The sequence below is a fragment of the Sphingomonas rhamnosi genome, from assembly GCF_036663615.1.
GTDB lineage: Bacteria > Pseudomonadota > Alphaproteobacteria > Sphingomonadales > Sphingomonadaceae > Sphingomonas.
The window spans coordinates 1-230,686 of the sequence record NZ_JAXOJJ010000003.1 but is presented as its reverse complement, the minus strand read 5'-3'; the positions used below and the strand labels follow the sequence as shown (position 1 = coordinate 230,686).

General features: G+C 66.7%; 201 protein-coding genes, 3 tRNA genes, 3 pseudogenes and 1 riboswitch (1 of these 208 cut by a window edge). Of the genes and pseudogenes, 96 read left to right on the top strand and 111 right to left on the bottom strand.

Features of this window, described 5'->3' with window-relative positions; genetic code table 11:
* The 3 genes in view from ileS to U1701_RS08555 are tightly spaced (each overlapping or abutting the next) and all read left to right on the top strand, a layout consistent with a single transcriptional unit that may run on beyond the window.
* Positions 1-2,067 carry the 3' portion of an isoleucine--tRNA ligase gene (gene ileS, locus U1701_RS08565; RefSeq protein WP_332782134.1) on the top strand. The gene continues 894 nt to the left of window position 1, outside the view, so only the last 2,067 of its 2,961 coding nucleotides appear in the window; its start codon lies off the left edge, out of view; it ends in the stop codon at positions 2,065-2,067.
* A complete protein-coding gene (gene lspA, locus U1701_RS08560) occupies positions 2,060-2,563 on the top strand; it encodes a signal peptidase II (protein WP_332782133.1) in 504 nt (167 codons plus the stop codon). The genes ileS and lspA overlap by 8 nt, the downstream gene beginning before the upstream one ends.
* On the top strand, positions 2,556-2,969 hold the full coding sequence (locus U1701_RS08555) for a DUF3035 domain-containing protein (RefSeq protein ID WP_332782132.1): 414 nt from the start codon (positions 2,556-2,558) through the stop codon (positions 2,967-2,969). The genes lspA and U1701_RS08555 overlap by 8 nt, the downstream gene beginning before the upstream one ends.
* 83 nt (positions 2,970-3,052) lie before the next feature.
* Here the strand turns inward: U1701_RS08555 and U1701_RS08550 are convergent, their stop codons facing one another.
* The 4 genes from U1701_RS08550 to U1701_RS08535 all read right to left on the bottom strand — a co-directional run bounded on the left by U1701_RS08550 (position 3,053) and on the right by U1701_RS08535 (position 7,707).
* Positions 3,053-3,901: a TorF family putative porin gene (locus U1701_RS08550; RefSeq protein ID WP_332782131.1), complete on the bottom strand. Its 849-nt coding sequence runs from the start codon at positions 3,899-3,901 to the stop codon at positions 3,053-3,055.
* Positions 3,902-4,097: 196 nt separating this feature from the next.
* Positions 4,098-5,345, bottom strand: coding sequence for a cystathionine beta-lyase (gene metC, locus U1701_RS08545; protein ID WP_332782130.1), 1,248 nt, complete (start codon positions 5,343-5,345; stop codon positions 4,098-4,100).
* Positions 5,303-6,139, bottom strand: a complete 837-nt coding sequence (locus tag U1701_RS08540; RefSeq protein ID WP_332782129.1) for a sulfurtransferase — start codon at positions 6,137-6,139, stop codon at positions 5,303-5,305. The genes metC and U1701_RS08540 overlap by 43 nt, the downstream gene beginning before the upstream one ends.
* A gap of 23 nt (positions 6,140-6,162) precedes the next feature.
* The gene (locus U1701_RS08535) at positions 6,163-7,707 is read right to left on the bottom strand and encodes a cryptochrome/photolyase family protein (protein ID WP_332782128.1); all 1,545 of its coding nucleotides are present in this window, start codon (positions 7,705-7,707) and stop codon (positions 6,163-6,165) included.
* Between the two features lie 83 nt (positions 7,708-7,790).
* Here U1701_RS08535 and queF point away from each other — a divergent pair, with 83 nt between their 5' ends.
* The 3 genes from queF (at position 7,791) to U1701_RS08520 (ending at position 11,973) form a co-directional block, all read left to right on the top strand.
* A complete protein-coding gene (queF, locus tag U1701_RS08530; RefSeq protein ID WP_332782127.1) occupies positions 7,791-8,237 on the top strand; it encodes a preQ(1) synthase in 447 nt (148 codons plus the stop codon).
* Positions 8,238-8,370: 133 nt separating this feature from the next.
* A complete protein-coding gene (locus U1701_RS08525) occupies positions 8,371-10,641 on the top strand; it encodes a glycosyltransferase family 4 protein (RefSeq protein ID WP_332782126.1) in 2,271 nt (756 codons plus the stop codon).
* 45 nt (positions 10,642-10,686) lie between these two features.
* The gene (locus tag U1701_RS08520) at positions 10,687-11,973 is read left to right on the top strand and encodes a glycoside hydrolase family 130 protein (protein WP_332782125.1); all 1,287 of its coding nucleotides are present in this window, start codon (positions 10,687-10,689) and stop codon (positions 11,971-11,973) included.
* 84 nt (positions 11,974-12,057) lie between these two features.
* Here U1701_RS08520 and U1701_RS08515 read toward each other — a convergent pair whose 3' ends face one another.
* Complete coding sequence (locus U1701_RS08515) at positions 12,058-14,019, bottom strand: OPT family oligopeptide transporter (protein ID WP_332782124.1); 1,962 nt, start codon at positions 14,017-14,019, stop codon at positions 12,058-12,060.
* Positions 14,020-14,320: 301 nt separating this feature from the next.
* Here U1701_RS08515 and U1701_RS08510 point away from each other — a divergent pair, with 301 nt between their 5' ends.
* Entirely contained in the window at positions 14,321-16,474 is a 2,154-nt protein-coding gene (locus U1701_RS08510; protein ID WP_332782123.1) for a TonB-dependent siderophore receptor, read from the top strand.
* A gap of 88 nt (positions 16,475-16,562) precedes the next feature.
* On the opposite strand, the gene U1701_RS08505 is transcribed toward U1701_RS08510, so the two are convergent.
* The gene (locus U1701_RS08505) at positions 16,563-17,816 is read right to left on the bottom strand and encodes an N-acetylmuramoyl-L-alanine amidase (RefSeq protein WP_332782122.1); all 1,254 of its coding nucleotides are present in this window, start codon (positions 17,814-17,816) and stop codon (positions 16,563-16,565) included.
* Between the two features lie 477 nt (positions 17,817-18,293).
* Here U1701_RS08505 and U1701_RS08500 point away from each other — a divergent pair, with 477 nt between their 5' ends.
* The 3 genes from U1701_RS08500 (at position 18,294) to U1701_RS08490 (ending at position 23,174) form a co-directional block, all read left to right on the top strand.
* Positions 18,294-21,047: an Rne/Rng family ribonuclease gene (locus tag U1701_RS08500; protein ID WP_332782334.1), complete on the top strand. Its 2,754-nt coding sequence runs from the start codon at positions 18,294-18,296 to the stop codon at positions 21,045-21,047.
* A gap of 116 nt (positions 21,048-21,163) precedes the next feature.
* The gene (locus U1701_RS08495) at positions 21,164-22,801 is read left to right on the top strand and encodes a Na+/H+ antiporter (RefSeq protein ID WP_332782333.1); all 1,638 of its coding nucleotides are present in this window, start codon (positions 21,164-21,166) and stop codon (positions 22,799-22,801) included.
* 100 nt (positions 22,802-22,901) lie between these two features.
* Positions 22,902-23,174, top strand: a complete 273-nt coding sequence (locus U1701_RS08490) for a CsbD family protein (protein WP_332782121.1) — start codon at positions 22,902-22,904, stop codon at positions 23,172-23,174.
* Positions 23,175-23,207: 33 nt separating this feature from the next.
* Here U1701_RS08490 and U1701_RS08485 read toward each other — a convergent pair whose 3' ends face one another.
* The 3 genes from U1701_RS08485 to pdxH are packed head-to-tail and all read right to left on the bottom strand — an operon-like array spanning position 23,208 to position 25,518.
* The gene (locus U1701_RS08485; protein WP_332782120.1) at positions 23,208-23,999 is read right to left on the bottom strand and encodes a PhzF family phenazine biosynthesis protein; all 792 of its coding nucleotides are present in this window, start codon (positions 23,997-23,999) and stop codon (positions 23,208-23,210) included.
* Complete coding sequence (locus tag U1701_RS08480) at positions 23,996-24,943, bottom strand: cation diffusion facilitator family transporter (protein ID WP_332782119.1); 948 nt, start codon at positions 24,941-24,943, stop codon at positions 23,996-23,998. Before U1701_RS08480 ends, U1701_RS08485 begins: the two co-directional genes overlap by 4 nt.
* A complete protein-coding gene (gene pdxH, locus U1701_RS08475) occupies positions 24,940-25,518 on the bottom strand; it encodes a pyridoxamine 5'-phosphate oxidase (RefSeq protein WP_332782118.1) in 579 nt (192 codons plus the stop codon). Before pdxH ends, U1701_RS08480 begins: the two co-directional genes overlap by 4 nt.
* Positions 25,519-25,728: 210 nt before the next feature.
* Between pdxH and ku the strand changes: the two genes are divergently transcribed.
* The 11 genes from ku (at position 25,729) to U1701_RS08420 (ending at position 37,919) form a co-directional block, all read left to right on the top strand.
* Entirely contained in the window at positions 25,729-26,598 is an 870-nt protein-coding gene (ku, locus tag U1701_RS08470) for a non-homologous end joining protein Ku (RefSeq protein WP_332782117.1), read from the top strand.
* A 120-nt stretch (positions 26,599-26,718) separates the two neighbouring features.
* Positions 26,719-29,289, top strand: a complete 2,571-nt coding sequence (ligD, locus tag U1701_RS08465) for a DNA ligase D (RefSeq protein WP_332782116.1) — start codon at positions 26,719-26,721, stop codon at positions 29,287-29,289.
* Positions 29,290-29,408: 119 nt separating this feature from the next.
* Positions 29,409-31,880: a circularly permuted type 2 ATP-grasp protein gene (locus U1701_RS08460; RefSeq protein ID WP_332782115.1), complete on the top strand. Its 2,472-nt coding sequence runs from the start codon at positions 29,409-29,411 to the stop codon at positions 31,878-31,880.
* Between the two features lie 8 nt (positions 31,881-31,888).
* A complete protein-coding gene (locus U1701_RS08455) occupies positions 31,889-32,773 on the top strand; it encodes a transglutaminase family protein (RefSeq protein WP_332782332.1) in 885 nt (294 codons plus the stop codon).
* Between the two features lie 62 nt (positions 32,774-32,835).
* Positions 32,836-33,765, top strand: coding sequence for a DnaJ C-terminal domain-containing protein (locus U1701_RS08450; protein ID WP_332782114.1), 930 nt, complete (start codon positions 32,836-32,838; stop codon positions 33,763-33,765).
* Between the two features lie 7 nt (positions 33,766-33,772).
* Positions 33,773-34,741, top strand: coding sequence for a YihY/virulence factor BrkB family protein (locus U1701_RS08445; protein WP_332782113.1), 969 nt, complete (start codon positions 33,773-33,775; stop codon positions 34,739-34,741).
* An 8-nt stretch (positions 34,742-34,749) separates the two neighbouring features.
* Complete coding sequence (gene fabI / locus U1701_RS08440; protein WP_332782112.1) at positions 34,750-35,565, top strand: enoyl-ACP reductase FabI; 816 nt, start codon at positions 34,750-34,752, stop codon at positions 35,563-35,565.
* Between the two features lie 39 nt (positions 35,566-35,604).
* Complete coding sequence (locus tag U1701_RS08435; RefSeq protein WP_332782111.1) at positions 35,605-36,021, top strand: endonuclease domain-containing protein; 417 nt, start codon at positions 35,605-35,607, stop codon at positions 36,019-36,021.
* Positions 36,018-37,085, top strand: coding sequence for a chorismate synthase (gene aroC, locus U1701_RS08430; protein ID WP_332782110.1), 1,068 nt, complete (start codon positions 36,018-36,020; stop codon positions 37,083-37,085). Before U1701_RS08435 ends, aroC begins: the two co-directional genes overlap by 4 nt.
* A gap of 59 nt (positions 37,086-37,144) precedes the next feature.
* On the top strand, positions 37,145-37,618 hold the full coding sequence (locus tag U1701_RS08425) for a hypothetical protein (RefSeq protein WP_332782109.1): 474 nt from the start codon (positions 37,145-37,147) through the stop codon (positions 37,616-37,618).
* Between the two features lie 76 nt (positions 37,619-37,694).
* Positions 37,695-37,919 (top strand): hypothetical protein, encoded by a 225-nt coding sequence (locus U1701_RS08420; protein WP_332782108.1) that lies wholly within the window; start codon positions 37,695-37,697, stop codon positions 37,917-37,919.
* On the opposite strand, the gene U1701_RS08415 is transcribed toward U1701_RS08420, so the two are convergent.
* From U1701_RS08415 to U1701_RS08400, 4 genes are all read right to left on the bottom strand, one after another.
* On the bottom strand, positions 37,920-39,209 hold the full coding sequence (locus tag U1701_RS08415) for an adenylosuccinate synthase (protein WP_332782107.1): 1,290 nt from the start codon (positions 39,207-39,209) through the stop codon (positions 37,920-37,922).
* A gap of 28 nt (positions 39,210-39,237) precedes the next feature.
* Entirely contained in the window at positions 39,238-40,338 is a 1,101-nt protein-coding gene (locus U1701_RS08410; protein WP_332782106.1) for an ATP phosphoribosyltransferase regulatory subunit, read from the bottom strand.
* Between the two features lie 167 nt (positions 40,339-40,505).
* Positions 40,506-42,083, bottom strand: coding sequence for a phosphoglycerate dehydrogenase (gene serA, locus U1701_RS08405; protein ID WP_332782105.1), 1,578 nt, complete (start codon positions 42,081-42,083; stop codon positions 40,506-40,508).
* A gap of 48 nt (positions 42,084-42,131) precedes the next feature.
* Positions 42,132-43,286 carry a phosphoserine transaminase gene (locus U1701_RS08400; protein ID WP_332782104.1) on the bottom strand — a complete coding sequence of 385 codons (1,155 nt, stop codon included), beginning with the start codon at positions 43,284-43,286 and terminating at the stop codon, positions 42,132-42,134.
* Between the two features lie 260 nt (positions 43,287-43,546).
* On the opposite strand from U1701_RS08400, the gene U1701_RS08395 reads away from it, so the two are divergent.
* A complete protein-coding gene (locus U1701_RS08395) occupies positions 43,547-44,185 on the top strand; it encodes an extensin family protein (RefSeq protein WP_332782103.1) in 639 nt (212 codons plus the stop codon).
* Positions 44,186-44,218: 33 nt separating this feature from the next.
* Positions 44,219-45,103 (top strand): LOG family protein, encoded by an 885-nt coding sequence (locus tag U1701_RS08390; protein ID WP_332782102.1) that lies wholly within the window; start codon positions 44,219-44,221, stop codon positions 45,101-45,103.
* A 215-nt stretch (positions 45,104-45,318) separates the two neighbouring features.
* On the opposite strand, the gene U1701_RS08385 is transcribed toward U1701_RS08390, so the two are convergent.
* Positions 45,319-46,011, bottom strand: a complete 693-nt coding sequence (locus U1701_RS08385; RefSeq protein WP_332782101.1) for a c-type cytochrome — start codon at positions 46,009-46,011, stop codon at positions 45,319-45,321.
* A gap of 104 nt (positions 46,012-46,115) precedes the next feature.
* On the opposite strand from U1701_RS08385, the gene U1701_RS08380 reads away from it, so the two are divergent.
* Positions 46,116-47,006 (top strand): prephenate dehydratase, encoded by an 891-nt coding sequence (locus U1701_RS08380; protein WP_332782100.1) that lies wholly within the window; start codon positions 46,116-46,118, stop codon positions 47,004-47,006.
* A 3-nt stretch (positions 47,007-47,009) separates the two neighbouring features.
* Here U1701_RS08380 and nudC read toward each other — a convergent pair whose 3' ends face one another.
* Genes nudC through U1701_RS08365 form a run of 3 tightly spaced genes read right to left on the bottom strand, consistent with a single transcriptional unit; the run spans position 47,010 to position 50,280 of the window.
* Positions 47,010-47,897 carry an NAD(+) diphosphatase gene (nudC, locus tag U1701_RS08375; protein WP_332782099.1) on the bottom strand — a complete coding sequence of 296 codons (888 nt, stop codon included), beginning with the start codon at positions 47,895-47,897 and terminating at the stop codon, positions 47,010-47,012.
* Positions 47,894-49,225, bottom strand: a complete 1,332-nt coding sequence (locus U1701_RS08370; protein WP_332782098.1) for a serine hydrolase domain-containing protein — start codon at positions 49,223-49,225, stop codon at positions 47,894-47,896. The genes nudC and U1701_RS08370 overlap by 4 nt, the downstream gene beginning before the upstream one ends.
* Positions 49,222-50,280, bottom strand: coding sequence for an A/G-specific adenine glycosylase (locus U1701_RS08365; protein WP_332782097.1), 1,059 nt, complete (start codon positions 50,278-50,280; stop codon positions 49,222-49,224). The genes U1701_RS08370 and U1701_RS08365 overlap by 4 nt, the downstream gene beginning before the upstream one ends.
* A 26-nt stretch (positions 50,281-50,306) precedes the next feature.
* Here U1701_RS08365 and U1701_RS08360 point away from each other — a divergent pair, with 26 nt between their 5' ends.
* The 7 genes from U1701_RS08360 (at position 50,307) to U1701_RS08330 (ending at position 59,033) form a co-directional block, all read left to right on the top strand.
* Complete coding sequence (locus tag U1701_RS08360; RefSeq protein ID WP_332782096.1) at positions 50,307-50,840, top strand: DUF721 domain-containing protein; 534 nt, start codon at positions 50,307-50,309, stop codon at positions 50,838-50,840.
* Positions 50,841-51,506 (top strand): DsbA family protein, encoded by a 666-nt coding sequence (locus U1701_RS08355; protein WP_332782095.1) that lies wholly within the window; start codon positions 50,841-50,843, stop codon positions 51,504-51,506.
* A gap of 19 nt (positions 51,507-51,525) precedes the next feature.
* The gene (locus tag U1701_RS08350; RefSeq protein ID WP_332782094.1) at positions 51,526-52,260 is read left to right on the top strand and encodes a thioredoxin domain-containing protein; all 735 of its coding nucleotides are present in this window, start codon (positions 51,526-51,528) and stop codon (positions 52,258-52,260) included.
* 102 nt (positions 52,261-52,362) lie between these two features.
* On the top strand, positions 52,363-55,749 hold the full coding sequence (locus U1701_RS08345; protein WP_332782093.1) for a chromosome segregation SMC family protein: 3,387 nt from the start codon (positions 52,363-52,365) through the stop codon (positions 55,747-55,749).
* Positions 55,750-55,780: 31 nt separating this feature from the next.
* Positions 55,781-55,966 carry a hypothetical protein gene (locus tag U1701_RS08340; RefSeq protein ID WP_332782092.1) on the top strand — a complete coding sequence of 62 codons (186 nt, stop codon included), beginning with the start codon at positions 55,781-55,783 and terminating at the stop codon, positions 55,964-55,966.
* 288 nt (positions 55,967-56,254) lie between these two features.
* Positions 56,255-57,505 (top strand): putative DNA modification/repair radical SAM protein, encoded by a 1,251-nt coding sequence (locus U1701_RS08335; RefSeq protein WP_332782091.1) that lies wholly within the window; start codon positions 56,255-56,257, stop codon positions 57,503-57,505.
* Between the two features lie 145 nt (positions 57,506-57,650).
* Positions 57,651-59,033 carry a UdgX family uracil-DNA binding protein gene (locus tag U1701_RS08330; RefSeq protein WP_332782090.1) on the top strand — a complete coding sequence of 461 codons (1,383 nt, stop codon included), beginning with the start codon at positions 57,651-57,653 and terminating at the stop codon, positions 59,031-59,033.
* A gap of 138 nt (positions 59,034-59,171) precedes the next feature.
* Here the strand turns inward: U1701_RS08330 and U1701_RS08325 are convergent, their stop codons facing one another.
* Positions 59,172-59,984 (bottom strand): aldo/keto reductase, encoded by an 813-nt coding sequence (locus U1701_RS08325; RefSeq protein WP_332782089.1) that lies wholly within the window; start codon positions 59,982-59,984, stop codon positions 59,172-59,174.
* A gap of 72 nt (positions 59,985-60,056) precedes the next feature.
* Between U1701_RS08325 and U1701_RS08320 the strand changes: the two genes are divergently transcribed.
* A complete protein-coding gene (locus U1701_RS08320) occupies positions 60,057-60,686 on the top strand; it encodes a DedA family protein (RefSeq protein WP_332782088.1) in 630 nt (209 codons plus the stop codon).
* 142 nt (positions 60,687-60,828) lie between these two features.
* Here the strand turns inward: U1701_RS08320 and U1701_RS08315 are convergent, their stop codons facing one another.
* The 3 genes from U1701_RS08315 to U1701_RS08305 form a co-directional block, all read right to left on the bottom strand.
* Positions 60,829-62,139, bottom strand: a complete 1,311-nt coding sequence (locus U1701_RS08315) for a class I SAM-dependent methyltransferase (RefSeq protein ID WP_332782087.1) — start codon at positions 62,137-62,139, stop codon at positions 60,829-60,831.
* A gap of 55 nt (positions 62,140-62,194) precedes the next feature.
* Positions 62,195-62,695 (bottom strand): crossover junction endodeoxyribonuclease RuvC, encoded by a 501-nt coding sequence (gene ruvC, locus U1701_RS08310; RefSeq protein WP_332782086.1) that lies wholly within the window; start codon positions 62,693-62,695, stop codon positions 62,195-62,197.
* A gap of 124 nt (positions 62,696-62,819) precedes the next feature.
* Positions 62,820-63,563 carry a YebC/PmpR family DNA-binding transcriptional regulator gene (locus tag U1701_RS08305; RefSeq protein ID WP_332782085.1) on the bottom strand — a complete coding sequence of 248 codons (744 nt, stop codon included), beginning with the start codon at positions 63,561-63,563 and terminating at the stop codon, positions 62,820-62,822.
* Between the two features lie 125 nt (positions 63,564-63,688).
* Here U1701_RS08305 and U1701_RS08300 point away from each other — a divergent pair, with 125 nt between their 5' ends.
* On the top strand, positions 63,689-65,152 hold the full coding sequence (locus U1701_RS08300) for a helicase HerA domain-containing protein (protein WP_443026016.1): 1,464 nt from the start codon (positions 63,689-63,691) through the stop codon (positions 65,150-65,152).
* Positions 65,153-65,156: 4 nt separating this feature from the next.
* Here the strand turns inward: U1701_RS08300 and U1701_RS08295 are convergent, their stop codons facing one another.
* The 4 genes from U1701_RS08295 to U1701_RS08280 form a co-directional block, all read right to left on the bottom strand.
* The gene (locus tag U1701_RS08295) at positions 65,157-65,582 is read right to left on the bottom strand and encodes a nuclear transport factor 2 family protein (RefSeq protein WP_332782083.1); all 426 of its coding nucleotides are present in this window, start codon (positions 65,580-65,582) and stop codon (positions 65,157-65,159) included.
* An 85-nt stretch (positions 65,583-65,667) separates the two neighbouring features.
* Positions 65,668-65,940, bottom strand: coding sequence for a DUF1294 domain-containing protein (locus U1701_RS08290; RefSeq protein ID WP_332782082.1), 273 nt, complete (start codon positions 65,938-65,940; stop codon positions 65,668-65,670).
* A 40-nt stretch (positions 65,941-65,980) separates the two neighbouring features.
* Positions 65,981-66,223 carry a DUF2312 domain-containing protein gene (locus U1701_RS08285; RefSeq protein WP_197942503.1) on the bottom strand — a complete coding sequence of 81 codons (243 nt, stop codon included), beginning with the start codon at positions 66,221-66,223 and terminating at the stop codon, positions 65,981-65,983.
* Between the two features lie 120 nt (positions 66,224-66,343).
* Positions 66,344-66,658, bottom strand: a complete 315-nt coding sequence (locus U1701_RS08280; RefSeq protein ID WP_332782081.1) for a DUF1244 domain-containing protein — start codon at positions 66,656-66,658, stop codon at positions 66,344-66,346.
* Between the two features lie 72 nt (positions 66,659-66,730).
* Between U1701_RS08280 and pyk the strand changes: the two genes are divergently transcribed.
* The 3 genes from pyk (at position 66,731) to U1701_RS08265 (ending at position 70,559) form a co-directional block, all read left to right on the top strand.
* Positions 66,731-68,185, top strand: a complete 1,455-nt coding sequence (gene pyk / locus U1701_RS08275) for a pyruvate kinase (protein ID WP_332782080.1) — start codon at positions 66,731-66,733, stop codon at positions 68,183-68,185.
* A 140-nt stretch (positions 68,186-68,325) separates the two neighbouring features.
* A complete protein-coding gene (locus U1701_RS08270; RefSeq protein WP_332782079.1) occupies positions 68,326-70,380 on the top strand; it encodes a carbon starvation CstA family protein in 2,055 nt (684 codons plus the stop codon).
* Entirely contained in the window at positions 70,377-70,559 is a 183-nt protein-coding gene (locus U1701_RS08265; RefSeq protein ID WP_332782078.1) for a YbdD/YjiX family protein, read from the top strand. Before U1701_RS08270 ends, U1701_RS08265 begins: the two co-directional genes overlap by 4 nt.
* Before the next feature lie 66 nt (positions 70,560-70,625).
* Here the strand turns inward: U1701_RS08265 and U1701_RS08260 are convergent, their stop codons facing one another.
* Both U1701_RS08260 and U1701_RS08255 read right to left on the bottom strand, forming a co-directional pair.
* On the bottom strand, positions 70,626-71,609 hold the full coding sequence (locus U1701_RS08260) for a bile acid:sodium symporter family protein (RefSeq protein WP_332782077.1): 984 nt from the start codon (positions 71,607-71,609) through the stop codon (positions 70,626-70,628).
* Between the two features lie 96 nt (positions 71,610-71,705).
* Positions 71,706-72,716, bottom strand: a complete 1,011-nt coding sequence (locus tag U1701_RS08255; protein ID WP_332782076.1) for an adenosine deaminase — start codon at positions 72,714-72,716, stop codon at positions 71,706-71,708.
* A gap of 146 nt (positions 72,717-72,862) precedes the next feature.
* Between U1701_RS08255 and U1701_RS08250 the strand changes: the two genes are divergently transcribed.
* Complete coding sequence (locus U1701_RS08250; protein ID WP_332782075.1) at positions 72,863-73,801, top strand: DUF808 domain-containing protein; 939 nt, start codon at positions 72,863-72,865, stop codon at positions 73,799-73,801.
* A gap of 124 nt (positions 73,802-73,925) precedes the next feature.
* On the opposite strand, the gene U1701_RS08245 is transcribed toward U1701_RS08250, so the two are convergent.
* Positions 73,926-75,968 carry a S9 family peptidase gene (locus U1701_RS08245; RefSeq protein ID WP_332782074.1) on the bottom strand — a complete coding sequence of 681 codons (2,043 nt, stop codon included), beginning with the start codon at positions 75,966-75,968 and terminating at the stop codon, positions 73,926-73,928.
* A gap of 157 nt (positions 75,969-76,125) precedes the next feature.
* Between U1701_RS08245 and U1701_RS08240 the strand changes: the two genes are divergently transcribed.
* The 8 genes from U1701_RS08240 to U1701_RS08205 all read left to right on the top strand — a co-directional run bounded on the left by U1701_RS08240 (position 76,126) and on the right by U1701_RS08205 (position 84,496).
* On the top strand, positions 76,126-76,608 hold the full coding sequence (locus U1701_RS08240) for a DNA-deoxyinosine glycosylase (RefSeq protein WP_332782073.1): 483 nt from the start codon (positions 76,126-76,128) through the stop codon (positions 76,606-76,608).
* Positions 76,609-76,654: 46 nt separating this feature from the next.
* Complete coding sequence (locus tag U1701_RS08235; protein ID WP_332782072.1) at positions 76,655-77,215, top strand: DedA family protein; 561 nt, start codon at positions 76,655-76,657, stop codon at positions 77,213-77,215.
* Between the two features lie 79 nt (positions 77,216-77,294).
* Positions 77,295-77,807 (top strand): hypothetical protein, encoded by a 513-nt coding sequence (locus U1701_RS08230; RefSeq protein ID WP_332782071.1) that lies wholly within the window; start codon positions 77,295-77,297, stop codon positions 77,805-77,807.
* An 85-nt stretch (positions 77,808-77,892) separates the two neighbouring features.
* Positions 77,893-80,535: a putative bifunctional diguanylate cyclase/phosphodiesterase gene (locus U1701_RS08225; protein WP_443026015.1), complete on the top strand. Its 2,643-nt coding sequence runs from the start codon at positions 77,893-77,895 to the stop codon at positions 80,533-80,535.
* 52 nt (positions 80,536-80,587) lie between these two features.
* Positions 80,588-81,943 carry a M48 family metalloprotease gene (locus U1701_RS08220; protein WP_332782070.1) on the top strand — a complete coding sequence of 452 codons (1,356 nt, stop codon included), beginning with the start codon at positions 80,588-80,590 and terminating at the stop codon, positions 81,941-81,943.
* Positions 81,940-82,659: a DsbA family protein gene (locus U1701_RS08215; RefSeq protein ID WP_332782069.1), complete on the top strand. Its 720-nt coding sequence runs from the start codon at positions 81,940-81,942 to the stop codon at positions 82,657-82,659. The genes U1701_RS08220 and U1701_RS08215 overlap by 4 nt, the downstream gene beginning before the upstream one ends.
* A gap of 149 nt (positions 82,660-82,808) precedes the next feature.
* The gene (locus U1701_RS08210) at positions 82,809-83,738 is read left to right on the top strand and encodes an ABC transporter ATP-binding protein (protein WP_332782068.1); all 930 of its coding nucleotides are present in this window, start codon (positions 82,809-82,811) and stop codon (positions 83,736-83,738) included.
* Positions 83,735-84,496, top strand: a complete 762-nt coding sequence (locus U1701_RS08205; protein WP_332782067.1) for an ABC transporter permease — start codon at positions 83,735-83,737, stop codon at positions 84,494-84,496. The genes U1701_RS08210 and U1701_RS08205 overlap by 4 nt, the downstream gene beginning before the upstream one ends.
* Here the strand turns inward: U1701_RS08205 and U1701_RS08200 are convergent.
* The 4 genes from U1701_RS08200 to U1701_RS08185 form a co-directional block, all read right to left on the bottom strand.
* Positions 84,408-85,016, bottom strand: coding sequence for a CPBP family intramembrane glutamic endopeptidase (locus tag U1701_RS08200; protein ID WP_332782066.1), 609 nt, complete (start codon positions 85,014-85,016; stop codon positions 84,408-84,410). The two genes, U1701_RS08205 and U1701_RS08200, sit on opposite strands and share 89 nt — an antisense overlap.
* Positions 85,017-85,325: 309 nt before the next feature.
* Positions 85,326-86,300, bottom strand: coding sequence for a class II fructose-bisphosphatase (glpX, locus tag U1701_RS08195; RefSeq protein WP_332782065.1), 975 nt, complete (start codon positions 86,298-86,300; stop codon positions 85,326-85,328).
* Positions 86,301-86,333: 33 nt separating this feature from the next.
* Entirely contained in the window at positions 86,334-87,155 is an 822-nt protein-coding gene (gene dapD / locus U1701_RS08190; RefSeq protein WP_332782064.1) for a 2,3,4,5-tetrahydropyridine-2,6-dicarboxylate N-succinyltransferase, read from the bottom strand.
* A complete protein-coding gene (locus U1701_RS08185) occupies positions 87,152-87,820 on the bottom strand; it encodes a pyrimidine 5'-nucleotidase (protein ID WP_332782063.1) in 669 nt (222 codons plus the stop codon). Before U1701_RS08185 ends, dapD begins: the two co-directional genes overlap by 4 nt.
* A gap of 130 nt (positions 87,821-87,950) precedes the next feature.
* Between U1701_RS08185 and U1701_RS08180 the strand changes: the two genes are divergently transcribed.
* Positions 87,951-88,949, top strand: coding sequence for an LLM class flavin-dependent oxidoreductase (locus tag U1701_RS08180; RefSeq protein ID WP_332782062.1), 999 nt, complete (start codon positions 87,951-87,953; stop codon positions 88,947-88,949).
* Between the two features lie 121 nt (positions 88,950-89,070).
* Here the strand turns inward: U1701_RS08180 and U1701_RS08175 are convergent, their stop codons facing one another.
* The 3 genes from U1701_RS08175 to U1701_RS08165 form a co-directional block, all read right to left on the bottom strand.
* The gene (locus tag U1701_RS08175; protein ID WP_332782330.1) at positions 89,071-90,378 is read right to left on the bottom strand and encodes a sensor histidine kinase; all 1,308 of its coding nucleotides are present in this window, start codon (positions 90,376-90,378) and stop codon (positions 89,071-89,073) included.
* Between the two features lie 233 nt (positions 90,379-90,611).
* Positions 90,612-91,277, bottom strand: a complete 666-nt coding sequence (locus U1701_RS08170) for a response regulator transcription factor (protein ID WP_031393490.1) — start codon at positions 91,275-91,277, stop codon at positions 90,612-90,614.
* A gap of 21 nt (positions 91,278-91,298) precedes the next feature.
* Entirely contained in the window at positions 91,299-91,607 is a 309-nt protein-coding gene (locus U1701_RS08165; protein WP_443026014.1) for a hypothetical protein, read from the bottom strand.
* Between the two features lie 108 nt (positions 91,608-91,715).
* Here U1701_RS08165 and U1701_RS08160 point away from each other — a divergent pair, with 108 nt between their 5' ends.
* On the top strand, positions 91,716-93,491 hold the full coding sequence (locus U1701_RS08160) for an ABC-F family ATP-binding cassette domain-containing protein (protein WP_332782061.1): 1,776 nt from the start codon (positions 91,716-91,718) through the stop codon (positions 93,489-93,491).
* 93 nt (positions 93,492-93,584) lie between these two features.
* Here U1701_RS08160 and U1701_RS08155 read toward each other — a convergent pair whose 3' ends face one another.
* The 5 genes from U1701_RS08155 to U1701_RS08135 are packed head-to-tail and all read right to left on the bottom strand — an operon-like array spanning position 93,585 to position 101,211.
* A complete protein-coding gene (locus U1701_RS08155) occupies positions 93,585-94,388 on the bottom strand; it encodes a DUF815 domain-containing protein (protein ID WP_332782060.1) in 804 nt (267 codons plus the stop codon).
* 54 nt (positions 94,389-94,442) lie between these two features.
* Complete coding sequence (locus tag U1701_RS08150) at positions 94,443-96,440, bottom strand: tetratricopeptide repeat protein (protein WP_332782059.1); 1,998 nt, start codon at positions 96,438-96,440, stop codon at positions 94,443-94,445.
* Positions 96,433-97,785, bottom strand: a complete 1,353-nt coding sequence (prsR, locus tag U1701_RS08145; protein WP_332782058.1) for a PEP-CTERM-box response regulator transcription factor — start codon at positions 97,783-97,785, stop codon at positions 96,433-96,435. The genes U1701_RS08150 and prsR overlap by 8 nt, the downstream gene beginning before the upstream one ends.
* A complete protein-coding gene (gene prsK / locus U1701_RS08140; protein ID WP_332782057.1) occupies positions 97,782-99,818 on the bottom strand; it encodes an XrtA/PEP-CTERM system histidine kinase PrsK in 2,037 nt (678 codons plus the stop codon). The genes prsR and prsK overlap by 4 nt, the downstream gene beginning before the upstream one ends.
* A gap of 4 nt (positions 99,819-99,822) precedes the next feature.
* Positions 99,823-101,211, bottom strand: a complete 1,389-nt coding sequence (locus U1701_RS08135) for a TIGR03013 family XrtA/PEP-CTERM system glycosyltransferase (protein WP_332782056.1) — start codon at positions 101,209-101,211, stop codon at positions 99,823-99,825.
* Positions 101,212-101,426: 215 nt separating this feature from the next.
* On the opposite strand from U1701_RS08135, the gene U1701_RS08130 reads away from it, so the two are divergent.
* The gene (locus U1701_RS08130) at positions 101,427-102,443 is read left to right on the top strand and encodes a mannose-1-phosphate guanylyltransferase (RefSeq protein ID WP_443026013.1); all 1,017 of its coding nucleotides are present in this window, start codon (positions 101,427-101,429) and stop codon (positions 102,441-102,443) included.
* 33 nt (positions 102,444-102,476) lie between these two features.
* Here U1701_RS08130 and U1701_RS08125 read toward each other — a convergent pair whose 3' ends face one another.
* The 3 genes from U1701_RS08125 to groES form a co-directional block, all read right to left on the bottom strand.
* Entirely contained in the window at positions 102,477-102,734 is a 258-nt protein-coding gene (locus U1701_RS08125; RefSeq protein ID WP_332782054.1) for a Uma2 family endonuclease, read from the bottom strand.
* Positions 102,735-102,979: 245 nt separating this feature from the next.
* A complete protein-coding gene (gene groL / locus U1701_RS08120) occupies positions 102,980-104,623 on the bottom strand; it encodes a chaperonin GroEL (protein WP_332782053.1) in 1,644 nt (547 codons plus the stop codon).
* A 102-nt stretch (positions 104,624-104,725) separates the two neighbouring features.
* Positions 104,726-105,013 carry a co-chaperone GroES gene (gene groES / locus U1701_RS08115; protein WP_332782052.1) on the bottom strand — a complete coding sequence of 96 codons (288 nt, stop codon included), beginning with the start codon at positions 105,011-105,013 and terminating at the stop codon, positions 104,726-104,728.
* A 261-nt stretch (positions 105,014-105,274) separates the two neighbouring features.
* On the opposite strand from groES, the gene sppA reads away from it, so the two are divergent.
* Both sppA and U1701_RS08105 read left to right on the top strand, forming a co-directional pair.
* On the top strand, positions 105,275-107,221 hold the full coding sequence (sppA, locus tag U1701_RS08110; protein WP_332782051.1) for a signal peptide peptidase SppA: 1,947 nt from the start codon (positions 105,275-105,277) through the stop codon (positions 107,219-107,221).
* Entirely contained in the window at positions 107,218-107,781 is a 564-nt protein-coding gene (locus tag U1701_RS08105; RefSeq protein ID WP_332782050.1) for a GNAT family N-acetyltransferase, read from the top strand. The genes sppA and U1701_RS08105 overlap by 4 nt, the downstream gene beginning before the upstream one ends.
* Before the next feature lie 100 nt (positions 107,782-107,881).
* Here U1701_RS08105 and U1701_RS08100 read toward each other — a convergent pair whose 3' ends face one another.
* Positions 107,882-109,168, bottom strand: coding sequence for a homoserine dehydrogenase (locus U1701_RS08100; RefSeq protein ID WP_332782049.1), 1,287 nt, complete (start codon positions 109,166-109,168; stop codon positions 107,882-107,884).
* A gap of 91 nt (positions 109,169-109,259) precedes the next feature.
* Here U1701_RS08100 and U1701_RS08095 point away from each other — a divergent pair, with 91 nt between their 5' ends.
* Complete coding sequence (locus U1701_RS08095; protein WP_332782048.1) at positions 109,260-112,019, top strand: [protein-PII] uridylyltransferase; 2,760 nt, start codon at positions 109,260-109,262, stop codon at positions 112,017-112,019.
* Between the two features lie 47 nt (positions 112,020-112,066).
* On the opposite strand, the gene U1701_RS08090 is transcribed toward U1701_RS08095, so the two are convergent.
* The 5 genes from U1701_RS08090 to U1701_RS08070 form a co-directional block, all read right to left on the bottom strand.
* Entirely contained in the window at positions 112,067-114,883 is a 2,817-nt protein-coding gene (locus U1701_RS08090) for a TonB-dependent receptor (protein WP_332782047.1), read from the bottom strand.
* 320 nt (positions 114,884-115,203) lie between these two features.
* Positions 115,204-115,734 carry a translation initiation factor IF-3 gene (infC, locus tag U1701_RS08085; protein ID WP_147083189.1) on the bottom strand — a complete coding sequence of 177 codons (531 nt, stop codon included), beginning with the start codon at positions 115,732-115,734 and terminating at the stop codon, positions 115,204-115,206.
* Between the two features lie 58 nt (positions 115,735-115,792).
* Positions 115,793-116,383: a Uma2 family endonuclease gene (locus U1701_RS08080; RefSeq protein WP_332782046.1), complete on the bottom strand. Its 591-nt coding sequence runs from the start codon at positions 116,381-116,383 to the stop codon at positions 115,793-115,795.
* Positions 116,384-116,395: 12 nt separating this feature from the next.
* Positions 116,396-118,399 carry a threonine--tRNA ligase gene (gene thrS / locus U1701_RS08075; RefSeq protein WP_332782045.1) on the bottom strand — a complete coding sequence of 668 codons (2,004 nt, stop codon included), beginning with the start codon at positions 118,397-118,399 and terminating at the stop codon, positions 116,396-116,398.
* A 185-nt stretch (positions 118,400-118,584) separates the two neighbouring features.
* Positions 118,585-119,400, bottom strand: a complete 816-nt coding sequence (locus U1701_RS08070) for an LD-carboxypeptidase (RefSeq protein WP_332782328.1) — start codon at positions 119,398-119,400, stop codon at positions 118,585-118,587.
* Between the two features lie 59 nt (positions 119,401-119,459).
* Between U1701_RS08070 and U1701_RS08065 the strand changes: the two genes are divergently transcribed.
* The 4 genes from U1701_RS08065 (at position 119,460) to U1701_RS08050 (ending at position 121,852) form a co-directional block, all read left to right on the top strand.
* Positions 119,460-120,860 carry a UDP-N-acetylmuramate--L-alanine ligase gene (locus U1701_RS08065; protein ID WP_332782044.1) on the top strand — a complete coding sequence of 467 codons (1,401 nt, stop codon included), beginning with the start codon at positions 119,460-119,462 and terminating at the stop codon, positions 120,858-120,860.
* Between the two features lie 23 nt (positions 120,861-120,883).
* Positions 120,884-121,138 carry a DUF6356 family protein gene (locus U1701_RS08060; protein ID WP_332782043.1) on the top strand — a complete coding sequence of 85 codons (255 nt, stop codon included), beginning with the start codon at positions 120,884-120,886 and terminating at the stop codon, positions 121,136-121,138.
* A gap of 115 nt (positions 121,139-121,253) precedes the next feature.
* Entirely contained in the window at positions 121,254-121,661 is a 408-nt protein-coding gene (locus tag U1701_RS08055) for a hypothetical protein (RefSeq protein WP_332782042.1), read from the top strand.
* A complete protein-coding gene (locus U1701_RS08050; protein ID WP_332782041.1) occupies positions 121,658-121,852 on the top strand; it encodes a helix-turn-helix transcriptional regulator in 195 nt (64 codons plus the stop codon). Before U1701_RS08055 ends, U1701_RS08050 begins: the two co-directional genes overlap by 4 nt.
* Before the next feature lie 88 nt (positions 121,853-121,940).
* On the opposite strand, the gene U1701_RS08045 is transcribed toward U1701_RS08050, so the two are convergent.
* Both U1701_RS08045 and U1701_RS08040 read right to left on the bottom strand, forming a co-directional pair.
* The gene (locus U1701_RS08045) at positions 121,941-122,756 is read right to left on the bottom strand and encodes an arylamine N-acetyltransferase family protein (RefSeq protein ID WP_332782040.1); all 816 of its coding nucleotides are present in this window, start codon (positions 122,754-122,756) and stop codon (positions 121,941-121,943) included.
* A gap of 198 nt (positions 122,757-122,954) precedes the next feature.
* Entirely contained in the window at positions 122,955-124,673 is a 1,719-nt protein-coding gene (locus U1701_RS08040) for an acyl-CoA dehydrogenase family protein (protein WP_332782039.1), read from the bottom strand.
* A gap of 82 nt (positions 124,674-124,755) precedes the next feature.
* Between U1701_RS08040 and U1701_RS08035 the strand changes: the two genes are divergently transcribed.
* A complete protein-coding gene (locus U1701_RS08035) occupies positions 124,756-125,727 on the top strand; it encodes an L-threonylcarbamoyladenylate synthase (RefSeq protein ID WP_332782038.1) in 972 nt (323 codons plus the stop codon).
* Between the two features lie 92 nt (positions 125,728-125,819).
* On the opposite strand, the gene msrA is transcribed toward U1701_RS08035, so the two are convergent.
* Complete coding sequence (gene msrA / locus U1701_RS08030) at positions 125,820-126,362, bottom strand: peptide-methionine (S)-S-oxide reductase MsrA (protein WP_332782037.1); 543 nt, start codon at positions 126,360-126,362, stop codon at positions 125,820-125,822.
* A 59-nt stretch (positions 126,363-126,421) separates the two neighbouring features.
* Here msrA and galE point away from each other — a divergent pair, with 59 nt between their 5' ends.
* Positions 126,422-127,420 (top strand): UDP-glucose 4-epimerase GalE, encoded by a 999-nt coding sequence (galE, locus tag U1701_RS08025; protein ID WP_332782036.1) that lies wholly within the window; start codon positions 126,422-126,424, stop codon positions 127,418-127,420.
* Entirely contained in the window at positions 127,417-128,250 is an 834-nt protein-coding gene (locus U1701_RS08020; RefSeq protein ID WP_332782035.1) for an HpcH/HpaI aldolase/citrate lyase family protein, read from the top strand. The genes galE and U1701_RS08020 overlap by 4 nt, the downstream gene beginning before the upstream one ends.
* On the opposite strand, the gene U1701_RS08015 is transcribed toward U1701_RS08020, so the two are convergent.
* Together U1701_RS08015 and U1701_RS08010 are read right to left on the bottom strand one after the other, a co-directional pair.
* The gene (locus U1701_RS08015; RefSeq protein ID WP_332782034.1) at positions 128,230-128,883 is read right to left on the bottom strand and encodes a phosphatase PAP2 family protein; all 654 of its coding nucleotides are present in this window, start codon (positions 128,881-128,883) and stop codon (positions 128,230-128,232) included. The genes U1701_RS08020 and U1701_RS08015 overlap by 21 nt on opposite strands.
* Positions 128,880-129,914, bottom strand: coding sequence for a lactonase family protein (locus U1701_RS08010; RefSeq protein ID WP_332782033.1), 1,035 nt, complete (start codon positions 129,912-129,914; stop codon positions 128,880-128,882). The genes U1701_RS08015 and U1701_RS08010 overlap by 4 nt, the downstream gene beginning before the upstream one ends.
* Positions 129,915-130,222: 308 nt before the next feature.
* On the opposite strand from U1701_RS08010, the gene U1701_RS08005 reads away from it, so the two are divergent.
* Complete coding sequence (locus U1701_RS08005) at positions 130,223-130,381, top strand: hypothetical protein (RefSeq protein WP_332782032.1); 159 nt, start codon at positions 130,223-130,225, stop codon at positions 130,379-130,381.
* 50 nt (positions 130,382-130,431) lie between these two features.
* Here U1701_RS08005 and U1701_RS08000 read toward each other — a convergent pair.
* Positions 130,432-130,507, bottom strand: a tRNA-Lys gene (locus U1701_RS08000).
* Between the two features lie 15 nt (positions 130,508-130,522).
* Positions 130,523-131,011 (bottom strand): 2-amino-4-hydroxy-6-hydroxymethyldihydropteridine diphosphokinase, encoded by a 489-nt coding sequence (gene folK / locus U1701_RS07995; RefSeq protein ID WP_332782031.1) that lies wholly within the window; start codon positions 131,009-131,011, stop codon positions 130,523-130,525.
* A gap of 22 nt (positions 131,012-131,033) precedes the next feature.
* On the opposite strand from folK, the gene U1701_RS07990 reads away from it, so the two are divergent.
* Complete coding sequence (locus tag U1701_RS07990) at positions 131,034-131,732, top strand: uracil-DNA glycosylase (protein WP_332782030.1); 699 nt, start codon at positions 131,034-131,036, stop codon at positions 131,730-131,732.
* A 127-nt stretch (positions 131,733-131,859) separates the two neighbouring features.
* Here U1701_RS07990 and aguB read toward each other — a convergent pair whose 3' ends face one another.
* The 3 genes from aguB to U1701_RS07975 all read right to left on the bottom strand — a co-directional run bounded on the left by aguB (position 131,860) and on the right by U1701_RS07975 (position 135,510).
* Positions 131,860-132,708 carry an N-carbamoylputrescine amidase gene (aguB, locus tag U1701_RS07985; RefSeq protein WP_332782029.1) on the bottom strand — a complete coding sequence of 283 codons (849 nt, stop codon included), beginning with the start codon at positions 132,706-132,708 and terminating at the stop codon, positions 131,860-131,862.
* A gap of 204 nt (positions 132,709-132,912) precedes the next feature.
* Positions 132,913-133,878, bottom strand: a complete 966-nt coding sequence (locus tag U1701_RS07980; RefSeq protein WP_332782028.1) for an agmatine deiminase family protein — start codon at positions 133,876-133,878, stop codon at positions 132,913-132,915.
* Positions 133,879-135,510 carry a M28 family peptidase gene (locus tag U1701_RS07975; protein WP_332782027.1) on the bottom strand — a complete coding sequence of 544 codons (1,632 nt, stop codon included), beginning with the start codon at positions 135,508-135,510 and terminating at the stop codon, positions 133,879-133,881. It abuts the gene before it with no gap.
* Between the two features lie 145 nt (positions 135,511-135,655).
* On the opposite strand from U1701_RS07975, the gene U1701_RS07970 reads away from it, so the two are divergent.
* Entirely contained in the window at positions 135,656-137,644 is a 1,989-nt protein-coding gene (locus U1701_RS07970; RefSeq protein ID WP_332782026.1) for an alpha/beta hydrolase family protein, read from the top strand.
* 130 nt (positions 137,645-137,774) lie between these two features.
* On the opposite strand, the gene rpsD is transcribed toward U1701_RS07970, so the two are convergent.
* A complete protein-coding gene (gene rpsD / locus U1701_RS07965) occupies positions 137,775-138,389 on the bottom strand; it encodes a 30S ribosomal protein S4 (protein ID WP_332782025.1) in 615 nt (204 codons plus the stop codon).
* 203 nt (positions 138,390-138,592) lie between these two features.
* Here rpsD and U1701_RS07960 point away from each other — a divergent pair, with 203 nt between their 5' ends.
* Entirely contained in the window at positions 138,593-138,889 is a 297-nt protein-coding gene (locus U1701_RS07960; protein ID WP_332782024.1) for a chorismate mutase, read from the top strand.
* Positions 138,890-138,891: 2 nt separating this feature from the next.
* Here U1701_RS07960 and U1701_RS07955 read toward each other — a convergent pair whose 3' ends face one another.
* From U1701_RS07955 to rpiB, 5 genes are all read right to left on the bottom strand, one after another.
* Entirely contained in the window at positions 138,892-140,007 is a 1,116-nt protein-coding gene (locus U1701_RS07955; RefSeq protein WP_332782023.1) for a TrmH family RNA methyltransferase, read from the bottom strand.
* Between the two features lie 154 nt (positions 140,008-140,161).
* Complete coding sequence (gene nrdR / locus U1701_RS07950; RefSeq protein WP_332782022.1) at positions 140,162-140,623, bottom strand: transcriptional regulator NrdR; 462 nt, start codon at positions 140,621-140,623, stop codon at positions 140,162-140,164.
* On the bottom strand, positions 140,624-140,803 hold the full coding sequence (locus tag U1701_RS07945; RefSeq protein ID WP_332782021.1) for a hypothetical protein: 180 nt from the start codon (positions 140,801-140,803) through the stop codon (positions 140,624-140,626).
* A gap of 5 nt (positions 140,804-140,808) precedes the next feature.
* Positions 140,809-142,119 (bottom strand): serine hydroxymethyltransferase, encoded by a 1,311-nt coding sequence (gene glyA / locus U1701_RS07940; RefSeq protein WP_332782020.1) that lies wholly within the window; start codon positions 142,117-142,119, stop codon positions 140,809-140,811.
* Positions 142,116-142,550: a ribose 5-phosphate isomerase B gene (rpiB, locus tag U1701_RS07935; RefSeq protein WP_332782019.1), complete on the bottom strand. Its 435-nt coding sequence runs from the start codon at positions 142,548-142,550 to the stop codon at positions 142,116-142,118. Before rpiB ends, glyA begins: the two co-directional genes overlap by 4 nt.
* Before the next feature lie 135 nt (positions 142,551-142,685).
* Here rpiB and U1701_RS07930 point away from each other — a divergent pair, with 135 nt between their 5' ends.
* The 3 genes from U1701_RS07930 to U1701_RS07920 are packed head-to-tail and all read left to right on the top strand — an operon-like array spanning position 142,686 to position 144,406.
* The gene (locus U1701_RS07930) at positions 142,686-143,123 is read left to right on the top strand and encodes a hypothetical protein (RefSeq protein ID WP_332782018.1); all 438 of its coding nucleotides are present in this window, start codon (positions 142,686-142,688) and stop codon (positions 143,121-143,123) included.
* Between the two features lie 22 nt (positions 143,124-143,145).
* Complete coding sequence (locus U1701_RS07925) at positions 143,146-143,715, top strand: sigma-70 family RNA polymerase sigma factor (protein ID WP_332782017.1); 570 nt, start codon at positions 143,146-143,148, stop codon at positions 143,713-143,715.
* Entirely contained in the window at positions 143,708-144,406 is a 699-nt protein-coding gene (locus U1701_RS07920) for an anti-sigma factor (protein WP_332782016.1), read from the top strand. The genes U1701_RS07925 and U1701_RS07920 overlap by 8 nt, the downstream gene beginning before the upstream one ends.
* A gap of 122 nt (positions 144,407-144,528) precedes the next feature.
* Here U1701_RS07920 and U1701_RS07915 read toward each other — a convergent pair whose 3' ends face one another.
* The 8 genes from U1701_RS07915 to U1701_RS07880 form a co-directional block, all read right to left on the bottom strand.
* On the bottom strand, positions 144,529-145,551 hold the full coding sequence (locus U1701_RS07915) for a sensor histidine kinase (protein WP_332782015.1): 1,023 nt from the start codon (positions 145,549-145,551) through the stop codon (positions 144,529-144,531).
* A gap of 7 nt (positions 145,552-145,558) precedes the next feature.
* On the bottom strand, positions 145,559-146,002 hold the full coding sequence (locus tag U1701_RS07910) for a response regulator (RefSeq protein WP_332782014.1): 444 nt from the start codon (positions 146,000-146,002) through the stop codon (positions 145,559-145,561).
* The gene (locus U1701_RS07905; protein ID WP_332782013.1) at positions 145,999-147,504 is read right to left on the bottom strand and encodes a sensor histidine kinase; all 1,506 of its coding nucleotides are present in this window, start codon (positions 147,502-147,504) and stop codon (positions 145,999-146,001) included. Before U1701_RS07905 ends, U1701_RS07910 begins: the two co-directional genes overlap by 4 nt.
* A 79-nt stretch (positions 147,505-147,583) precedes the next feature.
* The gene (locus tag U1701_RS07900; protein WP_332782012.1) at positions 147,584-148,348 is read right to left on the bottom strand and encodes a 3'-5' exonuclease; all 765 of its coding nucleotides are present in this window, start codon (positions 148,346-148,348) and stop codon (positions 147,584-147,586) included.
* A 196-nt stretch (positions 148,349-148,544) separates the two neighbouring features.
* Entirely contained in the window at positions 148,545-148,997 is a 453-nt protein-coding gene (locus tag U1701_RS07895; protein ID WP_332782011.1) for a PH domain-containing protein, read from the bottom strand.
* Positions 148,998-149,044: 47 nt separating this feature from the next.
* On the bottom strand, positions 149,045-150,415 hold the full coding sequence (gene pgmG / locus U1701_RS07890) for a phosphoglucomutase/phosphomannomutase PgmG (protein WP_332782010.1): 1,371 nt from the start codon (positions 150,413-150,415) through the stop codon (positions 149,045-149,047).
* Positions 150,416-150,587: 172 nt separating this feature from the next.
* Positions 150,588-150,839, bottom strand: coding sequence for a J domain-containing protein (locus U1701_RS07885; protein ID WP_332782009.1), 252 nt, complete (start codon positions 150,837-150,839; stop codon positions 150,588-150,590).
* A 10-nt stretch (positions 150,840-150,849) separates the two neighbouring features.
* Positions 150,850-151,671 (bottom strand): division plane positioning ATPase MipZ, encoded by an 822-nt coding sequence (locus U1701_RS07880; RefSeq protein ID WP_332782008.1) that lies wholly within the window; start codon positions 151,669-151,671, stop codon positions 150,850-150,852.
* Between the two features lie 96 nt (positions 151,672-151,767).
* Between U1701_RS07880 and panC the strand changes: the two genes are divergently transcribed.
* Positions 151,768-152,622, top strand: coding sequence for a pantoate--beta-alanine ligase (gene panC, locus U1701_RS07875; protein WP_332782007.1), 855 nt, complete (start codon positions 151,768-151,770; stop codon positions 152,620-152,622).
* A 63-nt stretch (positions 152,623-152,685) separates the two neighbouring features.
* Entirely contained in the window at positions 152,686-152,982 is a 297-nt protein-coding gene (locus tag U1701_RS07870; RefSeq protein WP_332782006.1) for an SEL1-like repeat protein, read from the top strand.
* A 129-nt stretch (positions 152,983-153,111) separates the two neighbouring features.
* Here U1701_RS07870 and topA read toward each other — a convergent pair whose 3' ends face one another.
* From topA to plsY, 3 genes are all read right to left on the bottom strand, one after another.
* Positions 153,112-155,703, bottom strand: a complete 2,592-nt coding sequence (topA, locus tag U1701_RS07865) for a type I DNA topoisomerase (protein WP_332782005.1) — start codon at positions 155,701-155,703, stop codon at positions 153,112-153,114.
* A gap of 179 nt (positions 155,704-155,882) precedes the next feature.
* Complete coding sequence (gene dprA, locus U1701_RS07860; RefSeq protein ID WP_332782004.1) at positions 155,883-156,959, bottom strand: DNA-processing protein DprA; 1,077 nt, start codon at positions 156,957-156,959, stop codon at positions 155,883-155,885.
* A complete protein-coding gene (gene plsY / locus U1701_RS07855; RefSeq protein WP_332782003.1) occupies positions 156,952-157,557 on the bottom strand; it encodes a glycerol-3-phosphate 1-O-acyltransferase PlsY in 606 nt (201 codons plus the stop codon). The genes dprA and plsY overlap by 8 nt, the downstream gene beginning before the upstream one ends.
* A 179-nt stretch (positions 157,558-157,736) precedes the next feature.
* Between plsY and murI the strand changes: the two genes are divergently transcribed.
* A complete protein-coding gene (gene murI, locus U1701_RS07850; RefSeq protein WP_332782002.1) occupies positions 157,737-158,528 on the top strand; it encodes a glutamate racemase in 792 nt (263 codons plus the stop codon).
* Positions 158,529-158,673: 145 nt separating this feature from the next.
* Positions 158,674-159,936 (top strand): 5-aminolevulinate synthase, encoded by a 1,263-nt coding sequence (gene hemA, locus U1701_RS07845; protein ID WP_332782001.1) that lies wholly within the window; start codon positions 158,674-158,676, stop codon positions 159,934-159,936.
* A 45-nt stretch (positions 159,937-159,981) separates the two neighbouring features.
* On the opposite strand, the gene U1701_RS07840 is transcribed toward hemA, so the two are convergent.
* Positions 159,982-160,557, bottom strand: coding sequence for a TetR/AcrR family transcriptional regulator (locus tag U1701_RS07840; protein ID WP_332782327.1), 576 nt, complete (start codon positions 160,555-160,557; stop codon positions 159,982-159,984).
* A gap of 130 nt (positions 160,558-160,687) precedes the next feature.
* On the opposite strand from U1701_RS07840, the gene U1701_RS07835 reads away from it, so the two are divergent.
* From U1701_RS07835 to U1701_RS07825, 3 genes are read left to right on the top strand one after another with little or no spacing between them, the layout of a single operon-like run.
* Positions 160,688-161,857, top strand: coding sequence for an efflux RND transporter periplasmic adaptor subunit (locus tag U1701_RS07835; protein ID WP_443026012.1), 1,170 nt, complete (start codon positions 160,688-160,690; stop codon positions 161,855-161,857).
* Between the two features lie 6 nt (positions 161,858-161,863).
* Entirely contained in the window at positions 161,864-165,052 is a 3,189-nt protein-coding gene (locus U1701_RS07830) for an efflux RND transporter permease subunit (RefSeq protein ID WP_332781999.1), read from the top strand.
* A 2-nt stretch (positions 165,053-165,054) separates the two neighbouring features.
* Positions 165,055-166,500, top strand: coding sequence for an efflux transporter outer membrane subunit (locus tag U1701_RS07825; protein WP_332781998.1), 1,446 nt, complete (start codon positions 165,055-165,057; stop codon positions 166,498-166,500).
* Between the two features lie 118 nt (positions 166,501-166,618).
* Here U1701_RS07825 and U1701_RS07820 read toward each other — a convergent pair whose 3' ends face one another.
* Positions 166,619-167,194 carry an NADPH-dependent FMN reductase gene (locus tag U1701_RS07820; protein WP_332781997.1) on the bottom strand — a complete coding sequence of 192 codons (576 nt, stop codon included), beginning with the start codon at positions 167,192-167,194 and terminating at the stop codon, positions 166,619-166,621.
* Positions 167,195-167,432: 238 nt separating this feature from the next.
* On the opposite strand from U1701_RS07820, the gene U1701_RS07815 reads away from it, so the two are divergent.
* The 3 genes from U1701_RS07815 to U1701_RS07805 all read left to right on the top strand — a co-directional run bounded on the left by U1701_RS07815 (position 167,433) and on the right by U1701_RS07805 (position 171,689).
* The gene (locus tag U1701_RS07815) at positions 167,433-169,487 is read left to right on the top strand and encodes a transglycosylase domain-containing protein (protein ID WP_332781996.1); all 2,055 of its coding nucleotides are present in this window, start codon (positions 167,433-167,435) and stop codon (positions 169,485-169,487) included.
* A 274-nt stretch (positions 169,488-169,761) separates the two neighbouring features.
* Positions 169,762-170,763, top strand: a complete 1,002-nt coding sequence (locus U1701_RS07810; RefSeq protein ID WP_332781995.1) for a threonine aldolase family protein — start codon at positions 169,762-169,764, stop codon at positions 170,761-170,763.
* Complete coding sequence (locus U1701_RS07805; RefSeq protein ID WP_332781994.1) at positions 170,760-171,689, top strand: DMT family transporter; 930 nt, start codon at positions 170,760-170,762, stop codon at positions 171,687-171,689. The genes U1701_RS07810 and U1701_RS07805 overlap by 4 nt, the downstream gene beginning before the upstream one ends.
* On the opposite strand, the gene U1701_RS07800 is transcribed toward U1701_RS07805, so the two are convergent.
* Both U1701_RS07800 and U1701_RS07795 read right to left on the bottom strand, forming a co-directional pair.
* Positions 171,599-172,435 carry a Rossmann-fold NAD(P)-binding domain-containing protein gene (locus U1701_RS07800; protein WP_332781993.1) on the bottom strand — a complete coding sequence of 279 codons (837 nt, stop codon included), beginning with the start codon at positions 172,433-172,435 and terminating at the stop codon, positions 171,599-171,601. The two genes, U1701_RS07805 and U1701_RS07800, sit on opposite strands and share 91 nt — an antisense overlap.
* Positions 172,432-174,030, bottom strand: coding sequence for a M28 family metallopeptidase (locus tag U1701_RS07795; protein ID WP_332781992.1), 1,599 nt, complete (start codon positions 174,028-174,030; stop codon positions 172,432-172,434). The genes U1701_RS07800 and U1701_RS07795 overlap by 4 nt, the downstream gene beginning before the upstream one ends.
* A 126-nt stretch (positions 174,031-174,156) precedes the next feature.
* On the opposite strand from U1701_RS07795, the gene pepN reads away from it, so the two are divergent.
* Positions 174,157-176,745, top strand: coding sequence for an aminopeptidase N (gene pepN / locus U1701_RS07790; RefSeq protein ID WP_332781991.1), 2,589 nt, complete (start codon positions 174,157-174,159; stop codon positions 176,743-176,745).
* Positions 176,746-176,841: 96 nt separating this feature from the next.
* On the opposite strand, the gene U1701_RS07785 is transcribed toward pepN, so the two are convergent.
* The 7 genes from U1701_RS07785 to U1701_RS07755 form a co-directional block, all read right to left on the bottom strand.
* The gene (locus tag U1701_RS07785; protein ID WP_332781990.1) at positions 176,842-177,189 is read right to left on the bottom strand and encodes a tRNA-binding protein; all 348 of its coding nucleotides are present in this window, start codon (positions 177,187-177,189) and stop codon (positions 176,842-176,844) included.
* A complete protein-coding gene (locus tag U1701_RS07780) occupies positions 177,176-177,850 on the bottom strand; it encodes a glutathione S-transferase family protein (RefSeq protein WP_332781989.1) in 675 nt (224 codons plus the stop codon). Before U1701_RS07780 ends, U1701_RS07785 begins: the two co-directional genes overlap by 14 nt.
* 306 nt (positions 177,851-178,156) lie before the next feature.
* Entirely contained in the window at positions 178,157-182,674 is a 4,518-nt protein-coding gene (gene gltB, locus U1701_RS07775) for a glutamate synthase large subunit (RefSeq protein ID WP_332782326.1), read from the bottom strand.
* Positions 182,675-182,727: 53 nt separating this feature from the next.
* Positions 182,728-183,309, bottom strand: a complete 582-nt coding sequence (locus U1701_RS07770) for a DUF2059 domain-containing protein (protein WP_332781988.1) — start codon at positions 183,307-183,309, stop codon at positions 182,728-182,730.
* On the bottom strand, positions 183,306-184,748 hold the full coding sequence (locus U1701_RS07765; protein WP_332781987.1) for an NAD(P)-dependent oxidoreductase: 1,443 nt from the start codon (positions 184,746-184,748) through the stop codon (positions 183,306-183,308). The genes U1701_RS07770 and U1701_RS07765 overlap by 4 nt, the downstream gene beginning before the upstream one ends.
* A gap of 152 nt (positions 184,749-184,900) precedes the next feature.
* The gene (locus U1701_RS07760) at positions 184,901-185,710 is read right to left on the bottom strand and encodes an undecaprenyl-diphosphate phosphatase (RefSeq protein WP_332781986.1); all 810 of its coding nucleotides are present in this window, start codon (positions 185,708-185,710) and stop codon (positions 184,901-184,903) included.
* Positions 185,710-186,654 carry a complex I NDUFA9 subunit family protein gene (locus U1701_RS07755; RefSeq protein ID WP_332781985.1) on the bottom strand — a complete coding sequence of 315 codons (945 nt, stop codon included), beginning with the start codon at positions 186,652-186,654 and terminating at the stop codon, positions 185,710-185,712. Before U1701_RS07755 ends, U1701_RS07760 begins: the two co-directional genes overlap by 1 nt.
* Before the next feature lie 107 nt (positions 186,655-186,761).
* Here U1701_RS07755 and U1701_RS07750 point away from each other — a divergent pair.
* Positions 186,762-186,848: transfer RNA gene (locus tag U1701_RS07750), tRNA-Leu, on the top strand.
* An 883-nt stretch (positions 186,849-187,731) separates the two neighbouring features.
* Here U1701_RS07750 and U1701_RS07745 read toward each other — a convergent pair.
* From U1701_RS07745 to U1701_RS07735, 4 genes and pseudogenes are all read right to left on the bottom strand, one after another.
* Positions 187,732-187,875: a hypothetical protein gene (locus tag U1701_RS07745; RefSeq protein WP_332781984.1), complete on the bottom strand. Its 144-nt coding sequence runs from the start codon at positions 187,873-187,875 to the stop codon at positions 187,732-187,734.
* 330 nt (positions 187,876-188,205) lie between these two features.
* Positions 188,206-188,877 (bottom strand): mechanosensitive ion channel family protein, encoded by a 672-nt coding sequence (locus tag U1701_RS07740; RefSeq protein WP_332781983.1) that lies wholly within the window; start codon positions 188,875-188,877, stop codon positions 188,206-188,208.
* Between the two features lie 12 nt (positions 188,878-188,889).
* Positions 188,890-188,994, bottom strand: a pseudogene (locus U1701_RS18700) (mechanosensitive ion channel family protein); the annotation flags it as partial.
* A 402-nt stretch (positions 188,995-189,396) separates the two neighbouring features.
* The gene (locus U1701_RS07735) at positions 189,397-190,296 is read right to left on the bottom strand and encodes a hypothetical protein (RefSeq protein WP_332781982.1); all 900 of its coding nucleotides are present in this window, start codon (positions 190,294-190,296) and stop codon (positions 189,397-189,399) included.
* Positions 190,297-190,391: 95 nt separating this feature from the next.
* On the opposite strand from U1701_RS07735, the gene U1701_RS07730 reads away from it, so the two are divergent.
* Complete coding sequence (locus U1701_RS07730) at positions 190,392-191,693, top strand: SLC13 family permease (RefSeq protein WP_332781981.1); 1,302 nt, start codon at positions 190,392-190,394, stop codon at positions 191,691-191,693.
* A 36-nt stretch (positions 191,694-191,729) separates the two neighbouring features.
* On the opposite strand, the gene U1701_RS07725 is transcribed toward U1701_RS07730, so the two are convergent.
* Positions 191,730-192,428: a hypothetical protein gene (locus U1701_RS07725; RefSeq protein WP_332781980.1), complete on the bottom strand. Its 699-nt coding sequence runs from the start codon at positions 192,426-192,428 to the stop codon at positions 191,730-191,732.
* Between U1701_RS07725 and U1701_RS07720 the strand changes: the two genes are divergently transcribed.
* Positions 192,418-192,600, top strand: coding sequence for a hypothetical protein (locus U1701_RS07720; protein ID WP_332781979.1), 183 nt, complete (start codon positions 192,418-192,420; stop codon positions 192,598-192,600). The two genes, U1701_RS07725 and U1701_RS07720, sit on opposite strands and share 11 nt — an antisense overlap.
* A 25-nt stretch (positions 192,601-192,625) precedes the next feature.
* Positions 192,626-193,732, top strand: a complete 1,107-nt coding sequence (locus U1701_RS07715) for a serine hydrolase (RefSeq protein ID WP_332781978.1) — start codon at positions 192,626-192,628, stop codon at positions 193,730-193,732.
* A 29-nt stretch (positions 193,733-193,761) separates the two neighbouring features.
* Here the strand turns inward: U1701_RS07715 and U1701_RS07710 are convergent, their stop codons facing one another.
* The 4 genes from U1701_RS07710 to U1701_RS07695 form a co-directional block, all read right to left on the bottom strand.
* Positions 193,762-195,543, bottom strand: coding sequence for a chloride channel protein (locus U1701_RS07710; protein ID WP_443026011.1), 1,782 nt, complete (start codon positions 195,541-195,543; stop codon positions 193,762-193,764).
* Positions 195,543-196,373, bottom strand: a complete 831-nt coding sequence (gene lgt, locus U1701_RS07705; RefSeq protein WP_332781976.1) for a prolipoprotein diacylglyceryl transferase — start codon at positions 196,371-196,373, stop codon at positions 195,543-195,545. Before lgt ends, U1701_RS07710 begins: the two co-directional genes overlap by 1 nt.
* Before the next feature lie 256 nt (positions 196,374-196,629).
* Complete coding sequence (locus tag U1701_RS07700) at positions 196,630-197,013, bottom strand: DUF190 domain-containing protein (RefSeq protein ID WP_332781975.1); 384 nt, start codon at positions 197,011-197,013, stop codon at positions 196,630-196,632.
* 25 nt (positions 197,014-197,038) lie between these two features.
* The gene (locus U1701_RS07695) at positions 197,039-198,394 is read right to left on the bottom strand and encodes a voltage-gated chloride channel family protein (RefSeq protein ID WP_332781974.1); all 1,356 of its coding nucleotides are present in this window, start codon (positions 198,392-198,394) and stop codon (positions 197,039-197,041) included.
* A 23-nt stretch (positions 198,395-198,417) separates the two neighbouring features.
* A riboswitch (Fluoride riboswitch) is annotated at positions 198,418-198,494 on the bottom strand.
* 64 nt (positions 198,495-198,558) lie between these two features.
* Here U1701_RS07695 and U1701_RS07690 point away from each other — a divergent pair.
* Positions 198,559-198,861: an SDR family oxidoreductase gene (locus tag U1701_RS07690; protein WP_332781973.1), complete on the top strand. Its 303-nt coding sequence runs from the start codon at positions 198,559-198,561 to the stop codon at positions 198,859-198,861.
* 266 nt (positions 198,862-199,127) lie between these two features.
* On the opposite strand, the gene U1701_RS07685 is transcribed toward U1701_RS07690, so the two are convergent.
* From U1701_RS07685 to U1701_RS07670, 4 genes are read right to left on the bottom strand one after another with little or no spacing between them, the layout of a single operon-like run.
* Positions 199,128-199,529: a peptidoglycan-binding domain-containing protein gene (locus U1701_RS07685; RefSeq protein ID WP_332781972.1), complete on the bottom strand. Its 402-nt coding sequence runs from the start codon at positions 199,527-199,529 to the stop codon at positions 199,128-199,130.
* A 19-nt stretch (positions 199,530-199,548) separates the two neighbouring features.
* Positions 199,549-200,601: a hypothetical protein gene (locus U1701_RS07680; protein WP_332781971.1), complete on the bottom strand. Its 1,053-nt coding sequence runs from the start codon at positions 200,599-200,601 to the stop codon at positions 199,549-199,551.
* Positions 200,598-201,242, bottom strand: coding sequence for a hypothetical protein (locus U1701_RS07675; RefSeq protein WP_332781970.1), 645 nt, complete (start codon positions 201,240-201,242; stop codon positions 200,598-200,600). The genes U1701_RS07680 and U1701_RS07675 overlap by 4 nt, the downstream gene beginning before the upstream one ends.
* Positions 201,221-201,793 carry a hypothetical protein gene (locus U1701_RS07670; protein WP_332781969.1) on the bottom strand — a complete coding sequence of 191 codons (573 nt, stop codon included), beginning with the start codon at positions 201,791-201,793 and terminating at the stop codon, positions 201,221-201,223. Before U1701_RS07670 ends, U1701_RS07675 begins: the two co-directional genes overlap by 22 nt.
* 106 nt (positions 201,794-201,899) lie before the next feature.
* Between U1701_RS07670 and U1701_RS07665 the strand changes: the two genes are divergently transcribed.
* A complete protein-coding gene (locus U1701_RS07665) occupies positions 201,900-202,250 on the top strand; it encodes a hypothetical protein (RefSeq protein ID WP_332781968.1) in 351 nt (116 codons plus the stop codon).
* Between the two features lie 414 nt (positions 202,251-202,664).
* Here U1701_RS07665 and U1701_RS07660 read toward each other — a convergent pair.
* Positions 202,665-203,028, bottom strand: a pseudogene (locus U1701_RS07660) (hypothetical protein).
* 681 nt (positions 203,029-203,709) lie between these two features.
* On the opposite strand from U1701_RS07660, the gene U1701_RS07655 reads away from it, so the two are divergent.
* Entirely contained in the window at positions 203,710-205,242 is a 1,533-nt protein-coding gene (locus tag U1701_RS07655) for a FlxA-like family protein (protein WP_332781967.1), read from the top strand.
* 8 nt (positions 205,243-205,250) lie between these two features.
* Here U1701_RS07655 and U1701_RS07650 read toward each other — a convergent pair whose 3' ends face one another.
* The gene (locus U1701_RS07650) at positions 205,251-207,464 is read right to left on the bottom strand and encodes a S8/S53 family peptidase (RefSeq protein ID WP_332781966.1); all 2,214 of its coding nucleotides are present in this window, start codon (positions 207,462-207,464) and stop codon (positions 205,251-205,253) included.
* Positions 207,457-208,494 (bottom strand): trypsin-like serine protease, encoded by a 1,038-nt coding sequence (locus tag U1701_RS07645; RefSeq protein ID WP_332781965.1) that lies wholly within the window; start codon positions 208,492-208,494, stop codon positions 207,457-207,459. The genes U1701_RS07650 and U1701_RS07645 overlap by 8 nt, the downstream gene beginning before the upstream one ends.
* 1,140 nt (positions 208,495-209,634) lie before the next feature.
* On the opposite strand from U1701_RS07645, the gene U1701_RS07640 reads away from it, so the two are divergent.
* Positions 209,635-210,705: an NAD(P)H-binding protein gene (locus U1701_RS07640; protein ID WP_332782325.1), complete on the top strand. Its 1,071-nt coding sequence runs from the start codon at positions 209,635-209,637 to the stop codon at positions 210,703-210,705.
* Positions 210,706-210,814: 109 nt separating this feature from the next.
* Positions 210,815-211,759: an alpha/beta fold hydrolase gene (locus tag U1701_RS07635; protein WP_332781964.1), complete on the top strand. Its 945-nt coding sequence runs from the start codon at positions 210,815-210,817 to the stop codon at positions 211,757-211,759.
* Positions 211,760-211,856: 97 nt separating this feature from the next.
* Here U1701_RS07635 and U1701_RS07630 read toward each other — a convergent pair whose 3' ends face one another.
* Positions 211,857-212,210, bottom strand: a complete 354-nt coding sequence (locus tag U1701_RS07630; RefSeq protein ID WP_332781963.1) for a flotillin domain-containing protein — start codon at positions 212,208-212,210, stop codon at positions 211,857-211,859.
* Between the two features lie 348 nt (positions 212,211-212,558).
* Between U1701_RS07630 and U1701_RS07625 the strand changes: the two genes are divergently transcribed.
* Together U1701_RS07625 and U1701_RS07620 are read left to right on the top strand one after the other, a co-directional pair.
* Positions 212,559-213,035, top strand: a complete 477-nt coding sequence (locus U1701_RS07625) for a BLUF domain-containing protein (RefSeq protein ID WP_332781962.1) — start codon at positions 212,559-212,561, stop codon at positions 213,033-213,035.
* A 182-nt stretch (positions 213,036-213,217) separates the two neighbouring features.
* A pseudogene (locus tag U1701_RS07620) lies at positions 213,218-213,401 on the top strand (SDR family oxidoreductase); the annotation flags it as partial.
* Positions 213,402-213,828: 427 nt separating this feature from the next.
* Here the strand turns inward: U1701_RS07620 and U1701_RS07615 are convergent.
* The 5 genes from U1701_RS07615 to U1701_RS07595 are packed head-to-tail and all read right to left on the bottom strand — an operon-like array spanning position 213,829 to position 219,832.
* Positions 213,829-214,986 (bottom strand): Gfo/Idh/MocA family protein, encoded by a 1,158-nt coding sequence (locus U1701_RS07615; protein ID WP_332781961.1) that lies wholly within the window; start codon positions 214,984-214,986, stop codon positions 213,829-213,831.
* Positions 214,987-215,001: 15 nt separating this feature from the next.
* Positions 215,002-216,273, bottom strand: a complete 1,272-nt coding sequence (locus U1701_RS07610) for a Gfo/Idh/MocA family protein (RefSeq protein WP_332781960.1) — start codon at positions 216,271-216,273, stop codon at positions 215,002-215,004.
* A complete protein-coding gene (locus U1701_RS07605; protein WP_332781959.1) occupies positions 216,270-217,124 on the bottom strand; it encodes an FAD:protein FMN transferase in 855 nt (284 codons plus the stop codon). The genes U1701_RS07610 and U1701_RS07605 overlap by 4 nt, the downstream gene beginning before the upstream one ends.
* 1 nt (position 217,125) lies before the next feature.
* Positions 217,126-218,448 carry a Gfo/Idh/MocA family protein gene (locus U1701_RS07600; RefSeq protein ID WP_332781958.1) on the bottom strand — a complete coding sequence of 441 codons (1,323 nt, stop codon included), beginning with the start codon at positions 218,446-218,448 and terminating at the stop codon, positions 217,126-217,128.
* Positions 218,449-218,461: 13 nt separating this feature from the next.
* Positions 218,462-219,832, bottom strand: coding sequence for a 3-keto-disaccharide hydrolase (locus tag U1701_RS07595; RefSeq protein WP_332781957.1), 1,371 nt, complete (start codon positions 219,830-219,832; stop codon positions 218,462-218,464).
* Between the two features lie 321 nt (positions 219,833-220,153).
* Here U1701_RS07595 and U1701_RS07590 point away from each other — a divergent pair, with 321 nt between their 5' ends.
* The 8 genes from U1701_RS07590 (at position 220,154) to U1701_RS07555 (ending at position 229,487) form a co-directional block, all read left to right on the top strand.
* Positions 220,154-220,900 (top strand): FadR/GntR family transcriptional regulator, encoded by a 747-nt coding sequence (locus U1701_RS07590; RefSeq protein ID WP_332781956.1) that lies wholly within the window; start codon positions 220,154-220,156, stop codon positions 220,898-220,900.
* A gap of 422 nt (positions 220,901-221,322) precedes the next feature.
* Entirely contained in the window at positions 221,323-224,163 is a 2,841-nt protein-coding gene (locus U1701_RS07585; protein WP_332781955.1) for a TonB-dependent receptor, read from the top strand.
* 309 nt (positions 224,164-224,472) lie between these two features.
* Positions 224,473-225,639: a mannonate dehydratase gene (gene uxuA / locus U1701_RS07580; RefSeq protein ID WP_332781954.1), complete on the top strand. Its 1,167-nt coding sequence runs from the start codon at positions 224,473-224,475 to the stop codon at positions 225,637-225,639.
* The gene (gene uxaC, locus U1701_RS07575; protein WP_332781953.1) at positions 225,636-227,048 is read left to right on the top strand and encodes a glucuronate isomerase; all 1,413 of its coding nucleotides are present in this window, start codon (positions 225,636-225,638) and stop codon (positions 227,046-227,048) included. Before uxuA ends, uxaC begins: the two co-directional genes overlap by 4 nt.
* A complete protein-coding gene (locus U1701_RS07570; protein WP_332781952.1) occupies positions 227,045-227,395 on the top strand; it encodes a mannitol dehydrogenase family protein in 351 nt (116 codons plus the stop codon). Before uxaC ends, U1701_RS07570 begins: the two co-directional genes overlap by 4 nt.
* A complete protein-coding gene (locus tag U1701_RS07565; RefSeq protein WP_332781951.1) occupies positions 227,385-227,609 on the top strand; it encodes a hypothetical protein in 225 nt (74 codons plus the stop codon). The genes U1701_RS07570 and U1701_RS07565 overlap by 11 nt, the downstream gene beginning before the upstream one ends.
* Before the next feature lie 67 nt (positions 227,610-227,676).
* A complete protein-coding gene (locus U1701_RS07560) occupies positions 227,677-228,969 on the top strand; it encodes an MFS transporter (protein WP_332781950.1) in 1,293 nt (430 codons plus the stop codon).
* Positions 228,970-229,043: 74 nt separating this feature from the next.
* Positions 229,044-229,487: a VOC family protein gene (locus U1701_RS07555; RefSeq protein WP_332781949.1), complete on the top strand. Its 444-nt coding sequence runs from the start codon at positions 229,044-229,046 to the stop codon at positions 229,485-229,487.
* 148 nt (positions 229,488-229,635) lie between these two features.
* On the opposite strand, the gene U1701_RS18695 is transcribed toward U1701_RS07555, so the two are convergent.
* Positions 229,636-230,160 (bottom strand): phage integrase central domain-containing protein, encoded by a 525-nt coding sequence (locus U1701_RS18695; RefSeq protein WP_443026009.1) that lies wholly within the window; start codon positions 230,158-230,160, stop codon positions 229,636-229,638.
* Here U1701_RS18695 and U1701_RS07545 point away from each other — a divergent pair.
* Positions 230,047-230,331, top strand: coding sequence for a hypothetical protein (locus tag U1701_RS07545; RefSeq protein WP_332781947.1), 285 nt, complete (start codon positions 230,047-230,049; stop codon positions 230,329-230,331). The two genes, U1701_RS18695 and U1701_RS07545, sit on opposite strands and share 114 nt — an antisense overlap.
* 239 nt (positions 230,332-230,570) lie before the next feature.
* Here the strand turns inward: U1701_RS07545 and U1701_RS07540 are convergent.
* A tRNA-Met gene (locus U1701_RS07540) sits at positions 230,571-230,647 on the bottom strand.
* Positions 230,648-230,686: the final 39 nt, after the last annotated feature.

Genomic DNA, 230,686 nt, shown 5'->3' with positions numbered 1-230,686 from the left:
CTGCAAGAGATCGGTCAGCTACAGGTTCTCGGCGCTGCCCTCGAAGGCGCCACCGTGCGCCACCCGATGCACGCGCTCGGCGGCTTCTTCGCAAGGCCCCGCCCGTTCCTGCCCGGCAGCTTCGTCACGACCGATGCGGGCACCGGGCTCGTCCACATGGCGCCGGACCACGGCGAGGACGATTTCGAGCTCTGCAAGCAGTACGGCATCGACCCCGTCTTCGCGGTCGACGGCGCGGGGATGTACCGCGCGGACTGGGCGTGGCTCGGCGGCCAGGGCAGCGTCATCAACAAGAAGTTCGTGGGTGCCGAAGGTCCCATTTGCCGTGACCTTTCAGACGTTGGCGCGCTGCTCGCCGCGAGCGACGACTTCAAGCACAGCTATCCGCATTCGTGGCGGTCCAAGGCCAAGGTCATCTTCCGCGCCACCCCGCAATGGTTCATCCCGATGGACCGGTCGCAAGACCAATCCGTCACCCCAGCGCAGGCTGGGGCCTCTGGCGATGGCGCGGGTCAGGAGCCTCACGAGACCTTAGCCTTCGCTGGGGTGACGGATGGTGGTTCGAACGGCGCCACGCTGCGCGAAATCGCGCTCGACGCGATCGCGGCCACCACATGGATCCCCGCTCGCGCGGAAAACCGGATCACGTCGATGGTGCAGGGCCGCCCCGACTGGGTGATCTCGCGCCAGCGCGCCTGGGGTGTGCCGATCGCGCTGTTCGTCAACCGCGCGACCGGCCAGTATCTCAACGACCCCGCGGTCAACGCGCGGATCGTCGACGCCTTCCGCGAGAGCGGCGCGGATGCGTGGTATGCCGATGGGCACCAGGCGCTGCTCGGCACCGACTACGATCTCGCCGATTACGAGGTCGTGAAGGACATCCTCGACGTCTGGTTCGATTCGGGCTGCACGCACGTCTTCACCGTCGAGGCGCGCTACGGCGAGGGCACGCGCGCGAACCTATATCTCGAAGGCTCCGATCAGCATCGCGGCTGGTTCCAGTCGTCGCTGCTCGAATCCTGCGGCACGCGCGGCCGCGCGCCGTACGATGCGGTGCTGACGCACGGCTTCGCGCTCGACGGCCAAGGGCGGAAGATGTCGAAATCGCTCGGCAACGTCGTCGATCCGCTGAAGATCATCGGCGAGAGCGGCGCGGACATTCTCCGGATGTGGGTCGCCTCGACCGACTATTTCGACGACGTCAAGATCGGCAAGGAGGTGCTCGCCACCGCCTCCGACGCGTACCGCAAACTGCGCAACACCTTCCGCTACATGCTCGGCGCGCTCGACGGGTTCGACGAGTCGGAGCGCGTCGCGGTCGCCGACATGCCCGAGCTCGAACGCTACGTGCTCCACCGCCTCGGCATGATCGACACCGAATTGCGGCAGGCGGCGGAAGCCTATGAGTTCAACCGCTACACGCGCCTGCTGACCGACTTCGCGAACGAGGATTTGTCGGCATTCTTCTTCGATATCCGCAAGGATTCGCTCTATTGCGACGCCCCCGGCGACATCAAGCGCCGCTCGTACCGCACCGTGCTCGACGTGCTGTTCCACGCGCTGGTCCGCTATGCCGCGCCGGTGCTGTGCTTCACTGCCGAAGAGGTCTGGCAGGCGCGCTTCCCGACCGACGAGGGATCGGTGCATTATCTCGAATGGCCGGTCTTGCCGACCGTTGGTAGCGACTTGCTTGGCCACAAATGGACCGACCTCCGGGGCATTCGCGAAGCGGTGAACGCGAGCATCGAACCAAAGCGACGGGAGAAGACTATTCGCTCTAGCCTCGAAGCGGAGGTTCACGTTCAGACATCAGACGCGGCGCTCATAGCCAATCTCGAATCAATTGATTTGGCCGAGCTCTTCATATCAAGTCGTGCCACGGTTGAACCGTACGGGCGGGCCGCTTGGGATGAAGCAACTTATACGCAGGACACTAACAACAGAACGGCAGTGATCACGGTCCACAAGACTACGTTCCTTAAATGCGGCCGCTGCTGGCGCCACCTGCCCGAGGTGACCGCAGACGGTGATCTCTGCGACCGCTGCGAAAGCGTCGTCGATGCGTAACGTCCCCCGCGCCGGGATCGCGACGGCCGCTTTGTTGTTCGTCGCTGATCAGCTCAGTAAGTTCGTCGTCACCCAAACCCTCGGGATCGATTCGCTCGGCGACGCAACGACGATCACGTCGTTCTTCGACCTGCGCTTCGTGCCGAACATCGGCATCTCGCTGGGGCTGCTCCCCGCCGACGGACACCTCACGCGCTGGGCGCTGATCGCGCTGACCGGCGCGATCTCGGTCGGCGTCGCGATCTGGATGACGCGCGAAAAGAACCGCGCGGACCAGATCGCGCTTGGCTTCGTGCTGGGCGGCGCGCTTGGCAATATCGTCGATCGCGCGCGGCTTGGGTACGTCGTCGACTTCTGCGACCTGCATATCGGCGCGTGGCGACCGTTTTTGGTCTTCAATGTCGCCGACGCAGCGATTACGGTTGGTGTGCTCGTCCTGCTTGTCCGGGCGTTTCTCGTGCGCGAGAAGCCCCCTGTGGAGAATTCTCATGCGTAACGTCCTGCCCCTGGCCGCTGGCCTGACCTGCGTCGCGCTGCTGTCCGGCTGTGGCGCGGGCCGCAGCCTCGATCGTGCGGGGCCCGACGAGTTCGCCGTCGCGCGCCAGGCGCCGCTGGTGATCCCGCCCGACTTCAGCCTGGTGCCGCCGCAGCCCGGCGCCGCGCGCCCGCAGGATACCGCGGCCAACGCGCAGACGCTCGACGCGCTGTTCGGTGGTGCCGCGCCGCGCAGCGCGAGCGAGCGCTCGACCGTCGATGCCGCGGGCGCCGATTCGGACGATCCCGGCATCCGTTCCAGCGTGGGCGATCCCGGCACGACGGTCGTCGACAAGGGATCGACGACCCGCGACATCGTCGCCGCACCCGAGGGTGACGGCCAGGACGCACGCGCCACCGCGAACTGAGTCTTCGTCAGCCAAGAAAAAGGGCGGTCCTTGCGAACCGCCCTTATCGTGCCGCCCCCCGCTTTTCACGGAGGGCCGCAAGATCAGAACGCCGCGGTCAGCGCGAACACGACCTTGCCGTTGGCGATCGACCCGACGCCGTCCTGGCCGCGGCTGAAGCTCGGCTGCAGATAGGCCGATTCGCCACGACCGATGTCGGTGTCGACATAGGCGATACCCAAGGTCAGCGGCGTACTCGGGATGGTGTAGTCTGCACCGACCAGCCAATCCCAATATTCCCCGGTCGGCGCGACGCTGGTCGCGAACGGCCCGAGCCCCTTGTTGCCGTTCGAATAGCCCAGATGCCCCTTCAGCGTCAGCCCGGTGTTGGGCACGCCGCTGCTGATGTCGCCCCACAGATACAGGTTGCTGTCCTTGGCGCCGGGGCGGTCATAGACGCCGTTCGCGGCCGAGGTGCCGTTCGAATACCACGGCCCCAGTGCCTCCTGCTTGGGCGCATAGGCGACGCCGGCGGTCAGGTTGACCGGGCCGGCGGTGCCCGACAGCTTGGCGTAGGGCTCGATGAAATCGGTGTTGTCGAAGCCGCCCGGGTACATGTACCAGGTCGCGCCGACGTCGAGCGTACCGCCGCCGACGGGGAGCTTGTACCCCGCGATCAGGTCGAGCTCCATGTTGGCGCCGCCAAAGGTGCCCCAGCCGGCGAGGTTCGACCCCCAGGTGCCGATGTACAGGCCGCTTTCGTGCGTGATCGTGATGCCGCCCTGCACGGCGAGATTCTCGTCCGACTGCGACACGCCGCGGAACCGGTAGTCGCTGACGAGTCCGACCGAGCCCGTGACGGTCACGGCCTTGGGCGGCGCGGAGTCCTGCGCAAACGCTGGGGTGGCGGCAGCAAGCGCGATGCCGCCGAGCAATAGAGTGGAGAAGCGCATCGTTTCCCTTTCGAAACCGGAAGTCGATGTCCGCCCTGCATCCGCGGACGCCGCGTCTTTTAGGCGTGAGCCCGAGCGCGGTCTTTCCGACGGTGTTCATGGAATGCCAGCGACTATTGCGGCGCACAAGATTTTTCTTGCGCGGTACGCGGGATTGACGCTGCCTATGTTGCGCGGGCGCAACAGTCGGGTGGCGTTATCTTTGCGACCGATACGCGGCGAGCCCGCGGTCGAGATCGGCGATCAGATCGTCGGGGTCCTCCAGCCCGATCTGCAACCGTACCATCGGTCCGGCCGCGGCGCGGCGCGTGACGCTGCGATGGCGTTGCGGATCGACCGGCAGTGCCAGGCTCTCATAGCCGCCCCAGCTATAGCCGATCCCGAACAGCTCAAGCGTATCGATCAGCGCCGCACGAGCCGCGTCGTCGCCACCGTCGAGCACGAACGAGAACAGTCCGCTCGATCCCTTGAAGTCGCGGACGAACAGCTCGTGGCCGGGGCAGTCTGGCAGCGCGGGGTGGAGCACCTGCGCGACCTCGGGTCGGCTCTTGAGCCAGTGCGCGATCGTCAGCGCACTCGCCTGGTGGTGCTTCAACCGCACGCCCATCGTCCGCAGGCCGCGGCTGCCGAGCCAGCAATCGTCGGGGCTCGCGACCTGCCCGAGTTGGAAGCTCGTATCGCGCAGCGCCTTGAAATGGCCGGGGCCCGCGGTGACCGATCCGAGCATCGCGTCCGAATGGCCGACGACATATTTGGTGCAGGCGAGGATCGTCAGATCGACCCCGCGTTCGATCGCCGGGAAGAACAGCGGCGTCGCCCAGGTGTTGTCGAGCAGCGTCGTCACCCCCCGCGCCTTCGCCGCCGCGACGATCGCCGGCACGTCCTGCACCTCGAAGCTCAGCGAACCTGGACTTTCCATGAGAATCGCGCGCGTCGTGCTGTGGATCAGGTCGGCGATTCCCGCCCCCACCAGCGGATCGTAGAATCGCGTGGCGATCCCGAACCGCTTGAGCAGCCCCATCGCCATGCCGCGCGTCGGGTCATAGGCGCTGTCGGGCAGCAGCAGCTCGTCACCCGGCGACAACACCGACAGCAACGCAGCGGCGATCGCCGCCACGCCCGATCCGTAGAGGAAGGTCCCCTCCGCGCCGGGCTCCAGACTGGTCAGCGCATCGGCCAGGCTCCACTGCGTCGGCGTGCCCTTGCGGCCATAGAACAGCCGGTGATGCGTATCGCGCCCCGCCGCGTCGCGCAGATGCTGGACCGAATCATACAGGATGGTCGACGCGCGCCACACCGGCGGATTGACGATCCCGCCACCCTCCGCGCTGTGCGTCCATTCCGGCCGCCGCCCCGCCGAGACCAGCCGCGTCGCGTCCTTGATCGGCCGGTCGCCGCTGCTCACGCGCCGGTCACCTTCGGAGTCGCTGGGTCGGCGCCCCATTCGGACCAGCTGCCGTCGTACAGCGCGGCATCGTTGCCGAGCAGGTGCGCGCCGAACGCGAGCACGGCGGCGGTGATCCCCGAGCCGCAGGTCGTGACGATCGGCCTGGCGAGGTCGACACCGGCATCCTCGAACGCCGCCCGCAGTGCGTCGCCGCGCTTCCACGTGCCTATGGCGTTCAGCAGCGCGCCATAGGGCAGGCTCTTCGCGCCCGGCATGTGCCCCGGCGCCACCCCGGCGCGCGGATCGCTCTCTTCACCGGTGAAGCGCGCGGTCGACCGGGCATCGACGACCTGCTCGGCGCCGCTGTCCAGATTGGCCTTCATCTGCGCAAGATCGCGCACCGAGGTGCCGGCAGGGCGCACCGCCAGCGAGGCGGGCGCGGGGGCCGTCTCACCCGCTTCGGTCGGGCGCCCCTCGGCGCGCCACTTGGCGATCCCGCCGTCGAGGATCGCGACGTCGCGCAGGCCGAACAGCCGCAGCAGAAACCACGCGCGCGCGGAGGTCCGCCAGGGCGAGCTGTCGTACAGCACAACGCGGTCCCCGTCGCCGATCCCCAGTGCCTGCATATGCGCGGCGAAGGACGCCGCGCTCGGCACCGTGTTGGGCAGGTCGGCCTCGACATCGCGGAGCGTGGCGAGGGCCAAGAACACCGCGCCGGGGATATGCGCCGCGGCGAACTCGGCGGCGGGATCGCGACCGGTCGCCGCGTCGACATAGGTCGCGTCGACGATCCGCAGGTCGCCTGCGCCCAGTTCGCTCGCCAGCCATTCGGTGCTCACCAACGCGTCCATGCCGATCTCCCGTGTGTCGGCGATCAGTACCCGGCAGGCCCGCTGGCGTCGAGGGAGGCGAGGTAGCCCGCCGCCTGTTCCCGCGTCGCGACGCGATCCTCTTCGGTCTGCTTCGCCCAGTTGCGGTAGGGCATGCTCAGCCGCGGGTTACGCCCGAGCTTGTCCTCGTGCCGCGCCAGGAAATCCCAGTAGAGCGCGTTGAACGGGCAGGCATCCGGGCCGATCCGCTGCTTCACGTCGTAGCGGCACCGGCCGCAATAATCCGACATCCGGTTGATGTAGGCGCCCGACGATATGTACGGCTTCGACCCCAGCAGCCCGCCATCGCCGAACTGGCTCATACCGAGCGTATTGGGCAGCTCGACCCATTCATAGGCGTCGACATAGACTTCGAGGTACCAGAGATGGACCTTGGCGGGGTCCGCGCCGATCAGCAGCGCGAAGTTGCCCGTCACCATCAGCCGCTGGATATGGTGCGCATGCGCGGTCTCCAGCGTCTGGTTGATCGCCTGCGACAGGCAATGCATGTCGGTCTCGCCAGTCCAGTACCAGCCCGGCAATTCCCGCGTGTGGCCCAGGAAGTTGCGCTCGACGTAGTCCGGCCCCTCGCGCCAGTAGATGCCGCGCATGTATTCGCGCCAGCCGATGATCTGCCGGATATAGCCCTCCACCGCGTTGAGCGGCGCGCGACCGGCGCGATACTCGGTCTCGGCGCGGCGGCACAAATCGAGCGGATCGAGCAGCCCCGAATTGATGTAGGGCGACAGGATCGAGTGCCACAGATAGCGCTCGCCGCTAAGCATCGCGTCCTCGTAATCGCCGAACTGCGGCAGCGCCTGCTTGAAAAAGTATGTCGCCTGCCGCTCGGCGTCCTCGGCGGTCACCGCATAGTCGAAATCAGCGAGGCTGCCGGGATGATCGGCGAAGCGGTCTGCCACCAGCGCCAGCACGTCCTGCGTGATCGCGTCCGGCTTGAACGCGATCGGGCGCGGCATGAGCAGATCCGCCTTGGCCGGCTTGCGATTCTCCTTGTCGAAATTCCACTTTCCGCCTTCGGGCTTGCCGTCGGTCAGCAACAGCCCGGTCTTCACGCGCATCTCGCGGTAGAACCATTCCATCGTCAGCGACTTGCGCGCCTCCGCCCAGGTCGCGAACTCGGCATGGCTGGCGAGGAACCGGTCGTCGGTGCGAATCTCGACGGGAATGCCGAACAGCGTCTCCCAGCTTTCGAGCATCGCCATCACGCGCCACTCGCCGCCTTCGGTGACGAGGATCCGTTCCGGGTCGTGTCGGCCAATCGCGCGCGCGACTTCGCCGGTGAAGCTGTCGCTCGCCTCGGGATCGTCGAGCCTCACATAGTCGACGGTCCACCCAGCGGCGCGCAACGCCTCCGCATGGTGGCGCATCGCGGAGAGGATATAGGCGATCTTGCGCTTGTGGTGGCGGACATAGGTCGTCTCGTCGGCGACCTCCATCATCAGCACGACGGTGGTCGCGGGGTCGGCGTCGCGGAGCGGGGCGATGTCGATGGTGAGTTGATCGCCGAGGACGACGGCAAGGGTGGTCATGCCGGAACACGCCCGACATCGCCACGCCGATCGCGGATACCGCACTCTTTGCGGCGAGCCCCGCGCGCGCTACATGCGCTCACATGACACCTACCCATCTTGGCCAAACCAGCACCCTCCCCGCCTCTCCTGAAGCGGCCGTCCTCGATTATGTTCCAAACCCGCGGCATGGCCAGACCTATCTAGTGCGGTTCGCGGTGCCCGAATTCACCTCGCTCTGCCCGGTCACCGGCCAGCCCGATTTCGCGCATCTGGTCATCGACTATGTCCCCGGCGAGACGATCGTCGAATCCAAGTCGCTAAAGCTCTTCCTCGGCTCGTTCCGCAACCATGCAGCCTTCCACGAGGACTGCACCGTCGGCATCGGCATGCGGCTGTTCGACGAGATGAAGCCTGCCTGGCTGCGCATCGGCGGCTATTGGTATCCGCGCGGCGGCATTCCGATCGACGTGTTCTGGCAGTCCGCGGCGCCGCCTGCGGACCTGTGGTTGCCCGATCAGGGCGTCAGTCCGTACCGCGGTCGCGGTTGACGCAGCGCGTTGCTTCGACGCGAGATTCTCGTGCTGCGGTGCAACGAAACTGAAACTTTGTGCTAGGGTGATCGTTCGAGACATACGCGGTTCAGGTTACCCGACAGTCGCGTACTCATTCGAAGGATAGTTGATGGTGAAGCCGGCGGACGGGACCAATATCGCGCGATTGGCGCTGATCGGCAATTTTCTGCCACGGCTCTGCGGCATCGCCACGTTCACGACCGACGTCTACACGGCGCTGCGCGCCAGCTTTCCCGAGATCGTCGTCGATGTGTATGCGATGGACGACCACCCCGGCCGCTACACCTATCCGGCCGAAGTCACCGGCACGATCCCCGAGGCCGAGCTGTCTGCCTATATCGAGACCGCACGCGCGATCGAGACGAGCGGCGCGCAGGCGATCTGGGTCCAGCATGAATATGGCATTTTCGGCGGCCCCGCCGGCGAACATATCCTGGCGCTGCTCGACCGTACCACGCTGCCGGTCATCGTCACGCTGCACACCGTGCTCGAAAAGCCCAACGCCGATCAGCGCCGCGTGCTCGAAGGGTTGTTGCACCGCGCGTCGCGCGTGATCGTGATGGCCGAGCGCGGGCGCGACATCCTGCAGCGCGTCTATGGCGCGAGCCCACGCCAGATCGTCATGATCCCGCACGGCGTCCCCGATCGCGACCTGCTCGATACCGCGGTGAACAAGGCAAAGTTCGGCTGGGAAGGCCGCAAGGTCGTGCTGACCTTCGGCCTACTCGCCCCCAACAAGGGGATCGAGACCGTCATCGAGGCGCTGCCTGCGGTCATCGCGCATCACCCCGACATGCTCTACGTCGTGCTCGGCGCGACCCACCCCAACCTCGTCGCGCACGAGGGCGAGAAGTATCGCGACAAGCTGAAGGCATTGGCCGCCGAACGCGGCGTCGCCGACAATATCGCGTTCATCGACGCGTTTCTTGAGCATGGCGAACTGATCAACTATCTCCAGGCCGCCGACGTCTATCTCACGCCCTATACCAACCCGGCGCAGATCACCTCAGGCACGCTCAGCTATGCGATCGGCGTCGGTCGCCCCGTCATCTCGACTCCCTATGTGCACGCGACCGAAATCTTGGCCGACGGCCATGGCGTGCTGGTGCCGTTCGGTGACGTCGCCGCCTTCGCGCGTGAGATCGATGCGTTGCTGTCCAACGACCGCGACCGCACCCGCCTGTCCGAGCGTGCCTATGCACGTGGTCGGACAATGATCTGGCCGCGTCTCGCCGAAGCCACGGTGACCGAGATTCGGGCGATCGTCGCGGCGCGCCCGTTTCGCCTGGCCAAGCCGCAACCGCCGCTCAAGCCGCTCGATCCCGATTTCGCAGCGGTCGAGCGGATGAGCGACTCGACGGGTATGCTTCAACATTCGATCTATTCGATTCCCGACCGACGTCACGGCTATTGCATCGACGACAATGCGCGCGCGCTGATCCTGATGAGCGCGATGCCCGATCTCGATGACGTCACGCGCGACAAATGGGCGACGATCTACGCGTCCTTCGTCCAATATGCGTGGAACCCGGAAGCACGCCGTTTCCGCAACTTCATGCGCTTCGACCGCAGCTGGTGCGAGGATATCGGTTCGGAGGATTCGAACGGCCGGACGATCTGGGCGCTTGGCATCACCGTGCGCGACGCGCCGATGGCCAAGCATCGCGACTGGGCGACCGCGATGTTCGATTCGACCGCCAGCCTGGCGCTCGACCTCGGCAGCCTGCGTGCACAGGCGTTCGCGATGCTCGGCGCCGCGGCGATGCTGGAGGCGAAACCAGGCCACCGGTTGTCGCTAGAGATTTTGAACAAATTTCCAGACATCCATCTGGCGCTGCTCGACAAGGCCCGACGCCCCGAATGGCAGTGGTTCGAGATCGTACTAGCATACGACAACGCGCGGTTGCCGCAGGCATTGATCCGTGCGGGTCGGACGCTTGGCCGTCAGGACCTCATTGACTGCGGGCTGGCAACGCTCGACTGGATCGTCGGCAAACAGACGTCGCCCGAGGGTCGTTTCCGCGCGGTCGGCAGTGAGAGCTTCGGTCGGCCCTATGCCGAGCCTCTGCAGTTCGACCAGCAACCGCTGGAGGCACAGGCGACCGTCGATGCCTGTGCAGCGGCGTTCGAGGCGACCGGTGACCGGCGCTGGGCACAGGAAGCCGAGCGTGCCTATGGCTGGTTCCTCGGTGCCAACGACCTCGACCTGCCGCTGGCGAGCGTCGCCGACGGTGGCTGTTTCGACGGATTGATGCCGACGGGGCTCAATCGCAACCAGGGCGCGGAGTCGATTCTGGCCCTGCAACTTGCCAATTGCACGATTTCTGGGGTTTCAAAGGCAGCGCAAAGCATGGCAGGAGCCACGCGCGTCGTCGCATAGCTTATACGTGCGGCTTCGTGCATGGGCCGATCCGGGGGCGAAGCGATGTTTCTGTTCAACCACCAGTTGAGGCTGCACGCCGATCCGTCGCGTGTCGTTGTCCGTCCGTTCCATATCGCATGGGGCGGTAACGGCGGCCCGCCGAGCCGCACCGAGCGGCTGGTCGGCGAGGTGCTCGAGATGACGAGCGCCGAGGCGCGGACCCAGCTCGAAGTCGTGCTCAAGGATTTCGAAGCGCGGCACTGGCAGACGCGGCGGGTTTTCATGACTCGCTACGACCAGATCGAGGACATGCTGGGGCTCGACGGCAGCGAGATCGGCGACGAGAAGCGCCAGCTTATCGGTGCCTATTTCTGTCACGAATATTCCTATGCCGCTGCCGCATTGATGAACCCCAGCGCGGTGCCGCATTTCGACCAGTCGGGGATGCCGCCGGGCAGCTTGCGCGTGCTGATGTCGATGCGCGCTGTAGGCGAAGGGCATATCTCGTCGGTCGCGTTCCGTGAGGGGATCATCACCGATCAGGACCAGATGAAGCTCGCGCCCGAGCCGCCGTTCGCGACCGCGACCGACGCGGTCAACAGCGGCGAAGACGAGATGCCGGTCGGCCCGGTCACCGTCTATCGCCACCGCGACAGCACGCTTAGCGGCACCGTGATCTTCCCGATCACCCAGGCGCAGTCGAAGGGGCTGGAGGATCTGCGGATCGTCCAATTTACTCATGAGGACGGCTCGCTCGAATGGATCGGCACCTACACTGCATACAACGGGTCAGTGATCCAGTCCGAGCTGATGCGCACGCGCGACTTCCGTGCGTTCGATCTGGTGCCGATGACCGGCCGCGCCGCGCGCAATAAGGGCATGGCGCTGTTCCCGCGCAAGGTGAACGGCCAGTATATGATGATCGGCCGGCAGGACGGCGAGAACCTGTTCCTGCTGAAATCCGATACGCTGACCGACTGGGACGACGGCGAGAAAATCCTTGAGCCGACCTATCCCTGGGAGCTCGTCCAGATCGGCAATTGTGGTCCGCCGATCGAGCTCGACGAGGGCTGGCTGCTGCTGACGCACGGCGTCGGCGCGATGCGCAAATATTCGATCGGCGCGGTGCTGCTCGACAAGGACGATCCGTCGAAGGTGCTGGGGCGCACGACACAACCTATTTTGGCTGCGAAGGACCAGGACCGCGAGGGGTATGTGCCCAACGTCGTCTATAGCTGCGGCGCGCTGCGGCATGGCGACACGATCTTCATGCCGTACGGCATCGCCGACAGCTCGGTCGGTTTCGCGTTCGTGAAGATCAAGGAATTGCTCGGCGCAATGGCGAAGTAGCTCCGTCACCCCGGACTTGATCCGGGGTCCCGCTTTCCTGGCGAAGAAGAAGCGGGGCCCCGGGTCAAGCCCGGGGTGACAGGTCTACCGCCCAGCCGCCATCGTCCGCCGGTAGAGCAGCCAGGTCAGCACCGCGAACAGCAGCGTGCCGCCGATCAGCGCCACCGGCGCGAACCCCTCGCCGACCAGCGCCAACGGCGTTTCCTGGTTGGTCAGGTAGACGATCCCGGCAAAGCCGACGCCCCACAGGCTCTCACCCACGATCATGCCCGTCGCGGTAAGAACACCCATCCGGCGCGCGCGTTCGGGATCGGCGGTGCGGTCCGCCCAGCGGTCATAGGCATAGCCGACGACCGATCCGATCGCGACCGGCAGGGTCACGGCCATCGGTAGGTACACCCCGAGCCCGACGCCTAGCGGCGGCAGGCGGAGCTTGCCCGCACGGCCCAGCGCTTCATCGACGAGGATTACCGCCGCCCCGGTCAGCGCGCCATAGCCGATCATCGCCCAGTTGAGATTGCCGCCCAGCACGCCCTTAGCGAGCGCGGAGATCAACGCCGCCTGCGGGGCCGCCAGCGCGTTGGGCCCCGCACCCGGCGCGCCGGCGAAACCCAGCGTGCTGCCGAGCAGGTTGAGGACCGGCGGGACGACGATCGAGCCAAAAACCACGCCGATCAGCAACGCGACCTGCTGTTTCCACGGCGTCGCGCCGACCAGCTGCCCGGTCTTGAGATCCTGGAGGTTGTCGTTGGAAATCGTCGCGATCCCGAACACGACGCCGGTGACGATCAGGCCGTAGGCGACCAGCGCCTGCGTCGTACCTGGATCGACCGCACGGCCGAACCACGCCACCAGCATCACCGACGCGGCAAGGATAGCGAGAATGCCGATCCCCGAAACCGGCGAATTGGAGGCCCCGATAAGCCCGGCCATGTAACCGCAGACCGCCGCGATCACGAGCCCGATGACGAGGATGAAGATTAGGCTGGCCGCGATCAGACCGACTGCCGACGCCTCGAGCGGACCGCCCGCAAGCACCGTCCACAAAAGGATCCCGATCGGCACCAGCATCGCCAGCGAGCCCAAACCGACGATCCCGATCGGGATGTCGCGCTCCTCGAGCGCCAGCACCGCGCCGCCACGCTTCGCCGCCGATGCCGCCAACGCCGACCGCACGCCGCCCACGACGGGCCCGGCGATTTTGAGCAGAGTCCAGATCGCCGCGACGCCGATCACGCCCGCGCCGAAGAAGCGCACGTCGGAGCGGAACACGGTGTTCGCAATCACTTCCGCGGTCCCCGTGACGCTGCCCGCGGAGGTCAGGATCGGCAGCAGGATCCACCAACCGATCACCACGCCCGCGAACATCGCCATTCCGACCGAAATCCCAACCAGATGCCCCGCGCCGAGCAGCGCGAACGACAGCCCGCCCGAGATGCCGGTGGCGCCCGCGCCGAAACGGAACCAGGTCGCCGCCTCAGCCGCGGCGAGCTTGGTCTGGGTCAGGATCGCGAAGCCGGCCGAGACCAGCGCGTTGACGACGATGATGCGCAAGCCCACCGCGCTTTCAGCACCGCCCTCTCGACTGCCCGCGCCGACCTTGAGCACTTCTGCGGCGGCGCGGCCTTCGGGGTACGGCAGCACGGTATCGACCACGAGCGCGCGCCGTAAAGGCACCGAGAACAGCACGCCGAGCACGCCGCCGAACATCGTGATCGCCGCGGTGGTGAAGAACGGAAAGCCCTGCCACCAGCCGATCATCACCAGCCCCGGCAGCACGAAGATGATCGCCGCCAGCGTCCCCGCCGCGCTTGCGATCGTCTGGACGATGTTGTTTTCGAGGATCGTCGAATCCTTGAAGCCGCGCAGGATCGCCATCGAGATCACCGCAGCGGGGATCGACGTCGCGAAAGTCAGCCCGATCTTGAGCCCAAGATAGACGTTCGCCGCAGTGAACAGCAACGTGATGATCCCGCCGAGCACGATCCCGCGAAACGTCAGTTCGCGCATGCGGGGCGCGGGCGTGCTGCGGGCGGCGTCGGTCATTCTGGTCCCCTTGTCTGACGCGACGCTAGCAGCGCGTTCGGCGGAAGTCTCGCCTCGGCAGACCTAGCCCGTCGTTCGCCCGCACGCCGACCTTTTCGGATTCTCATTAGCCATCACATCAACTCGTCACCTCGCCCCAATTCCGCCACCCCAGCGGCCGCCGGGGTTATGTACCGCGCCAACCTCGGGCAACCCCAGCGTCGGCTGGTATGACGGGTGCCTCGCTCGCGTAGCGGAACGGTATTCCGCTATTGCAAATCATTCGCGATACCAGTAGCGGCGCTCCCCGAAAGGGGCCCTCATGCCAAACCGTAAATTCCTGCTCGCACTGTCCGTCGGAACCGCAATTGCGGCCGTCCCTGCCCAAGCGCAGACCAGCGCGAAATCCGAAGATTCCTCGGTCATCGTGGTCGAGGGCACCGTCCCAGCCCAAGAGGCCTCGTCCGCCACCAAGAGCGCGACCCCGATCGCCGAAACGCCGCAGTCGATCAGCGTCATCAGCGCCGCCGACATTGCCGGCCTGGGGCTGCAGAATCTCAACCAGGCGCTGCGCTTCGTCGCCGGCGTCACCCCGGAACAGCGCGGCGCCTCCGCCGAAGTCTATGACCAGTTCAAGCTGCGCGGCTTCGACGCCCCGGTCTATCTCGACGGTCTGAAGATGTTCGGCAGCGCCGTCGGCTATGCGGTGCCGCAGGTCGACGTGTCGCGGCTCGACCGTATCGAGATCGTCAAGGGCCCCGCCTCGGTGCTCTACGGTCAGTCGAGCCCGGGCGGCCTCGTCGCCGAAGCAAGCAAGCTGCCTATCGACCGCGACTTCTACGGCGCGGTCGCGGGCAGCTACGGCACCTATGATCTGTACCGCGTCGACGCCGATGTCGGCGGCAAGATCGGCTCCGATGCGCTGTGGCGCGTCTATGCCAGCGCCAACGGCGCGGATTCGCAGCAGACCTATGGCACGCGCCGCCGCCAGACCGTCTCCGCCGCGGTCACGCTCGGCGCCGGGTCCTCGACCAGCTTCACGCTGCTCGGCAACTATTCGCACGACCCGCGCAACGGCAATTACGGGGTCTATCCCACGCTCGGCACGCTGATCGACAACCCGGCGGGGACGATCTCGACCAAATTCTACGGCGGCGAGCCGAACGATTTCTTCAGCCGCGACCAGGCCTCTCTCACCTATATCGCCAACCATGATTTCGGCGGCGGCTGGTCGTTCCGGTCGTCGGGCCGCTATCAGTACGTCAAGAGCAAGCTTGGCATCGTCTATACCGGTGGCTACCCGACCGATCTCACCGCGTCCGCGTCGACGCTGTACGCGCGCTATTCCTATGCGACCAACGAGCAGGTCAACGCCTGGACCTTTGACAACCAGCTGAAGGGCGTCGTCGAGACCGGCCCGATCAAGCATAACCTGCTGTTCGGCGTCGACCGGCAGGTCGCGCACTCGGCCGAACTCTACACCTTCGGCGGCGCCACGCCGATCGACGTGTTCAATCCGGTCTATGGCACGATGGCGACCCCCGCCAACCCGTCTCAGGTGCTCAACTATTCGGGCGTCGGTTTCGGGACTCCCACCTACCAGAACGTCCAGCAGCGCCAGCAGGGCCTTTATGCGCAGGACCAGATCTCAGTCGGCGGACTGCGCGTCACGCTCAGCGGCCGGCAGGACTGGGCCCGCCAGGCCCAGGGCGCGGCCGTGCAGCACGACAGGAAGTTCACCTACCGCGTCGGCGGCCTCTATCTGACCTCTTTCGGTCTGGCGCCCTATGCCAGCTATTCGACCTCGTTCGAGCCGCAGGCGTCGCTGCTCGTCGATGGCAGCTTCGCCAAGCCCTCACTCGGCAAGCAGTTCGAGGCGGGCGCGAAATATCAGGTGCCCGGGACCGATTTCCTCGTCACCGGCGCGTGGTTCAATATTGAGCAGACCGGCGTGGTGGTCTTCGACCCCATCAGCTTCGCCGGCACGCAGGTGGGCAAGGTACGCTCGCGCGGCGTCGAGATCGAGGCGAGCGGGTCGCTTCCCTACGGCTTCAATGCCAAGTTCGCGCTCAGCCGCCAGAAGGTGAAGGTGCTCGAGGACGTCACCGCCGCCAATGTCGGACAGCCGCTGGTGGGTGCCGGCCGCGGCAACATCTCGGCGAACCTCGAATGGGCACCCAAGTCGGGTCCCGCCGAGGGGTTCGCGATCGGCGGCGCGGTGCGCTATCTCGATCATGTCTATGGCGGCATCTATCTCGACGGCGTCGCGCGCAGCACGCCCACCTACACGCTGTTCGATGCGCTCGCCCGCTACGATCTGGGCAAGCTCAGCCCGCGCTTCACCAACGTGAAGCTGGGCGTCAACGCGACCAACCTGTTCGACAAGAAGTACCTGACTTCCTGCTACACCAATTACGGCTGGTGCTGGTACGGCAACCGCCGGACGGTCCAAGCCACGATCGGCTATAGCTGGTAGCTTCCGCTCCCCCGCGAAAGCGGGGGTCCAGAAGTCGCAGGCGCCATCGCTCGTGACTTCTGGACTCCTGCGTTTGGGAGAACAGAAGTCAGCGCGCCGCCATCCGCCGCGCGAAATGCACCTCGACCGCACGCGTGACGCTCGCCGCGATCCGCTGTCGCCCATCGCCGCTGGCAAGGAACGCGGCATCCTGCGGGTTCGAGATATAGCCGGTCTCGAACAGGATCGAGGGCATGTCGGGCGCCTTCAGCACCATCAGCGACGCCATCCGGTGGAAATTGGCCTTGAGTGGCATGAACGGCTTGGCCTCTCGTCCCAGCAGCCGCGCGAACGTGGCCGAGGCGTTCATCGTCTCGCGCTGCGTCAAGTCGATCAGGATCGACGAGACATCCGCGCCGGCATCGCCGAGGTTGACGCCCGATATCACGTCCGCCTTGTTCTCGCGTGCCGCCAGCCGCGCGGCCTCCTTGTCCGACGCGACTTCCGACAGCGTGTAGGCGGTCGCGCCCGAGGCGTCCGCCGTGCCTGTGCTGTCGCAGTGGACCGAGATGAACAGGTCGCCCTTCAGACGTCGCGCGATGCCATAGCGTTCGCGCAGGATGAGATAGCGATCATCCTCGCGCGTCAGCGCCACGCGCACCCGGCCGCTCGCGAGCAGCGCGTCGCGGATCGCTTTTGCGACCTTCAACGTCACGTCCTTCTCGCGCAGCCCGTCGGGGCCGATCGCACCGGGATCGACTCCGCCATGCCCGGCGTCGATCACCACCAGCGGCCGCGAATCATCGCCCTGCACGCGCGGAAGCCTGGCGGCGCGCGCGGGCGGTGGCACCGGGATCGACACCTTGTACCGCGGTCGTGGACTGGCGCCGATATTGAACGGGAAGAAATCGAGCGGCCCGGCGATGCTCGCCTGGGTGAACGCGGTCTCGTCGACGGTGCGCAGCAACAGCGTCAGTTCGCGCCCGGCGGAATCGAACCCGCCGTCCTCAACGATCGCGGGGCCCGCCAGATCGAACACGAGTCGAGTCGCGGATCGGCCGTGCGCCTGCTGAGTCATCCGAGTCACCAGCCCGTGCGCCGCGAACGGCGCGCCCGATGTCATGCCCGGCGTTACGCCCGAGACGTCGACCGCGATGCTGCCGTCGTCCGCCAGCACCTGGCTCTTCGCGTCGCGGACCGGTTGGTCGAAGCGGATGATGATCCGCGCACCACGCACCGCGACGCTCTGCACGGTCGCCGCCCAGGCGGGCAGCGCCGTGACCCAGCCGGCCAACAGGGCAAGAAGCGCGAACACGCGGCGTACTTGCCGCGCACTCGCCTCGCCGGTCCAGCGAAAAGCCATTGGAAATCCCTCTGATAACGCCTTCGCTCGAGGGACAGGTAAGCCTTGCTCCCCAACACGGGCTTTCGGCATGCGGTTAATGCGGCGTTCGGCATGAATTTGCCGGCAATGCGCGGCCTTTCGCGGCAAGGGGCTGCCAGTTGCGAACCCCGAACCGCAGTGCTACGCCTGCGGTGCACCCGTGCGTGATCCGACATCGGTCATCGCCGGGCACACGCCCGCCCGGTCCCGGGCGCGGCAATTCAGGTTGACGCTTCATGACGCATTTCCCCTGCCCCGCTGACCGACCGGCCTTCGCCGGTGGGAGCGCGGTCGCCTGGGAGCCGCAGGGCCAAGTCCCGCGGCGTGCGTCGCAAGCAGAGGCACATTCGCATAGCTACTCGCCCAGGGCATTTGGCCCGGGCGCCCCACCATCAAGCGCGCGACGGCAGCCCATCGGCCCGGCGCGCGCGCGGAGACTTCATAATGACAACACGCATGCTGATCGACGCGCGCCACCGGGAAGAAACCCGCGTAGCCGTCGTCAAGGGTAACCGGATCGAGGAGTTCGACTTCGAGTCTGCCGAACGCAAGCAGCTCAAGGGTAATATCTATCTCGCCAAGGTCACGCGGGTCGAGCCGTCGCTGCAGGCGGCGTTCATCGATTACGGCGGCAATCGCCACGGCTTCCTCGCGTTCAGCGAGATCCACCCCGATTACTACCAGATTCCCAAGGAAGACCGCGACGCGCTGTTGCGCGAAGAGGCCGAACACGCCGCCGAGGAAGCCGCGTTGCGCGCCGAGCACGACCTCGATGACGACGAGTTCGAGGACGAAGAAGCGGGCGAGGACGAGACGTTCGAGGACGACACCGACGTCGCAGACGAGGCCGAGGGCGAGACCCCGCGCCGGAAACGCAAGTCGAACGGCGACGACGCGGCGGTCGAGGACCTGCGCGAGCGCCGCATGAACCTGCGCCGCCGATACAAGATCCAGGACGTGATCCATCGCCGCCAGGTGCTGCTGGTCCAGGTCGTCAAGGAAGAGCGCGGCAACAAGGGCGCGGCGCTGACGACGTATCTGTCGCTGGCAGGGCGTTACTGCGTGCTGATGCCCAACACGAGCCACGGCGGCGGCATCTCGCGGAAGATCAGCAACGCGGGCGACCGCAAGCGCCTGAAGTCGATCATGGCCGACATGCAGCTACCGCCCTCGATGGGCTGCATCGTCCGCACCGCCGGGCTGCAGCGTACAAAGGTCGAGATCAAGCGCGACTTCGATTACCTCGCCCGCCTCTGGGACGGCATCCGCGAAACGACGCTGAAGGCGTCGGCGCCGGCGCTGGTCTATGGCGACAGCGACCTGATCAAGCGGGCGATCCGCGACATCTACAACAAGGAGATCGACGAGGTCATCGTCGAGGGCGAGGACGGTTATCGCCAGGCCAAGGAGTTCATGCGCCTGCTGATGCCGACGCATGCGCGCCGCATCAAACATTATGCCGACGCGGTGCCGCTGTTCCAGCGTGCGGGGGTCGAAGAACAGCTGTCCGCGATGTACCACCCCGTCGTGCAGTTGAAGTCGGGCGGCTATCTGGTCATCAACCCGACCGAGGCGCTGGTTTCGATCGACATCAACTCCGGCCGTTCGACGCGTGAGCATTCGATCGAGCAGACCGCGACCGCGACCAACCTCGAGGCCGCACAGGAAATCGGCCGTCAGCTCCGCCTGCGCGACATGGCCGGGCTCGTCGTCATCGACTTCATCGACATGGATAACAATTCCAACGTCCGGAAGGTCGAGAAGGCGATGAAGGAGGCGCTGAAGAACGATCGCGCCCGCATCCAGATCGGCCGCATCTCGTCGTTCGGCCTGATGGAGATGAGCCGCCAGCGCCTGCGCACCGGCGTGCTCGAAGCCTCCACCCGTCAGTGCCCGCATTGCGAAGGCACCGGGCTGGTCCGCACCGCATCGTCGTCGGGCATCTCTGCGCTGCGCATGATCGAGGACGAGGCCGCGCGCGGTCGCGGATCGGTGCTGACGCTGCGCGCGAGCCAGGAAGCGGCGGTGTACGTGCTCAACCGCAAGCGCGCCGACATCGCCGAGATCGAGGACCGCTACGGCGTGATCGTCGAGATCATCCCCGGCCAGGACGAGGAAGGCGCGCACATGACGGTCGAGGCCAGCGGCCCGCCGCCCGCGCATCCGCCGAAGTTCGTCCAGATCATCGAGGACGACGAGGACGATCTGCCCGAGGAGATCGAGGACGAGATCGACGAGGAGGAAGTCGACGAGACCGAGGTCGAGGAGCAGCCGCGTCGCCGCGACCAGCCGCGCGAGCGCGAAGCCGCGGCCGAGGGCGAAGGCGGGCGCAAGCGTCGCCGCCGTCGCGGCCGTCGCGGTCGTGCGCGTCCGGGTGAAGAGGGCAGCGAAGGCGTCGAGGGGAGCGAAGCACTCGCCGGCGACGAGACCGAAGACACCGGCGATTACGCCGAGGTCGAGGAGATCGTCAGCGACGACACCGTCGAGGAGGTCGAGTCCGATCGCACCGAAGCCCTGCTCGACGGCGAAACTGCCGGCGATGCTGCGGCCGAAATCGGCGGCGAAGGTCGGCGCCGGCGTGGTCGTCGCGGTCGTCGTGGCGGTCGCCGCACCGAGGCGACGCAGGAGCAGACGCTCGATACGGTCGATACGGTCGATACGGTCTCTGCGGACGATCTGGTGATTGCCGACGAGCCGGAGGCCGAGCCCGTTTTCGAGGTCGAAGCCGCCCCGGCACCGGTCGAAGCGGCGCCGAAAACGCGACGTCGCCCGCGCGCGCGTTCGCCCAAGGCAGCGGTGGAGATCGCCGATGCGGTCGCCGACGCGACGATGGACGAACTGACGCCGGTCGAGCCGATCGCCGAGAGCATCCCCGAGCCGATCGCCGAGACCGTTCCCGAAGCTGCGGCCCCCAAGGCGCGCAAGCCGCGCCGTAAGGCCGCGACGCCGGTCGTCGAGGAAGCGCCGGTCGTTGCCGAGGAGGCGCCCGCCAAGCCCAAGCGCCGTCCGCGCAAGAAGGCGGCCGATGTGATGGTCGAAGCCGGCGATGCGACTCCGGTCGACGAGTCGCTGTCCGCGCCGATCGAGGCCGCACCGGTCAAAGCCGAGGTCCAGCCCAAGGCCGAGCCGACGGCAGCCGATCCGTCGTCGAGCGACGATCCCGACGGTGCACCGCGCCGCGGCTGGTGGCAGCGCACCTTCGGCGCATGACCCCGGGGCAGGCGCGGGTGATCCCGCGCCTGCCTCTCTTCCGTCCATAGCGGATCGCCGGTAGGGGCTGTCCGCGCCCACCCGGTGGCCCCCTCTCCAGAACCGGGAGCAGCCCCCTGGAAACCGTTTCGATCATCCTGATCCTGTTGCTGGCGGTCGTCGTCAGCGGCGCGGTCGCGCGTATGCTGCCCATCGCCGTGCCGGCGCCGCTGGTCCAGATCGCGCTCGGCGCGGTCATCGGCCTGGGCGTGCACCTGAAGGTCGAACTAGACCCCGAACTGTTCCTGTTGCTGTTCCTGCCGCCCTTGTTGTTCCTCGATGGCTGGCGGATTCCCAAGGACGAGTTGCTGAAGGACCTGTCGACGGTCGCCGAGCTCGCGCTGGGGCTGGTGCTGCTGACCGTCGTCGGTGTCGGCTTCTTCATTCACTGGATGATTCCGGCAATGCCGCTGGCGGTGGCGTTCGCGCTCGCCGCGGTGGTGTCGCCAACCGATCCGATCGCGGTGTCGGCGATCGCGTCGCGCGTCTCGATCCCCAAGCGGATGATGCACATCCTGGAGGGCGAATCGCTGCTCAACGACGCCTCGGGGCTGGTCTGCCTGCGGTTCGCGATCGCCGCGGCGCTGACCGGCACCTTCTCGCCGTCGGCGGCCGCACTCGACTTTCTCTGGGTCGCAGCCGGCGGCATTGCGGTCGGCGTCGCGGTCACGCTGGCGGTCACGCGCGCGAAGGCCTGGGTCTCCAATCGCTTCGGCGAAGAGACCGGGTCGCAGATCCTGATCAGCCTGCTGATCCCGTTCGGCTCCTATCTGCTCGCCGAGCACCTTCACTGTTCCGGCATCCTCGCCGCAGTGGCGGCCGGCGTGACGATGAGCTTCGCGGAAATCTCGCGCCAGGCGCTCGCAACGACGCGGATGCGCCGCAATTCGGTGTGGGATACGATCCAGTTCGCCGCCAACGGCATCATCTTCGTGCTGCTCGGCGAACAGCTGCCCGACATCCTGGCGAACGCGGTCGAGACGGTGCAGCTTACCGGCCACCGCGCGCCGTGGTGGCTCGGTGTCTATGTCGTCGCGATCACGCTGGCGCTCGCGCTGCTGCGGTTCCTGTGGGTATGGGCATCGTTCAAGCTGACGCTGTTCCGCCGCCGCAACGATGGCACGCCCTCGCCCAAGGTCGCAAAGCGCCTGCTCGCGGCGATGTCGTTCGCGGGCGTGCGCGGCGCGATCACGCTGGCGGGTGTGCTGACTCTGCCGCTGACGATGAACGACGGCACGCCCTTCCCTGCGCGTGATCTCGCGATCTTCCTCGCCGCCGGCGTGATCATCGTCTCGCTGCTGGCGGCGAGCATCGGGCTGCCGCTGCTGCTGCGCGGGCTGACCATGCCGCCCGAGCCGTCGAAGCAGGTCGAGGAGGATCGCGCGCGCGTCGCCGCCGCCAAGGCCGCGATCTGCGCGGTCGAACGCGTCCAGCATGCGCTCGCCGACGGGCGCCGCGACGCGGATGTCTATGCGAGCGCGGGGACGCGGATCATGGACACCTATCGCGAGCGGATCGAACGCCGCACCAAGCGCGGCGAGGCGGCCGCACAGGCGCGCCGCCACGGCCGCATCGAACGCGACCTACGGCTTGCCGCACTTCAGGCCGAGCGCGACGAAATCTTCCGGATCGCGCGCGACCGCGGGATCGGCAGCGAGACCGCCAAGAAGCTGATCCGCGAGATCGACCTCGCCGAGGCTCGCTACAGGGTTTGAGTCGGCGATCGGCGCCAAAATCGCGCGCCGTCGTCACCCCACTGGCACCAACTGCGCGTTCGGCCGTTACGCTTCCGATGCAATTCGGAAGGGAACGATCATGAACACCACCACACTCAAGGGCGACGGCCAGGCCATCGGCGGCCAGATCAAGGAAACCGTCGGCGATGCGACCGGCAATTCCTCGCTGCAGGGCGAAGGCGTCGTCGACCAACTGACCGGCAACGCCACCAAGGCGGTCGGCGCAGCGCGCGAAGCGGTCGGCCCGCTGACCGAGAAGGCAACGACCTTCGCCAAGAGCCGCCCCTATGCGACTGCCGCGCTGCTGGGCGTCGTCGGTCTCGCGGTGCTGAACACGCTCCGCGGCAAGTAAAGCCAGGTCTGCGGCGCGGACGTGCGCGGCGGATCAGGGGAGCAGGAACGTTCCCTCGATCACGCTGACGCACGTCCCGCCAAGGATGACCCGGTCGCCTTCGAGCCGGCAGGTCAGGCGCCCACCGCGGTCGCTGGCCTGATAGGCGGTAAAACGGTCGCCGAGTGTCCGGGCCCAATAGGGCACCATCACCGCATGCGCCGATCCGGTCACCGGATCCTCGGGAATGGCATAATAGGGCGTGAACACACGGCTGACGATGTCGGCGGTTTGGCCCCGCGCGGCGACGATCGCGACGATCGGCATCTTGCCGAGCGCTGCCATGTCAGGCGCGAGGTCGCGCACCACACCCTCGTTCTCGACGACGATCAGCGCATAGCCCGTGTCGTACCACAAGGTCTCGATCGGCGCGTCGATGCCGAGGGCTGCGACGATCTCGGGCAGCGGCTTGGCACTTGGCATCCACGCCGGTAGCGCCAGGCGATACCCGGAATCGGCGCGGGCCACCTCCAATATACCGGCCTGCCGGGTTGAGAACCGCACGCGGTCGCGCGCGGTATCCGACGACAGCACGAAATGCCCGCTCGCCAGCGTCGCGTGACCGCACAGCGCGACTTCCGCCGCGGGCGTGAACCAGCGCAGGTCGAAATCGACGCCGTCCGCCTCCGACGGCACGATGAACGCGGTCTCGCTGATGTTGTTTTCCGCGGCGATCGCCAGCAACACATCGTCGTCGAGCCATGCCGACAACGGCATCACCGCCGCCGGATTGCCGGTGAACGGCGCATCGGCGAATGCATCGATCTGCGCGAACGGTATTCTCACAGGCGCTTCCCGAACCAGTGGGGGGTGACGTCGGCTTCGACGAGCGGATTGTCGGTGTCGACATGGCCTTCGGGATCGAGGTGGATCAGCACCTCGACCTTGGGGAACATCGCGCGCAGGTTGCGCTCGACGCCCTCGACGATGTCATGCGCCTGGGCGACGCTCAGGTCGCGCGCGACCTCCATGTGGAACTGCGCGAAATCATGGCTGCCCGAGCGCCGCGTGCGGAAATCATGGATTCCCTTGAGTCCCGGCTGGCGCGCGGCGACGTCGAGGAACTGCTGGCGCAGATCCTCGGGCCATTCCTTGTCCATCAACTGGTCGATCGCGTTCGACGATGCCGAGAATGCGCCCCAGGCCAGCCACAGCGCGATGATGATCCCGAAGATCGGATCCGCACCGCTCCAGCCGAGATACTGGTCGAGTACCAGCGCCACGATCACCGATCCGTTGAGCAGTACGTCGGACTGGTAGTGGACGTTGTCCGCCAGGATCGCGACCGATCCGGTCTGGCGGATGATCCGGCGCTGATAGGCGAGCAGGAACAGCGTCGCGACGATCGCGATCACCGACACGCCGATGCCGAACTCGGCGCCGGCGGTCGGGGCCGGGTTACCCAGCGCGACGATCGCCCGCCATGCGATCGCGCCCGCCGACGCGGTGATCAGCATGACCTGGAACAGCGCCGCCAGCGCCTCCGCCTTGCCGTGACCGAAGCGGTGATCGTGATCGGCCGGCGTCGCCGCGAGCCGGACGCCGTACAGCGTGACGATGCTGGCGAGCAGGTCGAGCGCGGTGTCGGCGAGCGACCCCAGCATCGCGACCGATCCGGTCGACCAGGCCGCGAAGCCTTTGAGCAGCAACAGGAAACACGCCATCGCGACGCTGGCGAGCGCCGCGCGCGTCGCCAGCGGGATGATCCGGCGCCGTTCGTCGTTGGTCATGGGAACAGCAATCCTTCGGTCCAGCCGCCACCGTCGCGCGTGAATACCCGGCGTTCGTGCAGCCGGTGCGCGCGGTCCTGCCAGAATTCGATGGTCGTCGGCACGATCCGGTACCCGCCCCAATGCGGCGGCCGCGGCACGTCCTGCCCGTCGAACCGCGTGGTCATCTCGGCGAAGCGCGCCTCGAAGGTCGCGCGATCGTCGAGCGGACGCGACTGGTCGGACGCCCAAGCGCCAAGCTGCGAATCGCGCCCGCGCGAGGCGAAATAGGCGTCGGATTCGGCATCGGTCGCGAGTTCGACCGCCCCTTCGATGCGGACCTGCCGGCGCAGCGACTTCCAGTGGAACAGCAGCGCGGCGTGGGGGTTGGCGGCAAGGTCGCCGGCCTTGCGGCTCTCGCGATTGGTATAGATGACGAAACCGTCCGGGCCGTGCCCCTTGAGCAGCACCATGCGGACCGACGGCTGACCGTGCGCATCGGCCGTGGCGAGCGCCACCGCATTGGGATCATTGACTTCGCTGGTCTGGGCCTCGGCGTACCAGGACTCGAACAGCGCGAAGGGATCGTCGGACATGCCGGCTCCATAGCGAAACTCCGCGGCAAGCGAAACCGTGCTCCCCTCCCTGAAAGGAAGGGGTTGGGGGTGGGTCGCTCTCCGGACCGGTGCCCCGCCAGACAACTGGCCAACCCACCCCGGCCCCTCCCTTCCCGGGAGGGGTGAAGAAGACGCGGAACGACTCTCCTCGCCAACGATTGAATCGCCATCGCAACGAGGAACATCGCTTTGGCCGCACGCGCATATTGGCAGGGACAGATCCGCCTCGCCCTCGTCTCGATTCCCGTCGAAATCTATTCGGCGACCAAGAGTGGCGCGCAGGTCAGCTTCAAGCAGATCCACGAGCCCTCCGGCCAGCCGATCCATTACGACAAGGTCGTCACCGGCGTCGGCCCGGTCGACGCCGACGAGATCATGAAGGGCTATGAAATCTCGAAGGGCGAGTACGTCCTGCTCGAACAGGACGAGATCGACGCGGTGAAGCTCGAATCGAAGAAGACGCTGGAGCTGACGCAGTTCGTTGACGCCAGCGAGATCGACGTACTCTATTACGAGAAGCCCTATTTCGTCGTCCCCGCTGACGACCTGGCCGAAGAGGCGTTCATCGTGCTGCGCGAGGCGCTGCGGCGGACCAAGAAGGTCGGGCTCGGGCAGCTCGCGATGCGCGGTCGCGAATATGTCGTGAGCCTGAAACCGTGCGGGCGCGGCATGGTGCTGGAGACGCTGCGCTACGCCGATGAGGTGCACAAGGCGCAGGGCTATTTCCGCGAAATCCCCGACGACAAGCCCGACGACGAGCTGCTCGACCTGGCCGAGGCGCTGATCGACAAGCGCACCGCGGCGTTTCACCCGGACGAATTTCACGACCGCTATGTCGATGCGCTGAAGGACCTGATCGAGCGCAAGCGCAAGGCGAACGGGAAGAAGATCATCGAGGACAAGGGTGGCGAGGAACGTTCCGGGTCGAATGTGGTCGACCTGATGGCAGCGTTGAAGAAGTCGATGGCGGCGAAGGAGCCGGCCAAGGCGGCGGAAGAAAAGGCGCCGGCGAAGAAGGCGGCGGCGAAGAAGCCGGCCGCGGCGAAGAAGCGTGCTTGAGACAAAGCTTCTCCCCTCCCGCCTGCGGGAGGTGTCGGGGGTGGGCTCGCGCCATCGGCGTAGGCCGTGGTCGATAGCGCGAGCCCACCCCCAGCCCCTCCCGCAGGCGGGAGGGGAGAGATGACCGTTGATCCCCTCGAACTCTACAACGCTAAGCGCGACTTCGCGAAGACCGCCGAACCCGCGGGCACGCTCGCGCCGGGCAACGGCAACAGCTTCATGGTCCAGAAGCACGACGCGACGCGGCTGCACTGGGATTTCCGTCTCGAAATCGACGGCGTCCTGAAGAGCTGGGCAGTGACGCGGGGCCCGAGCATCGACCCGAACGAGAAACGCCTCGCGGTGCGCACCGAGGACCACCCGCTGTCCTACGCCACGTTCGAGGGCACGATCCCCAAGGGCGAATATGGCGGCGGCACGGTGATGCTGTGGGACCGCGGCACCTGGTCGCCGATCAAGGGCAAGTCGGCCAAGGACCTCGACAAAGGGCACCTCCATTTCGTCCTCGAAGGCGAGCGGATGAAGGGCGAATGGCTGCTGATCCGCCTGAAGCCGCGCGCGAAGGAAAAGCGCGAGAACTGGCTGCTCCGGAAAATCGGCGATGCGGAAGCCGGCGGGACGGATACGCTGGTCGAGGAAGCATTGACGAGCGTCGCGACCGGCCGGACGATGGTCGAGATCGAGGAGGGAAAGAAACCCAAATCCTCCCCGGCACGGCGTGCGAGGGTGGATCGCTCCCAGCGATCCAAGATTGTGCCGGGGGCACAATCGACCTCGCACGGGGGACCAGCGAAGCTGGTGGAGGGGGCTGGCCGCAAGCGCACCGCCCGTGGCAAGCCCCCCTCCACCACCGCGCAAGCGCGCGGCGGTCCCCCTCCCCGTGCCGGGGAGGATTTCAGAGACTTACAGCTCTGCACCCTCGTCGATGCGGTCCCCACCGGCACCGCGTGGCTGCACGAGGTGAAGTATGACGGCTACCGCGCGCTCGTCTCGGTCGCGGGCGGCAAGGCGAAGGTCTTCACCCGCTCCGGGCTCGACTGGACCGACAAATTCCCCGGCGTCGCCGCCGCGGCCGCTGCGCTTCCCGTCACATCCGCGCTGATCGACGGCGAGATCGTCGCGTTCAAGGATGGCCGGCCCGATTTCTCGACGCTCAAGGACGCGATCTCAGCCAATGGCGAGATGACGCTGTTCGCGTTCGACCTGCTCGAACTGAATGGCGAGGACCTCACCAGCCTGTCCAACCTCGACCGCAAGGCGCGGCTGCAACCGCTGATCGGTAAGGACACGCACCTTCAGTACTCCGACCATGTCATCGGTGCAGGCGAGCAACTGTTCGAGACAATGTGCCGCGAGGGTCTCGAAGGCATCGTCTCGAAACGCGCAGACGCGCCCTATTTGGGCAAGCGCACCAAGGCGTGGCTCAAGGTGAAGTGCATCCGCCGCCAGGAATTCGTCATCGTCGGCTGGCTGCCGTCGGACAAAAAACGCGGGTTCAAGTCGCTGCTGCTCGGGGTCAACGGCCCCGACGGCTATGTCTATGCGGGCAAGGTCGGCACTGGGTTCGACCAGGCGCTGATGGACGAGCTGCGCGAGAAGCTTGACGCACTCGACGCCAAGACGCCGACCGTCCAGGCGCCGAAGGCGGCGGTTCGCGGCGCGCGCTGGGTGACGCCGAAGCTCGTCGCCGAGATCGCGTTCGCCGAAGTCACCCCAGACGGCGTGCTGCGCCATTCGAGCTTCATCGGCCTGCGCGAAGACAAGGCGGCGAAGGACGTCGTCGCGGAGACCCCTGCCCCGCTGCCCGACGCCGCGGCTTCGATCCCCGAGATCACGGTCAAGGTCAGCAGCCGCGACCGCGTGATCTTCCCCGAATCGAACGTCACCAAGGGCGAACTCGCCGATTACTACGCCGCGGTGTCAGGGATCATGCTGCCCTGGGCAGGCAACCGCCCGATTAGCCTCGTCCGCTGCCCGCAGGGCCGGGCGCGTGCCTGCTTCTTCCAGAAGCACGACGCCGGCAGCTTCGGCGACACCGTCCATCAGGTGCCGATTCGCGAGAAGGACGGCTCGACCGAGAACTACCTCTATGTCGACAGCGCCGATGGATTGATCGCGTGCGTGCAGATGGGGACGATCGAATTCCACGGCTGGGGATCGAAGATCGACGCGCTCGAAAAACCCGACCGGCTGGTGTTCGATCTCGACCCCGACGAGGGGCTGGATTTCGAGGACACCAAAAAGGCGGCCGAGCATTTGAAGAACCAGCTCGCCGAACTTGGGCTGGTCAGCTTCCCGTTATTGTCCGGGGGCAAGGGCGTCCACGTCGTCGTGCCGCTGACCCCGCACGCGGAATGGCCCGCGGTCAAGGATTTCGCCGACCGCTTCGCCCGCGCGCTGGCGTCGGCCGAGCCCGACCGGTTCGTCGCGGTGATGACCAAGGCGAAGCGCGTGGGCAAGATCTTCATCGACTACCTGCGCAACCAGCGCGGCGCGACCGCGATCATGCCCTATTCAGCGCGTGCGCGGGCGAATGCGCCGGTGTCGGCACCGGTATCGTGGACCGAACTGCGCGATATCGACACCGCGGCGAAGTTCACCGTGCGCGACGCTGAGGAACTGATCGCCCGAGTCGGGTCGGCGGCGCTCGATGGGTGGGGGGTAGCGGATCAGGTGTTGCCGGATCTGTAAGCCACGGACGCAACGCCCGTAACCGTGGACTCCGCCTGCGCGGAAGAACGGAAACACCTTGCGCCCCGCCCCCGAAACGTCGACCAAGCCCGACGCGCTTTTGGAAACACACCGTAACGATGGCGACGCATACCGCCCCCCTGTTCGACGCAGCGCTCCACGCCCGCCGGTGGATCACCGACTATTGCGCGCGGTCGAGGCCCGACGACGTGCTGTGCGAGGTCGACGATCCCGCCTGGGGCGCGATGTTCGAGGAGCTGGCGGCGGTCGCTTCGGACAATCTGGGGTATGCGCGCGACCGGGTGCAGCGTCACGCCGCCGATATCGGCACGGGCTTCCGCATCGCCGACGAACCCGATGAGCGCCCCTGGCCGGTATCGCCGGTCCCGCTGCTGATCCAGTCGCAGGAATGGGCGGGTATCGAACGCGGCGTGATCCAGCGTGCCGGCCTGCTCGAAGCGATCGTCGCCGATCTGTACGCCGACGCGACGCTCGTCACCGAAGGCCATATTCCCGCCGCCGTCGTCACCGGCAGTCCGTTCTTCCTGCGCCAGATGGTCGGGCTGGCGCCGCCCGGCGGGCACCATCTGCAGTTCATAGCGGTCGATCTGGGTCGCGGCCCGACCGGCGAATGGCGCGTCCTCGCCGATCATCTGCGCGCGCCGGCGGGCGCCGGCTATGCGCTCGAGAACCGCCTGGCGCTCGGCCGGACGCTTGGCGGCCTACAGGCCAAATTGAACGTCCAGCGTCACGCGCCGTTCTTCGCGGCGTTCCGCGCCGGACTCGCAGCGATGTGCAAGCGCACCGACCCACGCATCGGGCTGCTGACCCCGGGTCGGTTCAACGCGAGCTATCCCGAACAGGCGCATCTCGCCCGCTATCTGGGGCTGCTGCTGGTCGAGGGCGCCGATCTCGCCGCGCTGGAGGACAAGGTCTATGTCCGGACGATCGCCGGATTGAAGCGGATCGACGCGCTGTGGCGCCGGGTCGATCCGCGGCTGCTGGATCCGCTGGCGTTCGACACGCATTCGCAGATCGGCGTGCCCGGACTGATCGACGCCTATGCGGCGGGCAATGTTGTGCTGTCCAATGCACCGGGCGCGGGCCTGTTGGAGGCCCCCGCCTTTGCCGGATTCATGGCCGGGCTGTCGCGCAAGCTGCTGGGCGAGGACCTGCTTCTGCCCAACATCGCGACCTGGTGGTGCGGACAGCCACGCGCATGTGAGGCGGTGGTCGCGCAGTTCGATCGGATGCTGATCGGTCCCGCCTTCCGCGCCACCCCGCTGGGGATGACCGGCGGTCCGGTCGCCGGCGCCAACATCACCGCCGACGCGCGCGCAGCGCTCATGGCCGATCTCGCGCGACGGCCGCAGGATTATGTCGGTCAGGAGATGGTTCGCCTGTCGACGATGCCGGTGGTGGTCGGCGACACGCTCGTCCCACGTCCGTTCACGCTGCGCGTCTTCGCGGCGCGCGGTGCCGATGGCGGCTGGACCGTGCTGCCGGGCGGGTTCGCGCGGATCGGCGAGCATCCCGATCCGCAGGCGAGCGTGATGGGCGAAGGCGTGTGGTCGGCGGATGTCTGCGTCCATGGCCCCGAACCCGTCGCGCACGATTCATTGCTGACCGCGTCGGATTCGCTGCACGTCCGCCGCAACCCCGGCACGCTGCCGAGCCGCGTCGCCGACAATTTCTACTGGCTCGGACGCTATCTCGAGCGCGGCGAAGCGTTGCTCGGCGCGATCCGCGTGATGCTCGGCAACTCGATCGACGTCGATGGCGGCGCCGTCTTGTCGTCGGCGACGGTCGGGCGGTTGGTCGGGCTGATCGTCGGCGCGGGCGCAGGGCCGCACCCACCGTCGCTGCGCCGCGCCGACCTGACCGCGCTCGCGCGGACGGCGATGGAGGACGATGGCTGGCAGTCGATCGCTGCGATCAACCGCAACGCGCGCGAACTCGGCGAAGGATCGCGCGACCGGCTGTCGGCCGACATGGTCCGGCTGCTCGAAGCGCCTTTCCCCACGCATCGCGGGATGCTCGACCGGGCGGGCTCGCTGCAACGCCGCTATGCCGCGATCGCCGGGTTGTCGGCTGAACATATGGGCCGCACCGCAGCGTGGCGGTTCCACGATCTGGGTCGCAGGATCGAGCGCGCCATGGCGATGGCGCGCGCGATCCGACTGTTCGGCATGCCCGGCGCGTCGCCTGACGACCTGTCGGTGGTGCTCGATCTGGCGGACAGCCAGATAAGCTATCGCCAACGCTACCCGACCGGGGTCGCGCGCGTGCCGGTGATGGACCTTGTCGCGCTCGACCCCGGCAACCCCCGAAGCCTCGCGTTTTCCGCCGAGCGGATTGCGTGTCGCTTGTCGGAACTTCCCGTTCTCAGCGACGACGAGATGGCTGAGCCGCAACAAGCGCAAGCGACCGCGCTGCAGGCGATCATCATGACCGCGACCGCGGCGGACCTGGATGCGCAAACGCTCGGCGACATCGAGCGCCGGCTGGCGGGCGTGTCCGATGCGCTCGCGCGGCGCTATTTCCTGCAGGGTGCCGAACCGCTGCGCGCCGCCGAACTGACGCTGGCATGATCGGTTCGATGATCTACGACATCCGTCACGTCACCACGTTCGATTACGGGGCCAGCGTCAAGTTCGCGCGGTGCAACCTGCGGTTGAAGCCGATCGACTGGCCCGGCCAGCGGCTCGAATCCTACGCCCTGTCGGTTCACCCCGCCGGCCGTATCAGCGCCGCACGCGCCGAGGCGGGGCTGGCCAACGTCACAAGGCTTGTGGTCGACAGCCCCGTCCGCCACCTGACGATCGAAAGCACATCGCGGATGATTGTCGACCGGCTCGTGCCCGTCCCCGCCGACGACGATCCGACGCTGGGCGAGATCGCGGCGATGGCGCGTGCCAGCACCGACCTGTCCGCGGCGAGCCCCGCCAATTATCTCTATCCCTCCCCGCTGATCCCGCTGGACCACGCGATCGCCGACTGGTGTGCACCCGACCTCGCGCCCGAGCGCGGCAGTCTGGAAGCAGGGATCGCGCTTGCACGGCGGATCCAGAACGCGTTCGAGTTCGACAGCAGCGCAACCTTCGTCGACACGCCGCCGCACGAGGCGTTCCTGAAACGCCGCGGCGTGTGCCAGGATTTCGCGCAGATCATGATCACCGGCCTGCGCGCCGCCGGACTGCCGGCCGCCTATGCGTCGGGCTATATCCGCACCATTCCGCCGGTGGGCCAGCCGCGGCTGGTTGGCGCCGACGCGACGCACGCCTGGGTGTTGCTATGGTGCGGTCCCGTACACGGCTGGGTCGGCGTCGATCCGACCAACGGGATCTGGATGGCGAGCGACCATATCGTCATGGCGGTCGGTCGCGATTATGCCGAGATCGCGCCGGTCGACGGGGTCGTGCTGGGATCGGGCGCGCAGGACATGCAGGTCAGCGTCGACGTCGCGCCGGTCACGCAAGACTGAGCGCCCGCATGCGGGAATTGCGCTTCGCGGCGTGCTGCCCCACATAGGCGACTAATACACCAATGGGGACCTCAGTGGCCGATCCGTACAAGATCTTGGGCGTAGAGCGCAGCGCCAGCGAAGCCGATATCAAGAAGGCGTATCGCAAGCTTGCCAAGGAACTGCATCCCGACCGCAACAAGGACAATCCCAAGGCGTCGGAGAAGTTCAGCCAGGTCACCAACGCGTACGACCTGCTGAACGACAAGGACAAGCGGGCACGGTTCGACCGCGGCGAGATCGACGGCGACGGTAACCCCGCCGCGCCGTTCGGCTTCGGCGGCGGAGGCGGTGGTCGCCCACAGCCGGGCGGTTTTCGCAGCGAAGAATTCGGCGGCGGCCCGGACGTCGGCGACATCTTCGAAGGGCTGTTCGGCGGCCAGCGCGGCGGCGGATTTTCCAGCGGATTTGGCCGACGTGCGCAGCCCAAGGGCGCCAACGCCGCCTATCGCCTGCTCGTCCCGTTCGTCGAGGCGGCGACACTCGAGCCGCAGCGCGTGACGCTGGCCGACGGCAAGACGCTAGACCTGAAACTGCCCGCCGGCGTCGACAGCGGCACGCAGATGAAGCTGGCGGGCAAGGGCGAACCCGGCCCCGGCGGCGCCGGCGACGCGATCCTGACGATCGATGTCGCGCCGCACAAATACTTCACGCGAGACGGCGACGACGTCCGGCTCGACCTGCCGATCAGCTTGGCCGAGGCGGTGCTCGGCGCGACCGTGAAGGCGCCGACGGTCGACAAGCCGGTCATGCTGACGATCCCCAAGAGCACGAGCTCGGGCCGCACGCTCCGGCTGAAGGGCAAGGGGTTCCACAAAAAGGCGGGCGGCCGCGGCGACCAGTTGATCACGCTGATGGTGCAGATTCCGGCGCATGATCCCGCACTGACAAGTTTCGTCGAAAGCTGGGACGCGCGCGACGCAGGGAACCCGCGAGCCGATATGGGCGTCTGACGCAGTAGTGAACGATATCAGCGCCCTTTCGCCCGAGGCCCGGGCGCACCAGCATGGCGCCACCCGTCGCCGCATCGACCGCGGTTTCGCCAAAGTCCGCCCCGGTAGCTTTGCGTTCGAGGTCGCCAAGCGCTCGGTGGTCGGTGTGTTCACCGACGGATTCATCCACGCCGGCAATCTGGCCTATCTCGCGCTGATGACGCTGTTTCCGTTCTTCATCACGGCGGCCGCGATCGCCTCGCTGTTCGGACAGAGCGCCGAGACGGTCCGTGCGGTCGAATCCTTCCTGCACGTGTTGCCGCCCAACGTCGCCGATCTGCTGCGCAAGCCGATCGCCGACGTGCTCGCCGCGCGGACCGGATCGCTGCTGTGGCTGGGCGGGCTGGTCGGCTTGTGGACGGTCGGCGGGTTCGTCGAGACGATCCGCGACATCTTCCACCGCGCGTACGGGATCAAAGCGACCGCCCCGTTCTGGAAATCGCGGCTTGGCTCTTCGTTCGTGATCATCTGCTCGGTGGTGATCGCGCTGCTCGCCTTTCTGGTGCAAGGCATTCTAACCGCGGTCGAACAGTTCATCTACCAGCTGCTGCCGTTCGCCGAGGACGCCGCGGGTTGGGTGGGTCTGTCGCGGGCGATCCCCGGCCTGATCATGTTCGGCGCGCTGTACCTGCTGTTCTATTCGGTAACGCCGTCGCGCTATCGCTATACCAAGAACCCGATCTGGCCCGGCGCGCTGTTCACCACCGCCTGGTGGATTTCGGCGACCGCCCTCTTGCCCGTGATCCTCGCTCAACTCGGTGGCTACGACCTGACCTATGGCAGTCTGGCAGGTGTGGTTGTCATGTTGTTGTTCTTCTATGTGATCGGCCTGGGCCTCGTATTCGGCGCGCATCTGAATGCGGCACTGGCGGAACCGCCCGAAACAGCGCTAGAGCAGCCCATTGAGATCGAAGAGACAGGGACGGCAACGGCGTGAATGGTTTGATGGCAGGCAAGCGCGGGCTGATCATGGGGCTCGCCAACGACAAGTCGCTCGCCTGGGGGATCGCCAAGAAGCTGTCCGAAGCGGGTGCGGAACTCGCCTTCAGCTATCAGGGTGCGACGATGGAAAAGCGCGTCCGCCCGCTTGCCGAGCAGCTGGGCACGGCGCGACTGTTCGACTGTGATGTCTCTGACATGGCCGCGCTGGACGCGGCGTTTGTGGATTTGGCGAAGGAATGGCCGACAATCGACTTCGTCGTCCATGCGATCGGTTTCTCGGACAAGAACGAACTGCGCGGGCGGTTTGTCGACACCAGCCTCGACAATTTCCTGACGACGATGAACGTCAGCGTCTACTCGTTCGTCGCCGTCGCCAAGCGTGCGGCCAAGATGATGGCGCCGTTCGATCCCGAGACCGGGACGGGCGGCGGCGCGATGCTAACGCTCAGCTATTACGGCGCCGAGAAGGTGATCCCGCATTACAACGTGATGGGCGTCGCCAAGGCGGCGCTCGAGACCAGCGTCCAGTATCTCGCCGTCGACCTCGGCCGCGACAACATCCGCGTCAACGCGATCTCGGCCGGCCCGATCAAGACGCTCGCCGCCAGCGGCATCGGCGATTTCCGCCTGATCCTGAAGTGGAACGAACTGAACGCGCCGCTCAAGCGCAACGTCACGATCGACGATGTCGGCGGCGCCGGGCTGTACCTGCTGAGCGACCTTGCCAGCGGCGTGACCGGCGAGACGCACCATGTCGACGCCGGCTACAACGTGATCGGCATGAAGGCGGAGGACGCACCCGACATCGCGCTGGCCTAAATCCCCTCTCCCCTGCGGGGAGAGGGAGGGTGAGGGCACGTGCGAAAACACGACGGCACCGAAGCACTGGATCGCGCACGCCAACTCCGCCGAGACGCGACGGAGGCCGACGCCCGGCTGCTGTGGCAGAGCCTCCGCGGCCGCCGCCTTGGGAACCATAAATTCCGCCGCCAGGTCTGGATCGTTCCCTTCATCGCCGACTTGCTGTGCATGGACCCCATGCTCGTAGTCGAGGTAGACGGCAGCCAGCATATCGGTGACGTCGCCTATGATGCCGACAGAACCGCGTACCTCGCGAACAAGGGATACTGTATGATCCGTGTCTGGAACAACGACGTGATGCAGCGGATGGATGACGTGCTTGCCGCGATCCTGTCCGCGCTCAGCAGCGTGCCCTCACCCTCCCATGCTGCGCATGTTCCCCTCCCTCTCCCCAATGGGGAAAGGGGACTATGAGCTTCAACACCTTCGGGCGCCTGTTCCGCTTCACCACCTGGGGCGAAAGCCACGGTCCTGCGCTCGGCGCGGTCGTCGACGGCTGCCCGCCGGGCATCGCGCTGAGCGAGGCCGATATCCAGCCCTGGCTCGACAAGCGCCGTCCGGGCACCTCGCGCTTCACGACGCAGCGGCGCGAGCCCGATGAGGTCCGCATCCTGTCGGGTGTGTTCGACGGGCGTACCACGGGCACGCCGATCAGCCTGATGATCGAGAATGTCGACCAGCGATCGAAGGACTATTCGGACGTCGCCAAGGCCTATCGGCCCGGCCATGCCGACTATGCCTATGACGCCAAATACGGTTTCCGGGATTTCCGCGGCGGTGGCCGTTCGTCGGCGCGCGAGACCGCGGCGCGGGTCGCCGCCGGCGCGGTCGCACGGCTGGTGGTGCCGCAGGTCCGCGTCCGCGCCTGGGTCGAGGCGATCGGCGGCGACGCGATCGACCGCGCGAATTTCGACGACGCGCAGATCGACCTGAACCCGTTCTTCTGCCCGGACGCCGCCGCGGCGTCGCGCTGGGAGCAACTGGTCGACGAGGCGCGCAAGTCCGGCTCGTCGCTGGGCGCGGTGATCGCGTGCGAGGCGATCGGCGTCCCCGCCGGTTGGGGCGCCCCGCTCTATGCCAAGATGGATTCCGAACTCGCATCGGCATGCATGAGCATCAATGCCGTCAAGGGGATCGAGATCGGTGACGGATTCGCCGCCGCCGCGCTCTCGGGCGAGGCCAATGCCGATCCGATGCGCCCCGGGGAAGACGGTCCCGAGTTCCTCGCCAACCATGCCGGGGGGATTGCCGGCGGGATCGCGACCGGCCAGCCGATCCGTCTTCGCGTCGCGTTCAAGCCGACCAGCTCGATCCTGACCCCCGTCGAGACGATCGGCCCCGACGGACACGCAACGACGATCGCGACCAAAGGCCGGCACGATCCCTGTGTCGGCATCCGCGGAGTCCCGGTCGTAGAAGCAATGGTCGCGCTTGTGCTTGCCGACCAAGCGTTGCTTCACCGGGGTCAGTGCGGATAATCTTAGGAACGCTTTGACGAAGCAGGACGTTGACTCTTCACACGATATGGAGAGAAACGATGCGTCTTATCAAGACTTTGGGCGTCGCTGCCCTGATCATTCCCGCCGCCGCTTTTGCCCAGACCACGGGTTCCACCGGTAGCGCGGGCGGTTCCATGTCCGGCCAGACCGGCACGCAGAGCGGGACGATGTCGGGCCAGAGCGGCGGCACGACCGGCGCGACCATGCCGCAGACCGACACGACGACCGGAACGACCGGTGCGCGCAAATCGACCCGGACCAATCGCCGCTCGGGCAGCGCAACCGGAACTGCTGGTTCGACCGCCAGCCCGTCGACCACCAGCCCCACGGGCACGACCGATTCGACGACAGGATCGTCGACCGGCTCGACGTCGACCGACGGGGCGACCGGCGGCACGATGGGCGGCACGATGGGCGGATCAACGACCACGCCGATGGGCGGCATGTCGGGTTCGACCACGGGTGGCACCTCCACGGGTGGGACGACCACGGGCGGCACTACGCCGCGCTGAACGATAAACCGAAGCGAGATACCGGGCGACGCGTTCGCCTGGTATTCGTATGTTCCGACCCGATTGGAAACCGTCCATGCGCATGACCACCATCGCCAGCGTCGCGATCCTGAGCATTTCGACCGCAGCGATCGCTCAGGTCGCGTCGGCGCCGGTCGAACAAAAGGGCGAGGCCGCCAACGAAACCGGCGCGCTCGCCAACGTCACCGCGAACCTGGTCGCCGAACCTACCAACAACACTGCGCAGGCGACACCAGCGCTTGGCGACCCCGCGGCCAGTCCCGACGCTCCGCGCAAGTAATCAGTCGGAAAACGGATCGCGCACGAGGATCGTGTCGGCCCGCTGCGGGCTGGTCGAGACCAGCGCCACCGGGCAGCGGATCAACTCCTCGATCCGCCGGATATACTTGATCGCCTGCGCGGGCAGGTCAGCCCAGCTGCGTGCGCCGGCGGTGCTATCCTGCCACCCTTCCATCGTCTCGTAGATCGGCTCGACCAGCGCCTGATCGGCCGCATGCGCCGGGAAATAGTCTAGCGTCTCGCCACGCAGCTTATAACCGGTGCAGATCGACACGGTGTCGAACCCGTCGAGCACGTCGATCTTGGTCAGCGCGATGCCGGTGATGCCGCCGACCGCCGCCGATTGGCGCACCAGTACCGCATCGAACCAGCCGCAGCGCCGCTTGCGCCCGGTCACCGTGCCAAACTCGTGCCCGCGCTGACCCAGCCGCTCGCCGGTCTCGTTCTCGAGTTCGGTGGGGAACGGTCCCGAGCCGACGCGCGTCGTATAGGCCTTGGCGATGCCGAGCACGAAGCCGACCGCTGATGGCCCGAGGCCCGATCCGCCGGCCGCGGCGCCGGCGATGGTGTTGGACGAGGTGACGAACGGATAGGTGCCGTGATCGACGTCGAGCAGCACGCCCTGTGCGCCCTCGAACAGGATCCGCTTGCCCGCGGCGCGCGCGGCGTTCAGATCGCGCCACACCGGCTTCGCGAAGGGCAGGACGAAGCCGGCGATCTCGCGCAGGTCCGCGATCAGCTGCGCGCGGTCGATCGGCGGCTCGCCGAAGCCGGCGCGCAGCGCGTCGTGGTGCGCGGTCAGGCGGTCGAGCTGCGGGCCGAGCGCGTCGAGATGCGCCAGGTCGCACACCCGGATCGCGCGGCGACCGACCTTGTCCTCATAGGCGGGACCAATGCCGCGGCGGGTGGTCCCGATCTTGCCCGCGCCGCTGGCATCCTCGCGCAGGCCGTCGAGGTCGCGGTGGAATGGCAGGATCAGTGCGCAGGTGTCTGCGATCCGCAGCGTTTCCGGCGTCGCGACGACGCCCTGCGCGCCGAGCCGCGCGATCTCGTCCTTGAGGGCCCAAGGATCGAGCACCACGCCATTGCCGATGAACGACGGCGTGCCCCGCACGATGCCCGACGGCAGCAGCGACAGCTTGTAGACATTCTCGCCCACCACCAGCGTATGGCCGGCGTTATGGCCGCCCTGAAAGCGCACGACCATGTCGGCGCGCTCGGCGAGCCAGTCGACGATCTTGCCCTTGCCCTCATCGCCCCATTGCGCGCCGATGACTGCTACGTTGCCCATGTCCGTCTCCGAATATTACCCGTGGCGCCTACAGCGCGCGCGCCTCGCCCGCTACCCATAGATGCGTGCAGAGCTGCGCCTCTGGCGTATCGCCCGCTTCCAACGCGGAGACCGTGACCCAGCCCTGCGCGCGCATCGCGGCGCCGTCGGCCGGCGCGGTGCCGAACGGGAGGAACAGCCGCCGCCGGTCGACGCCATTGCCGTTGGCGACCAGCGCGTCTGCGTAGAGCGAGAAGCCGGTCGCAGCCTCCTCCGCGCCATCCTCATGGACCACGGTATAGGTGCCGCCCCGGCCCGCTTCCTGCGAAAGACCCGCGGCGAACAGCGAGAAGCCCAGCCAGCTCTGATACTCGAACCCGTGGCGTTCGGTCGGGTCGAGCGTCAGCGTCACACGTCCGTCGACCGCGGCGGCGATGCGCGCGAGCCCGTCGAGCCGCGAGCCCAGCACGCCGCTCGTGTCGAACGCGCGCAATCGGGCGAGCGCGGTCCCGAACGGCCCTGCGGCTTCGATCAGCGGCAGATAGCCCGGCGCGATCGCCGCGACGCTGCCGGCATCCTTGGCGTCGAGCCGATCGCGCAGTTCCGCGATCCGCTCGGCCGCAATGGGCAACGGCCCGTCGGCGAGCGTCTGCACCAGATCGGGCAGCGTGAAGTCGATCGACAGCCCGGTGGCGCCGGCGGCCTCGAGCGCGTCGATGGCAACCGAGACCATTTCCTGCGCTGCCGCCACCGAATCGAGCCCGATCAGCTCGCAACCGATCTGCCGCCACTCGCGCGCCGGTGCAAGCTGCGACGCGCGCAACTTAAGCACCGACCCCGCATAGCTGAGCCGCACCGGCCGCGGATGATGCCCCATCCGCGTCGCAGCGATCCGCCCGACCTGCGCGGTAATGTCTGGCCGGATTGCGAGCGTGCGCTGCGACACCGGATCGACGAACCGCACCGCATCGTGCAGCCCGCCGGCCTTGAGCCGCATCGCGAGCCCGTCGGCAAATTCGACGAGCGGCGGATCGACGCGCTCATAGCCATGCAGCCGCGCGGCCTCCAGCACGAGCGCTTCGAGCGCGGCGGCGGAATCGGCGAACGGCGGAAGGCGGTCGCGATAGCCTTCAGGGAGGAGTGCGGTCATAATCTCTTCTTCTGTTTCCCCGCGCTCCTGCGCCACCGCGCGCGTCGGAGCAAGCAACTCCCCTTCGTCATGCCGGACTTGTTCCGGCATCCATGGTGCCGCAAGTCCGATGCGTTCGGATTTCGCGGCACCATGGACCCCGGACCAAGTCCGGGGTGCCGAAGACGCTAGAAGTTCAAGCCCATCGCGGTCTTCACGCCGGGCAGGGCGCGGACCTTGGTCAGCAGGTCGGCGGTCACCGGTTCGTCGACCGAGAGCAGCAGCACCGCCTCGCCGCCCGCCGAGCGACGCCCGAGGTGGAAGGTGCCGATGTTGACGCCGGCCTCGCCCAGCGTCGTGCCCAGGCGACCGATGAAGCCCGGCGCATCCTCGTTGACGACGTACAGCATCGGGCCGGCCAGATCGGCCTCGATCTTCACCCCGAACAGCTCGACCAGACGCGGAGCCTGGTCGCCGAAGAGCGTGCCTGCGACCGACCGCTCGCCGTCGCCGGTGCGCACCGACACACGCAGCAGCGTGTGGTAATCGCCTTCGCGCTCGGTCCGCACTTCGCGCACCTCGACGCCGCGGTCGCGCGCGATCAGCGGCGCGTTGACCATGTTGACCGTCGCGGTCTGCGTCTTGAGGAAACCGGACAGGACAGCGCTCGTGATCGGCTTGGGATTGAGCTCGGCGGCGGCGCCTTCGCTGTGCACCGAGATACGGTCGATCGAGCCGTGCGCGAGTTGGCCCACCAGCGAACCCAGCTTCTCGGCCAATGCCATGTACGGCTTCAGCCGCGGTGCTTCCTCGGCCGACAGGCTCGGCATGTTGAGCGCGTTGGTGACGCCGCCCGACATCAGGAAATCGGCCATCTGCTCGGCGACCTGGATCGCGACGTTGACCTGCGCCTCGCTGGTCGACGCGCCGAGATGCGGCGTGCTGACGAAGTTGGGCGTGCCGAACAGCGGCGACGCCTTGGCCGGCTCCTCGACGAACACGTCGAGCGCCGCGCCGCCGACCTGCCCCGAATCGAGCGCCGCCTTCAGCGCGACCTCGTCGATCAGGCCGCCGCGCGCGCAGTTGATGATGCGGACGCCCTTCTTGGTCTTGGCGATTGCCTCGGCCGACAGGATGTTGCGCGTCTGGTCGGTCAGCGGCGTGTGCAGCGTGATGAAGTCGGCGCGGGCCAGCAGTTCGTCGAGCGTGACTTTCTCGACGCCCATTTCGATCGCCTTTTCGGGCGTCAGGAACGGATCATAGGCGACGACCTTCATCTTGAGGCCGCGCGCACGGTCGGCGACGATCCCGCCGATATTGCCCGCGCCGATGAGGCCCAACGTCTTGGCCGTCAGCTCGACGCCCATGAAGCGGTTCTTTTCCCACTTGCCAGCCTGCGTCGAGGCATCGGCCTCGGGTAACTGGCGTGCGAGCGCGAACATCAGCGCGATCGCGTGCTCCGCGGTGGTGATCGAGTTGCCGAACGGCGTGTTCATCACGACCACGCCCTGCGCGGACGCCGCGGGGATATCGACATTGTCGACGCCGATGCCGGCGCGGCCGACGACCTTCAGGTTGGTGGCGGCGGCGAGGATCGCCTTGGTGACCTTGGTCGCGCTGCGGATCGCGAGGCCGTCATACTCGCCGATGATCGCGGCGAGTTCTTCGGGGGTCTTGCCGGTGATCTCGTCAACCTCGACGCCGCGCTCGCGGAAAATCTGCGCGGCTTTGGGATCCATTTTGTCGGAGATAAGGACTTTGGGCATCATGATGCCTTTCTGTGGAACAGGACAAAGAGTGTTCACCCGCGAAGGTCAGGCCGTTTTCGCCTTGGCATAGGCCCAGTCGAGCCAAGGCCCGAGCGCGACGATATCGGCGGTGTCGACGGTCGCACCGCACCAGATCCGCAGACCCGGCGGGGCATCGCGGTAGCCGGCGACGTCGAACGCCGCGCCTTCCTTCTCGAGCAGACCGGCGAAGGTCTTGATGAACGCCTCGTCCGCGCCCTCGACGGTCAGGCACACGCTGGTCTTCGACCGCGAGGCCGGATCGGCGGCGAGATGCCCGAGCCAGTCGCGCTCCTCGACGATCGTGTCGAGCGCGGCGGCATTCGCATCCGACCGCGCGATCAGCCCGTCGGGTCCAAGCGACTTGGCCCATTCGAGGCTCCAGATCGCATCCTCGACCGCGAGCATCGACGGCGTGTTGATCGTCTCGCCCTTGAACACGCCCTCGGTCAGCTTGCCCTTCGACACCAGGCGGAACACCTTCGGCAGCGGCCAGGACGGCGTGTAGCTCTCCAGCCGCTCGACCGCGCGGGGCCCGAGGATCAGCACGCCGTGCGCGCCCTCGCCGCCGAGCACCTTCTGCCAGCTGAACGTCGCGACATCGATCTTCGCCCAGTCGATGTCATAGGCGAATACGCCGCTGGTCGCGTCGGCGAAGCTCAGCCCTTCGCGATCGTCGGGGATCCAGTCCGCGTTCGGCACGCGCACGCCGCTGGTCGTGCCGTTCCAGGTAAACAGCACATCGTGCGACCAGTCGACCGCACCCAGATCAGGCAGCTGGCCGTAGTCGGCGCGCACCACATTGGGATCGATCTTGAGCTGCTTGACCGCGTCGGTGACCCAGCCCTCGCCGAAACTTTCCCACGCCAGCGCGGTGACCGGTCGGGCGCCCAGCATCGTCCACATCGCCATTTCGTACGCGCCGGTATCGGAGCCGGGGACGATACCGATGCGGTGCGTGTCGGGGAGCTTCAGCAGCTCGCGCATCAGGTCGATGCTGTATTGCAGCCGCTGCTTGCCGATCTTGGAGCGATGCGAGCGCCCAAGGCTCGCGGTTGCCAGCTTGGCCGCATCCCAGCCCGGAGGCTTGGCGCAAGGACCGCTGGAGAAATAGGGGCGTGCCGGTTTTGTCGTCGGCAGCGTAGGCGCACCCGTGGCGGGGGCGTAGGTCGTGTCCGTCATTTAGTCTCTCCTCACAGAGAGCACGCGCGGCGTTGGGACCGCGTGGCCCGTTGCCGCCCTAGCCGTCGTGTTGATCTGCGGCAACCCCGGAATAGAGTCGGGTTATGGCGGTTGACCGCCAGTCGGCCACGTCCGGACCGACTCGGACTGCCGCGTTCGGAACTCCCCCCGTCACCCCGGACTTGTTCCGGGGTCCATGGTGCCGCACGAGCAACCCGGTGTGGGGTACGTGGACAGATGGATGCCGGAACAAGTCCGGCATGACGGCAAGCGTGGGGTTGGCGCTCCTTCTCGCCGCCTGTGGCAGCAAGCCCCAGCGCCCCGCGCAGACCCGCCCCGACATCTCGCGCGTGCCCACGCACGAAACCGCGCAGTGTTACGCCGACCTGCGCGCCGCCGGCGTCACCTTCCGCCCCCTGCCCGACAAGGAGACCGGCCCCGGGTGCGGGCTTTCCGGCACCGTCCAGCTTCTCGAAATCGGTGTCCCGGTGAACAACCTCACCGCGATCCGCTGCGGCGAAGCGCGGGCCTTCGTGAACTGGACCCGCAACGCGGTTGCCCCCGCCGCCTATCAACTGCTCGGCAGCGAACTCGCGCGGATCGATTCGATGGGGAGCTACGCCTGCCGCAACATCGTCGGCTCGGCGCGTAACAGCACCCGCCGATCGGGGCATGCGATCGCCAATGCGATCGACATCGGCGGTTTCGTCCTGAAGGATGGGCGGCGGGTCACGATCCTCAACGACTGGAATTCTGCCGATCCGCAGGTTCGGCAGTTCCTGCAGACCATCCGTGCCTCGGCGTGCAAGCGCTTCGGCACGGTGCTCAGCCCCGACTACAACGCCGCGCACCGCAACCACCTCCACCTCGAGGACGACCACGCCGGCTTCTGCCGCTAGCCTCCGCTGCCCATTTGTTCTAACGCCGCCTAAATGACCGATACACGAGTACCGACGCGGGTGTTCCCGCGCGCAAAGCAGGACGCCGAGACCGCCAAGGACTCCGTCTCCACCCCTCAGACCCAGCATCCGGCCTACCGGCTCGCCTTCCAGGACATGGACTTCCTGCTGCGCGAAGACCTTCGCCCGGTGCGATTCCAGCTCGAGCTGCTCAAGACCGAGCTGGTACTCGACGAAGCCAAGATCGCCTCGACCTTCGTGTTCTACGGCTCGGCGCGCATTCCCGAGCCCGCCAAAGCGCAGGCGCTGCTCGAACTGGCGACCGATGACGCGTCGCGAAAGATCGCGCAGAGCCTCGTCGACAAATCAAAATATTACGACGTCGCGCGCGAGCTCGCGGCTAAAGTCAGCGTCCTTCCGCGCGATTCGAACGGCTGGCGGCAGTTCGTCGTGTGTTCGGGCGGCGGCCCGTCGATCATGGAGGCCGCCAATCGCGGTGCCAGCGATGTCGGCGCCGAATCGATCGGGCTCAACATCGTCCTGCCACACGAGCAGGCGCCCAATCCCTATGTGACGCCGTCGCTGTCGGTGCAGTTTCACTATTTTGCGCTGCGCAAGATGCACTTTCTGCTCCACGCCCGCGCGCTCGCTGCGTTCCCGGGCGGGTTCGGGACGTTCGACGAGCTGTTCGAGCTGCTGACGTTGATCCAGACCGGCAAGATTCAGCCGATCCCGGTGCTTCTGTTCGGCCGCTCGTTCTGGCAGCGCGTGATCAATTTCGACGCGCTGGTCGAAGAGGGCGTGGTCAGCGAGAAGGACCTCGGCATCTTCAAATATGTCGAAACCGCCGACGAAGCATGGGACGCGGTGCAGAGCTTCTACCGCGAGCGGGCGGAGATGGACTCGGCGGAGGGGTAAGCGCCGGCGATCCAAAGATCACTTCCAGCAGCCTTCATCCCCAACCCGTCATGCCAGCGTAGGCTGGCATCTTCCTCTTATGGCAGTCGGCATACCCCGAACCGGGAGACCCCAGCCTGCGCTGGGGTGACGGAATATGGCGGGGTGACGGGATCGGGTGGAGCGACGGGATCGGATGGGGACAGAACAGCCCGCCGACGAACGGCGGGCCGAACCTATTTCTCCGTCCGCGCGCCGCGACGTGCGGCTTCCGGATCCACCGAGGGCGCGCCGGACGCGGCCGTGCCGGTGTTGGCGAGATCCGCCGTATCCGACCCGTTGGTCGCCGCCGCCTCTGCCGCATCCGCGGTCGCAGGCTGCGCGGCCGCGGCCGGTGCTGCTCCGGCGGCGGGAAGCGGCAGGTTCGACCCTTGCGCATTCAGATAGGCGATCACGTTCGCGCGATCCTGCGCATTGCCGAGGCCGGCGAAGGTCATCTTGGTGCCCGGCGCGAACTTGCGCGGGCTGGTCAGCCACGCGTTCATCTTGTCGAAGTCCCAGTTGCCGCCGACCGCCTTCAGCGCGTCGGAGAAGGGATAACCCGCCTTGCCCTGCGCGATCCCCTCGCCCAGCGTCGCGTAGAGGTTCGGGCCGATGCCGTTCGCGCCGCCCTGGTTGACGCTGTGACAGGCGGCGCACTTCTTGAAGACCTCGGCGCCCTTGGCGGGGTCGGCGGTCGGCAGCAGCGATGCGATCGCGACTTCGGGTGCGGCGCCCGCGGCGCCGTCCTCGACCACGCCCTCGATCGCATAGCCCATCTTCTCGGGACGCTCGCCGTGGAACACCATGCCACCGACGATCGACAGGCCCAGCGCTGCACCGCAGCCCGCAAGCACCCAGCCGGCGATCGTGTTGGTCCGATTGTCCATTTTTGCGCCTCTGCCCCTGTTATTGCCAGACCCCATAGGAAAGCCGGCGCCGCACCGCAAGCCGCGCTTGCTCGCACCCGCCGCGCGCTTTACGCGGCCGCTCGATGGAAAATTTCGCAGGTCCCGCCCGCCCGATCGTTGCCCGGATGACGGCTGCCGCCGCCGCCGACCCCGCGCGGACAGTCGCATTTCAGGGTGCGCCCGGCGCAAACAGCCATGTCGCCGCCCTCGAGGCGTTCCCCGACGGTCTGCCGCTGCCGTGCTTCGACTTCGCCGATGCGATCGACGCGGTGAAGGACGGTCGCGCCGACTGCGCGATCATCCCGATCGAGAATTCGCTGCACGGCCGCGTAGCCGACATCCATTTCCTGCTGCCCGAATCGGGGCTGGTGGTGACCGGCGAACATTTCCTGCCGATCCGCTATGCGCTGATGGGCACCGGCCCGCGCGACGGCGTGCGCGAGGCGATGAGCCATCCGCAGGCGCTCGGCCAGTGCCGCCACTGGCTGAAGGCGCATGGCATTGCACCGGTCAGCTATCCCGATACCGCCGGCGCCGCCGCGGTGGTCGCCGAGCGCGCCGACCCCACGATCGCCGCGCTCGCGCCGCCCGGTGCCGCCGCGCTGTACGGGCTCGACCTGCTCGACAACGACATCGCCGATGCGGATCACAACACCACGCGGTTCGTCACGCTCGCGCGCGGCAGCAAGCCGCCTGTCGGGGATGGCGACTGGATGACGACGCTGATCTTCGAGGTAAACAACGTTCCTGCCGCGCTCTACAAGGCGATGGGCGGCTTTGCGACCAACGGGGTCAACATGACCAAGCTGGAGAGCTACCAGCGGGGCGGCAGCTTCGCCGCGACGGAATTCTATGCCGACGTGGTCGGCAAGCCCGGCGACGCGAATTTCGACCGCGCGCTGGCGGAACTGGGGTTTCATTCGAAATGGCTGCGCGTGCTCGGGACCTATCCGCAGGCCAGAACGCGGGGCTGATCCTCAGCCCTCCGCCCACGCGGTCAGCAGCGTGAACGCGATCGCATAGGGCGGCGGGGCGATGAACGGCCCCTCCTCACCGCGCAACACCGCGCGGACCATCTCGCGCGGCACCCACATTGCGTCCTCGAGCTCGTTCGGGTCGATCGTGATCGCGTCGTCCTCCGCCTCGGCGACGCAGGCCATCATCAACGACGACGGGAACGGCCAGGGCTGGCTGGCGACGTAGCGCACCTTGCCGACCCGCACGCCCGATTCTTCGACGATCTCGCGCGCTACCGCCTCCTCGATCGATTCGCCCGGCTCCATGAACCCGGCGAGCGCCGAATAGCGCCCCGGCGGCCAGTTGCGCCCGCGCCCGAGCAGCGCGCGGCCGTCATGCTCGGCGATCATGATCACGACAGGGTCGACGCGCGGGAAATGTTCGGCGGCGCAGTTCGGGCATTTGCGCCCCCAGCCGGCGCGGAACAGCGCGGTCGGCGTCCCACACTTCGCGCAGAATCCGTGCCGCACATGCCAGTCGATCACGCTGCGCGCCGCAGCATAGGTTGCCGCCTCGCCCGGTGCGAGCGCGTGGAGCACCGCCATGAGTTCGGGCGAGCGCATCGCCGGCGCGGTATCGACTCGCATTCCGGCCAGCAGCGCGGCGAAATGCGGGCGCCCGTCGCCGTCGAGCCCGAGCAGGATCGGGTCTGCATCGTCCGGCAGGTCGGCGATCGGCGCCCAGCCGAGTAGCCCCTCATCGATCACCGCAGGCATCAGCCCGTCGAGCATAAGCAGCCGCGCACGCGGATCACGGCGCGCCGCCGCCAGTCCGTCGACATCGTGCCGCAGCGTATCGGCACGATCGAGCATGCCGCCGGTGAAACCGATCCTGCCAAGCCCGCTCATCGCGCCAACCGCGCGACATCCTTGGCGATCGCCGCCGCCACCTCGGCGCGCACCGGCCATCTCTCACCGGGGAAATAATTCACCATCACCGTGCCGCGCATACGCCGGACGGGATCGACCCAGGCGATCGTCCCCGCAGCACCGCCCCAGCCGAACGTGCCCTTCGATGCGCCGCCTGGCATGGCGGCCAGCACGACCGACCCGCCCGCGCCGAATCCCATGTTCGACGTCCGGGTGGTACCGCCGTTGCCGTTGCCGATCCCGCCGAAGCTGACGCCCGCGGGGAGCAGGTTCGACATGCCGAGCGCGACCGTTTCCGGCTTCATCACACGCACGCCGTCCAGCGTACCGCCGTCCTGCAGCATGTGCAGGAACCGGTCATAATCGCGCGCCGACATCACCAGGCCTGCGCCACCGTACGGGAAGCTGGGCGGCGTCAGGAACGCCGACGTGGCGGCCGGATCCAGCGGCGTGCGGTTCTCGCCGACGAACGCGTAGTTGGTGGCCAGTCGCCCGATCTCGCTCTTGGGCACCGACCAATAGGTCGAATTCATCTTCAACGGCGCGAACATCCGCGTCTGGAGGAAGCGCTCGAAGCTCATGCCGGATGCGACCTCGATCACCCGGCCCATCACGTCGAGCCCCATCGAATAGCTCCACGTCGTCCCCGGCTCGGCGATCAGCGGCAGCGCCGCGGCGCGGTTGGCGAACTCCGCCAGCGATGTCGGGCGGACGCGCCGCATCTGCATCTCCATCTGCGCGTTGACCGACGCAGGGATAACGCCGAGCCGCTCATACTCCTTGAGCAGCGGCCCCTTCACGTTGATGCTGTAGCCGAGCCCCGACGTATGCGTCAGCAACATCCGGATCGTGATGGCGTTACGCGCCGGACGGCTGGCGAGCGAGGTTTCAGGGCTGGTCGCCACCGTCATCGTCGCGAACGCGGGGATGTACTTGCTGACCGGATCGTCGAGCTTCAGCCTGCCGTCCTCGACCAGCATCATCGCCGCCATGCCGGTGATCGGCTTGGTCATCGAATAGACCCGCCACAGCGAATCGGCGTTCGCAGTCGCACCGCCATCGGCGATTTTGCCGGCCGACGGAAACAGCGTGCGCCCATCGCCCACGCCGAACGCGCCGACGATCCCCGGCATCTTGCCGTCGCGGACATAGCCGTCGAAGACACCTTGAACGGTGGGCAGCAGCGCGCTGACGGGTACCGGCATGCGCGGCGCCGGCATCGGCGCCGGCTGGCGCTGCGCCTGCCCGAAGGCGCCGGTTGCTGCGAGCGCGGCGAGGCCGCCGATCATCCAGTGCGTACGCGTCATGCAGCCCTCCTGATGGCCCCCGCGATCGCGAGGGCAGCCTTGGCGAAAACGGTCGGAAGCCCGGCGGTATCCAGCCGATCGACCGGCCACCATTCGTGCGATTCGTCGCCGGGTTGATGCGCCTCGACCTGCGCCACCGCAAGCGCCAGATCGAGGTCGAAATGCGTGAAGCCGTGCGTAACTCGAACATCCAGCATCCGCCAGTCCGCCTGCGCCGGTGCATCCTCGAACCCCGGTGCCTGATCGACCCACGGCCCGGTCGGCAGCGCGCGCATCCCGCCGAGCAGCCCCTTGTCGGGTCGCCGCACCAGCAGCACCCGTCCGTCGCGCTCCAGCCAGAAGATCGTGCCCTTGCGCGCGGGCTTGGCGGCCTTCTTCGCCTTGACCGGCAGGGTCTCCGGCGCTCCGCCTGCAAACCCGTCGCACCATTCGCGTAGCGGGCACAGCAGGCATTTCGGCGCACGGGTGGTGCAGATCCCCGAGCCCAGATCCATCATCGCCTGCGCGAAATCGCCGGCACGAAGGTCGGGGGTGATCGTGTCCGCCGCCGCGCGGATCGCGGGCCGTGCCGCGGGCAAGGGCGTTGCAATCGCGAACAGCCGCGCGACGACGCGCTCGACATTGGCATCGACCACCACCGAGCGCTGCCCGAACGCGATCGCCGCCACCGCCGCGGCGGTGTACGCGCCCAGCCCCGGCAGCGCGCGCAACTCGGCCTCGGTCCCCGGGAACACGCCGCCATGCTCGGCGACCACCGCCTTCGCCGCCGCGACCAGATTGCGCGCCCGCGCATAGTATCCGAGCCCCGCCCAGGCGGCCATCACGTCCGCCTCTTCGGCAGCCGCCAGACTCGCGAAATCGGGCCAGCGCGCGGTCCAGGCCAGGAAGCGCGGCGTTACCGCGGCGACCGTCGTCTGCTGCAGCATCACCTCGGACAGCCAGACGCGGTACGGATCTATGGCCTCGCCCGGTTTCGCCCGCCACGGCAGGTCGCGGCGGTGCGTATCGTACCAGTCGAGCAGGGCGTCCGACACCGAAGAGCGCTTGGCGTTCATGCCCGCGCTATGGCATGGGTAAGCGAATGAGCAAGCCGCCCAGCACCCGCCCCAAGACGAAAGGCCGCACCGATCCCGACGCCCCGCGCGAGAACCGCGCACGCGCCGTATCGGAACTGCTGCCGTCGATCGGCGGCGCGGCGTTCCGGCGCTTCGGCTTCGTGCAGAGCTCGATCGTCAGCCGCTGGCCCGAGATCGTCGGCGAGAAGCTGGCCGGCGCCAGCACCCCCGAATCGATCCGCTTCCCGGTCGGCAAGAAGCAGGACGGCGTCCTCACGCTCACCGTCCGCGGCGCGCACGCGCCGATGATGCAGCACATCACGCCCGAGATCATGGAGCGCGTGAATCGCTTTTTCGGCTATGCCGCGGTCGCCAAGGTCGCGATCCGCCAGGGCGAGGTCGCCGCCCCCCCGCCGCGCAAGGCGCCGCCGTCGATCCGTACCGTTCCGCTGGATCTTGGCGACAGCCTGAAGGGCATCGCCGACCCTGAACTGCGCGCCGTCCTCGAATCGCTTGCCGCCGGCGTCGCCTCGACCAACGGCCCACCCAGGATTAGCTGAATGCGCGTGTTGCTTACCCTATTTTCCGTCGTCCTGCTCACCGCGGCGACGCCCAGGCGCGACTGGAACGCGGTCGCGACCAAGACGCCCGCCGGCGCCTATGTCATCGGCAACCCGCAGGCCCGCGTGAAGCTGGTCGAATATGCGAGCTACACCTGCTCGCACTGCGCCGCCTTTTCGGGCGCGTCGGAACCGGTGTTGCGTCGCCAGATGATCGCGTCGGGCTCAACCAGCCTCGAACTGCGCCACTTCATCCGCGACAAGCTCGACCTCGCCGCCGCGATCCTCGCGCGCTGCACCGGCCCCAGGGGCTTCGCCGCGACCACCGCCGCGATCTTCGCCGCACAGCCGACCTGGCTGCAACGCGGCATCGACTTCCAGGAGGCGAACGGCGCACGGATCAATCTCTACCCGACCCAGGCCCAGCTTCGCGCGAACGCCGACGGCTCGGGCCTTACCGCGCTCGTCAAGGCACGCGGCCTGTCCGACGCCGCGATCGGCGCCTGCTTCGCCGACCAGGCCGAGATCGACCGGATCGTTGCGCTGACCAGCAACGCGCCGTCGGAAATCGACTCGACGCCGACTTTCTACGTCAACGGCAAGCGCGTCGCGCACGCGGCCTGGGCACAGCTCGAGCCAGCCCTGCGCGCCGCCGGCGCCAGATAATCCCAAGCGGAGTACTCGCATGAAGTTCGCCTACGCACTCGCCCTTCTTCCCATCGCGCTCGCCGGTTGTTCGAAGGACGAATCGAGCAACAGCGTGACCGCCGCGGCCCCCGTCGCCGCAACGCCCGCTCCCGCCGGCAAGAATTGGTCCGAGACGGTCGTGAAGACCGAAGAGGGCTACCGGATGGGCAACCCCGACGCGCCGATCAAGCTCGTCGAATATGGCGCGCGTTCGTGCCCGACCTGCGGCGCGTTCGGCCGCGAGGCGTACAAGCCGCTGACCGACAATTATGTCTCGACCGGCAAGGTCAGCTTCGAATTCCGCGACTTCCTGGTCCACGGCGCCTCCGACGTCGCGCTGACCCTGCTCGGCCAGTGCGGCAGCGTCGAGAGCTTCTTCCCGCTGCTCGAACAGACCTATCAGAACCAGATCGCATTCCTCGACAAGCTGCAGGCGATGCCGCAGCCGGCACAGGCCGCATTGCAGGGCAAGTCGCCGACCGCGGTCGCGACCGCGCTCGCCGAACAGATGGGTGCGATCGACTTCGTCAAGCAGCGCGGCATCCCCGAGGCCAAGGCGCGCGCCTGCCTCGCCGACCAGAAGCAGCTCGAGATCATGGCCAAGCCGACCGAAAAGGCGATGCAGGACGGATCGGTCACCGGCACCCCGACCTTCTTCATCAACGGCAAGGTTGCCGAGGGCGTGGTGACCTGGGAGCAGATGGAAAAGGCGCTGAAGGCCGCCGGGGCGTAACACATCCCACACCGTCACCCCGGGCTTGACCCGGGGTCCCGCTTCTTCGACCGTGGATAGCGGGCCCCGGGATCGTGTCCGGGGTGACGGAGGGGGGCACACATGCAGATCAAACGCCTCCGCATCGCCGGGTTCAAGAGCTTCGTCGAACCCGCGGACCTGCGCATCGAACCGGGCCTGACCGGCGTCGTCGGCCCGAATGGCTGCGGCAAGTCCAACCTGCTCGAAGCGCTGCGCTGGACGATGGGCGAGGCCAGCGCGAAGTCGTTGCGCGGCGCCGGCATGGACGACGTGATCTTCGCCGGCACCACCACCCGCCCGCCGCGCGACTTCGCCGAAGTCTCGATCCTCGCCGAGATCGCGGGTGAGGAAACCGAGATCGTCCGCCGCATCGAACGCGGCGCCGGCTCCGCCTACCGGATCGACGGCCGCGACGTCCGCGCCAAGGACGTCGGCCTGCTGTTCGCCGACGCCGCCACTGGCGCACACAGCCCCGCGCTCGTCAGCCAGGGCCGGATCGGCGCAGTGATCGCCGCCAAGCCGGCCGACCGTCGCGCGATGCTCGAAGACGCGGCCGGCATCTCGGGGCTCCACGTCCGGCGGAAGGACGCCGAGAGTAAACTCCGAGCGACCGAAGCCAACCTCGCCAAGCTGGACGAACTGATCGCCGACCAGGACGCCCGCGTCGCAGCACTCCGCCGCCAGGCACGCGCCGCCGACCGCTATCGCCAGCTTTCCGACCAGATCCGCGTCGCCGAGGCCCGGCTGATCTTCGCGCACTGGCGCGAAGCCGCCGCCGCGGCCGACGCCGCCAAGGCCGAAGCCGCGGACGCCGAAGCCCGCGTCCGCGCCGCCACCGATGCCGAACGCACCGCCGCCGCCGCGCAGATGGACGCCGCCAGCACGGTCAGCGCCGCCCGCGCCGCCGCGCTCGCCGCGCGCGATGCCGCGGCCGACGCCGCCTATCGCCTGACCACGCTCCGGACCGAACGCACCGCCGCCGAACGCCGCATTGCGGAACTGACCGCCGCCCGTGACCGCATCGCCGAGGATCGCGCGCGCGAAGGCGCGCTCGCCAGCGACGCCGCCGCCGCGATCGCGCGGCTCGCCGACGAGGCGCGTACGCTCGACGCCGCGATCGCCGATGCCGCCAAGGCATTTCCCGCGCTCGACGCCGCGCTCGACGAAGCCGAACGCCATGCGCGCGATGCCGAAGTCGCGCTCGCCCAGGCGCTTGCCCGCCAGGCGCAGGACGCCGCCGAACTGCGCATCGCCAGCGCCGCGCTGACCGCCGCCCGCGCCCGCACGGACCGTGCCGCGCGCGACGGTGCAGGCCTCGCCACCGCGCTCCGCGCCCTCCCGCAACCCGCCCCCCTAGAAGCCGAACGCGCCGCCGCATCGGCGAAGCGCACCGAAGCCGCCACCACCGCCGACACGGCGCGCGCCTCGCTCGCCCAGGCCGAGACCGCCGAACGCACCGCGATCGCCGCGCGCGACACCGCCGAGGCGACCCGCGCCACCGCCCGCGCCGAACTCGCCGCGATCGACAGCGAAGCCACCGCGCTCGCCAGGGCAACGCAGGCGAACGGCCGCGATCGCCTGCTCGACCATGTCGCCGCGCGCCCCGGCCACGAACGCGCTCTGGCCGCCGCACTGGCCGACGAGCTCGACACCGGTCTCGCCGCCTGGACTGGCGCCGCGCCCGCACCCGACGACCCCACCGCGCCCGCCGACAGCGAACCGCTCGCCCCCCATGTCGATGCGCCCCCCGCCCTCGCCCGCCGCCTCGCGCAGATCTTCGTCACCGATATCGATACCGGCCAACCGCTCGCGGTCGGCCAGCGCCTCGTGACCCGCGACGGCCTACTGCGCCGCTGGGACGGCTTCGCCACCAGCGGCAGCGGCGCGGCGGCGGTCGAACGCCTCGTTCGCCTCAACCGCCTCAAGGCTTTGCAAGACGCCCGCGCGCCCGCCGCCGCCGCGCTCGCCGAAGCCGAAACTGCCCGCGCCGCAATGGAGACCGACATCACCGCCGCGCGCCAGACCGCGCAGACCGCGCGTGCCACGCTGCAACGCGCCGAAGCCGAAGGCCGCGACGCGCTGCGTACAGAGGACCGCACCACCACTGCGCTCGAGCGGCTCGCCAGCCAGCGCGCCGATCTCGACGCCCGCGCCGCGCGCATCGCCGACGACGCGGCCGACGCCGCGGCAGAGCTCGACCGTGCACAGGCCGCGATGGCCGCGGTCCCCGACGGCTCTGCCAATGCCGCCGCCGTCGCGACGCTCCACCGCGACGCCGAGACCCGCCGCGCCGCGGTCAGCCAGGCCCGCGCCGACCGCACGTCGCGCGAACGCGCGCACACCGCCGATCGCGAGCGCCTCGCCGCCGCCAAGGCGGACACGAAAAGCTGGCACGCTCGCGCCGGGGAGGCCGCCAAACGCATCGCCGACATGGACGCCCGCGCGGCCGGGCTCGCCCGCGACATCGCCGCGTCGGCCGATCGCCCCGCCCAACTCGACGCCGATATCGCTAGCCTCGACACCCAACATGCCGCCGCGCGCGCCGAGGCCGACACGCGCGCCGCCGCGGAACACGCCGCCGAAGCCGCACAGCGCACCGCCGACGACGCGCACACCCGCGCCAACGAAACATTGTCGCAGGCCCGTGAACACCGCGCCGGCGCCATCGCCCGCGTCGAGAATCACGAGCAGCGCCGCGTCGAGACGAGTCGGCTCTCGGGAGAACGCTTCGCCTGCCCCGCCGCCGTCCTGCCCGAACGCCTCGCCTTCGACGCCGCCAGCGTCCGCAGCCCCACCGAGGAATCCGTCGCGCACGACCGGCTGACGCGCGACCGCGAACGCATCGGCCCGGTCAATCTGATGGCGACCCAGGAACTCGCCGAGCTCGAAGCCGCCAGCGTCGGCAACGCCGCCGAGCGCGACGAACTGGGCCAGGCCGTTAACCGCCTCCGCGGCTCGATCGGCACGCTCAACCGCGAAGGGCGCCAGCGGCTGCTCGCCGCGTTCGAGGCGGTCAACGGCCATTTCCGGCGCCTGTTCGCAACGCTGTTCGACGGCGGCGCCGCGCATCTCGAGCTTGTCGATTCGGACGATCCGCTCGAAGCCGGCCTCGAGATCATGGCGCAGCCACCCGGCAAGCGCCTCCAGTCGCTCACGCTGCTGTCCGGCGGCGAACAGGCGCTGACCGCGGTCGCGCTGATCTTCGGGCTGTTCCTGACCAACCCGGCGCCGATCTGCGTGCTGGACGAGGTCGACGCGCCGCTCGACGACGCCAATATCGAACGCTTCTGCGACCTGCTCGACCGGATGGCGACCGACACCGACACGCGCTATCTCGTCGTCACGCACAACGCGGTGACGATGAGTCGGATGCACCGATTGTTCGGCGTGACGATGATCGAACGCGGCGTCAGCCGGCTCGTCTCGGTCGATCTACGCGCCGCGGAAAACTTGCTCGCGGCGGAATGACGAGTCGCCGCCGGTGCGGTATATCGGGGCCATGTTCCTCGACGAATCGAGCATCTGGCCGCGCAAGGACGACCTGCCGCCGCGCAAGCCGCCCTTTCGCCACGAAAAGGCGCTGACTCGCCTGCTGCTCGGCTACGCGCTGGTCCTGTTGCTGCTGCCGATCAGCCTCGGCAGCTTCGCCGACCTGATCCGCTATCTCGCTGAGATTCTTGGCTGACGCGCAATCGCGTTCCCTTCATCCGTTCGTGCCGAGTAGGGACCAAGTAGGCTCGAAGAGCCGTATCGAGGGCTCGTATCGAAGCACAGGTTCCGCGCGCCAACCTGTCCTTCGATACGCCGCCTCGACAAGCTCGGCGGCTACTCGGGACGAACGGAGAAGTGCGGATCGATCCGGGGTCATCACGCGGCACGCACCCAATGCCCGCCGCGCGCGTTGGATCGCGACGATACCGGATACTGACCAAGATCAATCGACAGCGGCGTCGCGGGAACGTAGGAAGAACGCATGGCGCAGCTCGACACCCGCGAAAAGCTGGAAATCCTGGCCGATGCCGCGAAATACGACGCGTCCTGCGCTTCGTCGGGCACCGCCAAGCGCAATTCCAAGGACGGCAAGGGGCTCGGCTCGACCGAGGGCATGGGCATCTGCCACGCCTATGCGCCCGACGGCCGCTGCATCAGCCTGCTGAAGATCCTGCTGACCAACAGCTGCATCTTCGACTGCCATTACTGCATCAATCGCAAGAGCTCGAACGTTCGCCGCGCGCGCTTCACCGCGAAGGAGGTCGTCGACCTGACGATCGCCTTCTACAAGCGCAACTATATCGAGGGTCTGTTCCTGAGCTCGGGGATCATCGCCTCGTCCAACTATACGATGGAGCAGATGGTCGAGGTCGCGCGCAGCTTGCGCGAGGATCACCATTTCCGCGGCTACATCCACCTGAAGACGATCCCCGACGCCGATCCCGAGCTGGTCCATCAGGCAGGGCTCTATGCCGATCGGCTGTCGATCAACGTCGAGCTCCCGACCGTCGGCGGCCTGAAGCGGCTCGCCCCCGAAAAGGACGGCGTGCGGATCGAAACCGCGATGGCCGAGGTGAAGGCGTCGATCGTCGACGGCAAGGACGCCAAGGCCAAGTACAAGTCCGCGCCGCGTTATGCCCCCGCCGGCCAGTCGACGCAGATGATCGTCGGCGCCGATGCCGCGACCGACGGCGACATCGTCACCAAGGCCTCGACGCTCTACGATCGGTTCGGCCTCCGCCGCGTCTATTACTCGGCGTTCAGTCCGATCCCCGACGCCAGCACCGTGCTGCCACTGCAGCGGCCGCCGCTGATGCGCGAACACCGGCTCTACCAGTCCGACTGGCTGATGCGCTTCTACGAATTCTCACCCGCCGAGGTCGTCGCCGCGGCGGACGATGCGACGGGCATGCTGCCGCTCGACATCGACCCGAAGCTCGCCTGGGCGCTGAAATTCCGCGGCTCATTCCCGGTCGACGTCAACCGCGCCCCGCGCGAGCTGCTGCTGCGCGTACCGGGGCTGGGGGTGAAGGCGGTCAACGGCATCCTAACGAGCCGGCGGTGGCGTAAACTACACCTCGCCGACATCGCGCGGCTGACGGTGTCGGTGGCGAAGCTGCGTCCGTTCATCATCGCGGAGGACTGGCGCCCAGTGGTGCTGGCCGACGTCGCCGACCTCCGGCCACTGATCGCGCCGAAACCCAAGCCGAAACAGATGGAAATGTTCGCGTGATGCTCTTGCAGTCCTCCCCGGTACGGGGAGGGGGACCAGCGCAGCTGGTGGAGGGGGCGTTCGGCATGCGGTGCACTGCGGGGCGAGCCCCCTCCACCCCGCCGCTGCGCGTTGCGGTCCCCCTCCCCGCGCCGGGGAGGATTTGATGCACCGCGTAACCCTCAGCGAACCCGACGATTTCGACGGCTGGCGCGACGCCGCGCGCGGCCTCATTGCGTCCGACACCCCTCCAGACGACGTTGTCTGGCAGGTCGGCGACGCGCCCGTCGATCTGTTCGCCACCACCGCCGAGCCCGTGCTCGCCCCGGCACCCGGCATGATGTCGGTCCCCCGCGCCTTCATCGACCTCGCCCGCAGCGCGATCCTGTCCAGCGATCCCGAACGCTTCGCGCTGCTCTACACCTTGCTTGCCCGCCTGCGCCGCGAACCCAAATTGATCGAGGATCGCGCCGACCCGCTGGTCCGCCGGCTCGACCGCATCGCCAAGGACGTCCGCCGCGACGTCCACAAGATGCGCGCCTTCCTCCGCTTCCGCGAAGTCGACGACGACGGTACCCCCCGCTTCGTCGCCTGGTTCGAACCCGATCACCACATCGTCCGCGCCAACGCCGCGTTCTTCGTCAACCGCTTCGCGAGCATGCGCTGGTCGATCCTGACGCCCGAGGTGTCGATCCACTGGGACGGCAAGGCGCTGTCCGAAGGCCCCGGTGCGAGCAAGGCCGACGCCCCCGACGGCGACCCGACCGAGGAGGTGTGGAAGACCTATTACGCCAGCACCTTCAACCCGGCGCGCGTAAAGATCGGCGCGATGCTGAAGGAAATGCCCAAGAAATACTGGAAGAACATGCCCGAAACCGCGCTCGTGCCCGGGATGCTCGCGGCGGCGCAGGCGCGCGAGTCGGGCATGATCACCAAATCGCGGCACCATATTGGCGGCAACAGCCTGATCGCCTGGGAAGCGCTGCGCGACGAAGCCGCCGGCTGCACCCGCTGCCCGCTCTACAAGCCCGCGACGCAGACGGTGTTCGGCGAAGGCCCGGTCGATGCCCCACTGATGTTCGTCGGCGAACAGCCCGGCGACCAGGAGGACGTCGCCGGACGCCCATTCGTCGGTCCGGCCGGACAGATGTTCGACAAGGCGATGGCGGAAGCCGGCGTCGACCGCGCCAGGGCGTACGTCACCAACGCGGTAAAGCACTTCAAGTTCGAGCAGCGCGGCAAGCGCCGCATCCATTCGTCGCCCGCCGCCGGCGAGATCGACGCGTGCAGATGGTGGGTCGAGCAGGAACAGATGCTCGTCCGGCCCAAGGTGACGGTGGCGCTGGGTGCCACCGCCGCGCGGTCGCTGTTCGGCAAGGTCATGGCGATCGGCAAGAACCGCAGTCGCGCGCTGGAACTGCCGGGCGGCGGGGAAGCGTGGATCACCGTCCACCCGAGCTATCTGCTGCGCCTCCCCGACCCGGTACTCGCGAAAGAGGAATATGCGCGGTTCGTCGAGGATTTGCGCACAGTAGGCGCCCGCCTCTAAATCCTCCCCGGCACGGGGAGGGGGACCAGCGCAGCGGGTGGAGGGGGTGCACGGCAAACGCAGCGCTTGCAGAAATCCCCCTCCACCACGCCTGCGGCGCGGTCCCCCTCCCCGTGCCGGGGAGGATTTACGGTAGGATTACATCGACCCCGGCTCGGGCCCCAACCGACCGCCCGCATCGTCCATCGCATCGATCGCCGCGATATCCTCGTCGTCCAGCGTCAAATCCAGCGCCGCGAAATTGTCGCTGAGATGCTCGGCATCCGACGCCTTCGGGATCACCGACAACCCCAGCGCCAGATGCCACGCCAAGATCACCTGCGCGGCACTCCGGCCATGCTTGTGAGCGATGCCGGTAATCCGCTCGTCGGTCAGCAGCGTCTTGCCCTGCCCCAGCGGGCTCCAGCTCTGCGTCACGATACCGTGCGCCGCATGATAGTCTCGCGCCGCACGTTGCTGGAAATTGGGGTGCAGCTCGATCTGGTTCACCACCGGCGTCACGCCCGTCGCCGCGACGATCGCGTCGATATGCTCGGGCAGGAAATTCGACACGCCGATCGACCGCGTCTTGCCTGCGTCGCGCAGCGCGATCATCGCCTGCCACGCCTCGACATATTGCCCCTGCCCCGGCGCCGGCCAGTGCATTAGATACAGGTCGACCGCGTCGAGTCCGAGTAGGGCAAGGCTCTCGTCCAGCGCCGCGGCGGCATCGCCTTGCCGGTCGTTCCACAGCTTGGTGGTGATGAACGCACCGCCATCCTCGTAGGATTCGCCCTTGTAGCCGTCACCGACACCGCGCTCGTTCTCGTAGATCGCGGCGGTATCGACCAGGCGGAATCCGATATCGAGCCCCTTGCGAACGATCGCCGCCGCCTGGCTGTCGGGGATCTGCCACGTACCCATGCCGAGCTGGGGCATGGTGCGGCCGTCATTGAGTGTGAGATCTGTCATCCCTGCTCAACCGCCCGCCCCCGTCGCGGTTCCGATTGACCCGCCGCGCGGCTTGCCCCAGATCGCGGCCCCATGTTCGAAAAGATCCTCGCCGTCCTGGCCACCTTCACCATCTGGGTGATCTCGTCCGGCGGCTATGTCGGAATCGCCGTGCTGATGGCGATCGAGAGCGCGTGCATTCCGCTGCCGTCCGAGATCATCATGCCGTTCGCGGGCTATCTCGTCTCGACCGGCCGGTTCGACCTGTACCTCGCCGCGACCGCGGGCGCGATCGGGTGCAATCTCGGCTCGATCGTCGCCTATGAGGTCGGCAAGCGCGGCGGACGCCCGATGGCCGAGCGCTGGGGCCGCTATGTCCTGATCGGGCCGGGCGAGCTCGACACCGCGGACCGGTTCTTCGCGCGCTGGGGCTCGGCCGCGGTGCTGATCGGGCGGTTGCTTCCGGTCATCCGCTCGTTCATCGCCTTCCCCGCCGGGGTCGCGCGGATGAAGCTGGTGCCGTTTCACCTCTACACCTTCATCGGATCGTGGCCGTGGTGCTTCGGCCTTGCCTGGGTCGGCATGAAGCTCGGCGACAAATGGGACAGCGACCCGCGCGTCAAGGCCGCGTTCCACTCCGCCGACCTGCTGATCGGCGTGGTCCTGATCGCGCTGGTAGGGTTCTACATCTGGCACCGCGTGCGGGGTCTGAAGCGCCGCTAACGCCCCCTGCCCTCACCTTCTCCGTTCGTGCTGAGTTGAGACTGAGTAGCCCCGCAGGGGCGTATCGAAGGCTCGTATCGAAGCGCAGGTTCCGCGCGCTACCTGTCCTTCGATACGCCGCTTCGACTAGCTCAGCAGCTACTCAGGACGAACGGGCGAGGCTCCGATACCCCGGCCGCAGCGGCAATCCCGACAGACCCACCGTCCGCTTCTGCGCCAGCGTCTGGAAATCGCACAGCACCCCGCGCCAGAAGCCGGTGCACGACAGCGCCAGATACAACAGCCACAACCGCGTCCGCGTCAGCCCGACCTCGGCGATCGCAGCGTCGCGGTTCGCGTACAACGCCTCGCTCCACGCCTTCAGCGAGCGGTAGTAATGCTCGCGCATACTCTCGACGTCGATCACCTCGAAACCGTGGCGTTCGAGGTTGGTGGCGGTCATGCCGACATAATCGAGTTCGCCGCCCGGGAAGATATAGCGGTTGATCACCGCCATATACGCGGTCCGCTTACGGAATGTGCTGAGGTCCTTGGTCGCGCGCCGCGTGGTCGCCTGATGCAGGTACAGCCCGTGGTCGCTGAGCAACCGGTGCATCTGTTCGAAATGCCGGTCATGATTGTCGATCCCGACATGCTCGAACATCCCGATCTGCGCGATCTTGCCATACGCGCCCGGCGTCTCGATCGTGCGATAGTCGCGCAGTTCGATCGTCACCCGGTCGCCAAGCCCGCGCGACGCCACCCGCGCCTGTGCCAGGTCATGCTGCTCCTGCGACAGCGTGACGCCGTGCACGGTCGCGCCGAAGACCTCCGCTGCGTGACAGCCAAGGCCGCCCCAGCCGCAGCCGAGATCAAGCATCCGGTCCCCCGGCACCAGATCGAGCTTGCGGCAGATCAGGTCCATCTTGGCGCGCTGCGCCTCGGCCAGGCTCGTGTCCGCGCTGGCGAACACCCCGGCCGAATATTGCATCTCCGGATCGAGGAACAGCGCGTAGAAGGCGTTCGACACGTCATAGTGGAACTGGATCATCGCGGTGTCGTCGCGGTCCCGGCCGAACAGTGCACCGACCCGTTCCCCGAAACCGAGCGCGCCGGATTTGCGGTCGGTCTCGAACAGGAACGGCCAGGCCGCCTTCATCATCACCCTACGATCGATGGCGCGAACAAGTCGTACCGCGCGGAGATGCTCCCATCGCCCAAGCGCTTCGAGCGGACTGCCGCCGCGTATGTCGAACCCGCCGGCGATGTACACCTCGACCAGCGTCATAAACTTCGGCGATCGTACCAGCCGACCGACCGCAGCGGGCGAGGTGACGGCGATGCGGATATCGTCGCGCGCGTTCGGCCCCAGAGGCAGCACCTCGCCGTTCCACAATTCGACGCTGACATCGGCCTGCAGATGCTCGGCGATATGCGCGACAATCGTCCGAGCGTTCGCAAGCAGATCGGCCATGATCACCCCCGGCGGCGATGCTCGCAGCCAAGTGGTGCAAACGCAACGGCAAGTGTTAGCCGACGACGCGTCGCGCCTGGGCCTGCGCGCTGGCGAGATGATGCGCATGCGTGATCGCCACCGCCAGCGCATCCGCCGCGTCGGGGCCGGCAAGCTTGGTACCGGGTAGCAGCACGCCCATCATCGCCTGGATCTGCCGCTTTTCCGCGCCGCCCGATCCCACCACCGCCTTCTTGACGGTCGAGGGGTGATATTCTCCGATATGCAGCCCGGCGCCCGCCGCGGCGAGCAGAACGACGCCGCGCGCCTGGCCCAGCTTCAGCGTCGACTGCGCGTTGGTGTTGCCGAGCACTTCCTCGACTGCCGCGCCATCGGGCCGCTCGGCGCGGATCACGTCGATCAGCGCGGAATACAGCGCGGTCAGCCGCCGCGGCAGCGCCATCGACGGATCGGTGCGAATCTGGCCGTTGCCGATATGGCTGAGGCGGTTCCCTTCGGCGCGGATGACGCCCCATCCGGTGGTGCCGAGCCCGGGGTCGAGGCCGAGGATGATCATGACTGTTCCCCCGCCCGCTCGCGGGAGGGGGTTGGGGGGTAGGCTGCCGGCCGGGTCCAAGCGGACCGCAGGGGGAAAGCGTCAGCCCACCCCCGGCCCCTCCCGCAAGCGGGAGGGGAGCTGATCACGAAAGCTTCTCCATCACTTCGTCCGAGACCTCGTAATTACCCCACACCGTCTGGACGTCGTCGTCGTCATCCAGCGCGTCGATCAGCTTGAACAGCGTTTCCGCATCGCCTTCGTTGACGTCGACCATCACCTGCGGGCGCCACGCCAGCTTGGCACCTTCGGCCTCGCCCAGCTTGGCTTCGAGCGCCTTGGCCACCTCGTGCAGGTCGCCGACCGCGGTCCAGATCTCGTGGCCGTCGTCGCTCGACGTCACGTCCTCGGCGCCGGCATCCAGCGCCGCCTCGAACACCGCCTCGGCATCGCCCGCGCTCGCCGGATACGAGATCAGCCCGACACGGTCGAACGCGTGGCTCACCGAGCCACTCGCACCCAGATTGCCGCCGTTCTTGGCGACCGCGACGCGCACGTTGGTCGCGGTGCGGTTGCGGTTGTCGGTCAGCGCCTCGATGATCAGCGACACGCCGCCGGGGCCGAACCCCTCGTAGCGGATCTCCTCATAGGTTTCCGCATCGCCGCGGGCCGCCTTGTCGATCGAGCGCTGGATGTTGTCCTTGGGGAGCGACGCCTGCTTCGCCGCGGTCACCGCGGCGCGCAGCCGCGGGTTCATGTCGGGATCGGGCAAGCCCATCTTGGCCGCGACGGTGATTTCGCGGCTGAGCTTGGAAAACAGCGAGCTGCGCTTCTTATCCTGCGCACCTTTGCGGTGCATGATGTTCTTGAATTTGGAATGGCCTGCCATCGGTGCCTCTTTGTCTGATGCAGGCGCTGTAGGCCGTGGCCGCGGATTTCACCAGACCAGCGAATTGCGCGCGGAGACAACTCGCCGCTTGCCGCAAGGCCGCCCGACCTGCCAAACGCACCGCCATGACGGTACGCGTAGACATGGGGACCGACGGCAGTGGCGCCGCCGTGTCCATGGACCTCGAGGAACTGCTCGCCACCCGCTTGCTGGTGCAGGGCAATTCGGGGTCGGGCAAGTCGCATCTGCTGCGCCGGCTGCTCGAACGATCGGCCGGCCAGGTGCAGCAGATCGTGATCGATCCCGAGGGCGATTTCGTGACGCTCGCCGGCCCCCACGGCCATGTCGTGATCGAGGCGGGCGACTATAGCGAACGCGAGATCGCGCGCATCGCCACCCGGCTGCGCGAACATCGCACGTCCGCGGTGCTCAGCCTGGAGGGACTCGAGGTCGAGGGCCAGATGCGCTGTGCCGCGTCGTTCCTGTCCGCGCTGTTCGATGCGCCGCGCGAACATTGGTATCCGGTGCTGGTGGTGGTCGACGAAGCGCAGATGTTTGCGCCCGTTACCGGCGGCGAGGTGTCCGAAGAGGTGCGCCGCGCGTCGCTGGCGGCGATGACCAACCTGATGTGCCGCGGGCGCAAGCGCGGTCTGGCCGGCGTCATCGCGACGCAGCGGTTGGCCAAGCTTGCCAAGAACGTCGCCGCCGAAGCATCGAACTTCCTGATGGGCCGCACCTTTCTCGACATCGACATGGCGCGCGCCGCCGACCTGCTCGGCATGGAACGCCGCCAGGCCGAGGCGATCCGCGACCTGCAGCGCGGCACCTTCATGGCGCTCGGCCCCGCGGTCTCCAGGCGGCCGATCACGGTCAGGATCGGCGACGTCGAGACGTCCGCGCGCAGCGGTAGCCCCAAGCTCACCCCGCTGCCCAGCGCCGCGCCGATGGACTTGGCGGACCTGTTGTCCGAACCCGTCGTCGACGCGCCCGAACTCGGGTTGCTGTTCGATTCGCGGCCGCGCCGCGTGCCCGCCGAGGAACTGCTCGACGGCATCGCCCGCGAACCCGAACCGCGCACCGCCGCACCGCCGCCGCCCGAGAAGAGCGACGACGAGGTCGAGGCGATCTATGCCGACGTGTTCCGCGCGATCGTCGCCGACGCCGAATCGTCGCTGCGCCCGCCATCGGTGCTGTTCCAGGATTTCCAGGTGCGGTGCCGGATGGCTGGCCTCGCCAAGCCGCCGCTCGACCTGCCGGGCTTCGTCCGCCGCCTCAGCTGCGCGCGCGCCGGAATCTTCGACATGACCGACGAGGCCTGGACCGCGGCGCTCGACGTGGCGAGCGGCCTGCCCGACGACATGCTCGGCGCATTCCTGCTCGTTGCGCGCGCCGCGCGCGAAGGCGAGCCGTGCCCGTCGGACGCGCGCATCGCCGCGACCTACGGCACCAGTTCGATCGGCCGGGTCAAACGCCTGATCACCTATATCGAAAGCCGTGACCTGATCGTCTGCCGCACCGATCTGGCGGGCAAGCGCTCGATCACGATTCCGGGGCTTGGCTGGACCACGCAACCGGCGGAAGCGGCCTAGGCCCCTACCCCCGGATCGGCGTGAACTGCGCCGACACGAACTGCCACACGCCGCCGACCTTCCGCGCGACGAACCCGGCGCGCAGTGCGCGCGTCTGCATCTGTCCGTCCTTGCCGGGCATCGTGTAGGCGATCCGCATCGTCACGATGCCGGTGCCGCCCGCGGGCCGTGCCACGGTCTCGGTGATGGTAGTCGACGGCGCGGTCACCGTCTTGTCCACGGCATAGAAGCCGATCACCTGCTCGCGCGAATCGACCTCGCCGATCGGCGACACTTCCTGATAGTCCGGCGCCATCATCGCGGTCATCGCCGCCTGATCGAACGCGTTGCGCACGCGGACGAAGCTCTCGGCGCGCTGCGCCAGCACCTGCGCATCAGTATCCGCCGCCGTCGCCGGCGCACCGATCGCCAGTATAATCGCGAGCCCCATCAACCGCATATCACCACCCCTGTTGCAGTGTATTACGACAGAAATACACGCGAGATACGCCGCAAGCAACAGGCAGCCGCTTCCGTCAGAACAGGAGCACGAACGCCATCCCGAGCAGGATCCCGGCTTGCATCATCACGATCAGCTCAAGCTGCGTGCCGAACGGCTGCTTGCGTGTCTTGTGCCGGTAATGCTGGCGTGCCCACAGCGCACCCGGGCTGCCGCCGATCGCGGCGAGCCACAGCAACGTCGATTCGCGGATCCGGCGGCCGCCCTCGACCGCGAGCTGCTTGTCGCGCCCGAATGTGAGCACGGTCGCCAGGTTAACGATCAGGAATGCAAGCGCCGCCGGGATCATGGTGGCAGGTGACCCGGCGGCGGTTAACGAACGCCTAAGCTCAGATCATGCCCAACGCCTGGAGGTACACTTCGAGGATCGCTTCCTCCTCCTGATATTCTTCCTTCTTCTTCTTGCGGATCGACAGGATCTTGCGGATCGCCTTGGGGTCGTAGCCGCGGCCCTTGGCCTCGGCCATCACGTCCTTGATGTCGTCCGAAATGCCCTTCTTCTCCTCTTCGAGCCGCTCAGCGCGCTCGATCAGCAGGCGTAGTTCGTCCGCGGCGACCGCGCCGCCGCCCATGCCGTGTTGGCGTTCGTCCGTCATGATATCCCCATTCGCTCAAGAAAAAGACCGCCGCAGCGCGATCGGCGTCCAAGGGACTACCGGTGAATCGCGCCGCGAGCAGGTGCGGCGTCGCGTCTAGGCGGTAACCTTGGCCGGCTCAACTGCGTTCAACGCGACGCTGGCGCGCATCCGGTCGAGCTGTTCCGGGGTCGCGCTCGCCTGGTTCTGCGCCTTCCACTGCGCATAGGGCATGCCGTACACGGTTTCGCGCGCGGCCTCCTTGTCCATGCCGCCTGCCTCCTCGACCCAGTCCGAGAGGCAGTTGCGGCAGAAGCCGGCCAGTCCCATCAGGTCGATATTCTGCGCATCGCCGCGATGGCGCAGGTGACGCACCAGCCGGCGAAAGGCTGCGGCCGCTACGGCATCGTCGAGTTCGTCCAGCCGGTCCATTTCGGTGTCTCCATGGTTGATCGGGCGGAGATAGGGGTTAAGGCGACAACCGGCAAAGCCCAGGAGTGCTGAATGACAAAGGCGATATCGCCCCGCCCGCGCAAAGTCCGCGTCCTCGCGACGCTGGGCCCCGCGAGCAATACCCCGGAGATGATCGCTACTCTGTTCGAGGCGGGCGCGGACGCGTTCCGCATCAACATGAGCCATGGCGACCAGCAATCGAAGGTCGCGGTGATCCAGGCGATCCGCGCGATGGAGGCCGAGTTCGGCCGCCCGACGACGATCCTCGCCGATCTCCAGGGCCCGAAGCTGCGCGTCGGCAAGTTCGCCGCCGGCAAGGTCGAGCTGAAGACCGGTTCGACGTTCCTGCTCGATCGCGACCCGACGCCGGGCGACGCGACCCGCGTCGAACTGCCTCACCCCGAGATCTTCGAAGGGATCGAGACCGGTGCCCGCCTGCTGCTTGACGACGGCAAGCTGGTCCTACGCGTCACCGATCACGGCCCTGCACAGATCGAGACGGTCGTCGTGGTCGGCGGGATGCTGTCGAACAGCAAGGGCCTGAACGTCCCCGACGTCGTGCTGCCGATGGCGGCGCTGACCGCAAAGGACATCAGCGATCTCGCCTTCGCGGTCGACCAGGGCGTCGACTGGATCGCGCTGTCGTTCGTCCAGCGTCCCGAAGACCTGTGGGAGGCCCGGAAACTGATCGGCGGCAAGGCCGCGCTGCTTGCCAAGATCGAAAAGCCCGCCGCCATCGAACGGCTGGTTGAGATCGTCGAGGCGTGTGACGGCGTGATGGTCGCGCGCGGCGATCTGGGCGTCGAAATGCCTCCCGAGGCGGTGCCGCCGCTGCAGAAGCGCATCGTCGAGGTCTCGCGCCGGCTCGGCCGCCCGGTGGTGGTCGCGACGCAGATGCTCGAATCGATGATCACCTCGCCGTCGCCGACGCGTGCGGAAGTCTCCGACGTCGCCACCGCGATCTATGACGGCGCCGACGCGATCATGCTGTCGGCAGAAAGCGCGGCGGGCGACTGGCCGGTCGAATCGGTCGCGATGATGAACGCGATCGGCGTCTCGGTGGAGGGCGATCCCGAGCATGGCGACCGGATGCACTTCACCGTGATGAAGCCCGATCCGACGACCGCCGACGCGCTCGCCGAGGCGGCGAAGAACATCGCGGCGACGGTCGATGCGGTGGCGATCATCTGCTTCACCACCTCGGGCTCGACCGCACGCCGGATCGCGCGCGAGCGGCCGGGCGTGCCGTTGCTGGTTCTGACCCCGAGCCTCGATACCGCGCGGCGCCTGGGCCTGCTCTGGGGCACGCACGCGGTCCACACCCGCGACGTCGAATCGTTCGAGGACATGGTCGGCAAGTCGAAGCGGATGGCGCTGCGGCACAACATGGCCAAGGCCGGCGACCGCGTCGTCGTTATGGCCGGCGTTCCGTTCCGCACGCCCGGGTCGACCAACGTGCTCCACGTGGTACGGATCGTCGGGGATGAGTTGAGCGGGCGGAAATAAGCTCGCTACCACCCCGGAGAAGGCCGGGACCCAATTGGGAAACAGCTGTGACGACGGGCACCGCTCCGTTACATCGACCTTGCCAATTGGGCCCCGGCCTTCGCCGGGGTGGTCGTTATTCTAAACGGTAGGGGCACCGCATGACGCTACGCGAAAAACTCGGCTGGGGCGCCCTCGGCGTGCTCGCGGCCTGCGCGCTGGCGGTCATCGCCTTCGTCCGCGGCGAGCATGTCAACGCGCTGTGGATCGTCGCCGCGTCGGTCTCGATCAACCTCATCGCCTACCGCTTCTATGCGCGCTACATCGCACGCAACGTGATGCAGCTTGACGCGTCGCGCCCCACCCCGGCGATCCGCCGCGCCGACGGCCTGGATTACGTCGCGACCGACCGCAACGTCCTGTTCGGCCACCATTTCGCCGCGATCGCCGGTGCCGGCCCGCTGGTCGGCCCGGTGCTCGCCGCCCAAATGGGCTACCTGCCCGGCACGCTCTGGATCCTCGCCGGCGTCGTGCTCGCGGGCGCGGTGCAGGACTTCATGGTGCTGTTCATCTCGATGCGGCGCGACGGGCGGTCGCTCGGCGAACTGATCCGCATGGAGATGGGCGCGGTCCCCGGCGTGATCGCGCTGATCGGCGCGTTCGCGATCATGGTGATCATCCTCGCGGTGCTCGCGCTGATCGTCGTCCGTGCGCTCGCCGGCAGCCCCTGGGGGTTGTTCACCGTCGCCGCGACGATCCCGCTCGCCTTCGCGATGGGAATCTACACGCGCTGGATCCGCCCCGGTAAGGTCGGCGAAGTCTCGGTCCTCGGCGTCATCGGGCTGCTGCTCGCGATCGTCTATGGCGGCAGCGTCGCCGCCTCGCCGGTCTGGGGCCCGATCTTCACGCTGACCCCGGTGCAGCTCTGCGTGCTGATGGTCGGTTACGGCGCGGTCGCCTCGGTCCTTCCCGTCTGGCTGCTGCTCGCGCCGCGCGACTATCTGTCGACCTTCCTCAAGATCGGCGCGATCGTCGCGCTCGCGATCGGCATCGCGATCGTCGCGCCGCCCTTGCGCATGCCGGCGGTGACCCCGTTCATCGACGGCACCGGCCCGGTCTGGTCGGGCGGGCTGTTCCCGTTCCTGTTCATCACGATCGCGTGCGGCGCGGTATCCGGCTTCCACGCGCTGATCGCCAGCGGCACCACGCCCAAGCTCATCGCCGCCGAAACCGACGCGCCGTTCGTCGGCTATGGTGCGATGCTGATGGAGAGCTTCGTCGCGATCATGGCGCTGGTCGGCGCGACGATCCTCGATCCCGGCCTCTATTTCGCGATGAACAGCCCCGCCGCGGTGGTCGGCACCGACGCCGTCTCGGCCGCCGCCGCGGTCAGCAAGATGGGCTTCCTGATCGCCCCCGACGCGCTGACCCAGGCCGCCAGGGACGTCGGCGAGGCGACGATCATCAGCCGCACCGGCGGCGCCCCCACGCTGGCGGTGGCGATGGCGGAGATCTTCTCCAACGTCGTCGGCGGCCCGGCGATGAAGGCGTTCTGGTATCATTTCGCGATCCTGTTCGAGGCGTTGTTCATCCTCACCGCGGTCGACGCCGGCACGCGCGCCGGGCGGTTCATGCTGCAGGACCTGATCGGGTTGGTGGTGCCGTCGTTCCGCAACGCCTCGGCGATCGTCCCCGGCATCATCGCGACCGCGCTGTGCGTCATTGCCTGGGGCTTCTTCCTCTATCAGGGCGTCACCGATCCCTTGGGCGGCGTGAACACGCTCTGGCCGCTGTTCGGCATCTCGAACCAGATGCTCGCCGCCGTCGCGCTGGTTCTGGCGACCGTCGTGCTGTTCCGCATGAAGCGCCAGCGCTACGCCTGGGTCACGATCCTGCCCGCCGCCTGGCTGTGCCTGTGCACGATCACCGCCGGGCTGCTGAAGCTCTTCTCCAGCGACGTGAAGGTCGGCTTCCTCGCGCATGCGAGCAAGTTCGGCGACGCGGCGGCGCGGGGCGAGATCCTCGCGCCGGCCAAGACGATGGCCGAGATGCACCGCATCGTCTTCAACGACCGCATCGACGCCGCGCTGATCGCGCTGTTCCTCGGCGTGGTGGTGTCGATCCTGGTCTTCGGCATCCGCACCTGCCTCGCCGCGCTGAAGATCGATCGCCCGACGGTCAGCGAAGTGCCGCCGCATCTGGTCGCGGCCGAATGACGATCCTGGCCCGCCTCCGCGAAACCGCGCTGCTGATGGTCGGCGTGCCGAGCTACACGGCGTACCGCGCGCACATGGCCGAACGGCACCCCGACCACGCCCCGATGGACGAACGCACCTTCTTCCGCGACCGCCAACAGGCGCGCTACGGCGGCAAGGGCGGCGGGCGGTGTTGCTAACTTGCGTCACCCCGGGCTCGACCCGGGGTCCCGCTTCTTCCCGCGATCAGTAAGCGGGACCCCGGCTCAAGGCCGGGGTGACGGGGTCTGGTCTTCTGTCGCCGCATACCGCCGCGCGATCACCGCGCACGCGATCAGCTGGATCTGGTGGAACAGCATCACCGGCAACAGGATCACCCCGACCTGCGCCGCGGGGAACAGCACCCCCGCCATCGGCACACCCGACGCCAAGCTCTTCTTCGACCCGCAGAATTGCAGCACGATCGCATCGTCGCGCGGCAGCTTCATCAGTTTCGCCACCGCCAGCGTCAGCCCCAGCACGAACGCGAGCAGCACGCAGCACAGCACACCGATCAAAATCAGATCGCCCGCCGACAAGCGGTGCCACAGCCCCTCGACCACCGCCGCGCCGAACGCGCTGTACACGACCAGCAGGATCGACCCGCGGTCGACGATGGTCAGCATCGCCTTCTGTCGCGTCACCCAGGCGCCGATCCACGGCCGCAGCAGATGCCCGACGACGAACGGTACCAGCAGTTGCAGCACGATCGCCTCGACGCTCTCGATCGACACCCCGCCCGACCCCGATGTCGTCATCAGCAGCGCGACGAGCGCCGGCGTCACGATGATCCCGAGCAGGTTCGAAAACGACGCGCTGCACACCGCCGCCGCGACGTTCCCGCGCGCGATCGCGGTGAACGCGATCGACGACTGCACGGTCGAGGGCAGCAGGGTCAGGAACAACAGGCCGGCAGCAAGCGGCCCGTTGACGAACGGCAACGCCTGCAAGCCCAGCCCGAGCAACGGGAACACGACGAACGTCACCGCGAGCACCGCCAGATGCAGCCGCCAGTTGCGCAGCCCCGCGACGATCGCTTCGCGCGACAGCTTGGCGCCGTGCAGGAAGAACAGCAGCACGATCGCGATGTCCGCGGCATAGCTCGCCACGATCGCCCAGTTCCCCCGCGCAGGGAGGATGCTGGCGAGCACGACCGTGCCGAGCAACATAAGGATAAACGGCTCGAATACCGCCAGGAACCGTTTGATCATGGAGCCTTCTTTCGTCACCCCGGCCTTGAGCCGGGGTCCCGCTGCTTCACCCGCGCGATAAGCGGGACCCCGGCTCAAGGCCGGGGTGACGGGATGTCAGACGGCCGCCTTCACATAGGCATCGAGCTTGGCCAAGTGCCCGGTCAACGTCTCGTCATCCAGGAAGCTCCCGAGGAAACTGTTGCGCGCCAACGTCACCACCTGCTCGCGCGACAGATTCCGCGCCGCTGCTGTCGCCCTGAAATTCTCACCGATATACCCCCCGAAATAGGCCGGATCATCCGAATGGATCGTCGCGCGCAGCCCGAGATCCAGCATCCGGTCGATCGGATGATCCTCCAGCCGCTCGACGTTGCGCAGCGCGACGTTCGACAACGGGCACACCGTCAGCGTCATCGCATCGCGCGCCAAGCGGGCGACCAACCCCGGATCCTCGAGCGCGCGGTTGCCGTGATCGATCCGGTCGACGTGAAGCAGGTCGAGCGCCTCGTGGACATATTCCGGCGGCCCCTCTTCCCCCGCATGCGCGCACAGCATCAGCCCGGCATCGCCAGCGGCGGCGAACACCCGCGCGAACTTCGACGGCGGATTGCCGACCTCGGACGAATCGAGCCCCACCCCGATCAGCCGGTCGAGCCAGGGTTCGGCCTGCGCGAACGTCTCGAACGCGTCCTCCTCGGGCAGGTGTCGCAGGAAGCTCATGATCAGCCCGACGCTCATGCCGTGCCTGGCCTTGGCCTCCTCGATCCCCGCGAACAGCCCGCTCGCCACCACGTCGAACGGGATGCCGCGATGCGTATGCGTCTGCGGATCGAAGAATATCTCGGCATGCACCACGCCGTCCTGCGCGACCCGGTCGAAATAGGCGACCGCCAGATCGCGGAAATCCTCCTCGGTCTTCAGCACCGCGGCGCCGGCGTAATAGATGTCGAGGAAAGTCTGCAGATTGGTGAAGCTGTACGCCGCGCGCACATCCTCGACGCTGGCGAACGGGATCGAAACCTTGTTGCGCGCGGCCAGCGCGAACATCAGCTCGGGCTCCAGGCTGCCCTCGATATGCAGGTGCAACTCGGCCTTGGGCAGGTTGGTGATGAAGTCGTTCGTCATGGCTAGTCCTGTCGGCAATGGCGCGGTTGCCAGCAATATAGGTTCGCGACCTTCGTCGGTCGTCCACAAAATCCGCCGCGCGACACCGTTGCATGTCGCCGCGACCTTGCTACGCCGGGCCCAGACGCAACCGGGAGGACGCGAACATGCCTATAGGATTGGTCGCGCTGCTCGACGACATCGCCGGAATCACCAAGCTCGCCGCCGCCAGCCTCGACGACGTCGCCGCCGCCGCCGGCAAGGCGGGCAGCAAGGCGATGGGCGTGGTGGTCGACGACGCCGCGGTGACGCCGCGCTACATGACGGGCTTCTCGCCCAAGCGCGAACTGCCGATGATCTGGCGGATCGCGCTCGGCTCGTTCCGCAACAAATTGCTCTTCATCCTGCCCGCGGCGCTGGCGCTCAGCGCGTTCGCGCCGTGGCTGCTGACGCCGCTGCTGATGATCGGCGGCACTTATCTCTGCTTCGAAGGCGCGGAGAAGGTCCTTGAAGCGTTCGGCGGCGGCCATGTCGAAGCCGAGGAAGAGGTCATCACCGACCCCAAGGCGCTGGAGGATTCGAAGGTCTCGGGCGCGGTCCGCACCGACTTCATCCTCTCGGCCGAGATCATGGTCATCGCGCTGTCGACGGTCGCGTCCGAACCGATCTGGGAACAGGCGATCGTGCTCGCCGTGGTCGGCATCGGCATCACCATCGGCGTCTACGGCGTCGTCGCGCTGATCGTGAAGATGGACGATATCGGCCTCCATCTGGCCGAGCGCAGCAATGCCGGCGTCCAGGCGATCGGCCGTGGCCTGGTCAAGGGCATGCCGATCGTCATGGGCGCGCTGTCGATCATCGGCACCGCGGCGATGATCTGGGTCGGCGGCGGTATCATCGTCCACGGGATCGAAGGCTACGGGCTCGAGACGATCCCCCACGCGATCCACCACGCCGCCGAAGTCTCGGCCGCCGCGGTGCCGGTGGGCAAGGGCATAGTCGCCTGGACGGTCAACGCGCTGGGCGCCGGGATCATCGGCATGATCCTGGGCAGCGCGGTCGCTGGCATCGTCCACCTGATCCACAAGGCGCGCGGGCAGCACTGACGCTGAAACCGTGTCCCGCCCCCTCCGTCATCCCAGCGAAGGCTGGGATCTCAAGAGGCGAAAAACGCGCCGACTGCCGCACGAGACCCCAGCCTGCGCTGGGGTGACGGACCTACTCCCGGCCTCACCGCTTCGCGCCGGTCCACTTGTCCATCCAGCCGATCACCTCGCGATACCATTGCCGGCTGTCGTTCGGCCGCAGCACCCAGTGGCTCGCATTCGGCGACACCAGCAACCGCGACGGCACGTCGCGCCGCTGCAACGCCGTGAACGCCGCGATCCCCTGCGTGTACGGAATCCGGAAATCCTTCTCGCCGGTGATCACCAGCATCGGCGTCTTCCATTTGTCGACGTAATTGACCGGGTTCCATTTCTCGAACGCGGCGGGGTCCTCGAAATAGGGGTGCCCGCCATGCTCCCATTCGTCGAACCACAGTTCCTCGGTCTCATACGCCATCGCCCGCGCGTCGAACACGCCGTCATGCTGGACGATGCACTTGAAGCGGTCGGGCCACTGGCTCTCGAACCAGTTCATCATATAGCCGCCATACGACGCGCCGAGCGCGCAGGCGCGGTCACCGTCGAGCCAGCCGAACTTCGCGGTGGCGGCCGCCAGCCCGAGCTTCAGATCCTCTAGCGGCTTGCCGCCCCAGTCGTTCCGGATCGCGTCGGTGAAGGCCTGACCATATCCGGTGCTGCCGTGGAAATCGACCGCGACCAGTCCGTATCCGGCGCCCGCGAATACCGCGGGGTTCCAGCGATAGGACCAGCTGTTGTTGCTAGACCCCTGCGGCCCGCCATGCACCATGTACGCGACCGGCAGCTTGCCGGCGATGCGGACGGGCTTCACGGCATAGCCCCAGGCCGTGTCGCCACCGGCACCGGCAAAGCTGAACCGCGTCACGCTCGGCATCTCGATCCCGGCGAGCTTGGTCGCGTTGACCGCGGTCAGGCGCACCGGCTTGCCCTTGCCGGTGATCCGGTAGAAATCGTCCGGCGCGACCAGGCTGTTCATCGCGAATACCGCGCCCGTCGCGGTCGGCACCACCGCGCTGACGTTGCCCTCCTTGGTCAGCCGCGTGACCCGACCGCTCGTCGGATCGACCGACCAGATCGGCGTCTCCTGCGTGTCCTCCGCGGTCACCAGAATGCGCTTGCCACCGGGACTCCAGGCGACCGAAGCGACCGACCGGTCCCACCCCTCTGTTAGTGCCCGCGTCTCGCCGGTCGCGAGGTTGCGCAACTGCAGCACCAGCCGATCCGCTTCATAGCCCGCGCGCTTCATCGCGGTGTAGGCGAGCCACTTCCCATCGGGCGACACCGCCGGCGAGGTGTCGGTACCGTCGTTCGCATCCGTCAGATTGACCGGCGGCGCGGATCCATCCGCAGGGGCCGCAAAAATGTCGAGATTGGTGGACAGCGGCTCGATCCGCCCGGCTTCGCGCAGTGCGAAATACACCGTCTTCCCGTCTGCCGACCACGCCAGTTCCTCGCCGCCGCCGAACGGCTTCGACGGCGTATCGCCGATCAGCTGGCCCCCGATCGCAACGCCGTTGCCCGGTGCGCCGTCCGGCGTCAGCGGCAGCACGAACAGCTGCGACCGGGTGCCGTCCGCCCACGTATCCCAATGCCGCACGAACAGCTGGTCGTACGCCCGCGCACCTCCGGCCCTCGCATCCTTCTTGACCATCGGCAGGTCCAGGCTCGGCGCGCCGGGCTTGCGGTCCGCCCAGATCAGCAGCTTGTCGCCGGTCGGCGCGACCTTGAACCCGCCGATCCCGCCCTTCACCTGGGTCAGCTGCCGCGGCGTGCCGCCCGCCACCGGCACCGACCAGACCGCGTCGTCGCCGCCCTTGTCCGACTGGAAATAGATCGTCGTGCCATCGGGCGAGAAGGCCGGCGCGGTCTCGTTGACGTCCGCCTCCGCGACCAGCCTCTCGGGCGCCGCGCCCTTGCGCGTCAGATCGAGCCGCCAGACGTCGAACCGGCCCTTGTCCGCATCCAGATCGGTCTCGCGCTGCTGCCACACCAGCCAATGCCCGTTCGCCGACACGGCGGGCGCGGACACCCGCGACAGGCCGACGACATCGTCGATCGTCAACTGGCGGGCGGCGACGGGACTAGCGATGGCGATCGTGGTGAGGCTGGCGGACAGGAGCATCTTCATTGGGCCGAGCATAAGCCGGGTACCGCGTGCTCTGCAATCACTCCCCCGTCATGCCAGACGTGCTCCGGCATCCATGGCAAAGCACGTCCAACCGCCGGTAGAGTACGCCGCACGATGGACCCCGGAACAAGTCCGGGGTGACGACAGTAAGTGGCCAATGCTCAAACGCTCGTTCGCCCCCGTCGTCGCGCCGAACACCCGGCTGCTGGTCCTCGGCAGCCTGCCGGGCGACCGCTCGCTTGCCGAAGCGCGCTATTACGCCCACCCGCAGAACCAATTCTGGCGACTGATGTCACCGGTAGCGGGCTTCGACCTGACGGCGCTCGCTTACGACGACCGCCTCGCCGCGCTTCTCGCCTGCGGCGTCGGCCTGTGGGACGTCGTCGCCACCGCGCGCCGCACTGGCAGCAGCGACGCCGCGATCCGCGACATCGCGGGCAATGACATCGCCGCGCTCGCGGCGTCGCTGCCCCAACTGCAGGCGATCGGCTTCAACGGCGCCACCGCAGCGAAACAGGGTCGGCGATTGCTCGACGATACCCGTCTTGCACTGATCGACCTCCCCTCGAGCAGCCCGCTCCACACGATCGGCCTCGCCGCCAAGCAGCCGGCGTGGGACCGCCTGCGCACAGTCCTCTAGCCGTTGGACGCTGGCCCTCCCCTTCCCCATCCGCCAAGGGGGCGCCATGTCGATCGAATCGCTCATCACCCATTATGGCCTCGTCGCGGTGTTCCTCGGCGCGGGTTTCGAGGGCGAGACCAGCGTCGTGACCGGCGGGCTGCTTGCGCACCAGCATCTGTTACCGCTTGTCCCCACCGGGGTTGCAGCGGCGACGGGATCGTTCGTCGCGGACCAGCTCTTCTTCCTTGCCGGACGCCGCTACCGCGATACCGCGCGGGTCCGCCGGATGACCACGAAGCCCGCCTTCGCGCGCGCGCTTGCCGCGCTCGATCGCCGACCGACCGCGTTCCTCCTTGGCTTCCGCTTCCTATTGGGACTCCGGACGATCAGTCCGATCGCGATTGGGACCAGCCACGTCCCCGCGCGCACCTTCGTGCTGCTCAACGCGATTGCGGCGGTGCTATGGGCGACGCTGTTCACCGCCATCGGTTATTTGTTCGGCGACCGGATGCTGGCGCTGCTCGGCAACGGCCACAACCGGCTGATCGAAATCGCCGTCCTCGTCGCGATCGCTGCCACGATCGGACTTGGCGTGCGGCTCTGGCACCGGCGCCACCCCGCATGATCCGCCACCACGCGGCAAACGGACGGCACTTTGCCGCGCCGGACGCGTTTTCTTCCCTCTTTCGCCCAAGGACATGCGCATGATCACCAGCATCGCCGAACTCGACCGCATCCGCGACGAGGCGCGTCGCCTTGTCACTAACCGTTCGCTGATGTCCGCGGGCGCGGCGGTCGTGCCGATCCCAGGCGCGGACCTGGTCGCCGATATCGGACTGTTAACGACCTTGCTGCCGAAGATCAGCGAACGTTTCGAACTCGATCACGCGCGCGTCGAAAAGATGGACCCGCACCTTGCGCAGCAGGTGTTCGTGCTCGCATCCAGCATGGGCAACACGCTGATCGGCCGGATGGTGACCAAGCGGCTGGTCGCCACGCTGCTGCGCCGGATCGGTATGCGCCTGGCGGTCGGTTCGGTCGCCAAGTTCGTGCCGTTCGCCGGCTCCGTGGTCGCCGCCTCGATCAGTTTCGGTGCGATGAAGCTCGTCGGCAACGCGCATATCGAGGATTGCTACGCCACAGCCAAGGCGTTGATCGTCCCAGGCGCGGCCGACATCGTGAAGCTAGAGGGCGCCGCATTGGCGCGATCAGACTGACAAAACGAACCAAAACTGGGCGAATTACGCGCATTAACCCTGCTCGCTAGGTCTTTCCCAAGGCGTCGCCCAGTAACCTTGGTGGATGCACGCACCCCTACCTAGAGCCGAACGCCGCCAGTATAGTCGCCCGCCGGCCCGTGGCCTTTTCGGGCTTAGCGAGGATGAACGCGATCAGGTGACGGGCGCGCAGTCTGCGTTGCTCGCTGAGATCGGCGCGGTCTGGCCGTTCACGCTGGCGACACAGGTCGTCGCCTGCGGCTTGCTGCTCGTCGTCGCGATCCACGAAGGCGCGACCGCGATGATCCCGCTCGTGGGGGCCTATTCTGGCGTCGTCGTGCTGGTCTCGCTGGCGCTATCGGCGACGCTGCTGATGCCTACGATGCGGGCCTGGCCGCCCTACCAGCGACACCGCATCCTGACGGCAGGGTCCGCGGGGCTTGCCGCGGGACTGCTCGCGCTGCTCTGGACGACGACGGTGATGCCTGCGGGCGCACTGCAACTCGGCTGCTTCGTCGCGGTGTCGGGCGCGATCGGGGTCACCGCGCTCAGCATTCATCCGGTTCGCGTCGCCACGCTGGGCTTTGGCGTCGGCCTTGTCTTGATGCTCGCCATCTTGGGGGGCGTCGGCATCGCCTTCGGAGTCGCGGTGATATTTCTGGGCTGTCTTGCGCTCGTCACCCACCGCTTCGCCCGGATCGATCAGGACCTGGCGCTCGACCGAATCGACGAGAGCAGCGAAGGGCGCCTGGCGGTCAAGATGATCGCCGAATTCGAAGGGCACGGCACCGGCTGGTTCTGGGAAGCCGACCGCCACGGACGAGTCACCTACATCTCAGCAAAGGTCGCGGGCGAGCTTACCCCGACCGGGGGAAGTCCCGCGGGCCTGTTGTTGACCGATCTTTTTCGCATGGACAGTGACAGCACCGAGCGCACGCTCGCCTTTCACCTGTCCTCGCGCACCTCATTTTCCGACTATTCGGTGTGCGCGGCGATCGATGCGGCGGCGAGCCGGTGGTGGTCGATCTCCGGCCGGCCCGTGGTCGACGAAATCGGGCGGTTCCAGGGCTTTATCGGATCGGGCTCCGACCTGACCGAGAAGCGCAAGTCCGAGGCCGAAATTACGCGTCTGGCGCTGTTCGACGGGCTGACGGGGCTCGCCAATCGCCAGCGCATGCGAATCACGCTCGACAAGACGCTCGCGCAACAGGCCGGTCCGCATCGCCCGACCGCGATATTCCTGCTCGACCTCGATCGCTTCAAGGCAGTCAACGACACGCTGGGCCACCAGGCGGGCGATGCGTTGCTCAAGCAAGTCGCGCAGCGGCTGCAGCGCGGGGTTGGCGATACCGGTCTCGTCGGACGCCTTGGCGGCGACGAATTTCAGGTCGTTCTGCCCGGCACGGACAATCGCGAGACGCTCGGCGAACTCGCCCGCGATCTCATCAAATCGCTGTCGCAACCCTATTTCATCAGCGGCGCCTCGGTCGCGATCGGCTGTTCGGTCGGTATCGCGATCGCGCCGCTGCACGGCGATGATTCGGAAACGCTGATCCGCAACGCCGATCTCGCACTCTATGCCGCCAAGGGCGACGGGCGCGGGGTCCACCGCTTCTATTCGGACGATATGCTGGCCGGCGCGCGGACCCGAAAGCAGCTCGAGGACGATCTGCGCGCCGCGGTATCGCAGGGCGCGTTCCAGCTCGCCTATCAGCCCGTGGTCAGCACGAAGACGAAACGCATCGTCGGCTATGAAGCGCTGATTCGCTGGACGCATCCGACGCGGGGTGCGGTGTCGCCTGCCGATTTCATTCCGATCGCCGAGGAGTGCGGACTGATCGAGGCGATCGGCGAGTGGGTCCTGCGCACCGCCTGTATCGAGGCCGCGCGCTGGCCCGGGGATGTCCGCATCGCGGTCAACGTCTCGCCGATCCAGTTCGCCAATCCGGTACTGCCCGCGCTCATAACCAGCGCGCTGGCCCAATCGGGGATCGCGGCCGACCGGCTCGAGCTCGAAATCACCGAAGGCGTGTTCCTAGACGAGACACAGTCGTCGGACCAGATGTTCAAGGCGTTGAAGGGCCTCGGCGTTCGCCTGGCGCTCGACGATTTCGGTACCGGCTATTCCTCGCTCGGCTATTTACGCAACGCGCCGTTCGACAAGATCAAGATCGACCAGTCGTTCGTGAAGGGTGCGGCACAGGCCGGCAACCGCAACGCCGCGATCATCAAGGCGATCGTCACGCTGGCAGATACGCTGGGCATGGAGACGACCGCCGAGGGTGTCGAGATCCAAGACGAGATCGACCTGATCCGCGAACTCGGGTGCAGCCATATCCAAGGCTATGTCTATGGGCGCCCCGCGACCGCAGAGGACGTCATGCTGCAGCTCGATGCGCAGGCCGGGATCGCGACGCCGAGCGGCTTCAAGGTCAGCCGACAGCCACGCACCAAGATGTTGCGATCGGCGCGGGTCGCGGTCCACGGCGCGCTGGGTGACGTGCGAATCCGCGACATCTCGTCGAAGGGCGCGATGATCGACGGCTTCCAGATCGACGGCGATGCCGTCGGGGTGGAAATGCAGATCGAGCTGCTCGAAGACCAGATGACCACCGCACGCGTTCGCTGGGCCAAGGACGGCAAGGCGGGGATCGAATTCGCCGAAGTCGTCAACCTGGACCGGCTGAATCCCATGCACGTCTCGCGGGTCCTGCGCCGTACTGCCTGACGGTAGCTGCGGCCCGTTGCCCCCTCGCCCGGAAAGGGCGATAACGCGTGCCATGAAGCGTATCATTGCCGCCGCCACTGCCGCGCTCCTGCTATGGGTGCAGCCCGCGCACGCGCAGTCGATCCTGCGCGATGCCGAGACCGAAGCGATGTTCGCCGAGATGTCCAATCCGCTGATCAAGGCAGCAGGCCTGTCGCCCCGCGACGTGAAAGTGGTGCTGATCAACGATGATTCGATCAACGCGTTCGTCGTTGGGGGCCAGACCGTTTACGTCCATTCGGGGCTCATTCAGGCGGCGGACAACGCCAACGAGGTTCAGGGCGTGATCGCGCACGAACTCGGCCATATCGCCGACGGGCACGTCGTGCTCGCCGACCGTGGCACCAAGCCGGCGATGGGCATGTACCTGCTGAGCATGGTTCTGGGCTTGGCCGCGATGGCGGCGGGCAGCGGTGAGGCCGGCGCCGGGATCATGGCCGCGGGACAACAGGCGGCGATGGGCAATTACCTGGCGTTCAGCCGCGTCCAGGAATCGACCGCCGACGCCACTGCCGCCAAGTTCCTGCGTGCATCGAACGTCTCGGGTCGCGGCATGCTGAGCTTCTTCAAGAAGCTGCAGCAGCAGGAGTATCGCTTCGGTACCGCGAACATCGACCCGTTCATGCAGAGCCACCCACTGTCGGGGGAACGCGTCGCGACGCTGAGCGCGGACCTGCAGGCATCGCCCGCCTGGGGCAACAAACCCGACGCAGCTCTGGAAGAGCGGTTCAAGCGGGTGAAGGCGAAGCTGGCGGGCTATGTCCAGCCGGCGCCGCGGACGCTGCAGCAATATCCGCTGTCGGACCAGTCGATCTACGCACATTACGCGCGCGCCTATGCCTATCACAAATCGGGTTACCCGCAGAAAGCGGACGCCGAATCCGAAGCGCTGATCCGCGCCGAGCCGACCGATCCCTATTTCCTCGAAATCCAGGGCCAGATTCTGCTCGAGGCCGGCAAGCCCGCCGCCGCGCTGGCGCCGCTGCGCGCCGCGACGGAAGGATCGCGCAACAACCCACTGATCGCGACGACCTTCGGCCATGCGCTGATCGCGACCGAGGACAAGGCGAACTACCCTGAAGCGACGCGCGTGCTGCGCACCGCGGTGGGGCGCGACGACGAGAACCCGTTCGCATGGATGCAGCTGGGCACGGTATACGAGCTGACCGGCGATACCGCCCGCGCCAGCCTGGCCACCGCCGAGCGTGCGAGCATGTCGGGCGACATGCGGACCGCGTCGGCGAGCGGACAATATGCGCTGGCCAACCTACCGCCCAACACCCCCGACTGGATTCGCGCACAGGACATCGTGATGGCCGCGCAGAACGTGATGGACGACAACCCCAAGCAGTATAAGCGGCGCAAATGAGCAAATGGACATTGCCGGCCATCGCGGTCGCCGGCGCCGCGATCGGCGGACTCGCGGTTTGGGGCTATGACCGCCAGGCGGCCCCCGACGGCATGGCGCGCGCGCAGGTCGAGACCATCGTCCACGACTATGTGCTCGCGCACCCCGAGATCCTACCGGAGGCGATGCAGCGGCTGCAGGATCGCGAATCGGGCAAGGTGGTCGCCGCTAACCGGCCGGCGATCGCGACTCCGTTCGGCAACGCCTGGGCGGGAAACCCCCAGGGCGATGTCACGCTGGTCGAGTATTTCGACTATAATTGCGGCTATTGCCGCGCCAGCCTGCCGACCATCGCCAAGCTGATCGCTGCCGACCCGAATCTGCGCGTGGTGTTCCGCGAGCTGCCGATTCTGAGCCCGCAGAGCCGCACCGCGGCGCGCGCTAGCCTCGCGGCCGCCTCGCAGGGCAAGTTCGGCGCGTTCCACGACGCGCTCTATGCCGCGGGCCCGGTGAGCGACGCGACGATCGCGGCCGCGAGCGCGAAGGCGGGGGTCAACACAGCGGGCGCCGCGGCTTTTGCCGGGACCGCGGATGCGGAGATCAGCAAGAACATGGAGACCGCGGCGAAGCTCGGCGTGACGGGTACCCCCGCCTGGGTCGTCGGCGACCGTATGCTGTCCGGCGCGATGCCGATCGAGGAGCTGCAAAAGGCGGTCGCTGCGGCACGGGCGGGGTAATGGGATCCCAACCACCCCGTTCTCCCGCGAAGGCGGGGGTCCAGGGTTACGAACGCCAGCGCCTGTGACATCTGGCCCCCCGCTTTCGCGGGGGAACGGGTGTATTTGCGTCTCGCGCTTCCTACTTCCCTCCCGCAAAGGGGCCATCCATGACCGAAACCATCCTGTCCGTCGCGGGCGTCACCAAGACGTACAAGAGCGGGACGACCGCGCTGCATCCCGTCGATCTGGACATCAAGCGCGGCGAGATCTTCGCGCTGCTCGGGCCCAACGGCGCGGGCAAGTCGACGCTGATCAACATCATCTGCGGGATCGTCACGCCGTCCGCCGGTACCATCACGGTCGCCGGCCACGACGCGATCCGCGATTTCAAACGCGCGCGCAGCCGCATCGGGCTGGTCCCGCAGGAATTGCACGTCGACATGTTCGAGACCGTGCTGGCGACCGTCACCTTCAGCCGGCGGCTGTTCGGGCGGTCGGGGCACAGCGCCTATATCGAACAGGTGCTGCGCGACCTGTCGCTATGGGACAAGCGCGATGCCAAGATCATGGCGCTGTCGGGCGGGATGAAACGCCGCGTGCTGATCGCCAAGGCGCTGGCGCACGAGCCCGACATCCTGTTCCTCGACGAACCCACCGCAGGCGTCGATGTCGCGCTGCGCCGCGACATGTGGAAGCTGGTCCACCGCCTGCGCGAGGGCGGCACGACGATCATCCTGACCACGCACTACATCGAGGAAGCCGAGGACATGGCGGACCGCGTCGGCGTGATCAACGGCGGCAGGCTGCTGCTGGTTGACGACAAGGCGTCGCTGATGAAGAAGCTCGGCAAGCGCGAGATGGACATTTCGCTGCAGGACCCGCTCGTCGTGATACCGGAAGAACTGGCCGACTGGGACCTCTCTTTGCAGGATGACGGCAAGCGGTTGCGCTATGTGTTCGACGCGCAGGCCGACCATACCGGGATTCCGTCGCTGCTGCGCAAACTCAACGAGCTGGGGGTGGGCTTCAAGGACTTGGAGACCAGCAAGTCGAGCCTCGAGGACATTTTCGTCGATCTGGTGAGGGAACGCGCATGAACACGCACGGCATCTGGGCGATCTACCGCTTCGAAATGGCGCGCGCGCTGCGCACCCTGTGGCAGAGCCTGGTCACGCCGGTGCTGACCACCAGCCTGTATTTCATCGTCTTCGGCGGCGCGATCGGCAGCCGGATGCAGCAGGTCGGCGGGGTGGGCTATGGCAGCTTCATCGTGCCCGGGCTGATCATGCTCTCGCTGTTGACGCAAAGCATCAGCAACGCGTCGATCGGGATCTACTTCCCCAAATTCACCGGGACGATCTACGAACTCTTGTCGGCGCCGATCTCGGCGATGGAGATGGTGATCGGCTATGTCGGCGCGGCGACCACCAAGTCGGTGATCCTCGGCCTGATCATCCTCGCTACCGCGGCGTTCTTCGTACCGCTGCGGATCGAGCATCCGTTCGCGATGGTCGCGTTCCTGATCCTCACCGCGGTCGCATTCAGCCTGTTCGGCTTCATCATCGGCGTCTGGGCCAATGGGTTCGAACAGCTGAACTTCGTTCCCGCGCTGCTGATCACGCCACTCACGTTCCTGGGCGGCGCCTTCTATTCGATCGACATGCTGCCCGAGCCGTGGCGCACTGTCAGCCTGTTCAATCCGGTCGTCTATCTCGTGAGCGGGTTCCGCTGGAGCTTCTTCGGCGTCGGCGACGTCGCGGTCGGGGTCAGCCTGGCGGTGACGGCGGCGTTCCTCGCGCTATGCCTGGTGGTGATCGCGGTGATCTTCCGGACCGGCTGGCGGATGAAGAACTGATCAGCGGACGCAGCACGAGACCGTTGAGGTCGAGCAGCGCGTGGAGCAGCATGACCAGCCACAAGGCGCCGGTCATCAGATAGACCGCGGTCATCGTCAGCCCGACGATCGTCGTCGCGACGACGCCCTTCCAGCCCTGGTATAGATGCATCGCGCCGAACAGCAGCGCGGCAAGTGTGAAGGCAAGTATGGCGCTGCCGGTGACCAGCGCAGTCAGCAGGGGCAGGTAAAGCCGGAAGGCCAGTTCCTCGGTCACGCCGGCGGCGATCGACAGCGCGGCAGCGTGACCGATCTCGGCGCGGTTGCGGGGCAGCAGGGTACCGACATCGCCGAGCGGCCGGGCCGCGCGCCCTCGCCGGTTGCCGATGGCGGCAAGGATGCCGACGACGAGCCCGCCGACCGCCGCACCGCCGATCATGCCGTATATGAAGGCGCTGGGGCCGCCGTCGAAACTGGGGAGCAGCGCCCGGGCGGCGGCGAATTCGGGCGGCAGCGTGGTCAGCGCGTCGACGCGGTTCATCACGGCCAGGCCGACCAGCGCCGGCAGCGCGAAGGCGAGCGCGGCCTTGGCGATCCACAGCCGGTAGCGGCGTTGGCGCGATACGGTGTCCGAGAGCGCCTTGAAGCGGCGATATGCGCCGAGATCGCCCTTCAGGAACCAAACGACGGCGGCGAGTGCGATCAGGAGGAGGACCGTGGGCAGGATCCGTCTAAATCCTCTTCGTCAAGCCGGACGAGTTCCGGCATCCACGGTGCCGCGCATCCGCCAGTGGTTGGTTAGCACCGTGGTGGACCCCGAACCAAGTCCGGGATGACGGAGGGCACCGCCTCACCCGATGCGGTGCTCGCCCTTGACCCAGCGGACCGTACCCGACGAGGCGCGCATGACGACGCTCTCCGTGGTCATGATCTTGCCGCCCTTGCGCTTGACGCCGGCGAGCAGCGAGCCGTCGGTCACGCCCGTCGCGGCGAAAATGCAGTCGCCCTTGGCGAGCTCGGACAGGTCGTACTGCTTGTCGAGATCGGTGACGCCCCATTTCGCCGCACGCGCGCGTTCGTCGTCGTTGCGGAACAGCAGGCGCCCCTTGAACTGGCCACCGACGCAGCGCAGCGCGGCGCAGGCGAGGACGCCTTCAGGCGCGCCGCCGGAGCCCATATAGACGTCGATCGTGGTATCGGGATTGGTCGTCGCGATCACGCCGGCGACATCGCCGTCGCCGATCAGCATCACGCCGCAGCCGAGCGACCGCAGCTCGGCGATCAGCGCCTCGTGACGGGGTCGATCGAGCACGCAGACGATGATGTCGCGCGCCGCAACGCCCTTCGCCGCGGCGATCGCGGTGATGTTCTCGGTCGGTGTCTTGTCGAGGTCGATGATGCCCTCGGGATAGCCCGGGCCAACCGCGATCTTGTCCATATAGACGTCCGGGGCATTGAGCAGGCCGCCCTCGTCGGCGATCGCAAGCACGGCGAGGCTGTTGGGACCCGCGGTGGCGCAGATCGTGGTGCCCTCAAGCGGATCGAGCGCGATGTCGATCTTCGGGCCCTTGCCGATCGCCGAGCCGACCTTCTCGCCGATATACAGCATCGGCGCCTCGTCGCGCTCGCCCTCGCCGATCACCACGGTGCCGTCCATGTAGAGTTCGTTGAGTGCGGTGCGCATCGCGTCGACCGCAGCGGCATCGGCGGCCTTTTCGTCGCCGCGCCCGACCAGGGTCGATGCGGCGATCGCGGCGGCTTCGGTCACGCGGACCATCTCGAGGACAAGGACGCGGTCGAGAACCTGGCTTGGAGCTGCGGTCATGATGATCCCTTTGGCAGAAATGAGGTGGCGCGATCAGTCGCGCAGGAGGTCGTTGATGCTGGTCTTGGACCGGGTCTGCGCGTCGACGCGCTTGACGATCACCGCGCAGTAGAGCGCGGGCGTGCCGTCTCCGCCACCGATCGAGCCGGGGACGACGACCGCATAAGGCGGAACTTCGCCGCGGAAAACGTCGCCGGTCGCGCGGTCGATGATCTTGGTCGAGGCGCCGAGATAGACGCCCATCGAGAGTACCGCCCCTTCGCCGACCCGGACGCCTTCGGCGACTTCGGCGCGCGCACCGATGAACGCGCCGTCGCCGATGATCACGGGGTCGGCCTGGAGCGGTTCGAGCACGCCGCCGATGCCGGCACCGCCCGAAATGTGCACGCCCGCACCGATCTGCGCACACGAGCCGACGGTGGCCCAGGCGTCGATCATCGAGCCCTCGCCGACATAGGCGCCGATGTTGACGAAGCTGGGCATCAGGATCGCGCCCTTAGCGATGAAGCTGCCGCGACGCGCGACCGCGCCGGGGACGACGCGGATACCGGCGGCGCGGAACTCCGCCACGCCCCAGCCGGTGAATTTGGACGGAACCTTGTCGAATGCGGGCGCGCCGGCCGACCCGCCGTCGATCAGCACATTATCGTTGAGGCGGAACGAGAGGAGCACGGCCTTTTTAAGCCACTGGTTGACCTGCCATCCGCCATCAACCGGTTCGGCGACGCGTGCGGTGCCGGCGTCGAGCATGCCGAGCGCGGTGTCGACGGCGTCGCGGACTTCGCCCCTCGTCTCGAAGCCGAGAGCCGCGCGGTCTTCCCAGGCCTGATCGATGGTGGTCTGCAGATCGGTCATGATTGCTCCAGAATGGTTTCAAGCCACGGCGTCAGCGCGGGCACGGTGAAATCGATATGGTCGCGGGCGACATCGGTCGGCGCCTGTTCGGAGCCATTTTCGACCCATACCGTGGTCATGCCGATCGCCTTGGCGGGCGCAAGATTACGCGACATGTCGTCGACGAACAGCGATTCCTTGGGGTCGATGCCGTGCGCGTCGCAGAAGCCGGCATAGGCGGAGGCGTGCGGCTTGGGGATCAGGCCCATCGCATGGATGTCGTGGATCGCCTCGAAACTGGCGCCGAGCCCGAGCCGATCGAGGATCCGCGTCGCATACGGCGTATCGCCATTGGTGAAGACGAGCTTGCGACCCGGCAGCTTCGCGATCGCCGCGACGAGCGGCGCGTCATGTTCGAGAACGTCCATCTCGATGTCGTGGACATGGTCGAGGAAGGCATGTGGATCGATGTCATGTTCGGTCATCAACCCTGACAGCGTCGTGCCATGGCCGTGGAAATACCCCTTTTGCACGCGGTGCGCTTCGTCCCGGTCGACGCCCAGCAGGTCCTGGATGAACCCGGTCATTCGCGCATCGACCTGATCGAACAGGTTCGCCGACGCCGGGTACAGCGTGTTGTCGAGATCGAAGATCCAGTTGCGGATCGAGGTAAGGCGCCCGAGCATCATGCAGGCTCTAGGCACCGCGGGGAGTGCGGGCAAGACGTCGGCCCTCGGCGGAACCGACAATCCCACCTTTGGCCGCACCAAGGCAAACACGGTTTGTAACCCGCGCGCTCCTCCCCATCTCCTTCTCATGACCCAATATTCCTTGCTCGATCTCGTCCCCGTCGTCGAAGGCGGCACCGTGTCCCAATCGCTGGCCAATGCCGCCGATCTCGCGCGCCATGCCGAAAGCCTGGGCTTCACGCGCTATTGGGTGGCCGAGCATCACGGCATGACCGGAATCGCGTCGGCGGCGACCGCGGTCGTGATCGGGCATATCGCCGCGGCGACGAACAGCATTCGCGTCGGATCTGGCGGGATCATGCTGCCCAACCATGCGCCGCTGGTGATCGCCGAACAGTTCGGCACGCTCGACGCGCTGTTCCCCGGGCGGATCGACCTGGGGTTGGGCCGCGCGCCGGGATCGGACCAGCGAGTCGCGCGGGCGATGCGCCGGACGCTGGAGACCGATGCCAACGCCTTCCCGCAGGACGTGCTCGAATTGCAGAGCTATTTCGCCAATGACGGCCAGACCGGGATCGTGGCGACGCCGGGAGCGGGCGCCAACATCGACATGTGGATTCTGGGGTCGAGCACGTTCGGCGCACAGCTGGCTGCGGCGTTCGGCCTCCCTTACGCCTTCGCTTCGCATTTTGCGCCGGATTCGCTGGATGCCGCGCTCGCGATCTATCGCCGCGATTTCAAACCGTCGGCACGGTTGGCGAAGCCGCATGTCATGGCGGGGCTCAACATCTTTGCGGCGGATACCGACGAAGAGGCGGAGCTGCTCGCGAGTTCGCAGCAACAGTCGTTCGTCGCGCTGCGCACCGGCAACCCGCGGCAGATGCCACCCCCGGTGCCGGGCTACCGCGCGTCGCTAGGCGCACAAGGCGCGGCGATCCTCGATCACGTGCTGCAATGTTCGGCAGTCGGTGGCCCCGCCAAGGTGGCGCGCGAGATCGCGGCGTTCGTGGCGCGGACCGGGGTGGACGAGGTGATGGTCGCGAGTGCGATATACGATCATGACGCGCGCAAGCGGAGCCTGGCGATCACCGCGGACGTGATGGGCGAGTTGAAGCTGGCGGCCTGAAATCTTCCCCTGCAAGGGGGAGGTGGCATCGCGTAGCGATTGACGGAGGGGTGTCGCCCTCGCCGTGGCGGGACGCCCCTCCACGATCCTCTGATGGTCCCCCTCCCCTTGCAGGGTAGGATTAGTTGGCGGCCGGAAGTCTCAGCCGGACCAGCAGGCCGCCCAGATCTTCGCTTTCCTCCAGGCTCACTGTACCTTCGTAGATTTCCGCCACGTCGCGGACGATCGCCAGTCCCAGGCCTGTCCCCGGCTTGCCCGTATCGAGCCGCACGCCGCGGTCGAAGATGCGGACGCGTTGTTCCTCCGGAATGCCGATGCCGTCGTCCTCGACCAGAAACTCGACGAACCCGGCCTGCGCGCCAACGGTTACGAACACGCTGCCGCCGCCATATTTCGCGGCGTTCTCGATCAGATTGCCGAGCATCTCGTCGAGATCCTGGCGTTCGACATGGACCTGCAGCCCGCGCGGACCGGTGACGTCGATGCGGATGTGGCGATAAAGCCGGCCGACCGCGCGTTCGACCGATTCGAGGCTGGGCCAGACATCGGCGCGGCTGTGCGCGGAGCCGCGCCGCCCGACGGCGCGGGCACGTGCGAGGTGGTGGTCGACCTGGCGGCGCATCGTCCGCGCCTCGCGAATCACGGTCTCGCCGAGATCGTCGGCCTGCGCGGTCGCCGCATTCATGATCACCGTCAGCGGGGTCTTCAGCGCGTGGGCGAGATTGCCGGCGTGACGGCGCGCTTCCTCGGCCTGGCGTTCGTTATGCTCGATCAGCGCGTTCAGTTCCTCGACCATCGGCGCGACCTCGACCGGCATCGCGCTCGATACGCGGGTCGACTGGCCGGCGCGCATCCGGGCGATCTCCTCGCGAACGCGGCGCAAAGGCCACAGTCCGTAGAAGGTCTGCAGCGCGGCCAGCAGCAGCAACCCCACCGCGAGCAGCGCGAAGCTGCGCACCAGCGTTCGCCGCAGCACGGTGATCTGCGCATCGAGCCCGTCGCGGCTCTGTGCGACCTGAAACCGCCAATGGACCGGCGATCCCGGCAGCATCACGTCGCGTTCGACGACGCGGAGCTTCTCGTCGGGGAATTGCGCACTGTCGTAGATGTGCAGGTCGCGGTCGTTGTGTGCACCGCCATGCGCCAGCCGCCGATCCCAAAGCGAACGCGACGGAAAATCCTCGCGGCCCTTGCCCGAAACCTGCCAGTAGAGGCCGGAACCCGGCTCGACGAACCGCTGGTCGGCTGCCTCGCGGGTGAAGATCACCTCGCCCTCGGGCCCGATCTCGGACGAATTGAGCAGCGAGCGCAGCACATAGACCAGCTGGTCGTCGAAATTGCGTGTCACAGCGGACGCGAGCACCCGGTCGAGCGCGAACCCGCCGCCGGCGAGCAGGACGAAGATCCACACCGCCGCGATCAGGATCATGCGGCGCGACAGCGACCCCTTGGTCGCCGCCGGGGTGCGGATGACCGCGTCGGCTAGGGGAGTGGCGTCCAACTGCGTTACCTTTCGTATCGGGACGCTGGCCCCTAATCCACCCCGGTGAAGGCCGGAGCCCAATTGGGAAGGCGGAGGTAACCGTGGATCGTCCTTCGTTACCTCCGTCCCCAACTGGGCCCCGGCCTTCGCCGGGGTGGCAAACAGTGGCCCAGCCGTCCTTACGCGTCGGGATCTTCGAGGCTGTAGCCAAGCCCCCGGATCGTGGTGATGACATCCTGCCCGAGTTTCTTGCGGATACGCGTCACGAACACTTCGATGGTGTTCGAATCGCGATCGAAATCCTGGTCGTAGATGTGCTCGATCAGCTCGGTGCGGCTGACGACCTTGCCCTTGTGGTGGAGCAGGTAGCTGAGCAGCTTATATTCCTGCGCGGTGAGTTTCACCGGCTCGCCGGCGCGCGTGACCTTGCCGCTGCGCGTGTCGAGGCGGATGTCGCCGGCGGTGAGCTCGGACGACGCATTGCCGCTCGCGCGACGGATAAGCGCGCGCAGGCGAGCGATCAGTTCCTCGCTCTGGAAGGGCTTGGCGACATAATCGTCGGCGCCCGCATCGAGCCCGGCGACCTTGTCGGACCAGCTGTCACGCGCGGTGAGGACGAGAACGGGCATCACCTTGCCCTCCTTGCGCCAGCGGTCGAGCACTGTGAGCCCGTCGATCTCGGGCAGGCCGAGGTCGAGCACGACCGCGTCGTAATTCTCCGTGGAGCCCAGGAAATGACCCTCTTCACCGTCGACCGCGAGATCGATCGCATAGCCTGCGCCTTCGAGCGTATTCTTCAGCTGTGCGCCGAGATTCGGCTCGTCCTCTACGATCAGAACGCGCATGATAATCCTCTCGCTTGAACTTTAGCGGCCGGTGCGGCCGACGATCTGGCCCGAGCGGCCGTCGACGTCGACCCAGATCACATTTCCATCGCGCAGGAATTTGAGCGTGTAAATGGCACTGCCCGAATCATAGTCGAAGCCGATATATTGCGCGCCCTTCATCGTCGGCACGACGCGCGCCTCGATCTCGCGCAGCGATAGCGCACGACCCTGACGCCGCGCCTCGAACGCCGACATCTGGTCGCCGCGGCGCTGGTCGGACTCGGCCGCCAACACCGGTGCGGCGGCCATCATGGCAACGAGGGTCGCAAGCGGGAAGAACATCGTCATCCGGGTGGCATAGCGTTGCGGCATTGAACAGCCTGTGAATGGCCGGCGCCGTCCGCAAATGGCGCAGTGTAACTTGCCTGCATCACTGGTGCGCCCTACCTGCGCCGCATGGCAGCACCTATCCTCGCATTCGAAGACCTTGGCCTCGTACAGGGCTCGGGGTGGCTATTCCGCAATCTCGACATCCATATCGGACCCCGCGACCGCCTTGCTCTGATCGGCCGCAACGGAGCGGGCAAGACGACCTTGCTGAAGCTGCTCGGCGGGTCGATCGAGGGTGACGAGGGGCGGCGGACGATCGTGCCGGGCACGCGCGTCGTCGTGCTGGAACAGGAGCCCGACCTGCGCGGCTTCGCGACGCTTGCCGATTACGTCATGGCGGGCGACGATGCGCCGCTCTCCTATGAAGCGGATGCGATCGCTGATCAGCTCGGCATCGACCTGACCCGCGAGGCGGCGTCGGCTTCGGGGGGCGAGCGGCGGCGGGCCGCGATCGTCCGCGCGCTGGCGCAGGATCCCGACGTGCTGCTGCTCGACGAGCCGACCAACCATCTGGACATCGGTGCGATCGAATGGATCGAGGATTGGCTGAAGCGGTTCCGCGGCGCGTTCGTGGTGATTTCCCATGACCGTACCTTCCTGACGCGGCTGACCAAGCAGACCTTGTGGCTCGACCGCGGCGCGATCCGGCGGGCGGAGATCGGCTTTGGCGGGTTCGAGGCATGGACCGAGCAGGTTTATGCCGACGAGCAGCGCAACGCCGAGAAGCTCGACGCGCGACTGAAGCTGGAGGAGCATTGGTTGCTGCGCGGCGTCACCGGGCGGCGCAAGCGCAACCAGGGGCGGCTGACGAAGCTGCACGAGATGCGCGCCGAACGCGCGTCGATGCTGGGGCCACAGGGCTCGGCGAACCTCGTCACCGGCACCGACGATGCGCGCTCGAAGGTGGTGATCGACGCGAAGGGCGTGTCGAAGGGTTATGGCCCGCGCACGATCATCGACGACCTGACGCTGCGCGTGACGCGCGGCGACCGCATCGGCATCGTCGGACGCAACGGGGCGGGCAAGTCGACGCTGCTAAAGTTACTGACTGGCGAGATCGAACCGGATTCGGGATCGATCAAACTCGCCAAGACGATGGACGCGGTGGTGATCGACCAGCAGCGCAGCCTGATGGCGCCGGAGAAGACGGTGCGCGAAGTCGTCGCAGACGGCGGCGACTGGATCGACGTGCTGGGTGTGCGGAAACACATCCACGGCTATCTGAAGGACTTCCTGTTCGACCCGAACATGGTCGACGCCAAGATCGGCTCGCTGTCGGGTGGCGAACGCTCGCGGTTGCTGCTGGCGCGCGAGTTTGCCCGGAAATCGAACCTGCTGGTGCTGGACGAGCCGACCAACGACCTCGATCTCGAGACGCTCGACCTGTTGCAGGAGGTGATCGGCGATTACGACGGCACCGTCCTGATCGTCAGCCACGACCGCGACTTCCTCGACCGGACGGTGACGATCACGCTGGGGCTCGACGGGTCGGGGACGGTCGACGTGGTCGCGGGCGGCTATGAGGATTGGGAGAAGCGCCGCAAACCGCAGACCAGCGGCAAGCGCGCCTCGACAAAGGTCGCGCCGACCGCGCCCGCCGCGCCGAAGGTCAAGCTGACCTACAAGGATCAGCGCGATTACGACCAGCTGCCCGCGCGGATTGAGGCGCTGGACGCGCAGATTCTGCGAGACGAGGCGGCGTTGGCGAAGCCGGACCTGTACACGCGCGATCATGCGACGTTCGCGAAGCTGACCAAGGCGATCGAGGTGGCGCGGGCGGAGAAGGACGCGGCCGAGGTGCGCTGGATGGAGCTGGCCGAGATGGTCGAGGGGCTCGCCTGACCGCATTCCGTCACCCCGGCCTCGAGCCGGGGTCCCGCTTCTTCCTGCTGCTGAAATAGCGGGACCCTGGGTCGAGCCCGGGGTGACGGAAAACTAGAGCGCCCGGCCTGCCCGCCCGGCCAAGTCGACCACATATTGCCACGCCACCCGGCCCGATCGGCTGCCGCGCCGCGTGGCCCAGTTGATCGCCTCCGCGGGATCGAACGCCAGGTCATGCGCCTTGGCATAGGCAGCGACGATTGCGACATACCCGTCCTGATCCAGCGCGTGGAAGCCGAGGCTCAATCCGAACCGGTCCGCCAGCGCGAGGTGATCATCCGCGGAGTCGCGCGGGTTGATCGCACTGTCCTGCTCGGCGATGTCGCGCGGCTGCAAATGACGGCGGTTGGCGGTGACGAGCAGGCGGACGTTCGCCGGACGGGGTTCGGCGCCGCCCTCCAGCATCGAGCGCAACGTCCGCGCATCGGCAGGGGCGTCGATGCCGAGATCGTCGACGAACAGCGCAAACGCGCGGGGCACGCCGGCCAGCTGCGTGAAGAGCGCCGTAAGATGATCAAGATCGAGCACTTCGATCAGCGCCAGATCAGCACTCTCCGCTTGGAGGGCGGCCACCGCGCTTTTGACGAGCGCGGACTTGCCCGTGCCGCGCGCGCCCCACAGCAGCACGTCCTGCGCGGCGTGGCCGCCAGCGAGGTGACGCAGATTGGCGAGCAGTGTCGATTTCTGGCGGTCGATGCCGAGCAATATATCGAGCGGCAGCGGCGCGAAGGCGCGCGCTGGGAGCAGCACCCCGGCGCGCCAGAGATAGGCAGGGTGCGCGCACGGGTCCGCAGGCGGCGGCGGCGGCGGCGACAGGCGTTCGAGCGCGGCGGCGATGCGATCCAGCGGGTCGGTCATGCCCGGCTCATGGCGGGGGTCAGTCGGTCGGGCAAGCCAAAGTCATCGCGGTCGTCAGGATGACTGGAGCTGACGCAGGTGGTCGGCAATAGCGGGGTCGGCGGGGGCGAGTTTGGTGGCCTTGGCCAGCAGTTGCCGTGCGCCTGCGAGGTCGCCGCTGTTGGCAAGCGCAGTGCCGTAGGCGTCGACGGCGGCTGCGTTCATCGGGACCAGGGCATAGGCCGCCTTGGCGTAGCGGAGACCGACGTCGGCATCGCCATCACCCGCATAGGCCTGTGACAGATCGGTCAGCACGCCGGCGTCGCGGTTGCCGATGCGGCGACGGACACCCTCTAGCGTCTCGATGGCGGCATTCCAATCGCCCGCTACGACCTGGAGGTGGCCGAGCATGCGCTGGCCGGTCAGGCTCTGCGGGTTCTGCGACAGATACAGCGCCAGCGCAGCCGATGCGTCGCGCGCGCGACCCGTGCGGCCGAGTGCGTCGACAAGGCGGAGCATTGTTGATTCGTCGAACGTGAGGTCGGCGGCGCGTGCGTAGGCGGTAGCGGCTTCGGGATAGCGGTTGGCCAGCGCCAGCGCGTCGCCCAGCGCGAGCTGCGCGGCGGGCGCGCCAGGGCTAGCGGCAACGAGCGCACGCCCGCGGGCAATCGCGCCTGCGCTGTCGCCCATGCCGATCAGTCCGCGGATCACCCCGATCGCATAGGTCGGGTCATCCGCCGCGTCGTTGGCGTCGGCCTGGAGCGTGCCGACCATGTCGGTGGTCGCGAAGGCGAGGCTCCCGCCCCCTGTCCCCGTCGCCGCGCGATCCAGCATTTGCGCCGCCCCGCTGCCGTCCCCGACCACGGCCAACCCGCGCGCGACGAGGCCCAACGCATAGCGATCGGCGTCAGGACGCAGGCCGATCGGGCGCAACGTTTCCAACGCGACGCGTGCGTCGCCCGACCGTAGCAGCGCGGCACCAAGCAGGCGGCGCGCGGTAACGTTCATCGGCTGCACCGCGACCAGCTGGCGCCAGGCGGCGGCGGCCTGTTCGAACTTGCCGTCGCCATAATCGAGCGCGCCACTGAGCAGCAAGGCACCCGGCAGGCCGTCGATCGCACGGCCGGCAAGCTGGAGCAACGCGCGCGAGAGACCGGTGTTGCCGGCCCGCGCGGCGAGGACCGCCTGCAGATACAGCGCCTGCGGACTACCCGGTTTCGCCTGCTGCGCGCGGCGCGTCGCGGCTAACATCTCGACGTTGCGGCCGGCCTCGCCGAGCGTCGAGGCGTACTGGATCAGCGCGGGATGGTAATAGGCGTCGCGCGCGAGCGCCTGTTCGAACCAGGGCAGCGATGCAATCAGCCCGTAGCGGCTGCGCAGCACCTCCCCCTGCAGCGTCAGCGCGGCAGGTTCGCCCGGGGCCAGCGCCACGGCGCGCGCGGCGGCCAGGGTCGCGCCGCCGATATCGCCCATATCGAAGCGGATCCGGCCGAGATCGGTCCATGCCGCGGCGTCGCGAGGGTTGGCGTCGAGTAGTAACGCCAACGTCGCCTGCGCCGCGGCGGTATCGCCCTGCACCGCGAGCGCGCGGGCGCGGATGCGGGTCGCGTAGCCGGCATAGCGTGGCGGTGCCTTTGCCGCTTCTTCGATCGCGCCGTTGGGGTCTCCCTGGAGCAGCCGGGCTTGCGCCTGAAGCTGGTGGAGGCGCGCGGCGGGAAGCCCGGCATCGCGTGCGCGCGTCAATTCGGCTTCGGCGGCGAGGCCGTCACCAAGTTCCAGATAGGCCCGTGCCAGCACAGCATGCGGCATCGGGCGTTTGGGATCCGCGGCAATCGTGGCCTGCGCGTTGGTGCGCGCGGCGCTGTAGTTGCCAGCCCCCAGCGTCACCAGGCTGTCGACCAGCGAACGGCGCGCATCGGGCGGCGCCTGGCGGTTGGCGAGCGCATAGCCGCCTGCGACGATACCCAGGCACAGCACCAGGATCGCCACGACGCGGCCGCGACTGCCGACCGTGAGACGCGGCAATCGGCGTTTGCGGCGCGGGCGGAGCAATGGATAGGTGGCGCTAGGCATGGAGATCGTAGCTCTTCAGGAGGTCGTACAGCGTCGGTCGGCTGATGCCGAGAAGACGCGAGGCACTGGAGATATTGCCGTCGGCGCGCGCGAGCGCATGGCGGATCGCCTTGCGATCGGCGACTTCGCGGACCGCGCGCAGGTTGAGTGCGATGCCGTCCGCCGCGGTGCCGTCGATGTCGAGATCGGCTGCCGTAACGAGCTTTCCGTCCGCCATGATCACCGCGCGCTTGATGCGGTTTTCGAGCTCGCGGACGTTGCCGGGCCAGGGCCAGGCGTCGACCGCGGCGCGCGCATCGGGCGCCAAACCGGTGACGCCGGGGTTCATGGATTTCGCATATTTGGTCACGAAATGGCGCGCGAGCAAAGCGGCGTCGCCGGTGCGTTCGGATAGCGCGGGAATGCGCACGACGATCTCGGCGAGGCGGTAATAGAGATCCTCGCGGAAGCGGCCGTCGGCGACCATCGCATCGACATTCTGGTGCGTGGCGCAGACGATGCGGGTGTCGACGGGAATCGCCTTGCGCCCGCCGATGCGCTCGATCACGCGTTCCTGCAGGAAGCGTAGGAGCTTCACCTGGAGCGCGAGCGGCACGTCACCGATTTCGTCGAGGAACAGCGTGCCGCCGGCAGCCTGTTCGATCTTGCCTTCAGTGGTCTTTACGGCACCCGTGAACGCGCCCTTTTCGTGCCCGAACAGTTCGGATTCGAGCAACGTCTCGGGGATTGCGGCGCAGTTAATCGCGACGAACGCGCCTTTCCGTCGCGGCGACGCGTCGTGGAGGCCGCGCGCGAGCAGTTCCTTGCCGGTGCCGCTGGCGCCGAGCAGCATCACCGACACGTCGGCCGGCGCAACGCGCTCGAGCGTGCGGGTGACCAGCGCCATTTCGGGTGACGCGGTGATCAGCCCGCCGAACCCGGCCGCGCCGACGCGTGCGGCGAGCCGGCGGTTCTCGGCTTCGAGCGCATGGACGTGGAACGCACGTGCGACGATCAGCCCGAGCGCGTCGATGTCGATCGGTTTGGCGTAAAAGTCCCAGGCGCCGTCGGCGATCGCCTGCCGCGCGCTTTCGCGTGCGCCGTGGCCCGAGGCGACGATGACTTTGGTGTCGGGTTTCATCGACAGGATGTCGCGCAGGGTCGCGAAGCCTTCGGTAACGCCGTCCGGATCGGGCGGGAGGCCGAGATCCAGCGTGACGACCGCGGGTTCGTGCGCGCGGATCGCGTCGAGCGCCTGCGCGCGGTCGCTGGCGACGACGATCTCATAGCCCTCGTACGCCCAGCGCAACTGGCGTTGCAGCCCAGCGTCGTCCTCGACGATCAGCAGCACCGGCTTGTCGCTCATGCCGCGGCCTCCATCGTGTCGGCGGCGGGCAGCGTGATGCGGAAGCACGTTCCCTCGCCTTCGCGGCTGTCGACCGTGAGCGTACCGCCCATGGCGCCGACCAGTTGCCGCGCCTCGAACGCGCCGATGCCGAACCCGCCCGGTTTGGTCGACACGAACGGACGGAACAGCTGATCGCGGACGAAGGCGGGGGGCATCCCGCAGCCGTGGTCGACGACGTCGATCGTGACTTGCCCATCGCGGGTTTTGACGACGATGGCGATCACCGCATCGGGTTTGCTGGCCTCAATGCCGTTCTGGACGAGGTGGCCGAGCACCTGTTCGAGGCGCGTTGCATGGCCGCGGGCGAGCGCTGGCACCGCCGTGACGACGATGCCATGCTGCGCGCGGCGGCTTTTGGCGACGCGCGCGACCAGAGCGGCGACGTCGACCGGCTGCAGCGGCTCGTCGCGCGCACCGTTGTGCTGCGACAGGCGCGCGAGAAGCGTGGTCATGCGATCAGAGGAGTCCTTGAGGGTGGCGACCATGTCGGCGCGGAAATCGGGGTTGTCGGCGTGGCGCTCGGCATTGCGTGCGACCAGGGTGAGCTGGCTGACGAGGTTCTTCACGTCGTGCAAAATGAACGCGAAGCGGCGGTTGAACTCATCGAACCGCGCGGCGTCGGCGAGCGCGCTGTGCGCGCGATCCTCGGCGAGATAGCTCGCGGCCTGGCGCCCGGCGACGCGGAGCAGGTCGAAATCCTCCCAATCGAGAGCGCGATCGACCGGCGGGCGACCAAGCACGATCGCGCCAGTCAGGCTGCCGCCGTGCACCAGCGGAACGAGTGCCCAGGCGTCGGCGCAATCGCGCAGCCACGCGGGGACGCTAGCGACCTCGTCCGCGGGCGCCTGACCGGCACGGACGCGATCGAGTTCGACGATCCGGGCGCCATCGGCGAGATGCCGGGCCAGCGCATCGTCACGCTCGTTTGGCGCGTCGGCCCAGTTCCATGCGGCGCCTAGGCCCAGCCCGTCGCCATCGGGGACGAGCAACAGCCCGCCAGGTGAATCGGTGAGGTCGGCGACCGCCTTAACGATGCGCTGGGCAAGCGGGTCGGCGCCCTCACCCGGCGTGCCGAGCGTGGCCGTGAAGCGCTGCCACTCCGCGCGATAATCGTAGCGATGGCGGAACAGGTGCTTGGCGAGCTTCACCTTGGTCCAAGCGCGCAGCCACGGCGTCGACGACAGCGTGATCAGAGCGGTCGTCGCGCCGAAGACGATCGCCGTCTGGACGATCCGCGCATAGGCACCCGCATAGCTGCCCGCCAGACTGGTCGCGAGCGCGGTGATCCCGGCATAGAGGATCAGCACCACCGTCGACAACGCGCGCACGGCGATCGGCCGCGATACGGACAGCGTCCAGTCGCCGCTGCGATGGACCGCGATCACCAGGATCAGCCCGACGCCCGCCATCGCGAAACCGCGGACGGCAATCAGCGCCTGCGGCCAGATCGCCTGCATATATCCGGTCGTGAAGACCAGAAGATCGGTTCCCCACAGCGCGGCAAGCGCCATCACGACAAGGCGAATCCCACCGCGTTTCGACGGAGCGGCCTGGTGCAGATGGTGGACGAGGACCAGCGCGCTGACCGACGCCATCATGCGGAAGACGAGCCCCGCCGCCTCGATCGCGCGATGCGCGTCGACGTCGACATTCACGAGTCCGACGATCGCCAGCAGCGCGCTCGCCGCCGCGACACCGCCGACGACCAGGTAGACCGCGCCGATCGCGGCGTTGCCGGCGCGATCGCGGCGGACCAGCGCCAGCATGAAGGCAAGCCAGGCGATGTTGCGCGCGCTTTCGGCGATCCGCGTACTGACGTCGCGCGGATCGATCCCCGCCACTGCCAGCGCCCAGAGCGCGGTCAGCACCAGCGCGGTGACGAACGCGCGATGTGGCCAAACCCCGCGCGGCCGCCGCAACTGCGCGACCGCCAACGCGGCGAACACGAACGCGGCGAAGGCGTGGCCCCAGAGGATGAGTGCGGCGCTCACAGCCTTACCGCGCGCCGGTAGGCCACAGCACGACCCGTAATGTCTGGAGAAGGATCAGCATGTCGAGGAAGGGTGAGTAGTTCTTGGCGTAATACAGGTCGTATTCGAGCTTGTGGCGCGCATCCTCGATCGAGGCGCCATAAGGGTAGTTGATCTGCGCCCAGCCGGTGATGCCGGGCTTCACCATATGACGTTCGGCATAATAGGGCAGCTGTTCCTCGAGCTGCTCGACGAACTGCGGGCGCTCGGGGCGCGGACCGACAAAGCTCATCTCGCCCTTCAGCACGGTCCAGGTCTGCGGCAACTCGTCGATCCGGACCTTGCGGATGAACCGGCCGACGCGGGTGATCCGTGGATCGGCTTCGGCGGCCCAGACCGCGTTGCCGGCGACCTCGGCGTCCTGACGCATCGAGCGCAACTTCAGAATGTCGAAACTTTCATTGTACAGCCCGACGCGGCGCTGACGGTAGAAGGCCGGGCCACGCGATTCGATCTTGATCGCGAGCGCGGTGAGCAGGATCACGGGAAGTGTGATGGCCAGCAGCAGCCCGCTAACGACGATATCGAACGCGCGCTTGAACACGCTCGACAGCATCCGCGTGGACGCAAAGCCGTCGGAGAAGATCAGCCACGACGGGTTGACGCTGTTCAGATCGATGCGACCGGTCTCGCGTTCGAGAAAGCTGGAGATCTCGCTGACCTGCACGCCGGTGGTGCGGACGCGAAGCAGATCCTTCAGCGGCAGCGCATTGCGGCGCTCCTCGAGCGCCAGCACGACCTCGCTCGCGTTGAGATCAACGATTTGCGCCGCCAGGTTTGGGATATCGCCGCGTGGGATGGCGTCGGCTATGGTCGGGGTCGGCTCCCCCATCGCGACGAAGCCAGCGACGACGAAATTGATCCCCGGCTGCGTCGCCAGCTCGCGGATACGCGCCGCGCGGCTGCCCGCGCCGAGCACGACAATCCGCCGCTTGAACGTCTCGCCACCGAGCGTGCGGCCGAGCATCGCGCGCACGGTGACGAGAAGGACGGTGGCGATCAGCGTCGAATAGAACAGGCTTGACCGCCAGAATGTCAGCGTGGGGACCAGGAAGAAGATCAGCGACAGGAAGACCACGCCGAGGACAATCGCCACGGCCAGCCGTGCCGCGGCGAAGCGCAGCGACAGGAACGAGCCGACGCCGTACGCGCCAACCGCTACGAGCGAGACCTGCATTGCCATCGCGAACGTGACGAGCTGCGCAATCCGCGTGCGGACCGGCTCTACGGCCATGCCGATCTGATGCGCGCGAACGACCCAGCCGATCTCCGCCGAGGCGATCAACAGCATTGCATCGACCAAGCCGAGCAACAGCACGGCATAGGGGACGTAATGCTTGAACAGCCGGACCATGGTTTGCGCTATCCCGACAGGCCGGTGTCAATAAATCCGACACCCGACGGATGCTGTCGCACATATTTGCGAACAAAGACTGAAGATTGCGATTTGGGCCCATTTGCGCGGCTCGCGCGTCCAATGTAGGCCTTGCGCCAACAGGAGGATGCATGACGGTAAAGACGATCGTTCCGGTGATTTTGTCAGGGGGGTCCGGAACGCGACTATGGCCGATGTCTCGGCCCGAAATGCCCAAACAGATGCTGGCGCTCACCGCAGCGGAGACGATGCTGCAGTTGACCGCGGGCCGCGCGCAGGGCGGCGTGTTCGGCGCGCCGATCGTCGTCGCCAACGCGCGGCATGCGGACCTGGTCGAACAGCAGCTCGCAGACGCCGGTGCGCATCCGCAGGCGCTGATCCTGGAGCCCGCCGGCCGCAACACCGCGCCGGCGATCGCGTTGGCCGCGATCGCCGCGGGGCGCGGTCATGAGGCGCTGCTGGTGATGCCGTCGGATCATGTCATCGCCGACCTCGACGCCTTCCACGCGGCGATCGAACGCGCGTTGCCGATGGTGTCGCAGGGCTGGTTGGTGACGTTCGGGATCGCACCCGACACACCCGAAATCGGCTTCGGCTGGATCCAAGTCGGTGAGGAACTCGCCGACGGCGTGCACCGCGTCGCGCGCTTCGTCGAGAAGCCGCCGCTGGACGCCGCCAAAGCCATGCTGGCGAGCGGCGATCATGCGTGGAACGGCGGCATCTTCCTGTTCCGCGCGGACAAATATCTAGAGGCGCTGGCGCAGTACGCCCCGGGCATGCTGGTCGCAACCGAGGAAGCGATGGCCAAGGCGCGACATGACGGGGTGCGGATCTATCCGGATCCAGTGGCATTCGCCGCGTCGCCCGACGATTCGATCGACTACGCGGTGATGGAAAAGGCCGAGCGCGTCGCGGTGGTACCGGTCGCGATGGGCTGGAACGATCTGGGCAGCTGGGACGCATTGCATGCGATCAGCGAGCGCGATGCCGACGGCAATGCGCATCGCGGCGACGGCGATGGCGACGTGCTGGCAATCGAGACCAAGAATTGCTTCGTGCGCAGCGATGGGGTGCGCGTGTCGCTGGTCGGGGTCGAGGACCTGATCGTGGTGGCGAGCGGGAACGACGTGCTGATCCTGCCGCGGGGGCGGAGCCAGGAGGTCAAGAAGCTGATCGAGGCGATGAAGCGCAAGGCCGATACGCCGTCCTGACGCAAGGGCGTGTCGAGGGCAGGTGACCGACGGCTAGTCGGTCGCGATGCGCTGGTGGATCGCCAGCGCTTGATTCTCGACGTCGATGAAGATGATCGTGTCGACGCTGGGGATCGCGCGATACTCGTCCTTTTTGACGGTCAGGTCGGACGATCGCGTCGAGGGAGACAGGACTTCGATCACGACGCGAGGATCGGATAGTGTCAGGTCGTCGGGCCTGTCGCCGGGGGCGCCGCAGTAGATCGTCAAGTCCGGGTAGCGGATCGACCGATCATGGGTTTGGACCGCCATGTTCCTCAGCCGTCAGGAGGCGGTAGTGGGGGTCCGTTCCCATGGCGGCAATGTACGCCCGTCGATCTAACAAAAAAAGGGGCCGGGACTTGCGTCCCTAGCCCCTTTTCTGGGTTGGTTGATCGGTCTGGGTCGGAGGACCGGCAGAGCCGATCCTCTTCGTCGGTCGAGACCGGCGGATGTCCGCCGGCTCGCCGTCCGTCCTTGGGCGTCCGTGGCCAGCATGGCCACGGACGCCCTGCGGATCAGAAGTCCATGCCGCCCATGCCGCCCATGCCGCCGCCGCCCATGGGCATGGCAGGCTTGTCTTCCGGCAGCTCCGAGACGGCTGCCTCGGTGGTGATCAGCAGACCGGCAACCGAAGCCGCGTTCTGCAGCGCGGTGCGGACGACCTTGGTCGGGTCGATCACGCCGGCTTCCACCAGGTTCTCGTAGGTGTCGGTCGCGGCGTTGAAGCCGATGTTCGAGTCGTTGCCGTCGAGCAGCTTGCCCGAAACCACCGCACCGTCATGCCCGGCATTGCTGGCGATCTGGCGAACCAGCGCGGTCAGCGATTTCCGCACGATGTCGATACCACGGGTCTGATCGTCGTTGGCACCTTCCAGGCCGTCGAGGGCCTTGGTCGCGTACAGCAGAGCCGTACCACCACCGGGGACGATGCCCTCTTCGACGGCTGCGCGAGTTGCGTGCAGCGCGTCGTCGACGCGGTCCTTGCGCTCCTTGACTTCGACTTCCGACGAACCGCCGACCTTGATCACGGCAACGCCGCCGGCCAGCTTGGCGAGACGCTCCTGGAGCTTCTCCTTGTCGTAGTCGCTGGTCGTGTTCTCGATCTGCTGACGGATCGCTTCGGTACGGCCCTTGATCGAGTCATGGTCACCGGCACCGTCGACGATGACGGTGTTGTCCTTGTCGATCGTGACGCGCTTGGCGGTACCCAGCATGCCGAGCGTGACGGTCTCGAGCTTGATGCCGAGGTCTTCCGAGATCATCTCGCCCTTGGTCAGGATCGCGATGTCCTCGAGCATCGCCTTGCGACGATCGCCGAAGCCGGGAGCCTTGACCGCTGCGACCTTCAGGCCGCCGCGCAGCTTGTTGACGACGAGCGTGGCCAGTGCCTCACCCTCGATGTCCTCGGCGATGATCAGGAGCGGACGACCCGACTGGACGACGGCTTCCAGGATCGGGAGCATCGCCTGCAGGTTCGAGAGCTTCTTCTCGTGGATCAGGATGTACGGATCGTTCAGCTCGACCGTCATCTTCTCGGGGTTGGTGATGAAGTAGGGCGACAGATAGCCGCGGTCGAACTGCATGCCCTCGACGACGTCGAGCTCGAATTCGAGACCCTTCGCTTCCTCGACGGTGATCACGCCTTCCTTGCCGACCTTCTCCATCGCTTCCGCGATCTTCTCGCCGACTTCCTTGTCGCCGTTCGCGGAGATGATGCCGACCTGTGCGACTTCGCGCGAACCCGAAACCGGCTTCGAACGCGCCTTCACGTCCTCGACGACCTTGATCACGGCGAGATCGATGCCGCGCTTCAGATCCATCGGGTTCATGCCGGCGGCGACCGACTTCATGCCCTCGCGGACGATAGCCTGCGCCAGGACCGTTGCGGTCGTGGTGCCGTCACCGGCGATGTCGTTGGTCTTCGAGGCCACTTCGCGCAGCATCTGCGCACCCATGTTCTCGAACTTGTCCTTGAGCTCGATCTCCTTGGCGACGGTGACGCCGTCCTTGGTGATGCGCGGTGCGCCGAAGCTCTTGTCGATGACGACGTTGCGGCCCTTGGGGCCGAGCGTCACCTTGACTGCGTCGGCGAGGATGTCGACGCCGCGGAGGATGCGCTCACGCGCGTCGCGGCCGAATTTTACGTCTTTGGAAGCCATGGAAGCTGCCCTTTCGAACGAATGTTGAGAATGTTGAGACGATAGACGGTATTTTCGGGTGGCTCGATCTTCGCCCTAAGGGCGATTCCGAGCCCGTCGGCGTCAGCCGACGATCCCGAGAATGTCCGACTCTTTCATGATCAGCAGGTCTTCACCGTCGACCTTGACCTCGGTGCCCGACCATTTGCCGAACAGGATCTTGTCGCCGGCCTTGACGTCGAGCGGCGTGATCGTGCCGTTCTCGGCGCGCGTGCCGGTGCCGATGGCGACGACTTCGCCTTCCTGCGGCTTTTCCTTGGCGGTGTCGGGGATGATGATCCCGCCCGCGGTCTTTTCTTCGGCTTCGACGCGCTTGACGAGCACGCGGTCGTGCAGGGGACGAAAGTTCATGGGGCCCATGTCCTTTAGGTTTGTGACAGATTTCTGGCACTCGTTTAGGGCGAGTGCCAATGGAGCGGATATGTGCCTGCTTCTCCTACATGTCAAAGGGGGGTGCCGGAATTTTAAACAGGTTTGGACCGAGTGCCGCGTCCGCGGGACGGACCGAGGCTAACCGACTCGGCCCCGGCGGGGGAGGACGGTCGAGCGGGGCGTATTGGCGGCATAATACAGGCCATTTACGCGCGTGCGCGCTTGCTCTAGCCATGCGGCATGACCGACAGCGCTGCGCCCTACGCCCCTCCGCCCGCCTCCTATGTCGACCCGGCGCGGCCGCCGCGGCGGAAATGGCGGTTGGTGCGGGGGACATGGAAGCTGCTGGTCGCGATCAAGGACGCCCTCGTCCTGATCGCGATGCTCATCTTCTTCGGCCTGGTGTTCGCAGCGCTCAACGCGCGGCCGGGCACCAAGGCGATCAAGGACGGCGCGCTGGTGCTCGAACTGAACGGGTCGATCGTCGAACAGCCCGAGGAACCCGCGAGCCTTGCGGCTCTGGCGAGCAGCAACCGGCCGCGCCAGTTTCGCCTGCGCGACGTGGTACGCGCGATCGACACCGCGCGGACCGACGACCGGGTCAAGGCGGTGGTGCTCGATCTCGACAATTTCGGCGGGGCGTATCCCGCAGCACTGGGCGAGATCGGCGATGCGCTGGCCCGGGTGCGCGCGGCGAAGAAGCCGGTGTTGGCCTATGCAACCGCCTATACCGACGGCAGCTACCGCCTCGCGGCGAATGCGAGTGAGATCTGGGTCAACCCGCTGGGCGGTACGCTGTTCCTGGGGCCCGGCGGCAACCAGCTCTTCTACAAGGGTTTGATCGACAAACTGGGAGTGACGACCCACGTCTATCGGGTCGGGCGCTACAAGTCGTTCGTCGAACCCTATACGCGCACCGAGCAGAGCGAGGACGCCAAGGCGGCGAGCCAGGCGCTGTACGGCACGCTGTTCGCGCAGTGGAAGGACGCCGTTGCCAAGGCCCGTCCGCAGGCGCGGATCGCCGAACTGCTCGCGGCGCCCGACAAGGTGGTGATCGCCGCCAACGGCGACATCGCCGCGGCCAACCTGCGCAGCGGGCTGGTCGACAAGCTCGGCGACCGAACCGCGTTCGGACGCCGCGTCGCGCAGATCGCGGGCAGCGACGCGAAGAAGCCCGCGGGCAATTTCAACACGATCAAATATGATGCCTGGGTCAGCGCCAACCCGCTGCCGACCACGGGCGACGCGATCGGCGTGCTGACGATCGCCGGCGACATCGTCGACGGCAACGGCCGCGCCGGCGCGGCGGGTGGGGATACGATCCAGAAGGCGATGCTCGACGGGCTCGCCAAGAAGGATCTGAAGGCGCTGGTGGTTCGCGTCGATTCGCCCGGCGGATCGGTGATGGCGTCGGAGCAGATCCGGCTCGCGATCCTGGAGGCCAAGAAGAAGGGCCTGCCGATCGTGGTGTCGATGGGCGGCATGGCGGCGAGCGGCGGCTATTGGGTGTCGACCCCCGCCGACACGATCTTCGCCGAGCCGGGGACGATCACCGGATCGATCGGAATCTTCGGGATCATCCCGAGCTTCGAGGCCTCGCTCGCCAAGCTCGGGGTGACAACGGACGGCGTGAAGACCACCGCGCTGTCGGGTCAGCCCGATGTCGTCGGCGGCACCACGCCGATGTTCGACGCGATCATGCAAGCAGGAATCGAGAACGGCTATCGCCAGTTCATCGCGCGCGTCGCGGCGTCGCGCAAGATGACGCCGGCGCGGGTCGACTCGATCGGCCAGGGGCGCGTCTGGGACGGCGGCACCGCGCGCCAGCTGGGCCTGGTCGACCGGTTCGGGACACTGAAGGACGCGATCGACGAGGCGGCCAAGCGCGCCAAGCTCGACCCGGCCAAGGTCCATGCCGAGTATCTCGAGAAGCAGCCCGGATTCCTCGCGACGATCGCCGAGAGTCTCGCGGGCGACGACGAGGAAGCCGCCGGTGGCGATGCGTTCGCGCGGATCGCAGCCGACCGCCGCCAGACCTTCGCGCGCGCCCTGGGCGACATGAAGCGACTGGCGTCGGCCGGATCGGTCCAGGCCCGGTGCCTTGAGTGCGGCGGGATCGGGCCCACCACCGGCGACATCGACGACGCCAAGCTGCTCGACTTCGTGATGGCGCGGATCGGGCTGTGATCGCGATCCGGCCGGCGACACCGGCGGATGCCGGCGCGATCGCGGCGATCTATGCGCCGCACGTGCTGATCGGCACCGCGTCGTTCGAGACCGACGTGCCCGACGCCGCGATGATCGCCGAACGGATGGCGGCGAGCGACGGGCTGTATCCCTGGCTGGTCGCGACCACCGGGTCGGGCGTCGACGACGGAGTGGTCGCCTACGCCTATGCGACTCGGTTTCGCGACCGCGCCGCCTATCGCTTCGTGGTCGAGACGACGGTGTATGTCGCGGACGCGGCGCAGCGGCAGGGCGCGGGGCGGCTGGTGTACGAGGCGCTGATCGACACGCTGCGCGCGCAGGGGTTCACCCAGGCGATCGGCGCGATCGCACTGCCGAACGAAGGCTCGATCAAGCTGCACGAGGCGGTCGGGTTTCGCCGCGCGGGGGTGTACCGCGAGGTCGGATACAAGCACGGCCAGTGGATCGATGTCGGCTATTGGCAGTGCGTGCTGGCCGAGCCCGCGACGCCGCCGGTCGAGCCGCGGCGGTTTGCGGATGTGGGCGTGGTGCGGGGGTAGCCAAACCTCCGTCATCCTGACGAAAGTCAGGATCCAGAGCCCAGCGCAGCGCCCGTAACCCTGGATCCCGGGACGAGCCCGGGATGACGGGGTGGGTGGTTCACCCCAGGATGTGCATCCACATCGGCTGACCCACGAGGCTCTGCGACCCGCGGAGCTTCTCCAGCGCCTGCGCGACGCAGCGTTCCGGCCCTTCGTGCGTGACGATGGCGACGAGCACGCCCCGCTCGCCGCTCGCCGCGCGCTGGATCAGGCTTTCGATCGAGACGCCGGCATCGCGCATCGCGGCGGCGATCTCGGCGAGGACACCGACGCGGTCCTCGACCGTGAAGCGGAGATAGGCGCGGCCGCGGCGTTCGCCGCTGTCCGCCTTTGGGGCCGCGGTCAGCGACGCGACGGGCATCGCGAAGGGCGGGCCATATTCGCCGCGGGCGATGTCGATCAGATCGGCGACGACGGCGCTGGCGGTCGGGCCATCGCCCGCGCCGGCGCCCTGGAACAGCAGGCGGCCGACGAAATTTCCCTCCGCCACCACAGCATTCAACGATCCGGTGACGTGGGCGAGCGGGTGATCGAGCGGCACCAGATGCGGATGGACGCGCTGGAACAGGCCGTTGGCGCCCGCCTCGGCGAGCCCCAACAGGCGGACGCGGTACCCCAAGGCGGCGGCTTCGGCGATGTCGGCGCCGAGCACGTGTCGGATGCCGCTCGCGGCGACGTCGCCAAACGCCGGCCGCGTACCGAACGCGATCGACGCGAGGATCGACAGCTTGTGCGCGGCGTCGACGCCGTCAATGTCGAAGCTGGGGTCGGCCTCGGCAAAGCCGAGCGCCTGCGCCTCGGCGAGCACTTCGGCGAAGTCGCGGCCTTCAGCCTCCATCTTCGACAGGATGAAATTGCAGGTGCCGTTGAGGATGCCATAGACGCGCGCGATCTCGTTGGCCGCGGCGCCCTCGCGCAGGCCCTTGATCACCGGAATGCCGCCCGCGACCGCGGCTTCGAACTTGAGCGCGACGCCCACGGCTTCGGCCGCTTCGCCGAGTTCGAGCCCGTGGTGCGCGAGCATCGCCTTGTTGGCGGTGACGAACGCCTTGCCCGCGCCGAGCGTGGCGCGCGCCAGCGTCAGCGCTGGACCGTCGGACCCGCCGATCAGTTCGACCACGACATCGGCGTCGCAGCGCGCGAGCGCGGTGGTGTCGTCGACCCAGGCGAAGCGCGACAGGTCGACGCCGCGGTCCTTGGTGCGGTCGCGCGCGGACACCGCGACGACCTCGATCGCGCGCCCGGCGCGCCTGGCGATCAGGTCGCGGTTTGCGTCGAGCAGGCGGATCACCCCGCCGCCGACGGTTCCAAGCCCGGCAAGGGCGACGCGCAATGGCTGTGTCATATTATTCCTCCGCTCGCGCGTCCGACTAAGGATCGCGTGCCGCAACTGCAATGCCCGTGACGTATTCGTTCGCAGGCCCTATCTGCGCGACATGACCGGCCGCTTCGACCATTTGCCCAACCGCCGCGCGATCATCGATCGCCGCGCGCTCGCCGAAACCCTTGCCGCGCTGGAGGGGACGGAGCGCACCGCGCTGCGCCACGCCGCGACCGCGTTGCTCAAGACCGCGCTCGACACCGGGCGGATCGAGGTCGAGCGGCGGCTGATCGAGAACCCGTCGCGCGGGCTCGAGGCGACCAGCGCGCAGGCCTATCTGATCGACCAGATCCTGCGGCTGATGTTCGATTTCACGGTCGAACGCCTGTACCGCCGATCGAACCCGACCGCCGCCGAGCAGCTGACGCTGATCGCGGTCGGCGGCTATGGCCGAACCGAGATGGCGCCGCATTCCGATGTCGATATCGGGTTCCTCACCCCGCTGCGGCAGACGGCCTGGTCCGAGCAGGTCATCGAAACGATGCTGTACGCGCTGTGGGACCTGGGATTGAAGCTGGGGCATTCGAGCCGGTCGCTCGACGAGATGATCCGGCAGGCCAAGGCCGACATCACGGTGCGGACCGCGCTGCTCGAAGCGCGCTACGTCTGCGGCGACGTCGCGCTGTACGAAGAAGCGGCGCAGCGGTTCAAGACGGAGGTGCAGGCCGATACGGCACGCGTCTTCATCGCCGAAAAGCTCGCCGAACGCGACGTGCGCCACAAGAAGATGGGCGACACGCGGTATGTCGTCGAGCCCAACGTCAAGGAGGGCAAGGGCGGCCTGCGCGACCTGCACGCGTTGTTCTGGATCGGGAAATATATCTACGACGTGCAGCGCGCCGCCGAACTGGTGGGCGTCGGGCTGTTCACCAAGGCCGAATACCGGCTGTTCCACCGCGCGGACAATTTCCTGCAGGCGGTGCGCTGCCATCTCCACAGCATCACCGGGCGCGCCGAGGACCGGCTGACGTTCGACGTGCAGCGCGAGATCGCCGATCGGATGCGGTTCTCCGACCGGCCGGGGAAGTCGAAGGTCGAGCGGTTCATGCAGTTCTATTTCCTGCAGGTGAAGGTCGTCGGCAGCCTGAGCGGGGTGTTCCTGGCGCATCTCGACGAGCAGTTCGCGGCGCGCGGGCGGCGCTTTGGGCTGCCGACGATCCGGCGCAGCCCACGCAAGCTGAAGGGGTTCGTGCTCGATCGCGGCCGGCTGGCGCTGCCTTCGGACGATTTCTTCCGGCAGGATCCGGCGCGGCTGATCGAACTGTTCCAGCTAGCCGACAAGCACGGCCTGGAGATCCACCCGCTGGCGATGCGCGCCGCGGCGCGCGATGCGAAACTGGTCGACGAGGTGCGCAACAGCCCGAGCGCCAACGCGCTGTTCCTCGACGTGCTGACGAGCCCCCGCGACCCCGAACTCGTGCTGCGCTGGATGAACGAGGCGAGCGTGTTCGGGCGGTTCGTCCCCGATTTCGCGCGCGTCGTGGCGCAGATGCAGTTCGACATGTACCATCACTATACCGTCGACGAGCATACGATCCGCGCGATCGGGCTGCTCAGCCGGATCGAGCGCGGCGACCTGCGTGACGACCATCCGCTCGCGACCGCGATCTTCGACCAGATCGTGTCGCGGCGTGCGCTGTACGTCGCGGTGCTGCTGCACGACATCGCCAAGGGGCGCGGCGGCGACCATTCGATCCTCGGCGCAGAGGTCGCGCGGCGGATGTGCCCGCGGTTCGGGCTGACCGCGGCCGAGACCGAGACGGTCGCCTGGCTGGTCGAGAAGCACCTGTTGATGTCGGCGACGGCGTTCAAGCGCGACCTGTCGGACTTCAAGACGATCCTCGATTTCTGCGACGTGGTGCAAAGCCCCGAACGGCTGCGGCTGTTGCTGGCGCTGACCGTGGTCGACATCCGCGCGGTGGGCCCCGGCGTGTGGAACGGCTGGAAGCGGCAGCTGCTGTCGGATCTGTACGAATCCGCCGAGGAGGTGCTGCGGCTGGGGCACAAGCAGAAGGGCCGCGCGGAGCGGATCGCGGCGAAGCAGGCGATGCTGCAAAGCGCGCTCGGCTGGGACGACGCGGCGTTCGCGAGCTTCGTGCGGCGGATGCCTGAGGCCTATTGGGTCGCCGAACCCGACGATGTGCTGGCGCACAATGCGCGATTCATCGCTGCGGCAGGCGCAATTGGGGACGGGGCGAATCTGGCGATCGACGCGCAGGTCTATCCGGGGCGCGGCGCGACGTTGGTCACGATCTATGCCGCGGATCATCCGGGGCTGTTCTACCGGATCGCGGGCGCGATCCATGTCGCCGGCGGCAACATCATCGATGCGCGGATCCACACGACGCGCGACGGCATGGCGGTCGACAATTTCCTGGTGCAGGATCCGTTCGGTCGCCCGTTCGACGACGAGGGCCAGCTGGCGCGGCTACGGACCGCGATCGAGGATGCGCTCGCCAATCGCGGCAAGCTGACCGACCGGCTGGTCGCGAAGGCGCTGCCGCGGGTGCGCGCGGAGGCGTTCGAGATCGTCCCCAACGCGCTGATCGACAACAAGGCGTCGAACCGGTTCACCGTGGTCGAGGTCAACGCGCGCGACCGGCCGGCGCTGCTCAACCAGCTCGCGCACGCGCTGTTCCAGTCGAAGGTGACGATCCATTCGGCGCATGTCGCGACGTACGGCGAACGCGCGGTGGATACCTTCTACGTGACCGACCTCACCGGGGACCGGATCGTCGCGCCGGCGCGGCTGAAGACGCTCGAGCGGCGGTTGCTCGCGGCGGCGGCGGGGGAAGAGATCGATCTGGCGGCCTGAACCCCGCCGTCCCCCAGGAACAAGTCCGGGGCGACGGCGGGTCTAGATCAGAACCGCGTGCGGAGCGTCAGGCCGTAGGTGCGCGGCTCGGCCAGGTAGGACGTGAAGATCTGGTTCCCCACGCCCCCGAACGCCTGGACCTGCGACTGGCTGCCGGCGCCCTGGAACGGCGCGTTGAAGGCGACCTGCTGGTAGTTGGTGTCGAGCAGGTTCTGCGCCCAGACTTCCAGCGCCCAGCGCTGTTCGGGTCCGCGGATGCCGACGCGCGCGTTCATCAGGAAGAACCCGTCCTGCTCCTTCTCAGCGAACAGGTCCGAGCCGGTGTTATAGTCGCTGGTCATGCGGCCATCGACGTAGAACAGCGCGGTGATCCCCGACGAGCCGATCTCCGGCGTCCAGGTGGTCGATGCCGTCACCGTATGCTTGGGCGCATTCGAGATGGTGCTGCCCGACAGCAGGAACAGTGCGGGATCGAGTGCCTCGCCGGTCTGCGACCCGACCAGGTTGTTCTTGAACTTCGTGTCGACGAACGTGTAGCCGAGCCCGACCTGGAAATTGCGCGCCGGATACATGCCGGTCTCGATTTCGAAGCCCTGCGAACGCACTCCGTACTGGACCTTGCCCGTGCAGGCGCCGGTGGTGGCGCTGGCATCGCGATCGGCGCCATTGAGGCTGGTGTCGCACGAGCTGATGTTCTGAACGATGAAGTTGGTGCCGTTGAAGGTATTCAGCTGGAAGTTCTTGAAGTCCTGCCGGAAGCCCGCGACGTTCAGCGTGAAGTCGCGCGAGGTGTATTTGACGCCGACTTCGTATGCGTTGACGGTTTCGGGGTCGAACCGCAAACGGCTGGCGCTGGCGTTGGTGGGCGCGCTGAACACGTTGGCGGTCAGATCCGAACGATCGAGGTTATAGCCGCCCGCCTTGTAGCCGCGCGAATAGGACGCGTAGAGCAGGGTGTCGGTGTACGGCTTGTACGAGATGATGCCGGTGCCGCTGAACTCGCCTTCCTTGAACCCGTCATTGAGGTCGAGGGTGTTGAGCGCCGAGGTCGAGTTGCCGGTGCAGGTCAGCGTGACGATGCCGCCGACGATCTGGTTCAGCTGCGCGCGCGTTGCGGCCGGGAGACCGGGCGTCGTGGCGATAGCGTTGAATACCGCGGCGCCGGTCGCCTGTTGCGCCGGACAGATCGTATTGTTGTTCTGAAAATCGCCGTGGAAGTCCTTCTGCTCGTGCGTATAGCGCAGGCCGCCGGTGATCGAGAGCTTGTCGGTGAGCTTGAAGATGTTGTGCGTGAAGAACGCGTAGTTCTTGCTGTCCTGATAATAGGTCGACCTGGTGTCGCCGAGATTGTTGAGCGTGCTGAGCCGATCGACCATGCCGAGAATCGTCGGGGTGAGTGCACCGAACGCGGGTGTCGTACCCGGCAATTGCCCGCCCAACGTCGCACGGCCCCCTGCGCTCAGACAACCCGGATTGAGCGGATTGCGCAATGCCGCAGCCGGGTTGATCGTCGCGACGATGCGGCAGGCGGCGAACGCGCCGTACTGCGTGCCGAACTTCAGATTGTCGGCGACGACCAGGTCTTCCTTCGAGAAATAGCCGCCGATCAGCCAGTCGAGCTTGTCGTCGAACAGCGAGCCGTTGAGGCGGACTTCCTGCGTGAAGGTGTGGAACTGGCGGTACGCGTTGCCGTCATCGGCGCGGTAGCCGATGTCGAGATTGCCGTAATCGATGTCGGCGGCGTTGCCCGACTTATATTCGCGGTAGGCGGTGATCGAGGTCAGCTGTGCGAAGCCGAGATTGGCGTCGATCTGCGCGGAACCGCCATAATCCTTGGTGATGTTCGCATAAGCCTTGCCCGGCGAATTCGCGATGCGGCGATTGAACGGATCGCCCGCGCTCGGGAAGACCGCACCCATGCTCTGCATGACCTGGACGATGCGGTTGCCCGCCGGGTTGATCGCGAAGTCGCCGGCGACGGTCGGGGTCGGATCGATCTTCTCGTCGGTGTTGATATACACTGCGCCGCAGCATTTCTCGTCGCGGCGCGTGTAATCGCCGATCAGCCGGACCGAGACGTCGGCCGAGGGCTCGAACAGCAGCTGCCCGCGGACGAAATAGCGGTTGCGGTCGTTGTAGTCGGTCTTGTTGACGACGTCGTAGAGATAGCCGTCGCGCTTGCCGAACACGCCGTCGAGGCGGAACGCCAGCTTGTCCGCGATGATCGGACCGGTGAGGCCCCCGGCGATGCGGATATTGTTGTAATTGCCGTAGGTCGCCTCGGCATAGCCGCCGAACTTATAGTCGGGCAGCTTGGTCAGGATGTTGATCGTACCGGCCGACGCGTTGCGGCCGGCCAGCGTGCCCTGCGGCCCGCGCAGCACTTCGATCCGTTCGACTTCGCCGAGATCGTTGAGACCCGAGCCGGTGCGGCTGCGATAGACGCCGTCGATGAACACCGCGACCGAGCTTTCGAGGCCGGGGTTGTCGCCGACCGTGCCGATGCCGCGGATACGCGCCGAGGCGTTGGCTTCGCTGCCGGTCGAGGAGACGAGCAGCGAGGGCACGAGCTGGGTCGCCTGACGGATGTCGGTGGCGCCGGTATTCTCCAGCGCGGCCGAACCGACCGCGGAGACCGCGACGGGCACGTTGGACAGGCGTTCTGCGCGACGGGTCGCGGTGATGACGATGTCGCCGACGTTGCGCGTATCGTCGTCCTGCGCGACCGAGCCTTGCGCGGTGCCGGGAGTCGACGTCGTGGCGGCCTGCGCCTCGCCTTGCGTAGTAGGCACATCCTGCGCGAAGGCCGGGACGGTCAGCGCCGCGGTGGCGACAGCGGACAACAGATATGCGATCCTACGCATCGGCATTCTCTCCTGATCTATTCGAATTGTTTCGAACTTATGGTTTGTTTCGAAAGGTAAGGAGATGCAGGCGTGAACGTCCATTAATTTCCGTATGCGGAAAGCGTTTTTTGAAGATTGTGTCTCGTACGCAACACTGGATTTACCTGTTCATGCGGTCGGCACCGGCGATCATCGTCACCCTATCAGGTTCTCGATGAAGCGGGACCCCGGGTCGAGCCCGGGGTGACGGGCTACGCCATCTTGCCTAGACGCAAAACGGCCGGCCCGACGCGTTGCATCGGACCGGCCGTGTCGAGTCGCCACGTGCGGCGCGCGTTTTACTTGGGTGCGAGCACCATCAGCATCTGGCGGCCTTCCATGCGCGGATAGGCTTCGACCTTCGCGACTTCGGCGACGTCGTCCTGCACGCGCTTGAGCAGGTTCATGCCGAGCTGGCCGTGGCTGAGCTCGCGACCGCGGAAGCGCAGCGTGATCTTGACCTTATCGCCCTCGCCGATGAAGTCGTTCACCTTCTTCATCTTCGTGTCGTAATCATGGTCGTCGATGTTCGGACGCATCTTGATCTCCTTGATCTCCTGCGTCTTCTGCGACTTGCGTGCGAGGTTCGCCTTCTTCTGCGCCTCATACTTGAACTTGCCGACGTCGAGGAACTTGGCGACGGGCGGATCGGCGTTGGGCGATACCTCTACGAGGTCGAGCCCGTGCTCGGCAGCCTGCTCCATCGCCTCGCGCGTGAACATTACGCCGAGGTTCTCGCCCTCATGGTCGATCACGCGGACCTTGGGGCTGACGATGAATTCGTTGAATCGGGGGCCGTTCATCGGCGGCGCCTGCATCGGCCGGCGCATCGTGGGAGGACGTATGGGTTTGCTCCTGTGGTTTTGCTATTCTCCCATATAGCGCATCTCACGGTCGTTTTGAAGGCGGTCCGTCGATCACGTCGAGACGAATGGCGATATCGGGCAGAAGCAGCGCACATACCGTGTCATGCGCTTCATATTCCTCGACATCGGTATAGCCACCGTCGACCGGCGCGCGGTGCACGCGGATCGTCTTGCGGATCGCGTCGACCACCCAATAATCGCGCACGCCGTGACGGGCGTATTTGCCCGCCTTCACCCGGAGATCGAACCCCAGCGACGAGACGGCGACCTCGATCAGCAACAGCAGGTCGGTGCCCCGGACGTCCTGCGATCCGATATCGCGCGGCCACAAAGCGAGATCGGGCTCGAGCATCGTCGTTTCGCTGAAGCTCACCGATGGCTCGACGAACACCCCGATCTCGGGCGGTTTGGTAAAGACCAGCGCCTCGTTCAGCCGGGACTTCATGCGTTCGTGATGGCTGAACTTGGCAGCGGCCATCGGCACGATCTCCCCGTCGATCAGTTCGAAGCGGTCGCGATCGTCGATCACGCCGGCGTCCTGCAACGCATAGACCTCCGCGACCGTCAGGCGCGCGGGGATCAGCCCATTCCTGATGTTCTGGAAGATCGTCATGGCCGGAGCCTATCACATATCGGGGGGAGTCGCCTCTGCGCGGAGGCGATCGACGGCCTCTTCCAGCGTCAAAATGGTCTGCGCCTGGCTGCCGAGCGTGCGTAGCGCGACCTTGCCTTCCTCGGCCTCGCGCTTGCCGACGACGAGAAGGTTGGGGACCTTCGCCAGGCTGTGCTCGCGGACCTTGTAGTTGATCTTCTCGTTGCGCAGGTCGGTCTCGACGCGCAAGCCCGCCTTGCGCAGCGTGGCCGCGACGGTTTCCGCATAGTCGTCGGCGTCCGACACGATCGTCGCGACCACGACCTGCGTCGGCGCGAGCCAGAGCGGGAAGCGGCCGGCATGATGTTCGATCAGGATGCCAATGAAGCGTTCGAACGTGCCGAGGATCGCACGGTGGAGCATCACCGGGCGGTGACGCTCGCCGTCCTGGCCGACGTACGACGCGTCGAGTCGTTCGGGAAGGACGCGGTCGGACTGGATCGTGCCGACCTGCCAGGTGCGGCCGATCGCGTCGGTCAGGTGGAATTCGAGTTTCGGCGCGTAGAACGCCCCCTCGCCCGGCAGTTCCTCGAACTTTCCCTTGATCGAGTCGGACAGGTTCGAGCCGAGCACCGCCTCGCGCAGTTCGGATTCGGCCTTGTCCCACATCTCTTCACTGCCGAACCGCTTTTCAGGGCGCAGCGCGAGCTTCACCGCATAATCCTCGAAGCCGAGGTCGCGGTAGACGGTGTCGAGCAGTTCGCAAAAGGCGCGGACCTCGTCGATCAGCTGGTCCTCGCGGACGAAGATATGCGCGTCGTCCTGCGTGAACTGGCGGACGCGCATGATGCCGTGCAGCGCGCCGTGCGGCTCGTTGCGGTGGCAGCAACCGAATTCGGCCATGCGCATCGGCAGGTCGCGGTACGACTTGATCCCCTGGCGGAAGATCAGCACGTGCGCGGGGCAGTTCATCGGCTTGAGCGCCATCAGGTCGGCGGTGCCGCTGAAGATCGCCGCATCGTCCTCGGTGCCGGGAATCTCGTCGGGGACGACGAACATGTTCTCGCGGTATTTGCCCCAGTGCCCGGATTGCTCCCACTGGCGCGCGTCCATCAGCTGGGGGGTCTTGACCTCCTCATAGCCCGCGGCATCGAGCCGGCGGCGCATATACGCCTCGAGCTGGCGCCACAGGATGAAGCCTTTGGGGTGCCAGAACACCGAGCCCTGCGCCTCCGACTGGAGGTGGAACAGGTCCATCTCCTGGCCGATTTTGCGATGGTCGCGCTTGGCGGCTTCCTCGAGGCGGAACAGGTACGCGTCGAGCTGCTTCTTGTTGAGCCAGCCGGTGCCGTAGATGCGGCTGAGCATCGCGTTCTTCTGGTCGCCGCGCCAATAGGCACCGGACACGCGCGTGAGCTTGAACGCCTGGGGATCGAGCTTGCCGGTCGAGACCATGTGGGGGCCGCGGCACATGTCGAGCCAGTCGCCCTGGCGATAGATCGTCAGTTCCTCGCCCTCGGGCAGTTCGGCGGCCCATTCGGCCTTGAAGCGCTCGCCCTGCTCGGTCCAGCGGTCGATCAGCTGCTGGCGGGTCCAGACTTCGCGCGTGAACGGCTCGTTGCGGGCGATGATCGCGCGCATCTCGGCCTCGATCGCGGGAAGGTCGTCGTCGGTGAACTGGCGGTCCTTCGGCGCGAAGTCGTAATAGAAGCCGTCGTCGGTCGCGGGGCCGAAGGTGATCTCGGTGCCGGGGAACAGGTTCTGCACCGCCTCGGCCATGACGTGCGCGAGGTCGTGGCGGACGAGTTCGAGCGCATCGGCCTCGTCGCGCGCGGTAACGAGCGCCAGCTGCGTGTCGCCCTCGAAGGGCCGCGTGAGGTCGCGGACCTGTCCGTCGATGCGCGCGGCGAGCGCGGCCTTGGCGAGACCGGGGCCGATGGCGGCGGCGACATCCGCGGGGGTGGTCCCGGGCGCAACCTCTCGGACGGAACCGTCGGGCAGCGTGATGCGGAACAACTCGGCCGGGTGCGCGGACATGGGGAACTTTCTGAGGCTTGAAGAGCGGGGCTTATGCCGTTGCGAGGGGTATATAGGCAACACCCCCTCTTCCGTCATCCCAGCGAAGGCTGGGATCTCCATGGGGCGGGTGCTGCGCTCTCCAACAGGGAGACCCTAGCCTTCGCTTGGGTGACGGTTTGGGGGTGACGGTCTCGAAAGGGGAGTCACGCGATCCCGAACGGCACCACATGATTGGCCTGGGTATGCCCGATCTCCGCGCGGCCCAAATACGGCACGTCCATGTCGCGGCTCCACCGCACCATCATGTAATCGAGCGTCTCGCCCCAGGGGGGATCGTTCGCCTGCACCGCGGTCACCGCGCCGAGGCGCAGGCCGGCGATGCCCTTCAGCTGCGTCGCGTTCGCTAGTTTGAAGAGCATGCGATCGACATTGTACATCGGCTCCGACACCTCCTCGACGATCAGCACGTGATCGGTGAGATCGGGCAGCCACGGCGTGCCGATCAGCGAGGTGAGAATCGTCAGGTTGAATGCTGCGGAGGGCTGGCCTTTGAGGCCCGGCTCCAGTCCCGTCCTGTCCCCGTGGGCCAGCCAGCCTAATGAGCGTGCGACCGTCCGATCGCCGTCGTGGCGGTTGATGTCGCTCGCCATCGGGCCGTGGACCGGACGGCCGATGCGGCGGGCGTAGAGCGCGCCGAGCAGGAAGCCGACGTCGGAATAGCCGAGATAGGCCTTCTGGTGCGCGGCGCGCTTGAGGTGCGGCATGACCATCGCGAGGATGCGGTTGGCGCCGTAGCCGCCGCGCAGGAACCAGAGCGCGTCGAACGCGGGGTCGTTGGCGTATTCCAGGAACGCCGCCGCGCGGGCGAAATCGGAACCCGCGAAATGGCCGTCGGTCGCCTTGCACCCCGGGTGGAAGACGAGCTCGATCTCGGGAAACGCGGCGGCGGCATAGGCGGTGATCTTCGGGATCACCTCGGGGTTGGTGCGGCTCGATGCGGCGAGGACTCCGATCCTGATTGTCCGTCTCCCCAATCTGCAACCTTGTGCCGTCGTGGTTCCGCCGATAGCCCGGCGCCATGCAGAACGGCAAATCCTACTTCTTCGTCGGCATCGGCGGTTCCGGCATGATGCCGCTGGCGATGATCCTCGCAGGGCGCGGCGCGACCGTTGCGGGATCGGACCGTGGGCTCGACCAGGGGCGCGTGCCCGCCAAGTTCGACGACCTGCGCAAGCGCGGCGTGGCGCTGTTCGCGCAGGACGGCAGCGGGATCGTGTCGGCGGACCAGATCGTCATCGCCTCCGCCGCGATCGAGGCGAGCGTGCCCGACATGGTCGCGGCCGAAAGACTCGGCTGCGAGCGGCTAAGCCGCGCGGGCATGCTCGCGTCGCTGTTCAACGCGAGCATGCTGCCGATCGGGATCGCGGGAACCAGCGGCAAATCGACCGTGACGGGGATGATCGGCTGGATCCTCCAGGCATGCGGCCGCGATCCGACCGTGATGAACGGCGCGGTGATGAAGAATTTCGCGAGCCCCGACGCGCCGTTCGCGAGCGCGCTGGTGGGGGCCGGAGAGGCGTTCGTCAGCGAGGTCGACGAGAGCGACGGGTCGATCGCGGGCTACAGCCCGAGGATCGCGGTGCTCAACAATGTGAGCCTGGACCACAAGGGGCTCGACGAGCTGCGGCTGCTGTTCGCGGACTTCATCGGCAAGGCCGAGACCGCGATCGTGAACAGCGACAACGACGAGGCCGCGGCGCTGGCCGACGCCCTGCCGCGCCGGCGGGTGACGACGTTCGGGATCGACCGCGACGCGGACTTTGCCGCGCGCGACGTGGTCGAGCGGCCGTTCGGGGTCGATTTCGCGCTGGTCGTGGGCGGCAACGCGCCGGTGCCGGTGACCCTGCAGGTGCCGGGACGGCACAATGTCTCGAACGCACTGGCTGCCATCGGCGCAGCAGTGGCGGCCGGGGTTTCGCTTGCTGACGCGGTGCGCGCGATCGGCGGGTTCACCGGATTGCGGCGGCGATTCGACTTCGTCGGCGAGGCGGGCGGCATCGCCGTGATCGACGATTTCGGGCATAATCCGGACAAGATCGCGGCGACGCTGGACACGCTGCACGCGTTTCCGGGGCGCGTGCTGTTGCTGTTCCAGCCGCATGGCTATGGCCCGCTGAAGGTGATGGGCGAGGCGCTGACAGCGATGTTCGTCGAGCGGATGCGCGACGGCGACATGCTCGTGCTGCCGGATCCGGTCTATCACGGCGGCACCGTCAGCCGCGCGGTGACGAGCGCGGACATCGTCGCGAAGATTGCGGCGGCGGGGCGCGATGCGCGGTATGTCGCGGACCGGGGCGACGCGGCGGCGTTGCTGGTGGCCGAGGCGCGCGCGGGCGACCGGATCGTGGTGATGGGCGCGCGCGACGACAGTTTGAGCCTGCTCGCCAGCGGGATGGTCGAGGCGCTCGCCCCGCGCTAGACTGCAGCCAAGGAGACCCGCCGATGTTCCGCCGTCTGTTCCTCGACCATCCCGAAACCGTCGGCGAGAGCTATGCCCAGCATTTCGGCGTAGCGGGTCGGTTCGGGGTGACGATGATCGCGGGCGGGATCGGTGCGCTGGTGCATGCCTTCGTCCCCGCGCTGTGCAAGACGCGCGGCAGTGACACGGTGCGCGAACTCCACCGACAGATGGTCGCCAAGCGCGGCGCGGTGAGCGCTGACCGGGCGCAGACGAAGAGCGTCGACTACATCATCTGACCGATCGAAGGTCGCAAAGGTCGCACGAAAGCATGGCGCGCCGTGACAAGGACGCTTGACCTCTCTTCGCCGCAGGATGTAAAGCTTCCCTTACTGAATCGAAAGGGAGCTTTCCATGCTGCTGAACACCGCGATCCGTCGATACTATCGGCGCGTGCTGATCCTGAGCATCGTCTATGCGCTGTTGCTGTTCGCGATGGTCTATCTGTTCCGGCGCGGCGCGCTGCATGGCCCGATTGCCTATCTGGTCGCGGTGCTGCCGGCGGTACCGCTGATCGGCACCTTCCTGGTGCTCGGGCGCTACATCGTCGAGGAGACCGACGAGTATCTGCGTATGCTGATGGTCCGTCAGGCGCTGATCGCGAGCGGCTTCATGCTCAGCGTCACGACCGCCTGGGGGTTTCTGGAAACGGTCGCGCTCGTCCCGCACGTCCCCGCCTTCTACACCGCGTTGCTGTGGTACGGCGGGTTGTGGATCGGTTGGGCCTACAACATCGCCGCGATGCGGCGGCCCGCGGCGTGAAGAACCGGCTGAAGGTGCTGCGCGCCGAGCGCGACTGGAGCCAGGGCGACCTGGCCGAGCGGCTCGACGTGTCGCGGCAGAGCGTCAATGCGATCGAGACCGGGCGCTACGATCCGTCGCTGCCGCTGGCGTTCAAGATCGCGGCGTTGTTCGGGTGCCGGATCGAAGAGATTTTCGAGCCGGGTGCGTGATGTGGTGCTCCTGCGAAGGCAGGAGCCCAGGGTAACGGAACGCGGCGTTTGTGACCCGGGGTTCCTACCTTCGCAGGAACACGGGCGGCTAGAACAGCCCCAGCGCGGCGACCTCATCGGTCGTCAGCTCGATGCCGAACAACAGGCCCATGCGGATGCGGTAGACGCGGGGGTCGGTGACCTCGCCGATGCTGACGTCCTCGCCGGCGCGGCGGCGATAGTGGCGGCCGGTGAGCGTCGCGAAGCCGTGCGGCAGGATGATGCTGACGATCGGGCCCTGGACGAAGCGGCTGACAGGCGCGGTCGCGGTCCAGTGGTTGGACAGCGCGAGATCGGCGTCGAACACCGGCGCCAGCGTGAAGCTGTATTGCGGACGGAAACCGGGATTCTGGTCGCGGCCGTCGGTGGTCATCGGGTCGCCGTCGCGCAGCAGCGTCCAGCCATGCTCGCCTGCCTCGAGGCGGAAGCGCGCGCCGTCGGGAGCGTCCGCCTCGGCGCCGTCGGTGAGCGGCAGCACGGGGGTGTAGCTGCCGCCGAAGCCGGCGTCGGCGATCCAGTCCTGGCCGTCGATGCTGACCAGCGCGAAGGTGTGGGTCAGCGGGGGCGTTTCGGTGGCGCCGAGCCAGACGCGCGCAAGCAGCGGACGCGCGGTGAAGCCGAGTTCGGCGAGCGCGTCGAGGAACAGGCGGTTGTGCTCGAAGCAATAGCCGCCGCGGCGTGCAGTGACGAGTTTCGCGAACACCGACGCGCTGTCGATCGCGATGCCGCGGCCGAGCACGACGTCGATATTCTCGAACGGGATAGCGAGGCGGTGCGCGTGCTGGAGCCGGCCGAGGCCGATCGAGTCGAGCGTCGGGCGGGCGGGCATCGCGATGCGGGCGAGATAGAGGTCGATGTCGAACATGGCGGTGGGCTGTAGCGGCGATGCGGGGTCGGGGGAACCGGGGGGCGACGGTACGCGCATGCGGAGCGGCTCGCAGCGGCCCCATTCCATTCCGTCCGTCACCCCGGACGTGTTCCGGGCTCCATGGTGCCGCGGATCCCGGGCGGTTGGATTCGCGGCACCATGTATGCCGGAACAAGTCCGGCATGACGAAAGGACTCAGGCGGCGAACAGCTCTGGGGTGATCGAGTACAGGACTTCCGCGCTGGCGGTTGCCGCTGCTTTCAGGCCCATCGCCTCGGGGACGATCTGGTCGAGGTAGAAGCGTGCTGCTGCCGACTTCATTGCCGAGAAATCGTCGGTGCCGTTCGCGGCGATGCCGCCTTGGCGTTCCATCAGCCAGCCACAGGTCGCGACCGAGAGCATCGTCAGGAACGGGTAGCTGGCGGCGAGCTTGTCGTCGGCGTCCGACGTAGCGAGGCGGCGGCCGATCTCGTCGCAAGCGTCAACCAAAGCGAGCAGGTTCGTGTCGGTCGCTTCGGCGCGGATGTCGGCGATCAGCGTCGCGAACGCGCCGCCATTGTCCATCGCCAGCTTGCGGCCGACCAGATCGGCGGCCTGGATGCCGTTGGTGCCTTCGTAGATCGGGGTGATGCGCGCATCGCGGAAATACTGCGCGGCGCCGGTTTCCTCGACATAGCCCATGCCGCCGAACACCTGGATGCCCAGCGACGCGACTTCGTTGCCGAGATCGGTGCCGTGCGCCTTGGCGAGCGGGGTGACGAGTTCGAGGCGGTTGCGTGCCGCGGGGTCACCGAGATTGGCGCGGTCGACCTGCCCCGCGGCGTAATAGACCAGCGCGCGGGCAGCCTGGGTCTGCGCCTTCATCCGCATCAGCATGCGGCGGACGTCGGGATGCTCGACGATCCGGACCGCGTTCTTGTCGGGCGAGCCAGCGCGCGCGGACTGGACGCGGTCGAGCGCATAGGCGACCGCGCCCTGCGTCGCGCCCTCGGCGACCTGCACGCCCTGAAGGCCCACATTGAGGCGGGCATTGTTCATCATCGTGAACATCGCGCGGATGCCGCCGAGTTCGGCGCCGATCAGCTCGCCGACGCAATCGTCATTATCGCCGAAGCTCAGCACGCAGGTGGGGGACGCATGGAGCCCCATCTTGTGCTCGATCGAGACGACGCGGACATCGTTGAAATCGCCCGGCGTGCCATCGGTGTTCAGGCGATATTTGGGGACGAGGAAGAGCGAGATGCCCTTCGTGCCCGCGGGCGCGCCGGGGGTGCGGGCCAGGACGAGATGGACGATGTTCGGCGCCATGTCGTGGTCACCGAACGAGATATAGATTTTCGTGCCCTTGATGCTCCACTTGCCGTCGCCGAGTGGCGTCGCGGTGGCGCGGAGCGCGCCGACGTCGGAGCCGGCCTGCGGCTCGGTCAGGTTCATCGTGCCGGTCCATTCGCCGGTCGCGAGATGGGGGAGGTACAGCGCCTGCTGCTCGGGCGAGCCGTGATGCGCGAGCGCCTCGATCGCGCCGACGGTCAGCGTCGGGCAGAGCGCGAAACCCATGTTCGCCGAGCCCAGGGTGTCGAGCACCGCGGTCTGGATCGCGAAGGGAAGCCCCTGCCCGCCCCATGCCTCGTCGACGCCGATCGTGCCCCAACCGCCCTCGACATAATCCTTGTACGCCTGTGCGAAGCCGTCGGGCATGACGACGCCGTCCGGGGTCCATTTCGCGCCGACAGTGTCGCCCGCGCGGTTGAGCGGGGCCCATTCGCCGGCGGCGAACTGCCCCACGCCTTCGAGCACCGCATCGACGACGTCGTCGCTGGCGGCGGCGTACCGGTCGGTCGCGGCTAGCTCGTCGATCCGCACGACATGGTCGAGTACGAAACGCTGTTCGGTGGTGGCCGGAGTGAAGGGCATCGCATCCTCTTATCGCTACGCTTTGTGCCCGCTATAGGCCTTCGAAATGGCCCGTCCACACCCCCTGATTTTACCCTACGGCATGGCCGCGATCGCTGAGGCGGCCGCGGTGATTCGCGACGGCGGACTCGTCGCGGTGCCGACCGAGACGGTGTACGGACTCGCCGCCGACGCGACGAATCCGGCGGCGGTGGCGGGGATCTATGCGGCGAAGGGACGGCCGAGTTTCAACCCGTTGATCGTGCATGTGGCCGACCTGGAAGCGGCGGAGCGGATCGCGGTGTTCGATGCCGATGCGCGCGCGCTGGCGGCGGCGTTCTGGCCGGGGCCGTTGACGCTGGTGCTGCCGTTGCGGGCCGATGCGGGGATCGCGGCGCTGGTGACCGCGGGGCTGGACACGATCGCGATCCGAGTGCCGCGGCACCGCGCGATGCAGGCGCTGATCGCGGCGTCGGGGCGGCCGCTGGCGGCGCCTTCGGCCAATGCGAGCGGGGGGATTTCGCCGACGACGGTGGCGCATGTCGCGGCAAGTCTTGGGAGGAATGCGCCGCTCATTCTCGACGATGGCGCGACCGAAGCTGGGCTGGAGTCGACGATCGTGATGGGGCGGTCGGTGTTGCGGCCGGGGCCGGTGACGAGCGCCGATATTCTCAAACTGTTCCCCGGCGAAGGCCGGGGCCCAGGTGGAGAGGTCGCTCTAACGGCGGACGACGTGCCTCACGAGCGCCCTCCAACTGGGCCCCGGCCTTCGCCGGGAAACGAGCGTCTCGTGACGGCGCCGGGCCAGCTTGAGAGTCATTACGCACCGACGAAGCCGCTTCGGCTCAACGCGACCGAGGCGGCTGACGATGAGTGGCTGATCGGGTTCGGTGCCGTCGCGGGCGACGTAACGCTGTCGGCGGCGGGCGACCTGATCGAGGCGGCGGCGCGGTTGTTTGACCTGCTGCATGTGGCCGATGCGAATGCGTCGGCGCGGATTGCGGTGGCGCCAGTGCCGGCCGACGGGATCGGCGAGGCGATCAACGATCGTTTGCGACGGGCGGCGCATCGATAGGAGTACGTCACCCCGGCCTCGAGCCGGGGTCCCGCTTCCTGATGGTTCGCGAGGAAGCGGGACCCCGGGTCATGCCCGGAGTGACGGAGGGTTTATGCAGCTACAGCGGCCTTTGACCGTGCCGCGAAGCTCTTGCGGAGCTTCTGCAGCTTGGGGGGAATCACCGCCATGCAGTACGGGTTCGAGCGGCCCGAGGTTTCCCAATAATCCTGGTGGTAGATTTCGGCCGGGTACCAGGTCGCCATCGGCTCGATCGTGGTGACGATCGGCTTGTCGCTGGTCGCCTGGGCGCGGTCGATCGCGGCCTTCATCTCGGCCTGTTGCGCATCGTCGGCAGGGAACATCGCCGAGCGATACTGGGTGCCGACATCGTTGCCCTGACGGTTCAGCGTCGTCGCATCGTGGGTGGCGAAGAAGATGTCGAGCAGGTCGCCCAGCGCCAGTTGCTGCGAGTCGTAGCCGATCCGGATCGCCTCGGCATGGCCGGTGTCGCCGCCGCAGACCTGTTTGTAGGTCGGATCGGGCACGTGCCCGCCGATATAGCCGCTCTCGACGCTCTCGACGCCGATGACGTCCTTGAACACCGCTTCGGTGCACCAGAAACAGCCGCCGGCCAAAGTCACATAATCGGTCATCACGATCTCCTTTGCGTCAAGATAGGAAGCCGCTACCGCGAGGCAAAGAGGAGACGGGCGTGATCGACGGCAAGGTGATGGTGACGGGCGGGGCCGGCTATATCGGCAGCCATGCGGTGCTGGCGCTGCTCGATGCGGGGCACGCGGTCGTCGTGGTCGACAATCTGGTCACCGGGTTCGACTGGGCGGTCGATCCGCGCGCGACGCTGGTGCAGGCGAACGTCGCCGACGATACGAAGGTCCGCGCGGCGATCCGCGACCACAAGGTGCGTGCGATCATGCATTTCGCGGGCTCGGTGGTGGTGCCCGAATCGGTTAGCGACCCGCTCAAATATTATCGCAACAACACCGCGGCCAGCCGGTCGCTGATCGAGAGCGCGGTCGCGGAGGGCGTGGCGCATTTCATCTTCTCGTCGACCGCGGCGACCTATGGCACGCCCGAGCGCGTGCCGGTGGCGGAGGGCGATCCGACGGTGCCGATCAACCCGTACGGCATGTCGAAGCTGATGACCGAGGCGATGCTGCGCGACGTCGCTGCAGCGCATCCGATGAACTATGCGGCGCTGCGCTACTTCAACGTCGCGGGCGCGGATCCGCAGGGGCGCAGCGGCCAGTCGACGATCGGCGCGACGCACTTGATCAAGATCGCGGTCGAGGCGGCGACCGGCAAGCGCGACGCGGTCGGGGTGTATGGCACCGATTTCGACACGCCCGACGGCACCGGGGTGCGCGATTACATCCACGTCACCGATCTGGCCGCCGCGCATGTCGCAGCACTCGACCTGCTGGTGGCCGAGCCGACCAAGAGCCACACGCTGAACGCGGGCTATGGCCGCGGCTTCTCGGTGCTCGAAGTGCTCGACGCGGTCGACAAGGTGACCAACCGGACGATCGAGCGCCGGTTGGAAGGTCGGCGCGCGGGCGATCCGGCGGCGCTGATCGCGGACAATAGCGCGATCCTGGCCGCGCTCGACTGGACGCCGAAACACGCCGATCTCGACGGAATCGTGCGTGACGCGCTGGGGTGGGAACGGGTGCTGGCGGAGCGCGGGCGGTGAGACTGCGGTCATTGCTGTTCGTGCCGGGGGACAGGGCCGAGCGGATGGTCAAGGCCGCGGCGCTCGACGTCGATGCGCTGATCCTCGACCTGGAGGATTCGGTCGCGCCGGGGGCGAAGGTCGGCGCAAGGGCGGCGGTTGCGGAGTTTCTCGCCGGGCCGCGGTCGCGCGCCCTGTTCGTGCGGATCAATCCGCTCGATTCGGGGCTGGCGCAGGATGATCTGGCGGCGGTGCTGACCGCGCGTCCCGACGGGATCGTGCTGCCCAAGGCGGAGGGTGCGGCGAGCCTCGCGGCGCTCGATGCGATGCTCGAGGGCGACATCCGCATCCTGCCGATCGCGACCGAGACGCCCGCCGCGGTGTTCGCGCTCGGCAGCTATGGGGGCGTGACGCCGCGGCTGTGCGGGCTGACCTGGGGCGCGGAGGACCTGCCTGCGGCGATCGGCGCAGCGACGTCGCGCGAAGCCGACGGGTCGTACACCGCGCCGTATCAGCTGGCGCGGTCGCTGACGCTGTTCGGCGCGCATGCGGCGGGGGTGCCGGCGATCGAGACGGTCTATCCCGATTTTCGCGATCTGGACGGGCTGGCCGCCTATGCGGCGCGCGGGCGGCGCGACGGGTTCACGGGCATGATGGCGATCCATCCGGCGCAGGTGCCGGTGATCAACGCGGCCTTCTCGCCGTCGACCGACGAGATCGCCCGCGCGCAGGCGGTGGTTGATCTGTTCGCAGCCAATCCGGGCGCCGGCGCGCTGCAACTCGACGGGCGAATGGTCGACGCCCCGCACCTGAAGGCGGCGAAGGCGGTGCTAGCGCTCGCCGCCGATTGACGCCCGGAGCTTCGCGGTCGCAAGCCACCAGGCGAGCGCCCAGAGCGTGCCAAAACTCCAGCCCGCAAGCACGTCGCTCGGCCAGTGCACGCCCAGATACACGCGGCTGCAACCGATCGCGCCGACCAGCAGGATCGCGACGGCCATGACGTAGCGTCGCGCCGGGCGGTTCGTCGTGACCTGCTGCGCGAGCCCGGCGAGCGTCAGGTACACGACCGCGCTGTTCGCCGAATGGCCGCTGGGGAAGCTGGCGTGCGAGACGATCACGAGGTGGTCGACGATGTCGGGCCGCGCGCGGTCGATCTGCGTCTTGACGAAGGCGACGATAAGGCCGCCGGTCACGCTGGCGGCGATGGTCGCAAGACCGGTCAGCCAGAGCCGCTGGACGAACAACAATCCGGCGACGGTGACGACGACGATCGTCAGTACCGTACCACCACCGAGCGCGGTGATGTCGACCGCCGTACCGGGCAGCCAGGCTGGACCGCCCCAGGCGCGCAGGCCGAGGATGATCGATCGGTCGAAGCCGAACGGCCAGCGCCCGATCACCAGACCGGCCGCGAGGACCAGCGCGATGCCGACCGCCGCGACCGAGGCCCCGACGAGGATCGGGGGCACGCGACGCCCGCTCACGCGCCTTCCGCCACGAATACGAACGCCGCGCCGGGCACGGGAAGGCTGAACCCAGTGGGGGTCAGGCGGCCGTCGGCAGCGAGGTCGAGCGTGGTCACGGTCTGCCCCTGTTCATGCGCGACGATCATCGCCCCCTTGTCCTCGCGCAACAACAGCGCACGCGGATAGGCGCCGCCGGTCGGTGCATGCTGGAGCAAATGCGGTTCGCCGGCCGCATCGAGCGCGAACACCGCGATGCTGTCGTGCCCGCGATTCGAAACGTAGAGCCGGTCGCCGGCGCGGTTGGCGATCAGATGCGCGACGATGCTCTCACCGTGCCAACCATCGGGTAGAGTCGAGTATCGACCGCGCGCGACGAGATCGTCACCCGCGCGATCGAGCAGGGTCAGCGTGTTGGCGAGTTCGCTGACCAGATAGGCGCGATCGGGATGCGCCGGGTGGAGCAACAGATGCCGCGGCCCCGACCCGGGCGGTGCCGCATAGGCGACGCGCGGTGCGCCGAGACCGCCGCTCTCGTCGATCGGAAAGGCGAGGATCTGATCGGTGCCGAGATCGGTCTGGTACAGCCAGCGATCGTCCGGACTGAACCCGACCCAGTGCGCATGGGGAGCCTCTTGGCGCTCCGGATTGGGCCCGTGACCGTGGTTGGCGTGGACCTGCGGAGGCGCGATCGGCAGGCCGTCGGCGTCGAGCCGGAACAGCGACACGCTGCCGCTGCCATAGTTCGCGACTGCGAGCAGAGTCTGCGCGTGGTTGAGCGCGGCGTGGCACGGCGCCGCGCCGCCGGTCGGGGCGTATGCCACCGACTGCCAGTCCGATTGTGCGTAGCGGTGCGTACCGACCGCGCCGGCGTCGCGTTCGTCGACCAGATAGTGGAGATCGAACCGCGACGAATAGACTCCGAACGAGACGTTCATCGCATCCGGATAGGCTGCGCACAGCGTGCCGTCGTCGGCGACCGCGTGGACGCCCGCGCCGCCGTTGCCCGCATAGGTGCCGATGGCAAGCCGCGTGTTCGAAAAGCTGGTCATGGGGACGCCTCGTGCTGATCGGCCCGATATCGCGACGGATCAGGGGTTTGGCTAGCCTTGGGTCTCGTTTCTGGAATGCGAGCCGAATCGCGCTGGCGCGCGTTGATGCTATGGCCGTTGTGGCTGCTTTTCTGGTTCAACGGCTCGGCTCGCCTTTGCCACCCCCCCCCGGTAGAGGCGGGCCGTGTCGATGCGCGGGCGTGGGCGCGGGCGTGGTCACGGAATGACGGGCGCGTTGACGGCAGGCGCGGCGCATGATGTATTCCCCGCAGCGAGCAGGATCACCTGCCGCCAAAGGAGAGAGATGCATGGCGCTTCATACCGGAATTTCGTCCAACAAGACCCGGCTGCCGTCGTTGATCAGCGCATCGGTGCTGGTGACCGGCCTGTTGCTGATGGCGTTCGTCAGCGGCGCGGGCGACTCGACCGCGGCCCACAGCAGCGCACCGGTGCACGCAATTCCTTAAGACCGCAGATCGCCCCGTCCCAGTGGCGGCGGCGAGAGGGGTTGCGGTATTGGTGGGCCCATCGGGACTCGAACCCGAGACCTACAGATTAAAAGTCCGTTGCTCTACCAACTGAGCTATGGGCCCCACCGTGCGCCGCACCTAGGTGCGTGGCCGCGGTCGGTCAACCTTCGCGGCCAGTTGGCGCACCGTTTCGCCGGTTCGCGGGTCGCGCCACCGCGGCACGATCGCGGCAAGAGGGTCGAGGACGAAACCGCGGTCGCGATAGGCGGCGTGCGGCACGCGGAGGCCGGGCGAGGTCCAGGCGCCACCCGACCACAGCACGATATCGAGATCGATCACGCGGCTACCCCAGCGGCGGCCGCGACGGCGCCCGAACATGCGCTCGATACGCTTCAGGCGGACGAGCAGCGCGGCGGGATCCTCGGCGGTTTCGATCAGCGCGGCGGCGTTCGCGTAGCGGCGGAGCGAGGGGCCGAGCGGCGCGCTGGCGATGATCGGCGACACCGCGACCACCCCGCCGACCGCCGCCAGCGCGGCGCGGATCGTCGCGGCAGGCGCGCCGTGGCGGCTCCAACGGTTCGACCCGAGCGCGATGGCGTAAAGGGGGGCACAGCTTGTCGGCGGCATGGCGTCCGCCTACCGCATGCCGATGGACTTAGCACCTTCCCCGCTCGACGCCCCGCTACCCGCGCCGCAACCCCTGCCCCTTCCCGATAGCGAGCCGCCACGCGATTGCCCGCTCTGCCCGCGGCTGGTCGCGGTGCGAGAAGAGATGCGCGCCGAGTTTCCGCACTGGTGGAACGCGCCGGTGCCGGCATTCGGCGATCCGGACGCGTGGCTGGGGATCGTCGGGCTCGCGCCGGGCAAGCATGGCGCCAACCGCACCGGACGGCCGTTCACCGGCGATGCGAGCGGGCCGTTGCTGTACGACACGCTGACTCAGTTCGGGCTGGCGAGTGGGACCTATGCGAACACCCCGCCCGACGATCTGGCGCTGCACGGTGCGATCATCATCAACGCGGTGCGGTGCTTCCCGCCGCAGAACAAGCCGACGCCCGAGGAAATCCGGACCTGTCGGCCGTTCCTGGAGACGCAGGCCGATGCGCTGCCCGCCGCTCGCGTGTGGATCGCGCTGGGGCAGGTCGCGCACCAGTCGGCGGTGAAGATGCTCGGCGGGCGGCTGCCCAAGGCGCGGTTCGCGCATGGCGCCGAGCACCGGATGCCCGACGGGCGGGTGCTGATCGATAGCTATCACTGCTCGCGGTACAATCAGAACACCGGGGTGCTGACGCCCGAGATGTTTGCCGCCGTGTTCGCGCGCGCGGTGGAATTGCGGGGGACGGTGTAGGGCGCGCTGCCTGTCCGTCACCCAGGGCCTGACCCGGGGTCTCGCTTTTTCAAGCGCCGGGAGAAGCGGGACCCCGGCTCAAGGCCGGGGTGACGAGAAGGGAAATGATGCCCCTCGTTTTTCGGGCTTAGATGTCCTGGACTAGGCGCCCGTAGAGTTCCGGCCGGCGATCGCGGAAGAAGCCGAAGGCGGCACGGTGGCGCTTGACGATGTCGAGGTCGATCGTCGCGGTGATCACGCCTTCGTCCTCGCGGCCGAGCTCGGCGAGGATGTCGCCGCGCTCGTCGGTGATGAAGCTGGTGCCGTAGAAGGTCTGGCCGTGCTCGACGCCGACGCGGTTCGCGGCCACCACGGGCACGACGTTGGACACCGCGTGGCCGACCATCGCGCGACGCCACAGCCGCGCGGTGTCGAGCGACGTGTCGTGTGGTTCGCTGCCGATCGCGGTCGGGTAGAACAGCATCTCCGCGCCCATCAGCATCATCGCGCGCGCGGTTTCCGGATACCATTGGTCCCAGCAGACGCCGACGCCAAGCTTGCCGGCTGGGTGTGGCCAGACCTTGAAGCCGGTGTTGCCGGGGCGGAAGTAGAATTTCTCTTCATAGCCGGGGCCATCAGGGATGTGGCTCTTGCGGTAGACGCCCTGGATTTCGCCGTCTGGGCCGATCATCGCTAGGCTGTTGTAATGGTGCGGGCCGTCGAGTTCGAAGAAGCTGGTCGGGATGGTTACCTTGAGTGCCTCGGCGAGCGCCTGCATCGCGAGCACCGCCTTGTGCTCGCCGACGGGGGCGGCTTGCGCGAACAGGCCTTCATCCTCGACGCGGCAGAAATATTCGCCCTCGAACAATTCGGGCGGAAGGATCACCTGCGCGCCGCGCGACGCCGCCTCGCGGACGAGGCGGGAGATATGGGCGATGTTCCTATCGATGTCGGGGGTGAAACCGGCTTGTATCGCGGCGACGGTGATCTGGGTCATGGGCCGGTACATAGGGGGGGCGTGGCGGTTCGTCACCACCCCCCGCCCTTGATCTCACACCCGCGATCCGCTGCCCTGGAACCACTCCGCAACACCCTCGTCACCCCAGCGAAGGCTGGGGTCTCGTGCGGCAGGCGTCGCCCGCTGTGGTGGGAGACCCCAGCCTTCGCTGGGGTGACGGAATTTGGTTCGGCGTAGGGCAGCCTAGCCCGGGATCTGCTGACTGATGCAGTGGAAGCTGCCGCCGCCGGTCAGGATGTGGTCTGCACGCTGGCCTACAACCGTGCGGTCGGGAAAGATCGCCTGGATCGCGGCCACCGCCGCCGCGTCGTTCTCGGCGCCGTAGAGCGGGACGACCACCGCGGCATTGCCGATGTAGAAGTTCATGTAGCTTGCCGGCACGACCTCGTCGTCGCGCAGCACGCGACCGGGGGACGGGATCGCCACCACCTCAAGCCCCGCGGCCTCGGCGTCGCGCCTGGCGTGCTGATAGACCTGCCAGTTCGGATCGTTCTCGGTCGCCTCCGGGATCGCGACACGGCCCGGCCCGACGAAGCGCGCGAGGTTGTCGACATGGCCGTCGGTATGGTCATTGAGCAGCCCCTCGCCCAGCCACACGATCTTGGTGAAGCCCAGATCATCGCGCAGCCGTTCGGCGATCTGCGCCTCGGTCAGCGTCGGATTGCGGTTGGCGTTGAGCAGGCATTGCCGGGTGGTCACGACTACGCCGGTGCCGTCGCCGTCGATCGCGCCGCCTTCCAGCACCCAGTCGCAGGTCTGCACCGCAAGGTCGCGGGTCTGCGCCAGGCGGCCGCCGATGCTGTCGTCGCCCGGAAGGTCGTATTTGCCGCCCCAGCCATTGAACTCGAAGTCCCGCGCGCTGCCGTCGCCGGCGATGATCGGTGCGGTGTCGCGCAGCCAGATGTCGCCGAACGATTCGACCACCACTTGCGCGAACGGGGCGAGGCGGCGCGCCACCTCCCCCGCTTCGGCATCGGCGGCGACGAGGATCACGGTTTCGCCCCTGCCCTCGGCATGCACCGCACGCGCGAAGGCTACGACTTCGGCGCGGGCGGGGTCGAGATCCTCGAGCCACAATTCGGGATGGCTCGGAAAACCGATCCAGACGGCCTGGTGCGGCGCCCATTCGGCCGGGGGGGGTATCGTCACTTATTTGGCTCCTGCGCGATCGCGGTCGCGAATGCCGCGGAATTCCGCGGTCTTGTACCAGTTCGGCCAGAGCGCCGTATCCTCGGCGAGCTTGCGACCCAAGCCATAATAGATCGTCAGGTCCTCGACCGCGCCCGACCAGTCCCAGGACGCGTCATACTGGTCCTGCGGCTTGTGATAGCGGTGCGCGACATAGTCCTCGCGCGCGGCGTGGCCCGCGGTGGTGCCGCCCACGACCATGTCCTCGCCGCTGCCGCCGTCGAGCATCGGCACGCCGAGTTTGGCGAAGCTGAAATGGTCGGAGCGGTAATAGCTGCCGCGCTCCGGGTTCGCCTCGGTCCCGATCACGCGGCCCTCGGCGGCGACGAAGGGCTTCACCAGATCCTCTATCTCGGACTTGCCCGCGCCGACGAGGACGAAATCCTTCGCACGGCCGTTGATGTTGAGGCCGTCCATGTTCACCCCGCCCACCGTGCGCGCGAGCGGATAGATCGGATGCTCGGCATAATAGCGTGAGCCGAGCAACCCGGATTCCTCCGCGGTGACCGCCATAAACGCGATCGAGCGTTTGGCGGGGCCGGCTTTCGCCTGCGCCTCCGCGATCGCCACCAAGCCCGCGACACCGCTCGCATTGTCGAGCGCGCCGTTGCAGATGTCGTCGCCGTCGACCGCGTCGCAGCGGCCGAGATGATCCCAATGCGCGGTGTACAGCACGGTGTCGCCCGGCGCGGTGGTACCGGGGAGCACGCCGATGACGTTCTTCGACGCCTGGCGGCGGATGGCGTTGTCGAACGACGCGCTCATCTTGAGGCCGAGTGGCACGGCCTTGAAGCCCTTGACCTTGGCGGCGGCGGCGAGCGCGGCGTAATCCTTGCCGGCGCTGGCGAAGACGCGCTCGGCGGCGGGCCTCTGCATCCAGCCGATCACCTGGCTCTGGTCGAGATGATCGCCCTTCTCGTCGAGTTCGAGCTGCGGTCCGGTCCAGGACGACTGCACCACCGCCCAGGGATAGGCGGCGGGTTCGGTGTCGTGAACGATGATCGCAGCCGCAGCACCGTGCTTGGCGGCATTCTCGAACTTGTAGGGCCAGCGCCCGTACCAGGTCATCGCGCGACCCTCGAACGGTCCTTCGCGCGACATGGTCTGCCAGTCGGGGTCGTTGATCAGGATGACCACCGTCTTGCCCTTCACGTTGACGCCGGCATAATCGTCCCAGCCCTTTTCCGGCGCGGTGACGCCGTAGCCGACGAATACGACGTCGCTGTTCGCGACCGCGGATTTGGGCGCGACGCGGTAGGTGCCGGCGACCATGTCGGTGCGATAGGCCAGGCTAACAGAGGTCTTGCCGCCGGTGAAGACATAGGGCGCGACGTTGCCCGCGGTGATCTCGACCATCGGCACGTCCTGCGTCCACGATCCCTTGTTGCCGGGCTTCAGGCCCGCCGCCTGGAAGCGCTTGACGATATAGGCGACGGTCTTGTCCTCGGCGGGGGTGGTCGGCGCGCGGCCTTCATAGGCGTCGGAGGAGAGTTCCTGAGTAACCGACTTGAGCGTGTCGACGGATATCGCGGGCGCCGTCTGGGCCGAGAGCGGGACGGGCAGAATCAGGACGGCAAGCATGAGGCTACGCATCGGGCATGGTCTCCGGTCGAATGATGCAGGTCTTCTCGCATCGCGGTTTCCACTTGTCCACGAACACGATCGGTAACCGATGGAGACGATTGCAAGCATGCGCCGCTACGATACTATCGGCATGGGACTGAAAATGGGGGATTAAGTGAGCGTCAAATCTTGGGCAGCGCCGGCGGCGCTGATGCTGGCGACGGCAATGAGCACGGCGGCACAGGCCGAACCTAGCGAGGCGGCCCGGCAGTTCGGGGCGCGCGACAACGTGACCGACGTCACGATCTCGCCAGATGGCAACGCGCTGGCGGTGATCCAGCCGACCACGGGACGCGGCGCGGTGCTATCGATCATTCACCTCGATGGCGATGGCAGTTTGAAGCCGATCCTGCGCTCGAGCGGCAATCCGGAGCGGCTGCGCTATTGCCGCTGGTCGACCAACACGCGGCTGGTCTGCGGCCTGTACGTGATCGATCAGATCGGTACGTCCTTTTACGGCTATACCCGGCTGTTCTCGATCAACGCGGACGGGAGCGACCAGAAGCTGCTCAGTGCGCGCGGCAGCGAGTATTCGCTGGGAATCGCCCTGGGCGGCGGCGGCGTGATCGACTGGCTGGGCGACAAGGGTAACGGCAACGTTCTGATGCAGCGTTACGTCGTCCCCGAAATGACCACCGGCCACCTCACGGCGCGGACCAGCGAAGGGCTCGCCGTCGAACGCGTCGACACCCGCACGCTCGAACGCGCGACCGTCGAACCGCCGCGCGGTGGCGTGGTCGGCTATGTCACCGATGGGCGTGGCGTGGTGCGGCTGATGGCGCGGCGCCCGACCACCAGCTTGGGTCAGAGCGCGGGGCGGTACGATTTCCTGTATCGGCGCAAGAACAGCCGCGAGTGGCTGCCGCTGACGACGCTCACCACGTCCGGCGGCCGCGCCAAGGGGTTCGAGCCGCAAGCGGTCGATCCCGACCTCGACCTGGTCTACGGGCTCGATTCGACCGGGGGGCGCGTCGGGTTGTACAGCATCGCGCTCGACGGCAGCATGACCAAGAAGCTGGTTTTCGAGCGGCCCGATGCGGATATCGACGGATTGATCCAGATCGGCCGGCAGGACCGCGTGGTCGGCGCCAGCTGGGTCACCGACAAGCGCCAGAGCGCTATGTTCGATCCGCCATTGAAACAGTTCGCGGCGTCGCTGTCCAGGGCGCTGCCGGGAGCGCCGCTGACGAGCTTCGTCGATGCCAGCACCGACGAACAGAAATTGGTGATGTCCGCGCGTAGCGATACCGATCCGGGTCGCTTCTATCTGTTCGACAAGACGACCAAGAAGCTGGCGGAAATCCTGCCGATCCGCCCTCAGCTCGCGAGCGTCAAGCTGGCGACCGTCAAACCGATCAGCTTCCCCGCCGCCGACGGGACGATGGTGCCCGGTTACCTGACGCTACCGCCAGGCAGCGACGGCAAGAACTTGCCCGCGATCGTGCTGCCGCATGGCGGCCCCTGGGCCCGCGACGAGTGGAATTTCGACTGGTTGCCGCAGTTCTTCGCCAACCGCGGCTATGCGGTGCTGCAGCCGAACTATCGCGGATCGACCGGTTACGGCGACAACTGGTTCCAGCAGAACGGTTTCCGATCGTGGAAGACCGCGGTTGGCGATATCGACGACGGCGGACGTTGGCTGATCAAACAGGGGATCGCCGATGCCGGGAAGCTCGCAATCGTCGGCTGGTCCTATGGCGGCTATGCCGCGCTGCAATCGAGCGCGGTCGATCCGACCTTGTTCAAGGCGATCGTGGCGGTCGCGCCGGTCACGGACTTCGAGATGCTGCGCGAGGAATGGAAGGGCGATTCGACGCCGGCCTCGCTCGACCAAACGTTCGGAACCCACGCCACTGCCGAAGAGGGATCGCCGGCGCGCCATGCCGACCGGTTCGCGGCGCCCGTGCTGCTGTTCCACGGCGACCGCGACCAGAACGTCTCGATCCGCGAAAGCGAGCTGATGGCGTCGCGGCTGAAGGGCGCGGGCAAGCCCGTCCAGCTCGTCGAATATAAGGGGCTGGACCACCAGCTCGACGACGATGCGGCGCGGACCGACCTGCTCGACAAGGCGGACACGTTCCTGCGGGCGACGATGAAGCTGTAGGAGAAGATGTGAACGGAAAAGGGCGGCCCCGCGAGGGACCGCCCTTTTCCGTCTCGGACCGCGCCACGGCGGAGCCGCGTCGTCGGACAGTGCCGGAGCACCGCCGGCCGGTCGTCGGATTCTACTCGGCTTAGCGCGAGTAGAATTCGACGACCAGGTTCGGTTCCATCTTCACCGGGTAGGGCACTTCGTCGAGCGTCGGAACGCGCGTGAAGGTGATCTTCGCGGCGCCATCGGGGGCGACGTAATCCGGAATCTCGCGCTCGGCGAGCGTCTGTGCTTCCAGAACCAGCGCCATTTCCTGCGCCTTCGTGCCCAGCGTGATCTCGTCGCCGACGAAGCAGCGACGCGATGCGATGTTGCACTTCACGCCGTTGACGCGGATGTGGCCGTGCGAAACGAGCTGACGCGCGGCCCAGACGGTCGGCGCGAACTTGGCGCGATAGACGATCATGTCGAGACGCTGCTCGAGCAGGCCGATCAGGTTCTGGCCGGTGTCGCCCTTCATGCGCGCGGCTTCGGTGTAGCAGGCGCGGAACTGCTTCTCGGTCACGTCGCCATAATAGCCCTTGAGCTTCTGCTTGGCGCGCAGCTGGATACCGAAGTCGCTGACCTTGCCCTTGCGGCGCTGGCCGTGCTGGCCGGGGCCGTATTCACGCTTGTTGACCGGGCTCTTGGGGCGACCCCAGATGTTCTCGCCCATGCGACGGTCGAGTTTGTACTTCGCGCTTTGACGCTTCGACATAGATAGTCCTTGCAATAGCCTGTGACGAACCCGCGCCGTTTCCGATGCGGATCATTCCCGGTATCGCCTGCTTGGATCCCATAGGATCGGCAGGGCCGCCGCTTCACCGGGGTGCGGAGCCTGTTGCGAACGCGGGCGCCTAGACGCAGGCCGGCGCCGAGTCAAGCTGGACAGCCGTGCGAGGGATCGCCAAGAGGCGGCCCATGACCCTTCCCGGCCCCGATTGCACCACCATGACCGAGGTCCGCGCGGGCGTCGACCAGATCGACCGCGACATCGTCGCGCTGCTCGCGCGTCGGTTCGCGTATATGGACGCCGCGGCGCGGATCAAACCCGAGCGGGGTGCGGTGCGCGACGAGGGGCGCAAGAGCCAGGTGATCGGCAATGCGCGAGCGGAGGCGGTGAGGCTTGGACTGCCCGAGGCGGTGATCGGCGATCTGTGGGAAACGCTGGTCGAGGCGTCGATCGCGTATGAACTGGCGGCGTTTGACCGGCGCTGAAGTTACTCTGGATCCTGACTTTCGTCAGGATGCCGGACCGGGGCGGGTCGCGGCCGCTTCCCCGCGAGCGCCGACAGCACGCCGCGCAGCGTGCGGATTTCGAACGACGACCAAGCCGGCTTGGTGAGCAATGTGCGCAGCGTGCGGCGGAGCGCCGGGCCGCGGTCGGCCGGAAAGAAATAGCCGGCGCCCACCAGCATGCCGTCGAGCTGCGCGATCATGCCGTCGAGTTCGTCCTGCGACGACGGGACCGGCATGTCGACCTCGGGCGGCTGCGCGAGTGCGACGCCCTTCGACCATTCGTACGCGACCAGGATGACGGCCTGGGCAAGGTTGAGGCTGCCGAAGTCGGGGTTGATCGGCACGGTGATGATTGTCCGCGCGACCGCGACGTCGTCGGTTTCAAGCCCCGAGCGTTCGGGCCCGAACAGTATCGCCGAGCGGCCGGGGCCGGCGTGGATCGCCTCGCCGGCCACTTCCGGCGTGACGACCGGTTTGACGACGCCGCGCTTGCGGACCGTGGTAGCGTAGACGTGTTCGCAATCGGAGACGGCGTCGGCGACGGTGTCGTAGACTTGCGCGTTCTGCAGCACGATGTCGGCACCGCTGGCGGCGGGACCGGCGGCGGGGTTGGGCCAGCCGTCGCGTGGGGCGACGAGGCGCATGTCGGTGAGGCCGAAATTCAGCATGGCGCGCGCGGCCTTGCCGATATTTTCGCCGAGTTGGGGGCGGACGAGGATGATGATGGGGGGCGGGGTTGGCTCTGGCACGGTCGTATCCCCCATCCGTTCGTCCCGAGTAGATGTCGAGCCTGTCGAGACATCGTATGGAGGGACAGGTGGCTGTTTCTTCGCTGCCGCTGACAGCGCCGCCCAATCCGAACGGAACAGCGCCTCCTTCTTCTTGCGGGACCAATCCTTGACCTGGAACTCTGCCGCGAGCGCCTCCTGCCGCGACGGGAACTCCTGGCTCCACATCAGCGTCACCGGGCGGCGCTTCTGCGTGTACCCGGCGATCTCCCCCTGATTATGCTGACCGATCCGGCGTTCGAGGTCGTCGGTGTGACCGGTATAGTAGCTGTCGTCGGCGCAGCGGACGATATAGGCCCAGAATGTCATCCGGCGGGCTTATCCCTCGATACGGCATCTCGACAAGCTCGATGCCTACTCGGGACGAACGGAAGGGGGTTGGGAGCGGCCTTTCACCACCTCGTTCGTCCCGAGTAGCGATCGAGCGAAGTCGAGAGCGCGTATCGAAGGACAGGTTCGCTTCCTACTCCCGCCCGACCTCCTCCACACTCCCGGCGAAAGCCTCGAAATCCTTCGCCTCGCTGAAATCGCGGTAGACGCTCGCAAACCGGATATAGGCGACCGAATCCAGCCCCTTTAGCCCGTCCATCACCATCTCGCCGATCCGCTTCGACGTGACCTCGTTCTCGCCGAGCGTCTCCAACTGCCGCTGGATACCGCTGACCAGCTTCTCGATCCGCACCGGCTCGATCGCGCGTTTGCGCGTGGCGATCGAGAGCGAGCGCAGCAGCTTCTCGCGATCGAACGCCTCGCGGCGGCCTTCGCTCTTCAGCACGAACAGGTCGCGGAGCTGTATGCGCTCGAACGTCGTGAACCGCGCGGCGCAGCCTTCGCATTGGCGCCGGCGCCGGATGGCCGCCCCGTCTTCGGTGGGGCGGCTATCCTTGACCTGGCTGTCTTCATGTCCGCAAAAAGGGCAGCGCATTCAGATCTTCTTCTTGCCCTTGTAATAGGCATAGCCGGCGCCGGCGATCGCACCGAAGATCGGGCCGACGATCGGCACAGGGATCGCGACCACGGCGCCGAGTGCGCTCCACTTGGCCATGCTCTTGCCGAGGCCGGGAGTGCTCTTAACGTCGTTCTGGATTTCATCGAACTTCGACATGGGATTTATCCTTCGTAGATGGGGAAGCGAGCGCACAGCGCGCGGACACGGGTACGGACGTCGGCCTCGACCGCCGGATCGCCATGCTCGCCCTTTTGCCGCAGGCCGTCGAGCACGTCGGCGACCATGTTGCCGATCTCGCGGAACTCGGCCGGGCCGAACCCGCGCGTGGTGCCGGCGGGCGAGCCGACGCGGATGCCGCTGGTCTTGACCGGGGGCAGCGGGTCGTTGGGGATGCCGTTCTTGTTGCAGGTGATGCCGGCACGCTCGAGCGCTTCGTCGGCGTCCTTGCCGGTGATGCCGAGCGGGGTCAGGTCGACCAGCGCGAGATGCGTGTCGGTGCCGCCCGACACCAGATCGGCGCCGCGCTCCTTGAGGGTCGCGGCCAACACCTTGGCGTTCTCGACGACGGCCGCGATGTAGCTCTTGAAGTCGGGCTGCAGCGCTTCGCCGAACGCGACCGCCTTGGCGGCGATGACGTGCATCAGCGGGCCGCCCTGGAGACCCGGGAACACCGCCGAGTTGAACTTCTTCGCAAGCGCCTCGTCATTGGTCATGATCATGCCGCCGCGGGGGCCCCGCAGCGTCTTGTGCGTCGTGGTGGTGACGACATGCGCGTGGCCGAACGGCGTCGGGTGCAGGCCGGCGGCGACGATGCCCGCGAAATGCGCCATGTCGACCATGAAGTACGCACCGACCTTGTCCGCGATCGCGCGGAAGCGGGCGAAGTCGATCGCGCGCGGATAGGCGGAGCCGCCCGCGATGATCAGCTTCGGCTGGTGCTCGACCGCGAGCGCCTCGACCTGGTCGTAGTCGATCAGGTGCGTGACCGGGTCGACGCCGTACTGGACTGCGTTGAACCACTTGCCCGACATCGCCGCGCGCGCGCCGTGGGTCAGGTGGCCGCCGGCGTCCAGGCTCATGCCCAGGATCGTCTCGCCGGGCTTGACCAGCGCGAGCATCACTGCGCCGTTCGCCTGCGCGCCCGAATGCGGCTGGACGTTGGCGAAGCCGCAGCCGAAGATCTGCTTGGCGCGCTCGATCGCCAGCGTCTCGACCTCGTCGGACGGTGCGCAGCCCTGATAGTAACGCTTGCCGGGATAGCCTTCGGCATATTTGTTGGTGAAGACCGAGCCCTGCGCCTGCAGCACCGCCTTCGACACGATGTTCTCGGACGCGATCAGCTCGATCTGCGTCTGCTCACGATCGAGTTCGTGTTCGATTCCGGCGAAGATCGCGGGGTCGGCTTCCGCCAGCCCGCGGGTGAAGAAGCCGTCGGGCTGGACGTCATGAAGAGTCTGGGGCTGGGTGCTCATGCGAATTCCCTTAGCATGTCTACGCGGCGCTGATGGCGACCGCCGGCGAAATCGGTTGTCAGAAAGGCGTCGACGCACGCCTTGGCCATCTCGTCGCCGATCAGGCGGGCGCCGAGCGCGATGGCGTTGGCGTCGTTGTGCTCACGCGCAAGCCGCGCGGACAGCGGTTCGGAGACGAGCGCGCAGCGGCATGCGGGGTTGCGGTTGGCGGCGATCGAGATCCCGACCCCCGATCCGCACAGCGCGATGCCGCGATCCGCGCGACCGTCGGCGAGCGCGGCGGCCATGGCGAAACCGTAATCCGGGTAATCGACGCTCGTGCTGCCATCGGCGCCGAGATCGAGCACGTCATGCCCCGAGTCGCGCAGCCAGACGACGAGCGCGGCTTTCAGCGAAACGGCAGCATGGTCGGACGCGATGGCGATGCGCAACGGGCGGTTCCTGTGGCGGACGGCGGGACCCCTGCGGCTTTACCGACAGGCGCGCATGATTGCCACACCTGTTCGTGAGAACGGAACATGGTGCAGAGACGACGCATTTTGTAGAGACGTCGAAAAGGGGCAGCCATGAAAACCATTATCCTCTTAGCGGGCCTCGCGCTTGCCGCCTGTTCGGGCCCCGCCCCTGAAACACGTAGCGACGGCGCCATGACCTCGGCCGGTGCGACCGAGAACAGCGTGCTGGCCGACGCCCCGCGTGCGGCCAACGCCGCCGACCCGGCGGCGACGGTCGATTACAGCGGGCGGTGGCTGGGCGTGGAAGGTATGTTTTTGGATATCGCCAGCGCCGGGGCGCCGGGGCGGTACCGGCTGACGATGCAGTGGGATCTCGACCACAAGGGCAGTTTCGACGGTATCGCGCGCGGGCGGACCATCGTGTTCGAACGGGACGGCGTCCGCGAGACGCTGCGGCCCACCGATGGCGAGGCCACGGAGCTGAAATATTTGGCGGAAAAGACGCAGTGCCTGACGGTCAAACCCGGTGAAGGCTATTGCCGCGACTGATCCAGCCGCTAGGTTCGCCCCCGTGACACGCCGTACAACCCAGGCCGATCAGGCCCGCGCGCACCTTTGCGACGTCCTACTGCGCACCGGCACCGAGGACCGCGCCGCGTTCAGCGAACTCTATGCGCTGACCAACGCGAAGCTTTTCGGGATCACGCTGCGTATCTGTGGTGAGCGACAGGCCGCGGAGGATGTGCTGCACGACGTCTACATCACGATCTGGAAACGGGCGGGCGGCTGGGAACCCGGGCGCGCGAGCCCGATCACCTGGCTGGCGACGATCGCGCGCAACCGGGCGATCGACTGGCGCCGCGCGCATGGCGTGCGCCGCACCAGCCCGATCGACGACGCCCCCGACATTGCCGACTCCGGCATCGGCGCCGAGCACGCGCTGATCGCGGGCGAGGATACCCAAGCGTTGCTCGACTGCCTCGACGCGCTCGAGACGCCGCAGCGCGATGCGATACGTACCGCGTTCTTCGACGGCGTCACCTATGCCGAACTCGCGGCCAAGCGCGCGGTGCCGCTCGGGACGATGAAGAGCTGGGTTCGCCGGGGTCTTGCACGGTTGAAGGATTGCCTACGTGGCTGAGCCGGACATCGACGTGACCGCCGCCGAACTGGCGCTGGGTCTGCTCGAGGGCGAGGATCGCGCGGTCGCGCTTCGCCGCGTGCTCGCCGAACCCGGTTTCGCCGCCGAAGTCGAATGGTGGCGCGGGCAGTTCGCGTTGCTGTTCGATCTGTGGCCCGAGGCGTCGCCGGGACCGCACGTCGCGGAGCGGATCGATGCCACGCTCGATGCCGGCACGATGGCGGCACCCGTGGTCCGGCGGTTGGCATGGCCGGCGCTCGCCGCGGTCAGCAGCGCGCTCGCCGCGTGCCTGCTGCTGTTCATCATCGTCGACCCGCGGCCGAGCGTGCCGGTGTCGCAACCGGTACCCGTGGCGCGTCCGGCAAGCCTGCTGGTCGCGACGCTCGACGCGGGCAAAGACGGCGCGGTCGCGGCGGCGTTCGATGCAACCGCAGGGTCGCTGCGCATCGCCGCAGCGCCGGCGGTGGATGCGGGCAAGGTCGCGCAATTGTGGGCGATCGGCGGCGACGGCGTGCCGCATCCGCTGGCGCTCCTGGCACACTCCCCAACGACATTGTGGCTGACGGCGGCAGATCGGGCGCAGATCGTGGCGGGGGCGGTGCTGGCCATTTCGGTGGAGCCGACCGGTGGGTCGCCGACCGGTTTGCCGACGGGGCCGGTGGTCGCGAAGGGTGTGCTCGCGCGGATTTGATGCGGGGCACGGCACGGGCGCTTCGTCACGCCAGCGAAGGCTGGGGTCTTCGCGTCGGTGACCGCCGCGCCCGCCGGTGGAGATCCCAGCCTTCGCTGGGATGACGGGGCGGTGACGGAGCGCTAGCGCACTGCGGCGCGCAAGGTAGCGCGGACGCCGGTGTGCGAGGGATCGTATTCGACGTTCGTCTGCAGGCTTTGCGCCATCGCGCGGATCAGTTTGGTGCCGAGGCCGGTGCCGCGCGGGGTCGCATCCGCTGGCATGCCGCAGCCGTCGTCCTCGACCGCGAGCAGGAACGCGTCGCCGTCTGCCTGCAGCGCCACGCGCACTTCGCCGGCGCCGTTCGGATAGGCATATTTGCACGCGTTGGTGACGAGTTCGGTGACGATGATGCCGAGCGACACCGCGCGGTCGGTGGGCAGGCGGATCGGCTCCGCGGTGATGCTGAGCGCGCGCGGGAACGCGTCGGTCGACCAGGTCTCGGCCAGTTCCTCCACCAACGCGCCCAGATATTCGCGCATGTCGACGCTTTCGACGTCGTTAGTGGTGTAAAGCCGGCGATGGACCTGTGCGATCGCCTGGATACGGCGCTGCGTGTCCTCCAAAGCCTCACGCGCGGCCGGATCGGTCAGCGCGGTCGACTGCAACCGGACCATCGCAGAGACGAGCTGCAGCGAATTGGCGACGCGGTGATTGACCTCGCCCAGCAGCGCCTCGAGCCGCGCGTTGGTGGCGCGCAGTTCGGCCTCGGCATTCGTCTTGGCCTGTTCCAGCAGCGCCCGCGCACGCACCTGTTCGAAGGCCGCGGCAAGCAGATCGAAGAAGTCGTCACCGACCGTCTTCACGACGTAATCGGCGGCGCCAGCCTTGAGCGCGGCGACCGCGATCCGGCCTTCCTCGGACCCCGTGACGTAGACGACCGGTGGGGTATTGGGCAGCTTCTTCAGTTCGGCGAGCGTCTCGAGCCCATCCATCCCCGGCATATAATGATCGACCGCGATTAGGTCGTAGCTATCGGCGGCCGCGCGCACGCAGCCCTCGGCGCCGCTCTCGGCGACCGTCACCACATAGCCGCGGCGGCCGAGCGCGCGGGCTGCCAGCCGGCGAATACCGGCGTCGTCGTCGATATAGAGGACTCGCGTCAACGCTGGTCTATGCCTCGATCTCGGGAACCTGGATCACCGACAGGAACAGCCCGAGCTGGCGGATCGCAGTGGCGAAGCTCTCATAGTTCACCGGCTTGGTGATGTAGACGTTGCAGCCGAGATCATAGCAGCGCTGGATCTCGATCTTGTCGTCGGTGGTGGTCAGCACGACGACCGGGGTGCGGCGCAGCGGGCTATCCTCCGCCTTGATCTTCGACAGGATGTCGGTGCCGCTCATGTCGGGCAGGTTGAGATCGAGCAGGATCAGCGCGGGGCCGTTCAGCGCGGGGCCGTCGGGCGCGTGGAACAGGAAGTCCAGCGCCGACGTCCCGTCGGTGAAGTGGCGGATGCCGTTCGAGATTCCTGCGCGGCGGATGTTCTTCTCGATGAGGCGCGCATGCCCCTCATCGTCCTCGATCATCACGATACCGACGGTCCGGTGTTCGGTCATGCTTTTGCGTCCTGCAAGGTCAAGGTCTTCGGAAGGTGAAGGCGGAAGGTCGCACCTTCGCCGAGTTCCGACGCCACGTCGATAGTGCCGCCCAAGCGATAGGCGAGCGCGCGAACATGCGCGAGCCCGATCCCCTCGCCCGGCTGGTCCTGCGTGCCAGAACGGCGGAACAGGTCGAATACGCGCGCATGGTCGCGCTGGTCGATACCACGGCCATTGTCCGCGACCGCTAGGACGACTCGTCCCCGCTCCTCGCGGCCGGTGACCGTGATCACGCCGGGGCGGCCGGGTTTCAGATATTTGGTCGCGTTCTCGATCAGGTTGGACAGGATCTGCTCGATCGCGAGCCGGTCGCTGACCAGCCCCGGTATCTGTCCTTCGATGCGGACCAAAGCGCCGCGATCGTCGATGATATGCTGCATCGACCCGCGGATCGTGTCGACGATCTCGGCGATGTCGAGCGGTTCGGGGGTGATCACGCGGCGCCCCTCGCGCGACAGTTTCAGGATCGCGTTGATCAGGCGGTCCATCTTTTGCGTCGAGGTGCGGATGAAGCCGACCGCTTCGGGCAGGTCCTCGCGCACCGCGAGCCGCGCCTCCTCGGTGACGATCTCGGGCGCGGTCGCATCGGCCCGCGCGAGCAGTTCCTCGAGCGGCGCGACGGTCGCGGCGAGTTCGGCGGTGAAGCCCATCACGTTGACCAGCGGCGACCGCAGATCGTGGCTGACGATATAGGCAAAGCGTTGAATCTCGTCGTTCGCGAGGCTGAGGTCGGCGGTGCGGGAGGCGACCTGCTCTTCAAGCGTCTCGTTCAGCGCGTTGAGGCTGTCGCGCGAACGGGTCAGGTCGCGGGTATAGCGCATCACCGTCGTCACCGAGAGGATCGCGACGCCGAGCAGGATCAAGCCGGCAAGCCCCAGGACTGCGTAGAACGCACGAATGCTGTCAGACTGGGAGGCTTCGCGCACCGTCAGCAGCCGACGTTCCTCGGCCGCCATCTGCGCCGCGACGACGCGGATCGCGCGCATCCGTCGCATGGCGGTTTCGCTGAAGAATGCCGCGATCGCCTCGCGCCCGCGGCCCTGCTGGACCAGCGAAACGGTCAGGTCACGCTGCCGCTGCAGCGGCGTGAGGAGACTGATGAGCGTTGCATAATGCGCGCGCTGCCGCGGATTGTCGGCGGTAAGCGCCCCGACCCGCGCGATGATCCCAGGCTGGAGGGCGCGGTTCTGGCGATAGGTTTCGAGATACAAGGGCGCGCGCGTGATCAGATAGCCGCGCCGCGGCGTCTCGGTCTGTTCGATCGCAGTGCTGGCATTGGCGATCGCCAGCTCGACCTCATGCGTGTGATTGACCCAGCCGATATGCTCCTGGTTGCGCGCCGTCAGCCAGGCCGCGGCGAAGCCGGCGGCGATGAGCGCGACAAACCCCAGGATCATCGATGCGAGCAGCACCTGGCTGATCGGCCGATTGTTCGCGATAAGCTTTACGCGTGTCCCCATGCGCTGCGTGCTAGCGGGCGCGACGGGATCGCGCCAGCGCGTGTCGCTCGCCTCCCCTGCTTTCGCGGAAGACAGGATATTAGAGCAACAGATCCTGCGCGCTGGCGCGGCCGACCGTCCCACCACCGGTGCGGCGATCCATTTCGGCATTGGCGGTAAAGCGGATGTCGGGATCGCGATCGGTAAGAAATCCCATCAGCGATTCATGATCGATCTCGCGCCAGTCCTTGCCGCGATCGGGGCCGTAGCGCACGCGCGGGATGAGGCCAGGGTTGGTCGACCATTCGATCAGCTGCGCGACGCTCGCCTCGTTGAGCTGGTCGCGCAGGTGGAAGGCGGTGACATAGGCGTCGGGAAAGGCGCGGTGCGCGGGCAGGCCGCGTTCATGGTCAATGCCGTGCGGGCGGCGCCAATAGCGCAGCACCTGGTTCGAGAAGCTCGGCGAATCCGGCCACAGCCGGAGCGCGCATTTCCAGGTGCAGATCCAGTCCGCGCCCTTGGTGAGCGTCGACGTGCAGAATTGCTGTTCGAAATCGGCGCGGTGCGCGGCGAGCGCGATGCGCCGCGGCCAGGGATCGAGCACGCGTCGCGCGATATCATGCCAATAGGGCGCGTCGGCGACCTGTTCGTCGAGGATGTGGTGGATCGCCTGAGTCACCGGCGGGATCGGCCGGCCGGGGTTGACGAGGCTGCTGCCGCCCTCGCCGTACAGCTCCCAACGGCCATCCTCGCCGAGCGCGACGTCCTGCCAGCCGATCTCGCACACACCGTGCGCGGGGGGGGCGGACCCGGTCGTCTCGAGGTCGACGACACGGATGATCTGGGGTTGGGGCTTGGGGGGCATCGAGGGTTAGGTGGGCGTTTGTGGGAAGAAATGCCAGTTTTTTGCCTGTTGCTGTCTCCGCCTCCGCCGACATTCCGTCATTGCCGACACGCCGTCATCGCAGCGAAGGCTGGAATCTCTGTGAGGCGGATGCCGCGCTTACCAACAGGGAGACTCCAGCCTTCGGTAGAGTGACGGAAGGGGGTTGGGAGTGGGTTCACTCGAGATACGAATCCTCGCGGTCGACATCCATTTCGCGCACGCCGCGGCGCTGGCGGGCGCGGTCGACCAGTTTGCGGATCCCCTCGCGGCGCTCGCGCGCCATCGGCACGTCGCGCAACACGAACTCGCCGCCCGCGGTGGTGCGGTCGCTGGAGGTCAGGGTGATCGTGCCGATATCGACCATCTGGTTGAGCAGCGAATAGCCGAGCCGAACGTCCTTGATCCGGTAGAGCTCTATCTCGTCGACCGTCTTGAACAGGATACCGCGTTTCACGATCAGCCGCTGGTCGGTGATCTCGTACGACGCGGCGCGGTTCTTCAACCAGCGGATGCCGATCAGCACGAAGCCGACGCCGATCAGGCAGGTGAGCAACGTCCCCCAACCCGCAAAACTGCCGAGCAGCCAGCGGGCGGTGCTGGACCTGAATTCGTCGACCGGACGCTCCACGCGTAACTCCTTGGAAAGCGGCAACGGTACGCGAGCGCGTCGGGCTGTCAATCGGTCCGCACGACGCCGCTCTGCCCGAGCTGCGCATCGATCTGCGCGAGCAGGGCGTCGAGCGCGGCCTGGTCGCGCGCCTCGGCGCGTGCGGTCAGCATCGCCTGGGTGTTGGAGGCGCGGAGCAGCCACCAGCCGTCAGCGGTCGTCACGCGCGCGCCGTCGGTGGTGTCGACGGTCGCGCCCTCCGCTTCGAGCCGGGCAAGCACTTCGTCGACCACCGCGAATTTGCGGTCCTCGTCGACCGTGAAGCGCAGGTCGGGAGTGTTTACGAACGGCGGCATCGCATCGAACAGCTCGGTCAGCGTCCTGCCCGACAGGTGGATCGCGCGGATCAGGCGGATCGCGGCATAATGCGCGTCGTCGAAGCCGTAATAGTCGCCGGCGAAAAAGATGTGCCCGCTGAGTTCGCCGCCGAGCGGGGCGGTGGTGTCGACCATCCGCCGTTTCATCAGACTGTGCCCGGTCGCGGCCATGCTGGGGGTGCCGCCGAGCGACCGAATTCGATCGAACAGCGCCTGGCTCGACTTCACGTCGGCGACGATCGTGGCGCCGGGTGTCTCGCGCAGCTGAGGTTCGACCAATATGGAGAGAATCTGGTCACCCCACAGCACGCGTCCGCGCGCGTCGACCGCACCGATCCGGTCCCCGTCGCCGTCGAACGCGATCCCGAAATGGAGGTTCTTGTCCGCGACGAGGCGTTTCAGGTCGGCGAGGTTCGCCTCGACGCTGGGATCGGGATGATGGTTGGGAAAATTGCCGTCGACATCGGCGAAGATCAGATGATGCTCACCCGGCAGGCGCTGGACCAACTGCTCGACGACCGGGCCCGAGGCGCCGTTGCCGGGGTCCCAGCCGATCCGGTAGGCGCCGCCCGCATAGCCGAGCATCAGCCGGTCGATATAGGCATCCTGCACGTCTGCGCTGGTGACCACCCCTGCCCCGTGTTCCCAGTCGCCGATCGCCGCGAGCCGCGCGAGATCCTGGATGTCGTCGCCCGCAAACGGCGCGTGGGCCTGCACCATCTTGAAGCCGTTATAATCGCCGGGATTGTGGCTGCCGGTTACCTGGATGCCGCCATCCACTTCTAGCGTCGCCTCGGCGAAGTAGAGCATCGGCGTCGCGCCGAGACCGATGCGGACGACATCGACCCCACTCGCGGTCAGCCCGGCGACGAGCGCGGTCTCGAGCGCGGGCGACGAGAGGCGACCGTCATAGCCGACCACCACGCGGGTTCCCCCGGCGCGGCGGACGCGGGTGGCGAAGCTGCGTCCGATCGCGTGCGCGTCGGCGGGTCCGAGTGCAGGGCCGACGATGCCGCGGATGTCGTATTCGCGGAGGATGCTGGGGGAGAAGTGGTGGGTCACTGGGTCTTTCCTGCTCCGCAACACTACCCCGGCGAAAGCCGGGGCCCAATTGGGAAGGTTGCTGTAACGGAGTGCGGTCCGTCGTCACGGCCGTCCCCCAATTGGGCCCCGGCCTTCGCCGGGGTGGCATGGCTGGGACCCATGCGCATCATTACAATGTGCGGAGCGCAGATCAGAGTCGCTTCAGCAGCAGATCCCGCGCGGCATTCACCCGCCGCGCCAGATCGGCGGAGCCGCCGCGATCGGGGTGGACAGTCGCGACCAGCCGGCGATGCGCGGTGCGGATCGCGTCGGCATCGGCGCCGCGGTCGAGCCCCAGGATCGCGCGGGCTTCGGCTTCATCGGTAACCGTACGCACTTTCGGCTTGGGGCGGAGATAATACCAGGCCAGCCAGATGAGGAGGCCGGCGACGATCCACTTCACGCGGCCCCCCTCACGCTGCGACGCCGGGCTGTTCGGCGGCGACTTCGGGCAGCTGCAACGCCGCCATCATCTCGCGCAGTTCCTGGCGCGCGGCAACGTGGCCGAGCCCCATCGCGCCGAACTCCTTCGAATCGATCATCGTCAGCCCGGCGGGGAACATTTCGCGGTAAATAACGCGTTCGCCGAGTCCCGGAATGATACGGAAGCCGACGCGCTTGGCGAGCTGTGCGAGCGCATCCGACACGCGGCGCATGTTGCGCGCCTCGATATGCTGGAGGCGGTTGCGCAGCACGACCCAGTCGATCGTGGTGCCGTCGGCGCGCGCGCGTTGCTTGCGCGCATCCCAGATCAGCTCGGAATAAAAGCTCGGGCGCGTGACCTGATAGGTTTCGGGATCGACCTGTCCGATCAGGTCGAAATCGACGAAGCTGTCGTTCATCGGAGTCACCAGCGTGTTGGCGAGCGCCGCCGCGGTGCGCGCGAACGGATCGTCGCGCCCAGGGGTGTCGACGACGAGGTAATCCGCCTGTGCACTGAGGCTGTGCCACAGTGACTCGAACTGGTCCTCGGACTGGTCCGACAGAGTCGCGTGGACCGGCATCGGCAGCGCGGCGCCGATCCGCTTCACGGTCTGCGCGCGATTGTCGAGATAGCGCCCCACGGTGCGCTGGCGGTGATCGAGATCGAGGCACGCGACCCGCGCGCCGCGCGCCGCGAGCGCGATCGCGACATGGACTGCGGTCGTCGACTTGCCCGTGCCGCCCTTTTCATTCGCGAAAACGATCACGTGCGGTGCGGCAGCAGTCTGGGCAGAGGTTGGATTGAGGCCCATCGGCAACACGTGTTCCTTTAAGCGTTGAAGGTGGGTTGATAGTCGACAGGCCCCTTCATAGAAGCCGCGACCGCACTTATCGAGTAGGAGTTTGCCGTGGACGTCGTCCGGGACCTGAATGCCTTGCGCGAAAGCGTCGCCGCGCTGCGCGGCGCGGACACGCGCATTGCGCTGGTGCCGACGATGGGCGCGCTGCACGCGGGCCATGTCGCGCTGATCGAGGCAGCGCGCCGGCCGGGGACCAAGGTGATCGCGTCGATCTTCGTCAACCCGATGCAGTTCGGACCCAACGAGGACCTGTCGCGCTATCCGCGGCGCGAGATGGCCGACATCCGGATGCTGACTGAGGCGGGTTGCGACCTGCTCTGGCTGCCGCCGGTCGAGGCAATGTATCCCGACGGCTTCGCAACCACCGTCAGCGTCACCGGGGTCAGCGACGGGTTCGACGGGGCATCGCGGCCCGGGCATTTCGACGGCGTCGCGACGGTGGTGTCGAAGCTGTTCAATCAAGTCGAACCCGATGCCGCCTATTTCGGCGAGAAGGATTATCAGCAACTCGCGGTGATCCGCCGCTTCGTCGCGGACATGGACTTTCCGATCGAGATCGTCGGCGTGCCGACGCAGCGTGACGACGACGGCCTCGCGCTGTCCTCGCGCAACATCTATCTCGACGACGAGCAGCGGCGGCGGGCGATCGCCCTGCCCCGCGCGCTGGGCGTTGCGGCCCGGGCGATCGGGCGCGGCGAGGATGTCGACGCGGTGCTGGGCGATGCGCGGACCACGCTGACGGGCGCGGGGTTCGAAATCGATTATATCGCGCTGGCCGATGCCGAGACGCTCGCCGAAAATCCGTCGACCGAAAGGCCGCGGCGATTGCTGGCGGCGGCGCGGATGGGCGGCACGCGGTTGATCGACAATATCGCGATCGAGATGGTTGGCGAGCCCGGTTAACCCATTAACCATTTCGTAGCGCGACTCGGTGCAGGCTGTCCCCACGAACATTGGGGGCAGACCATGGGTAGCATTCTCAAGACCGGAAGCTTCGTCATCGAAAGCCGCCTCGCCGCGGCGGCGCGGGGGGACGATCGCGCCTATTACGATCTCGGCATGGTCTATTCGACCGGTGCGTCGGGGGTCGGCGTCGACCTGATCGAGGCGCATAAATGGTTCAACCTGGCCGCGGTGTCTGGGAACGTCGCGGCGCAGGAATGCCGCGCGGAGATCGCCGAGGACATGACCGCGCGGGAGATTTCCGTGGCGCAGCGTGCGGCGCGGGACTGGCTGGGGATGACGCAGCGTCGGGCGGCATAATCCTCCCCGGCACGGGGAGGGGGACCGTCGGCGCAGCCGATGGTGGAGGGGGGCCGCCACGAACGCTCCGCTTGCCGGCCGCCCCCTCCGTCACGCTGCGCGTGCCACCTCCCCTTGCAGGGGAGGATTTTAGGCTTCCGCTTTCTTCGCGGGTGCCTTCTTGGCCGCCGGCTTCTTCGCAGCCGCCTTCTTCACCGGTGCCTTCTTGGCATCCGCGTCCTTAGCCGGCGCCTTTTTCGCCGCGGGCTTCTTCACGGCCTTCTTCTTCGTTGCCGGCGCCGCGGCAGCGCGGGCGTCGATCAGCGACGCAGCTTCCTCGAGCGTCAGCGCATCCTTCTCGATCGACTTCGGCAACGTCGCATTAGTCGTGCCGTCGGTGACGTACGGGCCGTAGCGCCCTTCCATCAGCTTGATCTCCGCCTCGGTGCGCGGATGGTTGCCCAGCACCTTGAGCGGGGCCTGCGCGCCCCGTTGCTGGCGGCCACCGCCCGCCGCGGCTTCGGCGAGCTTCACGACCGCGGCGTTCATGCCGGTCTCGAACACGTCCTGCGTCGAGCTCAGCCGCGCGTATTTGCCGGCGTGCTTGAGATACGGGCCAAACTTGCCGATCGCGGCGAGGATCGGCTCGCCGGTCTCGGGGTGTGTGCCGACGGTGCGCGGCAGCTTGAGGAGTTTCAGCGCCCATTCGAGATCGAGTTCGCCGATGTCCTTGGGGATCGACGCCATCTTGCGCGTCTCACCCTCGCCGATCTGGATGTACGGGCCGAACCGCCCCGATTTGCGCTCGACCGGCAGGTTGGTCTCGGGATCGACGCCCAGCGTCGACGGACCGGTATCGTCACCCTCGCCGCCCGGCTGCGCGAAGCGGCGGGTGAACTTGCATTCGGGATAGTTGGAGCAGGCGATGAACGCGCCGAACTTGCCGCCGCGCAGCGCGAGCTGGCCCTCGCCGCAATTCGGGCAGAGCCGCGGATCGCCGCCATCGGCGCGCTCGGGGAACAGATAGGGCGCGAGGAAGATATCGAGCTCGGCGGTGATCGCCGAGGGCTGCTGTTCCATCACCTCGGAGGTGCGCGGCTTGAAATCGCGCCAGAAGGCTTCGAGCACCGACTGCCACTGCGCGCGGCCGCCCGAGACGTCGTCGAGCTCTTCCTCGAGTTCGGCGGTGTAGTCGTAGCCGACATATTTCTCGAAGAAGCGCTCGAGGAACGCGGTCACCAGGCGCCCGGATTCCTCGGCGAAGAAGCGGTTCTTCTCGATCCGGACGTACGCGCGGTCCTTCAGCGTCTTGATGATCGACGCATAGGTGGACGGGCGGCCGATGCCGAGTTCCTCCATCCGCTTGACCAGCGAGGCCTCGGAGAAGCGCGGTGGCGGCTGGGTGAAATGCTGTTCGGCGTCGACCTTCTTCTTCGCAGGCGCATCGCCTTCGCGCATCCGCGGCAGGCGGCGGGCGTCCTCGTCCTGCGTGTCGTCGGCGCCTTCTTCGTACAGCGCGAGATAGCCCGGGAAGAGCACGACTTGGCCTGTGGCGCGCAGGATGTTGCGGCCGGTGCCGTCGGCCATCTCGACCGTGGTGCGCTCCATCCGCGCGGACGCCATCTGGCTGGCGAGCGCGCGCTTGAAGATCAGGTCGTACAGGCGGGCGTGATCGCCGCCACCGACCTTGTCCTTGGCGAAGTCGGTCGGGCGGATCGCTTCGTGCGCTTCCTGCGCGTTCTTGGCTTTCGACTGATATTGCCGCGGCTTGTCGGGGACGTAAGATGCGTCGAAGCGGTTCGCGACGGCAAGGCGCGCGGCGCTGATCGCGCTGCCGTCCATCTGCACGCCGTCGGTACGCATATAGGTGATCGCGCCGTCCTCGTAGAGGCCCTGCGCGATCCGCATCGTGTGATCGGCGGAGAAGCCGAGTTTGCGCGACGCCTCCTGCTGCAGCGTCGAGGTCGTGAAGGGTGGCGGCGGGTTGCGGCCGGCGGGCTTGGTCTCGACCGACTGGACCGAGAAATTGCCGTCGAGCACCGCCTGCTTGGCGCGTAGCGCGTCGCCTTCGTTGCCGATCGACAGGCGGTCGAGCTTGGCGCCCTCGAACTGCGTCAGGCGCGCCTGGAAGGCGGTGCCGTCATGCTCCATCTCGGCGGTGACCGACCAATATTCCTGCGGTTTGAAGACGTCGATCTCGCGTTCGCGCTGGACGATCAGCCGCAGCGCGACCGACTGGACGCGGCCGGCCGACTTGGCGCCGGGCAGCTTGCGCCACAGCACCGGCGACAGCGTGAAGCCGACCAGATAATCGAGCGCGCGGCGAGCGCGGTACGCGTCGATCAGATCGGTATCGAGTTCGCGCGGCGCCTTCATCGCGGCGGTCACGGTCGCCTTGGTGATCGCGTTGAAGGTGACTCGCTCGACCTCCTTGGGCAGCGCCTTGCGCGCGCGGAGCACCTCCTGGACGTGCCAGCTGATCGCCTCGCCCTCGCGATCGGGATCGGTCGCGAGGATCAGGCGGTCGGCGGTCTTGGCGAGATCGGTGATCGCCTTCAGCTGCTTCGACTTGTCGGCGTAATTCTCCCACGTCATCGCGAAGCTGTCGTCGGGATCGACCGAACCGTCCCTGGGCGGCAGATCGCGGACATGGCCGTAGCTGGCCAGCACGCGATAGTCGCTGCCGAGATAGTTCTCGATGGTCTTCGCCTTGGCGGGCGATTCGACGATGACAAGCTGCATGGGTAAAGTCGGTCCTTACGTGTACGCGTACGAGGGTGACGGGGTGGCGCCCCACTCGTCAAGCGGCCGCGAATGTTGAGAACGTTGAGACGATATGGCGGTTTTCAACGGGTGACCCTGTTCTCTCATCGGATCGTTCATCGGGTGGCGCCATGCCATAATCGCCGTCTGTAGGACAGTCAGGCAAGCGCGACGCGGCCACCGGCATGACGTTCGAGCCGACCGGCGAGTTCCAGTTCGAGCAGCACGGTCTGCACGATCGCGGGGGCCAGATGCGCCTGGCGGACGAGTTCGTCGATCCCGACCGGTACGGGCCCGAGCAGGCCGATGACGGCGCGGCGGTCGGCGTCGTTCGCGTCCTCGGGCGGCGGGCCGGTGAAACCGTCGATCGGCGCGCGGACAGAGCGGAGATCGAACGGGCGGATCTGTTCGAGGATGTCGGCCGCGCTCTGCACCAATGTTGCGCCCTCGCGGATCAGCAGGTTGCAGCCCTGCGCGCGCGGATCGAGCGGACTGCCGGGGACCGCCATGACCTCGCGTCCCGCCTCCGCGGCGATGCGTGCGGTGATCAGCGAGCCCGAGCGCGGCGCCGCCTCCACCACCACGGTGCCGATCGCGAGCCCGGCAATGATCCGGTTGCGCGACGGGAAATTCCGCGCGCGGGGTTCGGTGCCGGGGGGTTGTTCGGCGATCAGCAATCCGCGGCTTGCGACATCTTCCTGGAGCGCGGCATTCTCCGGTGGAAAGGCGATGTCGATGCCGCTGGCGATCACGCCGATCGTGCCGCCACCGATGGCGCCGACATGCGCCGCGGTGTCGATACCGCGGGCGAGGCCCGAGACGACGGTCGCGCCCGAAGTGGCCAGGTCGTGGCCCAGCTGGCGCGCGAAGCGGCAGGCGGCGGCCGACGCGTTGCGCGCACCGACGATGGCGACGCAGGACCGTGCGAGAAGCGCGAGGTCACCCCGGAAAATCAGCGCGGGCGGCGCGGTGTCGGTTTCGGCGAGCAGGCGCGGATAGTCGGGATCGCCGAGAAACAGGTAGCGTGCGCCGGCCTTTGCCGTGGCCGCCATCTCGCGCGCGATCGCGGCACGATCCGCGACCTGTGGCGCGCGCCCGCCGCCGCGTGTCGCGAGCATCGGCAACGCGGCGATCGCGACATCCGCGTCGCCGAAGCGCGCGATCAATTGGCGGTAGGTAACGGGGCCGATACCGGCCGTGCGCAGGAGACGAAGCCGCGATGCGGCTTCAGCCACGCGATGAACCGATGCGCGGCTCGGTGCCCGAGAGCAGCCGGCGGATATTGTCGCGGTGCTTCCACACCACGATCAGCGCGAGCGCGAGGAGCATTAGGACGAGATCGAACCGTTCGAACGCCGCGGCGGCGACCGGCGCGCTGATCGCCGCCGCCATCCCGGCGACCGACGAGATGCGCAATATGGCGAGCAGTCCCAGCCAGACGACCGCATAGACCAGCCCCAGCGGCCAATAGAGCGCGAGGACGATTCCCATCAGCGTCGCCACTCCCTTGCCGCCGTGGAAGCGCAGCCAGACCGGGTAGCAATGGCCGATGAACGCCCCCGCCGCGGCGACCAGCGTATGGCCCGGGAACAGGTGCGCGATCAGCAGCACGGCGACCGCGCCCTTCGCCATGTCGAGCAGCAGGGTCGCCGCGGCGAGGCCCTTGCGCCCGGTGCGCAGCACGTTGGTGGCGCCGATATTGCCCGACCCGATCGTCCGCAGATCGCCCGCGCCCGCCAGCCGCGTCAGGATCACGCCGAACGGGATCGACCCCAGCAGATAGCCGAGGACGAGCGACAGCGTCGGTGCGAGCCAGAGAAGTTCGGTGTTCAAGATACCCCCGTTCGGGGCCGGATATACGGGATCGGGCGGGGTGCGCCAACTCCCCCCATGTCGACTAGCCCTTACCCGTCATCCTGACGAAAGTCAGGATCCAGAGCCACGCAGCGCAACGCCCGTGACCCTGGATCCTGACTTTCGTCAGGATGACGGAGGGGGTAAGGCCCGCTGCGATGACGACCGGTCCGATCCTGTTCTTCGATTCGGGCGTGGGCGGGCTGTCGATCGTCGGGCCGGCGCGCGCGCTGCTGCCGACCGCGCCGTTCGTCTACGCCGCCGACTCGGCGGGCTTTCCCTATGGCACCAAGTCCGAAGCGGAGATCGCCGCGCGCGTGCCGGTACTGCTGGGCCGCCTCGCCGAACGCTACAAGCCGCGGCTGATCGTGATCGCGTGCAACACCGCGTCGACGATCGCGCTGCCGGTGGTGCGCGCCGCGCTCGACCTGCCGGTGGTCGGCACTGTGCCCGCGATCAAGCCGGCGGCGGAACTGTCGCAGACCCGCACGATCGGCGTGCTGGGGACTCAGGCGACGGTGCGACAGGCCTATGTCGACGATCTGGCGGCCCGGTTCGCGGGCGACTGCACGGTGCTCCGATACGGATCCGCCGAACTGGTCCAGATTGCCGAGGCCGCATTGCACGGTCGGCCGGTCGCGCCTGAGCGCTACGCCGCGGTGCTGGAGGGGCTGTTCGCGCAGCCCGGCGGCGATGCGATCGACGTGATCGTCAACGCCTGTACGCATTTCCCGCTGGTCGAGACCGAACTCGCCGCTGCCGCGCCGGGGGTGCGGTTCGTCGACGGCGGGCCGGGAATCGCCCGGCGGATCGCGCATCTGACCGCCGGACAGGCCTGGCCAGACGCGCTCGAAGCCGGTGTCGCGGTGTTCACGCGACTGGGCGACGACGAACGCGCGCTGGGGCCGGCGCTGGCCGCGCGCGGGTTCGACCGACTCGAACAGCTCTGACCCCCGGACAATCTGTCCGCTTGTATGCTGCGCCAACCATGGCAATGTGCACGCAGGACGAGGAAAGCGATCACCGTAAGCGCGGGATTGCGCTGGAAAGAATCGAAAGCGAGGCGTAGTGCCCGAGGCCATGACCCCCCAAGCGATGAACACAGGCGGCGCCAAGCCGGTCGACGGCATCGGCGGCCCGCCGGTCAACTATTCGCGCGTCTTCACGCAGGCGATCGACCGGTTGCATGCCGAGGGGCGCTACCGCGTGTTCATCGACATCCTGCGCAACAAGGGCGCATTTCCGAACGCGCGCTGTTTCGCCGGGCATAACGGGCCGAAGCCGATCACCGTCTGGTGCTCGAACGACTATCTCGCGATGGGCCAGCACCCAAAGGTGATCGCGGCGATGGAAGAGGCGCTGCACGACGTCGGCGCCGGTAGTGGCGGCACCCGCAACATCGGCGGCAACACGCATTACCATGTCGACCTGGAAGGCGAGCTTGCCGACCTGCACGGCAAGGAAGCGGCATTGCTGTTCACCAGCGGATACGTCTCGAACGAGGCGACGCTGGCGACGCTCGCGAAGGTGCTGCCGGGTTGCATCATTTTTTCGGACGAGCTCAACCACGCGTCGATGATCGCGGGGATCCGCAATTCGGGCTGTGAGAAGCGGGTGTTCCGTCACAACGACCTGGCGCATCTCGAAGAGCTGCTGGCGGCGGAAGACCCCGCCGCGCCGAAGCTGATCGCGTTCGAGAGCGTCTATTCGATGGAAGGCGACGTCGCGCCGATCGCCGCGATCTGCGATCTCGCCGACCGCTACAACGCGCTGACCTATTGCGACGAAGTCCATGCGGTCGGGATGTACGGCGCGCGCGGCGGCGGGATTTCGGAACGCGACGATGTTGCGCACCGGATCACGATCCTGGAGGGCACGCTGGGCAAGGCGTTCGGCGTGATGGGCGGCTATATCGCCGCGGACCGGACGATCGTCGACGTGATCCGCAGTTATGCGCCGGGGTTCATCTTCACCACCAGCCTGTCACCGGTGCTGGTCGCGGGCGTTCTGGCGAGCGTGCGGCATCTGAAGGGTTCGAGCGTCGAGCGTGACGGACAGCAGGCGTCGGCGGCGATGTTGAAGCGGATGCTGAAGGATGCCGGGCTGCCGGTGATGCTCGGCGAGACGCATATCGTGCCGGTGATGGTCGGCGATCCGATCAAGGCGAAGAAGATTTCCGACGTGCTGCTCGCCGAATACGGCGTGTACGTGCAGCCGATCAACTACCCGACCGTGCCGCGCGGTACCGAGCGGCTGCGGTTCACCCCCGGCCCTGCGCATACCGAGGCGATGATGCGCGAGCTTACCGATGCGCTGGTCGAGATCTGGGGCCGGCTGGAGCTGCGCAAGGCGGCTTAGACTCCCTGCTGATCCTCCCCCCAGCGGGGGAGGATTTTCGAACGGTCAGAGCGCCCTTACCGCCGCCACCATCATCCGGCCGGTTAGCCGGGCGGTTTCGTCCTCGGACAGTTGCGGGCGCGATAGCGTGCGGTGACCGAGACCGAACATGAAGGCGAGGACGAGTTCTTCCGCACCCTCCAGTTCGGTGGCCGTCAGCGCCGGGTTCGCGACGCAGGCGAGCTCGCTGATGACGTCGCGAAAGCCCTGACACAGCCCACCGATCGAGTCGGCGACGCCGGCATTGCGGTGCGCCTCCGCCATGATTTCGAACGACAACGCCTCGTCGCCCTTGGACAGCGCGCGCCTCGCGAGTTCGACGAACGCTACCTCGATCGTCGTCCGCCCGGCGCGCGCGTCGTCGCAGATCTTGGCGAGTTCGTCGCGTTTGGCGCCGGCGTCCTCGAGCACGATCGCCTGGATGATCGCATCCTTGCCCGAGAACAGGCGATAGATCTGGCCGACGCTCACCTCCGCCGACTGCGCGAGTTCGGACATCGCGGTCTTGTGGAAACCCCGTGCAGAAAACAGGTGGCGCGCCGCCGTGATAATCCGGTCGCGGCTGCACATATCATGCTGCACTGCAGCCAAAATCGGTCTCCAACTATATTTTTCCTTGACCATCCGGTCGCACGTCCATAGCTCAGGCGCAAGCGGAATGAACGTTCATTCCGCGCGGTCGTTTGGCCGCGGGGGCGTTGGAAAGCAAACTATGCGTCGATCGGACATCACAAACTCCATGGCTTTGGGCGCGATCGCCCTGGTCGCAGCGTGCAGCCAGCCGGCGCCCGCGCCACCGCCGACGCCCCAGGTGGGCGTCGTCACGGTGGCCGAGCAGTCGGTGACGTTGTCGACCGAGCTTCCAGGCCGGATCACCGCCGTGGAGACGTCGGAAGTACGGCCGCAGATCAGCGGCGTGATCCGTCGCCGACTGTTCACAGAAGGCTCGATGGTCAGGGCCGGACAGACCCTTTACGAGATCGAGGACGCGCCCTACCGCGCCGCGCTCGGCACTGCGACGGGCCAGCTTGGCGCTGCGCAGGCGCAGATCAACGCGACCCGGCTGCAGGCGCAACGGTACAACGAGCTCGTCCGCCTGAACGCGGTCTCGAAGCAGGAAGCGGACAACGCCACCGGCTCCGCCGCACAGGCCCGCGCCAATGTTGCAGCGCAGCAGAGCGCGGTGCAGGCGGCACGCGTCAACCTGGGCTTTACGCGCATCAAGGCGCCGATCTCAGGCCGTATCGGCCGGTCGCTGTCGACCGTCGGCGCGCTGGTGCAGACCGGCCAGGCCGACCCGCTCGCCACCATCCAGCGGCTGAACACCGTGTACGTCGACGTCACCCAGTCGGCGGCTCAGCTGCTCGACCTGCGCGCGGCGATGCAGTCGGGCCAGCTCACCGGCGGCGGCGACGGCGCGCGCGTCCAGCTGATCCTGCCCAACGGCCAGACCTATCCGATCGAAGGGCGCCTGCAGTTCGCCGACGTCACGGTCGATTCGACCACTGGCGCAGTCACGCTGCGCGCGAGCTTCCCCAACCCCAACGGCCTGTTGCTGCCGGGCATGTATGTCCGCGCCAAGCTGGTCCAGGGTACGCAGGCCAACGCCATCCTGGTGCCGCAGCGCGCGGTCAGCCGCGACGAGCGTGGCAATCCGACCGTGATGGTCGTCGGCGCCGACAACAAGGTCGCACCGCGCACCTTGGTGACGACACAGACCCAGGGCGACAACTGGATCGTCACCAGCGGCGTGAAGCCGGGCGACAAGATCATCGTCGAGGGCGGCATGCTGCTGCGCCCGGGCATGACCGTGAAGGCGACCCCGTGGAACCCCAACGCCAAGCCGGCCGCGGCCGGCGCCGCTCCGGCACAGGGTCAGTAACCGCACATGTCACGCTATTTCATCGAACGGCCGATCTTTGCGTGGGTGATCGCGGCGATCATCATGCTGGCCGGCATCCTCGCCATCCGCGCGCTGCCGATCGCGCAGTTTCCCGCGATCGCGCCGCCCGCGGTGTCGATCACCGCGACCTATCCGGGCGCCGACGCGGCGACCCTGGAGAACACCACGACGCAGATTATCGAGCAGCAGATGAAGGGGCTCGACCACCTTCGCTACTTCTCGTCCTCGTCGAGCTCGGCGGGCACGTCGACGATCACGCTGACCTTCGAACAGGGCACCGACCCCGACATCGCGCAGGTCCAGGTTCAGAACAAGCTGCAGGCGGCGATCCCGCTGCTGCCGCAGGAGGTCCAGCAACAGGGCATTCTGGTCGCGAAGGCGACGCAGAACTTCCTGCTGTTCGTCGGCGTCTATTCGGAGAACGGCGCGCATAATGCCGACGATCTGTCGGACTATATCGTGTCGAAGCTGCAGGATCCGCTGAGCCGCGTGAACGGCGTCGGCGACACGCAGGTGTTCGGGTCGCAATATGCGATGCGGATCTGGGTCGATCCGCTCAAGCTCAACAATTATGCGCTGACGATCGCGGATATCCGCACCGCGGTGACCGCGCAGAACGCGCAGATTTCCGCCGGTCAGATCGGCGCGCAGCCGGCCCCCAAGGAGCAGATGCTCAACGCGACCGTCTCGGTCTCGTCGCGTCTGACCACCCCGGACCAGTTCGCCAAGATCAGCCTGAAGAGCAATCCGGACGGCTCGATCGTCCGGCTCAGCGATGTCGCGCGTGTCGAGATCGGCGCCGAAAACTACGGCTTCACGTCCGAATGGAACGGCAAGCCGGCATCGGGCATCGGCATCAAGCTGGCGCCGGGCTCCAACGCGCTCAACACCGTCACCGCGGTCAAGGCGCGCGTGACCGAGATCGCCAAGCAGTTCCCGCCCGACGTCAAGGTCATCTTCCCGTACGACACCTCGCCGTTCGTGAAGCTGTCGATCACCCAGGTGATCGAGACGCTGGTCGAGGCGGTCGTGCTCGTCTTCCTCGTGATGTTCCTGTTCCTGCAGAACTTCCGTGCCACGCTGATCCCGACGATCGCGGTGCCGGTGGTGCTGCTCGGCACGTTCGCGATCCTGTCGATCGCGGGCTATTCGATCAACACGCTGACCCTGTTCGGCATGGTGCTCGCGATCGGTCTGTTGGTCGACGACGCGATCGTGGTGGTCGAGAACGTCGAACGCCTGATCCAGACCGAGCATCTGACGCCCAAGGAAGCCGCGCGCAAATCGATGGACGAGATCACCGGCGCGCTGGTCGGTATCGCGCTGGTGCTGTCCGCGGTGTTCCTGCCGATGGCGTTCTTCGGTGGGTCGACGGGCGTGATCTATCGCCAGTTCTCGATCACGATCGTGTCGGCGATGGTGCTGTCGGTCACGGTCGCGCTGATCCTGACGCCGGCGCTGTGCGCGACGATCCTGAAGCCGCACGATGCCAGCAAGACCGAGGGTAATGGGTTGCTCCCGCGGTTCTTCCGCTGGTTCAACGACAAGTTCGACCGCGGACAGGCCAAATATGAAAAGGGCGTGCGCGGCACCATCGGCGGCTGGAAGCGCTCGATGCTGGTCTATCTGCTGATCGTGGCAGGCATGGTCGTGCTGTTCGCACGGCTGCCCAGCGGGTTCCTCCCCGATGAGGATCAGGGCATCATGATCGCGCTGGTGCAGGGGCCCTCGGGCTCGACCAGCGCGCGGACCCAGAAGGGCCTGAACGTCGTGCGCGACCACTTCCTCCAGACCGAGGGGAAGAACATCCAGGGCGTGTACACGATCAACGGCTTCAGCTTTGCGGGTGCAGGCCAGAACAGCGGTATCGCGTTCATCCCGCTCAAGGGGTGGGAAGAGCGCAAGGGCGCGGAGAACAAGGCGCCGGCGCTGGCCGGACGCGCGATGGGTCCGTTGTCGCAGTTCAAGGACGCGCTGATCTTCGCGGTGGTGCCGCCGGCGGTGCAGGAGCTGGGTAATGCGACCGGCTTCGACGTCCAGCTGGTCGACGAAACCGGGATCGGCCACGCCAAGCTGGTCGAGGCGCGCAACATGATGCTGGGGATGGCGTCGCAGGACAAGTCGCTGGTCGGGGTGCGCCCCAACGCACTCGACGACGCGCCGCAGCTCAAGATCGACGTCGATCACGACAAGGCGCGCGCGCTGGGTCTCGATATCGCGAGCGTCAACCAGACGATCTCGAGCGCCTGGGGCGGGTCGTACATCAACGACTTCATCGACCGCGGCCGCGTCAAGCGCGTCTATATCCAGGCGGACCAGCAATACCGGCTGACGCCCGAGAATCTCGGGGACTTCTACGTCCGTGGGGCATCGGGCACGATGGCGCCGTTCAGCGCCTTTGCGACCACCACTTGGGCGCAAGGGCCCGTGCAGCTGACCCGCTATAACGGCCAGCCGTCGATGGAAATCCTGGGCGCACCCGCGCCCGGCGTATCCTCGGGCTCGGCGATCGCGGCGATCGAGGCGATCCACGCCAAGCTGCCGCCGGGGACCGCGCTCGAATGGACCGGCCTCAGCTACGAAGAGCGGCTGTCGGGCGGCCAGGCGCCCGCGCTCTATGCGTTGTCGCTGCTGATCGTGTTCCTGTGCCTCGCCGCGCTCTACGAGAGCTGGTCGATCCCGGTGTCGGTGATGCTGGTGGTGCCGTTGGGCGTGGTGGGCGCGTTGCTCGCCGCCAAGCTGACGGGTCTCGGCAACGACATCTATCTGCAGGTCGGGCTGATCACGACGATCGGCGTGTCGGCGAAGAACGCGATCCTGATCGTCGAATTCGCCGAGGAACGGATGAACGAGGGCATGAACGCGTTCGACGCGGCGGTGGCGGCGGCCAAGCTCCGCCTGCGGCCGATCCTGATGACGTCGCTGGCGTTCATCTTCGGCGTGTTCCCGCTGGCGATCTCGACCGGTGCGGGTGCGGGTGGACAGAATGCGATCGGTCGTGCCGTGGTCGGCGGCATGTTGTCGGCGACGGTCCTCGCGATCTTCTTCGTGCCGCTGTTCTTCCTGCTGGTGAAGCGCCTGTTCAGGCAGGACAAGGCGCACAAGCCGACCGACCATAACCGTGCCGTCGATCACGATGGCACCGCCGGCCCGCAGCGGCCGCAGGAGGCTTGAAGATGTTCCCCCGGAAAATCGCCCTCACCTTTGCCGCCGGCCTGACGCTGGCCGGCTGCAACCTGGCGCCGAAATATGTTCGGCCCGAACTCCCGGTGCCGCCGGCCACCCCATCGGGGCCGGCCTATGCGGCGACCGACGCGGTGGGGGCGATCATCCCCGCCGACACCGCATGGGAGACGTTCTTCACCGACGACCGCCTGCGTGGGGTGATCCGTACGTCGCTGGCCAACAACCGCGACCTGCGGATTTCGATGGCGCGCGTCGCGCAGGCGCGGGCGCAGTACCGCGTCCAACGCGCCGACCTGTTCCCGACGCTGGGTGCTACCGGCAGCGCAACCTATCAGAAATCGCCGTTCAACCAGATCGGCGGTGCCGCAACCGGCACCGGCGGCGGGGCAGCCGCTGCGGCCGGTAGCGGTCGGACCGACGTCTATTCGGCCAATCTGGGCATCTCGGCGTGGGAGATCGACCTGTTCGGGCGCGTCCGCAATCTGACGCAGGCGCAGCAGGAACAGTATTTCGCCGCGGAGGAAAACCGCAACGCGGCGCAGGTCGCATTGATCGCCGAGGTCGCGACCGCATGGCTGACGATGGCCGCCGATCAGGACCGCCTCAAGATCGCGCGCGATACCGCGGCGGCGTTCGGCCAGACCGTCGAGCTGACGCAGCAGCGGTTTCGCGTCGGCATCTCGTCCGAGCTCGAGGTTCGGCAGGCGCGCACCACCTATGACCAGGCGCGCTCGGACATCGCCGAAGCGACGACACTGATCGCGCAGGACCGCAATGCGCTCAACCTGCTGGCCGGCACCACGCTCGACGACGCGGTGCTGCCCGCCGCGCTCGATCGCCCGGCGACGCTCGACACGTTGCCGGCGAACCTGCCGTCCGAGGTGCTGTTGCGCCGGCCGGATATCGCTGCGGCCGAGCATCAGCTGATCGCCGCCAACGCCAATATCGGCGCGGCACGCGCGGCGTTCTTCCCGAACATCTCGCTGACCGCAGCGTTCGGGACGCTGAGCCTGGGGCTGTCGAACCTGTTCGGCAGTGGCAGCCAGAGCTGGTCGGTGGCGCCGACCGTCAGCCAGACGCTGTTCGATTTCGGGCGGAACAAGGGCAATCTTCGCCTCGCGCAAGGCCAGCGCGACGAGCTGGTCGCGACCTATGAGCGGACCGTGCAGACCGGGTTCCGCGAGGTCGCGGATGCGCTGGCGCGGCGCGGAACGATCGGGGCGCAGTTGAGCGCGCAGACCTCGCTGCGGGATAACGCCGCGGGCGCGTTCAACCTGTCGCAGCTGCGCTTCCGTGCGGGGATCGATCCGTTCCTCAACACGCTCGATTCGCAGCGCTCGCTCTACACCGCGCAGCAGAGCCTGCTAGCGACGCGGCTGACGCACGATACCAACGCGGTCGAGCTGTACCGCGCGCTGGGTGGCGGGCTGCGGTAACGGCCGCCCCCTCCCCCGTCACCCCGGACTTGTTCCGGGGTCCATCGTGCCGCGAACCAAAACCCATAGAGTTTGCGGCGCCATGGATGCCGGACCAAGTCCGGCATGACGAAGGGGCTTAGTTCGAATGCTCGCCGAGCGGCGCGAAGCGGGCGACCTGGCGGCCGACCAGGCGCAGTTGCTCGACCACCGCGGGATCGTTCGCGCCGCCCTCGCCGTCGAATTTGGTCGCCTGCGTGTTGATCGCGGCGGCGAACGGCGTCGGCCAGCCGCGCAGCGCGTGGACGATCGAGCGCAGCGCCGCGATCGTGCTGCCGGTCGCCTGCCAGCCATAGGCGGTGGCGATCAGCCCGACCGGCATGTCCGTCAGATAGGCGCGGCCTTCGTCGCGCGCGGTTTCCTCGAGCAGGTCGAGCGCGTTCTTGACCACGCCCGAGATGCTGCCGTGATAGCCCGGGCTGGCGATGATCACCGCCGAGGCGTCGCGGATCGCGTCGACGAAGGCGCGTTCGTCGTCGGTCCGGGTCGTCGCCCTGGGATCGTAGAGCGGGAGGCGCGCCATGTCGGCGCCGCCGAACATCCGCGTGCGATAGCCTTCGCGTTCGGCCGCATCGAGCGCGATGCGCAGCGCACGTTCGGTCGACGACACGCCGCCGATGGTACCGCCGATGCCGACGACGAGAGGAAGAGCCACACGATCACCCTGATTGCTTGCCTCCTGCTCTTTCCCGTTTCCGCCGCCGATGACAACCGGCGATGAGAACCGCGGGGGCAGCGAAAGGTTGTGAAGCTTGCGCCAAGATGCGCTATCGCGGACTTGTACCGACTGTTATAGCGAAGTAACACAGCTGATGCCCGACCGCTGGACTCCGAGCCCCCCGGAACCCTCTGAGCCGCAAGGGGAACCCTATGCCTATGAGCGCCAACGACGGATGAGCGAGCGCGATCGGCTGCGTCAGGCCTATGACGAAGACCGCGTCGAGCGGCTGGTAGCGCAAGATCTCGATGCGCTGGCGCCCGAGCCCAGGCCGCGGCGCAAGACGTCGATCGGCCGGTGGATCGTTCGCGCGCTCGGCCTTGGCATTGTCCTGCTGGTGATTGCGATCATCTGGCTGGCGATCACCGCACCGCTGTCGAAGTCGCTTCTGCCCCCGACCCCGCCGTCGATCACGCTGACCGCCGACGACGGCACCCCGATCGCGCGGCGCGGTGCGATCATCGGCGCGCCGGTCGATGCGGCGAAGCTGCCGCCGCATGTCGTGCAGGCGTTCCTCGCGATCGAGGATCGGCGCTTCTATTCGCATTGGGGCATCGACCCGCGCGGCATCGCGCGCGCGGCGTGGGCGAACATGGGGTCGGGCGGCGTGCGCCAGGGCGGCAGCACGATCACGCAGCAGCTGGCGAAAAACGCGTTCCTCGATTCCGACCGCACCGCCGCGCGGAAAATCCGCGAGGCGATGATCGCGCTGTGGCTGGAGGCGTGGCTGTCGAAGGACGAGATCCTGTCGCGCTATCTGTCGAACGTCTATTTCGGCGACAATTGCTACGGCATCACCGCGGCGGCGAAGCATTATTTCGGGCGCAAGCCGCAGGAACTGAACGTCGGCCAGGCGGCGATGCTGGCCGGGCTGGTCAAGGCTCCGTCGCGGCTAGCCCCGACCAGCAACCTCGACGGTGCACGGCGGCGCGAGGCGGTGGTCGTCGGCGCGATGGTCGCAGCCGGGTTCCTGACGCCGCGCGAAGGCGACCGGGTGCAGCCGCAGCGCGTGCTGTCGAGCCGACCTGCGCAATTGCCCAACGGCACCTATTTCGCCGACTGGATTTTGCCCGAAGCGCGCGACCAGGCGGGCGAGGTCAAGACCGAGACGACCGTACAGACCACGCTCGATCCGCGACTGCAGCGCGCTGCGGAGCGTGTGGTGAACCGAGCGGGGCTACGGCAAGCGCAGGTCGCGCTGGTCGCGATGCGCCCCGACGGGCGCGTGGTCGCGATGGTCGGCGGCAAGAACTATGCGAAGAGCCCGTTCAACCGCGCGACCCAGGCGCGGCGCCAGCCCGGCTCGACCTTCAAGCTGTTCGTCTATCTCGCGGCGATGCGCGCGGAAATGACGCCCGATTCGACGATCGAGGACCGGCCGGTGACGATCGGCGACTGGACGCCCAAGAACAGCGACGGCCGCTATCAGGGGACGATCACGCTGCGCCAGGCATTCGCGCGGTCGTCCAACGTTGCCGCGGCACGGCTGACGCAACAGGTCGGCGTCAAGGCGGTGATCAAGGCGGCGCGCGACCTGGGCATCTCGACGCCGATCGCGAACGAGGCGACGATCGGGCTGGGCACGTCGACGGTGTCGCTGCTCGAACTGACCGCCGCCTATGCGGCGATCTCGCGCGCGGAATATCCGGTGCAGCCGCGTGGCCTCGCCGATGTGCGCGAAAAGGGCTGGTACCAGTCGCTGACCGGTGGCGCGACCAAGCTGCCCGACAAGGTGCACGACGAGATGCTCGACCTGTTGTCCGCGTCGATCCATGGAACGGGCCGCGGGGCCGGTATCACCGTTGACGCCTATGGCAAGACGGGGACGACGTCGAACAACAAGGATGCGCTGTTCGTCGGATTCGCCAAGGATCTGGTCGTCGGCGTGTGGGTGGGCAATGACGACAACACGTCCAATCCGGGACTGTCGGGTGGCGGCATCCCGGCGCGGATCTGGCGTGACTTCATGCAGTCCGCGCTCGGCATCGCGCCGGTGGTCGCGCCCGAACCGGTGGTCGAAGACGTCGATCCGGACGCGCTGCCCGCCGACGACGGCGGCAACTTCGCGCTGCCGCAGGGCGAGATCGAGGGGATGGGGCTGAACCTGAAGATGGCGCCGGATGGGACGATCTCGGTTGGGCCATCGCGCGATCAGGAGGAACGCGGCCCGATCGAACGCGACGATCGGCGTGCGCCGGAGGATGAGGGGCCGGTGGACGGCGAAAACTAACCGTCTCGTCATCCCAGCGAAGGCTGGGATCTCCCCGGGGCGGGTGCTGTGCTTCTCCAACAGGGAGACCCCAGCCTTCGCTGGGGTGACGGATGTTTGGGACAACGGACTCATCATTCTCCCCTCCCTGGAAGGGAGGGGTTTGGGGTGGGTCGCGATCGTGGGAACGCCGCGCCTGCCCCAAGCCAACCCACCCCCCGCTCCTCCCTTCCAGGGAGGGGAGTTGTACCCCACCCCCGTTGACCTGCGCACCGCGTCGCAGCATTGAAACGCCATGCGATTTTTCTCCGACAATGCTGCGCGCGTCCACCCCAGGGTGATGGCCGCGATGGGGGCGGCCGACGTCCTCGACACCGCCTATGCCGGCGACCGCTGGAGCCAGCAGCTCGATGCGCGGCTGTCGGCGCTGTTCGAGACCGAGGTCGCGGTGCTGTGGGTGCCGACCGGGACCGCGGCGAACTGCCTGGCGCTCGCTGCGATGTGTCCGCCGCATGGCGGCATCGTCTGCCACCGCGACGCGCATATCCAGAACGACGAAGGCGGCGCGCCCGAATTCTACACGCACGGCGCGAAACTGTTCCTGGCCGAGGGCGACGGCGCGAAGATGACGCCGGACACGATCCGCGCGGTCATCGACGCGATCGCCAACGACGTCCACCGGGTGCAGCCGCATGCGATCTCGATCACCAACGCGACCGAATATGGCCGGGTCTATACGGTCGACGAGGTCGCCGCGATCGGTGCGCTGGCGCGCGAGCGTGGGCTCGGGCTGCACATGGATGGCGCGCGGTTCGCCAATGCGGTCGCGCATCTGGGCTGCTCACCCTCCGACATCACCTGGCGCGCCGGCGTCGACGCGCTCAGCTTCGGCTTCGTCAAGAACGGCGCGATGAGCGCCGAGGCGCTGGTGTTCTTCAAGCCCGAACTGGCTGCGGTAACGCAGTATCGCCGCAAGCGCGCCGGGCTGTTGCTGTCCAAGGGTCGCTATCTGGCGGCGCAGATCCTGGCGATGCTCGAGGACGATCTGTGGATCGACAATGGTCGCGCGGCGAACGCCGCGGCGGCCAAGCTCGGCGCGGCAGGCGGCGACCGGGTGATCCATCCGGTCGAGGCGAACGAAGTGTTCCTGCGCGCGACGCCGGAAGATGCCGCCGCATTGCGCGCGCGCGGGTTCGATTTCTACGACTGGGCCGAGGGCGAGATCCGGCTGGTGACCGCCTGGGACAGCCCGGCGGATGCGGTCGACGCGCTGGCCGAGGCGATCCGGGCGCTGTGACGCCGGGTCCCGCCACCTTCGGTGCGCCCAATTCGACGCGCCCCGCGATCCTGATCCCGCTGGGAATCGTGACGCTGATCTGGGGATCGACCTGGCTGGTGATCCGCGACCAGATCGGTGTGGTGCCGATCAGCTGGTCGGTCAGCTATCGCTTCCTCGTCGCAGGCCTGACGATGGTCGCGTTCGCGCTGGCCAAGGGCGAGCGGCTGCGGATGGATGCCAAGGGCTGGCGCTTCGCCGCGATCCTCGCGGTCGCGCAGTTCGTGTGCAACTTCAACTTCGTCTACCGCGCCGAGGCCTATGTGACTTCGGGGCTGGTCGCGGTGGTGTTCGCGCTGCTGGTGGTGCCCAACGCGATCTTCGGGCGGATCTTCCTGGCGCAGAAGGTCGGGCGGCAGTTCATCGTCGGGTCGGTGGTGGCGATGAGCGGCGTCGCGTTGCTGTTCATCAACGAGGCGCGGGTCGATCCGCACGGGTCGCGGTCGGCGCTGATCGGGATCGGGTTCACCTTGTGCGCGGTGCTTTCGGCCTCGACCGCCAACGTCATGCAGGGGACGGCGAGCGCACGACGCTATCCGATGGCGACGATGCTGGCGGTCGCGATGCTGATCGGCGCCGCGATCGATGCGAGCTATGCGTTCGCCACCGCCGGGCCGCCGGTGTTCGAGATGCGCGCCGCCTATATCGCGGGCATCCTCTATCTGGGCGTGTTCGCGTCGGCGATCGCGTTCACGCTGTATTTCAGCGTGATCCGTGTGATCGGGCCGGCCAAGGCGGCCTATTCGGGGGTGCTGACGCCGGTGATCGCGATGCTGTTGTCGACGGTATTCGAGGGCTATCGCTGGTCGACGCTGGCGGCGGCGGGTGCGGTGCTGGCAGGGATCGGGCTGGTCATCGCGCTGAGGGCGCGCAGGCCGGCGCGGTAGTCGGGAAAGGCGGGCGCCCAGCCCAGCACGCGCTTCGCCTTGCCGTTGGCGACGCGGCGGTTCTCGGCGTAGAAACCACGGGCCATCGGCGACAGCGTGTCGAGCGCGACATAGGGCGGCGGCGGCAGCTTGAGCAGCGCGGCGGCGAATACCGCGACATCGTTCTGCGAGGCGGGATGGTCGTCAGACAGATTATAGGCGCCGGCCGGCCCATCGAATCCCGCGATCACGCCGGCGACGATATCGTTGACATGGACGCGGCTGAAGACCTGGTCGGGCAGGTCGACGCGGTGCGCCTTGCCGTCAAGCACGCGGTCGAGCGCGGAGCGCCCGGGGCCGTAGATCCCCGGCAGGCGGAAGACATGCGCGCCGAGCGCGAGCCAGTCGGCGTCGGCGCGGGTGCGCGGCGGGCGGCGGCCTCCGGTCTGCGTGGTCTCGTCGATCCATGCGCCGCCGGCATCGCCGTACACGCCGGTCGAGGACAGATAGCCGCGCCACGCCCGGCTGCGCAGCAAGGCGGGGCCGTAGCGCGCGAGCACGGGGTCGGCGTCGCCAGCGGGCGGGACGGAGGACAGGATGTGCGTCGCCGCTGCGATCTCGGCGAGCACGCCCGCGGTATCGTCGAAAGCCAGCGTGCCCCCGCGCCCATCGCGTGTGGTGCCGACGACATGCCAGCCCTCCCCCGCCAGCCGCGCGGCGATCCGCCCCGCGGTGTAGCCGAGGCCGAGGACCAGCATGCGGCTCATTTGGCCATCGGGCCCTTGTAGAGCGTGCCGAAATAATCGCCCTTGTTCCAGGTCGGACGCGCGGGGCCGTCGGCGATGCCGCGCGCGATCCGGTAGTTCGCGTCGACGAAGCGGATGCCCTGGTCCCACAGGATAGGCTGGTTCAGATCGTCGCACGGCTTGTGATAGCAATTCGTCATGAACGCGACCGAGGCGGCGCGGCCCGGTCCCTTGGGTCCCGGCCACAGGAAGACCGAGGGAATGCCCTTCTGCACGAAGCGGAAATGGTCGGAGCGGACGAAGATGCCCTCTTCCGGCGACGGATCGGGCGACAGCGATACGCCCAGCGCGGCGATCGCGTCGCGAACGACGGGGCCGAGCGACGAACGTTCGGCGCCGAACACGATCATGTCCTCGAACTTGTAGGTCAGGATCGGCATGTCGAGGTTCACGTCGGCGGCGATGTCGGCGAGCGGCACGGTCGGGTGGTTGCTGAAATAGTCGCTGCCGACCAGCCCCTTTTCCTCGCCGGTGACCGCCAGGAACATGATCGTACGCTTGGGCGCCTGGCCGCTCGCGGTGAAGCGTTTCGCCTCCTCGATAAGGCTGGCGATGCCGATCGCATTGTCGAGCGCGCCGTTGTTGATCGCGTCGCCCTTCACCGGCGCGGTGACGCCGATGTGATCGAGATGCGCGGAGAGCACGACGACCTGTTTCCTGAGCACCGGATCACTGCCGGGGATCAGGCCGATGACGTTGCTGCTCGCGGCGGGGGTGAAGCTGGTGTGCGTGGCGGCCGTGAGCGTGCCGGGCAAGGCGGCGCTCTTGAACGTCGCGCTGTCGCTGGCCGCGGCCTTGGCGACCTTGGCCCAGGCGGTGCCGAACAGCTTGGCCGCGCCCGCCTGGCTGACCGTGCCGAGCGACGGGATCGGATCGGCATTGCCAGTGCCGTCGGGCTTGGCACAGGTCATGCGCGGGCGGGCATAGGCATCGACCATCCGGGCGAAGGGACGCGTCTTGGCGGTGGCCGGGTTTTCGAGCGTGATCGTGGCGATGGCGCCGTGTGCGGCGGCCGCGCGCGCCTTGGTGCCCGCCGATCCGAAGAACGCGCGTTCCTCGCCGCCGAGCCGCGCCGGCGCGCCGCTGAAGAAGGCGACGATCTTGCCGCGCACGTCGACGCCGGCATAATCGGTCTGGCTATATTGCGCAGCGTCGATGCCGTAGCCGACGAAGACGATCGGCGCGGACACGCTGGTTTCGGCCTTGGCCGGGTTGGCGGCGGGGACGTAATCGGTACCGAAGACGAGCGGCGTTGCACCCGCAGGACCGGTCAGCACGAAATTGCCCTGGTCGGTGGCCTTGTAGCTGACGAGCGGCACGCGCTGCAGATAGCCGTCGGCGTCGCCGCCCGGCTTCAGGCCCGCTGCAAAGAACTGCGCGGCGACATATTGCGCGGCGATGTCGAATTCGGGGCTGCCGGCTTCGCGGCCCTTCATCGCGTCGGAGGCGAGGAACAGCACGTGCGCCTTCATCGCGGCCTGATCGGCGGGAAGGGTCTGGGCGATCGCCGCGCTGGCGAAGGCGACTGCGGCAAGCGCGCCGAGGGGTCGGTACATTCGGAATCCTCTTTTGCCCGTCATCGCGTTCGTCCGGATGACGGCTTTGCAGTGCGACTAGCAGACGGCGGCGCGCCCGCAAGCTTTGGGTGGCGGTGGCTGGCGTCGCGCCTATATTCGGTCGCTATGCTCGATATCCAGAACAGCCTCGCCCAGCCGATCGTCATCCGTCGCGAGGACTATACCGCACCCGACTGGCTGGTGCCCGCGACGCGGCTCGACTTCGCGCTCGCCGCCGCGGCGACGCGCGTACAGGCGAGCCTCACGGTAACGCGGGGCGGCGCGCACGACCGGCCGTTGCGGCTCGACGGCGCGGGGCAGCAGCCGCTGGCGGTGCGCGTCGACGGCGTCGCGGTGAACGACTGGCGGATCGAGGGCGAGCAGCTCGTCGTACCGCTGACGGGCAGCGCGCATATCGTCGAGACCGAGGTCGAGATCGCGCCAGATCGCAACACGCAGCTGATGGGGCTGTACGCATCGGGCGGCAATCTGTGCACGCAGTGCGAGGCCGAAGGGTTTCGCCGGATCACCTTCTTCCCCGACCGGCCCGACGTGCTGAGCGTCTATTCGGTGCGGATGACCGCGGACAAGGCGCTGTACCCGGTGCTGCTGGCGAACGGCGATCCGGTCGCGCAGGGGGACCTCGGCGACGGGCGGCATTGGGCGGAATGGCATGATCCGTTCCCGAAACCATCGTACCTGTTCGCGCTGGTCGCGGGCGATCTCGCGGTCAATCGCGGCCGCTTCACGACGATGTCGGGGCGCGAGGTCGAGCTCGGTATCTGGGTGCGCGAGAGCGACCTGGCGAAGACCGACCACGCGCTTCATGCGCTGAAACTGGCGATGGCGTGGGACGAGCACGTCTATGGGCGCGAATACGACCTGGACGTGTTCAACATCGTCGCGGTCGACGATTTCAACTTCGGCGCGATGGAGAACAAGGGGCTCAACATCTTCAACTCGCGCTACATCCTGGCCGATCCGGATACCGCGACAGATTATGATTACGACGCGATCGCCGCGGTGGTCGCGCACGAATATTTCCACAATTGGTCGGGCAACCGCATCACCTGCCGCGACTGGTTCCAGCTGTCGTTGAAGGAAGGCTTCACGGTCTATCGCGATCAGGGCTTCTCCGCCGACCAGGGAAGCCGCGCGGTCAAGCGGATCGAGGACGTCCGCGGCCTGCGCGCGGCGCAGTTCCCCGAGGATGCGGGCCCGCTCGCGCATCCGGTGCGGCCCGAGGCGTATCAGGAGATTTCGAACTTCTACACCGCCACCATCTACAACAAGGGCGCCGAGCTGATCCGGATGATGGCGTCGATCCTGGGGCCCGAGAAGTTCCGCGCCGCGACCGATCTGTATTTCGACCGTTTCGACGGGACCGCGGCGACGTGCGAGGATTATGTCGCGTGCATGGAGGAAGCCGGCGGCGTCGACCTGACGCAGTTCCGGCTCTGGTACACGCAGGCGGGGACGCCGCGAGTGTCCGCGACGATCGACCACGCAGATGGCCGCGCGACGCTGCACCTCGCGCAGCAGGTGCCGCCCACCCCGGGACAGGACAGCAAGGCACCGATGGTGCTGCCGCTGCGGGTGAAACTGTTCGGTGCGGAGACCGGCAAGGCGCTGACCGACGAACAGCTGGTGCTGTTCGACCGCGCCCAAGACACGATCACGTTCGACGGGCTCGACGAACGCCCGGTGCTCTCGATCAACCGCGGCTTCTCGGCACCGGTGATCGTCGAGAGCGACCGCTCCGCCGCCGACCTCGCCTTTCTCAGCGCGCATGACGACGATCCGTTCGCGCGGTACGAGGCGATGCAACAGCTGATGCTCGACACGCTCGTGGCGAGCGCGGTCCACGGGCGCGCCGATCACGAAGGGGTGATCGCCGCGGTCGCGAACACGCTCGAAGACGCCGCGCTCGATCGCGCCTTCGTTGCCGAGGCGGTGCTGCTGCCGTCCGAGAGCTTCATCGGCGACCAGATGGCGGTGGTCGACCCCGATGCCATCTTCCGCGCACGCGAGGCGTTGCGGCGTGATCTGGGCAAGCGGCTCGATGCGCAGTGGCGGCGGGTCTATGCGCTGGGCGCCGCGCCCTATGGGTACACGCCCGAGGCGAAGGGATTGCGGCGGCTGCGCAGCGTTGCGCTCGGCTATATCGCGGCGAGCGGCGCGGCGGATGCGGCGGGCCTGGCGTTCGCGCAATTCGAGGCGGCGGACAATATGACCGACCGGCAGGGTGCGTTGACGACGTTGCTCGCGGGGTCTTCGGACACGCGCATCGCCGCGCTCGACATCTTCTACAACCGCTATAGCGACAATGCGCTGGTGCTCGACAAATGGTTCCAGGCGCAGGCTTTGTCGCCGCGCGACGATACCGGCGCGGTGGTAGCCGAGCTGACGCGGCACCCCGACTTTACGCTTTCGAACCCCAACCGCGCGCGGTCGCTGATCGGCGCGTTCTCGGCCAACCAACGCGCGTTCCATGCCGCGGACGGCAGCGGATATCGGTTGCTCGCGGACCAGCTGATCGCGCTCGACCGGCTGAACCCGCAGACCGCGGCGAAGCTGTTGCCGCCGCTGGGGCGTTGGCGGCGGTTCGATGCGGGGCGATCGACGCTGATGCGCGCGGAGCTGGAGCGGATCGTGGCGACGCCAAGGTTGTCGAAGGATGTGTTCGAACAGGCGTCGAAGAGCCTGGAGGGGTAGTTCCCAGTTCCCGTCACCCCGGGCTCGACCCGGGGTCCCGCTGTCTTCCACGTCCGAGAGAGGCGGGACCCCGGATCAAGTCCGGGGTGACGACGGTTAGAACAACCGGCCGCCGTTCGGGACGGGTTCGCTCGGTCCGATCAGCACGACCTTGCCGTCCGTATCCGGAAACCCCAGCGTCAGCACCTCGGACATCACCGGCCCGATCTGCCGCGGCGGGAAGTTCACCACCGCCGCCACCTGCCGCCCGAGCAGCGACTCCGGCGTGTAATGCTCGGTGATCTGCGCGGACGATCGCTTCACGCCGATCTCCGGCCCGAAATCGATTCGCAGCTTGATCGCGGGCTTGCGCGCCTCGGGAAAGGGTTCGGCCTCGACGATCGTCCCGACGCGGATGTCGACCTTCGCGAAGTCGTCGAAGACGATCCGATCAGAAATCGACATTGTCGTAATGCGCCGGCGGGTTGATCATCTCCATCCGCTCGCTGAGCAACGGGCGGAAGCTCGGGCGGCTCTTCAGGCCGCGATACCAGCGCGCGGTCTGTTCATGGCCCTTCCAGTCGATCCCGCCGAGATAGTCGGTGACCGAGATCTGCGCGGCCGCGGCGAGATCGGCAAGGGTCATCGTCGCGCCGCCCAGCCAGTTGCGGTGGTCGAGCAGGTAATCCATGTAATCGAGATGGCCGACCGCGGCCTTCATCGCCTCGCGCAGGCCCTTGGCGTCGGGCGCAGCGCGGTGCGCGAGGCGCTTGACCATGCGCTCGTGCAGCAGCGGTCCGGTGACGTCGCGGTAGAAATGCGTGTCGAACCAGGTGACCAGCCGGCGCGTCTCGGCGCGGTTGGTTGCGGTGCCGTTGATCATCGCCGCCTTTTCGACGGTTTCCTCGAAGAATTCGCAGATCGCCATCGAATCGATCAGCGGCGCGACGCCACGCGCCTTGTCGACCATCACCGGGGTCTGGCCGGCGGGGTTCATGTCGAGGAATTCGTCGCGGTGATCCCAGGGCGATTCGCGCACGAGTTCGTAGCCGACGCCCTTCTCGCCGAGCAGCAGGCGGACTTTGCGCGAAAACGGACACAGGGGGAATTGGTAAAGCTGCCACATGTCTGTCGTTTAGGCGGTGGGGGGTACGGGTGTCACTAGCCCGCGTGCCGGGTAGGGAGGAGGATAGGGTGATTTGGTTCGCGCGGAGGCGCGGAGGACGCGGAGGTGTCCCGCCCGGCACGGGCTCACCCTTTAACAAGATCCGGTGATGACCGGTCGCTTCGCGACGAGGGCGACACCTCCGCGTCTCCGCGCCTCCGCGCGAACCCCTTCTTCCGTCGCCCCGGGCTCGCCCCGGGGTCCCGCTTCCTCTAGACGTCGGGAAGAAGCGGGACCCCGGGTCGAGCCCGGGGTGACGATGTCCCCTTACTCCGCCGCCACCAACTCCGTGCGGTCGTCGAGCGGGTGGCTCAACCGCGTCAGCATTTCCTTGGGCACGACCTGCCAGAAATGCCCCGCGACGCGGTCCCAGTCCTCCAGCAGGCCCTTCGACCATTTGCTGTCGGTGGTGTCGGCATGATCGCGGACCAGGTCGAGCAGCACGTCCGCCCAGTGCAGCGCGCGGACGCGGTCCCAGGTGATGTTCTCGGGGTTGGCGCGCTGCGGGAAGACGCCGGTCGGATCATAGATGAACGCTATGCCGCCGGTCATCCCGGCGCCGAAGTTCGCGCCGACCTCGCCCAGCACCACCGCAACGCCGCCGGTCATATATTCGCAGCCGTTGGCGCCGCAGCCCTCGACGACCACGGTCGCACCCGAATTGCGCACCGCGAACCGCTCGCCCGCCTGCCCCGCCGCGAGCAACTTCCCCGAGGTGGCGCCGTAGAGCACGGTGTTGCCGATGATCGTGTTGTCCTGGGATGCGAGCGGCGATGACACCGCCGGCCGCACGACGATGGTACCGCCCGACAGGCCCTTGCCGACATAGTCGTTGGCGTCGCCGAACACTTCGAGCGCGATGCCCTTGCACAGGAACGCGCCGAGGCTCTGCCCCGCCGAGCCACGCAGGCGGATCGTGACATGGCCGTCCGCCAGCGTCGACATGCCGAACTTGCGCGTAATCTCAGAGGACAGCCGGGTGCCGACCGCGCGGTGGGTGTTGCGCACCGAATAGGTCAGCTGCATCTTCTCGCCGCGGCTGAACACCGCCGCCGCATCCTTGATGATCTGCGCGTCGAGGCTGTCGGGCACTTCGTTGCGGAAGGTCGACAGGCTGAAGCGGCGCTCTGCATCGGTCGCGTCGACCTTGGCGAGGATCGGGTTGAGGTCGAGATCGTCGAGATGCTCGGCGCCGCGGCTGACCTGGCGGAGCAGCTCGGTGCGGCCGATCACCTCGTCGAGGCTTTTGAACCCGAGGCGCGCAAGGATGTCGCGGACCTCCTCGGCGATGAAGGTCATCAGGTTGATGACCTTCTCGGGCGTGCCGACGAATTTCTGGCGAAGCTTGTCGTCCTGCGTGCAGATGCCGACCGGGCAGGTGTTCGAATGGCACTGCCGCACCATGATGCAGCCCATCGCGACCAACGAAAGCGTACCGATGCCGAACTCCTCGGCGCCGAGGATCGCGGCGATGACGATGTCGCGGCCGGTCTTGAGCCCGCCATCGGTGCGCAGCTTGATCCGGCCGCGCAGGCCGTTGAGCGTCAGCGTCTGGTTAACCTCCGACAGCCCCATTTCCCACGGCGTGCCGGCATATTTGATGCTGGTCTGCGGGCTCGCGCCGGTGCCGCCGACATGACCGGCGATCAGGATGACGTCGGCATGTGCCTTCGCCACGCCTGCCGCGACGGTGCCGATACCGGCCGAGCTGACCAGCTTTACGCAGACGCGGGCGCGCGGGTTGATCTGCTTGAGGTCGTAGATCAGCTGCGCCAGATCCTCGATCGAATAGATGTCGTGGTGCGGCGGCGGGCTGATCAGCGTGACGCCAGGCGTCGCGTGGCGCAGCTTGGCGATGAACTCGGTGACCTTGAAGCCGGGCAGCTGGCCGCCCTCGCCAGGCTTGGCGCCTTGCGCGACCTTGACCTCGATCTCCTCGCACGCGTTCAGATATTCGGCGGTGACGCCGAACCGGCCGGACGCGATCTGCTTGATCGTCGAATTGGCGTTGTCGCCATTCGCATAGGGTTTGAAGCGCGCCTTGTCCTCGCCGCCCTCGCCCGACACCGCCTTGGCGCCGATCCGGTTCATCGCGATCGCGAGCGTCTCGTGCGCCTCCGGCGACAGCGCGCCGAGCGACATGCCCGGGGTCACGAAGCGCTTGCGGATTTCGGTGATCGCCTCGACCTGGTCGACCGGCACGCCCTCCGCGGGGAAGTTGAACTGCAGCAGGTCGCGCAGATAGACCGGCGGCAGGTCCGCCACGCCGCGCGAGAATTGCAGGTAGCTCGTGTAGCTGTCGGTCGCCACCGCGGTCTGCAGCAGGTGCATCAACTGCGCGGAATAGGCGTGCGTCTCACCGGTGTGGCGCTGGCGGTAGAAACCGCCGATCGGCAGCGTCGCGACCGCGGTGTCGAACGCCGCGCTGTGCCGGTCGGTCGCGTTGACGTGGAGCGAGGCATAGCCCTCGCCCGAAATCTTCGCGGGCATGCCCGGGAACAGGTCGTTGACCAGGCTGCGCGACAAGCCGACCGCTTCGAAGTTGTACCCGCCGCGGTAGGACGAGATCACCGCGATGCCCATCTTGGACATGATCTTGAGCAGCCCCTCCTCCACCGCGGTGCGGTGGCGACGGAGGCATTCGGCAAGGTCGAGATCGCCGAACAGCCCGCGCGCCTGGCGGTCGACGATCGCGGCTTCGGCGAGATAGGCGTTCACCGTCGTCGCACCGACACCGATCAGCACCGCGTAATAATGCGTGTCGAGGCATTCGGCGGTACGGACGTTGATCGACGCGTAGGAGCGCAGGCCGCGGCGGACGAGATGCGTATGGACCGCGGCCACCGCGAGCACGCCGGCGATGCCGACGCGATCCTCGTCGATCGCTTCGTCGGATAGGAATATCTCGCTCTTGCCCTGACGCACCGCCTGTTCCGCCTCGTTGCGGATGCGCTGAATCGCGGCGCGAAGCTTTTCGGGGCCGCCGCCGGTCTCGAACGTGCAGTCGATCTCGGCGACGGCGCTACCGAAATGCGCCTTCAATCGCGCCCAATGTTCGCTCGTCAGAACGGGGGAGTCGAGCACCAGCACGCGCTCGCGCTGGTCGCGGACGTCGAGGATGTTGGCGAGATTGCCGAACCGGGTCTTGAGCGACATCACATGACGTTCGCGCAACGGGTCGATCGGCGGGTTGGTAACCTGGCTGAAATTCTGGCGGAAGAACTGGCTGATCAGCCGCGGCTTGTCCGAGATCACCGCGAGCGGCGTGTCGTCGCCCATCGATCCGATCGCTTCCTTGGCGCTCTCGACCATCGGCGACAGGATCAGCTCCATGTCCTCGAGCGTCTGGCCGGCCGCGACCTGACGCCGCGCGAGTTCGGCGCGGTCGTAGCGCATCACGCCGTCGCCGACCGACGGCAGATCGTCGAGCGTGTGGAATTCGCCGATCATCGCGGCATAGTCCGCCTCGCCGGCGATGCGGTCCTTGACCGCGCGATCCTGGAGCAGAACGCCTTCGTCGAGATCGACCGCGATCATCTCGCCGGGTCCCAGCCGCCCCTTGGCGACGATGGTGGATTCGGGAACGACGACCATGCCGCTCTCCGATCCGACGATCAGCAGCTTGTCCGACGTCAACGTGTAGCGCAGCGGGCGCAGCGCGTTGCGGTCCATGCCCGCGACCGCCCAGCGGCCGTCGGTCATCGCCAGCGCGGCGGGGCCGTCCCACGGCTCCATGACGCTGGCGAGATACTGGTACATCGCGGCGTGCTGCGGGTCGCCGCCGGGCTGTACCGCCTCGGGCACCAGCATCAGCTTCGCTGTCGGCGCGTCGCGGCCCGAGCGACAGATCGCCTCGAACACCGCGTCGAGCGCCGCGGTGTCGGACGCGCCGGCGGGGATCACCGGCTTGATGTCCTCCGAATTGTCGCCGAACGCGAGGCTCGCCATCCGGATCTCGTGGGACAACATCCAGTTCTTGTTGCCGCGGATCGTATTGATCTCGCCGTTGTGCGCCAGGCAGCGGAACGGCTGCGCCAGCCACCATTGCGGGAAGGTGTTGGTCGAATAGCGCTGGTGGAAGATCGCGACGCGCGATTCGAAGCGCTGGTCGGTCAGGTCGGGGTAGAACACCGACAGCGATTCGGCGAGGAACAGCCCCTTGTAGATGATCGACCGGCACGACAGCGAACAGACGTAGAAGCCCTGGATCTGCGCGGCGATGACGCGCTTCTCGATCCGGCGGCGGACGAGGTAGAGGCGCTTTTCGAACTCGGCCGCGTCCTGCTCGTCCGGCATCGGCCCGGCGATCATGATCTGCTCGATCTCGGGCCGCGTGGCCTGCGCCTTCTGGCCGATCACCGACACGTCGACCGGCACCTGGCGCCAGCCATAGATGGTGTAGCCCTCGTCGATGATCGCGCTCTCGACGATCGTCCGGCACGCCTCCTGCGCGCCGAGATCGGTGCGCGGCAGGAAGATCATGCCGACCGCGAGGCGGTTTTGGCGGACCTTGTGTCCCGACGCGGCAATCGCGTCGTCGAAGAAGCGGACCGGCAGGTCGATATGCAGCCCCGCACCGTCGCCGGTCATCCCGTCGGCGTCGACCGCGCCGCGGTGCCACACCGCCTTGAGCGCATCGACCGCGGACTGCACCACGCGACGCGACGCACGCCCGTCGGTCGCGGCGACAAGCCCGACGCCGCACGCATCGCCCTCGAATTCGGGGCGATACATGCCGTGCTCGGCAAGGCGCGCGCGTTCGCCCTCCATGCGGTCATTCTCCATGTCGGTAGCGTCCTTGCGGGCACCATCCACGCGGAAGTCCATGTCCGTCATCGTCACTTCTTCTTCTCTTGGAGCGCAGCGACCTGCTTGGCGAAGTCCGCGATGTCGGACTGCATGTGGCCCATCGAATCGGTCATCATCGTGCGCTGCCACGCGCCGATATCGGGGTCCGACATGATCGTGTAGGATTGCTGCGTGTACGCGCGACCGCTCGGCGTCATGAAGAACGTCTTCAGGTCGCGCATCTGGGCCACGTCGAACCGGCGCGCATAGGCGCGCGCCATCGCATCCGACATGCCCGGCAGGGACGTGCGCATCAGGTCCATGGTCCGCGTCTGCTGGCGCGCCATGAATTGATCGAACAGCGTCTTCACACGCGGATCGTCGCCCATCGCCTTCGCGAAATCGGGGTTCTGCGCCATACCCTGCCGCATGTTGGTGAGCATCGGCGTCATCATGTTTTCGACCAGCTGCGCGCGGGTCGCCGGCGGCATCAGCAGGTCGATCAGCTCGCGCGCAACCGCAAGCCGCGCCGGATCAAGGGCGGCCGCGGGCGCCGGCGCGACCTGCGCGTGCGCCACGACCGGAAACCCGGCCGACGCAAGGAGAAGCGCGGCGAGATACTGGCGCATCATGCCGCCACCTTCGCGCTAGCGGCCTTCGCCTTCAGCCATTTGTGCATCGTCGCCGCCACATCGCGGCCGTCGCGGATCGCCCAGACGACCAGGCTCGCACCGCGCACGATGTCGCCGGCGGCGAACACGCCGTCGAGGCTGGTCATCAGCGTCTTGCCGTCGACCAGCACGGTGCCCCAGCGGCTGACCCCCAGTTCGGGCGTCGCGAACAAGGTCGGCAGATCCTCGGCATCGAAGCCCAGCGCCTTGATCACCAGATCAGCGTCGACCGCGAAGTCGCCGGCGGGATCGGGTTCGGGGGCGCGGCGGCCGCTGGCGTCGGGGGCGCCGAGCCGCATCTTGCGCACCTTCACGCTCGACACCGTGTCGCCGCCGTCGAAGCTCTGCGGGCCGGAGAGCCAAACGAACTCGACGCCCTCCTCCTCGGCGTTGGCGACTTCGCGCTGCGAACCGGGCATGTTCGCACGGTCGCGGCGGTACAGGCATTTGACCGACGTCGCGCCCTGGCGGATCGCAGTGCGGACACAGTCCATCGCGGTGTCGCCACCGCCGATTACCACGACCGTCTTACCCTCGGCGTTGAGCCGCCCGTCGTCGAACGCCGGCACGGCATCGCCAAAGCCCTTGCGGTTCGACGCGGTAAGATAGTCGAGCGCCGCGACCACGCCATTGGCGTCGCCCCCGGGCACGTCCATCGCGCGCGCCTTGTACACCCCGGTCGCGATCAGCACCGCGTCGTGGCGGCGGCGCAGCTCGTCGAGGCTGGCGTCCTCGCCGACCGCAAAGCCTTCGTGGAAGACGATGCCCGCAGCCTTAAGCCGGTCGACGCGGCGTATCACGACGGGCTTCTCCAGCTTGAAGCCCGGTATACCATAAGTGAGCAAGCCACCGGCGCGGTCGTGCCGGTCATAGACATGCACGTCATAGCCATGCCCGCGGAGATATTCGGCCGCGGTCAGCCCGGCGGGGCCCGCGCCGATCACCGCGACCGACTGCCCGCGCGCACGCCCCGGGACCAGCGGCTCGACCCAGCCCTGCTCCCAAGCGGTGTCGGTGATGAATTTCTCGACCGAGCCGATCGTGACCGCGCCGTGGCCGGTGAATTCGATCACGCAATTGCCTTCGCACAGCCGGTCCTGCGGGCAGATGCGACCACAGATTTCGGGCATGGTCGAGGTCGCGTTGCTGAGTTCGTACGCCTCACGCAGCCGGCCTTCGGCGGTCAGGCGCAGCCAGTCCGGGATATGGTTGTGGAGCGGGCAATGCACCGAACAATACGGCACGCCGCACTGCGAGCAGCGGCCGGCCTGATCCTCGGCGCTGGGAACGGCATAGCGCTCCGCGATTTCGCGGAAATCCTCCGCGCGCGCTTCGGCATCACGCTTGCCGGGATAGGCCTGCGCCCGATCCACGAATTTCAACATAGAATCGTTCGCCATGTGCGCCTCCGATCGTCGCATTATTGCGCGATCGAAGGTTTGTCACGGGCAAAACCGCCTTTAGGACAGTTTGACTGACCTAGTTTTCCTTACTTTTTCTCTGAGCCGACCCTACCGGACAATGCATTCCCGCAGAATGTATCGTTCCGGACCTATTTTGTCAGGAGCCAGACGAGGGCGGCCGATCCGGCAACGATCCGGTACCAGGCGAACGGCACGAAGCCATGCTTCGTCACGATCCCGACGAACCATTTCACGACCAGCAACGCGACGACGAAGGCGACCACGAACCCGACGGCGATCCCGAGGAAGCCGACCCCCTGCCCGCTTGCCAGCATCTCGCGGTTCTTCACCAGCTCGAGCGTGCTCGCGCCGAGCATCGTCGGGATTGCCAGGAAGAAGCTGAACTCGGCCGCGGTGCGTCGTTCGACGCCCAGCGCAAGCGCGCCAAGGATCGTCGCGCCCGAACGACTGACCCCCGGGATCATCGCCAGGCACTGCAGGAAGCCGATGCCGATCACGGTCTTGAGCGGCAGGTCGGCGACGCCGCTGACGTCACTGCGCGGCGCGAAGCGTTCGACCGCGAGGATCGCGAAGCCGCCGACGACCAGCGCGATCGCGACGACCTCGGCATTGCCCAGCAGCGCCTCGATATGCTTGTGGAGTGCCAGGCCGATCACCGCGGCGGGGATGAACGCCACGACCAGATTGCGCAGGAACAGCCAGGATTTGGGCTCGCGCTTCACCAGCCCCATCGCGACCGCCCAGAAGGTCCGCCAGTACAGCACGACGATCGCCAGGATCGCCCCCAACTGGATCACGACATTGAACACCTCCCACCGCCCAGCATCATAGCCGAGCAGCCGGGTCGCGAGGATCAGGTGTCCGGTCGACGAGACCGGCAGGAATTCGGTAATCCCCTCGACGATGCCGAGCAGGATGACGGTGAGAAGATCACCCATCAGGCGGCGTGCGTCTGGGCGCGGCGACCGAAGCGGCCGGCCTTGCAGAAGCGGACGAGCCATTCGGGCGCGACCGCGTCGAGCGGAGTCGGTGTCACCCCAAACGCGGCGAGCCCTTGCGCGCCGGGGGCGACGACGTTGTCGGTCTGCAGCATCTGCCACTGGTCCCAGGTGATCGGTGCGCCGGGCAGCGCGCCGCCGCGTGCGATCAGCGCCCCGAGCGCATCGGGAATCTCGACGATCGACGGATCGCGACCGATCGTCTTGGCGAGCCACCGGACCAGCCCGCCCATCGTGATCACATCGGGGCCACCCAGTTCGTAGGTCTGGCCGGCGAATGCCTCGGGCGAGCGGATCGCCGCGGCGATCGCCTCGGCGACGTCGGCCGCGAAGATCGGCTGGAACTTGGCGGGCGCGCGCAGCACCGGCACGACCGGGAATTTGGCGATCATCGCCGCGAAGCGGTTGAGGAACGCATCCTCCTGCCCGAACACGATGGAGGGGCGCAGGATCGTCGCCAGCGGGAACGCCTCACGCACCGCGGCCTCGCCGTCGCCCTTGGACCGGCCATAGGCGGACGCCGAGGCGCTGTCGGCGCCGATCGCCGACACCTGGATCAGCGATTCGACCCCGGCGGCCGCGGCCGCGCGTGCCACCGCCGCGGCGCCCGCGACATGGACGCCCTGGAAGTTGCCGGCGAGCACGCCGACCAGGTTCACGACCGCATCGGCGCCCTGCACCGCGTGCGCGATCGTCTCGGGCTTGGTCACGTCGACGGCGACGAACTGCGTCTGGCCGACACCGCCTTGTGGCTTGAGGAAAAACGCCTGGCGCGGATCGCGTTGCGCGATGCGGACGCGCGCGCCCGCCTTGAGCAAGGCCTGCGCGACGTAGCGGCCCAGAAAGCCTCCGCCGCCGATCAGCGTTACCAGCTTGTCGTTCATCGTCTTTCGTCCTTTTGGCCGTCCGGTGACCGTTTCGCTCCCTTGCCGAGCGAACAGCGTGTTGACAAGCATCGAGACCCTACCCTAGAGGCGCCCTCCTACCCCGTGCCCGGATGGCGGAATTGGTAGACGCACCAGCTTCAGGTGCTGGCGATCGCAAGGTCGTGGAGGTTCGAGTCCTCTTCCGGGCACCACTGCTGGTCAAAGTTGGGCACTGAGCCCGCTTTGACGGGAAGCCCAACGGCAACGCCGTTCTCCAGTGCCGATACCGGTCCTGAGATGACGATCTCGTCCTCCAGCACACGCACTTCGCTGACGAACATCTTGAGGTAGGCCGAGCGCAGAGTACTGTCCTCGCCTCGCATCTTTTCGCGCAGCATCTCGCCAAAGCGGTCGATCGTCCTTTCATCGATCCGACGCTTGCCCTTCGCCAGCTGCGCTTCCAAGATGTCGATCCGGCTAGAAATGCCCGCCAGAGCCGACCGATTATCCGCCATTCGCTCGGCAAAGGCCGGATCGCGTGGGCTCATGATCTCCTGCTCGACCAGGATCAGAAGGTTTCTGATAGCGGTATTGAGTCTTGTCTGCTCGGCTCGGGCGCGCGCCAGTTCCGCTTCGCGCTCCTGCGTTCGCTGCTGGGAGACGTCGAGCACGCCCGCGAGAAGTTCGCGCAGGCGATCGCGTTCGAGCAGACGGCTTTCGATGGCATCCAGAACTAGGCCCGAACCGGGCCGCCCTTGGGCTTCGTCATTTTCCTATCCACTCTCGCGTTCGAAGAGCGTCTCAAGTTCGGCAGCGAGTGCTTCCAGCACGAGCAAGCATTCTTGCCGCGACACCGGGAGCAAATGGCAATCCGACGAGCACGGCGTCGCTGTCTGACGTTCAACGTCAGGCTGTGCGAGAGGCTCGCTCAGACCGTCAGATGTTTGATGACCTCGGTTCGCCAGTCGAATGGAATGGCGTGGTCCCAGAGAATGCTCGTCAACTCAGCCCGGTAAAAAGCTGGGAGCCTCCAACACATCCTGTCGCGTGCAGACTGGCAGCTGCCAGACGGCACAGAACCGGAAGCTGCCGTTGTTAGCTATCGAACCGGCAGGCGGCTTTCGACCAAAATACGCTGGTCGCCAGTCGGGCCTCGAACGGCAGCTTCTGCCAAAACATGCCGCTCAGTTGGCGGGAACCGGTCGGCAGCAACGCGCCCCAATTGTCGCCGTTCAGCACGACGATCAGTGTCCCTAAAACCCGCCGTTCACGCGAGCCCTTCGTCGCGCGCCCATGAACGCCCGTAGCTGGGGACTTCCCTGCCGGACCGCTTTTAGAATCGGAAGGGCCGAAAGCCGCCGGTGCGCTGTCACAACCGTTCGAGACTGTTGAAAAACTCGGGAATTAGTCAGTGTGGTCACCTGACGCCTGATATGATTGCTCGCGAGTGGCCGGCTGCGCACAAGGAGTCGTGGCAGCCGAAAGGACATTGAGAATGTTGCTAGATGGAGCGCCACCTCCAAGCCGGGGCGAGTTTTTCAACAGCCTCGTTCGGTTGCGACACCGTGCTCAAGAGCCAAGAATGCCTACAACCAAGGCAGCGGGGTCGGGTAACGGGATATCGGCCGCGTTCAGATCCTCGACGATCTCAGCGCGCACTGCGGCGGCGGTGTTCTTATAGTCCGAACGCTGGCTGTCGGCCCAGAACGTAACCCCGACCCGAATATCATCTTGCCCAAGATCGTCGATGCGGACGACGGGCAACGGCGTCTCCAGCACGCCCTGAGCGCGCCGGGTCGCGTTGCCAATGTCGAGCGCGTGGCCAATGTCGGCGTCATACCCCAGCCACAAGGCGACCGCGCGCCAGCGTAGCGGATCGGCGGTATTGTTCACGATCCGCGACGTGAAAACCTCGGCGTTGGGCACCAGCATGACACGCCCGTCATAGGCCCGCAGCCGGGTAGCCCGTAGCTCGATCTTCTCGACGCGGCCCTCGAGGTCTCCGACGACGATCTGGTCACCGATCCGGAACGGGCGAAGCGTCAGGAGGAGCAGGCCGGAGACGAAGTTGGACAGGATGTCCTTCAGCGCGAAGCCCAGGACAAGGCCCGAGAGGCCGAGGCCGGCTGCCACGGTCGTCGGATCAAACCCGAGTGCATCGACCGCAACGAAAAAGCCTAGGGTGATGATCGCATAATAAGTGAGCTGCTTGACGAGGCTTTCGGCGGTGACGTCGTCCACGGTACGCCGGAATACCAGTCGCAGAACAGCGCGGACGCCGCGTGCGAGCAGCCAGAAGACGGCGATGACGATGCCGGCGGCAAGGACCCGCGGTATGATCCGGCTGATGGATTCAATTAGTCGCCCGATGGCAGCCTCGCCCGATCCGCGTGTCTCAGCAATAAACCGCCCACCCCATCCGAGCCGGCGGTCGCCGGCGCGTTTGAACGCGGCGTCCAGCGCGGTCGACTATTGCCATGCCAATGCCGGCTCGGTCGTGAAGGCATCTTCGGCGTCGCGTGGCGTGACATTGGCCACGGGGATGCCCGAGACCGTCACACTCCAGCCGGTCGCCGTGCGGCGAGGGGTCGCTGGGGCGACCGCGTCCGGATTGCCAAGCAGCGGCTTCCGGACCCGCTGACGGCGGCAAGAATGCGGACCTCCGGCGCGCTCGCATTCTCGGGTGTGGCCGCCACCTCGTTCAAGCCGGCCTTGTCACCGCTCATGCGACACTGGGACCTGCGGCCATCGACATCGACCTCAGCTCCCGCTTGCCGATGCGAAGGTAGCGATTGTCTCCTGTGTCGATGGGTTCTCGATCGCGACATCGTCGAAAGTCACGGCGACCAGGCATACCGGACGCTGTTCCTTACCCGCGGGCTGACGGCAGCGAACCGTCGATCCATCGGGAAAGCGAGCGATGCGCCCGCGCAGCCGGACGCGAAGCCCCTGATCGATCTTCAGATCGCTCTCGTCCATGCGACGTACGCTTTCATAGGGCTTCCCGCGGCGTCTGGCGTTTCGCGAATCCTGATCGGTGAAGATCTGCGCCAGTCCGAGCGTCTGGCCCGGAAGCGTCACGGCGTCGATCCCGATCGGGGCAGCAAGCGCCGACCCGGAGTTGCAGGTCTCTCGCGACGACCAAGGCCGCGCGATCCAGAAGCCCTCCATGGCCTCTTCGCGTGCTGTCGGGGACGCGGTGCTGCCGGCGCCTGACGGCGGCGTGCCGAGCCACTCCCCCGCGTCAAAGGCGGCAGACGCGACCGAAACCCTGAGCGAGGACGATGTGGCATCGTAGCGCCACTGAAATGGTTCACGGCTGTCTTCGGATGCTGGACCATCGCAGCCGAACGGCAGATCGATCTGGAAACGTGCCCCCTCGTTCGCGCCAGCGCTCTCGGGAGTCTTCGTACCCGACGAGGCTGCGTCCGCCGCTGCGTTGGCAATCGCGATAATGTCGGCGCGAGAGAGGACGCGCGCGGCGGGAGCTTCAGAAACGACGGGTGCTATCGCAGGGGCGGGCAAGGGGCTCACGACCACCGGCGGGGGTGACGGCGCGGTACTGCGTCCAAGCAGGAATCCACCTCCGCCGAGCAGGACGACGGCGACGGCTGAACCGGCGACGACGAGGCGGCTGGTGCGAGGAGACGGCTCATGCATCGGGGAACTGTAGCAAATTTCTCGCGATGCTCCATACCGCATGGCATGAAGGTCAGAATGGGAAGCGCCAATTTCTGGTTGCCGATGGGGCGTTTATGACACTCGACCAGATCATCACCCTGCTCGTGCTGGGCTGCGTGGTGGCCGCCCTAATCTGGGACAAGGTTCGCGCCGACGTCGTCGCACTGACGGGTGCCGCCGTGTTGCTGATGACCGGGGTGGTGCGTCCGGTCGATGTCCAGGGCGCATTCGCCAGCCCTGCAATCATCGCGCTCGCCTCGCTCTTCGTCATCTCCTACGCCCTCGAACTGTCCGGATTGCTCGATCGCGCCATCGAGGCCGCCGTCGCCATGTGCCGGCGGCTCGGGGCCACTGGGGTCTGGGTGCTGCTGGGGATCGCGGGGCTGTTCTCCAGCGTGTTGAACAGCACCCCGATCGTCGTGCTGACCGCCCCGGTCGTCAAGGACGTCGCGGCAAGCCTGCAGCTATCGGCGAAGCGTTATCTGATGCCGTTGTCGTACATCACCATCCTCGGCGGATGCTGCACATTGCTCGGCACGTCGACCAACCTTTTGGTCGACGACATGGCGCGTATTGCCGGGCAAAGCCGCTTTGGCATCTTCGAGATCACACCGGTCGGCTTGCCGGTCGCGCTGGTCGGCGGGCTTTACCTGCTCCTCTTCAGCGGCAGGCTGATGGGCACGAAGATACTCGAACCCAGCGATGGACGGGCGGATGCGGCTATCGAAGTCTCTGGCGGACAGGTGGGCGATGCCGAGTTGTTTGCGGAACGGCGTCCGCTTCAGCCCGTCAAAGCGGCCATAGCGCTGGCGGCCTTCGTCGGCGCGATCCTGCTTGCGGCACTCAATGTCGCACCGATCGCCGCGACGGCCTTCACGGGCGCCGTGCTGCTGATCCTTCTGCGGGTCATTTCGGCCGACCAGGCGTACGGCGGTCTGCGCCCGCAGATCCTCATCCTGATCGCCGGCATGGTCGTGCTGGGCATCGCGATGGCGCAAAGCGGGCTGGCCGCTGCGGCCACGACGACGCTGATCGGCTCGCTCGAGGGGGTCAGTCCGCTCACTGCGCTGATCGTACTGTACGGCCTGACGATGGTGCTGACCGAGTTGCTGTCCAACGCGACCGTCGCCGTGCTGGTGACGCCGGTGGCGGTGGCACTGGCGGAGAGCCTCGGGGTCAGTCCCCGCCCCTTCCTGGTGGTGGTCATGATCGCGGGCAGCGCCTCGTTCGCGACCCCGTTCGGGTATCAGACCAACGTCATCGTCTATCAACTCGGGCGCTACCGCTACACCGATTTCCTGCGCGTAGGGCTGCCGCTCAATCTGATCACTGCGGTTGTCGCGATCACGACCACCCGCTTCTTCTTCCCCTTCTGATTCGAGCGCAGTGCGATCGGAGCACCGCACCTGACGCTACCGGGCCGCTTGGCCGTTAGGCGGCGAGGCAGCACTCGGTTCCCCGACGATCCCCTCGCTCGAACCACCGCCCGCGGCCATACCGCCACCACCGCCGCCACCTCCTCCACTTGCTTTATCGCGCTCCCCCTTGCCGCGCGCGTTCCCGCCGGACGGTCGTGTCGGTCCCTGCGCCGGCAGCGCCAGGTCCTGCGGAATGGGCTGCAGATCCAAGGCCTCGCGCACGAAGTTCCGAAGCGAGATCACAAGCTCATGCGTCGGAACCGGACGTCCAGCGACCAGTTCGTGGGCCGCCTTGGCGGCTAGCGCCACCTGCTCGTCTGTCCCCAGCAGGATGATGTCGGAGAGCGCCGCCTCCACTGCATCCCGGATGCGCCGACCGCGCTCCGACCCGGCCGCTGCTTCCAGATCGAGGCTTGCGTCCGCTGCCGGCGCGGCGTCGCTTCCACGTCGGCGCAAGTCGCGCAGGTGCGCCGGGTCGACGGTCAGGTTCCCGGTGAACGATCCGCCGAGCGTCTTGTACGCCGCGATCAGGGTCCGCAGACGCTCGTTGATCTGACGGTTCATACGCTCGCGGCGCTGCTGGATCGTCATCATCGTCAGCAGCCGGACACCGACACCGATCAACGTCACCAACGCCAGGCCGAAGATCGTTGCCAGGACGCTTTGCCAGGAGCTGAAATCGATGTTCCGCATGCCCGTCACCTCTTACTTTGCCAGGGTGGTGTATCCCGACAGCTGCGCGCGGATCGGCGTCCTGGCCAGCGATAACCAGCTGATCGCACGAGAGGAATCGCACGACCAGTCCGGCATCAAACGCGACGGTTGGCTCGAGATCTGCTGGTGTGGATCCGGGATAGCAGATTAAGAACCCACGACTGGGCGAGATTGTAATGTTGCGTAATTTTTTTGTGAACCGAACAGCGCTTCTGGCGCTCGGTGTGAGTGTCTGCGTTGCCGGGTGCGTTCCTGCCGGGGCACCGCCGAGGCTCCCCACGCCGGTCATGGCTGCTCCGCCCCCGCCGACGCAATTATCTGTGGCGATGCCTCCGGTCCTGCCTGGCAGGCGGCGGGACCAGCCGCCGGCCGACATCCTCAACGCGCTGCAGGCGCTTGGATCGGGGTTCCAGGGCCAGGTCGGGATCGCCGTCCGGGACGTCACCGATGGGTGGGTCGTGGGCTACAACGCCGACGCCCTGTTGCCCCAGCAAAGCGTCAGCAAACTCTGGGTGGCGATCACGGTGATGGACGCGGTCGATCGCGGCGCGCTGTCGCTATCCGACGTCGTCACCGTCCGTCGATCGGACCTGACCGTCTTCCATCAACCCATCCGCTCGCTGGTAGGGGTCGACGGATATCGGACCACGGTCGCCGCGCTGCTGGAGGGCGCGATGACGCGCAGCGACAACACCTGCAATGATGTCTTGCTGTGGAAAGTCGGCGGGCCTCCGGCCATCCGGCGCATGCTGGCGCAAAAGGGGATCAGCGGCGTCGGCTTTGGTCCTGGCGAGCGAATCCTGCAGGCAAAGACCGCAGGGTTGGAGTGGAAGCCGGAATGGGCCGGCGGATGGGGCTTCCTGCAGGCGCGCGCCAAGATGAGCTTCGAGGCTCGCAGCAAGGCGCTGACCAGGTATCTCGCCGCGCCCTATGACGGCGCGTCCGCAAACGGCATCACGCTCGGCCTCTCCCTGCTTCAGCGCGGCGAGCTACTCAGCAACAATTCGACGGTGCATCTCCTGACGTTGATGGCGGCGAGCAAGACCGGTCCGCTACGGCTGAAGTCCGGCCTCCGGCCCGGCTGGACGTTCGCACACAAGACAGGGACCGGGCAGGATCTGGACAGTCTCTCGACCGGGTATAACGATGTCGGGCTCCTGAAGTCGCCGGATGGTCACACCTACGCGGTCGCGGTCATGATCGGCAGCACGCATCGGCCCATCCCCGCGCGGATGCAGTTCATGGGCAACGTGACACGGGCCCTGATCCGGGCCCTCGAATAGCAGGCATCTTTGCCTCCCTCCGCCGCCGATCAGCGCTCGCCGAACAGTTCGCGCTGCGCCTTCTCCAGTTCCTCGGCATAGCGCCTTCGGACATAGCTTTCAGACACGATGCCGAGCACGTGGCGGTCACCCGAGACGACAGCGAGCTCGTCGGTGTGCGCCGCATCGAAGTGCGCCATCACCGCGGTAATGTCCATTTCGGGGGTGAGCACCGTCGCGTGTCCCGTCGCCAGTGTGGCGACGTTCGCGGCCAGATCGAGTCCTTCCGCATAGGCGGTCGGGACGACAACGATCCCGGCATAGGCTCCGTCAGCACCGGTCAGCACGACGCGGCTTGTCGACCCCAGCGGAAAGGTACGCCGAAATTCGGCGATCGAGAGCGCAGCGGGAGTCGGGTTCGTCTCCTTGCGCATCATGCGCCCCGCGGTGAGTGTCTTCACCCATCCGACGTCGCGCGCGCTCTTGATCGTCTCGCCGCGCAGGTGAAGTCGCCAGGTCGAGAAGGAGTATCCGAACAGCTCGCGGACGATCGACGACGACACCAGCGAAGCGGCGATGACCGCTCCGGTCAGCGAAAAGTCGTGGGTCGATTGGAGGACCAGCATGGCCATCGTCATCGGTCCCCCCACGACCGCCACCGCGAACGCCGCCATGCCGACCAGCGCCGCATTGCGCGGGTCAATGACGGTGTGGCCGGCGATCAGCGCGAGGCTGTCCGCAAAGAGGTGGCCGAGCAGCGTGCCGAGGAACAAGGATGCGAAGAACAGCCCGCCGCGAAAGCCAAAGCCGAGCGAGATGATCGAGGCAGCGCTCTTGGCGCCGAGCACCAGCAGGATGAAGCCGATGGACGCCCCGACCGCCAGATCGGCATGCAGGGCACCGTGGCCGGCAGACAACGCCTGTGGGGACAGGATCGCAACCGGGATCAGTAGCGTCCCACCCACGGCGGGCCGCGCCCAGTCGGGCAGCCAGCGGCGGCGGGAGACACGCTCGACGAGCCCTACGGCCCGCATCAAGGCAATGCCGAGCAGGGCGCAAATTGCACCGAGCCCACCGTAGATCAGGTAATGGTGCGTCTCGACCAAGGTGTTGGAGGCAGCATCGATCAGATAGGGCTGGACCCCGAATGCCTGAGCTACCAGCGCTCCAGCGAGCGCTGCGCCTGCGACCGGGGCGATGGCCGTCGGCGTATAGGTGCCGATCACGATCTCGAACGCATAGAACGCCCCCGCGAGGGGCGCGCCAAATGCCGCAGCAATCGCAGCACCCGCACCGGCGCCGACCAGCGTCCGCTGATCGGCGCGGCGCAGTTTCAGCCAACCCCCAAGAATTGAGGCGGCGGCCCCGCCCATCTGGGCATAGGCGGCCTCGAGGCCGACCGACGCTCCGAAGCCGTTGGACAGCACAGTCTGGCCTGAGATCACCAGACTGTCAGGCACCGACATACGGCCACCATGAAGCGCGTTGGCCTCGACCGCATCGACCAGGCGCCGTTTGCGGGCCTGCGTTGCGTAGCTGAACCCTGCCAAGATAAGCCCGCCGAGAGGCAGCACGATGAGGCTCGCCAGACCGAGCTGACCGACACCACTAAGCCGCGTGTCGGGAGGGAGGGCGAAGAGTACATGCTGGAGCGTGCGGGCCAGCGCGCCGACAATGACGCTAAGAAGCCCGGCACCTGCACCCACGACGATCGCAAGTCCGATAAACGACGCTTCGCTCGCACGCAGCCAGCCGCGAAAATCCCGCGCAGCGATGCGTGCCCGCGTCGAAGACGAACGGATTGCCGTAGCGACTGGTCGCGCAACTTTCATTACGCGACCCGCGCCAGCGACGATGGTGGCGTCCGACCCCGTGCGGTTGCCACAAGGAATAAGCCGCCGGCGATCATCGGGATCGTCAGCCATTGTCCCATATGGAGCCCGGTCTGCGCGGCGAATTCGACGAGCTGGGCGTCGGGCTCGCGGAAGAGCTCGACCGCGAAACGGGCAAACCCGTAGCCGATAAGAAAGGTCCCGACGAGCATGCCTGAACGTCGCCGCGCGTCGGTGAACCAGAACAGGATTGCCAGAAGGGCAAAGAGCGCGAGTCCTTCGAGACCTGCCTCATAGAGCTGGCTGGGATGACGCGCGATCCCATCATGGCTCCCCGGGAATATGATCGCCCAAGGGACATTGGACGGTTTGCCCCACAGCTCTCCATTGACGAAATTGGCAAGCCGACCGAAAAACAACCCGATAGGTACGGTGCAGGCTACGTAATCATGGACGCGCAGCCACTCGAGACCATGCCTGCGCGCAAAGACGATCAGCGCGATCGAGACGCCGGCAGCGCCGCCGTGAAACGACATGCCCCCGTCCCACAGCTTGAAGATCTGAAGGGGATGAAGAAACATCTCCGGCCCGTAGAAGATGACGTATCCGAGACGCCCCCCTGCAATGACGCCCACCGTGGCATAGAAGATGAGATCGTCGACCTGGGGTCGGAGCATCGGTGCAGCCGAACGAGCGATGAGGCGCAGAAGGTACCACCAACCGAGAGCGATTCCTGCGATATAGGCGAGTGAGTACCAGCGCAGGACAATCGGGCCGAGCGACAGCGCGACCGGGCTAAGGCCGAGGTCGGCAAAATGGATATGATGCATTAACTGGACCCACGCTTCGATTTTTTGGACAAGAAATCGGCGACATGCCGATCTTACAATTTAGCCTGCCGCCAGGCTATTGTTTGCGGCGCTCTTAACCGCTCGAACTCCTACGAAATCGCTGAGACTTGACAGAAATAATCCCGGCCATCGGTGCTGGAAAGCCGCGGACGTACAGTGCCGTGGCCTACGACAGGTCCGTGACGAAGGGTCCGGCTCATCCTGATCAGCAAAGGCCCGGGCGGAGGATGAATCGTCACGATCCGACCTTTCCTCTAACAGACCAGTGTTCCAACTGTTTATAAACGATCACCTTATCACCGAGCAGGTCGCCATGTCGTCGGCAGAACAGATCAAGCTGGTCGCGATTGCCGACGAGTTCGACACAGATCGTCAGGTGCGGATCAGCCGCCTCCGATCCATTTTCACGGATCGGTCCGTGATTGCTGAAACCGTAGTGCGTGTGCTGCGCGACGGCATTGATAATGCCGTCCTCTTTCGCCGTGCGGATCAATTCGCGGTAGAGCGGCTTGGCTCCCCATAGCGTGCGCAGGCTGCGCTGACCGATCCGGTCGGAGGGCTTCAGGTAAATGCGCAGCATCCCGATTTCGCGGTGCTGGACGGTGAAACGATCGGGCATTTTAAGGCTTTCGATTGGGATGGGATCAGGAGCGCGAACGGCGCGCCGCGCGGTGCGCGCGCGCCTCGCGCAGCGTTGCGTTCGGGGTGAGACCGGTTGCCAGCACCTTCGGCACGGCGACGCGCTGCGACAGGTAGATGCCGTTGTGACCAGAGCAGAGGTAGGCGACGAAGCAGGCGACCGCGATCGGCGCCGCATAGGTCGCGCCGAACAGCTCGATGCCCATGAAAGTGCAGGCGAGCGGGGTATTGGCCGCGCCCGCGAACAGCGCGACGAAGCCGAGCGCGGCGAACACGCCGGTCGGCACGCCGAACATGGGGGCGAGCGCATTGCCGAGTGCCGCGCCGATGAAGAACAGCGGCGTCACCTCGCCACCCTTGAACCCGGCGCTGAGCGTGACGACGGTGAACAGCAGCTTGAGCGCCCAGCTCCACGGATGCGTGTCCGGTCCGAAGAAGCTGGCGATGGTGATGCTGTGGGGCGTCGCCGCCAGCGTGCCGAGGCCGAGATAGTCGCGCGTGTCGAACAGGTAGACGAGCGCGATGACCGCGACCCCGCCGATGACGGGGCGGAACGGGCCATAAGGGACGCGGCGCTTGAGCCACCCGCCGAGTGCGTGATTGGCTTCGGCGAAGGTAAGGCCGACCAACCCGAACGCCACTCCGGCGACGCCGGCCTTGGCGACAAGCAGCGCATCGACGGGGACCCGCGCGTCGATCCGGTAGACGCCGTGGTGGATGCCCCAGGAGATGCATGTCCAGTCTCCGACCAGCGCCGCGATCAGGCACGGCACCAGCGCGCGATATTCCACGCGCCCGATCGCTAGCACCTCCAGCGCGAACACCGCGCCCGCGATTGGCGTGCCGAATACCGCGCCGAACCCGGCCGCGATGCCCCCCATCAGCAGGATGCGGGTGCCGTCCGCATTAAGCCGCAGCGCACGACCGAAGCCGCTCGCCAGGCTTCCGCCGAGCTGGACCGCGGTGCCTTCACGCCCGGCCGATCCGCCGAACAGATGCGTCATCACCGTGCCGAAAAAAATCAGCGGGGCCATCCGCAACGGCACCCCGCCGCCCGGTTCGTGGATCTGTTCGACAATGAGATTGTTGCCCCCCTCCACCGAGCGACCGGTCAGGTGGTAGAGCAGCCCAACCACGAAGCCGCCCAGCGGTAGCAGGTAGAGCAGCCACGGATGATCAAACCGGGTCCGGGTCGCTACATCGAGATACCACAGAAATGCGGCGCACAGCGTGCCAACGAGCGCTGCCATCGGTACCAGGATTAGCGCCCAGCGCATGACCGACGCGGCATGGTCGTGACGGTTGCGCACGAACGCCGCGACGTTCAGCTCGCCGATGAGATTACGAAAGGTAGCGCGCACGATTCCTCCTTGCTGCCTTGCGGCGCGTGGTAGGAATCATCGACCCTTGCGAGGGCGGTTCGGTCCGAAGACCCGGCGGAAATCCATCGCCGTTGGGCAGCGTATGCAGTGCGACACTTAAAGCGTCAACGGTCGTATTTCGCGTTCAGCCGGAGGGGGTTGAAGTGTCACAACCGGTCGAGGCTGTTGAAAAACTCGCCCCGGCTTGGAGGTGGCGCTCGCCCGGACCGACCCGTTCCGAAATCCTGTCGAACTGGATGAAGGCTACCGCGGACGCGGAAGGTATCAGTCAGGAGCAGGCGGAGCAGAATTTCCTGACGACGATGCGTCCGACGACCCTAATCAACCGGTTCACGACCACGGAAGAGGTCGCGAACATGGTGGTATACGCCTGTTCGGAACAGGCCTCCGGTACGAGCGGTGCTGCGCTGCGCGTCGATGGCGGTGTGGTTCGCTCGATTACTTGAGCTTACCCCTTTCAGTGATGTTCCGCTGGTGCATTCCGGCTGCAATTGGGACTCGAGGGACCTATTTGACCCAGTTGCGGCCATTTAGTGACCCTGTCGCGGTTCCCAGCTTCAGACGCCCATTCATGGTGGGCGCCGAAAGCTTCACGATCAGTTGCCTCCTTGAAGAGCATGAAGAAGGCGGCAGGCATACCATCCGGTCACCTTAGCCGGCGCATGTGAGTTGTCGGAGCTCGGACGATGCTAGGGACATATCCTGTGATCGGTTACTCGTCCGACACATGCACCCTGCACTTGTTGCGATAGTTCGCGTCGCTGCTGGCACCGAGCTTTGCAATCAGCGCATCTTGATCCTCCGGATAATAGATCCCGCTAGCTTCTAGGCCGAAGATCCGCTCAACCATGTCGGAACCCAGGTGGAAGTCTGATCGTAGCGGGTTACCCGTCAGCTGCGCCAATCCGCGGCGGGTTGCTGGACCCACCTTGCCGTCAATCGCCCCGCCGTACAGGTTGCGGTCGCGCAACCGCTGCTGAATCGCCCGGATCAGCCCTGGATCGTAATCGGTAATTACTGCCTTGTCGAAGCAGGTTGACGCTGCCGCCGGCGTTGTGATCGCGATCATGCCGCCGAGCGCCGTGCCTACGAGAGTGCGCCACGGTTTGATCATCTCCGTTCCTCCTAATTGCCTAACCCGCGTTCAGCATCGCCGCCGCCTGCCGCGGCCAAGGGTCGGTCGCGTCGAACAGCCCTGCCGCGCGGCGCAGCTCGGCGCCCAACGTGCGCCGCCGCTCCACCCCCGCCTCTGGCCGCGCCAGCGCGTCCATCACTGCCGTCTGCAACGCGAAGACCGAATAGGGATCGACACTCCGAACCGCATCGATCGCCGCCGCCGCGCCTGGCGCGCCCGCCCTCGACAGCGCGGCCGCGCGCAGCGTCGCTGCATCCTCCTGAACCAACGCGTTGGCCGAACGCGCCGTACTTACCGCTTCGAATAGGCGTGCCGCCTGCCCGTAATCGCCACGATAATAGGAGATCAGTCCCCCGGTAAACGATGCGATCTCGTTCGAAGTCGCGCCGATCTCATGGAGGTAGACCCAGCCGCGCCGCCCATCCGGCGTGATCAGCGAGGTCCAAGGTCCTTGATGCTCCAGCGCGCGCATTGTCGGCCCAACCGCCGGGCCAGCGCAGTGGCGCGTCTTGGTCGGGCACACCCTGAGCGCGCTCGGCGCGTCGAACAGCGCGACTAAGTCGCGGCGGAGTGGCACCGATCCCATAACGTAGAGCTGCCTCGGCAAGCCCAGTGAAAGGGTCCGGCCGCCGCGCGAGACCTGCCACAAGGCTTGGCGTGGCGCGGCTCCGTCCTCCAGTGGCCGGGTAAGCAGATAGGCTTGCACGACGACGTCGGGGCCGACCGGCTGCGCGCTGCCCCACAGGATCATGTCGAGATCGGCGTTGTCACGCAGAGTTGCCCGAGCCGCACGCGCCGGATTTTCCGGCAGTTGGTCGTCCGACCAGATCACGAGCCCGCTGCCGAAATCCAAGTTGGTGGGATTTGGCCAAGGCTTTTTGCGCAACGTACGCCAGATCGATAGGTTGACCGTAGCCGTGACGTTGGCGCCGATCGCGCCCGGAGCCGCGAAGCGCGGCAGGTATAGCGTTACGTCTGGCAGCGCCGGCGGTAGGGCGGCGGAACCGATGGCGAGCAGCGCGGCGGCGGCGATCGACAGCCGCCAGCTCATGCGCCGGGCCTCCGGCAGCGATTCGGCAAGTCCGCCTGGATGCCGGCCTTGACCATGTTCACCGACGTCAGCGTCGGCGGCAGCTTACCCGCGAGCACCGACGCCCGTTGTAGCAGGCGGCAGCTCACCACCGGCTTAGCCGCCGCGTCCACCGACAGCGCGTAAAGCGCGACCACGATCACGAAGTTGCTCGATCGTTCGTAGGAGCCGCCCTCGATATGCTGGTTAATCGGGATCGCCACCGGCAGCCGGCCCTTGAGCCCGCCCAGAAAGATATTGCCCTCGAAGGTTGATATCGCACCGGCGCGGGTGCCGTGGCCGACTACGATCTGGATAGCGTTGCGCTGCGCCCAGCGCTGCTGGATCAGGTTCGCCGATGGTAGCGTCGGAAGCGGCGCAGGGAAGACTTGGATGCGATCGCCGGCACCCAGTTGCAGGCTGGTGTCCCAGGCCAGCGTGGTCTGCACTTTTTCTTGGAGGGCGCTGACCCATTGCAGCACGTGTGTCTCGATCGTGCGGTCGGCGCTGCGGGCGAAGACCAGGTCGATGTTGAGTCGGTTGGGCAGCACTTGGCCGTCGCCCCTCGCGGCGAGCAGCCCGCCCGCAGCCAGGAGGCTGGTCAGGCGACCGGGCATGCGCATGTTGTCACCTCCTCGCGGGGCTTGGTCTCACCGAACTCCACCACGTTAAGCTTAGCGGAATAGGTGCATTGTTCACCCGGTCCGGCGGCTGGCGGCTGTCCTATTGCATCGTTGCCTACGCCGAAGCGTGCGATCACCTGCTTCGCGGGCTCGACCAGCAGCGCGCCGTCTTTCGCGCCATTCGTAAGCGCCCACGCGCTGGTACCGCCCCGGCCGGTCCTCGTGAGCGTACCTCCGGCGACCACCGCGGGTCGGTTGCCGCCGTTGGTCAGGCCGACGACCACCGTCTCGATTCCACATTGCAGCGCTAGTGCCCGAACCTCAGACCGGACGCGCGTGGTACGGTCGTGGATGAAGCCGTAGACCAGCGCGAACAGCGGCAGCGCGCCAAGTAGCGCGGAGAAGGTCAGCTCGTTGCGCCACCGCGCACCCGCCGTCTGGAACTGCTCGCACGTCTTGCAATAGACCGCACGCGCCCGGAGCGGCTCGCAGCAATAGCGGCACGGCTGTTCCGCCGGCGGCGGCGGCGGAGGTGCGATAATGCTCGTCACGCGGCGGGAAGCTCCTCCGAAATAAGGATACGCCACGCCGACAACAGGCACGCGGAGACGTCCGCACACCCACTGATCTTAACACCGCAGCGCCCGGTCGCAAGACATGTGCGCATCGACCGCGCCGGAGATCGTCGACTTCCGCAAGCACCATCATATCGGCGCCGATGGCGTGACTGACTGGAAGACCTTCGTCGAGCTGGAGGCGACCGGACGCGGTCCGCAAAGCCCGGTCGAACTTTCGGCCACGGAATATGAGCGCGCGCGCGAGCAAGGCATCAACTTCATACTCGCCCTCGTGTCGGGACTAGAGGAGGGGGAGCAGACCCAGGTTAGGCTCATCCTCGATCCCGTCAATCGCACGGCTGTTCGCGCGGTCGGATCGATGCGCCTCGTTGGCCTCGCCGATGCGCCGGCCGTCGTACTCCACCTGAACGACACGGCTCGCGATGCTTGAGAGCGGAGTAAGCGTAAGCGCGATCCGGCATCTCACGCCGCGCGGCGCGACCGCACGCTCTATGCTTTCACTGACGTCGCATGGGTGAAGACTTCCTCTATGGCTGCCATTTGGTCGATGGCGACAATGACTTTTGAACCAGAGAACTGACACGTGGATTCACCTCTCAGGAATGCGGACCCACTGGATGGAATATGACGCCGTCGTGCTTGCCTCCCGAATAGCGGCGATAGCGCTTTTCGGAACCTGACGGTTGGAAACCCGCTCTATCTTTGTCCTTCTGCGGTCCTGTTGGTTCAGACGCCGGACGTCTACTGCTGGCCAGCCCTGCTGTTCCACGAGTTGCCGGGGAGCGGCAGCAAAGTACCAAGCGCCGCGAAGTGGCCCCTCGCCGTGAGGCGAGGAGTCATCGGGTCAGATTTCGGTATTCTCGGCAAGGGCAAGCGCGTCTTCCACGTCGATGCCGAGATAGCGCACCGTGTTCTCGATCTTGCTATGACCAAGAAGGATCTGGACGGCGCGCAAGTTGCCGGTCGCCCTGTAGATGATTGACGCCTTCGTTCGGGGAAGCGAGTGCGTGCCATACTCGATTCGAATCAGTCCCCCCCCCCCCCCCGAGGTCGAAGAGTGCGCGGTCACGCAAGCGGCGGCGCTGATTAAGGTAAAATCGGATCTCCCATATTTGCTTCGGTTTCAGGGCGCGCTTCGCACCGACGGTCCTTCCGGCATTCCAGACCTGGCGCTTGGTGGCGGTGGATTCGGGTTCAGGCATCTCCATGATTATTCTCCGATGGTCAGAGCGGCCGTCTGCAGAACGCCTAAGGGTCCGAGGAGCAGGAATGACCCGAGGCACCTCCCGACCAGATTCCGCCATTCCGCGCCGCCAGCGTGAACGTCCGGTGCTGTCGCAACCGGCCATGCGCATCTTCAAAAGCCGTCAGTCGGCAACGCGCCCTAGTTCCCGCCGTCGGCCGGCGACATCGTCGATCCCGGAAGCCGCGGTATGTTCAGGCTGAACATACCGCGCCGCAGCACGGGCAGCAGACGAACTATCTGCGCAATCTGTCGCATCTGGACCAATCATCCAAGGTTGCTTGAAAATGAATAGAAATGCCGTCAGTGTTTCTTCGCCGGATCGCTTTAGTTGGGGTTAGGCCTGTGCGTTCCATGTTGAACTGTAGGTCTGGAGGGTGTGATGTTTCGGTTCGCGATACTGACGACGACATCGTTGCTGATGACGGCTTGTACTACAAGCCTCTCTATTCGGCCAGATTTCGAGCGGTCCGGCGCGCGTCAGGCGCTGCGCGGCGTCCCGTACACGCTCCCGATGCTGCAATATCAGGTTAAAGTGACCTACAAGCTGATCGGATGCAACGCGGTCGGCACGTCGGCGCTTACCGCACCGGTATTCAAGATCACGGCTGAAGCGGATGCCAGCTACGTAGCTGGCGAGAGCTATGTGCTCGATCCGACCGCCCTAACGAGCATCTTCAAGACCTCCGACGTCACGATCGAGACCTATGAGGGCACGGGCGCGCTCAAGGCGATCAATGCCAGTGCGGAAGACAAGACCGCGGACGTCATCAAGGGCACGGTCGAATTCGGCGTGAAAGTCGCGTCAATGGCAGCCGGCGTTCCCGCGATCGCTGGTGCGGCCGGTACACCCGAAGGCGAGGCCAAAGCCTATCTCGAAAAATTTCAGACCGGAACGGGCAAGCCAATCTGCAAGCCGGGCACGGCAGCGATGGTAGCGGCAGCGCAGCCGGACAATCTCGTGGTCAAGCAACTAACCGACCGGATGGCGGGAACGACCAAAAGGATGGACGCGATCACAGCACGATTTGCGGTGAAGCTCACCAGCACTGCTGATAGGGAGAGGTTCGTCACCCTGCAGGAACAGCAGATCATCGATGGTGAGAAACTCGACGCTGCGAAGGCGGTGCCGGCAAAGGCGGCCGAGCCGTTGACCTTTACCGAAATGATCACCTGGCCGATCAACCCGTTCGAAACGAGCGCCCCGTTCGAACCCAGCCCGCGTCTTCTCACATGGCTTGACGGCCTTATCGAACCCGACCCCGCTTATGATGTCGCTGCGGCCCAGACGGCGATCGACGCGATGGGAAGGAGCTATACCGCGGCCGGGAATCCGCCATCGATCGATGCCGAGGACCTGAGCTTAAAGGCCCTCGAATCTGCCCGTCTTCAGTTGGGAGCGATTAGCGCTGTCCAGCCGGACTGCACCGCGGGTGGGGCATGTCTCGCATCAGCGGTCGGACTCAATGCAGCGCTCGTAACGGATCGGATCAAAGCTCCCGAGCCTTGTTCGCCAGGCGCAGCCAATGATTTTCCGTGCCGGATCGATCGCGGCGCGATCAAGGCGCGCGACACCATCGCCGATGCGGGCCTGTTTATCCGGCCGCCCGGACGGGCAAGGCTGATCCTGTGCGAGACCCGCGCGCCCTGCATCGGAACAGCGGTCGAACCCATCCTCGAAACCAAGATGGTCTCAGCGCCGCAGACCGGGCAGTTGCGGTTCATCCGGTTCAGCAACGGGCCGTTCCGCAACAATGGCCTTAGTATCGCCCTCCGCACCGACGGCAGTATCGAAAAGCTGCAATATGCCGAGAAATCTGCGGTCGCGGCGACTGCGGCGGCAAGACTGAACGCGACGGCCGCCACGTTAAAGTCATATCAGGACGAGCGCGAAAAGGCACGCGCGGACGCGGTCGCCGCGACAGCGGCGGCGGTGAGCGGCGCACGGACCGAGCAGGCGGCAGTGCGCGCCGATGCGATTGCCGAGCTGCAGTATCAGATAGATCAGCTGACCAAGCAGAAGCAGCTGCTCGCCCTGCAGACGCCGACCCCAGCCGAAGCGCCGATCGTCTCGGCGGATATCCTCAACGAGACCACGCGGATCAACGCGCAGGTGGCCCAGCTACAGGCGCGGATCGCGCAGCTTAAGGCGGAGCAGGAGCTTGCGACGCTGACCTGACCATCACGTCAAAATTTGCTGGCGCCGGGTTCGAGATACACGATGCTGGTGACGCGATCGGCCGGAATCGGTTCGTCGCTGGCGATCGGGGTCAACCCGCCGGGGTCGAGGCGGTAGGTCGCGTGAAACGCGACTTCGTTGGCGACGTCGCCAAACTTCGTCTGCAGTTCGGCGGGACAAATGACGTTCTTCCCGTTATCGGCCAGCCGCCAGAACAGCATTGCGTCGCCGCCTTCGCGTTTGAACGACCGGATCTTGCCGGGTTCGGAAGGAATCTCGGTACCGTTTTTGCAGCTATATCCCTTGAGCGGCGTGCGCAGGGTTCCAACCAGGGTCACCCGCGCGGGCTTCTCGCCGGTCTTCGGATCGGGCAGTTCATAGGTGACGATGTCATGTCGGACCAGAAGCGCTGCCACCATGTCGAGCTGGACGCCGGATGCGACGCGCGCGCGCTGGATCGGGTCGGCGATGAGGGCGCCGCTATAAAGGGTGCGGCTCTTGAGCATCGCGGGAGAGCGGTCCCAGATCGAACGCAGCATCGCCGCCGTGAACGCCACCAACGGTGCCGACTGGGAGGTTCCGCTTTCGCGCATCTCCGGATGGGAGGCATCGATCCATGACGATATCTTGCAGCCCGGCGCGGCCATGTCGGCGACGCCACCGCCCCAGTTGCTAAACTTGGACAATTGACCGTCAGAATCGACCGATGCCACGGTGATGACATTGGGAAGCGAGTCATCCGAACCTCCAAAGCCAGCCGGATAAAGCGCCTTGCCGGACAAGTTCTTGCCATCGTTCCCCGCAGCGGCGATGAACAGACCTGTTGCCTTATCGTTGGTGATTGTCTGTCGCATCACGCCGGCTACAGCGGGGCGGATCGTGCCGTTGATCGTCAGGCTGAGATTGACGATCTTAGGCCCATCGATCTTGGCAACGGCCTGGAATATCTGCTCATCGACGCCGACCGGAAACGTCTTCTGACCGGCCGCGAGGTTGGCGATGACGAGCTTCAGCCAGGAGGCTCCGCCAAAGTCGAACACCTCGCGCTGATTTTCGAACAGGGGACCGCCCAGAGCGAGCCCGGCGACATGCGTGCCGTGACCGCTCACCGCATCGGCTGAGACCAGGCCATTCAGATAATTGATCGCCTTGATCCGGTTCGACGAAACCGGCCCCAACGCGCCGAGCGGAAACTTGTCGGCGTCGAAATTGCGCTTCGGAAATCGAGGTGAAAATTGAAGCTTCCCGGCGATCATTTCCGGACAATTCGATGCATCGGGGCATGGCACGCCGAAAAAGCCGTTATCGACGATCACCAGGCGCACCATCTGTTGCGGATATCCGAGATCATTGATCAGCAGATCGCGCGAAGCACGATAGGCCGAGGCGACGGCCGCGGCCGAAAAGGGATATCCGGGGCGGTCATTGTTCATGCAGTCGGGAAACTCATCCCCCGCCGCGATCGCGCCGCCCTTTGCGAGCTTGGCTGCGCCAATGATCTCGCCACCCGGCTCAATTTCGTCCACGGCGACGTCGATGCCGAGCTCCACCTCCAGCGAGGTGGCAAAGCTGACCGGGCTACTCGCCCGTGCGAGCAGGAGCGTCGGACGGGTACTGAACGGCACCGCGATCCGCTCGCCGAGCGGCAGCGACGTATCCGACACGCGTCGCCCGAAGCTCTCGGCGATATACGCTCTCTCGCGCTTGCCTTTTGCCCATGCGCCGGTGAACAACCGCAAAATGCCGGTCGGGGTGTCGTTCGGCAGAACAGTATAATTCTTGACGCCCGCGATATTCTCCTCGGCATAAAGACATGCCGGGAAGGCGAGGCTGAAGGCCGTATCTCCGAGTGGCGCTGCCAGGTCCAACGCCTCAAGACGATTCTCGGACTTCAGGGCTTTGACATATTCGGGCCGGACACTCCCGCACAGTTGCGCGATCACTTGTGCCGCCGAGAGCTTTGCCGCGCCGGACTGTTCCGCACGGGTCAGACGAACCGGTTCGGCGAGGCGGGCGACGATTTCGATCGTGCGCGCCGACGGCAAAATGCCCTTGGCGCGGGCGACGGCAAGGTCGGGAGAAGTATGCGCGGTGATCGGCGCCGGCGGTTGCTTGAGCCGCGGTTCGGCGGCGCGCCTTGGGGGGGGGTGCGCTTGCGCGCAAGGCGCAAAGACGAGGGCGCAGATCAGCGCCATACGAGGCAAGCGGGCATGATCAGACACGGCACCCTCCCAAGCCGCCGATCTGGTTGTACCCGCAGATGACGAGCCCCGGTCGATCGACGACGTATTGCTGAATGAAGGCACGGAAATCGGGTGTCGCGAGCGGCGCGACATAGGAATAGATGGTCCAGGAGGTACCGGTCCGCTCCCATCCGAGCGCGGAGTTGACCGCGACGACCTTTCGTTTGGCGGCCTGATTCCGGACGGTCGCTCCGGTCATCACTGGACCACCCGAATCGCCCGGGCAGAGGATCGGTTCAGGAGCTGGCTTGGCGCCCGGAACGGGGGGACCGGGCGATATGGCGATAACCGTTCGTGTCGCAGACCAGATCCCTTGCGGTTCCGATCCGGAGTTCTGGTCGATACCGTCGAGCCGTTCGTCCCCCATACGCAATTTGCCGTCGCTGCGCTTGTATGTGAGCTTGCCAAATCGTGTGATCTCGACGGCGGTGCAGCCATAGCCGGTGAGCAGAATGGACGTACCACCGGGAATGGGATTGACGATATTGATCGATTCCGCCTCGACGACGTTGAAATCGACGACCCTGCCGAGATCGCAAAGCGCGTAATCGCGAGTTCCGCGCACGCCGCCCTCGGCAGCCGGCGCAAGCGCCTTGTATTTGTCGTGCATTACACAGGTGAGCTGAAAATCGTCCCCGGCGATGGACATCGATCCGCCGCGCTCCTGATCACTTTGACCCGGCCGCTTGCCAGCATCGACGCAGTGTGCCGCGGTTAGGATCGTCCGCGGACCGATCAGCGTGGAAGTACAATTCTCGCCGGTCGCGGAGCGCGACACGCTTCGCCAGTCGGCGAGATCGACTTCGATGCCGTTCGAAAGCTTGATCGAGTCGCTGCCGGTGAAGTCGCTCAGTGGCTTGAAGGCTACCGGGCCGGGATCGGCGGGCTTGCCCGGACGCCAGATCCTGATGCGATCGAGCGGCGTCGTCTCCGCGGCGGCGAGAGGCTGGCGATTCCCGTCGGGGCCATCGGGGGCCGCCTGCCCGCGCGCACAGGCCGCGATGGACATCCCGACCGCCAGAAGCAAACAGGCATGGTTGTGCGCGATTGGCTACCTCCCCCATGGTACGCACTGCGATCCGCAGGAGCGGGCGACCGATCTGACGTGCAAAATAAGCCGCCCGGCCTGCAGTAGCATCGTGAAACAACTATATGGAATCTTAGCGGCGATACTATACTATTCGGCATACCTTTGGAGAAATACACGATCTCCAGGTTGTTCGCCACGCTCGCCAACTCACTTAAGATAGAGATTCTTAGCTGAATATCGCCGGCTTCGTAAGCCTATTGCTAGTGCTCCTATAGCTTGTCCCCAACGCTCCACGAACCTGTTCGCGCCTTCGTCGATTGCATCGCAGCCGATGTCGACATGTAAATGGAGCGACGTTGCAGTGAACCGGACGAGCAGTTTATCTCCGCTTCCGCTCCAACAGCGGTCTGGCGGCTTCCGGCCCAGCCTCGGCCGTTCCTCGATCAACCTTCCCGCAGTCGCTAACGTCAGGTTCAGCGGAAACCCGACCTTCCCAGCCGTGCTCACGAATAACGGCATTGTCCCAGGTGCGGTCGTTTCCGATTAGCCGAATCGTCAGTCAGGCTGATGCCGATGTCTTTGATACGGTCCTTGCAAGGGTAACCGCAGGTTATTCGCTGGCGTGCTGGGAAAGCTAAGGCTTGTCGCGCGCGTTGTGTCTGCTATTGTTTTATTTCTGCGAGAAGACGATGAAAATTACGCTTTGAAGTCGGCGAGTTGGTAGGCCATACTGCTTTCTCTTCCGGGCACCAGCACTCCACAAGTGCCGGAAATTTCTTGGGGATCGTTCAAAAGACGGTCGCCAGAGAGCATTTTCTAACCCAAACCGCTACGGGAAAATGGCCTATCATCAGGCCGAAAATAGCGTGAAACCGTTCGTGCCGAGAGCCGTATTTGCTACGGTACGCCGCTACCGGCTGTCCTACGGGATGCATCGATGGCGCGCATCGTCGGGGCCACCACTCCCAGGCCCTCGGCTCCGCTCAGCGACTACCCAGAACCGAAGCGTCTCTTGTGCGCGAATCAATGCGCGGCGCGCCCCGGGCTTGTGGCGGACAACGGAAGGATCATAGGATCCAAACGAGCGGAAGCGTTGATCAGAGCGAACGGGGTACGGTGATGGACACCGAGACAGTCCAGACGGACGCGATAGTGCGGCAGGCTCTAGCCTTCGCCAACGCGGAGGCGGGCACCGCACCAGCTCGCCGACGCATCTGTTTGCTGGGCGCAACGGGCACCATCGGTCGTGCCACCGCCGCCGCCTTGGTCCAGCGGGGACACGACGTGGTCTGCTTCATCCGGGCCGGGGCTGGCCTCCGCGGTGCGCATCGGCAGGCGGATTGTACGCGACTGTTCGCCGGGGCTCGGATCAAGCTCGTCGACCCTACCGATCCGCTATCGCTCGCCCACGACGGGTTTGCCGGCGAGCGGTTCGATGTCGTGGTGTCCTGCATGGCCTCGCGCACCGGCGAGCCGCGCGATGCCTGGGCCATCGATCATCAGGCGCACTTGAACGTGTTGGCAGCGGCGAAGCAGGCCGGTGTCGCGCATTTCGTCCTGCTGTCGGCGATCTGCGTGCAAAAACCGCTGCTCCCCTTTCAACAGGCCAAGCTCGCCTTCGAAACGGCCCTGATCGAATCCGGCCTGCGCTATTCGATCGTGCGGCCGACCGCGTTCTTCAAATCCTTGTCGGGCCAAATCGATCGTGTGCGGAACGGGCGGCCGTTCCTGATATTCGGCGACGGCACGCTGACGGCGTGCAAGCCGATCAGCGATGGGGATCTGGCCGCGTACATCGCCGGGTGCATCGATGACGAAGACCGCTGGAACCGCATTCTCCCCATCGGCGGGCCGGGCGCGGCGATCACGCCGCGCGCGCAAGGCGAAGCGCTGTTCGCGTTGCTCGGGCGACCGGCCCGGTTTCGCTCGGTTCCCGTCGGCCTGCTCGACGTGATTGCCGGAGGGCTGGCAGTCGTCGGCCGCATCGCCCCGCCACTTGCCGTCAAAGCCGAGCTGGCGCGGATCGGTCGCTATTATGCCACCGAGTCCATGCTGGTGCTGGATCCGCGGACCGGGCGATACGACGCGGCGGCGACGCCGTCGACCGGAACGCAGACCCTGCCGGACTTTTATCGCGCCGTTCTGGCCGGCGATGCGGTGCCCGATCGCGGAGACCATTCCGTCTTCTGAGGGCGCGATCGCGCGACAACGCCACCCTCTTCCGTCGCCGACGCTACGCTCTTGCCATGATGCGTGCGCCGGACGAAGTTCGCCACGATCGATACCGGGGGGATGACGCTTGACCGCACGCATGCGACGGAGTCGACTGGTCTTCGCCTCGGTGGCCGGCCTCGCCAGCGTCGCTGTCTTGGCTCTCACGGTATGGCTCTACACACCGGATAAACCGCGCGCCGCGCTCGAGGCGGCCTATCCCGGCGACTATCGCACCGTCGACGGCGCGCGCCTGCGACTGCGCGACACCGGCCCGCGCGATGCGCCTGCGGTAATCATGCTGCACGGGTTCGGCGCCAGCCTCGACACGTGGGAGCCATGGGCAAAGAGCCTGTCGACGCGCCACCGGGTCATCCGGTTCGACCTGCCTGGTTTCGGACTGACCGGCCCGGATCCTTCGGGCGACTATGGTGACGCGCGCGCCATACGGATCTTGGCCGGGCTGATGGACCAGCTCGGCATCGATCGGGCCACGCTGATCGGCAATTCGCTGGGCGGGCGGATCGCCTGGACGTTCGCCGCGGCGCATCCGGCGCGCGTGGCCCGGCTCGTGCTCGTGTCGCCGGACGGCTTCGCCAGCCCGGGTTTCGCCTATGGCACGCCGCCGGAGGTGCCGTTGATGATGCAGGCGCTGCCGTATGTCGCGCCGCGCGGCATGCTGAAATCGAGCCTCGCCGCCGCCTATGCGCGCCCAGAGGCGCTGCGCGCGGCGACCCTCACGCGCTATCGCGACATGATGCTCGCGCCGGGCGTGCGCCGCGCGATGCTGGTGCGCATGGCGCAGATCATCCTGGACGATCCCGTCCCGATCCTCGCGCGGATCCCGGCGCCGACGCTCCTGCTCTGGGGCGAAAAGGACGGCATGATCCCCATCGGCAATGCGTCCGATTACCTCCGCCACATGCCGCATGCGCGATTGGTTCGCTTGCCGAACCTTGGCCATGTGCCGTTTGAGGAGGATCCCGTTGCATCGCTGCCCCCGGTGGAACGCTTCTTGTCCGACGCGGAATAAGGGACTTCAGAACACGATACGCAAGAGAACGGCAGCTGCCGCCCCGACGGAGAAGCCGGGACCGGTTCGTGGGCCACGTGACCCCAGACTGATACCGTTACGTCGGCGTGTTGTCCGACCCGCCATTCAGCGTAGCCGGATTTCTGCGGGCATCGCTGGAGGACGCTCGTACGGCCGTCGCGTCCGCGCCGCTTCCTGCGAGCATGCCATTCAACGAGCTGCCGGTCATGCCTAGTTCCGCCATCAGGCCATCGATCAACGGGCTACCGACGCAGTAGCGCATCGCCGCAGCAACTGCGGCATCGGCGAGGTTGCCTTGACCTGCGCCGCCGACCGAAGCCTCCTTGCCGCCGTCACCGCGCAATCCTCTTGCATCGAGAATGCTAATCTTGTCGATGTTCTCCATCGGCTTGCTTGCCGCGGCGATGATTGCGGGCAGCGCCTCAAGCATCGCGCGGCGGATCAACTCCCAAACGTGAGGCTAGCCCTGCAAGGCAATCGCAACGCATGCAAAAACGCTTGCCGGATTTGGACTTACCAGCGTTGCAGGGTCTGGACGACAACCGGACGCAGGGCATATCGCGCACCCGCCGGACCAGGGCATAGCCGCCCACGACGATCGCGAGCGCGCAGATCAGGCACTGTGCTTGCCGATGGTTATCTCCGGCGATCAGTCCGCAAAGACCTGGTGGCTTTCACGGCCCGTAGCCTCCTTACCCAAATCAAATAGATGCGCTAAACCTGACGCCAAGTTATCAGGTGTCATGGCCTGACCGGCATAGACGGAGCGAACTGACCCATGTTCGACGAATTTGGCATTCCAGGCGGCGCCGACTTGGATGAGACCGGGCCTACGCTTTCCACCTTCGTCTACTGCAGCCGCGCTGCCGAAGGCGTCGACGACGTCGAGGTCGACCGGATCATCGAGGTGGCGCAACGCCGCAATCACGCCCGCGGCATTACCGGCGTGCTGGTCTTCGGCAGCGGGGTCTTCTTCCAATGGATCGAGGGGCCGCCCGCCCAGATAGAGACTTTGATCGCGAGCCTGCATCGCGATCCACGCCATCACGACGTCGTCCCGCTGGACCGGAGCGAGGAGAACCGCGAGCGTCTATACCCGAATTGGGAGATGGAGCAGGTCGAGGCCGACGGCATCCGCGCGGTGCTGCAGGACGCACTCGAAAGCGCCCACGACGCAAACAACGTCGCGGCGCTCACGCGCATTCTCAAGCACCTCGATGCGGGCGAGCTTAACTTGCACGGCGGAAGCAACTAGGTCCCCAAACGACAGCGCCAAGCCGTCGCCGCAATCGACGGCCGGTACGGTCCGTGAGCCTCAGTGACGGTTTCCCAGGGGGTTCAAGCGGGAACGAAAGATGCGACGCTGGGGATCATGCTGGCTCGCGAAGGGCTGGTCATGAACCATAAGAAGCTGCTGCGGCTGTACCGCGAGGAGAACCTACGCGTCAGGCGCAAATGCAGGCCCTGGTCGCCGATACGCCGCTCAAGCGGTTCGGGATGCCCGATGAGGTCGCAGCTATTGCCGTCATGTTAGCCTTCCGATGAAGCGACCTACGTCACCGGAACCGAACTGAGCATCGACGGTGGGCTACTGGCCGGTTCTGCCGCATCACCCGGCTGACGGCAGCCACGGGCGTCTCGATCACGCCCGTGCGCCTTTCCCGTTTCCGAGACCCGGAGCGGGGCAACAGCCCCGCGGGTTGGCAGTTCAACGGCCGGGAAGACCTACCGGTCATTATCGGCGCATTATTGCATTTCCAACTTTGGATATCCGTTCATCTCGGTGTTGCTCAAGTCATCGGTCGCATTGCGTATCGTGAGCGGGATCGTGTCCAACCTACGGTGGATTAACCAAATCCAAGCGTTGGACGCATGATCGTGACGTACCGGTCGTCATGCCTCGTCCCGAGGTACGGATCGCCTTGCTGGTTTAACGGAGTGTCCTAACCGATCAGGGCTATGCCTGTGCGGCCGCCACGCCGAAGCCAATTACCCATAGCAACGCCAAGTGGCACCATGCGCTTGCCGAATCCGCGCGAGCTGCCGCCTTATCGTCTTGCCGGCGTTGCGCGGGCCTCTGCGGTCAGCACGAGTTCGGCCGCAAGCAGCGCTCCCTCCTGATCCTGCGCCACCGACGTGTGTTCGACGATATCGGTCACGAACTGCGGCCCGAACGGCAACGGCACCTTCGAGCAATCGAGATAGCGCGTCCCCTTCTTGTCGGCGATCAGCAGGTGATTGCCACCCGGGCGCCCCGCGATATCTACATATTTGCGCAGCTCGATATAGCCCTCGGTGCCGAGGATGAAGAGGCGGCCATCGCCCCAGGTCGGCAGGCCGTCAGGCGTGAACCAGTCGACCCGGACATAGCCGGTGCCGCCATCGCCGCTCAGCATCATATCCCCGAAATCCTCGAACTTGGGGTGTGCGGGATTGCCGAAATTGCCGGTCTGCGATGCGAGCACCTGTGCGCGCTTGCTGCCCGTCAGATAGACGAACTGGTCGGCCTGGTGGCTGCCGACATCGGTCAGGATGCCGCCATTGCGTGCCGGATCCCAGAACCAGTCGGGACGGCTCGCGGCAGACAGGCGGTGCGGCGCGAGGTTGACGGTCTGGATCACACGCCCGATCGCACCGTCATGGACGAGCTGTCCCGCCATTACCGCGGCAGGCACCTCGAGCCGTTCAGAATACATGATCCCGTATTTACGTCCGGTCTCCTTGATCGCACAGCGCACGTCGGCAAGCTGCTTCAGCGTGGTCACCGCCGCCTTGTCGCTGAGGTAATCCTTGCCCGCACGCATCACCCGGATGCCCAGCGGCGCACGCAGGCTCGGGATCGCGGCGCTGCACACCAGCTTGATCGTGCGGTCGTCGAGGATCTGCTGTTCGGACCGCGCCAGCTTCACGTCGCCGTAGCGCTTCCGGAACATCGCGATCTGTTTCGGATCGGTCGCGTAGAAGGTGGTGAGCACCCCGCCCCCGCGGATAATCGCGTCGGTGATGCCGTAGATGTGGTTGTGGTCCATCCCGATCACGGCGAACGGCACGCGGTATTTGGCCTCGGGGACCGGACGCGCGACCGCGCTTTCGGTCGGTGCGTCACCACGCGTAGCGGATTGCGCGAACGCGTCGGCGCCAAACCCGGCGGCGAGGCCGGCGGTCAGGCCGAGGCCGAGGAGTCCGCGTCGGTTGGTATCGGTCACAGCTAATTCCTTTTGTCAGATCGCGACCAGATTCGTCGGCCAGGTCATCGCTTCGCCGCGGTCCATCGCCTGTTCGCCGAGCAGCGACGCGACGCTCGCCTGATAGGCCTGGCGCAACAGCCCGGGCAGCGGCTTGCCCGCGCGCACCGCCTCGGCGAAGCCCTCGAACTGCAGCATCGTCTCGTCATATTCGCCCCAGCCGAGCGACTCGCCGGGCGTCGTCACGGGCAATTCGGGGAACCAGGTGGCGCCGCCGATCGGCACGGTGCGCTTATGGCCGCGGGCGACGTCCTTCTGCATCCGTTGCAGCGCCAACACCTTGGCCGGGACTTCCGCATAAATCCGGCCGAGCTCCGGTTCGATCGTGCCCTTGCTGCCCTGGATCTGTTCCTCGCAGCCATAGCGCGCGTTGTTCAGCAACGACGTGTAGATGAACTTCCGCCCGCCGGCATATTCGTAGATCAGCGCGACATGGTCGTAGACCTCGCGGCCGTCCTTCCAGAAGCAGATGCTGCCCGACCCCATCACCCGCGTCGGCGCCGCATCGAAGAACCAGTTGCCGACCTGAAGCTGGTGCGTCGCCAGTTCGGTCATCAACCCCGCCGAGCTGTCGCGGTACAGGCGCCAGTTGATCTGGCGATCGGTGGCATCGGCCGGCACCTTTCGGCGCCACGCGTTGTTGCGGTGCCAGCTCGCACGGATCTGCGTCAGCGAGCCGATCTCGCCGGCCTTCGCCCGCTTCAAGGCGTTCAGATAGGTCGGGTGGAACATCCGCTGGTGGCCGATCTGGAGCACCCTGTTCGCCGACTTCGAGCGCGTCACCATAGCGCCGCAATCGGCGATCGTGCGCGCCATCGCCTTTTCGCACCACACGTGCAGCCCCGCATCGAACGCATCGAACGCGTGCCGCGCGTGCATGTTAAGCGGGGTCGCGATCACCACCGCATCGATCCCGCGTGCGTCGAGCATCGCACGATGATCGCTAAAACTGCGAGTCGTCGGACCAACCCACTGCCGCGCCTTTACCAGGTTCGGCGCATAGGTATCGCAGATCGACACGACCGTGCAGTTGCGCGTCTTGGCGATGTTCTGGATCAGCGTGCGGCCGCGGTCGCCGGTGCCGATAACGCCTAGCCGGACCCGGTTCGTCTTTACCGGATCGGTATCCGCTGCAGACGCGGCGGACGCCGCCCAGGGTGCCGCCGCCGCCATGCCCGCACCCGCGGTCGCCATCAGCACGCGATCGATGAACGATCGCCGTGTGAGGTCGAAATCCTTGTCGGTCATGCCGCCTGCATCCTCGCTACGTCGACGGTCGTCGCCGCCTCTTGGGAAAGATCATACAGAAAACGCCGGGCAGGCGCGCCCTCCAGCAGCCGGCGCGTGCGATCATCGTCGGCGACCAGCAGCGCCGTGCTCAGTGCCTCCGCAGCGCCGCCGCTGCGATCGATCGCCACCGCGCAGCGTGCCGCGGTGACGATCGCGCCATCGCTCGGCCGGATCATCGCCGCCCGCTCGGGGGCGTCCGTACCCGCGCCCACCGTCGTCGAGATCGACAGCGCCTCGTCGATCAGTTCGAGCTCGACCAGCACCGCGTCCGCGCGGGTAGGATGCGGTATCGCAAACGGCCAGCCCCCCCCCAGCGGATGCTCGCCGATCACCGCCAGCGAGCTCTCCCCCGCCGAAAGGCACGCGCAGAGGACGCCAGCACCGCGCAACACCGCGCCACCGCGATCGAGCGCAAACCCCTTGCCAAACCCGCCGAAATCCAGCGCGAGCGGTCGGGTAGCCGCGATCCGTGCCGTGCATGGGTCGAAGACCACGTCGTCCCACGCCGCCCCAGCGAACCGGCGGTCGATCGCGGGATCGAACACCCCGTTGGTCAGCGCATACAGATCCCGGATCGCGATCAGCGCCTCGATCAGCACCGGATCGTCGATCGCGACGCTCCGCCCGGCCAGCAGGCCGTCATTCACAGCGGTCGTCGGCGACGGTCTATGGATCGTCAACGCATCGTCGACGTCCTCGATCGCGCGTTGCGCCGCAACCAGCGCATCCGCAAACCCGCCGCCGAACACGTGCAACTCGACCCGCGTTCCCATCGCAGCGAAGCGCTCGACCTGCGCGACGATGCTCACGTCAGACCTTGACCTCCCAGCCCGGTTCATACGCGACCGACCACAGCTTCATCGCCTCGGCGCTGCTCGGCTTGCCGGTCGTCGGGTCGAGGGTCAGCGCGCTGTTGGTGCGATAGGCCATGTTGCCCAGGTGACAAAGCGTCGTGCTGATATGCCCCTCCGCGATCGGCGAATTGAGCGCGGATGCCGTGCCGCGGATCACATCGATGAAGTTCTCGGCGTGATAGACGTCGAGGATACCCTCACCGACCGTACCGGTCGTCTCCGACGTGGCCTTGGCCATCACCTGTCGGACCGACTTGCCTGAAAGGTCGTAGAGCTCGAACCCGTTGCGATCGACCACCGCCGATCCCTTGGTGCCGAGCAGAAGGACGCCGCGTCCGCGCCCATAGGTCAGCATCGCGTTACAGCTCTGGCCGTTCCAGCGGATCACCCGGTCGTTGTCGTAGTTCAGGTCCAGCGCGAGCGAATCGTACATTTCCCAGTCGTCCCCGGCATGAAAGCGCTTGGCGCCCTGCGCGGAGACGGTCTTCGGATAGGTCAGGCCCATCATCCAGCGTGCGACGTCGAGTTCGTGCATCGCATTGTTGCACAGCTCGCCGGTCCCGTATTGCCAGAACCAGTGCCAGTTATAGGGGACCAGGTTCGACCGGTACGGCGCGCGCGGCCGTGGCCCCTGCCAGATGTCCCAGTTGAGATTGGCGGGCGGCGTCGCCACATGCCCGTTGCCGATCGTCTTGCGATTGTTCGCGTACCAAGTCTGCGCTTCGTAGACGTCGCCCAGTTCGCCGGCCTGGACGAGCGCGAGCAACTGCCGCGTCTCGGGGCTCGATCGCTGCTGGTTGCCGACCTGCAAGATGCGTTTGGTGCTTTTCTGCGTGGCGATCATCGCCTCGCCCTCGGCAGGCGCGATGCCGATCGGCTTTTCGCAATAGACGTGATGGCCCGATTTCATCGCGTCGACCGCAAGCTTGGCATGCCAATGGTCCGGGGTCGCGATCGTAATGACGTCTACCGCCTTGTTGTCGAACAGGCGGCGGTAATCGCCCTCAGTCTTCGGCGCGGGATTGCCGCGCGCTGCGAACTCCCGCGCGCGTTTGGCCAGCACGTCCGAGTCAACGTCGCAGAAATGCGTAATCTCGACGTTCGGCACCTTCGTGAACGCGCCCATATGCGCCTGGCCGCGGCCGTTTAGGCCGACCACGGCAACGCTGAGCCGGTCGTTCGCGCCCTTGATCCGCGCATAGCTGCGTGCGCTCATCGCCATGCCGAGCCCCAGCCCTACCGTGGCGCCCGCGCCCTTGATCATCGTCCGACGGTCCATCGATCCATCCCCCTCAGAGTTCGCGCAGCTTGATCGATCGAAATTCGACCCGGTCGCCGTGATCCTGAAGCAGGATCGGTCCTTCCTTGCCTTCGCCGAAATCGGGCACGCCGGCGTATTTGCTCTGCGCCACCAGCGCACGGAATGCCGGGGATCCGCGGTCATATTCGACCACCTTGAAGCCGTTCAGCCAATGCTCGACATGCGCGCCGCGCACGACAATCACCGCGCGGTTCCAGGAGCCTGGCGGATTGATCCGCTTGCCCGGGCTGTCAGGATCGGAGAGGTTCTTCGCGGCTATCAGGTCATACAGCGACCCGAGCGTCCGGTTGCCGTCGCGGCCCATCTTGGCATCGGGATGCCGCTCATCGTCGAGCAACTGGTATTCCAACCCGATCGACTCGCCCTTGCTCTTGAGCCGGCCGGCATCGACGAAGTACTTGATCCCGCTATTGGCGCCGGGCGTCAGTTTGAAATCGAGCGACAGTTCAAAACTGCGGTAGTTGCGGGTCGTCGCGATATCCCCGCCACCCCCTTCCACGCGCAACGCGCCATCGGCCATCGACCAGCCCGACGCCGGAAACGCCTGGCCCTTGACGCTACGCCAGCCGGCGCCGGTCTTCCCGTCCCACAACAGCTTCCAACCGGCGCGCTGCTCGCCTGCGGACAGGCGATTGGTCAACCATCCCTGCTGGGGAAGCGCAGTCGCCGGCATCGCGAACCGCGCCGGCGAGTCCGTGATCATCCGGACGCTGCGGAACCGCACTTCGGGATGCCGTGCGGCCTCCGCATCGGGAATTGCATGGACCTGGAAGGCAATGAAACCGCTTGCGTCCACGTCGTCGACGACGTCGGCGGCCGGCACATTATTGATCCACGTCCGCAGTCGATTGCCGATGGCCTCGACACGGTAGTGATTCCAGTCGCCCGAGCGGAAGGTTTGGCGCGCCGCCTCGTTGCGACCGAGCGTATAGAGCCATTGTCGCCGCTGTTCGTCGTACAGCCCGGCACTCCAGCGACGCGACGACGGATCGATCTCGGCCTGGTATCCATGCACTACGCCGTCGCGGTAATCGGGTCGGCTTTGGCCGCGGATCATCATGCCGGAATTGAGCGCCGGATCGGTCTTCGCGTCGAACTCGACGATGAAGTCGCCATATTGCGCCTCGGAGACGAGCCAGCTGTTGGTCTTGCCGGGTTCGGCGCGCCCGATCAGCTCGCCATTCTCGAACGCATAGCTTGCCTTGCCGCCGGTCGCCCGCCAGCCGGCGAGGCCCTCGCGCGGGGTCACGTCGCGCCACGGGGCCTTCGCCTGACTGGTGGCGGACTGCTGCGCCGATGCTGCAAGGCTGGGAGGTGCAGCATAAACCGATGCCTGCGTCATCAATGGCGCCCCCGCCAATGTCAGAATTGCGAGCACTCGAGTCATTCGCCTCCCCTTTTCTCTTTTCTGCGAGCGCGGGCCAAGCGACCCCTCCGGACACGTCCGGTTGTCTCACATCGTTCACCGCCGACTTGTCGCTGTCGTACGGCCTCTCCTGAACCAACCGTAAATTGTGGTCGGGCCACATGCAACAGGATTGTAAGGCATTATTATCAGGCAACCGTGCGCTTTTTGGCTCAACAGGACTTGACGCTGCACCACTGGACGCGATTAGGGAGCAGCGCCGACGTTCGGACGGGCGCACATCGAACGAGGAACGCAATGCAAGGCGCTGAAGGCGGCGGTAAGCTCTACCGCAAGATCGTACAGGCGATCATCACGGACATCGCGAACGGCGTATACCAGGTTGGGGCCCGCCTGCCCCCCGAACGCGACCTGACCGAGCGGTTCCAGGTTAGCCGGCCGACGATCCGCGAGGCGATGATCGCGCTTGAGATGAAGGGAATGGTCGAGGCCCGCAAGGGATCAGGCGTGTTCGTCCTGGCATCCTCGTCGAACGACTCGGAACAGGAGCTCGACATTGGCGCGTTCGAAATCACCGAGGCGCGCCGCTTGCTCGAAGGCGAGGTCGCCGCAGTCGCCGCGACGGAGATAAACGAGCAGCAGCTGCTGGAATTGCGCGGCATATTGGCGGAGATGGATCAGGACGACACAGCGGCGGCGGAGGACGCCGATCGCCGGTTCCACATCGCAATCGCGGAGGCGACGGGTAATGCCGTGATCATCTCGGCCGTCACCGATTTCTGGGACATGCGCTTCCGCTCGCCGCTTGCGCGCGAAGTGCTGGCAAAGGCCGGAAGCCTTGGTACCGAGAGCCGCATGATCGAACATGGCAGGATTCTCAGTGCCCTGGAGGCCCGGTCGCCGATCGATGCGCGCAACGCCATGCGCGATCACCTCGCGCGCGTGATCGACCACCTGCTCGACGTTACCGAGACCGAGGCCGTCGAACGCGCGCGCGCAGCGACCGACCAGCGCCGACGCGCCCTAGCCCGCCGCTCGGTCTGAACGGACCGCAGGCACCGATCCCGACCGCTACAAGCTTGACAGCCAAGTTTCAGCCTCTCCCGACGCCATAGCGCGCATGCTGCAAGTTGACTTTAAACAATCTGCCTGACCAAATGATTCGGCATTGTCATATTAAAATGGCGATGATACCTGACGGATCACACCGACCTTAGAAAACTAGGGCGGCAAAATGTCGGACAGCGTCAAATCGGCGCGCCCGGCCTATCGGGAGAGGGTCTTTGAGCCGCAAGAGCTTCGATAAGCGGAAACTGCTTATCTCGACGAGCATCGTCAGCCTATTCATCGCCGCGCCTGTCATGGCCCAGCAGACTGCGGGCAGCCAGATGCCGCAGCCTGCAGACAGTCAGACGAGCCCGCCCGATCCCTCTCAGGCTGCGGACACAGAGAACGCTGATATTATCGTGACCGGGTTTCGCGCCGCGTTAAACAACGCCCTGAACCAGAAACGCAACGAGACCGCCGCGATCGACAGCATCGTTGCGGAGGACATCGGCAAGTTCCCAGACTCAAACCTTGCAGAGTCGATGCAGCGCATCCCGGGCGTCGCGCTATCGCGCGGTGACGGCGGCGAGGGCCGCAACATCTCGGTCCGCGGCCTCGGCTCGCAATTCACCCGGGTACGCATCAACGGCATGGAAGGCGTGTCGCAGGTCAGCGGCAGCGACATCCGCGGCGGCGTCGCGACCGGCCGCTCGTTCGATTTCGTGACCTTCCCAACCGAGATCTTCTCGGCGCTGTCGGTCCGCAAGACGCTTTCGGCCGATGTCGAAGAAGGATCGCTGGGCGCGACCGTTGACCTTCGCGCACCCAAGCCGTTCGACCAGAAAAAGGATTTCGTCCTCACTGGCACAGCGCGCGGTATCTACAACGATATCAGCAAAAAGATCGATCCGCGCTTGTCCGCGCTCGTCTCCAAGAAGTTCGGCGAAACGTTCGGCATTCTCGGCAGCATTGCCTATTCGAAGCGGCGTATCGATGAATATGCCTATTCGGCGGTCGATGTCGTGCCGACGACGGTCTATGGTCAGGCGCAGCCCACCGGCACTCCGAACGCCGGCGTGATCTTCCCGTTCTGCACCCCCGTCGGCTACACCTATCGCGGGGCAGCGACGAACAGCCCCCTCGCCGGCTACACCCAGCCCAACGGTTCGGCGATCGGTGCGGACGCCAACAATTGCAGCACCGGCAATCCGCGCACCGGCAATGCTGCAGCCTATGATTACATCATGAGCCGTACCGGGGTGAACGGTCGTCCGGGCGGCGGCGTCTATCTGCCGCGCTTGCCACGCCCGGTGAAGAGCAGCCAGGATCAGGAGCGGCTCGCCGGCACTTTGACGCTGCAATGGAAGCCCAGCGACAATACCGACATATCGCTGGATGGCCTGTATTCGCGGTTCAAGGTCGACCGGCTCGACAGGTATTTCGATGCACGTTCGTTCGGACGTGCGATTTCCAACAACGGCCAGCCCCTGACGTCGGTCCGCGAGATCGAGGTCGACGACAACGGGTCGCTGGTGCACGGCCTTTTCGACGGCGTCGATTTGCGATCGGAGATGCAGCAGGAGAAGTTCACGTCGACCTATCGTCAGGTCAATTTGAACTTTGATCATCGTTTCTCGGACACTGTTCGGATCTATGGCTTGGCAGGCATCAACCAGTCGCGGCTCGACGTAGATCGCCTGCAAGTCGCGATCGATGCGAACGACACGCGCGATTTCTCGATCGATTTTCGCGACAACGCCGACATTCCAAAGATCGGCTACGGGATCGACACAGCCAATCCTGCGATATTCCAATACGGCCCGCCGCTCGCAAACGGCGACCAGCGCGGACAGTTGTCGAATTTCATCCGCCGCAACACGATCACCAGCAAGACATTCGAACTCAACGGCGATTGGGAGGCGGCGCCCGACTTCACGATTCAGGTCGGCGGTCAGTATCGCACGAACAAATATACCGCACGTGAGCGGCAGCTGGCCACTAATACGCCGCTCGCGCTGCCGGCGGGCGTCACTCTCGCAAGTTTGACCACCGTGACGAAGGGCGTGGGCAGCAATCTGGACGGCTTGTTGCAGGATTTCGTCTCGATCGATCCGGAAAAATTCCGCGATGCGGTCGGCCTCGAAAGCTATGTCTATTGCAGTCTCGAATGCGCAAAGGGCACGTTTGGCGGCGTCTATGAGAAATACGGCTCGGGCTACGCCATGGTGAAGTTCAACACCGCCAATTCCCTGCCCTTCGCGCTGCGCGGTGATGCCGGCGTCCGCTACGTCCATACCAGCCTCGACACCTATGGTCCGATCACTTCGGCAGCGCCTGCCGGGTCGCTCTATCCGTCGCGTTTCGTGATATCGGAGGTCAGCCGCAGCTATGATGACTGGCTGCCATCAGCGAACCTCGCACTGGACATCACGCCGGAACTGATCGCGCGCGCTTCGGTGGCTCGCGTCATGTCACGGCCAGCGTACGGCCAATTGATCCCCGCAGGCTCTGCGAACCTCGTCATCCAGACCGCATCCTTCAGCAACCCGTTCCTCGAGCCAATCCGTGCCAATACATTCGACGCGGCGCTCGAATGGTATTTCGCAAAGGGCTCGCTGATCTCGGTCGCGTATTTCTACAAGAATATCGAAAGCTACATCCAGACGACGAGCCAGGCTGTCGCCTTCCAGGACATCGGCCTGCCGCTGACTCTGCTCAACGGTACGCAGCTTCGGCCGACCGACGTGTTCACGGTTCAGCGCAGCAACAACACCGAAGGCGGGCCCCTGCGCGGGTTCGAGGTGAACGTCCAGTTGCCCTTCACCTTCCTGCCGGGCGCGTTGAAGAACTTCGGGGCCCTCGGCAACTTCACGCGGGTCCGTTCGAACATCAATTACGTCATATCGCCGACGCTTTCGCGTACCGCGCCGCTAGTGGGCCTGTCGCCGGAAACGGCAAGCGGGACGCTGTATTACGAAGACGACAAGTTCAGCATTCGCTCGACGGTAAACTATCGCTCGGCGTTCCTGACAGCCGTTCCCAGCGGCTCCGTCGATGCGGATTCGACATCGAACGCGAGTTCGATCTTCGTCGACGCGTCGGGCTCGTACAATCTCAACGAGCATATCAAGCTGATCGCCGAGGTCTCCAACATCACAAACGAGACCAACCGGCTGACCGTAGACACGACACGCCAAGACCCCCTCTACACCTCCTATTTCGGCCGCACCTACGCTTTGGCGGTCAACTTCCAGTTCTGAATACTCCAGCCTCCCCAATCGACATCGGCACTCCCCATTGCCGATGTCGACAAACTAAGGGTGCGCCGCACGGTATCGCGGCGCACCCGATTTTCTATTCACGCGCGTACCGGCGGCAATCTTCGCGTGCTGTCCTTGTCGCCGATCCACAGCGCCCCCCCGATCACCCGGTACCGTCAACGGGGACGCTCACAAAATCTGGCCTGACCACTTTGTTAAATTTGGCCTAATAGATCTAGGATTCCTAAACAGGCATGAACTGTGGCGGGCGATAAGGTTCGCGCAATCGAGAGAGGAAGCCCGGTGTCAATGATCGAGACGATGCGTTGGTTCGGCCCCTCCGATCCGGTAACGTTGCGCGATATTCGCCAGGCCGGCGCAAGCGGCATCGTGACCGCGCTGCACGAGCTCGCAAATGGTGAGGTCTGGCCGCAGGACGCGATCGCCACGCGCCAAGCCGAGATCGAGGCGGCCGGGCTGGTTTGGTCGGTGGTCGAGAGCCTGCCCGTGCACGAAGCGATCAAGACACGCAGTACCGATTGGGACGTGCTGATCGACAATTATCGGCAAAGTTTGACCAATCTGGCAGCGTGCGGCATTCGCACGGTAACTTATAACTTCATGCCGGTTATCGACTGGACGCGCACCGACCTGTCTTGGGCGATGCCCGACGGCGCGCGCGCGCTCCGTTTTGATCTGGACGCGGCGGCCGTCTTCGACATCCACATCTTGCGACGCTCGGGCGCCGAACATGATTATTCCCCCGCGCTGGTCGAGAGGGCAAAACGCCGGTTCGCGGGGATGGATGGCGAAGCGTTGCACCTGCTCGAGAAGACCATCATCGCCGGTCTCCCCGGGAGCGAGGAGACCTTTACCGCCGACCGGTTCCGCGACGCACTGGCCCGGTATGAAACCATCGATGCCGAGGGACTTCGTGCCAATCACATCGCATTTCTAGAGGCGATCTGCCCGCTCGGCGACGAACTCGGCATGCGGCTGGTGGTGCATCCCGACGACCCGCCCTTCGCGTTGTTCGGACTGCCCCGCGTGGTCAGTACCGAGGCCGATGTCACAACCCTGTTCGCGCGGGTCCCCAACCCCTCCAACGGTCTGTGCTTTTGCGCGGGTTCGTTCGGCGCTCGTGCGGACAACGACCTGCCGGGCATGATCGAACGGCTGGGCGATCGGATCGGCTTCCTTCACCTGCGGTCGGTCCAGCGCGAACCCGATGACGCCTTCCATGAGGCCGCGCATCTCGCCGGTGATGCCGACATGGCCGCGCTGGTCGCTGCCATTCATACCTTGCAGACGCGCGAGGGTCGCTCGATCCCTATGCGCCCAGATCACGGCCACCAGATGCTCGACGATCTCTCAAAGCACACGCTGCCCGGCTATTCGCTGCTCGGGCGCATGCGCGGCCTAGCCGAACTGCGTGGCCTGGAACGTGGGATCGCGCATATGGCGACCCGATCGTGAGCCGCCCAATTCGCCTATCTCCCGATCGACTGTTCTCCAGCGATCCGGACCAGCGGTCGATCGCGCGCGCGCTGTATGCCGAGGTCGCCACGCTGCCAATCGTCTCGCCGCACGGCCATACCGATCCGCGCTGGTTCGCGACGAACGAACCGTGGCGCGACGCGACCAGCCTGTTGCTGGCGCCCGATCACTACCTGTTCCGGATGCTCTACAGCCAAGGCATCGCGCTCGATCAACTTGGCGTACCGTCACGGGAGGGCGTGCCCGAAACCGATCCGCGCGAAGCATGGCGCACGCTCGCCAGTCATTACCATCTGTTTCGCGGCACACCGTCGCAGACGTGGCTCGACCACGTCTTTGCCGAGGTCTTTGGTTTCCGGGTGGCGTTGGATGCCTCGACGAGCGACTTGTATTTCGACGGCATCGCCGAACGCCTCGCGACCGCCGCCTTTCGTCCGCGTGCGCTGTTCGAACGGTTCGGGATAGAATTCCTCGCGACTACCGAAGGCGCCGACGATCCGCTCGACGCGCACCGCGCGATCCGCGACTCAGACTGGACGGGCCGCGTCGCGACGACCTACCGTCCCGACGGCGTCATCGACGTCGAACACGAAGCGTTCTGCCCGACGATGGAGCGGTTCGCGGCACTGACCGGCGAGGACGTCTGGACATGGCCCGGCTATCTCGCCGCGCACCGAAAGCGCCGCGCGGACTTCCGCGCTGCGGGAGCAACCGCCACCGATCACGGCCACCCGACCGCACGTACTGCGAACCTCGATCCGGGCGACGCGGCGGCGTTGTTCGAACGCGTGATCCGACCCGATCCGATTCCTGCCGATGCCGAGCTGTTCCGCGCGCAGATGCTGACCGAGATGGCGCGCATGTCTATCGAGGACGGGATGGTCATCCAGATTCATCCCGGCAGCGTCCGCAATCACAACGCGCGGCTGTTCGCCAGCCACGGACGCGACCGCGGCGCCGACATTCCCGGCCGTGTCGATTTCGTCAACGGCCTGCGCCCGATGCTCGACGTGGTCGGCAACGACCCGACCCTCACCATCATTCTCTTCACGCTCGACGAATCCACCTATGCGCATGAACTCGCGCCGCTCGCCGGTCATTATCCCTGTCTGCGGCTCGGGCCCGCCTGGTGGTTTCACGATTCGCCCGAGGGCATGCGTCGCTTCCGCGAAATGACGACCGAGACTGCCGGCTTTTACAATGCGGTCGGGTTCAACGACGACACGCGGGCCTTCCTGTCGATTCCCGCGCGTCACGACGTCGCGCGCCGCGTCGACTGCGCGTTTCTCGCCCGCCTTGTCGCCGAGCACCGGCTGGCGGATTGGGAGGCGGTCGAACTTGCGCAAGAGTTGACCGTTGGGCTTGCGCGTCGGTCATACCGCCTGTGAGGCTGTCCGCCGCCACGATCGACCAGCTGCCGGCGAACGTGGCGCGCTTCGACTATGACCGCATGGCCCAGCGTATCGGCATCGTCCATCTCGGCATCGGCGCCCTCGCGCGCGCGCATCAGGCGGTATTCACCGATCGCGCCATGGCGGCTGGCGACCGCGATTGGGGCATCGTCGGCGCATCGCTACGCTCCCCTGCCGCCCGCGAAATGCTCACCCCGCAGGACGGCCTGTTCGCGGTGACCGAGACCGCTACGGACGCCTCGCAAGCGCGGCTGATCGGGTCAGTTCGCGACGTGGTGGTCGCATCCCCGCGCGCGGTGCTAACATCGCCGCATGGTCGATAACGACGCCCCCGACGACAAGACCGGTCGCCGCGCGCGGCTGCGCCAGCGGCTCGCGCGCGGCGGGGACGCACTGCTGGACCATGAACTGATCGACGCTCGGCGGAGCTGGCAGCGGCGTGGGACTCGGCTGGGGGCGAAGGCATCGTCGATGCGATCGTCGGCGAACGCGGTCTGCTGGCGCGCGTTTGGCGGCCGCGCGTGCAGGACAACGTGATACTCGCCGAAAACTGGCGACATTCGACAGACGATAACAGGCGGACAAACCGCGAGGGAGAGCGAGCGTGGACGGTTCAACACGGGCGACGGGTCCTGGCCCGCAAAAGGCCAGAGGCAATGTCCGCTGGGTCATCTGCGCGCTGCTGTTCTTTGCGACGACGATCAATTACATCGACCGGCAGGTCATCGGCATTCTTAAACCCACCTTGCAGGGCGAACTGGGTTGGACCGAAATCGACTATGGCATGATCGTGTTCTGGTTCCAGGCGGCCTACGCAATTGGCCTGCTCGCCTGCGGGCCGTTGATCGACAAGATCGGGTCCAAGATGGGCTATGCCGCGGCGATCACGGTGTGGAGCCTTGCCGCTTTGGTCCATGCTTTTGTGCGGAGTCCCGGCGGCTTCTCGATCGCCCGCTTCGCGCTCGGGCTCGGCGAGGCTGCGAACTTCCCGGCCGCGATCAAGTCGGTCGCCGAATGGTTTCCGAAGAAGGAACGCGCGCTGGCAGCCGGCATCCTGAACGCCGGCGCCAATGTCGGCGCAATCGCCACACCGATCGTCGTCCCGATCATCACGCTGGCATATGGCTGGCGCGCGGCATTCCTCGTGACGGGGATGCTCGGCTTTGTCTGGCTGGTGGCATGGCTGATCTTCTACCGTGCGCCGGAACATCACCCCCGCGTATCGAAGCAGGAGCTTGCCTATATCCAGGCCGATCAGCAAAACGACGCCGGAACGGCGCCGATCCCATGGCGCCGCCTATTCCGCTATCGCGGCACCTGGGCCTTCATCACCGCGAAATTCCTGACGGATCCGATCTGGTATCTCTTTCTGTTCTGGCTGCCCGACTTCTTCGCCAAGCGCCACGGCCTGGACCTCAAGACCTTCGGCCCGCCGCTGATCGCCGTCTATCTCCTCGCGGACGTCGGCAGCATCGGCGGCGGCTGGCTGTCGTCGGCGCTGATCAAGCGTGGCTACAGCGTCAACGCTGGCCGCAAACTGGCGCTACTTGCCTCCGCCGTGCTGGTGCTGCCGATCATGCTGGCCAGTACCGTCTCCAGCCTGTTCGCCGCCGTCGCAATCATCGGCGTTGCCGCGGCGGCGCATCAGGGATGGTCGTCGAACCTGTATACTATGGTCTCGGACACCTTCCCGAAGAGTTCGGTCGCCTCCGTTATGGGTATCGGCGGCGCAGCGGGTGCTGTCGGCGGGATGATCATGGCGCGCTATGTTGGGCACGTCCTCGAAACAGTCGGCAGCTACGTCCCGGTATTCATCTGGGCCGGCATCGCCTATTTCATAGCGCTCGCCATCGTCCACCTTCTGCTGCCGAACCTGGAAGATGCGGAACTGAACTGACCTCGCGCAGGGGATAATGACGATCGTCCGAATATCAGGTTGTACCATCGTACGTGTTTCGAGGATCACCACTCATGATCGTTCAGTCTGTTCTTCTTGTCCTTGCAGCGCCGCAGGCGACGGTTTCCCCTCCCGTGACAGCCGAACATGTCGCGATTCAGGCGGGCGACATTGATCGTAGCGCAGCCTTCTACCATGATGCGTTCGGCTTGCGGATTATCCCGACCCCGCTCAAGAACCGCCGTTGGCTCGACCTCGGTAATGGACTGGCGCTGCACATACTGGACGGCCGCACCGCGCCGAAACCGTCAAACCGGAACGAGCATTTAGCGTTGCACGTCGACGATCTCGCCGTCGTCATCACATGGTTGGAGCGACATGGCATCGTTTGGACTGACCTAGCAGGCAATCCGCGCACGATGCAGGTCAGGTTCGATGGAGTTCGCCAGATCTATGTGCAGGATCCCGATGGCTATTGGTTAGAGGTCGGAGATTTCCGTGGCGCTTTGACCCAGTAACACCAACGCCGAATTAGCTCGGATTCAGACGGTTCGCATTCAAATGCGTTCATGCCACGAGCACGCTGTCAGCATCAAACTTCGCAGGGATTGAAGCGGCGCTTGGTCCGGGACTGCGTCGATCATGCCCATACCCGTACTCGCCCACTCATTCCCACGCCGCTAGCTTCGTTTCATTGGTCCGCGCCCAGCGTGAAGAGCAGCGCAGCGCGGGTGACCGCGCGTCGCTTGGGCGTCTCGTCACCGTCGTAGCGATCAATCGCCCTGGCCAGTTGCCGCGGCTCCGCCGTGCTGACCCCCGCCATGTATCGCGTGCGGGGTTTTGGCTTGAGCAGGACGGAGAGGTGTTCGGCCGGATCAGTGCTCGCCCAGCCCTGGGGATAGCAAAGCGGTAGATCTGGCTAACATGCTGCTTGAGGCGACGGCTGACGTTCAGCGCGGCACGCGCCTCGACGCTGCGCACCATCGCCAGCACATCGGCGCTGATCACAGCCTTCAGATCCCTCTTGCCCAGCGCAGTAAACGCGTCGCGCCCAAGCCGGGTCAGAAGCTGTGAGGCGTGGCTGACGTCGAGCGACGCGAGCCTGTTGGCGTGCCGCGCGCGCGCAGCCTGTTCAAACGTCGTGACGACGGGCGACTTGTCCTTAGCACCCGGGTCGAGCCGCTGCCCCAACGCAACCTTGGCGTCCGCCCGGTGCAGCCGGGCGTCGGCCAGCCCAATGTCTGGGTACTGCCCGAACGACAGCAGCTTCTTTTTGCCGTCGACCTACACTTGAAGCGCGAGAGCTTGGAGCCGTTTGGCCGGACGAGAAGGCAGAGCCCTTCGCCGTCGGTGAGCTTGTAGTCCTTAGAGCGCTTGGTAACGTAGCGGACTTCGAGTTCCTTGAGGGCTATGGGTGAGCTGCTGCCTGCCGAGGCGGGCATCATACCCCCCAAGATACCCCCAAATGCAAATCGACGTCCTGGCATTCCGGGGTATAGGATGGGACGTGTTTGAAGCGCCTGAACGAGAGCCAAGCGACGGAAAAGGGGCACAAAAAAGCCGCCACAGGAAATTTTGGGCGGTTGTGGTATGTGTGGGAATGGTTGCGGGGACAGGATTTGAACCTGTGACCTTCAGGTTATGAGCCTGACGAGCTACCGGGCTGCTCCACCCCGCGACATTCGCGTTAGCGAAGGGGGTATGAGACAAAGTGAAT

Excerpts from the sequence above, each read along its gene's own strand:
- lspA (WP_332782133.1), top strand. The coding sequence starts at position 2,060 with ATGCGTAACGTCCCCCGCGCCGGGATCGCGACGGCCGCTTTGTTGTTC.
- U1701_RS08555 (WP_332782132.1), top strand. The coding sequence starts at position 2,556 with ATGCGTAACGTCCTGCCCCTGGCCGCTGGCCTGACCTGCGTCGCGCTG.
- U1701_RS08550 (WP_332782131.1), bottom strand. The coding sequence starts at position 3,901 with ATGCGCTTCTCCACTCTATTGCTCGGCGGCATCGCGCTTGCTGCCGCC.
- metC (WP_332782130.1), bottom strand. The coding sequence starts at position 5,345 with ATGGGGCGCCGACCCAGCGACTCCGAAGGTGACCGGCGCGTGAGCAGC.
- U1701_RS08540 (WP_332782129.1), bottom strand. The coding sequence starts at position 6,139 with ATGGACGCGTTGGTGAGCACCGAATGGCTGGCGAGCGAACTGGGCGCA.
- U1701_RS08535 (WP_332782128.1), bottom strand. The coding sequence starts at position 7,707 with ATGACCACCCTTGCCGTCGTCCTCGGCGATCAACTCACCATCGACATC.
- queF (WP_332782127.1), top strand. The coding sequence starts at position 7,791 with ATGACACCTACCCATCTTGGCCAAACCAGCACCCTCCCCGCCTCTCCT.
- U1701_RS08525 (WP_332782126.1), top strand. The coding sequence starts at position 8,371 with ATGGTGAAGCCGGCGGACGGGACCAATATCGCGCGATTGGCGCTGATC.
- U1701_RS08520 (WP_332782125.1), top strand. The coding sequence starts at position 10,687 with ATGTTTCTGTTCAACCACCAGTTGAGGCTGCACGCCGATCCGTCGCGT.
- U1701_RS08515 (WP_332782124.1), bottom strand. The coding sequence starts at position 14,019 with ATGACCGACGCCGCCCGCAGCACGCCCGCGCCCCGCATGCGCGAACTG.
- U1701_RS08510 (WP_332782123.1), top strand. The coding sequence starts at position 14,321 with ATGCCAAACCGTAAATTCCTGCTCGCACTGTCCGTCGGAACCGCAATT.
- U1701_RS08505 (WP_332782122.1), bottom strand. The coding sequence starts at position 17,816 with ATGGCTTTTCGCTGGACCGGCGAGGCGAGTGCGCGGCAAGTACGCCGC.
- U1701_RS08500 (WP_332782334.1), top strand. The coding sequence starts at position 18,294 with ATGCTGATCGACGCGCGCCACCGGGAAGAAACCCGCGTAGCCGTCGTC.
- U1701_RS08490 (WP_332782121.1), top strand. The coding sequence starts at position 22,902 with ATGAACACCACCACACTCAAGGGCGACGGCCAGGCCATCGGCGGCCAG.
- U1701_RS08480 (WP_332782119.1), bottom strand. The coding sequence starts at position 24,943 with ATGACCAACGACGAACGGCGCCGGATCATCCCGCTGGCGACGCGCGCG.
- pdxH (WP_332782118.1), bottom strand. The coding sequence starts at position 25,518 with ATGTCCGACGATCCCTTCGCGCTGTTCGAGTCCTGGTACGCCGAGGCC.
- ligD (WP_332782116.1), top strand. The coding sequence starts at position 26,719 with ATGACCGTTGATCCCCTCGAACTCTACAACGCTAAGCGCGACTTCGCG.
- U1701_RS08460 (WP_332782115.1), top strand. The coding sequence starts at position 29,409 with ATGGCGACGCATACCGCCCCCCTGTTCGACGCAGCGCTCCACGCCCGC.
- U1701_RS08455 (WP_332782332.1), top strand. The coding sequence starts at position 31,889 with ATGATCTACGACATCCGTCACGTCACCACGTTCGATTACGGGGCCAGC.
- U1701_RS08450 (WP_332782114.1), top strand. The coding sequence starts at position 32,836 with ATGGGGACCTCAGTGGCCGATCCGTACAAGATCTTGGGCGTAGAGCGC.
- fabI (WP_332782112.1), top strand. The coding sequence starts at position 34,750 with ATGGCAGGCAAGCGCGGGCTGATCATGGGGCTCGCCAACGACAAGTCG.
- aroC (WP_332782110.1), top strand. The coding sequence starts at position 36,018 with ATGAGCTTCAACACCTTCGGGCGCCTGTTCCGCTTCACCACCTGGGGC.
- U1701_RS08425 (WP_332782109.1), top strand. The coding sequence starts at position 37,145 with ATGCGTCTTATCAAGACTTTGGGCGTCGCTGCCCTGATCATTCCCGCC.
- U1701_RS08420 (WP_332782108.1), top strand. The coding sequence starts at position 37,695 with ATGCGCATGACCACCATCGCCAGCGTCGCGATCCTGAGCATTTCGACC.
- U1701_RS08415 (WP_332782107.1), bottom strand. The coding sequence starts at position 39,209 with ATGGGCAACGTAGCAGTCATCGGCGCGCAATGGGGCGATGAGGGCAAG.
- U1701_RS08410 (WP_332782106.1), bottom strand. The coding sequence starts at position 40,338 with ATGACCGCACTCCTCCCTGAAGGCTATCGCGACCGCCTTCCGCCGTTC.
- serA (WP_332782105.1), bottom strand. The coding sequence starts at position 42,083 with ATGCCCAAAGTCCTTATCTCCGACAAAATGGATCCCAAAGCCGCGCAG.
- U1701_RS08400 (WP_332782104.1), bottom strand. The coding sequence starts at position 43,286 with ATGACGGACACGACCTACGCCCCCGCCACGGGTGCGCCTACGCTGCCG.
- U1701_RS08395 (WP_332782103.1), top strand. The coding sequence starts at position 43,547 with ATGACGGCAAGCGTGGGGTTGGCGCTCCTTCTCGCCGCCTGTGGCAGC.
- U1701_RS08390 (WP_332782102.1), top strand. The coding sequence starts at position 44,219 with ATGACCGATACACGAGTACCGACGCGGGTGTTCCCGCGCGCAAAGCAG.
- U1701_RS08385 (WP_332782101.1), bottom strand. The coding sequence starts at position 46,011 with ATGGACAATCGGACCAACACGATCGCCGGCTGGGTGCTTGCGGGCTGC.
- U1701_RS08380 (WP_332782100.1), top strand. The coding sequence starts at position 46,116 with ATGGAAAATTTCGCAGGTCCCGCCCGCCCGATCGTTGCCCGGATGACG.
- nudC (WP_332782099.1), bottom strand. The coding sequence starts at position 47,897 with ATGAGCGGGCTTGGCAGGATCGGTTTCACCGGCGGCATGCTCGATCGT.
- U1701_RS08370 (WP_332782098.1), bottom strand. The coding sequence starts at position 49,225 with ATGACGCGTACGCACTGGATGATCGGCGGCCTCGCCGCGCTCGCAGCA.
- U1701_RS08365 (WP_332782097.1), bottom strand. The coding sequence starts at position 50,280 with ATGAACGCCAAGCGCTCTTCGGTGTCGGACGCCCTGCTCGACTGGTAC.
- U1701_RS08360 (WP_332782096.1), top strand. The coding sequence starts at position 50,307 with ATGAGCAAGCCGCCCAGCACCCGCCCCAAGACGAAAGGCCGCACCGAT.
- U1701_RS08355 (WP_332782095.1), top strand. The coding sequence starts at position 50,841 with ATGCGCGTGTTGCTTACCCTATTTTCCGTCGTCCTGCTCACCGCGGCG.
- U1701_RS08350 (WP_332782094.1), top strand. The coding sequence starts at position 51,526 with ATGAAGTTCGCCTACGCACTCGCCCTTCTTCCCATCGCGCTCGCCGGT.
- U1701_RS08345 (WP_332782093.1), top strand. The coding sequence starts at position 52,363 with ATGCAGATCAAACGCCTCCGCATCGCCGGGTTCAAGAGCTTCGTCGAA.
- U1701_RS08340 (WP_332782092.1), top strand. The coding sequence starts at position 55,781 with ATGTTCCTCGACGAATCGAGCATCTGGCCGCGCAAGGACGACCTGCCG.
- U1701_RS08335 (WP_332782091.1), top strand. The coding sequence starts at position 56,255 with ATGGCGCAGCTCGACACCCGCGAAAAGCTGGAAATCCTGGCCGATGCC.
- U1701_RS08330 (WP_332782090.1), top strand. The coding sequence starts at position 57,651 with ATGCACCGCGTAACCCTCAGCGAACCCGACGATTTCGACGGCTGGCGC.
- U1701_RS08325 (WP_332782089.1), bottom strand. The coding sequence starts at position 59,984 with ATGACAGATCTCACACTCAATGACGGCCGCACCATGCCCCAGCTCGGC.
- U1701_RS08320 (WP_332782088.1), top strand. The coding sequence starts at position 60,057 with ATGTTCGAAAAGATCCTCGCCGTCCTGGCCACCTTCACCATCTGGGTG.
- U1701_RS08315 (WP_332782087.1), bottom strand. The coding sequence starts at position 62,139 with ATGGCCGATCTGCTTGCGAACGCTCGGACGATTGTCGCGCATATCGCC.
- ruvC (WP_332782086.1), bottom strand. The coding sequence starts at position 62,695 with ATGATCATCCTCGGCCTCGACCCCGGGCTCGGCACCACCGGATGGGGC.
- U1701_RS08305 (WP_332782085.1), bottom strand. The coding sequence starts at position 63,563 with ATGGCAGGCCATTCCAAATTCAAGAACATCATGCACCGCAAAGGTGCG.
- U1701_RS08300 (WP_443026016.1), top strand. The coding sequence starts at position 63,689 with ATGACGGTACGCGTAGACATGGGGACCGACGGCAGTGGCGCCGCCGTG.
- U1701_RS08295 (WP_332782083.1), bottom strand. The coding sequence starts at position 65,582 with ATGGGGCTCGCGATTATACTGGCGATCGGTGCGCCGGCGACGGCGGCG.
- U1701_RS08290 (WP_332782082.1), bottom strand. The coding sequence starts at position 65,940 with ATGATCCCGGCGGCGCTTGCATTCCTGATCGTTAACCTGGCGACCGTG.
- U1701_RS08285 (WP_197942503.1), bottom strand. The coding sequence starts at position 66,223 with ATGGGCGGCGGCGCGGTCGCCGCGGACGAACTACGCCTGCTGATCGAG.
- U1701_RS08280 (WP_332782081.1), bottom strand. The coding sequence starts at position 66,658 with ATGGACCGGCTGGACGAACTCGACGATGCCGTAGCGGCCGCAGCCTTT.
- pyk (WP_332782080.1), top strand. The coding sequence starts at position 66,731 with ATGACAAAGGCGATATCGCCCCGCCCGCGCAAAGTCCGCGTCCTCGCG.
- U1701_RS08270 (WP_332782079.1), top strand. The coding sequence starts at position 68,326 with ATGACGCTACGCGAAAAACTCGGCTGGGGCGCCCTCGGCGTGCTCGCG.
- U1701_RS08265 (WP_332782078.1), top strand. The coding sequence starts at position 70,377 with ATGACGATCCTGGCCCGCCTCCGCGAAACCGCGCTGCTGATGGTCGGC.
- U1701_RS08260 (WP_332782077.1), bottom strand. The coding sequence starts at position 71,609 with ATGATCAAACGGTTCCTGGCGGTATTCGAGCCGTTTATCCTTATGTTG.
- U1701_RS08255 (WP_332782076.1), bottom strand. The coding sequence starts at position 72,716 with ATGACGAACGACTTCATCACCAACCTGCCCAAGGCCGAGTTGCACCTG.
- U1701_RS08250 (WP_332782075.1), top strand. The coding sequence starts at position 72,863 with ATGCCTATAGGATTGGTCGCGCTGCTCGACGACATCGCCGGAATCACC.
- U1701_RS08245 (WP_332782074.1), bottom strand. The coding sequence starts at position 75,968 with ATGAAGATGCTCCTGTCCGCCAGCCTCACCACGATCGCCATCGCTAGT.
- U1701_RS08240 (WP_332782073.1), top strand. The coding sequence starts at position 76,126 with ATGCTCAAACGCTCGTTCGCCCCCGTCGTCGCGCCGAACACCCGGCTG.
- U1701_RS08235 (WP_332782072.1), top strand. The coding sequence starts at position 76,655 with ATGTCGATCGAATCGCTCATCACCCATTATGGCCTCGTCGCGGTGTTC.
- U1701_RS08230 (WP_332782071.1), top strand. The coding sequence starts at position 77,295 with ATGATCACCAGCATCGCCGAACTCGACCGCATCCGCGACGAGGCGCGT.
- U1701_RS08225 (WP_443026015.1), top strand. The coding sequence starts at position 77,893 with ATGCACGCACCCCTACCTAGAGCCGAACGCCGCCAGTATAGTCGCCCG.
- U1701_RS08220 (WP_332782070.1), top strand. The coding sequence starts at position 80,588 with ATGAAGCGTATCATTGCCGCCGCCACTGCCGCGCTCCTGCTATGGGTG.
- U1701_RS08215 (WP_332782069.1), top strand. The coding sequence starts at position 81,940 with ATGAGCAAATGGACATTGCCGGCCATCGCGGTCGCCGGCGCCGCGATC.
- U1701_RS08210 (WP_332782068.1), top strand. The coding sequence starts at position 82,809 with ATGACCGAAACCATCCTGTCCGTCGCGGGCGTCACCAAGACGTACAAG.
- U1701_RS08205 (WP_332782067.1), top strand. The coding sequence starts at position 83,735 with ATGAACACGCACGGCATCTGGGCGATCTACCGCTTCGAAATGGCGCGC.
- U1701_RS08200 (WP_332782066.1), bottom strand. The coding sequence starts at position 85,016 with ATGAACCGCGTCGACGCGCTGACCACGCTGCCGCCCGAATTCGCCGCC.
- glpX (WP_332782065.1), bottom strand. The coding sequence starts at position 86,300 with ATGACCGCAGCTCCAAGCCAGGTTCTCGACCGCGTCCTTGTCCTCGAG.
- dapD (WP_332782064.1), bottom strand. The coding sequence starts at position 87,155 with ATGACCGATCTGCAGACCACCATCGATCAGGCCTGGGAAGACCGCGCG.
- U1701_RS08185 (WP_332782063.1), bottom strand. The coding sequence starts at position 87,820 with ATGCTCGGGCGCCTTACCTCGATCCGCAACTGGATCTTCGATCTCGAC.
- U1701_RS08180 (WP_332782062.1), top strand. The coding sequence starts at position 87,951 with ATGACCCAATATTCCTTGCTCGATCTCGTCCCCGTCGTCGAAGGCGGC.
- U1701_RS08175 (WP_332782330.1), bottom strand. The coding sequence starts at position 90,378 with ATGATCCTGATCGCGGCGGTGTGGATCTTCGTCCTGCTCGCCGGCGGC.
- U1701_RS08170 (WP_031393490.1), bottom strand. The coding sequence starts at position 91,277 with ATGCGCGTTCTGATCGTAGAGGACGAGCCGAATCTCGGCGCACAGCTG.
- U1701_RS08165 (WP_443026014.1), bottom strand. The coding sequence starts at position 91,607 with ATGACGATGTTCTTCCCGCTTGCGACCCTCGTTGCCATGATGGCCGCC.
- U1701_RS08160 (WP_332782061.1), top strand. The coding sequence starts at position 91,716 with ATGGCAGCACCTATCCTCGCATTCGAAGACCTTGGCCTCGTACAGGGC.
- U1701_RS08155 (WP_332782060.1), bottom strand. The coding sequence starts at position 94,388 with ATGACCGACCCGCTGGATCGCATCGCCGCCGCGCTCGAACGCCTGTCG.
- U1701_RS08150 (WP_332782059.1), bottom strand. The coding sequence starts at position 96,440 with ATGCCTAGCGCCACCTATCCATTGCTCCGCCCGCGCCGCAAACGCCGA.
- prsR (WP_332782058.1), bottom strand. The coding sequence starts at position 97,785 with ATGAGCGACAAGCCGGTGCTGCTGATCGTCGAGGACGACGCTGGGCTG.
- U1701_RS08135 (WP_332782056.1), bottom strand. The coding sequence starts at position 101,211 with ATGGTCCGGCTGTTCAAGCATTACGTCCCCTATGCCGTGCTGTTGCTC.
- U1701_RS08130 (WP_443026013.1), top strand. The coding sequence starts at position 101,427 with ATGTCTCGGCCCGAAATGCCCAAACAGATGCTGGCGCTCACCGCAGCG.
- U1701_RS08125 (WP_332782054.1), bottom strand. The coding sequence starts at position 102,734 with ATGGCGGTCCAAACCCATGATCGGTCGATCCGCTACCCGGACTTGACG.
- groL (WP_332782053.1), bottom strand. The coding sequence starts at position 104,623 with ATGGCTTCCAAAGACGTAAAATTCGGCCGCGACGCGCGTGAGCGCATC.
- groES (WP_332782052.1), bottom strand. The coding sequence starts at position 105,013 with ATGAACTTTCGTCCCCTGCACGACCGCGTGCTCGTCAAGCGCGTCGAA.
- sppA (WP_332782051.1), top strand. The coding sequence starts at position 105,275 with ATGACCGACAGCGCTGCGCCCTACGCCCCTCCGCCCGCCTCCTATGTC.
- U1701_RS08100 (WP_332782049.1), bottom strand. The coding sequence starts at position 109,168 with ATGACACAGCCATTGCGCGTCGCCCTTGCCGGGCTTGGAACCGTCGGC.
- U1701_RS08095 (WP_332782048.1), top strand. The coding sequence starts at position 109,260 with ATGACCGGCCGCTTCGACCATTTGCCCAACCGCCGCGCGATCATCGAT.
- U1701_RS08090 (WP_332782047.1), bottom strand. The coding sequence starts at position 114,883 with ATGCGTAGGATCGCATATCTGTTGTCCGCTGTCGCCACCGCGGCGCTG.
- infC (WP_147083189.1), bottom strand. The coding sequence starts at position 115,734 with ATGCGCCGGCCGATGCAGGCGCCGCCGATGAACGGCCCCCGATTCAAC.
- U1701_RS08080 (WP_332782046.1), bottom strand. The coding sequence starts at position 116,383 with ATGACGATCTTCCAGAACATCAGGAATGGGCTGATCCCCGCGCGCCTG.
- thrS (WP_332782045.1), bottom strand. The coding sequence starts at position 118,399 with ATGTCCGCGCACCCGGCCGAGTTGTTCCGCATCACGCTGCCCGACGGT.
- U1701_RS08065 (WP_332782044.1), top strand. The coding sequence starts at position 119,460 with ATGCAGAACGGCAAATCCTACTTCTTCGTCGGCATCGGCGGTTCCGGC.
- U1701_RS08060 (WP_332782043.1), top strand. The coding sequence starts at position 120,884 with ATGTTCCGCCGTCTGTTCCTCGACCATCCCGAAACCGTCGGCGAGAGC.
- U1701_RS08055 (WP_332782042.1), top strand. The coding sequence starts at position 121,254 with ATGCTGCTGAACACCGCGATCCGTCGATACTATCGGCGCGTGCTGATC.
- U1701_RS08045 (WP_332782040.1), bottom strand. The coding sequence starts at position 122,756 with ATGTTCGACATCGACCTCTATCTCGCCCGCATCGCGATGCCCGCCCGC.
- U1701_RS08040 (WP_332782039.1), bottom strand. The coding sequence starts at position 124,673 with ATGCCCTTCACTCCGGCCACCACCGAACAGCGTTTCGTACTCGACCAT.
- U1701_RS08035 (WP_332782038.1), top strand. The coding sequence starts at position 124,756 with ATGGCCGCGATCGCTGAGGCGGCCGCGGTGATTCGCGACGGCGGACTC.
- msrA (WP_332782037.1), bottom strand. The coding sequence starts at position 126,362 with ATGACCGATTATGTGACTTTGGCCGGCGGCTGTTTCTGGTGCACCGAA.
- U1701_RS08010 (WP_332782033.1), bottom strand. The coding sequence starts at position 129,914 with ATGACCAGCTTTTCGAACACGCGGCTTGCCATCGGCACCTATGCGGGC.
- U1701_RS08005 (WP_332782032.1), top strand. The coding sequence starts at position 130,223 with ATGGCGCTTCATACCGGAATTTCGTCCAACAAGACCCGGCTGCCGTCG.
- folK (WP_332782031.1), bottom strand. The coding sequence starts at position 131,011 with ATGCCGCCGACAAGCTGTGCCCCCCTTTACGCCATCGCGCTCGGGTCG.
- U1701_RS07990 (WP_332782030.1), top strand. The coding sequence starts at position 131,034 with ATGGACTTAGCACCTTCCCCGCTCGACGCCCCGCTACCCGCGCCGCAA.
- aguB (WP_332782029.1), bottom strand. The coding sequence starts at position 132,708 with ATGACCCAGATCACCGTCGCCGCGATACAAGCCGGTTTCACCCCCGAC.
- U1701_RS07975 (WP_332782027.1), bottom strand. The coding sequence starts at position 135,510 with ATGCGTAGCCTCATGCTTGCCGTCCTGATTCTGCCCGTCCCGCTCTCG.
- rpsD (WP_332782025.1), bottom strand. The coding sequence starts at position 138,389 with ATGTCGAAGCGTCAAAGCGCGAAGTACAAACTCGACCGTCGCATGGGC.
- U1701_RS07960 (WP_332782024.1), top strand. The coding sequence starts at position 138,593 with ATGACCCTTCCCGGCCCCGATTGCACCACCATGACCGAGGTCCGCGCG.
- U1701_RS07955 (WP_332782023.1), bottom strand. The coding sequence starts at position 140,007 with ATGACATTCTGGGCCTATATCGTCCGCTGCGCCGACGACAGCTACTAT.
- nrdR (WP_332782022.1), bottom strand. The coding sequence starts at position 140,623 with ATGCGCTGCCCTTTTTGCGGACATGAAGACAGCCAGGTCAAGGATAGC.
- U1701_RS07945 (WP_332782021.1), bottom strand. The coding sequence starts at position 140,803 with ATGTCGAAGTTCGATGAAATCCAGAACGACGTTAAGAGCACTCCCGGC.
- glyA (WP_332782020.1), bottom strand. The coding sequence starts at position 142,119 with ATGAGCACCCAGCCCCAGACTCTTCATGACGTCCAGCCCGACGGCTTC.
- U1701_RS07930 (WP_332782018.1), top strand. The coding sequence starts at position 142,686 with ATGAAAACCATTATCCTCTTAGCGGGCCTCGCGCTTGCCGCCTGTTCG.
- U1701_RS07910 (WP_332782014.1), bottom strand. The coding sequence starts at position 146,002 with ATGACCGAACACCGGACCGTCGGTATCGTGATGATCGAGGACGATGAG.
- U1701_RS07905 (WP_332782013.1), bottom strand. The coding sequence starts at position 147,504 with ATGGGGACACGCGTAAAGCTTATCGCGAACAATCGGCCGATCAGCCAG.
- U1701_RS07900 (WP_332782012.1), bottom strand. The coding sequence starts at position 148,348 with ATGCCCCCCAAGCCCCAACCCCAGATCATCCGTGTCGTCGACCTCGAG.
- U1701_RS07880 (WP_332782008.1), bottom strand. The coding sequence starts at position 151,671 with ATGGGCCTCAATCCAACCTCTGCCCAGACTGCTGCCGCACCGCACGTG.
- U1701_RS07870 (WP_332782006.1), top strand. The coding sequence starts at position 152,686 with ATGGGTAGCATTCTCAAGACCGGAAGCTTCGTCATCGAAAGCCGCCTC.
- topA (WP_332782005.1), bottom strand. The coding sequence starts at position 155,703 with ATGCAGCTTGTCATCGTCGAATCGCCCGCCAAGGCGAAGACCATCGAG.
- murI (WP_332782002.1), top strand. The coding sequence starts at position 157,737 with ATGACGACCGGTCCGATCCTGTTCTTCGATTCGGGCGTGGGCGGGCTG.
- hemA (WP_332782001.1), top strand. The coding sequence starts at position 158,674 with ATGAACACAGGCGGCGCCAAGCCGGTCGACGGCATCGGCGGCCCGCCG.
- U1701_RS07835 (WP_443026012.1), top strand. The coding sequence starts at position 160,688 with ATGCGTCGATCGGACATCACAAACTCCATGGCTTTGGGCGCGATCGCC.
- U1701_RS07830 (WP_332781999.1), top strand. The coding sequence starts at position 161,864 with ATGTCACGCTATTTCATCGAACGGCCGATCTTTGCGTGGGTGATCGCG.
- U1701_RS07825 (WP_332781998.1), top strand. The coding sequence starts at position 165,055 with ATGTTCCCCCGGAAAATCGCCCTCACCTTTGCCGCCGGCCTGACGCTG.
- U1701_RS07815 (WP_332781996.1), top strand. The coding sequence starts at position 167,433 with ATGAGCGAGCGCGATCGGCTGCGTCAGGCCTATGACGAAGACCGCGTC.
- U1701_RS07810 (WP_332781995.1), top strand. The coding sequence starts at position 169,762 with ATGCGATTTTTCTCCGACAATGCTGCGCGCGTCCACCCCAGGGTGATG.
- U1701_RS07800 (WP_332781993.1), bottom strand. The coding sequence starts at position 172,435 with ATGAGCCGCATGCTGGTCCTCGGCCTCGGCTACACCGCGGGGCGGATC.
- U1701_RS07795 (WP_332781992.1), bottom strand. The coding sequence starts at position 174,030 with ATGTACCGACCCCTCGGCGCGCTTGCCGCAGTCGCCTTCGCCAGCGCG.
- pepN (WP_332781991.1), top strand. The coding sequence starts at position 174,157 with ATGCTCGATATCCAGAACAGCCTCGCCCAGCCGATCGTCATCCGTCGC.
- U1701_RS07785 (WP_332781990.1), bottom strand. The coding sequence starts at position 177,189 with ATGTCGATTTCTGATCGGATCGTCTTCGACGACTTCGCGAAGGTCGAC.
- U1701_RS07780 (WP_332781989.1), bottom strand. The coding sequence starts at position 177,850 with ATGTGGCAGCTTTACCAATTCCCCCTGTGTCCGTTTTCGCGCAAAGTC.
- gltB (WP_332782326.1), bottom strand. The coding sequence starts at position 182,674 with ATGGAGAATGACCGCATGGAGGGCGAACGCGCGCGCCTTGCCGAGCAC.
- U1701_RS07770 (WP_332781988.1), bottom strand. The coding sequence starts at position 183,309 with ATGATGCGCCAGTATCTCGCCGCGCTTCTCCTTGCGTCGGCCGGGTTT.
- U1701_RS07765 (WP_332781987.1), bottom strand. The coding sequence starts at position 184,748 with ATGGCGAACGATTCTATGTTGAAATTCGTGGATCGGGCGCAGGCCTAT.
- U1701_RS07760 (WP_332781986.1), bottom strand. The coding sequence starts at position 185,710 with ATGGGTGATCTTCTCACCGTCATCCTGCTCGGCATCGTCGAGGGGATT.
- U1701_RS07755 (WP_332781985.1), bottom strand. The coding sequence starts at position 186,654 with ATGAACGACAAGCTGGTAACGCTGATCGGCGGCGGAGGCTTTCTGGGC.
- U1701_RS07735 (WP_332781982.1), bottom strand. The coding sequence starts at position 190,296 with ATGCATGAGCCGTCTCCTCGCACCAGCCGCCTCGTCGTCGCCGGTTCA.
- U1701_RS07730 (WP_332781981.1), top strand. The coding sequence starts at position 190,392 with ATGACACTCGACCAGATCATCACCCTGCTCGTGCTGGGCTGCGTGGTG.
- U1701_RS07720 (WP_332781979.1), top strand. The coding sequence starts at position 192,418 with ATGTTCCGCATGCCCGTCACCTCTTACTTTGCCAGGGTGGTGTATCCC.
- U1701_RS07725 (WP_332781980.1), bottom strand. The coding sequence starts at position 192,428 with ATGCGGAACATCGATTTCAGCTCCTGGCAAAGCGTCCTGGCAACGATC.
- U1701_RS07715 (WP_332781978.1), top strand. The coding sequence starts at position 192,626 with ATGTTGCGTAATTTTTTTGTGAACCGAACAGCGCTTCTGGCGCTCGGT.
- U1701_RS07710 (WP_443026011.1), bottom strand. The coding sequence starts at position 195,543 with ATGAAAGTTGCGCGACCAGTCGCTACGGCAATCCGTTCGTCTTCGACG.
- lgt (WP_332781976.1), bottom strand. The coding sequence starts at position 196,373 with ATGCATCATATCCATTTTGCCGACCTCGGCCTTAGCCCGGTCGCGCTG.
- U1701_RS07700 (WP_332781975.1), bottom strand. The coding sequence starts at position 197,013 with ATGCCCGATCGTTTCACCGTCCAGCACCGCGAAATCGGGATGCTGCGC.
- U1701_RS07685 (WP_332781972.1), bottom strand. The coding sequence starts at position 199,529 with ATGATCAAACCGTGGCGCACTCTCGTAGGCACGGCGCTCGGCGGCATG.
- U1701_RS07680 (WP_332781971.1), bottom strand. The coding sequence starts at position 200,601 with ATGAGCTGGCGGCTGTCGATCGCCGCCGCCGCGCTGCTCGCCATCGGT.
- U1701_RS07675 (WP_332781970.1), bottom strand. The coding sequence starts at position 201,242 with ATGCGCATGCCCGGTCGCCTGACCAGCCTCCTGGCTGCGGGCGGGCTG.
- U1701_RS07665 (WP_332781968.1), top strand. The coding sequence starts at position 201,900 with ATGTGCGCATCGACCGCGCCGGAGATCGTCGACTTCCGCAAGCACCAT.
- U1701_RS07645 (WP_332781965.1), bottom strand. The coding sequence starts at position 208,494 with ATGTCCATCGCGGCCTGTGCGCGCGGGCAGGCGGCCCCCGATGGCCCC.
- U1701_RS07640 (WP_332782325.1), top strand. The coding sequence starts at position 209,635 with ATGGACACCGAGACAGTCCAGACGGACGCGATAGTGCGGCAGGCTCTA.
- U1701_RS07630 (WP_332781963.1), bottom strand. The coding sequence starts at position 212,210 with ATGCTTGAGGCGCTGCCCGCAATCATCGCCGCGGCAAGCAAGCCGATG.
- U1701_RS07625 (WP_332781962.1), top strand. The coding sequence starts at position 212,559 with ATGTTCGACGAATTTGGCATTCCAGGCGGCGCCGACTTGGATGAGACC.
- U1701_RS07610 (WP_332781960.1), bottom strand. The coding sequence starts at position 216,273 with ATGACCGACAAGGATTTCGACCTCACACGGCGATCGTTCATCGATCGC.
- U1701_RS07600 (WP_332781958.1), bottom strand. The coding sequence starts at position 218,448 with ATGGACCGTCGGACGATGATCAAGGGCGCGGGCGCCACGGTAGGGCTG.
- U1701_RS07595 (WP_332781957.1), bottom strand. The coding sequence starts at position 219,832 with ATGACGCAGGCATCGGTTTATGCTGCACCTCCCAGCCTTGCAGCATCG.
- U1701_RS07590 (WP_332781956.1), top strand. The coding sequence starts at position 220,154 with ATGCAAGGCGCTGAAGGCGGCGGTAAGCTCTACCGCAAGATCGTACAG.
- uxuA (WP_332781954.1), top strand. The coding sequence starts at position 224,473 with ATGATCGAGACGATGCGTTGGTTCGGCCCCTCCGATCCGGTAACGTTG.
- U1701_RS07565 (WP_332781951.1), top strand. The coding sequence starts at position 227,385 with ATGGTCGATAACGACGCCCCCGACGACAAGACCGGTCGCCGCGCGCGG.
- U1701_RS07555 (WP_332781949.1), top strand. The coding sequence starts at position 229,044 with ATGATCGTTCAGTCTGTTCTTCTTGTCCTTGCAGCGCCGCAGGCGACG.